180 protein-coding genes, 7 pseudogenes and 1 riboswitch are annotated in these 201,452 nt (G+C 71.2%); of the genes and pseudogenes, 114 read left to right on the top strand and 73 right to left on the bottom strand.

Annotation, left to right across the window (positions count from 1 at the left end):
• Positions 1-398: 398 nt before the first annotated feature.
• Both ACZ58V_RS12580 and ACZ58V_RS12575 read right to left on the bottom strand, forming a co-directional pair.
• Complete coding sequence (locus ACZ58V_RS12580; RefSeq protein ID WP_468183382.1) at positions 399-1,163, bottom strand: hypothetical protein; 765 nt, start codon at positions 1,161-1,163, stop codon at positions 399-401.
• Positions 1,164-1,327: 164 nt separating this feature from the next.
• Entirely contained in the window at positions 1,328-3,004 is a 1,677-nt protein-coding gene (locus tag ACZ58V_RS12575) for a PucR family transcriptional regulator (RefSeq protein WP_468183385.1), read from the bottom strand.
• Between the two features lie 377 nt (positions 3,005-3,381).
• Between ACZ58V_RS12575 and ACZ58V_RS12570 the strand changes: the two genes are divergently transcribed.
• The 5 genes from ACZ58V_RS12570 to ACZ58V_RS12550 all read left to right on the top strand — a co-directional run bounded on the left by ACZ58V_RS12570 (position 3,382) and on the right by ACZ58V_RS12550 (position 10,024).
• A complete protein-coding gene (locus tag ACZ58V_RS12570) occupies positions 3,382-4,272 on the top strand; it encodes an FAD binding domain-containing protein (protein WP_189721399.1) in 891 nt (296 codons plus the stop codon).
• Positions 4,272-4,853 (top strand): (2Fe-2S)-binding protein, encoded by a 582-nt coding sequence (locus ACZ58V_RS12565; protein ID WP_468183391.1) that lies wholly within the window; start codon positions 4,272-4,274, stop codon positions 4,851-4,853. The genes ACZ58V_RS12570 and ACZ58V_RS12565 overlap by 1 nt, the downstream gene beginning before the upstream one ends.
• A gap of 2 nt (positions 4,854-4,855) precedes the next feature.
• Positions 4,856-7,252 carry a xanthine dehydrogenase subunit D gene (pucD, locus tag ACZ58V_RS12560; RefSeq protein WP_468183394.1) on the top strand — a complete coding sequence of 799 codons (2,397 nt, stop codon included), beginning with the start codon at positions 4,856-4,858 and terminating at the stop codon, positions 7,250-7,252.
• Positions 7,253-7,374: 122 nt separating this feature from the next.
• A complete protein-coding gene (locus tag ACZ58V_RS12555) occupies positions 7,375-8,829 on the top strand; it encodes an NCS2 family permease (protein ID WP_468183397.1) in 1,455 nt (484 codons plus the stop codon).
• 43 nt (positions 8,830-8,872) lie between these two features.
• Positions 8,873-10,024, top strand: coding sequence for an XdhC family protein (locus ACZ58V_RS12550; protein ID WP_471289908.1), 1,152 nt, complete (start codon positions 8,873-8,875; stop codon positions 10,022-10,024).
• Between the two features lie 37 nt (positions 10,025-10,061).
• Here the strand turns inward: ACZ58V_RS12550 and ACZ58V_RS12545 are convergent, their stop codons facing one another.
• Together ACZ58V_RS12545 and ACZ58V_RS12540 are read right to left on the bottom strand one after the other, a co-directional pair.
• On the bottom strand, positions 10,062-10,502 hold the full coding sequence (locus ACZ58V_RS12545) for an SRPBCC family protein (protein WP_471289906.1): 441 nt from the start codon (positions 10,500-10,502) through the stop codon (positions 10,062-10,064).
• Between the two features lie 88 nt (positions 10,503-10,590).
• The gene (locus ACZ58V_RS12540; RefSeq protein WP_468183406.1) at positions 10,591-11,379 is read right to left on the bottom strand and encodes a polysaccharide deacetylase family protein; all 789 of its coding nucleotides are present in this window, start codon (positions 11,377-11,379) and stop codon (positions 10,591-10,593) included.
• Between the two features lie 119 nt (positions 11,380-11,498).
• Between ACZ58V_RS12540 and ACZ58V_RS12535 the strand changes: the two genes are divergently transcribed.
• Entirely contained in the window at positions 11,499-12,500 is a 1,002-nt protein-coding gene (locus ACZ58V_RS12535; protein WP_471289904.1) for a glycosyltransferase family 2 protein, read from the top strand.
• A 5-nt stretch (positions 12,501-12,505) separates the two neighbouring features.
• Positions 12,506-13,111 carry a D-glycero-alpha-D-manno-heptose-1,7-bisphosphate 7-phosphatase gene (locus ACZ58V_RS12530; RefSeq protein WP_471289957.1) on the top strand — a complete coding sequence of 202 codons (606 nt, stop codon included), beginning with the start codon at positions 12,506-12,508 and terminating at the stop codon, positions 13,109-13,111.
• Between the two features lie 42 nt (positions 13,112-13,153).
• Here ACZ58V_RS12530 and ACZ58V_RS12525 read toward each other — a convergent pair whose 3' ends face one another.
• The 5 genes and pseudogenes from ACZ58V_RS12525 to ACZ58V_RS12505 all read right to left on the bottom strand — a co-directional run bounded on the left by ACZ58V_RS12525 (position 13,154) and on the right by ACZ58V_RS12505 (position 16,305).
• A complete protein-coding gene (locus ACZ58V_RS12525) occupies positions 13,154-13,474 on the bottom strand; it encodes a DUF3040 domain-containing protein (protein ID WP_468183412.1) in 321 nt (106 codons plus the stop codon).
• Between the two features lie 113 nt (positions 13,475-13,587).
• The gene (locus ACZ58V_RS12520; protein WP_471289902.1) at positions 13,588-14,514 is read right to left on the bottom strand and encodes a polysaccharide pyruvyl transferase family protein; all 927 of its coding nucleotides are present in this window, start codon (positions 14,512-14,514) and stop codon (positions 13,588-13,590) included.
• Between the two features lie 62 nt (positions 14,515-14,576).
• Positions 14,577-15,083, bottom strand: a pseudogene (locus ACZ58V_RS12515) (AbfB domain-containing protein); the annotation flags it as partial.
• Positions 15,071-15,223: a hypothetical protein gene (locus tag ACZ58V_RS12510; protein WP_471289961.1), complete on the bottom strand. Its 153-nt coding sequence runs from the start codon at positions 15,221-15,223 to the stop codon at positions 15,071-15,073. The gene ACZ58V_RS12510 and the pseudogene ACZ58V_RS12515, both read right to left, overlap by 13 nt.
• A 98-nt stretch (positions 15,224-15,321) precedes the next feature.
• Entirely contained in the window at positions 15,322-16,305 is a 984-nt protein-coding gene (locus ACZ58V_RS12505; protein ID WP_471289901.1) for an Lrp/AsnC family transcriptional regulator, read from the bottom strand.
• Between the two features lie 267 nt (positions 16,306-16,572).
• On the opposite strand from ACZ58V_RS12505, the gene ACZ58V_RS12500 reads away from it, so the two are divergent.
• Positions 16,573-17,037 carry a VOC family protein gene (locus ACZ58V_RS12500; RefSeq protein ID WP_468183421.1) on the top strand — a complete coding sequence of 155 codons (465 nt, stop codon included), beginning with the start codon at positions 16,573-16,575 and terminating at the stop codon, positions 17,035-17,037.
• A 7-nt stretch (positions 17,038-17,044) separates the two neighbouring features.
• Here ACZ58V_RS12500 and ACZ58V_RS12495 read toward each other — a convergent pair whose 3' ends face one another.
• On the bottom strand, positions 17,045-18,574 hold the full coding sequence (locus ACZ58V_RS12495) for an MFS transporter (RefSeq protein ID WP_468186067.1): 1,530 nt from the start codon (positions 18,572-18,574) through the stop codon (positions 17,045-17,047).
• Positions 18,575-18,890: 316 nt separating this feature from the next.
• Here ACZ58V_RS12495 and ACZ58V_RS12490 point away from each other — a divergent pair, with 316 nt between their 5' ends.
• Together ACZ58V_RS12490 and pntB are read left to right on the top strand one after the other, a co-directional pair.
• The gene (locus tag ACZ58V_RS12490; protein WP_468183424.1) at positions 18,891-20,447 is read left to right on the top strand and encodes a Re/Si-specific NAD(P)(+) transhydrogenase subunit alpha; all 1,557 of its coding nucleotides are present in this window, start codon (positions 18,891-18,893) and stop codon (positions 20,445-20,447) included.
• A gap of 6 nt (positions 20,448-20,453) precedes the next feature.
• Positions 20,454-21,887 (top strand): Re/Si-specific NAD(P)(+) transhydrogenase subunit beta, encoded by a 1,434-nt coding sequence (pntB, locus tag ACZ58V_RS12485; RefSeq protein ID WP_471289899.1) that lies wholly within the window; start codon positions 20,454-20,456, stop codon positions 21,885-21,887.
• A 55-nt stretch (positions 21,888-21,942) separates the two neighbouring features.
• Here the strand turns inward: pntB and ACZ58V_RS12480 are convergent.
• Positions 21,943-22,392: pseudogene (locus ACZ58V_RS12480) on the bottom strand (TetR/AcrR family transcriptional regulator); the annotation flags it as partial.
• 135 nt (positions 22,393-22,527) lie between these two features.
• Positions 22,528-23,262 (bottom strand): DUF1775 domain-containing protein, encoded by a 735-nt coding sequence (locus tag ACZ58V_RS12475; RefSeq protein WP_471289897.1) that lies wholly within the window; start codon positions 23,260-23,262, stop codon positions 22,528-22,530.
• A gap of 102 nt (positions 23,263-23,364) precedes the next feature.
• Between ACZ58V_RS12475 and ACZ58V_RS12470 the strand changes: the two genes are divergently transcribed.
• A complete protein-coding gene (locus ACZ58V_RS12470) occupies positions 23,365-23,655 on the top strand; it encodes a hypothetical protein (protein ID WP_468183433.1) in 291 nt (96 codons plus the stop codon).
• A 326-nt stretch (positions 23,656-23,981) separates the two neighbouring features.
• On the opposite strand, the gene ACZ58V_RS12465 is transcribed toward ACZ58V_RS12470, so the two are convergent.
• The 7 genes from ACZ58V_RS12465 to ACZ58V_RS12435 all read right to left on the bottom strand — a co-directional run bounded on the left by ACZ58V_RS12465 (position 23,982) and on the right by ACZ58V_RS12435 (position 32,905).
• Entirely contained in the window at positions 23,982-24,305 is a 324-nt protein-coding gene (locus ACZ58V_RS12465) for a hypothetical protein (protein ID WP_471289896.1), read from the bottom strand.
• Between the two features lie 144 nt (positions 24,306-24,449).
• Positions 24,450-24,974 (bottom strand): hypothetical protein, encoded by a 525-nt coding sequence (locus ACZ58V_RS12460; RefSeq protein ID WP_471289894.1) that lies wholly within the window; start codon positions 24,972-24,974, stop codon positions 24,450-24,452.
• 196 nt (positions 24,975-25,170) lie between these two features.
• Positions 25,171-26,625, bottom strand: a complete 1,455-nt coding sequence (gene argG, locus ACZ58V_RS12455; RefSeq protein ID WP_189721378.1) for an argininosuccinate synthase — start codon at positions 26,623-26,625, stop codon at positions 25,171-25,173.
• Positions 26,626-26,721: 96 nt separating this feature from the next.
• Positions 26,722-27,714: a methylmalonyl Co-A mutase-associated GTPase MeaB gene (gene meaB / locus ACZ58V_RS12450; RefSeq protein WP_468183442.1), complete on the bottom strand. Its 993-nt coding sequence runs from the start codon at positions 27,712-27,714 to the stop codon at positions 26,722-26,724.
• Positions 27,711-29,885, bottom strand: coding sequence for a methylmalonyl-CoA mutase (scpA, locus tag ACZ58V_RS12445; protein WP_468183445.1), 2,175 nt, complete (start codon positions 29,883-29,885; stop codon positions 27,711-27,713). The genes meaB and scpA overlap by 4 nt, the downstream gene beginning before the upstream one ends.
• Entirely contained in the window at positions 29,885-31,693 is a 1,809-nt protein-coding gene (locus ACZ58V_RS12440; protein WP_471289890.1) for a methylmalonyl-CoA mutase family protein, read from the bottom strand. Before ACZ58V_RS12440 ends, scpA begins: the two co-directional genes overlap by 1 nt.
• Positions 31,694-31,795: 102 nt before the next feature.
• Positions 31,796-32,905 (bottom strand): AI-2E family transporter, encoded by a 1,110-nt coding sequence (locus ACZ58V_RS12435; protein ID WP_471289888.1) that lies wholly within the window; start codon positions 32,903-32,905, stop codon positions 31,796-31,798.
• Positions 32,906-33,050: 145 nt separating this feature from the next.
• Between ACZ58V_RS12435 and ACZ58V_RS12430 the strand changes: the two genes are divergently transcribed.
• Entirely contained in the window at positions 33,051-34,016 is a 966-nt protein-coding gene (locus ACZ58V_RS12430; protein WP_468183454.1) for a YihY/virulence factor BrkB family protein, read from the top strand.
• 29 nt (positions 34,017-34,045) lie between these two features.
• Here ACZ58V_RS12430 and ACZ58V_RS12425 read toward each other — a convergent pair whose 3' ends face one another.
• Complete coding sequence (locus ACZ58V_RS12425; RefSeq protein WP_468183457.1) at positions 34,046-34,471, bottom strand: DUF6003 family protein; 426 nt, start codon at positions 34,469-34,471, stop codon at positions 34,046-34,048.
• A gap of 126 nt (positions 34,472-34,597) precedes the next feature.
• Here ACZ58V_RS12425 and ACZ58V_RS12420 point away from each other — a divergent pair, with 126 nt between their 5' ends.
• The gene (locus ACZ58V_RS12420) at positions 34,598-35,695 is read left to right on the top strand and encodes a winged helix DNA-binding domain-containing protein (protein ID WP_468183460.1); all 1,098 of its coding nucleotides are present in this window, start codon (positions 34,598-34,600) and stop codon (positions 35,693-35,695) included.
• Positions 35,696-35,792: 97 nt separating this feature from the next.
• Here the strand turns inward: ACZ58V_RS12420 and ACZ58V_RS12415 are convergent, their stop codons facing one another.
• From ACZ58V_RS12415 to ACZ58V_RS12405, 3 genes are all read right to left on the bottom strand, one after another.
• Positions 35,793-36,584, bottom strand: a complete 792-nt coding sequence (locus ACZ58V_RS12415) for a S1 family peptidase (RefSeq protein WP_468183463.1) — start codon at positions 36,582-36,584, stop codon at positions 35,793-35,795.
• A 207-nt stretch (positions 36,585-36,791) separates the two neighbouring features.
• Positions 36,792-39,644, bottom strand: a complete 2,853-nt coding sequence (locus ACZ58V_RS12410) for a helix-turn-helix transcriptional regulator (RefSeq protein ID WP_471289885.1) — start codon at positions 39,642-39,644, stop codon at positions 36,792-36,794.
• Positions 39,645-39,848: 204 nt separating this feature from the next.
• Complete coding sequence (locus ACZ58V_RS12405) at positions 39,849-40,658, bottom strand: helix-turn-helix transcriptional regulator (RefSeq protein ID WP_468183468.1); 810 nt, start codon at positions 40,656-40,658, stop codon at positions 39,849-39,851.
• Between the two features lie 125 nt (positions 40,659-40,783).
• Here ACZ58V_RS12405 and ACZ58V_RS12400 point away from each other — a divergent pair, with 125 nt between their 5' ends.
• The gene (locus ACZ58V_RS12400) at positions 40,784-42,454 is read left to right on the top strand and encodes an AMP-binding protein (protein ID WP_471289882.1); all 1,671 of its coding nucleotides are present in this window, start codon (positions 40,784-40,786) and stop codon (positions 42,452-42,454) included.
• Positions 42,451-44,049: an AMP-binding protein gene (locus ACZ58V_RS12395; RefSeq protein ID WP_468183473.1), complete on the top strand. Its 1,599-nt coding sequence runs from the start codon at positions 42,451-42,453 to the stop codon at positions 44,047-44,049. Before ACZ58V_RS12400 ends, ACZ58V_RS12395 begins: the two co-directional genes overlap by 4 nt.
• Here the strand turns inward: ACZ58V_RS12395 and ACZ58V_RS12390 are convergent.
• The 3 genes from ACZ58V_RS12390 to ACZ58V_RS12380 all read right to left on the bottom strand — a co-directional run bounded on the left by ACZ58V_RS12390 (position 43,962) and on the right by ACZ58V_RS12380 (position 45,480).
• Complete coding sequence (locus ACZ58V_RS12390; RefSeq protein WP_471289881.1) at positions 43,962-44,474, bottom strand: GNAT family N-acetyltransferase; 513 nt, start codon at positions 44,472-44,474, stop codon at positions 43,962-43,964. The two genes, ACZ58V_RS12395 and ACZ58V_RS12390, sit on opposite strands and share 88 nt — an antisense overlap.
• A gap of 61 nt (positions 44,475-44,535) precedes the next feature.
• Complete coding sequence (locus ACZ58V_RS12385) at positions 44,536-45,057, bottom strand: GNAT family N-acetyltransferase (RefSeq protein ID WP_468183479.1); 522 nt, start codon at positions 45,055-45,057, stop codon at positions 44,536-44,538.
• Positions 45,058-45,072: 15 nt separating this feature from the next.
• Positions 45,073-45,480, bottom strand: coding sequence for a MerR family transcriptional regulator (locus ACZ58V_RS12380; RefSeq protein ID WP_468183482.1), 408 nt, complete (start codon positions 45,478-45,480; stop codon positions 45,073-45,075).
• 49 nt (positions 45,481-45,529) lie between these two features.
• Here ACZ58V_RS12380 and ACZ58V_RS12375 point away from each other — a divergent pair, with 49 nt between their 5' ends.
• Positions 45,530-46,411, top strand: a complete 882-nt coding sequence (locus ACZ58V_RS12375; RefSeq protein WP_471289879.1) for an NAD(P)-dependent oxidoreductase — start codon at positions 45,530-45,532, stop codon at positions 46,409-46,411.
• Between the two features lie 15 nt (positions 46,412-46,426).
• On the opposite strand, the gene ACZ58V_RS12370 is transcribed toward ACZ58V_RS12375, so the two are convergent.
• Positions 46,427-47,236 (bottom strand): hypothetical protein, encoded by an 810-nt coding sequence (locus ACZ58V_RS12370; protein WP_471289878.1) that lies wholly within the window; start codon positions 47,234-47,236, stop codon positions 46,427-46,429.
• A gap of 208 nt (positions 47,237-47,444) precedes the next feature.
• On the opposite strand from ACZ58V_RS12370, the gene gcl reads away from it, so the two are divergent.
• Positions 47,445-49,229: a glyoxylate carboligase gene (gene gcl / locus ACZ58V_RS12365; protein WP_471289876.1), complete on the top strand. Its 1,785-nt coding sequence runs from the start codon at positions 47,445-47,447 to the stop codon at positions 49,227-49,229.
• A gap of 81 nt (positions 49,230-49,310) precedes the next feature.
• On the opposite strand, the gene ACZ58V_RS12360 is transcribed toward gcl, so the two are convergent.
• From ACZ58V_RS12360 to ACZ58V_RS12340, 5 genes are all read right to left on the bottom strand, one after another.
• Positions 49,311-49,928 carry a DUF2207 domain-containing protein gene (locus ACZ58V_RS12360; protein ID WP_471289874.1) on the bottom strand — a complete coding sequence of 206 codons (618 nt, stop codon included), beginning with the start codon at positions 49,926-49,928 and terminating at the stop codon, positions 49,311-49,313.
• A gap of 158 nt (positions 49,929-50,086) precedes the next feature.
• Positions 50,087-50,323, bottom strand: coding sequence for a hypothetical protein (locus ACZ58V_RS12355; protein WP_189721359.1), 237 nt, complete (start codon positions 50,321-50,323; stop codon positions 50,087-50,089).
• 312 nt (positions 50,324-50,635) lie between these two features.
• Entirely contained in the window at positions 50,636-52,093 is a 1,458-nt protein-coding gene (locus ACZ58V_RS12350) for a catalase (protein ID WP_471289872.1), read from the bottom strand.
• A 209-nt stretch (positions 52,094-52,302) separates the two neighbouring features.
• On the bottom strand, positions 52,303-53,196 hold the full coding sequence (locus ACZ58V_RS12345; RefSeq protein ID WP_468183500.1) for a 2-hydroxy-3-oxopropionate reductase: 894 nt from the start codon (positions 53,194-53,196) through the stop codon (positions 52,303-52,305).
• A gap of 25 nt (positions 53,197-53,221) precedes the next feature.
• Positions 53,222-54,043, bottom strand: a complete 822-nt coding sequence (locus ACZ58V_RS12340; protein ID WP_468183503.1) for a TIM barrel protein — start codon at positions 54,041-54,043, stop codon at positions 53,222-53,224.
• A gap of 156 nt (positions 54,044-54,199) precedes the next feature.
• Between ACZ58V_RS12340 and ACZ58V_RS12335 the strand changes: the two genes are divergently transcribed.
• The 7 genes from ACZ58V_RS12335 to ACZ58V_RS12305 all read left to right on the top strand — a co-directional run bounded on the left by ACZ58V_RS12335 (position 54,200) and on the right by ACZ58V_RS12305 (position 59,880).
• Positions 54,200-54,451, top strand: coding sequence for a YkoF family thiamine-binding protein (locus ACZ58V_RS12335; RefSeq protein WP_184588829.1), 252 nt, complete (start codon positions 54,200-54,202; stop codon positions 54,449-54,451).
• Positions 54,448-54,813 (top strand): helix-turn-helix domain-containing protein, encoded by a 366-nt coding sequence (locus ACZ58V_RS12330; protein WP_189721355.1) that lies wholly within the window; start codon positions 54,448-54,450, stop codon positions 54,811-54,813. Before ACZ58V_RS12335 ends, ACZ58V_RS12330 begins: the two co-directional genes overlap by 4 nt.
• Positions 54,814-54,943: 130 nt before the next feature.
• Positions 54,944-55,453, top strand: coding sequence for a 2-oxo-4-hydroxy-4-carboxy-5-ureidoimidazoline decarboxylase (uraD, locus tag ACZ58V_RS12325; RefSeq protein ID WP_471289869.1), 510 nt, complete (start codon positions 54,944-54,946; stop codon positions 55,451-55,453).
• A 7-nt stretch (positions 55,454-55,460) separates the two neighbouring features.
• A complete protein-coding gene (gene uraH / locus ACZ58V_RS12320) occupies positions 55,461-55,874 on the top strand; it encodes a hydroxyisourate hydrolase (RefSeq protein WP_468183511.1) in 414 nt (137 codons plus the stop codon).
• Positions 55,875-55,880: 6 nt separating this feature from the next.
• Positions 55,881-56,804: a factor-independent urate hydroxylase gene (gene pucL / locus ACZ58V_RS12315; RefSeq protein ID WP_189721352.1), complete on the top strand. Its 924-nt coding sequence runs from the start codon at positions 55,881-55,883 to the stop codon at positions 56,802-56,804.
• A gap of 107 nt (positions 56,805-56,911) precedes the next feature.
• Complete coding sequence (locus tag ACZ58V_RS12310; RefSeq protein WP_471289866.1) at positions 56,912-58,291, top strand: 8-oxoguanine deaminase; 1,380 nt, start codon at positions 56,912-56,914, stop codon at positions 58,289-58,291.
• 215 nt (positions 58,292-58,506) lie between these two features.
• Complete coding sequence (locus tag ACZ58V_RS12305; protein ID WP_471289865.1) at positions 58,507-59,880, top strand: nucleobase:cation symporter-2 family protein; 1,374 nt, start codon at positions 58,507-58,509, stop codon at positions 59,878-59,880.
• Here ACZ58V_RS12305 and ACZ58V_RS12300 read toward each other — a convergent pair.
• The 6 genes from ACZ58V_RS12300 to ACZ58V_RS12275 form a co-directional block, all read right to left on the bottom strand.
• Entirely contained in the window at positions 59,877-60,299 is a 423-nt protein-coding gene (locus tag ACZ58V_RS12300; RefSeq protein WP_189721349.1) for an acyl-CoA thioesterase, read from the bottom strand. The genes ACZ58V_RS12305 and ACZ58V_RS12300 overlap by 4 nt on opposite strands.
• 65 nt (positions 60,300-60,364) lie before the next feature.
• Positions 60,365-61,003 (bottom strand): hypothetical protein, encoded by a 639-nt coding sequence (locus ACZ58V_RS12295; RefSeq protein WP_471289863.1) that lies wholly within the window; start codon positions 61,001-61,003, stop codon positions 60,365-60,367.
• Between the two features lie 54 nt (positions 61,004-61,057).
• Complete coding sequence (locus ACZ58V_RS12290) at positions 61,058-61,906, bottom strand: cytochrome c oxidase assembly protein (RefSeq protein WP_468183528.1); 849 nt, start codon at positions 61,904-61,906, stop codon at positions 61,058-61,060.
• On the bottom strand, positions 61,906-62,430 hold the full coding sequence (locus ACZ58V_RS12285) for a DUF2243 domain-containing protein (protein ID WP_468183531.1): 525 nt from the start codon (positions 62,428-62,430) through the stop codon (positions 61,906-61,908). The genes ACZ58V_RS12290 and ACZ58V_RS12285 overlap by 1 nt, the downstream gene beginning before the upstream one ends.
• 63 nt (positions 62,431-62,493) lie before the next feature.
• Positions 62,494-62,592, bottom strand: coding sequence for a DUF397 domain-containing protein (locus ACZ58V_RS12280; RefSeq protein ID WP_468183534.1), 99 nt, complete (start codon positions 62,590-62,592; stop codon positions 62,494-62,496).
• Positions 62,593-62,673: 81 nt separating this feature from the next.
• A complete protein-coding gene (locus ACZ58V_RS12275) occupies positions 62,674-63,882 on the bottom strand; it encodes a pyridoxal phosphate-dependent aminotransferase (RefSeq protein ID WP_471289861.1) in 1,209 nt (402 codons plus the stop codon).
• An 88-nt stretch (positions 63,883-63,970) separates the two neighbouring features.
• Between ACZ58V_RS12275 and ACZ58V_RS12270 the strand changes: the two genes are divergently transcribed.
• A complete protein-coding gene (locus ACZ58V_RS12270) occupies positions 63,971-64,597 on the top strand; it encodes a winged helix-turn-helix transcriptional regulator (protein WP_471289860.1) in 627 nt (208 codons plus the stop codon).
• 43 nt (positions 64,598-64,640) lie between these two features.
• On the opposite strand, the gene ACZ58V_RS12265 is transcribed toward ACZ58V_RS12270, so the two are convergent.
• From ACZ58V_RS12265 to ACZ58V_RS12255, 3 genes are read right to left on the bottom strand one after another with little or no spacing between them, the layout of a single operon-like run.
• Positions 64,641-65,432, bottom strand: coding sequence for a hypothetical protein (locus ACZ58V_RS12265; RefSeq protein WP_471289859.1), 792 nt, complete (start codon positions 65,430-65,432; stop codon positions 64,641-64,643).
• On the bottom strand, positions 65,432-66,712 hold the full coding sequence (locus ACZ58V_RS12260; protein WP_468183547.1) for a vWA domain-containing protein: 1,281 nt from the start codon (positions 66,710-66,712) through the stop codon (positions 65,432-65,434). Before ACZ58V_RS12260 ends, ACZ58V_RS12265 begins: the two co-directional genes overlap by 1 nt.
• A gap of 44 nt (positions 66,713-66,756) precedes the next feature.
• The gene (locus tag ACZ58V_RS12255; protein WP_471289858.1) at positions 66,757-68,253 is read right to left on the bottom strand and encodes an IucA/IucC family protein; all 1,497 of its coding nucleotides are present in this window, start codon (positions 68,251-68,253) and stop codon (positions 66,757-66,759) included.
• 156 nt (positions 68,254-68,409) lie between these two features.
• Between ACZ58V_RS12255 and ACZ58V_RS12250 the strand changes: the two genes are divergently transcribed.
• Positions 68,410-69,888 carry an IucA/IucC family protein gene (locus tag ACZ58V_RS12250; RefSeq protein ID WP_471289955.1) on the top strand — a complete coding sequence of 493 codons (1,479 nt, stop codon included), beginning with the start codon at positions 68,410-68,412 and terminating at the stop codon, positions 69,886-69,888.
• 143 nt (positions 69,889-70,031) lie between these two features.
• Positions 70,032-70,155, top strand: a riboswitch (cobalamin riboswitch).
• Between the two features lie 46 nt (positions 70,156-70,201).
• Positions 70,202-70,573, top strand: a complete 372-nt coding sequence (locus ACZ58V_RS12245; protein WP_468183553.1) for a (2Fe-2S) ferredoxin domain-containing protein — start codon at positions 70,202-70,204, stop codon at positions 70,571-70,573.
• Positions 70,574-70,587: 14 nt separating this feature from the next.
• Here ACZ58V_RS12245 and ACZ58V_RS12240 read toward each other — a convergent pair whose 3' ends face one another.
• Together ACZ58V_RS12240 and ACZ58V_RS12235 are read right to left on the bottom strand one after the other, a co-directional pair.
• Complete coding sequence (locus ACZ58V_RS12240) at positions 70,588-71,007, bottom strand: universal stress protein (protein WP_468183556.1); 420 nt, start codon at positions 71,005-71,007, stop codon at positions 70,588-70,590.
• A 1-nt stretch (position 71,008) separates the two neighbouring features.
• Complete coding sequence (locus ACZ58V_RS12235; RefSeq protein WP_468183559.1) at positions 71,009-72,517, bottom strand: APC family permease; 1,509 nt, start codon at positions 72,515-72,517, stop codon at positions 71,009-71,011.
• A 334-nt stretch (positions 72,518-72,851) separates the two neighbouring features.
• On the opposite strand from ACZ58V_RS12235, the gene ACZ58V_RS12230 reads away from it, so the two are divergent.
• Together ACZ58V_RS12230 and ACZ58V_RS12225 are read left to right on the top strand one after the other, a co-directional pair.
• A complete protein-coding gene (locus tag ACZ58V_RS12230) occupies positions 72,852-73,766 on the top strand; it encodes a HipA family kinase (RefSeq protein WP_468183562.1) in 915 nt (304 codons plus the stop codon).
• On the top strand, positions 73,763-74,032 hold the full coding sequence (locus ACZ58V_RS12225) for an Rdx family protein (protein WP_468183565.1): 270 nt from the start codon (positions 73,763-73,765) through the stop codon (positions 74,030-74,032). The genes ACZ58V_RS12230 and ACZ58V_RS12225 overlap by 4 nt, the downstream gene beginning before the upstream one ends.
• A 16-nt stretch (positions 74,033-74,048) precedes the next feature.
• On the opposite strand, the gene aceB is transcribed toward ACZ58V_RS12225, so the two are convergent.
• Both aceB and ACZ58V_RS12215 read right to left on the bottom strand, forming a co-directional pair.
• Complete coding sequence (aceB, locus tag ACZ58V_RS12220) at positions 74,049-75,674, bottom strand: malate synthase A (protein ID WP_468183568.1); 1,626 nt, start codon at positions 75,672-75,674, stop codon at positions 74,049-74,051.
• Between the two features lie 208 nt (positions 75,675-75,882).
• Entirely contained in the window at positions 75,883-76,497 is a 615-nt protein-coding gene (locus ACZ58V_RS12215; protein WP_471289854.1) for a nucleotidyltransferase family protein, read from the bottom strand.
• A 195-nt stretch (positions 76,498-76,692) separates the two neighbouring features.
• Between ACZ58V_RS12215 and ACZ58V_RS12210 the strand changes: the two genes are divergently transcribed.
• On the top strand, positions 76,693-77,022 hold the full coding sequence (locus ACZ58V_RS12210; RefSeq protein ID WP_468183574.1) for a DUF5955 family protein: 330 nt from the start codon (positions 76,693-76,695) through the stop codon (positions 77,020-77,022).
• Positions 77,023-77,044: 22 nt separating this feature from the next.
• Here the strand turns inward: ACZ58V_RS12210 and allR are convergent, their stop codons facing one another.
• On the bottom strand, positions 77,045-77,842 hold the full coding sequence (gene allR, locus ACZ58V_RS12205) for an allantoin degradation transcriptional regulator AllR (RefSeq protein ID WP_261678563.1): 798 nt from the start codon (positions 77,840-77,842) through the stop codon (positions 77,045-77,047).
• A gap of 240 nt (positions 77,843-78,082) precedes the next feature.
• Here allR and allB point away from each other — a divergent pair, with 240 nt between their 5' ends.
• Together allB and alc are read left to right on the top strand one after the other, a co-directional pair.
• The gene (gene allB, locus ACZ58V_RS12200) at positions 78,083-79,423 is read left to right on the top strand and encodes an allantoinase AllB (RefSeq protein ID WP_471289853.1); all 1,341 of its coding nucleotides are present in this window, start codon (positions 78,083-78,085) and stop codon (positions 79,421-79,423) included.
• A gap of 50 nt (positions 79,424-79,473) precedes the next feature.
• The gene (alc, locus tag ACZ58V_RS12195) at positions 79,474-80,589 is read left to right on the top strand and encodes an allantoicase (RefSeq protein ID WP_471289851.1); all 1,116 of its coding nucleotides are present in this window, start codon (positions 79,474-79,476) and stop codon (positions 80,587-80,589) included.
• A gap of 97 nt (positions 80,590-80,686) precedes the next feature.
• Here alc and ACZ58V_RS12190 read toward each other — a convergent pair whose 3' ends face one another.
• Complete coding sequence (locus ACZ58V_RS12190) at positions 80,687-81,466, bottom strand: SDR family oxidoreductase (RefSeq protein ID WP_468183584.1); 780 nt, start codon at positions 81,464-81,466, stop codon at positions 80,687-80,689.
• Between the two features lie 165 nt (positions 81,467-81,631).
• On the opposite strand from ACZ58V_RS12190, the gene ACZ58V_RS12185 reads away from it, so the two are divergent.
• Both ACZ58V_RS12185 and ACZ58V_RS12180 read left to right on the top strand, forming a co-directional pair.
• Entirely contained in the window at positions 81,632-82,258 is a 627-nt protein-coding gene (locus tag ACZ58V_RS12185) for a dihydrofolate reductase family protein (RefSeq protein ID WP_468183587.1), read from the top strand.
• Positions 82,259-82,343: 85 nt separating this feature from the next.
• Complete coding sequence (locus tag ACZ58V_RS12180) at positions 82,344-82,739, top strand: guanyl-specific ribonuclease (protein WP_471289850.1); 396 nt, start codon at positions 82,344-82,346, stop codon at positions 82,737-82,739.
• Positions 82,740-82,787: 48 nt separating this feature from the next.
• Here the strand turns inward: ACZ58V_RS12180 and ACZ58V_RS12175 are convergent, their stop codons facing one another.
• Positions 82,788-82,988 (bottom strand): hypothetical protein, encoded by a 201-nt coding sequence (locus ACZ58V_RS12175; protein WP_436726360.1) that lies wholly within the window; start codon positions 82,986-82,988, stop codon positions 82,788-82,790.
• Positions 82,989-83,167: 179 nt separating this feature from the next.
• Here ACZ58V_RS12175 and ACZ58V_RS12170 point away from each other — a divergent pair, with 179 nt between their 5' ends.
• The 5 genes from ACZ58V_RS12170 to ACZ58V_RS12150 all read left to right on the top strand — a co-directional run bounded on the left by ACZ58V_RS12170 (position 83,168) and on the right by ACZ58V_RS12150 (position 89,831).
• The gene (locus ACZ58V_RS12170; protein WP_471289849.1) at positions 83,168-84,442 is read left to right on the top strand and encodes a sensor histidine kinase; all 1,275 of its coding nucleotides are present in this window, start codon (positions 83,168-83,170) and stop codon (positions 84,440-84,442) included.
• A gap of 74 nt (positions 84,443-84,516) precedes the next feature.
• The gene (locus ACZ58V_RS12165; protein ID WP_471289847.1) at positions 84,517-85,650 is read left to right on the top strand and encodes a macro domain-containing protein; all 1,134 of its coding nucleotides are present in this window, start codon (positions 84,517-84,519) and stop codon (positions 85,648-85,650) included.
• The gene (locus tag ACZ58V_RS12160; RefSeq protein WP_468183599.1) at positions 85,641-86,297 is read left to right on the top strand and encodes a hypothetical protein; all 657 of its coding nucleotides are present in this window, start codon (positions 85,641-85,643) and stop codon (positions 86,295-86,297) included. The genes ACZ58V_RS12165 and ACZ58V_RS12160 overlap by 10 nt, the downstream gene beginning before the upstream one ends.
• 2 nt (positions 86,298-86,299) lie before the next feature.
• Positions 86,300-86,974 (top strand): RES family NAD+ phosphorylase, encoded by a 675-nt coding sequence (locus tag ACZ58V_RS12155; protein ID WP_471289845.1) that lies wholly within the window; start codon positions 86,300-86,302, stop codon positions 86,972-86,974.
• A 1-nt stretch (position 86,975) separates the two neighbouring features.
• Entirely contained in the window at positions 86,976-89,831 is a 2,856-nt protein-coding gene (locus tag ACZ58V_RS12150) for a CHAT domain-containing protein (protein ID WP_471289844.1), read from the top strand.
• A 7-nt stretch (positions 89,832-89,838) separates the two neighbouring features.
• On the opposite strand, the gene ACZ58V_RS12145 is transcribed toward ACZ58V_RS12150, so the two are convergent.
• Positions 89,839-91,734 carry a caspase family protein gene (locus tag ACZ58V_RS12145; protein ID WP_468183608.1) on the bottom strand — a complete coding sequence of 632 codons (1,896 nt, stop codon included), beginning with the start codon at positions 91,732-91,734 and terminating at the stop codon, positions 89,839-89,841.
• A gap of 170 nt (positions 91,735-91,904) precedes the next feature.
• On the opposite strand from ACZ58V_RS12145, the gene ACZ58V_RS12140 reads away from it, so the two are divergent.
• Positions 91,905-92,975, top strand: coding sequence for a hypothetical protein (locus ACZ58V_RS12140; protein WP_471289843.1), 1,071 nt, complete (start codon positions 91,905-91,907; stop codon positions 92,973-92,975).
• Between the two features lie 25 nt (positions 92,976-93,000).
• Positions 93,001-93,687, top strand: coding sequence for a response regulator transcription factor (locus tag ACZ58V_RS12135; protein ID WP_468183614.1), 687 nt, complete (start codon positions 93,001-93,003; stop codon positions 93,685-93,687).
• 37 nt (positions 93,688-93,724) lie between these two features.
• On the opposite strand, the gene ACZ58V_RS12130 is transcribed toward ACZ58V_RS12135, so the two are convergent.
• On the bottom strand, positions 93,725-94,747 hold the full coding sequence (locus tag ACZ58V_RS12130; protein WP_468183617.1) for a Gfo/Idh/MocA family protein: 1,023 nt from the start codon (positions 94,745-94,747) through the stop codon (positions 93,725-93,727).
• A 128-nt stretch (positions 94,748-94,875) separates the two neighbouring features.
• On the opposite strand from ACZ58V_RS12130, the gene ACZ58V_RS12125 reads away from it, so the two are divergent.
• The 20 genes from ACZ58V_RS12125 to ACZ58V_RS12030 all read left to right on the top strand — a co-directional run bounded on the left by ACZ58V_RS12125 (position 94,876) and on the right by ACZ58V_RS12030 (position 118,385).
• Complete coding sequence (locus tag ACZ58V_RS12125; RefSeq protein ID WP_468186072.1) at positions 94,876-95,613, top strand: GntR family transcriptional regulator; 738 nt, start codon at positions 94,876-94,878, stop codon at positions 95,611-95,613.
• Between the two features lie 149 nt (positions 95,614-95,762).
• Entirely contained in the window at positions 95,763-96,911 is a 1,149-nt protein-coding gene (locus ACZ58V_RS12120) for an ROK family glucokinase (protein ID WP_468183620.1), read from the top strand.
• Positions 96,908-97,489 (top strand): sugar kinase, encoded by a 582-nt coding sequence (locus tag ACZ58V_RS12115; RefSeq protein ID WP_468183623.1) that lies wholly within the window; start codon positions 96,908-96,910, stop codon positions 97,487-97,489. The genes ACZ58V_RS12120 and ACZ58V_RS12115 overlap by 4 nt, the downstream gene beginning before the upstream one ends.
• A 106-nt stretch (positions 97,490-97,595) precedes the next feature.
• A complete protein-coding gene (locus ACZ58V_RS12110; protein ID WP_471289840.1) occupies positions 97,596-100,463 on the top strand; it encodes a DEAD/DEAH box helicase in 2,868 nt (955 codons plus the stop codon).
• Entirely contained in the window at positions 100,460-102,640 is a 2,181-nt protein-coding gene (locus ACZ58V_RS12105; protein ID WP_471289839.1) for an SWIM zinc finger family protein, read from the top strand. The genes ACZ58V_RS12110 and ACZ58V_RS12105 overlap by 4 nt, the downstream gene beginning before the upstream one ends.
• Positions 102,641-103,289: 649 nt before the next feature.
• Entirely contained in the window at positions 103,290-104,240 is a 951-nt protein-coding gene (locus tag ACZ58V_RS12100; RefSeq protein ID WP_468183632.1) for a transcriptional regulator, read from the top strand.
• A 166-nt stretch (positions 104,241-104,406) separates the two neighbouring features.
• Entirely contained in the window at positions 104,407-104,997 is a 591-nt protein-coding gene (locus tag ACZ58V_RS12095) for a YybH family protein (protein WP_468183635.1), read from the top strand.
• A 160-nt stretch (positions 104,998-105,157) separates the two neighbouring features.
• Positions 105,158-106,366 (top strand): 3-deoxy-7-phosphoheptulonate synthase, encoded by a 1,209-nt coding sequence (locus ACZ58V_RS12090; RefSeq protein WP_471289837.1) that lies wholly within the window; start codon positions 105,158-105,160, stop codon positions 106,364-106,366.
• Complete coding sequence (locus ACZ58V_RS12085; protein ID WP_468183641.1) at positions 106,354-106,977, top strand: isochorismatase family protein; 624 nt, start codon at positions 106,354-106,356, stop codon at positions 106,975-106,977. The genes ACZ58V_RS12090 and ACZ58V_RS12085 overlap by 13 nt, the downstream gene beginning before the upstream one ends.
• Entirely contained in the window at positions 106,974-108,878 is a 1,905-nt protein-coding gene (locus ACZ58V_RS12080) for an anthranilate synthase family protein (RefSeq protein WP_471289834.1), read from the top strand. The genes ACZ58V_RS12085 and ACZ58V_RS12080 overlap by 4 nt, the downstream gene beginning before the upstream one ends.
• Complete coding sequence (locus tag ACZ58V_RS12075; RefSeq protein WP_471289833.1) at positions 108,875-109,222, top strand: hypothetical protein; 348 nt, start codon at positions 108,875-108,877, stop codon at positions 109,220-109,222. The genes ACZ58V_RS12080 and ACZ58V_RS12075 overlap by 4 nt, the downstream gene beginning before the upstream one ends.
• Complete coding sequence (gene phzG / locus ACZ58V_RS12070; RefSeq protein WP_471289831.1) at positions 109,219-109,839, top strand: phenazine biosynthesis FMN-dependent oxidase PhzG; 621 nt, start codon at positions 109,219-109,221, stop codon at positions 109,837-109,839. The genes ACZ58V_RS12075 and phzG overlap by 4 nt, the downstream gene beginning before the upstream one ends.
• Positions 109,840-109,890: 51 nt before the next feature.
• On the top strand, positions 109,891-111,747 hold the full coding sequence (asnB, locus tag ACZ58V_RS12065) for an asparagine synthase (glutamine-hydrolyzing) (RefSeq protein WP_471289830.1): 1,857 nt from the start codon (positions 109,891-109,893) through the stop codon (positions 111,745-111,747).
• A 72-nt stretch (positions 111,748-111,819) separates the two neighbouring features.
• Positions 111,820-112,311 (top strand): PhzA/PhzB family protein, encoded by a 492-nt coding sequence (locus ACZ58V_RS12060; RefSeq protein ID WP_468183655.1) that lies wholly within the window; start codon positions 111,820-111,822, stop codon positions 112,309-112,311.
• Between the two features lie 57 nt (positions 112,312-112,368).
• Positions 112,369-112,773 (top strand): VOC family protein, encoded by a 405-nt coding sequence (locus ACZ58V_RS12055; RefSeq protein WP_468183658.1) that lies wholly within the window; start codon positions 112,369-112,371, stop codon positions 112,771-112,773.
• Between the two features lie 129 nt (positions 112,774-112,902).
• The gene (locus ACZ58V_RS12050; protein WP_471289828.1) at positions 112,903-113,913 is read left to right on the top strand and encodes a methyltransferase; all 1,011 of its coding nucleotides are present in this window, start codon (positions 112,903-112,905) and stop codon (positions 113,911-113,913) included.
• An 18-nt stretch (positions 113,914-113,931) separates the two neighbouring features.
• Positions 113,932-114,417 carry a DUF488 family protein, N3 subclade gene (locus ACZ58V_RS12045; protein WP_468183664.1) on the top strand — a complete coding sequence of 162 codons (486 nt, stop codon included), beginning with the start codon at positions 113,932-113,934 and terminating at the stop codon, positions 114,415-114,417.
• Positions 114,417-116,090, top strand: a complete 1,674-nt coding sequence (locus tag ACZ58V_RS12040; RefSeq protein WP_468183667.1) for an asparaginase domain-containing protein — start codon at positions 114,417-114,419, stop codon at positions 116,088-116,090. The genes ACZ58V_RS12045 and ACZ58V_RS12040 overlap by 1 nt, the downstream gene beginning before the upstream one ends.
• 26 nt (positions 116,091-116,116) lie before the next feature.
• On the top strand, positions 116,117-116,968 hold the full coding sequence (locus tag ACZ58V_RS12035; protein ID WP_468183670.1) for a PhzF family phenazine biosynthesis protein: 852 nt from the start codon (positions 116,117-116,119) through the stop codon (positions 116,966-116,968).
• A gap of 58 nt (positions 116,969-117,026) precedes the next feature.
• On the top strand, positions 117,027-118,385 hold the full coding sequence (locus ACZ58V_RS12030) for a replication-associated recombination protein A (RefSeq protein ID WP_468186074.1): 1,359 nt from the start codon (positions 117,027-117,029) through the stop codon (positions 118,383-118,385).
• 102 nt (positions 118,386-118,487) lie between these two features.
• Here ACZ58V_RS12030 and ACZ58V_RS12025 read toward each other — a convergent pair whose 3' ends face one another.
• Positions 118,488-118,883, bottom strand: coding sequence for a RidA family protein (locus ACZ58V_RS12025; protein WP_215117630.1), 396 nt, complete (start codon positions 118,881-118,883; stop codon positions 118,488-118,490).
• Positions 118,884-119,021: 138 nt separating this feature from the next.
• On the opposite strand from ACZ58V_RS12025, the gene ACZ58V_RS12020 reads away from it, so the two are divergent.
• From ACZ58V_RS12020 to ACZ58V_RS12005, 4 genes are all read left to right on the top strand, one after another.
• On the top strand, positions 119,022-120,008 hold the full coding sequence (locus ACZ58V_RS12020; RefSeq protein WP_471289824.1) for a helix-turn-helix transcriptional regulator: 987 nt from the start codon (positions 119,022-119,024) through the stop codon (positions 120,006-120,008).
• An 86-nt stretch (positions 120,009-120,094) separates the two neighbouring features.
• Positions 120,095-121,399, top strand: coding sequence for a bifunctional 3-oxoadipate enol-lactonase/4-carboxymuconolactone decarboxylase PcaDC (gene pcaDC / locus ACZ58V_RS12015; protein WP_468183676.1), 1,305 nt, complete (start codon positions 120,095-120,097; stop codon positions 121,397-121,399).
• A gap of 33 nt (positions 121,400-121,432) precedes the next feature.
• A complete protein-coding gene (locus ACZ58V_RS12010) occupies positions 121,433-122,068 on the top strand; it encodes an MBL fold metallo-hydrolase (RefSeq protein ID WP_468183679.1) in 636 nt (211 codons plus the stop codon).
• A 70-nt stretch (positions 122,069-122,138) separates the two neighbouring features.
• A complete protein-coding gene (locus ACZ58V_RS12005; RefSeq protein WP_468183682.1) occupies positions 122,139-122,918 on the top strand; it encodes an exodeoxyribonuclease III in 780 nt (259 codons plus the stop codon).
• A 51-nt stretch (positions 122,919-122,969) separates the two neighbouring features.
• Here the strand turns inward: ACZ58V_RS12005 and ACZ58V_RS12000 are convergent, their stop codons facing one another.
• On the bottom strand, positions 122,970-124,739 hold the full coding sequence (locus tag ACZ58V_RS12000) for an SGNH/GDSL hydrolase family protein (protein ID WP_471289822.1): 1,770 nt from the start codon (positions 124,737-124,739) through the stop codon (positions 122,970-122,972).
• A 219-nt stretch (positions 124,740-124,958) separates the two neighbouring features.
• On the opposite strand from ACZ58V_RS12000, the gene ACZ58V_RS11995 reads away from it, so the two are divergent.
• Together ACZ58V_RS11995 and ACZ58V_RS11990 are read left to right on the top strand one after the other, a co-directional pair.
• Positions 124,959-125,366, top strand: a complete 408-nt coding sequence (locus ACZ58V_RS11995; protein WP_184588678.1) for a DUF6278 family protein — start codon at positions 124,959-124,961, stop codon at positions 125,364-125,366.
• 152 nt (positions 125,367-125,518) lie between these two features.
• On the top strand, positions 125,519-126,262 hold the full coding sequence (locus tag ACZ58V_RS11990; RefSeq protein WP_189726292.1) for an amino acid ABC transporter ATP-binding protein: 744 nt from the start codon (positions 125,519-125,521) through the stop codon (positions 126,260-126,262).
• Positions 126,263-126,485: 223 nt separating this feature from the next.
• On the opposite strand, the gene ACZ58V_RS11985 is transcribed toward ACZ58V_RS11990, so the two are convergent.
• Entirely contained in the window at positions 126,486-128,054 is a 1,569-nt protein-coding gene (locus ACZ58V_RS11985; protein WP_468183690.1) for a CocE/NonD family hydrolase, read from the bottom strand.
• A 116-nt stretch (positions 128,055-128,170) separates the two neighbouring features.
• Positions 128,171-128,929, bottom strand: a complete 759-nt coding sequence (locus ACZ58V_RS11980) for a hypothetical protein (protein ID WP_471289821.1) — start codon at positions 128,927-128,929, stop codon at positions 128,171-128,173.
• 105 nt (positions 128,930-129,034) lie between these two features.
• Here ACZ58V_RS11980 and ggt point away from each other — a divergent pair, with 105 nt between their 5' ends.
• Complete coding sequence (gene ggt / locus ACZ58V_RS11975; protein ID WP_468183696.1) at positions 129,035-130,840, top strand: gamma-glutamyltransferase; 1,806 nt, start codon at positions 129,035-129,037, stop codon at positions 130,838-130,840.
• Between the two features lie 51 nt (positions 130,841-130,891).
• Here the strand turns inward: ggt and ACZ58V_RS11970 are convergent, their stop codons facing one another.
• Both ACZ58V_RS11970 and map read right to left on the bottom strand, forming a co-directional pair.
• Positions 130,892-133,420 carry an ATP-dependent Clp protease ATP-binding subunit gene (locus tag ACZ58V_RS11970; RefSeq protein ID WP_471289820.1) on the bottom strand — a complete coding sequence of 843 codons (2,529 nt, stop codon included), beginning with the start codon at positions 133,418-133,420 and terminating at the stop codon, positions 130,892-130,894.
• 194 nt (positions 133,421-133,614) lie between these two features.
• Entirely contained in the window at positions 133,615-134,382 is a 768-nt protein-coding gene (gene map, locus ACZ58V_RS11965; protein WP_468183702.1) for a type I methionyl aminopeptidase, read from the bottom strand.
• A gap of 32 nt (positions 134,383-134,414) precedes the next feature.
• On the opposite strand from map, the gene ACZ58V_RS11960 reads away from it, so the two are divergent.
• From ACZ58V_RS11960 to ACZ58V_RS11920, 9 genes are all read left to right on the top strand, one after another.
• On the top strand, positions 134,415-134,666 hold the full coding sequence (locus tag ACZ58V_RS11960; RefSeq protein ID WP_189726286.1) for a helix-turn-helix domain-containing protein: 252 nt from the start codon (positions 134,415-134,417) through the stop codon (positions 134,664-134,666).
• 112 nt (positions 134,667-134,778) lie between these two features.
• Positions 134,779-137,004, top strand: coding sequence for a hypothetical protein (locus tag ACZ58V_RS11955; protein ID WP_471289818.1), 2,226 nt, complete (start codon positions 134,779-134,781; stop codon positions 137,002-137,004).
• 170 nt (positions 137,005-137,174) lie between these two features.
• Positions 137,175-138,017 carry a nitrilase-related carbon-nitrogen hydrolase gene (locus tag ACZ58V_RS11950; protein WP_471289817.1) on the top strand — a complete coding sequence of 281 codons (843 nt, stop codon included), beginning with the start codon at positions 137,175-137,177 and terminating at the stop codon, positions 138,015-138,017.
• On the top strand, positions 138,014-139,300 hold the full coding sequence (locus tag ACZ58V_RS11945; protein WP_468183712.1) for an aspartate aminotransferase family protein: 1,287 nt from the start codon (positions 138,014-138,016) through the stop codon (positions 139,298-139,300). Before ACZ58V_RS11950 ends, ACZ58V_RS11945 begins: the two co-directional genes overlap by 4 nt.
• A 27-nt stretch (positions 139,301-139,327) precedes the next feature.
• On the top strand, positions 139,328-140,893 hold the full coding sequence (locus ACZ58V_RS11940) for a PucR family transcriptional regulator (RefSeq protein ID WP_468183715.1): 1,566 nt from the start codon (positions 139,328-139,330) through the stop codon (positions 140,891-140,893).
• 155 nt (positions 140,894-141,048) lie between these two features.
• Positions 141,049-141,891: a nitrilase-related carbon-nitrogen hydrolase gene (locus ACZ58V_RS11935; protein WP_471289814.1), complete on the top strand. Its 843-nt coding sequence runs from the start codon at positions 141,049-141,051 to the stop codon at positions 141,889-141,891.
• 94 nt (positions 141,892-141,985) lie between these two features.
• The gene (hydA, locus tag ACZ58V_RS11930) at positions 141,986-143,389 is read left to right on the top strand and encodes a dihydropyrimidinase (RefSeq protein WP_468183721.1); all 1,404 of its coding nucleotides are present in this window, start codon (positions 141,986-141,988) and stop codon (positions 143,387-143,389) included.
• A gap of 11 nt (positions 143,390-143,400) precedes the next feature.
• Positions 143,401-144,420 carry a TIGR03842 family LLM class F420-dependent oxidoreductase gene (locus ACZ58V_RS11925; RefSeq protein WP_471289812.1) on the top strand — a complete coding sequence of 340 codons (1,020 nt, stop codon included), beginning with the start codon at positions 143,401-143,403 and terminating at the stop codon, positions 144,418-144,420.
• A gap of 142 nt (positions 144,421-144,562) precedes the next feature.
• Entirely contained in the window at positions 144,563-146,086 is a 1,524-nt protein-coding gene (locus ACZ58V_RS11920; protein ID WP_468183727.1) for an NCS1 family nucleobase:cation symporter-1, read from the top strand.
• Positions 146,087-146,111: 25 nt separating this feature from the next.
• Here ACZ58V_RS11920 and ACZ58V_RS11915 read toward each other — a convergent pair whose 3' ends face one another.
• From ACZ58V_RS11915 to ACZ58V_RS11895, 5 genes are all read right to left on the bottom strand, one after another.
• Positions 146,112-146,786, bottom strand: coding sequence for a hypothetical protein (locus ACZ58V_RS11915; protein WP_471289811.1), 675 nt, complete (start codon positions 146,784-146,786; stop codon positions 146,112-146,114).
• A 219-nt stretch (positions 146,787-147,005) separates the two neighbouring features.
• Complete coding sequence (locus ACZ58V_RS11910; protein WP_471289810.1) at positions 147,006-147,896, bottom strand: LysR substrate-binding domain-containing protein; 891 nt, start codon at positions 147,894-147,896, stop codon at positions 147,006-147,008.
• A gap of 103 nt (positions 147,897-147,999) precedes the next feature.
• Positions 148,000-149,739 carry an FUSC family protein gene (locus ACZ58V_RS11905; RefSeq protein ID WP_471289809.1) on the bottom strand — a complete coding sequence of 580 codons (1,740 nt, stop codon included), beginning with the start codon at positions 149,737-149,739 and terminating at the stop codon, positions 148,000-148,002.
• Between the two features lie 85 nt (positions 149,740-149,824).
• The gene (locus ACZ58V_RS11900; protein ID WP_471289808.1) at positions 149,825-150,883 is read right to left on the bottom strand and encodes an AEC family transporter; all 1,059 of its coding nucleotides are present in this window, start codon (positions 150,881-150,883) and stop codon (positions 149,825-149,827) included.
• 127 nt (positions 150,884-151,010) lie between these two features.
• The gene (locus ACZ58V_RS11895) at positions 151,011-152,714 is read right to left on the bottom strand and encodes an NAD-dependent malic enzyme (RefSeq protein WP_468183742.1); all 1,704 of its coding nucleotides are present in this window, start codon (positions 152,712-152,714) and stop codon (positions 151,011-151,013) included.
• Positions 152,715-153,421: 707 nt separating this feature from the next.
• Here ACZ58V_RS11895 and ACZ58V_RS11890 point away from each other — a divergent pair.
• The 4 genes from ACZ58V_RS11890 (at position 153,422) to ACZ58V_RS11875 (ending at position 155,771) form a co-directional block, all read left to right on the top strand.
• The gene (locus ACZ58V_RS11890) at positions 153,422-153,931 is read left to right on the top strand and encodes a sacsin N-terminal ATP-binding-like domain-containing protein (RefSeq protein ID WP_471289806.1); all 510 of its coding nucleotides are present in this window, start codon (positions 153,422-153,424) and stop codon (positions 153,929-153,931) included.
• Between the two features lie 29 nt (positions 153,932-153,960).
• Positions 153,961-154,638, top strand: a complete 678-nt coding sequence (locus ACZ58V_RS11885; protein ID WP_471289804.1) for a hypothetical protein — start codon at positions 153,961-153,963, stop codon at positions 154,636-154,638.
• A gap of 118 nt (positions 154,639-154,756) precedes the next feature.
• Entirely contained in the window at positions 154,757-155,329 is a 573-nt protein-coding gene (locus ACZ58V_RS11880; RefSeq protein WP_471289802.1) for a hypothetical protein, read from the top strand.
• 1 nt (position 155,330) lies between these two features.
• A complete protein-coding gene (locus ACZ58V_RS11875; protein WP_471289801.1) occupies positions 155,331-155,771 on the top strand; it encodes a hypothetical protein in 441 nt (146 codons plus the stop codon).
• Positions 155,772-156,073: 302 nt separating this feature from the next.
• Here ACZ58V_RS11875 and ACZ58V_RS11870 read toward each other — a convergent pair whose 3' ends face one another.
• On the bottom strand, positions 156,074-157,297 hold the full coding sequence (locus ACZ58V_RS11870) for a hypothetical protein (RefSeq protein WP_471289800.1): 1,224 nt from the start codon (positions 157,295-157,297) through the stop codon (positions 156,074-156,076).
• An 825-nt stretch (positions 157,298-158,122) separates the two neighbouring features.
• Here ACZ58V_RS11870 and ACZ58V_RS11865 point away from each other — a divergent pair.
• The 4 genes and pseudogenes from ACZ58V_RS11865 to ACZ58V_RS11850 form a co-directional block, all read left to right on the top strand.
• Positions 158,123-159,007, top strand: a complete 885-nt coding sequence (locus ACZ58V_RS11865) for a hypothetical protein (RefSeq protein WP_471289798.1) — start codon at positions 158,123-158,125, stop codon at positions 159,005-159,007.
• Between the two features lies 1 nt (position 159,008).
• Positions 159,009-161,288 (top strand): DEAD/DEAH box helicase, encoded by a 2,280-nt coding sequence (locus ACZ58V_RS11860; protein WP_471289796.1) that lies wholly within the window; start codon positions 159,009-159,011, stop codon positions 161,286-161,288.
• 680 nt (positions 161,289-161,968) lie between these two features.
• Positions 161,969-162,052: pseudogene (locus ACZ58V_RS11855) on the top strand (GNAT family N-acetyltransferase); the annotation flags it as partial.
• Positions 162,053-162,229 (top strand): annotated as a pseudogene (locus tag ACZ58V_RS11850) (transporter); the annotation flags it as partial.
• Between the two features lie 58 nt (positions 162,230-162,287).
• On the opposite strand, the gene ACZ58V_RS11845 reads toward ACZ58V_RS11850, so the two are convergent.
• The 6 genes from ACZ58V_RS11845 to ACZ58V_RS11820 are packed head-to-tail and all read right to left on the bottom strand — an operon-like array spanning position 162,288 to position 166,952.
• Positions 162,288-163,331 carry an LLM class flavin-dependent oxidoreductase gene (locus tag ACZ58V_RS11845; RefSeq protein ID WP_471289795.1) on the bottom strand — a complete coding sequence of 348 codons (1,044 nt, stop codon included), beginning with the start codon at positions 163,329-163,331 and terminating at the stop codon, positions 162,288-162,290.
• Positions 163,328-163,549, bottom strand: coding sequence for a tautomerase family protein (locus ACZ58V_RS11840; protein ID WP_356036520.1), 222 nt, complete (start codon positions 163,547-163,549; stop codon positions 163,328-163,330). Before ACZ58V_RS11840 ends, ACZ58V_RS11845 begins: the two co-directional genes overlap by 4 nt.
• A gap of 1 nt (position 163,550) precedes the next feature.
• The gene (locus ACZ58V_RS11835) at positions 163,551-165,038 is read right to left on the bottom strand and encodes an aldehyde dehydrogenase (RefSeq protein WP_471289794.1); all 1,488 of its coding nucleotides are present in this window, start codon (positions 165,036-165,038) and stop codon (positions 163,551-163,553) included.
• Positions 165,031-165,768: an alpha/beta fold hydrolase gene (locus tag ACZ58V_RS11830; RefSeq protein ID WP_471289793.1), complete on the bottom strand. Its 738-nt coding sequence runs from the start codon at positions 165,766-165,768 to the stop codon at positions 165,031-165,033. The genes ACZ58V_RS11835 and ACZ58V_RS11830 overlap by 8 nt, the downstream gene beginning before the upstream one ends.
• A gap of 9 nt (positions 165,769-165,777) precedes the next feature.
• Positions 165,778-166,329, bottom strand: a complete 552-nt coding sequence (locus ACZ58V_RS11825) for an amino acid synthesis family protein (RefSeq protein WP_471289792.1) — start codon at positions 166,327-166,329, stop codon at positions 165,778-165,780.
• Positions 166,326-166,952, bottom strand: coding sequence for an amino acid synthesis family protein (locus ACZ58V_RS11820; protein WP_471289790.1), 627 nt, complete (start codon positions 166,950-166,952; stop codon positions 166,326-166,328). The genes ACZ58V_RS11825 and ACZ58V_RS11820 overlap by 4 nt, the downstream gene beginning before the upstream one ends.
• A 242-nt stretch (positions 166,953-167,194) precedes the next feature.
• Here ACZ58V_RS11820 and ACZ58V_RS11815 point away from each other — a divergent pair, with 242 nt between their 5' ends.
• From ACZ58V_RS11815 to ACZ58V_RS11765, 11 genes are all read left to right on the top strand, one after another.
• Positions 167,195-168,799 carry a BCCT family transporter gene (locus ACZ58V_RS11815; RefSeq protein WP_471289789.1) on the top strand — a complete coding sequence of 535 codons (1,605 nt, stop codon included), beginning with the start codon at positions 167,195-167,197 and terminating at the stop codon, positions 168,797-168,799.
• Complete coding sequence (locus ACZ58V_RS11810; RefSeq protein WP_471289788.1) at positions 168,786-169,211, top strand: ester cyclase; 426 nt, start codon at positions 168,786-168,788, stop codon at positions 169,209-169,211. Before ACZ58V_RS11815 ends, ACZ58V_RS11810 begins: the two co-directional genes overlap by 14 nt.
• A gap of 26 nt (positions 169,212-169,237) precedes the next feature.
• Entirely contained in the window at positions 169,238-169,741 is a 504-nt protein-coding gene (locus ACZ58V_RS11805) for a flavin reductase family protein (RefSeq protein ID WP_471289786.1), read from the top strand.
• Positions 169,742-169,775: 34 nt separating this feature from the next.
• On the top strand, positions 169,776-170,480 hold the full coding sequence (locus ACZ58V_RS11800) for a GntR family transcriptional regulator (protein ID WP_436801078.1): 705 nt from the start codon (positions 169,776-169,778) through the stop codon (positions 170,478-170,480).
• Positions 170,481-170,641: 161 nt separating this feature from the next.
• The gene (glnT, locus tag ACZ58V_RS11795) at positions 170,642-171,970 is read left to right on the top strand and encodes a type III glutamate--ammonia ligase (RefSeq protein WP_471289785.1); all 1,329 of its coding nucleotides are present in this window, start codon (positions 170,642-170,644) and stop codon (positions 171,968-171,970) included.
• An 11-nt stretch (positions 171,971-171,981) separates the two neighbouring features.
• Positions 171,982-172,848: a class II glutamine amidotransferase domain-containing protein gene (locus tag ACZ58V_RS11790; RefSeq protein WP_471289784.1), complete on the top strand. Its 867-nt coding sequence runs from the start codon at positions 171,982-171,984 to the stop codon at positions 172,846-172,848.
• Positions 172,836-173,522, top strand: a complete 687-nt coding sequence (locus ACZ58V_RS11785; RefSeq protein ID WP_471289782.1) for a glutamate synthase — start codon at positions 172,836-172,838, stop codon at positions 173,520-173,522. Before ACZ58V_RS11790 ends, ACZ58V_RS11785 begins: the two co-directional genes overlap by 13 nt.
• Before the next feature lie 15 nt (positions 173,523-173,537).
• A complete protein-coding gene (locus ACZ58V_RS11780; RefSeq protein WP_471289781.1) occupies positions 173,538-174,857 on the top strand; it encodes an FMN-binding glutamate synthase family protein in 1,320 nt (439 codons plus the stop codon).
• Entirely contained in the window at positions 174,854-175,939 is a 1,086-nt protein-coding gene (locus ACZ58V_RS11775; protein ID WP_471289780.1) for an FAD-dependent oxidoreductase, read from the top strand. Before ACZ58V_RS11780 ends, ACZ58V_RS11775 begins: the two co-directional genes overlap by 4 nt.
• Before the next feature lie 9 nt (positions 175,940-175,948).
• A complete protein-coding gene (locus ACZ58V_RS11770) occupies positions 175,949-176,581 on the top strand; it encodes a helix-turn-helix domain-containing protein (protein WP_356036568.1) in 633 nt (210 codons plus the stop codon).
• A gap of 126 nt (positions 176,582-176,707) precedes the next feature.
• Positions 176,708-177,982 carry an ammonium transporter gene (locus ACZ58V_RS11765; protein ID WP_471289779.1) on the top strand — a complete coding sequence of 425 codons (1,275 nt, stop codon included), beginning with the start codon at positions 176,708-176,710 and terminating at the stop codon, positions 177,980-177,982.
• Here the strand turns inward: ACZ58V_RS11765 and ACZ58V_RS11760 are convergent.
• From ACZ58V_RS11760 to ACZ58V_RS11750, 3 genes and pseudogenes are all read right to left on the bottom strand, one after another.
• Entirely contained in the window at positions 177,922-178,440 is a 519-nt protein-coding gene (locus ACZ58V_RS11760) for an arsenate reductase/protein-tyrosine-phosphatase family protein (protein ID WP_471289953.1), read from the bottom strand. The two genes, ACZ58V_RS11765 and ACZ58V_RS11760, sit on opposite strands and share 61 nt — an antisense overlap.
• A gap of 48 nt (positions 178,441-178,488) precedes the next feature.
• Positions 178,489-178,602 (bottom strand): annotated as a pseudogene (locus tag ACZ58V_RS11755) (three-helix bundle dimerization domain-containing protein); the annotation flags it as partial.
• A gap of 353 nt (positions 178,603-178,955) precedes the next feature.
• Positions 178,956-179,603: a TetR/AcrR family transcriptional regulator gene (locus ACZ58V_RS11750; RefSeq protein WP_356036575.1), complete on the bottom strand. Its 648-nt coding sequence runs from the start codon at positions 179,601-179,603 to the stop codon at positions 178,956-178,958.
• A gap of 200 nt (positions 179,604-179,803) precedes the next feature.
• Here ACZ58V_RS11750 and mhpA point away from each other — a divergent pair, with 200 nt between their 5' ends.
• From mhpA to ACZ58V_RS11705, 9 genes and pseudogenes are all read left to right on the top strand, one after another.
• Complete coding sequence (gene mhpA, locus ACZ58V_RS11745; RefSeq protein WP_471289777.1) at positions 179,804-181,369, top strand: bifunctional 3-(3-hydroxy-phenyl)propionate/3-hydroxycinnamic acid hydroxylase MhpA; 1,566 nt, start codon at positions 179,804-179,806, stop codon at positions 181,367-181,369.
• Entirely contained in the window at positions 181,366-182,451 is a 1,086-nt protein-coding gene (locus ACZ58V_RS11740) for an alpha/beta hydrolase family protein (protein WP_471289776.1), read from the top strand. Before mhpA ends, ACZ58V_RS11740 begins: the two co-directional genes overlap by 4 nt.
• Before the next feature lie 9 nt (positions 182,452-182,460).
• Positions 182,461-183,324, top strand: coding sequence for a dioxygenase family protein (locus tag ACZ58V_RS11735; RefSeq protein ID WP_471289774.1), 864 nt, complete (start codon positions 182,461-182,463; stop codon positions 183,322-183,324).
• A gap of 23 nt (positions 183,325-183,347) precedes the next feature.
• On the top strand, positions 183,348-184,376 hold the full coding sequence (locus ACZ58V_RS11730) for a maleylacetate reductase (RefSeq protein ID WP_471289952.1): 1,029 nt from the start codon (positions 183,348-183,350) through the stop codon (positions 184,374-184,376).
• Between the two features lie 25 nt (positions 184,377-184,401).
• Positions 184,402-185,160, top strand: coding sequence for an EthD domain-containing protein (locus ACZ58V_RS11725; protein WP_471289773.1), 759 nt, complete (start codon positions 184,402-184,404; stop codon positions 185,158-185,160).
• Between the two features lie 504 nt (positions 185,161-185,664).
• Entirely contained in the window at positions 185,665-186,564 is a 900-nt protein-coding gene (locus ACZ58V_RS11720; protein WP_471289772.1) for a helix-turn-helix domain-containing protein, read from the top strand.
• Positions 186,565-186,729: 165 nt separating this feature from the next.
• Positions 186,730-188,004, top strand: coding sequence for an acyl-CoA dehydrogenase family protein (locus tag ACZ58V_RS11715; RefSeq protein WP_471289771.1), 1,275 nt, complete (start codon positions 186,730-186,732; stop codon positions 188,002-188,004).
• Positions 188,005-188,075: 71 nt separating this feature from the next.
• Positions 188,076-188,564 (top strand): flavin reductase family protein, encoded by a 489-nt coding sequence (locus ACZ58V_RS11710; protein ID WP_471289770.1) that lies wholly within the window; start codon positions 188,076-188,078, stop codon positions 188,562-188,564.
• Positions 188,565-188,633: 69 nt separating this feature from the next.
• Positions 188,634-188,744, top strand: a pseudogene (locus ACZ58V_RS11705) (DNA-binding response regulator); the annotation flags it as partial.
• A gap of 137 nt (positions 188,745-188,881) precedes the next feature.
• Here ACZ58V_RS11705 and ACZ58V_RS11700 read toward each other — a convergent pair.
• Positions 188,882-189,877 carry a GlxA family transcriptional regulator gene (locus ACZ58V_RS11700; RefSeq protein ID WP_471289769.1) on the bottom strand — a complete coding sequence of 332 codons (996 nt, stop codon included), beginning with the start codon at positions 189,875-189,877 and terminating at the stop codon, positions 188,882-188,884.
• 151 nt (positions 189,878-190,028) lie between these two features.
• On the opposite strand from ACZ58V_RS11700, the gene ACZ58V_RS11695 reads away from it, so the two are divergent.
• The 3 genes from ACZ58V_RS11695 (at position 190,029) to ACZ58V_RS11685 (ending at position 191,670) form a co-directional block, all read left to right on the top strand.
• Positions 190,029-190,334: a putative quinol monooxygenase gene (locus tag ACZ58V_RS11695; RefSeq protein WP_356036599.1), complete on the top strand. Its 306-nt coding sequence runs from the start codon at positions 190,029-190,031 to the stop codon at positions 190,332-190,334.
• A 129-nt stretch (positions 190,335-190,463) separates the two neighbouring features.
• Entirely contained in the window at positions 190,464-191,096 is a 633-nt protein-coding gene (locus ACZ58V_RS11690; RefSeq protein ID WP_471289767.1) for a YbhB/YbcL family Raf kinase inhibitor-like protein, read from the top strand.
• A gap of 31 nt (positions 191,097-191,127) precedes the next feature.
• Entirely contained in the window at positions 191,128-191,670 is a 543-nt protein-coding gene (locus ACZ58V_RS11685) for a YbhB/YbcL family Raf kinase inhibitor-like protein (RefSeq protein WP_471289766.1), read from the top strand.
• Between the two features lie 367 nt (positions 191,671-192,037).
• On the opposite strand, the gene ACZ58V_RS11680 is transcribed toward ACZ58V_RS11685, so the two are convergent.
• Positions 192,038-192,652: a TetR/AcrR family transcriptional regulator gene (locus tag ACZ58V_RS11680; protein WP_471289764.1), complete on the bottom strand. Its 615-nt coding sequence runs from the start codon at positions 192,650-192,652 to the stop codon at positions 192,038-192,040.
• A gap of 328 nt (positions 192,653-192,980) precedes the next feature.
• On the opposite strand from ACZ58V_RS11680, the gene ACZ58V_RS11675 reads away from it, so the two are divergent.
• The 6 genes and pseudogenes from ACZ58V_RS11675 (at position 192,981) to ACZ58V_RS11650 (ending at position 201,285) form a co-directional block, all read left to right on the top strand.
• The gene (locus tag ACZ58V_RS11675) at positions 192,981-194,195 is read left to right on the top strand and encodes an oxygenase MpaB family protein (protein WP_471289763.1); all 1,215 of its coding nucleotides are present in this window, start codon (positions 192,981-192,983) and stop codon (positions 194,193-194,195) included.
• 206 nt (positions 194,196-194,401) lie between these two features.
• Positions 194,402-195,901, top strand: a complete 1,500-nt coding sequence (locus ACZ58V_RS11670) for an MFS transporter (RefSeq protein ID WP_471289762.1) — start codon at positions 194,402-194,404, stop codon at positions 195,899-195,901.
• A gap of 503 nt (positions 195,902-196,404) precedes the next feature.
• Positions 196,405-196,995 carry a TetR/AcrR family transcriptional regulator gene (locus ACZ58V_RS11665; RefSeq protein ID WP_471289761.1) on the top strand — a complete coding sequence of 197 codons (591 nt, stop codon included), beginning with the start codon at positions 196,405-196,407 and terminating at the stop codon, positions 196,993-196,995.
• A 155-nt stretch (positions 196,996-197,150) separates the two neighbouring features.
• Positions 197,151-199,370 (top strand): annotated as a pseudogene (locus ACZ58V_RS11660) (MMPL family transporter); the annotation flags it as partial.
• Positions 199,356-200,249 (top strand): MSCRAMM family protein, encoded by an 894-nt coding sequence (locus ACZ58V_RS11655; RefSeq protein ID WP_471289951.1) that lies wholly within the window; start codon positions 199,356-199,358, stop codon positions 200,247-200,249. The pseudogene ACZ58V_RS11660 and the gene ACZ58V_RS11655, both read left to right, overlap by 15 nt.
• 196 nt (positions 200,250-200,445) lie before the next feature.
• Positions 200,446-201,285, top strand: a complete 840-nt coding sequence (locus tag ACZ58V_RS11650) for a YceI family protein (protein WP_471289760.1) — start codon at positions 200,446-200,448, stop codon at positions 201,283-201,285.
• The last annotated feature ends 167 nt before the right edge of the window (positions 201,286-201,452 follow it).

The following is a 201,452-nucleotide window of genomic DNA, read 5'->3' as shown; positions in this document are numbered from 1 at the left end:
CGGGGGGTGTCCGTCCTCGGAACGGCGCGATGGGGTGCCACACCGACTGACTGTTCGTTGACGCGCCAACCGCTGCGGGCGGACACCCCCCGACACGTCCCCTTCCGTGAGCCGGCGGGCGCGGGCGCGGGCGCGTCGTGGCTCACGCCCTCCGCCGCAGCCGCGGGTTTCCGCCTCTGCCCCAGCTGCGGGTGCCGCACCCGCCCTGGCTGCCGCAGGCCGCCGCTGCGGGCCCGCCGTAACCGCCCCCGCTGCGGGCATGCGTGCCTCCCCCAGGCCTCAAGGGCCTGGGAGGTGCCCCCAGGGCGGCACGGGTGGGCGGTGGGGGAGGTACCCCGTTCCGCCGGGTCGCGGACCCGCCCGGCGTCAGCGGCGACGCCGGGTGCCTCGTGGCGTGCTCAAGCTGTCGCCGCCGGTGGCAACGGGGCCAACTGCCGGGCCAGCCAGGTCGGTACGCCCCCGAGCAGCCGGAACAGCCGCCGGGCCTCCTCCCGTAGCCGGGACGCCTCCGGCTCGGTCTCCGTGTCGGCCAGGGACACCAGCGCCGGTGCCGTACCGACGAGATACCCCAGCTCCTCCCGGATCCGCAGCGACTCCGCGAAACCGTGGCGGGCCTCCGCCAACTCCCCGTCCCGCAGCGCGAGTCCGGCCAGATGGCGCCATGTGAACGACAGCAGCAGCGGATTGCCATGCGCCGTAGCCCCCGCGTGCGCACGGCGGTACGCCGCCCGCGCCGCCTGCGGGGCACTCGTCAGGTTCTCCGCCAGCAGGCCGCGACGGAAGTCCAGCAGAGCCCGCTGCGACGCCCCCGGAGGGATCAGCGCGGCCGCCCGCCCCAGCGCGGCCCGCGCCTCGTCTGCCCGGTCCCGCACCACGAGCAGCGTCGAGGCGTAGGCCAAGTAACCGCGTTCACAAGCGGCAGCGCCCCGCTCGTCGTCGGTGTGGGCCAGCGCCTCGGCCGTGCGCAGCGCGTCCTCGGCCTCCTCCCAGCCCCGCTCGGTGTACAGACACCGTTCCACCAGCAACGACGCGCGTTGGAGCGCCGCCGCGGGTGTGTCCGGCAGCAGCAGGGCGGCCGCGTCGGCCCAGCACCCGCGTGAGCGCAGCCGCCATACCGCGGTCTGGAGGGGATCGTCACCAGGGGTCGTTCCGTTACCAGACATGGCGGTATGCGCCACGTTGCCCTCCCCGAGCACGCCATCGAGCTGTTGAGTGGTGGCGGCATCTCAGCACGAATCGCGGGGCCGGGCCAAGGGGGTGGGTGAAGGATTTCACAAAGTCGTGGGACTCAGGGGTGTCCGGTGTTTGGGACGGGACACCCCTTGTCTCAGCTCATGCGCAGGGCCAGGAAGAAATCCAGCTTGTCCTCGAGGCGCGACAGGTCACGTCCCGTCAACTGCTCGATCCGTCCGACCCGGTAGCGCAGCGTGTTGACGTGCAGGTGGAGGCGGCCGGCGCAGCGGGTCCAGGAGCCGTCGCAGTCCAGGAACGCCTCCAGGGTGGGAATCAGCTCGGCCCGGTGCCGGCGGTCGTAGTCCCGGAGGGGGTCCAGGAGGCGGGCCGTGAAGGCGCGGCGGACGTCGTCAGGGACGAAGGGGAGCAGGAGGACGTGCGAGGCCAGTTCCTGGTGGCCCGCCGCGCAGACCCGGCCCGGGCGGGCCGCCGCCACCCGGCGGGCGTGGCGGGCCTCCTCCAGGGCGCCGCGCAGGCCCTCCGCCGAGTGCACGGCCGCGCTGACGCCGAGGGTGAGGTGCCCGTCGCCGTCGAGACCGGCCGTGAGGGGGTCCCGCACGGATTCCAGGAGTACGTCGGCGAGGACGCCGGTCTCGGAGCCGTCGTGCTCCGCCGCGACGGCGGGCAGGGGGACCAGGGCGATCGCCTCGTCGCCGGTGTGGGCGACGGCGATGCGGTCGGAGTGCTCCGGGCCCGACGACAGCGGGTCGACGAGGATCTCCTCCAGCACGGCCTGGGCCACCGGGCCGCCCTCGATCTCGTCCCCGTCCCAGTCGACGCGGGCCACGACCACCTGCCAGTGCGGCGCGGCCCCGAGGCCGGGCAGCAGCACCGGCGCGGCCACGCGCAGGCGGGCGGCGATCTCGGCGGGGGCCGCGCCCGTCTGGACCAGTTCCAGCACCTCCTGGGCGAGTCGGCGGCGGACCGTGCGGGCCGCGTCGCGGCGGTCCCGCTCGACCGCGATCAGCTGGGTGACGCCGTGCAGCAGGTCGAGCCGCTCCTCGGCCCAGTCCCCGGCGTCGGCCTCGACGGCCAGCAGCCAGTCGGACAGCAGGGTCTCGCGGGCGTCGCGGGCGGTCTGCGGGGAGCGGCCCGTCGAGCGGATCGGGAACAGGGAGTAGGTGGTGCCGCCCAGGAGGACACGGTGCGGGGCGCGGCGGCCCGTGCGGGTGGCGGTCAGATGTTCCGCCGCCAGCCGGCCGCAGGTCTCGGCGGGCAGGGTGGAGGGGCCCGCGGCCTTCGAGCCCGCGATCAGCCGGCCGGTGGGGGCGAGGACCCAGGCCCGCAGGTCCAGGTCCGAGCCGAGCAGGTCGAGGACCACGTCCGGGCCGCCGCCCGCCGGGCCCGAGGTCATCATCCGGCGGTGGCGGTCGACCACCGCCGCGAGGTCTCCGGCGCGCTCGCCGGAGACCTGCCGTACGACGTGCTCGGTGATCGTCGCGAACGCCACCGACTCGTGCACCGCCAAGAGGGGGAGACGGTGCCGGGCGCAGGCCGTGACCAGGTCGGCCGGGACGTCCCCGAGCTCGGCCTCGCCCGCGGCGAGGGCCGTCACGCCCTGCTGCACCAGGATCCGCACGAAGGGCTCCGAGTCCTCGGCGTCATGGCGCCAGGCCAGGCCCGTGAGCACCAGTTCGCCGCCCGAGAGGTAGCGGCTGGGGTCGCGCAGGTCGGTGGTCATCACGCCGCGCACCGTGCGGTCCAGCTCTTCCTCGCCGCCGAGCAGCTTGAGGCCCAGCGCGTCGGTGTCCAGCAGTGCGCGCAGCCGCATTCTCGTCGCCGCCGTTCTTTGTCTCGAAATCAGTGGTGGATCTTGGGGGAGTGTGGAGGGAACGTCTGTTCGGTGGTCTGGTGAGCGATGCTCGCCGTCCCCGAACCGCGTCCCGGCTGTGTCCCAGGTCACGCGGCTGTGTCGCGCGTTTCCACAGGAGAACGAGGAGGTTTCTGATGGCCTCCGTTCATACGAATCTACAAGATGCCCGTCCTGGCCAGCCAACTCCTTCATGGTTTCCGTGACTGACCCCGTCGGAGTACCGCGCTGTGTACTGAGGCCACTACGCGTAAACAGCACATGAACGAGCCGGGACCGCCGCACACGGATTGGCTCAATCTGAACGCCCCACGAGAAGACGGAGAAGAGAGCCGGTCATGGACTTCCTTCGCCCCGCCAGCTGGGAGGAGGCGCTCGCCGCGAAAGCCGAGCACCCCACAGCTGTGCCGATTGCGGGTGGCACCGACGTGATGGTCGAGATCAACTTCGACCACCGCCGGCCCGAGTACCTCATGGACCTGAACCGCGTCGGCGATCTCTCCGAGTGGGAGGTCGGCGAGGAGAGCGTACGGCTGGGTGCCTCCGTGCCGTACACGAAGATCATGGAGAACCTGCGCGCCGAACTGCCGGGCCTGGCCCTCGCCTCGCACACGGTCGCCTCCCCGCAGATCCGCAACCGCGGCGGCGTCGGCGGCAACCTCGGCACCGCCTCCCCGGCCGGCGACGCCCACCCCGCCCTGCTCGCCGCGGGCGCCGAGGTGGAGGTCGAGTCGGTGCGCGGGTCGCGCCGGATCCCGATCGACGAGTTCTACAAGGGCGTGAAGCGCAACGCGCTGGCGGCCGATGAGCTGATCCGGGCCGTGCACGTCAAGAAGGCCGACGGGCCGCAGCAGTTCTCCAAGGTGGGGACCAGGAACGCCATGGTCATCGCCGTGTGCGCGTTCGGGCTCGCGCTGCATCCCGAGACGCGGACCGTGCGGACCGGGATCGGCTCGGCCGCCCCGACCCCCATTCGGGCCAAGGCCGCCGAGGAGTTCCTGAACGCCGCTCTGGAGGAGGGCGGCTTCTGGGACAACGGGAAGATCGTCACCCCGTCGGTCGCCAAGCAGTTCGCCGACCTGTGCTCCGCCGCCTGCAACCCGATCGACGACGTCCGGGGCACCGCGAGCTACCGCCGCCACGCCGTCGGCGTCATGGCCCGCCGCACGCTGACCTGGACCTGGGAGTCCTACCGCGGCGCCCGCCGCCACACGGAGGGAGCTGCGTAATGCGCGTCAACTTCACGGTCAACGGCCGTCCGCAGGAAGCCGACGACGTCTGGGAGGGCGAGTCGCTGCTGTACGTGCTGCGGGAGCGCATGGGCCTTCCCGGGTCCAAGAACGCCTGCGAGCAGGGGGAGTGCGGGTCCTGCACGGTCCGGCTCGACGGCGTGCCGGTGTGCTCGTGCCTGGTGGCGGCCGGTCAGGCGGAGGGCCGCGAGGTCGTCACCGTCGAGGGGCTCGCCGACTTCGCCAAGCAGCGCGCCGAGGGCGCCTGCGCGACCGGCGCCTGCGGTACGTCGCTGCAGAACGCCCAGGAGTGGCAGGCCAAGGGCAGCGATTCGCACACCGGCGAGGGCACCGAACTCTCCCCGATCCAGCAGGCGTTCATCGACGCCGGCGCCGTCCAGTGCGGCTTCTGCACCCCCGGACTGCTGGTCGCCGCCGACGAGATGCTGGAGCGCAACCCGACCCCGACCGACGCGGACATCCGCGAGGCCCTGTCGGGCAACCTGTGCCGCTGCACCGGCTACGAGAAGATCATGGACGCGGTCCGCCTGGCGGCCGCCCGGCAGGGAGAGGCGGTCTGAGCATGCCCACCAACGGCGCACCTACGAAGATCACCCAGGGCTCCCGGACCAAGGGCGGCATCGGCGAGTCCACACTCCGCCCGGACGGCACCCTCAAGGTCACCGGCGAGTTCGCGTACTCGTCCGACATGTGGCACGAGGACATGCTGTGGGGGCAGATCCTGCGGTCGACCGTCGCGCACGCCGAGATCGTGTCCATCGACACCAGCGAGGCACTGGCCACGCCGGGCGTGTACGCCGTGCTGACGTACGACGACCTGCCCACCGAGGTGAAGAACTACGGGCTGGAGATCCAGGACACCCCGGTCCTCGCCCACGGCAAGGTCCGCCATCACGGAGAGCCGGTCGCGATCGTCGCCGCCGATCATCCGGAGACGGCCCGCCGCGCCGCCGCGAAGATCAAGGTCGACTACCGCGAACTGCCCGTCATCACCGACGAGGCCTCGGCGACCGCGCCGGACGCGATCCTCGTCCACGAGGGCCGCGACGACCACCACGCCGGGCACGTCCCGCACCCGAACATCCTCCACCGCCAGCCGATCGTCCGCGGTGACGTCGACGCCGCTCGGCGGCGGGCCGACGTCATCGTCGAGGGCGAGTACACCTTCGGCATGCAGGACCAGGCCTTCCTCGGCCCCGAGTCCGGCCTCGCCGTCCCCGAGGAGGACGGGGGCGTCCACCTCTACATCGCCACCCAGTGGCTGCACAGCGATCTGCGCCAGATCGCGCCCGTGCTCGGCCTGCCCGAGGACAAGGTGCGCATGACGCTCTCCGGCGTCGGCGGCGCGTTCGGCGGCCGCGAGGACCTGTCGATGCAGATCCACGCCTGCCTGCTGGCACTGCGCACGGGCAAGCCCGTCAAGATCGTCTACAACCGTTTCGAGTCCTTCTTCGGGCACGTCCACCGCCACCCGGCGAAGCTGTACTACGAGCACGGGGCCACGCGCGACGGCAAGCTGACCCATATGAAGTGCCGGATCGTCCTGGACGGCGGCGCCTACGCCTCCGCCTCCCCGGCGGTCGTCGGCAACGCCTCCTCGCTGTCCGTCGGCCCGTACGTGATCGACGACGTGGACATCGAGGCCATCGCCCTCTACACCAACAACCCGCCCTGCGGCGCCATGCGCGGCTTCGGCGCGGTCCAGGCGTGCTTCGCCTACGAGGCGCAGATGGACAAGGTGGCGAAGAAGCTCGGCATGGACCCGGTGGAGTTCCGGCAGCTCAACGCCATGGAGCAGGGCACGCTCCTGCCGACCGGGCAGCGCGTCGACTCCCCGGCTCCCGTCGCCGAGCTGCTGCGCCGCGTCAAGGCGATGCCGATGCCGCCGGAGCGCCAGTGGGAGTCCAGCGAGGGCGCCGACGTACGGCAGCTGCCGGGCGGCCTGTCCAACACCACGCACGGCGAAGGCGTCGTACGCGGTGTCGGCTACGCGGTCGGCATCAAGAACGTGGGCTTCTCCGAGGGGTTCGACGACTACTCGACCGCGAAGGTGCGGATGGAGGTCGTGGGCGGTGAGCCGGTCGTCACGGTCCACACGGCCATGGCCGAGGTCGGGCAGGGCGGTGTCACCGTGCACGCGCAGATCGCCCGGACCGAGCTGGGCGTCACGCAGGTGACCATCAACCCGGCCGACACCCGGGTGGGCAGCGCCGGTTCGACCTCCGCCTCCCGGCAGACGTATGTCACCGGCGGCGCCGTGAAGAACGCCTGCGAGATCGTCCGTGAGAAGGTCCTGGAGATCGGGCGCCGCAAGTTCGGCTCCTACCACCCAGCCTGGGCCACGGCCGAGCTGCTGCTGGAGGGCGGCAAGGTCGTCACCGACGGCGGTGAGGCCCTCGCCGGCCTGGCCGACGTCCTGGAGGGCGAGACCGTCGAGGTCGAGGAGGAGTGGCGGCACCGGCCGACCGAGGCCTTCGACCTGCGCACCGGGCAGGGCAACGGGCACGTGCAGTACTCGTTCGCCGCGCACCGCGCCGTCGTCGAGGTCGACACCGAACTCGGGCTGGTGAAGGTCATCGAGCTGGGCTGCGCCCAGGACGTCGGCAAGGCGCTCAACCCGCTGTCCGTGCTCGGCCAGATCCAGGGCGGCACGACACAGGGCCTGGGCGTGGCGGTCATGGAGGAGATCGTCGTCGACCCGAAGACGGCGAAGGTGAGAAACCCCTCCTTCACCGACTACCTGATCCCGACCATCCTCGACACGCCGACCATCCCGGTCGACGTCCTCGAACTCGCCGACGAGCACGCCCCGTACGGGCTGCGCGGCATCGGCGAAGCCCCCACCCTGTCGTCGACGCCGGCGGTCCTCGCGGCCATCCGGAACGCGACCGGGCTCGAGCTGAACCGGACTCCGGTACGGCCCGAGCACCTCACGGGTACGTCACTCTCCGAGGCCTGAGCAGGAGAGTTCCGTCCGGGGGAGCGCGTTCCCGTGCCCCCCCCGGACCCCCCTTCGTTCGTCTCGGGCCGTCCCCCGGGTCGTGCATCCCAACCCCCTATGAAACTTGGGAGTAGGCCCACATGACCCAGTCACTTGAGCCGAGGACCACAGCCGAAGACGCGGGCGAAGGCACCCGCGTCCCGGCCGGACGGTCCTGGCTCGACCGGTACTTCCACATATCCCACAGAGGATCGACGGTCGCGCGTGAGGTGCGCGGCGGCGTCACCACCTTCATGGCGATGGCGTACATCCTCCTGCTCAACCCCCTGATCCTGTCCGGCAAGGACGCGGCGGGGGACACCCTCGCGCAGAAGGGCCTCATCACCGCGACCGCGTTCGCGGCGGCCCTCACCACGCTGCTGATGGGGTTCGTCGGCAAGGTGCCGCTCGCCCTCGCCGCGGGCCTGTCCGTCTCCGGAGTCCTCGCCTCCCAGGTCGCGCCCGAGATGACCTGGCCGCAGGCGATGGGCATGTGCGTGATGTACGGCGTGATCATCATGCTGCTGGTCGTCACCGGCCTGCGCGAGATGATCATGAACGCGATCCCGCTCGCGCTCAAGCACGCCATCACCATGGGCATCGGCCTGTTCATCGCCCTCATCGGCTTCTACAAGTCCGGCTTCGTGCACCAGGGGGAGGCCACTCCCGTCACGCTCGGCCCGGCGGGCGAACTGGCCGGCTGGCCGGTCCTGCTCTTCGCCGGCACCCTGCTGCTGATCTTCATGCTCCAGGCCCGGAACATCCCGGGCGCCATCCTCATCGGCATCGTCGGCGGCACGATCGTCGCCGCGATCCTGAACGCGGCGGGCGTCATCGACCCCAAGCAGTGGGCGGCCGGGGCACCCGAACTGCACGGCGGCGCGGTGTCCATGCCCGACTTCTCGCTCTTCGGGGACGTGGAGTTCGGCGGCTGGGGCGAGGTCGGCGCGATGACCGTCGGCATGATCGTCTTCACACTGGTGCTGGCCGGGTTCTTCGACGCGATGGCGACCATCATCGGCGTCGGCACCGAGGCCGAACTCGCCGACGACAAGGGCCGGATGCCGGGCCTGTCCAAGGCGCTGTTCATCGACGGGGCCGGCGGCGCGATCGGAGGCGTGTCCGGCGGCTCGGGCCAGACGGTGTTCATCGAGTCGGCGACGGGTGTCGGGGAGGGCGCGCGCACGGGCCTCGCCTCGGTCGTCACCGGAGCGTTCTTCGCCGCCTGCCTGTTCTTCACACCGCTCACCGCGATCGTGCCGCAGGAGGTCGCGTCCGCCGCCCTCGTCGTCATCGGCGCGATGATGCTGATGAACGCCCGGCACGTGGACTGGGCCGACCGGGCCACCGCCGTCCCGGTGTTCCTGACGGTCGTCCTGATGCCGTTCACGTACACCATCACCACCGGTGTCGCCGCGGGCGTCATCTCCTACGTCGCCATCAAGACCGCCCAGGGCAAGGCGCGCGAGATCGGCGCCTTCATGTGGATCCTCACGGCGGTGTTCCTCGTGTACTTCGCCCTCAACCCGATCGAGAGCTGGCTGGGCGTCCACTGACGCCCGGCGCACCAGCCCCGCAGCCTCAAGGAGACCGAGACAGATGCTGGACATCGCCGAGGAGCTGAACAGGTGGGTCGGGCAGGGCCGTGACTTCGCCGTGGCCACCGTGGTGGCCGTCGGCGGCAGCGCGCCCCGGCAGCCCGGCGCCGCGCTCGCGGTGGACGCCGAGGGCACGGCGATCGGCTCGGTCTCCGGCGGCTGCGTGGAGGGCGCGGTCTACGAGCTGTGCCAACAGGCGCTGCGGGACGGCGAGACCGTCCTGGAGCGCTTCGGCTACAGCGACGACGACGCCTTCGCCGTGGGCCTGACCTGCGGCGGCGTCATCGACATCCTGGTCACCCCGGTACGGGCCGCCGATCCGGTCCGGCCGGTGGTCGCGGCCGCGCTCACCGCCGCCGCGCAAGGGGAGGCGGCGGCGGTGGCGCGGATCGTGTCGGGCCCGCCCGAACTGACGGGCCGTGCCCTGCTGGTCCGCCCCGACGGGGCCCGCGACGGCGGTTTCGGCGCCCATCCGGAACTCGACCGCACGGTCGCCGCCGAGGCGGGCGCCTTCCTCGACGCCGGCCGCACCGGCACCCTGGAGATCGGAGAGCGGGGCTCACGCTGCGGAGCACCGCTCACGGTCCTGGTCGAGTCCTCGGTCCCGGCGCCCCGCATGATCGTCTTCGGTGCGATCGACTTCGCGTCGGCGCTGGTCCGCATGGGCAAGTTCCTCGGCTACCACGTCACGGTGTGCGACGCACGGCCCGTCTTCGCGACCCGGACGCGTTTCCCGGAGGCCGACGAGATCGTCGTCGAGTGGCCCCACCGCTACCTGGAGGGCACGGACGTCGACGCCCGTACGGTCCTGTGCGTGCTGACCCACGACGCCAAGTTCGACGTGCCCCTGCTGCGGCTGGCGCTGCGGCTGCCGGTGGCGTACGTCGGTGCCATGGGCTCCCGGCGCACCCACCTGGACCGCAACGCCCGCCTGCGCGAAGTCGGCGTCACCGAGCTGGAGTTGAGCCGCCTGCACTCGCCGATCGGCCTGGACCTCGGAGCCCGTACGCCCGAGGAGACGGCCCTGTCCATCGCGTCGGAGATCGTCGCCGGCCGGCGCGGAGGCAGCGGGGTGTCGCTGACCGGGGCCCACACGCCGATCCACCACGAGCCGGAGCCGGGGGCGGTGGGGCGGATCGGGACGGTGGCGTGAGGCCCTCCGGGGACCGGCCCGGTGTTCCCGGCGCCCGTCACGCCTGTCTCAGCAGGCGGTTCAACGCACGGCCGAACACATACCGTGCCGAGCTCCCCACCACGCCGTCGAAGAGCGACGGCAGCAGCCGGATCCGGATCTCCTCCCGCCACACCACGCGGGTGCGGCCGCCGGGCCCCGGCCGGACCTCCAGCTCCGCCCAGCCCAGCACCACACGGCCCCGCTTCTCCAGACGGCACATCCCCGGGGCCCCGGCCTCCGGGGGCTCCCACACCGTGACCTCCATCGGGTCGTCGAAGGACAGCGGTCCGACGCCCGTGCGGGCCACGACGACCGTGCCGACGCGGGTCGGGCCGGCCGGGACCGGCCCGACCCGCGTCAAGGGCACCCCGTCCCCGTGCCGCCGCCACTCCGTGATCCGCCGCCACGCCTCGTCGAGGGGGAGCGGGACCGTCCGTTCGAGCAGGATGTTCGCCACGTCCCGATCGTAGGGAACCCACGCTGTCCAGCGGCCCGCTCGGGTACGGCTCACCCACTCGGCCCAGAGCCGTCCGAGGGTTTGTGCCCTACCGGTACACCTTCCCGGGCTCCGCCTTCCCCGGTGCCAGCAGTTGGGGCACCGTCACGAACACGTACCCCCGTTCCTTGAGCGCGTCGATGATGCCCGGGACGGCCGGCACGGTGCCGTCGTAGATGTCGTGCAGCAGGATGATCCCGTCCCGGGACGCCTGGGTGAGGACGCGGCGGGTGATCAGGTCCGAGTCGGTCGTCTTGTAGTCCTTGGCCGTCACGCTCCACAGCACCTCGGCGAGGCCCAGCTCGCGGCAGATCTCGTGCACGGTGTCGTCGGTGCGGCCCTGGGGCGGGCGCATCAGGGTCGGGCGCTGTCCGGTGAGGCGTTCTATCTCCTGGTTGGGGCGTTCCAGCTCCTCGCGTATCTCCTCGGGTCTCAGCCGGGTCAGGATCTTGTGGTCCCAGGTGTGGCTGGCCACCTCATGGCCCTCGTCGGCCATGCGCCGTACCAGCTCCGGGTACTTCTCGATGTGCCGCTTGCCGAGGAGGAAGAAGGTCGCCGGGACCTGTCTCTCCTTCAGGATGTCCAGCAGGCGCGCGGAGTGCTCGCTCGGCCCCGCGTCGAAGGTGAGCGCGATGCACTTCGCCCTACGGCAGTCGACAGCGCCGTAGCGGGCCGCCTGGACGTCCGTCGCCGCTTGGGCGCGGACGGCGCTGGGGGCTGTGGCGTCGGGCCCCGCGCAGCCGCTCAGGACGAGTGTCAGTGCGGCGATCGCCGTGAGCGTTCCGGCAGTTCGGAACGCGGTCCCCGTTTTCTTCATCTTCTTGGTCAGAGAAGGCATGGCGAGACTATACACTGCGTGTATACACGCAGTGTATAGTCACTGTGGCGTTTGAGACGGCCGTACCGCGGCACTCGCCAGCACCGAAGGCGGGCGATTGTCGCAGGGAGGACCGCCGCATGACCTCGTACGCCGTCGTGATCCCGACCATCGTCCGGGACACCCTCGCCGACTGTCTCGCGGCGCTCGCCGCCGCGACCGGACCGCGGCCCGGTGAGATCGTCCTCGTCGACGACCGGACCGACCCCGGCCCCGGGCAGCTGGAGCACCCGTTGAGCGTGCTGGGCGACCTGCGGGGGCGCACCACAGTGCTGGGCGGCGGCGGTCGTGGGCCCGCCGCCGCCCGCAACACCGGGCTGCGGGCCGTGACGGCGCCGTGGACCGTGTTCCTCGACGACGATGTGCAGGTCGGTCCCCACTGGTGCGATCAGCTGGCCGAGGACCTCGCCGAGGCCTCGCCCGACATCGCGGGCGTCCAGGGCGTCATCGCCGTCCCGTTGCCCGGCGAACGCCGCCCCACCGACTGGGAACGCGGCACGGCGGGACTCGCCCGCGCCCACTGGATCACCTCCGACATGGCGTACCGCACGGAGGCGCTCAAACAGGTCGGCGGCTTCGACGAACGCTTCCGGCTCGCCTTCCGCGAGGACGCCGACCTCGCGCTGCGCGTGCTCGACTCGGGCTGGCGCATCCGGCAGGGCCGCCGTACCACGCGGCACCCCGTGCACCCCGCCTCCCGCTGGGTGTCGGTGCGCCAGCAGCGCGGCAACGCGGACGACGCCCTCATGCGGCATCTGCACGGGCCCGACTGGTGGGACAAGGCGGTCGCGCCACGCGGCCGGATCCGCACCCACGCTGCGATCACGACCGCGGGTGTCGCCGCGTGCGCCCTCGCCGCCGCCGGGCACGGACGGGCCGCGACGGCCTGCGCGCTCGGCTGGGCGGCCGGCACGGCGGAGTTCGCCAGGACCCGCATCGCGCTCGGCCCGCGCACCCGCCACGAGGTGGCGACCATGGTGGCGACCAGCGTGCTCATCCCGCCCGCCGCGACCTGGCACCGGCTGACCGGCGCCTGGCGCCACCGCCACGCCCCCGCCTGGCAGGACGAGGTGATCGCGTGAGGCCCATGGGCGGCCCGGAGAGCCCGGTACGTCCGGTGAGGGCCGTGCTGTTCGACCGCGACGGCACGCTCGTCGAGGACGTCCCCGACAACGCGGATCCCGGCCGCGTGCGCCCCGTCGAAGGCGCCCGTGAGGCGCTCGCCCTGCTGCGCGAGCGCGGCATCCGCACCGGTGTCTTCACCCACCAGCCCGGCGTCGCGCGCGGGCGGCTCACCGACGCCGACCTGCGCCGCGTCGATCACCGAGTCGACGAACTCCTCGGCCCCTTCGACGTGTTGGCCGTCTGCCCGCACGGTCCCGACGACGGCTGCCATTGCCGCATGCCCCGGCCCGGCCTGGTGCTGTGGGCGGCCGGTCGGATCTGCGCCCGGCCCGCCGACCTCGTCGTCATCGGCGACACCGGCGCCGACGCGGAGGCCGCACACCGGGCGGGCTGCCACGGCATCCTCGTCCCGACCGGGCGGACCCGCACCGAGGAGACGGCGCGCGCGGACCACGTCGCCCCGGACCTGCTGACCGCCGCCCGCGCGCTCCTGGACGGTCCGCCCAAGGGCCGCGTCCTCGCCGACGAACGCCCCATCCGGCAGGCCTTCACGGCCGATCCCGGTTAGGGGCGGCGGACGCTCAGGTCCCGCACCACCGGCACGTCAGGCTCAGGTCCCGCACCACCGGCACATCAGCCGGAACGTCGCGTACAGGGTCAGGGGGCATATGGCGGCGAACGCCCAGATCACCCCTGGCTCGGAGGTGACGATCCCGGCCACCAGCAGGCCGACCGACACCGCGAACAGGACCATCGCGGTCCAGGCGCGGGGGCGGTAGCCGGCCAGGCGGGCCAGGACGCGGGCGGGGTCGGGGCGACGGCGTACCCGCAGGGTGCGCAGCCGGCGGTCGAGGCGGCGGTCGCGGCGCAGGGCGCGTTCCATCTCGTCGAGGATGCGCTGCTCGTGATCGGGAAGTCGGCCGATGGACACGCTTTCTCCTTCCGGACGGCCGGACCGTCTCTCCTCCCGGGGGGACGTGCGGCGGGGGAAGCGGGGAAGTACAGCGGGGAACGTAGATGCGGATGCCCCGTGGGGTCACGGAGCTAACCGGCGACCGGCCGTGCCAGCGCCTCGACCAGCCGGTCCGCGCTGTCCGGCACGGTGCCCTCGCGGAATCCGTCGCGGATCTGCCGGGCGGTCACCCGGCCGCCGGTCAGGCACCAGTCCCACCAGCGGTCCAACTGCCGCACGTCCAGCCGCTCGGCGGCCACCAGCGCGGGCCAGCCGCAGGCACGGGCCTGCGCGGTCAGCTTGGCGCCGCCCGCGACCGGGTCGACGGCCAGCACCGGGGTGCCGACCCGCAGCGCGATCACCAGCCCGTGCAGCCGGTCGGTGACGACGAGGTCCATCCGGGCCAGCACGGACTGGAGCTGCGCCGGGGTCGCACTCAGATGCCAGTCGTGCGTGTCGAGCCGCGTCTCCAGTTCCAGCCTGCCGCAGTCCTTCCCGGCCAGCCACCGCGTCACCTCCTCGGCCACCTGCCCGTGCCGCCTCAGCTGCCCGTACTCGTGCTGCCCGTGCGCGAGGATCACCCCGACGACGGGCCGGGCGGGCACGTCCGGGGCGCGGGCCGCCAGATCCTCCACCGGCTCACGGTCGGGAGCGTCCCGCGGCAGCACCCGGTGGAAGCCGGTCACCGCCGTGCTGCCGGGGTCGATCACCGAGGTGCCCACGGCGATCCGCACACAGTGCGCGAACCGCCGGTGCAGCTCCTCGACCTGCGGCCCGTGCAGGGGTCCGCACACGAACACCAGGTGGGTGTAGTCCTCGGGCCACAGCCGCTCCAGATGCAGGGCCTCCGGACGGAAGCCCGGACTCCAGGCGACGTCGTAGGGGATGCCCGTCCCCCGCAGCACGTCCTCCACCCGGCGCAGGGCCAGCACGTCCCCGGCGGTCGCCTCCCTGTCCCGGAAGCTGAACCACCCGGTCAGCAGAACCTTGCGCGGTCGTTCGCCGTCTTGTATGCGCACATGCCCTGAGTGCCCCTCCAGCCGGGAACGCAATCAGGGCATTACGCGCATTCAACCTTCCGTCACTGGGCGTAGAAGGTGGCGTCCGCCCGGTCGGTCGCCGTGCTCACCGTCTGCACGTTCAGCAGGTACTCCCAGTGGCGGACGTATCGCCCCGGGTAGTTGTGCGACTCGTACGACACGCCCGCCGGGTCGGCGAGCCCGGCGCGCCGCTGGAAGGTGGCGTCGGACGCGAAGCGCGCGGTGCCGTCGTTCTTCTCCAGCCACACCTCGAAGTTCCTGTGCCGCAGGTAGTGGCCGGGGAAGTTGGCCGACTCCAGCGAGACCGTGCCGCTGTCGGTCAGGCCGCTGACCACGCGGAACTGCGAGTCCGCGAGCGGGGAGACAACGGCCTCGATGCGGGCGCGGTACTCCCAGTGCCGGACGAAGCGGTCCGCGAAGTTGTACGACGACAAGCGCTGCGGGGTGACCCCGTCGGCCACGGGAATGCCGAAGTCCGGCGTGCCGTCGGCCTTCCAGTACACCTTCTGCACGCGGGTGCGGCGGTTGGGGTCGTTCAGCGGGTCGCCGACTTGAGCGGGTTGGTGTAGGGCCGCCCGTCCGCCGCGGCCGCCTGCGGGGCGGTCGCCGCCATGGGGGCGAGGAGCAGGGCGAGCACGCAGACGAGCAGGGGGCTGCGGCTTCTGGCCGCAGGGGGAGTCCGGAGCAAACGAGCCGCCTCTGTCGATCCAATGTCCGTGATTTCGAACGTAGTTCGTGAATTCGGCCATGAAGTCGGTCAGAAGATAAGCGGGGCCCGTACCTCCGTCAACGGTTCGGTCTCGGTTCGTAGGAGAGCTGCTTGATGCGGCGCAGGGTCAGCGCGGTCTCGACGGACTGGACGCCTTCGAGGGCCCCGATCTTCTCGCTGAGGTACGTGTACAGGTCTCCGGCGCTGCGGTGCAGGGTCGCGGCGAGGATGTTGGCCTGGCCCGTGACGGCCGCGGCGAAGGGGACCTGGGGGTGCTCGGCGAGGACGCGGCCGACGGAGGCGAGGGAGGCCGGGGCCACGGTGAGCCACAGCATCGCCTCCACCTCGTGGCCGAGGAGTTCGGCGTCGTGCTGGACGTCGAAGTAGAGCACGCCGCTGGACCGCAGGCGCTCCAGGCGCCGCTTGACCATGGACTCCGACTGGCCGGTGGCCGCCTGGAGTTCGGTGGACGTGGCCCGTCCGTCGTGCCGGAGGACGTCGAGGAGCGACTCGTCGTCCGCGTCCAGGGCGACCGGGCCCGTGGCCGTCGCGACGGGCGGCGGGCGCAGTGCCGCCTCCTCGTCGGGGGAGAGGGCGTCGGCCTTGTTGAGCCAGCCGAGTGCGCCGCCGTAGAAGGGGTGCAGGACGCAGTGGGCGCTGACCGACGTGACCCGCGGGGTGCGCTGGAGCCGGTCGAAGAGGAGCTCGTCACGGGCCTCCCGGCTGCGCGGCTTCATCGTGCACATCACCTCCGTGCCGCCGGAGTTCAGGCTGACGTACGAGGTGTCCGGGCGGCGGGCGAGCGCGCCCGCGAGTTGCTCGGCCACGTCCGGGGTGCAGCGCAGCCGGACGATCCAGCTGCTGCGGCCGAGACGGTTCTCGTCGGTCACGCCGAGCACCCTCAGACGCGCGCGGGTGCGCAGCCCCCGGTAACGCCGGGCGACGGTCTGGTCGGAGACGCCGAGCACCTGAGCGATCCGGCTGAACGGCGCCCGCCCGTCCAGCTGGAGCGCCTGCAGCAGCTTCAGGTCCAGCGGATCGAGGGCGGCACCGGGTTCCATCGGGGTCTCCTCCTCGGGCGTGATCGCGTACGGACTGCAAGGAGACCATGCCGCCCGTTTCCTTGCGGATCACTGACCCGGGCTTTGCCCAACCCCTGAGTCGCACACGTGTGCCTGGGCACCAGTACGGAAGGTCGGATCACCCCGACCGTGTGCGCGCCGCGCCCGCCGCTGGAGCGCAACCACGTTCCGCTCGGCGGGTGACGGCCCCCGCCCGGCCGGCCGCTTTCTGCAATCCACGGCCCCGGGACCCGCGATCGTGAAGGCATGACGAACACACCCGACACCCCACCCGGCGCCCCGGCCGTCACCCGGCTCTACGCCCGGCTCGTGGTCTCCGACGGCCCCCGGGCGATCGACTTCTACCGGACCGCTCTCGGCGCCGAGGAGATCGAGCGGTACACCGACCCCGAGGGGAGGATCGTGCACGCCATGCTGCGTCTCGGCGGCACCGTGATCGCGGTCAAGGACGCCGACGACGGAGACCCGGCGCCGCCCTCCCTCGGCGGCTCCCCGGTGATCATGGCGCTCGACGTGTCCGACGCCGACGCCGTCGCCGAGGCCATGCTGCGCGGCGGGGCGACGGTGGTGTACCCCGTCGCCGACCAGCACTACGGGCAGCGCGGCGGCCGTCTCGCCGACCCGTTCGGCCATCTCTGGATGATCTCCCAGCCGATCGAGGAGCTGACGCCGGAGGAGATCCAGGCGCGTACGACCGACCTGTTCACCTGACGATCCCTCAGTGGGTCTGCCGGACCGGTTCCTCCACCGCCGCGTTCGAGGCCGGCCGCCCGCCCGGGTGCCGCAGGGCGCACAGATAGCCGATGCCCAGGGCGATGGCCATGCCGTAGAACACCCACTGGTTGGCCTCGGCGAAGTCCATGCGGATGGCGCTCATCGCGTCCCGGGTGGCCTCGGCGGCGGGGCCCGTGCCGGTGGGCGGCTGGGAGTCGCCGCTGCCCGTGATCGACTCGGTGATGTCACGGGCCACGGTGTTCGCGTCGTCCGTGGACATGCCCCGGGACTGCAGGGTCTGCACCACCTTGTCGGTCGTGACGTGCGTCAGGATCGTGCCGTAGACGGCCAGACCCACGCTCGCCGCGTAGTTGCGCACCGTCTGGGTGATGCCGGTGACCTCGCCGTACGAGGCGCCGATGGACCGGTTGACGGCGTCCGTGGAGGCCGGCGCGAGGATGAAGCCGATGCCGGCCCCGGCGAGCGCCGCGTACGGCCACTGGTCGTGCATGGACAGGTCGGTGAGCTTGTTCGCCCACAGGGCGAACCCGACGCATCCCACCACCGTGCCCAGCTTCAGGGCCGGGCGCGCGCCCCGCTTGTCGAGGATCCGGCCGCCCCACTGCGAGGCGATCGCGAAGCCCACGAAGAAGTACAGCAGGAACAGGGCCGCCTGGTTCGGCGAGGCGCTCAGGGACACCTGGGCGTAGACCGAGGTGAAGAAGAACAGCGGTACGAAGGCGAGCATCGAGAAGAACAGCACCGCCGCGTCCACGGTGAACGCCTTGTCACGGAAGACCCGCAGGTCGATCAGCGGATGCTCCACGTCGCGCTCGAACCGGACGAACCCGAAGAGCACCGCGAGGCCGCCCGCGATGCAGAGCCAGGTCGCCCAGGAGTCCCAGCCCCAGGACCAGGCCTGCTGGAAGCCGAGGACGCTCAGGCCCATGCCGATCGCGATCAGGGCGGCGCCACGGACGTCCAGGGTGCCGGACCGCCGCCGGTCGGCGATGTGCGCCAGCGCGGTGAGGACCAGCGCCACGATCGCCACGGGGACGTTGACCCAGAAGACGGCGCGCCAGGTCCAGTTCGTGAGCCAGCCGCCCAGCAGCGGGCCGAGCGCGGTCAGCGCGCCGGAGACACCGAAGAACAGCGCGAGGGCGCGACCGCGTCTCTCGACCGGGAACACCGCCACCACCACGGCCAGAGCCGCCGGGAAGAGCAGTGCCGCCCCGAAACCCTGGGTGGCGCGGAACACGATCATCCAGGTCTGCGCCGCGCTGCCCTCGGGGACACAGCCGCACAGCACCGACGACACGACGAACACCAGCGTGCCGATCACGACGACGCGGCGTGGTCCGTAGAGGTCCGCGAGACGCCCGCCGAGGGCGAAGAACGCCGCGAGGGCCAGCAGATAGGCGTTCACCACCCACTGCATGCCCGAGGACGACAGGTTCAGCTCGCGGACGATGTCCGGAGCCGCGATCGACACGATGGTCTGGTCGATGAAGGTCATGGCGACGGCGAACATCATCGCCGCCAGTGCCACAGTCTGCTGCTGCGGCGCCGATCGGGAGGGGGGCGAGGCCTCGCCGCGCCCCGGGCGCGTGCTGCTCACGCACTCAGTCTGCGCCGGGCCGTGTCATGTCGCATCACAAGGCAACTCCGGCCCCGCGCGTCACTCCCTTACCCCCAAACGCGTCCCGCGGCAACCCCTGGGCGGTGTGAGGACGACCTCCTCGGCCATGTGACCACGGTCCGCCACAGTTGCCGCGTCGAAGGTGCAGGATGCGGGCACCAAGGAGGACAGGCAGTCGAACGACGAGAGAGAACGACGAGAGAGGCAGACGATGGCCCCAGCGGAACCGGAACCCCAGCGGATCGGCGTACCCGCCGAGTCCACTGCGGGCGAGACCAGGGTGGCGGCGACGCCGGCCACCGTGGGGAGACTTGTCGCGCTCGGATACGACGTGGTGGTCGAACCGGGAGCGGGAGCCTCGTCCCGCTTCTTCGACACGGCCTACGAGGAGGCGGGAGCCCGCCTCGGGGACCCGTGGTCGGCGGAGATCGTACTGAAGGTCAACGGCCCCTCGAGCGAGGAGATCGGCCGGCTGCGCGACGGGGCGACACTGATCGCGCTCATCAGCCCCGCGCTCAACCCCGAACTGGTCGAGGAACTGACACGGCGGCCGGTCACCGTGCTCGCCATGGACGCCGTGCCGCGGATCTCGCGCGCCCAGTCCCTGGACGTGCTCAGCTCGATGGCGAACATCGCCGGATACCGGGCCGTGGTCGAGGCCGCGCACGCCTTCGGACGCTTCTTCACCGGCCAGGTGACCGCCGCCGGCAAGGTGCCGCCCGCCAAGGTGCTGGTGGCCGGTGCCGGCGTGGCCGGACTCGCGGCCATCGGCGCGGCCCGCAGCCTCGGCGCCGTGGTCCGCGCCACCGACCCCCGGCCCGAGGTCGCCGAGCAGGTCCGCTCGCTGGGCGGCGAGTTCCTGACGGTGAGCGCCGAGCAGGAGGTGAGCACCGACGGCTACGCCAAGGCCACCTCCGACGACTACAACCAGCTCGCCGCGCAGCTCTACGCCGAGCAGGCCGCCGACGTCGACATCATCATCACCACCGCGCTCATCCCGGGCCGCCCGGCGCCCCGGCTGGTCACCGCCGAGGACGTCGCGCGCATGAAGCCCGGCAGCGTCATCGTCGACATGGCCGCGGCCCAGGGCGGCAACGTCGAGGGCACGGTCGCCGGGAAGGCCGTCGTCACCGACAACGACGTGACGATCATCGGCTACACCGACCTGCCCGGCAGGCTCCCCGCCCAGGCCTCGCAGCTGTACGGCACCAACATCGTCAACCTGATGAAGCTGCTGACGCCCGGCAAGGACGGTCAACTCGTCCTCGACTTCGACGACGTGGTGCAGCGGGCGATGACCGTGGTCCGCGAGGGCGAGAAGACCTGGCCCCCGCCCCCGGTCCAGGTGTCCGCCGCGTCCGCCCCGGCAGAGGCCCCGGAACCCGTGGCCGTGCCCTCGGAGACCCCGGCGAAGCCCGCCCGTCCGGCGTGGGCGCCGTACGCCCTCGTCGGTGCCGGGGCGCTCGCGCTGTTCCTGGTGACGGCCTTCTCGCCGAGTGAACTCATCGGCCACTTCACGGTGTTCGTGCTGGCGATCGTCATCGGCTTCTACGTCATCGGCCATGTGCACCACGCGCTGCACACCCCGCTGATGTCGGTCACCAACGCCATCTCCGGGATCGTGGTGGTCGGCGCGCTGCTGCAGATCGGGCAGGGGAACACCGCCGTCACCGTGCTGTCGTTCGCCGCGATCCTGCTGGCGAGCATCAACATCTTCGGCGGATTCGCCGTCACCCGCCGCATGCTCGGCATGTTCTCGAAGGGCTGATCACGGATGACCACAGTCACGGCCGCAGAGGCCGCCTACGTCGTCGCCGCGCTGCTGTTCATCCTCAGCCTGGCCGGCCTCTCGCAGCACCGGACCTCCCGCTCGGGAGTCGTCTGGGGCATCGCGGGCATGGTCATCGCCCTGGCCGCCACCGTCGGTCTCGCCTCCCGGAGCATCACCGCCACCGGTCTCGTGCTGATCGCCGTCGCCACGGCCGTCGGCGCGGGCATCGGACTGTGGCGCGCCCGGGTCGTCGAGATGACCGGCATGCCGGAGCTGATCGCCATCATGCACAGCCTGGTCGGCCTCGCCGCCGCGTTCGTCGGCTGGAACGGCTACCTCGACGTCGACGCCGAGCTCAGCGGTTCGCTGCTGGGCATCCATCACGCCGAGGTGTTCATCGGGGTGTTCATCGGCGCCGTCACCTTCACCGGCTCGGTCGTCGCGTATCTGAAGCTGTCCGCGCGGATCAAGTCGAACCCGCTGACGCTGCCCGGCAAGCACATCCTCAACGTGGGTGCCCTGGTCGCCTTCGTCGCGCTCACCGTCGCGTTCGTGGCCCGCCCGAACATCGGCCTGCTCATCGCCGTCACCGTGATCGCGCTCGCCCTCGGCGCGCACCTGGTCGCCTCCATCGGCGGCGGAGACATGCCGGTGGTCGTCTCCATGCTCAACAGCTACTCCGGCTGGGCCGCGGCGGCCTCGGGCTTCCTGCTCGCCAACAACCTGCTGATCGTCACCGGCGCGCTGGTCGGCTCCTCCGGTGCCTACCTGTCGTACATCATGTGCAAGGCGATGAACCGCTCCTTCCTCTCGGTGATCGCGGGCGGTTTCGGAACCCCGGCGGCGGCCGCCGACGACGGCGAGCAGGGGGAGCACCGGGAGATCAACGCCGAGGAGACCGCGGAACTCCTGCGCGACGCCTCCTCGGTGATCATCACGCCGGGTTACGGCATGGCGGTCGCCCAGGCCCAGTACCCGGTCGCCGAACTGGCGCGCAAGCTGCGCGAGCGGGGCGTCGAGGTGCGCTTCGGCATCCACCCCGTCGCCGGCCGGCTGCCCGGGCACATGAACGTGCTGCTCGCCGAGGCGAACGTGCCGTACGACGTCGTCCTCGAAATGGACGAGATCAACGACGACTTCGCCGCCACCTCGGTCGTCCTGGTCATCGGCGCCAACGACACCGTCAACCCGGCCGCCACCGACAACCCGTCCAGCCCCATCGCCGGCATGCCGGTGCTGCACGTGTGGGAGGCAGCCAACGTGGTCGTCTTCAAGCGGTCGATGGCCGCCGGGTACGCCGGAGTGCAGAACCCGCTGTTCTTCCGGGAGAACACCCAGATGCTCTTCGGCGACGCCAAGCAGCGGGTGGAGGACATCCTGCGCGGCCTGGACGCCCTCGACGCGCCGGTTCCGGAGATGGCCGGCACCACGCGGTGAACAACGCTGCCCCGCCGGCGCGGTCCGGCGGGGCACCCCGGGCACCGGCCGCCCGTTACGGCCGCCGAACCTGCCCTGTATCCCCCGACAGGCGGCTCGCCGCCGCGTACACCACCCGTGCGTGCAGTTCGAGCATCGCCACCAGGTCCACGGAGTCGCCGTGGATCTCCCGGTGCACGAACAGGCCGTCGGCACCGGCGACGGTGCAGGTGGTGAGGGTGCGGACGGATTCCTCCTCCAGGTCCGGGAAGAGGGTCTCGATCGTCTCGGCAATCCGCCGGGCGGCGATCTCGCGGACCTGCAGGAAGACCGTGCGGACCCGGGGTTCCACGGGCCGTCGTTCCAGGGCGAGCATCAGTCCCAGGCGCAGGAAGCCGGGTGCGTCGACCAGGGACTTGGCGATGTGCGCCGCCATGGTGGTGAGGCGTTCCAGGGGCGTGCCGGTCTCCTCACCGGGCAGTTCGACGGCCCGCAGCCAGGTCTCGAAGCCGCGCTCGATGACGGCCCCCGCTCGTGCGGGGGCCCGGCGAGCGACGGGGCTCCTTGCGCAGCCCCACTCTAGGTCGGGCAGGCCGAACGGGCGGATCCGTGCGGCCTCCTCACTGGGGAGGCCGCACGGCCGCGGCAGACCGCGTACCGGTCATGCGCGCGCTCCGCCGGTGCGGCGCTTCACCAGCCACCACGCGCCGCCGCCCACGACGAGCAGGGCCACGAGCACGCCGCCCGCGACCAGGCCCGGCGACGGACCGTCGTCCTCGGCCGCGGTGGTGTCGCCGGCGGGGGAGACCTCGGAGGGAGCCGGACCCGAGGCCTCGGGTGAGGCGGGGACGGAACTGGGGCCGGAACTGGGCGGACTGGAGGCGGTGGGCTTCGAACCCGGCGCCGCCGCCTTCAGCTTCAGAACGGGCGCGGGCTGGGCCGGTTCCGTGTCGCCGGCCGGCATTTCGATCCAGCGGGAGACCTCGCCGTCGCTGTAGGTCTCGACCGTCTTGAAGGCCAGTTCCGCGGCGTCCGGGAGCCGCCGTACCTTGATCTTGTGCTCGGCGTCCACGCCCGTCCCGAGGGCCGGGCCGCCGATGGTGTATCCGTCGCCGCCGGGCTTCAGCTTCCAGCCCTCGGGCGCTTCGGCGAGTGTCACGTCGGCGGGTGCGATGCCCTCGGGCAGGACGACCCGGAGCCGGGTGAAGCCCGCCGAGTCGGACTCCGCCTCGGAGACGAAGGCCAGGGTGACGTTCTCGGCCAGGGCCTGCGGCTTGTCGGCCTCGACCTCGGCGTGGGCCGAGGCCGTTCCGGCCGCGGTGAGGGCGGCTGTGATGACGGCCGCGCCGACGACGGCGACACGCCGTACGGCACAGGCGAGGTGGTACGTGGACATGCGGGAACTCCTTGCTGGTGAAGCCGGGCACGGCGAAGCCGCGGCCCGGATGAGGGGACGACCGGGACGTGGAGACGTCCCGGCGGGCCCCTGCGCACCAGCGTGTGGTCCAGCGTTCGTGTCCGTGGGGCGGACGGCGGGTCGAAGCAGCCGAGCAGCGGCACGGCGGGCGGCGCGCCACCGGTGCCGCCGCCGGGCAGCAAGGACCGCCGTACGCGGGCCACGACGGCGGCGGCGGCGCGCCGCACGGTGCGGGCGGCGGCGAACGCGGCCGTCAGTGCCGCGTCCGCCCGGTGCAGCAGCCAGCCCGCCGCCAGCGCGGCGACGACATGGGCGGCCGTCATACCGGCCGAGACCTGGTGCCAGGCGTGCCCGTCGCCGCCCGTCCCCTGATGCCCGGCATGACCCGCCCCGGTGGCATGGGCGCCGCCCGTCAGGGTCAGGCCGGTGTGCAGGACCCCCTGCGCCCCGAGGGTGGCCGCGGCCACGGTGGGCAGGGAGAGTCGACGGCGGGCGACGGGCCGGGCGGCCGCGAACTGCGCCAGGCCGAACCCGGCGACGAGCCGCCAGGGCACCGCGCCCTCGGCGACAGTGTGGTGCCCGAGAGCCGCGAGCACGCTGCCGACGAGGGCGAACATGCCCGCCCGCACGCTCGCACCGACGTTCACCCCGTCGTATACGTCAGGTACGGAAGGACTGTTCAGACGGCTGTCCGGTGGTCAGTACTCCCTGATGAAGCAGTCGGAGACGTAGCCCTCGACCCCGGTCCGGTTGTTGTGGACGTACGTCCAGTGGTCCTTCACCGAGCCGTCCGGGCAGGGCACGCTCTCCGCGTTGCTCTGCCCGCCCATGTGCGTGTAGCCGTCGCCGGGATTGCCGTGCCCTCGCACGGAGGATGTGGTGCTGTAGCCGCTGTGGATCTTCACGCCTCTGGCCGTGAAGTCCCCCTGGGGCGGCGCCGCGGCGATCGCCGTCGCGGAGAACAGAGTTCCCAGCAGCGTGAGCAGGGCCGTGGTCGTCACGGTGGCGTGCCTGATGCTCATGAGACTGCTCCTGACTTTGAGTGATCGGTCGGTCACAGATTGGCATGAGGCTGGGAAGGCGGAGGCCACTGCCGCGATGGCGCGGGGAGCACCGGCGGGGCGTGTGGAAGTCATGCCGCGGGCCGCGCGAGGCTTCTCGCCTCGTCAGTCCGCCGTCTGCGCCGGGTTCGCCGTCACCCTGCGCAGCAGCGGCCCGCTGCGCCCGATCGCGGCGAGCATGGCCGGCGCGCCGGCGGTCACGCAGAGGGCGAGCTGGAGCGCGCCGGAGCTGTCGACGGTCGCGCCGGGCGCCTGGTTGAGCTGGTAGCCCCCGAAGACGCCCATCGCGGTGGTGCCGCCGGCCAGGACGACCAGGGGCAGGACCGTCTCACGGACCCGGGCCCGGTCCAGCACCCTCAGCGGGGTGCCGGACAGCCGCAGCAGACCGTAGACGCGGCGCCGGTCCAGGACGCCCGCGGCTGCGGTCAGTCCCGCGGAGGCCGTCGCCACGAGGAAGCTCAGGAGCAGCGTGGCGGTGCTGACCGTGGCGACGCGGTCGGTGACGGTCTCGTCCGGGGCGGGCACATAGTCCCGCGAGGCCGGGAAGCGGCCCTGCCCGGCGGGTGCCAGGGCGGTGACGGCCGCGTCGATCCGCTCGGGCCCGCCCGGGACCCGGGCGGGCCCGAGCACATGACTCCTGGTTCGGCGTCAGGATCCAGTAGAGGAAGTGGCTCCACTCTCGTCCGGATGCGTGGGCCCGCGCCTCGGCCGTTCGGCCGGACCCCCGGGAGCATGGCAGCACGGGCCCTCGGCCGTTCGGCCGATGCGAAAGGGCCGGCTCGACACCGAACGGTGCCGAGCCGGCCCTTCCGTGCTGCCGGGCTGGTCAGTCCGTGCCGGACTCCATCGCCGCGCGGTCAAGCCAGGCGTCCTCCTCGGAGACCTCGCCGCGGGAGGCGATGGCCTCGGCGCCGCCCTCGGGCAGCTCCGGCATGGTGCCGATGAGGCCGGTCGCGGCCGCCTGCGAGGCGCCGATGGTGGGGCTGCCGGTGCCGATCAGGCCGATGCCGGCGTACTGCTCCAGCTTGGCGCGCGAGTCGGCGATGTCGAGGTTGCGCATGGTGAGCTGGCCGATCCGGTCCACCGGGCCGAACGCCGAGTCCTCGGTGCGCTCCATGGACAGCTTGTCCGGGTGGTAGCTGAACGCCGGGCCGGTCGTGTCGAGGATCGAGTAGTCCTCACCGCGCCGCAGCCGCAGCGTCACCTCGCCGGTGACGGCCGCGCCCACCCAGCGCTGCAGCGACTCGCGGATCATCAGCGCCTGCGGGTCCAGCCAGCGGCCCTCGTACATCAGCCGGCCGAGCCGCCGTCCCTCGGCGTGGTACTGGGCGAGGGTGTCCTCGTTGTGGATCGCGTTGACCAGCCGCTCGTAGGCGGTGTACAGCAGGGCCATGCCGGGCGCCTCGTAGATGCCGCGGCTCTTGGCCTCGATGATCCGGTTCTCGATCTGGTCCGACATGCCCAGGCCGTGCCGGCCGCCGATGGCGTTGGCCTCCATGACCAGGTCGACGGGGGAGGCGAACTCCTTGCCGTCGATCGTCACCGGGCGGCCCTGGTCGAAGCCGATCGTCACGTCCTCGGTGGCGATCTCGACCTCGGGGTCCCAGAACCGGACGCCCATGATGGGCTCGACGGTCTCGACGCCGGTGTCCAGGTGCTCCAGGGTCTTGGCCTCGTGGGTGGCGCCCCAGATGTTGGCGTCGGTGGAGTACGCCTTCTCCGTGCTGTCCCGGTAGGGCAGCCCGTGGGCGAGCAGCCACTCGGACATCTCCTTGCGGCCGCCGAGCTCCGTCACGAAGGCCGCGTCCAGCCAGGGCTTGTAGATCCTGAGGTGCGGGTTGGCGAGCAGGCCGTAGCGGTAGAACCGCTCGATGTCGTTGCCCTTGAAGGTCGAGCCGTCGCCCCAGATCTGGACGTTGTCCTCGAGCATCGCCCGGACCAGGAGCGTGCCGGTGACGGCACGGCCGAGGGGCGTGGTGTTGAAGTACGCCCGCCCGCCCGAGCGGATGTGGAACGCGCCGCAGGTCAACGCGGCCAGGCCCTCCTCGACCAGCGCCGCACGGCAGTCGACCAGGCGCGCGATCTCGGCACCGTAGGTCTTCGCACGGCCGGGCACCGACGCGATGTCGGGCTCGTCGTACTGGCCGATGTCGGCCGTGTAGGTGCACGGGACGGCACCCTTGTCGCGCATCCACGCGACCGCGACGGACGTGTCGAGACCGCCCGAGAAGGCGATGCCGACGCGCTCGCCGGCGGGCAGGGAGGTGAGGACCTTGGACATGGGAAGAGTATGTATCATCACGCATAATCATGCAAGTAGCGTGTATGGATTCCGGCCGGGGGGTCCAGGACTCGCCCCGATCCGGCCGGAATCAGCTCAGAAGAGGTCCTGCCCGGAGCCGCCGAGCGCCCCGAGAATCCGCTCGGCGGCCAGGGTCGGCGTCAGCTCGCCGTCCCTGACCCGCTGTTCGAGCGTCGGCGCCAGTGCCCGCACCGCCGGGTCGGCCTTCAGACGGCCGAGGAGTTCGTCGCGGACCATGGTCCAGGTCCAGTCGACCTGCTGGTCACGGCGCTTGGCGGCGAGGCGGCCGGTGGAGTCCAGCAGGGTGCGGTGCTGTTCGAGGCGCTCCCACACGGTGTCCAGACCGGCCGACTCGCGGGCGCTGCAGCTCAGCACGGGCGGGGTCCAGGCCGCGTCCTTGCCGTGCATCAGCCGCAGCGCGCCCGCCAGCTCACGCGCGGCGGCGCGGGCGTCGCGCTCGTGCGGGCCGTCCGCCTTGTTGACGGCGATCACGTCGGCCAGCTCCAGGACGCCCTTCTTGATGCCCTGGAGCTGATCGCCGGTGCGGGCGAGGGTGAGCAGCAGGAAGGAGTCGACCATGTTCGCGACCGCGGTCTCGGACTGGCCGACGCCGACCGTCTCCACCAGGATCACGTCGTAGCCGGCCGCCTCCATCACCACGATCGACTCACGGGTCGCCTTGGCCACACCGCCCAGCGTGCCCGCGGTGGGGGAGGGGCGGACGAAGGCCGCCGGATCCACCGCCAGGCGCTCCATGCGGGTCTTGTCGCCGAGGATCGAGCCGCCGGTACGGCTGGAGGAGGGGTCGACCGCGAGCACCGCCACCCGGTGCCCGAGCGAGGTCAGCTGCGTGCCGAACGCGTCGATGAACGTCGACTTGCCCACGCCCGGCACCCCGCTGACACCGATCCGCCGGGCCCGCCCGCTGTGCGGCAGCAGCTCGGTCAGCAACTCCTGGGCCAGCGCCCGGTGCTGGGGCCGGGTGGACTCGACGAGCGTGATGGCGCGGGCGATGATCGCCCGCTTCCCGTCGAGTACGCCCTTCACATAGGCGTCGACATCGATCACAGGTCGTGCCCGAGGGTAGCCGCCAGCCCCTTCACCAGGTCGTACGCCGCGTCCGGGATCACCGTCCCTGGCGGGAAGACGGCCGCCGCGCCCATCTCCAGCAGCGTGGGAACGTCCTGCGGCGGGATCACCCCGCCGACCACGATCATGATGTCCTCGCGCCCCTCCTCGGCGAGCTGCTCGCGCAGCGCCGGTACGAGGGTGAGGTGACCGGCCGCCAGCGACGAGACCCCGACGATGTGCACATCCGCCTCGACGGCCTGCCGGGCCACCTCGGCGGGGGTCTGGAACAGCGGGCCGACGTCCACGTCGAAGCCGAGGTCGGCGAAGGCGGTGGCGATCACCTTCTGGCCGCGGTCGTGGCCGTCCTGGCCCATCTTGGCGACCAGGATGCGCGGGCGGCGGCCCTCGGCCTCCTCGAAGTCGGACACGAGGGTGCGGGTGCGGTCCACGGAGGGAGACTCCCCGGCTTCGTTGCGGTACACGCCGGTGATGGTACGGATCTGGCTCGCGTGCCGCCCGTACACCTTCTCCAGGGCGTCGGAGATCTCCCCGACCGTCGCCTTCGCACGGGCCGCGTTCACCGCCAGCTCCAGCAGGTTGCCCTCGCCCCCGGCGGCCCGGGTCAGCGCGTCCAGCGCGTCCCGGCAGGCCGTCTCGTCCCGCTCCTCGCGCAGCCGCCGCAGCTTCTCGACCTGCTGGGCCCGCACCGAGGAGTTGTCGACCTTGAGCACCTCGATCTGCTCGTCGCTGTCGACCCGGTACTTGTTGACGCCGATGACCGGCTGGCGGCCGGAGTCGATCCGGGCCTGGGTGCGGGCCGCGGCCTCCTCGATGCGCAGCTTGGGGATGCCCGCGTCGATGGCCTTGGCCATGCCGCCCGCGGCCTCGACCTCCTGGATGTGCTGCCAGGCCCGCCGCGCGAGGTCGTACGTCAGCTTCTCCACGTACGCGCTGCCGCCCCACGGGTCGATCACGCGGGTCGTGCCGGACTCCTGCTGGAGCAGCAGCTGCGTGTTGCGGGCGATACGCGCCGAGAAGTCGGTGGGCAGCGCGAGGGCCTCGTCGAGGGCGTTGGTGTGCAGCGACTGCGTGTGCCCCTGGGTGGCCGCCATGGCCTCGACGCAGGTGCGCGTCACGTTGTTGAACACGTCCTGCGCGGTCAGCGACCAGCCCGAGGTCTGCGAATGGGTGCGCAGCGAAAGGGACTTGGCGTTCTGCGGGTCGAACTGCCTCACCAGCTTCGCCCACAGCAGGCGCGCCGCCCGCAGCTTGGCGACCTCCATGAAGAAGTTCATGCCGATCGCCCAGAAGAACGACAGCCGGGGCGCGAACGCGTCCACGTCCAGGCCGGCCTCACGGCCCGCCCGGATGTACTCCACGCCGTCCGCGAGCGTGTACGCCAGCTCCAGATCGGCCGTGGCACCGGCCTCCTGGATGTGGTAGCCGGAGATGGAGATGGAGTTGTAGCGGGGCATCCGCTGCGAGGTGAAGGCGAAGATGTCGGAGATGATCCGCATCGACGGCTTCGGCGGATAGATGTAGGTGTTGCGGACCATGAACTCCTTGAGGATGTCGTTCTGGATGGTCCCGGCCAGCTTCTCGGGCGGTACGCCCTGTTCCTCGGCGGCCACGATGTACAGCGCCAGCACCGGCAGCACGGCGCCGTTCATCGTCATCGACACGGTCATCTTGTCGAGGGGGATGCCGTCGAACAGCTGGCGCATGTCGTAGATCGAGTCGATCGCCACGCCCGCCATGCCGACGTCGCCGGTCACCCGCGGGTGGTCGCTGTCGTAACCCCGGTGCGTGGGCAGGTCGAAGGCGACCGACAGGCCCTTCTGCCCGGCCGCGAGGTTGCGCCGGTAGAAGGCGTTCGACTCCTGGGCCGTGGAGAAACCGGCGTACTGACGGATCGTCCAGGGCTGGTTGACGTACATCGTCGGGTACGGGCCGCGCAGATACGGCGCCTGGCCCGGGCGCGTGTCCAGGAAGTCCAGGCCCTCCAGGTCACGGCCGGTGTACAGCGGCTTGACCGCGATGCCCTCCGGGGTCTCCCAGAGCAGGTCGTCCCCGCCGGACGCGTTCTTGACCGCCGTACGCCACTCGTCGGGCCCGCCGTCGGCGGCCGGGGAGCCCAGCTCGATCCCGGAGAAGTCGGGGATTCCCATCAGGACACTCCCATGCGGTCGAGGGTGGCGGACAGCACGGCGACGGCGTCACAGCCCGCGAAGACGTACGAGTCGACACCGGGGTGGTTCCCCGGCCGCCCGGCGAGGAACACATGCCGGGCACCGGCGGCCCTCAGGTCCCGGGCGGTGGTCTCGGCCTGCTCCTCGTACAGGGCGTCACTGGAGCACAGCACGGCCTCGCTCGCGCCGCTCTCCTCGAAGGTGCCCTCCGTGACGGGCTCGATGCCGCCCGCCTGGAAGAGGTTCGAGGCGAAGGTCAGGCGCGCGGTGTGGGCCGCGGCCGGGCCGAGCGCGGCCAGGAAGATCCGGGGCCGGGAGCCGGTCGCCGCGAGGTGGGCGTCGGAGCGGGCGCGCAGCGCCTCGTAGGCCTCGTCGCGGCGCACCCGCGGCAGCCCGCCGGAGCGCGGCTCGGGAGCCGGCTCGCGCACGACCGGCTTCTCGGCGATGTGGGGGAACTCGCTGACGCCGGTGATGGGTTCGCGCCGCTTGGCGAGCTTCCCGCTGCGGGCCGCCCAGGTGTCGGCGAGGTCCCGCCCGAGGCCGCCCGAGCGCAGGGCGGCCGCCTGGCCGCCGAGTCGTTCGATCCGCCGGAAGAACTCCCAGCCCGCGTGCGCGAGTTCGTCGGTGAGGCGCTCCACGTACCAGGAGCCGCCCGCCGGGTCGATCACCCGGGACAGGTGCGACTCCTCGATGAGGATCGTGGAGGTGTTGCGGGCGATTCGGCGGGCGAACGCGTCCGGCAGGCCGAGCGCGTGGTCGAAGGGCAGCACGGTGACCGAGTCGGCCCCGCCCGCCCCCGCGGCCAGCGTCGCGATGGTCGTGCGCAGCATGTTCACCCACGGGTCGCGGCGCGTCATCATCACCGGTGAGGTCACGACGTGCTGGAGCTGCGCCCCCGCGCGCGGGGCCCCGCAGGCCTCGGCGACCCTCGCCCAGAGCCGGCGCGCGGCCCGCAGCTTGGCGATCGTCAGGAACTGGTCGGCGGTCGCCGCGTACCGGAACTCCAGCTGCGCACAGGCCTGTTCGACGCTCAGCCCCGCATCGGTCAGCTCCCGCAGATACGCCACCGCCGTCGCCAGCGAGCAGCCCAGCTCCTGGGCGGCCGAACCGCCGGCCTCGTGGTACGGCAGCGCGTCCACGGTCAGCGCCCGCAGCCCCGGGTACTCCTCGGCGCACCGCCGCGCGAGATCCGCCACCGGTGCGACGTCGTAGCCCTGTCCGGTACGGGCCTCGTGGCCCAGCGGGTCCGCGCCCAGGTTGCCGCGCGCCACGTCGCGGGCGACGCCCCGCTCCTCGTACAGCCGCAGCAGTTCCCGTGCGGCGGGCTCGGTCTCGTGCCCCGCGTCGAGGACGACGGGTGCCAGGTCGAGATAGACGCCGTCGAGGACCGTGCCGAGGGACGGCACCGGGATGGCGTCCTCGCCCACGGTCAGCCAGAGGGAGGAGACACCGTTCTCCAGGTCCGCGAGCACCGCGGTGCCGTCGGCCGCCGTGTGCCGCTGCCGTACGTCCCAGCCGCCGACCGTGTTCCCCTCGGCACGGCCGCCGCGCACAAAGGGCGCGAACCCGGGGAAACCAGGCTCGGGGGCGTCGTCGCGCGCGGTGTAGAGGGGCCGGGTGCGCAACCCGTCCTCCAGGGCGGTGGACAGGGCTTCCTCGGCCTCGGCTCCCTCGACGTCCTTGCCCGACTTGCGCAGCACACCCGCCACAAGGCGCTGCCACTGCTCATGGGGCACATCAGGGAACTCGCCGGCCAGCTCAAGCCCGTCGTCAGGCAGGACCGTCATGCTCGGATGTTAGGCCACGTTAACGAAAGAGCAGGAGTGGGCGTGGCTGTGACCTTGCCCTCCCCCTGACTGTGGCCTCGGTCTCCATGATCCGCGCGGCGTTCACGCCGGGGTCGTGATCTCGTCCCCGGACCCTCGCAGCGCCTGGTACACGGACCACACCACGGCCACCAGCGGTACGGCCACCACGGCACCGATCACCCCCGCCGCGACCGCTCCGCCGACGACCGCCAGGGCCACCACCACCGGGTGCAGCCGGACGGCCCAGCTCATCACGATGGGGTGCAGGAGATGGCCCTCGATCTGTCCGATGATCACGATCAGGGCCACCACCACCAGGGCGATGAGCGGTCCCTTCGACGCCAGCGCGACGACGGCCGCGACCGCCAGGGCGATCGGCGAGCCGATCAGGGGGATGAAGGCGGCCAGGAACTCCAGCAGCGCCAGCGGCATGGCGAGCGGCACCCCGAGAGCGAAAAGGGCGATGCCCACGAGGACCGCGTTGGTCGCCGCCACCAGCAGGATGCCGTGCGTGTAGCCGGTGAAGGTCCGCCAGGCGGCCCGGCCCGCGACCGTGACGCGCTGCCGCGCCCCGTCGGGGAGCTGGTCGCACACCCACCGCCACTGCCGCTCGCCGGAGTGCGTGAAGAAGACCGCGCAGAACAGGGCCAGAGCCAGCACGGTCAGCACCTCCAGCAGCCTGCTCGCACCGCTGAGCGCCGTACTGATGAGGGTGGAGCGGTGGCTCGACAGGAGCTTGCCGATCCGGGACTGGAGATCGGCGAAGGCGTCCGCGGGAAGCCGGAACGGCGGCTCCTCCAACCGGCGCTCGATCCGGTCGATCCCCGCCACGAACTCCCGCTCCAGTCCGCTGCGCTGGTCCGCCACGGTCTCACCGACCAGGGCCAGTGCCCCGAGGACGAGGACGATGCCGCCGACGATCGCGACGGCGACCGCGAGCGGCCTGGGCATGAACCGGGCCAGGAGCCCTGCCGCGGGGCGGAGCACGGCGGCGATGACGAGGCCGAGGAAGACGGCGACGGCGATCCGGTGGAACTGCCCGAGCACGGAGAAGGCGAAGCGGACGACGATGCCGACGGCGATGATCCGCCAGGCGTACGCGGCCGCGGTCCGCAGCCAGGCCGGCACACGCGGCTCCTCACCGCCCGGGCGTCCGAGCGGCGAGGCGGGCGGTTCGACAGACGCGGCCATCTCATCCCCGTACCACCCACCGCCCGCCGAACCGCGAAGCCGGCCCTGAATTCGCCCGAAGGCCGGTATCGGCCGGTGCGGCGTCGGGGAACAAGCACGGGGAAACCGGTCAGGGACCAGCCGTACGACAAGGAGCGTCCACGCCATGGGTACCGCCGTCCACGTCCCGCAGACCCGGGACATGATCGGAGACGAGCTCTCCGGAGACGAGGCGTTCACCGCCCTGCGCCACTACGGGGGGCTGCGGCTGCTGACCGACTCCTTCGCACGGTTCCGTTACGCGGACGGCTTCACCAACGCGCGGGCCCTCGCCTTCCAGGTGGTGCTCGGGCTGGTTCCGTGCACCGTGGCGCTCGTCGGGCTGGCCACGTCGGTGCACACCGAGGGCGTGGGCCGGATCATCGAACTCACGCTCGGCCGGATCGTGCCGGGTGCCAGCGCCGACATCGTCGAGGACGCCTTCGAGGGGACGCGGCGCACCGCCCATGGCGACGTCTGGAGCACGCTCGCCCTGTGGCTCGGCCTGGGATTCGCGCTGTTGAACCTAGCCTCGGCCATGGGCCAGATCGAGCGCGGCGCCAACCGTATCTACGGCATCGAGCGCGACCGTCCCTTCCCGCGCAAGTACGCGCGAGGCATCGTGCTCGCGCTCGCCGCCGGCCTGCCCCTGGTGCTCGGGTTCGTCGCCCTCGTCGCCGGCGAGGCCGTGGGCGACGCGGTGGCGGACTCCGCCGGCCGGGAGGGCGGCGGGCCGCAATGGTGGGGCGTGCTGGACGTCCCCGTGGGGCTCGCGCTGGCCTGGGTGGCCTCCGCCGTGATCTTCCGCTGGTCGCCCCGCCGCGTCCAGCCCGGCTACACCTGGCTGGCCTTCGGCTCGGCCGTGCACCTCCTGCTGTGGGTGTCGGCCACCTGGCTGCTCGCGCTGTACGTCGAGGAGAGCGGTGCCTTCGGCGCCGTGTACGGGCCGCTCACCGCCTTCATCGCCCTGCTGCTGTGGGCCAACCTCACCGCCGTCGCGCTCTTCCTCGGCATCGCGTTCGCCGCCCAGCTGGAAGCGGCCCGCGCCGGCATCGCGTCAGCGGTCCTGCCGGACCCCGGGCCAGGTGCGTGAGGCCGTACGGCGGTTGAGGCCGCCGTGGGTCAGCCACTCGCCGTCGCGGTCACCGTCGCGGGGTCCACACCGGTGAGTTCGACGATGCGGTGCGGTGCCACACCCGCTGCCAGCGCGCGGGCGATCAGGCCGTCGCGGCCGTCCGCGCAGTCGCGGAAGGCGAGCAGCTCCTCCTCGACCCGGGCGAGTGACTGCGGTGCGTTCAGATGGCGGACCCGGCTCAGTTCCTCGTCGCCCAGCGGGACGGGCAGCCGTTCCGCTCCCTCGGGGATGGCCGCCGTCTCCTCCGGCGGCAGCAGCCGCAGCTGCGGGGAGACCGGCGTGCTTCCCTGCGCGTCCAGCCAGGCGCGTACCGCGGGAGTCTCCATGCACGCGAGATCGCCGACGGCGGCAGGGGCCACGCCGAGCGTCGCGGACGGATCGTCAAGCAGGAACAGGTAGGCGTCGTCGGTCATCCTCGGCTCCTTCTCGGCGGGGGCTGATCGATTTCCTTTACCCCGCCGAGCCCGGAATACCGTCGGCTCCGAGAGTTACGGCCATCGCGGCCAGAACCTGTCCGCAAGCCCCGCTACCCTGCCCGAATGGCGAACACCCAGCGGAGCGTCCTCGGTACCCGTGCCCTCAACCGCGCCACCCTCGACCGGCAACTGCTGCTGCGCCCCGCCCGGATGACCGCCGTCGCGGCCGTCGAGCATCTGGTCGGTCTCCAGGCGCAGAACGTCAAGCCTCCGTACTACGCGCTCGCCGCACGCCTCGACGGTTTCGACCCCGAGGCGCTGTCGACGCCGATGGCGGGCCGCGAGGTCGTCCGTATCGTCACGATGCGCTCCACCATCCACACCCACACCGCGGACGACTGCCTCACCCTGAGGCCGCTGGTGCAGCCCGCCCGGGACCGGGAGCTGGTCCAATTCCGCAAGGGACTCGCCGGTGTCGACCTGGACCGTCTCGCCCGTCTCGCCCGGGACCTCGTCGAGGCCGGGCCCCGCACGATGAAGCAGTTGCGCGAGGCCCTGCTCCAGGAGTGGCCCGACGCCGATCCGCAGGCCCTGGCGGTCGCCGCCCGGTGCCGTCTGCCGCTCGTGCAGGTGACCCCGCGCGGCCTGTGGGGCCGCAGCGGGCAGGTCAGTCTCACCACCGCCGAGCACTGGCTCGGCCGCCCGTCCGAACCCGCCCCCACCCCCGACGCGGTCGTCCCGCGCTACCTCGCCGCCTTCGGCCCGGCCTCCGTGAAGGACATGCAGACCTGGGCCGGACTGACCCGCCTGCGCGACGCCTTCGAACGGCTTCGCCCGCAACTCGTCACCTTCCAGGACGACAACGGCGTCGAGCTCTTCGACCTCCCGGACGCCTCCCGCCCCGACCCGGACACCCCGGCCCCGCCGCGTTTCCTGCCCGAGTTCGACAACCTGCTCCTCTCCCACGCCGACCGCACCCGCGTCGTCCCACCGCAGTACCGGGGCCGCTCCTGGCAGGGCAACATCGCCTACCCCACGCTCCTCGTCGACGGCTTCCTCGCGGGCCTGTGGCGACTGGAGGACCACGCCCTCGTCATCGAGCCCTTCGACCGGCTCACCAGGGACCGACGGGACGAGGTCACCGCCGAGGGCGAGCGGATGCTGCGCGTGATGCAACCGGGGACGTCGTACGACATCCGCTTCGGAGTCGTACGGAAATGACGCACCGCACATGGAGAGGGGGCGTTGCGGGCCGCTCGTGGAGGCCCGCAACGCCCCCTGGTCTTTCACCTGAGGGGTACTCAGGAGCTAGGTCCGGTTACGAGTTGACCTGCGTCGTGACCAGGTTGGAGAAGGTGGTCAGCCGGGTGTAGACACCCGGGTAACCGGCCTGGGCGCAGCCTTCGCCCCAGGAAGTGATGCCTGCCAGGACGCCCCCGATGAGCAGGGGACCGCCGCTGTCGCCCTGGCAGGTGTCCACGCCGCCGGTGGTCTTTCCGGCGCAGACCATGTCGCTCTGCACGAAGTCGGAGCCGTAGGAGCTCGCACAACTGGAGTCGGACACGGTCGGTACGGTCGCGGTGCGCAGCTGGTTGGAGGAACTGCCGCCCGCGGAGGTGGTGCCCCAGCCGAGGATGCGGGCGGTGGCGCCGGCCGCGTACACCGAGGTCTGGGACGAGGTGACGTACTTCGCGGTGGTGTACGGCATCGACGTCGACAGCGTCAGCACGGCCACGTCGTCGCCGTTGGTGGCGTCGGTGTAGCTCGGGTGGATCCATATCTTGCTGACTCTGCTGACCGTGCCGTTGGTGCCGTTGAGGTAGGTGCGGCCACCGACCACCCGCACGCTGCTGGTGGTCTCACCGACCATGCAGTGCGCGGCGGTGACGACCTTGGTGGGCGAGACCAGCGTGCCGCCGCAGAACTGGTTCTGCGAGGCGTCCGTGATCTGCATGACGAACGGGTACGCGGTCGTCGTGGTCGTCGTACCGCCGACGATCGGCTGGGGCGCGGCGACGGCGGAGGGGGCGGTGAACAGCGCGGTCGCGGCGGCGGCAGCGGTCACCGCGGCGACGGCGGCGGCCTTCTTGGCACGGTTGAACCCGAACATGGGTCTCCTTGGGGAGTTGCCGGTGGGGGGTCGCGCGGGTGGTCGTGAAGCACGGGGACCCTGACGCCGTTGTTCGGATCTCCGTGTGCCCGGCGAGCGGCACGCCCCCAAGCTAGAGCCCGGCACAGGGGGCTCCCAATGAGGGAACCCCCTAAGGGAGTTGGGCAGGGAAAACCCTCGGTCGCGCCCCGTGAACCCAGGTGGGGGTCAGGTCGTGCGGCGGCCGGCGGCCAGCCGGACGATGTCCACCCGCGAACGGATCCCCAACTTCCGGTAGACCCGGGTCAGCGTCGCCTCGACGGTCTTGACACTGATGAACAGACGGGCCGCGATCTCCCGGTTGGTCGCGCCCTCCATCACGAGCGAGGCGACCTGACGCTCCATCGAGGCCAGGCCCTCCAGCGCGTCCAGCGCGACGGGCGGCGCCACGGCGGCCGGCTCCACCGCCGTGGAACCACCCGCGACGGCCGCTTCGACCTGCCGCAGCCACGGCAGCGCCCGGCAGCGCCGGAACAGCCGGGCGGCCTCGTCGTACGACGCCGGCCCCGGCAGGGGTGTCCCGCCGGTGCGGGGCAGGGCGGCGGCCTGGGCGCGCAGGCGGGCCAGCGCGAAGGCGGCCCGCGCCTCCTCCAGGCCGTAGCCCAGCCTGCCGAGCCGGTCCCGCACGGACGCCAACCGCACGAGGGCGGCCTCGTGTTCGCCGCGTGCCGCCCGTACCAGCGCCTCGGCCCGGTCCAGCACGGCCAGCACGCTCTCCCGGCCCAGCCGCAGCGCGTGCGCGCGGGTCGTGTCGATGACGTCCTGGGCCTCGCCCGGTTCGCCGATGCGGACCAGGGCCTCGGCGAGGTCGCCGTGCCAGCGGCCGCGCGCCGGGTCGTTGATCCCGAGGCCCTGCTCCAGCTCCCGCACCCGGCGCAGCGAACGGACCGCGGCCGCCGGGTCCCCGGCCACCAACTGGGCGTAGCCCAGGGCCGCCAGAGCCCGGGACAGATACATCTGGTCGCCGTCGACCTCGGCGTGGTCGGCCGCCTCACGCGCGAGCGCCAGCGCCCGGTCCACGTCCCCGGCGGAGGCCTCCGCGAGGGAGGCGAGCATCGCCGAGGCGCCCTCGCCGATCCCGGCGTCCCGGGCCAGCCGCAGGCTCTCGCGGGCCAGGTCCAGGGCCCGGCCGCAGTGCCCGGTGCGCAGCTCCGTGTCGGCGAGGAAGCGCAGGAAGTGCACCTCGCTCTCGACCATGCCGCGCCGCCGCACCTCACGCAGCAGCGCGGTGATCACCGCCCGCGCCTCCGGCAGCTGGTCGCTCATGATCAGCCAGCGGAACCGGGCCGAGCCGGCGCCGTTGTGATGGCAGGCCACATACGGGTCCTGGGGTTCACGCAGCGCCCGTTTGACGGTCGCGGGCGCGCCCGGATGGCCCATCAGGGTCTCGGTGGAGGCCTGGAAGGACAGCGCCATCAGCTCGGTGCGCCGGTCCCCGCCCCGGGCGGCCAGCTCCGCCGCGTGCTCGGCCTCCTGCCGGGCCTCGGCGAAGTCGCCCTCCACGACCAGGCCGCGCCAGGCCAGCTGGTAGTGGACCAGGGCGAGCAGCCGCGGGTCGTCGCCCGCGTCGGCCAGGACCTGCGGGAAGACCGCGTCGACCTCGCCGAGCGCCTGCCCGGCCGCCTCGATGACCACCATCCAGGCCCGCACCCGCTCCGCTGGCACGGTGGCACGCGTCAGTACGTCGCGGGCGATGTCCCGGGCCAGATCGGCCTCACCTGCGGTGATCGCGTCCTCCGCGGCCTGCAGACGCCGCTCGTCCGGGCCCGGGGAGCTGTCCGCCGGGGTGTGCCGGGCCGCGAGCAGCCCGAGCGAGGCGGCCACGGACGGCGCCCCGCGGTCCAGGGCCAGCGCGCCGGCCTCGGCGAGCCGGGCCGCCACCTCCGGGTCGGTGCCGGTGGTCGCCAGGGCCAGGTGCCGGGCCCGCTCGATCGGGTCGGAGGCCGCCGTGGACAGCGCGGCGTGCACGGCCCGCCGCTCCTGCGCCGGGGCCTCCGCGTACAGCGCGGCCGAGATCAGCGGATGCGCGAACCGTACGGCTGGCCCCTCCGCCTCGGTCGCCAGCAGCCCGAGCGCCGCCGCCTGGGCCGTCTCGGCCTCGGCCTGCTCCCGGCCGGCCGCGTGCAGCAGCGCCAGCGTGGGGCGGGCACCGGCGCTGGCCACCAGGAGGGTGCGGCGCGCCTCGTCCGACAGCATCTCCAGCCGGCTCAGCACCAGGGCCCGCAGCGAGGTGGGCACGGGCAGCGGCTCGCCGGGCCGGGGCCGGGTGGGGCTCTCGGCCAGGGCGCGGCCCAGTTCCAGCGCGAAGAGCGGGTTGCCGCCGCTGGTGCGGTGGATGTCGCGGATCGTGGAGCGGGACAAGGGGGTGTAGCCGCGGTGGTCGAGCAGCGCCGAGACCTGCGTACGGGTCAGCGGGCCCAGCCGGACGGCGAGCGTGTCGGGCGGGGACGCGCGTAGATGACGGTCGTACTCCTGGCCCTCGGTCCGCACCGCGCACAGCATCTGCACGGGCGTGTCGCCCAGCCGGCGGGCGGCGAAGCCGAGCAGTTCGGCACTGGCGGCATCCAGCCACTGCAGGTCGTCGGCGACGACGAGAACCGGCCCCTCGGCGGCGAGGGCGCGCAGCGCCGACAGCACGGCGAGGCGCAGCGCGAGCCCGTCACGCTGGAGGGTGGACTCGCCGCGGCCGGTGAGCGCCGACTCCAGGGCGGTGCGCTGGGCCGAGGGCAGCTGTTCCGAGACCTCGTCCAGGACCAGGCCGAACAGGTCGGCCAGCGCCAGGAAGGGCAGGTGGGATTCGGACTCGGTGGCCGAGCAGCGCAACACGGTCCGGGCCGAGCCGCCGTAATCCGCCGCCAGCGCCCGCAGGATCGTCGACTTTCCTATTCCCGCGGGGCCGTGGAGCAGCACACTTCCGCCTCGGCCCAGCTGTTCACGCGCCGACGTGAACAGATCCTCCCTGCCGATGACCAGGTCGGGGCGGCATCTGGGAGGCTCCTGGAAGTCCCGTCGCACGGTCACCGCTCCCCTCCCTGTGTCGTGTCCTGGCCAATATTAGGCAACAGCTCTTTCAATTTCGGACGGACGGCGTGGTGAGGGAAATAACAACCGACGCCGACGGGCGAATTCATTGGGCCCCCGAATGCGGCGGCAGACGCCGTGGGCGCCCCGTCGGGAGCCCTTCGGCATTTCGAACGGACCGGTATATCAGAAAACATCACAAACCTACGGCAACCATCCCGCCCGACGCGCGGCGACCACGGCCTCGCCCCGGGTCCGGGCCCGCAGCTTCCGCATGGCCGACCGCAGATATCCCTTGACGGTCTCGGACGTCACGCCCAGCCGCTCGGCGGCGACCGCGTTCGTGGCCCCCGCGGCGACACACGCCAGCACGTCCACCTCGCGCGGCGCCGGGCGGAGGCGGGCCGGCGAGGCGGACTCGGCCGTCAGCAGCGCACACGCCTCCAGCAACTCATTCCGCAGCCCCGGGTCCGCGATCTTCGGGGCCAGCGCCCGCAGCGCCGCGTGCGCCTCCCGCACCTGCTCCCACCCCGCGCCCGCCCCGCCCCCGGCGGCGAGCGTCCGCGCCTCGTCCCGCACGACCAGGGCCCGCTCCACGTCCCGCGCCGCCTCCACGGCCGCGTCCAGCATCCGCTCGCCCATCGGCAGGGCCGTCCGCAGCGCCCCGTACAGCACCCCGCGCACCCCGTGCCGTACGACCACCGGCACGGCCAGCACCGAGCGCAGCCCCTCCACGGCCACCGGGGCGTCGTACTCGTGACTGATCTGCCGCGACGCCGAGTAGTCCGTCACCACGCACGGCCGGGAGAGCGCCACCGTCTTGCCGCCCAGCCCGTTCCCGGACGTCACCACGAACGACCGCAGGGCGTCCGTCGTCGTGCCGCTCAGTTCGCTGATGCGTATCCGCTGCCCGGCCTCCATCAGCCCGCCGAAGGCGATCGGGAGGCCGGTGGCGCGCCGCAGACGCAGCAGCGCGTTCCGTATCTCGACGGCGTCGGACGCGTCTGCTGTCACCTGTTCGCCCCTTCACTACGGCTCCTGTGCGGGCGCACCCCCCGTTCGGGGGTAGTGAGACCTGCATCACGGATTACACGATGGTTCGGAGCCGCCCGGCAATGGTCCGGTACTCAGGAGGACAGATGACATCGGCGACGGAGATGTTCCGCGAGGCGCGGGACTTCCTGCTGGAACACCGCGAGGACTACGCCACGGCCTACGACGGCTTCCGCTGGCCCCGTCCCGAGTACTTCAACTGGGCGCTCGACTGGTTCGACGAGATCGCGGACGGCAACGCCCGCACCGCCCTGCACATCGTGGAGGAGGACGGCCGCGAGACCCGGCTGTCCTTCGGGGAGATGTCCGTGCGCTCGGCGCAGTTCGCCAACTGGCTGCGTGGCCGGGGCGTGCGCGCCGAGGACCGGATCCTCGTCATGCTCGGCAACCAGGCCGAACTGTGGATCACCGCGCTCGCGGCGATGAAGCTGCGCGCGGTCGTCATCCCGGCCACGCCGCTGCTCGGCCCCGCCGACCTGCGTGACCGTGTCGACCGCGGCCGGGTCCGGCATGTCATCGCACGCTCCGAGGACACCGGCAAGTTCGCCGAGGTCCCCGGCGACTACACGCGCATCGCCGCCGGTACCGCCCCCGAGGGCTGGCTGCCGCTGGAGGACGCCTACGGCGCCCCCGCCGACTTCGCGCCCGACGCCCCGACCCGGTCCGACGACCCGCTGATGCTCTACTTCACCTCGGGCACCACCGCCCGGCCCAAACTCGTCGAGCACACTCACACGTCGTACCCGATCGGGCATCTGTCGACCATGTACTGGATCGGCCTCAAGCCCGGCGACGTGCATCTGAACATCTCCTCCCCGGGCTGGGCCAAGCACGCCTGGTCCAACCTCTTCGCCCCCTGGAACGCCGAGGCGACCGTCTTCCTGTACAACTACACGCGCTTCGACGCGGCCCGTCTCATGGCCGAGATGGACCGGGCCGGCGTCACCACGTTCTGCGCCCCGCCCACGGTCTGGCGCATGCTCATCCAGGCCGACCTGACCCAGCTGCGCACCCGGCCGCGCGAGGTCGTCGCCGCCGGTGAGCCGCTCAACCCGGAGGTCATCGAGCAGGTCCGCCGGTCCTGGGGCGTCACCATCCGGGACGGCTTCGGCCAGACCGAGACGGCCGTGCAGGTCGCCAACAGCCCTGGCCAGCCCCTCAAGACCGGCTCGATGGGCCGGCCGAGCCCCGGCTACCGCGTCGAACTGCTGGACCCCGTCTCGGGCGCGCCGGGCGCGAGCGAGGGGGAGATCGCCCTCGACCTGTCGGGCCGCCCCGTCGGCCTGATGACCGGCTACCACGGCGACGCGGACCGGACGGCGGAGTCGATGACCGGCGGCTACTACCGCACCGGCGACATCGGCGCGCGGGACGAGGACGGCTACATCACCTACGTCGGCCGCGCGGACGACGTCTTCAAGGCGAGTGACTACAAGATCTCGCCCTTCGAGCTGGAGAGCGCGCTGCTGGAGCACGAGGCGGTGGCGGAGGCGGCGGTGGTGCCCGCCCCGGACGAGCTGCGCCTCGCCGTGCCGAAGGCGTACGTCGTCCTGGCGGAGGGCTGGGAGCCCGGCCCCGACACCGCGAAGGTGCTGTTCGAGCACTCCCGGGAGGCCCTGGCCCCCTACAAGCGCATCCGCCGCCTGGAGTTCGGCGCCCTGCCCAAGACCGTCTCCGGCAAGATCCGCCGCATCGAGCTGCGCGAGGCCACGGCGGCCGGCTCGGACGCCGAGTACCGCGAGGAGGACTTCCGGTGATCTCTTACAGCCATGGAACCGGCGGGACGGCTCTGCTCGGCGACACGATCGGGGCCAACCTGGACCGGGCGGTGGCCGCCTGGCCGGAGCGCGAGGCGCTGGTCGACGTCCCGTCCGGGAGACGCTGGACGTACGCGCAATTCGGTTCCGCCGTGGACGAGTTGGCGTCCGCGCTGCATGCCTCCGGTGTCGCCAAGGGCGACCGGGTGGGCATCTGGGCGGTCAACTGCCCCGAGTGGGTGCTCGTCCAGTACGCCACCGCCCGCATCGGCGCGATCATGGTCAACATCAACCCGGCGTACCGCACCCACGAGGTCGAGTACGTCCTCAACCAGGCCGGTGTGTCCCTGCTGTTCGCCTCGGTCAGCCACAAGGCGAGCGACTACCGGGCGATGGTCGAGCAAGTACGGGACAGGTGCGCCGAGTTGCGCGAGGTCGTGTACGTCGGTGACCCGAGCTGGGAGGCGCTGCTGGGACGGGCCGCCCCGGACGCCCGGTCCCGGTATCCGGAGCTGTCCTGCGACGACCCGATCAACATCCAGTACACGTCGGGCACGACGGGCTTCCCCAAGGGCGCGACCCTCTCGCACCACAACATCCTCAACAACGGGTATTTCGTCGGCGAGTCGATCGCCTACAGCGAGCAGGACCGGGTGTGCGTCCCCGTCCCCTTCTACCACTGCTTCGGCATGGTGATGGGCAATCTGGCCGCCACCTCGCACGGCGCCTGCATCGTCATCCCCGCCCCGTCCTTCGACCCGAAGGCCACCCTGGACGCGGTCCAGCAGGAGCGCTGCACCTCCCTCTACGGCGTCCCCACCATGTTCATCGCGGAGCTCAACCTCCCCGGCTTCGCGGCGTACGACCTCTCCTCCCTGCGCACCGGCATCATGGCGGGCTCGCCCTGCCCGGTCGAGGTGATGAAGCGGGTGGTCGCCGAGATGCACATGGCGGAGGTCTCCATCTGCTACGGCATGACCGAGACCTCCCCGGTGTCCCTCCAGACCCGGAGGGACGACGACCTGGAGCACCGCACGGGCACCGTGGGCCGGGTCCTGCCGCACATCGAGGTCAAGATCGTCGACCCCGCGACGGGCGTGACACAACCCCGGGGCACAGCGGGCGAGTTGTGCACCCGCGGCTACAGCGTGATGCTCGGCTACTGGAACGAGCCGGAGAAGACCGCCGAGGCCATCGACGCCGGCCGCTGGATGCACACCGGCGACCTCGCCGTGATGCGCGAGGACGGCTATGTCGAGATCGTCGGCCGCATCAAGGACATGATCATCCGGGGCGGGGAGAACATCTACCCCCGTGAGATCGAGGAGTTCCTCTACGCCCACCCGGGCATCCAGGACGTCCAGGTCGTGGGCATCCCGCACGACCACTACGGCGAGGAGGTCCTGGCCTGCGTCATCCCCCGCGACCCGGCCGCCCCGCCGACGCTGCAGGACCTACGGGCCTTCTGCGAGGGTCAGTTGGCCCACTACAAGATCCCGAGCAGGCTTCAGATCCTCGACTCCTTCCCGATGACGGTGTCCGGGAAGGTACGCAAGGTGGAGCTGCGGGAGAGGTTCTCGGACGGGCAGAGGTAGAAGAGCTCGGGGTCGCCCTCGTCCAGGCCGTGGACCAGCCCGGCCGGTCGCCAGCCGGTCCTCAGCAGCAGTTGCTGCATGGGCTGGTTGGAGACGTTGGTCGAGGTGAACAGCTTGGGAGCGGTGCACGCGGCTTCGACGGCCGTGAGGAGCCGCGTGGCGACTCCCTTCCGGCGTGCGCCGGGTGCGACCGTCAGCAGGGTGAGGAAGCCCTGCTCGAAGAAGGTGTACTCCAGCACGCCGTAGCCCACCGGCCCGCGCGGGTCCTCGGCGAGCAGGACGAGGCCCTGGTCGCACCAGCGCCGGATGCTTGCCCGGCGCCCAGCTTCACCCGCTGCCGCGATCGGGTCCGCCTCGGCCAGTGCGGTCCAGTCGGCGGGCTCGGCTCGGCGCAGCGCGAGCGCGGCGGGTTCGATGTCGCTCATGGGGCGCATCGTGGCAGCGGCGTGCACCGGCCCGCACCCGGATTGTGTGCGGGCCGGCCGGTCACAGCGGTGCGCGCATGCACACCCGTGGCCAGCGGTCCAGGCCGTGTTCGGCCTCCGTCGCGCGGATGGCGCGCAGGCCGGGGGTGAGGCCCGGATCGGGCAGGGCGCAAAAGCCGAGGCGGGCGTAGTAGGGGGCGTTCCACGGGACCTCCGCGAAGGTGGTCAGGGTCAGGGCGGTCAGGCCCTCCTCGCGGGCGCGGTCGGCGGCGTGTGCCAGGAGGTCTCGGCCCACGCCACGGCGCGCGGCACGCGGGTGGACCGAGACCTGCTCGATGTGCAGCGCGCCGTCTACGGGTTCGGCGAGCAGGTAGGCGACCGGATGGTCCCGCTCGTCCACCGCGACCCAGCAGCGGCCGGCCCGGCGGTAGCGCTCCAGTACGTCGAGCCCCGGCGGCTCGTCGTCGGCGATCTCCGGCATGCCGAGGTCGCGGAAGGGGGCGCCGGCGGCACGCTCGATGTCCTGGAGGGCGGGGAGTTCGGCGGGGGTGGCGGGGCGGATGCGGGCAGGCCTGTAACTCATTCGTTCACCAACTCGTCAGGCCGGCACGGGCTCCGGATCGGCGTCGTCGAAGGGCGGACAGGTCTGGCTGCCCAAGCGCTCGGCCGCGTCGATGTAGTCGGCAAGAGCGTCGCGGGACCGAGCGAGTGTGGCCAGCTGGTCGTCCAGTCGCCGCAGCCGTGACCGCATCGCGGCGAGCAGTTCGGGACAGCCGAGCAGCTCCGGGGCCTCCCCGACCGCACAGGGCAGCAGATACGCGATGTCCTCGGACGATAAGCCGGCGCCGAGCAGGTGGCGGATCTGTTTCACCCGCAGCACGGCGTTCGCACCGTACTCGCGATATCCGTTCGCGCCGCGGTCCGCCTCCAGCAGGCCCTGGGCCTCGTAGTAGCGCAACTGATGGGCGTTCACGCCCGTCCGGCGACTCAGTTCCCCGATACGCATCGAAACCTCGCTTGACCTTCACACCGGTATCAACGTTGACGATGCTGCCATGAACACAACCGACACACCCGTGACAGTCATCGGACTCGGGCTGATGGGCCAGGCACTCGCCGGCGCATTCCTGAAAGCCGGGCATCCCACAACTGTGTGGAACCGTACGACCTCCAAGGCCGACGCGGTGGTGGCCGGAGGCGCACGGCTCGCGCCGACGGTCGGCGACGCGCTCGAGGCAGGTTCTTTGACGATCATCTGCGTCACCGACTACCAGGCCGTGCGGGAGCTGTTCGGCGCGAGCGATGTCGGGCTCGACGGTACGACGCTGGTCAACCTGACCTCGGGCGACTCGGCCCAGGCCCGGGAGACCGCCCGATGGGCCGAACAGCGCGGCGCCCGTTACCTGGACGGCGCCGTCATGGCCGTCCCGCCGGCGATCGGCACCGACGAGGCGGTGATTCTGCACAGCGGGTCGGAGGCGGACTTCGAGGCACACAAGTCGACACTCGACGCGCTCGGCACCGTCACCTACCTCGGTGCTGACCACGGCCTGGCGTCCCTGTACGACGTGGCGGGCCTGGCCATGATGTGGAGCGTCCTGAACGCCTGGCTCCAGGGCACCGCCCTGCTCAGGACGGCCGGTGTCGACGCCGCGACGTATGCGCCCTTCGCGCGGCGGATAGCGGCAGGAGTCGCCGAATGGCTGCCTGGATATGCCCGGCAGATCGACAGCGGCTCCTTCCCGGCGGAGGTCTCGGCCCTGGAGACCGACGCGCGGGCCATGGCGCACCTGATCGAGGAGAGCGAGGCGGTGGGTGTCAACGCCGAACTGCCCAAGCTGATCAAGGCGATGGCCGACCGCTCGATCGCCGCCGGACACGGTGGGGAGCAGTATCCCGTGCTGATCGAGGAGTTCGGCAAGCCGAGCGGTGACTGACCGACTCTTCAGCGGTCAGGACGCTCGGTCGTCGCTGCCGGTGGTGTCCAGTGCGTCGGCCGGGGCGTTCACCGGGCGCGGTGTGCCCGTGAGGTCGAGGACGAACAGGGGGATGGCCAGGGCGTCGGCGCGGGCCCGGGCGTCGTCGGCGTACCCGGCGAGGGAGAAGTAGAGGCAGTCCACGGACTCCGTCATGGCTGTCAGCCACAGGCACTCCACGTCCCGCAGCGTCGCCGGGCGCACGGCCGGGTCGACCTGCGCGAGGACGCCGCGGGCGGCGAGGCCGATGCCGGACGGGGGACGCTGGTCCGCCCGGCGTACGTCCCGGTAGCCGAGCCAGCGCAGATACAGGGCGGTGGCCGTGACGGCGTCGAGCGCGGTACGGATGGTGACGGAGCGGAAGGGGGGCCTGGCGGCACGGGCGCCGGCAACGGCAGCGGCGGCTGCGGCATCGCGTGCATCCGGCGTGGCCTTCCGGGCGGCTTCGGCGTCCTGGGCGGCGGCCTTGTCGCCGGGCGCCGTGTCAGGGTCGGCCGCCGTGTCCCGGTCCGCCGCGCCGTCCCGCCCCTCCGCCACCGGCACCCGCAGCACCGCCCCGCACGCGCACCCCAGCTCCGGACGCGGCCACTCCCCGCTCCGGCCGCAGGACGCGCAGCGCACCGTCACCCAGTCGTCCTGCCAGACGCGATGCGAGACGGGCGTCGCCGCACTGTGCCGGTCCAGGGGCGGGCCGACCGGCGCGCCGCACACGCAGGGGTACACCGGGGCCGTGTAGCGGTGCTCGCGGTGGCAGGCCGGGCAGCGCACCGGGACGGTCTCGGCCATGTCACTCCAGAACCGCGTCGCGTCGGGACAGCGGATCCATCGTGCTCCTCGGGGCCCCTGCCTGTCCGCCCCTTGCCATCTCTTGACGGCCTTCGTCCACCCCACTTACATTAATTCCAGATCGTAGAAAAAACTTTCCACAATACGGAAGAGCTCACCGCGGGGCGCGACGGGAGTGCGAATCCGACAGCCGAAGCAGGAGTACTCGATGGCTCGAATGACCGCTGCCCGCGCGGCAGTTGAGATCCTCAAGCGCGAGGGCGTGACCGACGTGTTCGGTGTCCCGGGCGCGGCGATCAACCCCTTCTACGCGGCTCTCAAGGCCTCCGGCGGCATCGCCCACACCCTCGCCCGGCACGTCGAGGGCGCCTCGCACATGGCCGAGGGCTACACCCGCACCCACCCGGGCAACATCGGCGTCTGCGTCGGCACCTCCGGCCCGGCCGGCACCGACATGATCACGGGGCTGTACTCCGCGACCGGCGACTCCATCCCGATCCTGTGCATCACCGGCCAGGCCCCGACCGCCGTGATCCACAAGGAGGACTTCCAGGCCGTCGACATCGCCTCGATCGCCAAGCCGGTCACGAAGATGGCCGTGACCGTTCTGGAGGCGGCGCAGGTCCCCGGCGTCTTCCAGCAGGCCTTCCACCTGATGCGCTCCAGCCGCCCGGGGCCGGTCCTCATCGACCTGCCGATCGACGTGCAGCTAACGGAGATCGAGTTCGACCCGGAGACGTACGAGCCGCTCCCGGTCTACAAGCCGGCCGCGACCCGCGCCCAGATCGAGAAGGCGATCACGCTCCTCAACGAGTCCGAGCGGCCGCTGATCGTCGCCGGCGGCGGTGTCATCAACGCCGATGCCGCGGAACTGCTCGTCGAATTCGCCGAGTTGACCGGCACTCCGGTGGTCCCCACCCTCATGGGCTGGGGCATCCTCCCCGACGACCACGAGCTGAACGCCGGCATGGTCGGCCTCCAGACCTCGCACCGCTACGGCAACGCGACCTTCCTGGAGTCCGACTTCGTCCTCGGTATCGGCAACCGCTGGGCCAACCGCCACACCGGCAAGCTCGACGTCTACACGGCCGGGCGCAAGTTCGTCCACGTCGACATCGAGCCCACCCAGATCGGCAAGATCTTCGCCCCGGACTACGGCGTCGCCTCCGACGCCAAGGCCGCGCTGGAGCTGTTCGTCGAGGTGGCGAGGGAGTTGAAGGTGGCGGGCAGGCTGCCCGACCGCACCGAGTGGGCCGCCTCCGCCCAGGAGAGGAAGGCGACGCTCCAGCGGCGTACGCACTTCGACGACATCCCGATCAAGCCGCAGCGCGTCTACGAGGAGATGAACAAGGCCTTCGGCCCGGAGACCCGCTACGTCTCCACCATCGGCCTCTCGCAGATCGCCGGCGCGCAGATGCTGCACGTCTACCGGCCCCGCCACTGGATCAACTGCGGCCAGGCCGGCCCGCTCGGCTGGACCGTCCCGGCCGCGCTCGGCGTCGCCAAGGCCGACCCGGAGGCGTCCGTCGTCGCGCTCTCCGGCGACTACGACTTCCAGTTCATGCTCGAGGAACTGGCCGTCGGCGCGCAGCACAAGATCCCGTACGTTCATGTCCTCGTCAACAACTCCTACCTGGGCCTGATCCGCCAGGCACAGCGGGCGTTCGACATCGACTTCCAGGTCAACCTGGAGTTTGAGAACATCAACGCCCCGGAGCTCGGCGTCTACGGCGTCGACCACGTCAAGGTCGCCGAGGGCCTCGGCTGCAAGGCGATCCGCGTCACCGACCCCGCCGAGCTGGGCGCGGCCTTCGAGCAGGCCAAGAAGCTCGCCGCGGAGCACCGGGTCCCGGTCGTCGTCGAGGCGATCCTGGAGCGGGTCACCAACATCTCCATGTCGACGACCAACGACATCGGCAACGTCGTGGAGTTCGAGGAGATCGCGACCGAGCCCGGCCATGCGCCGACCTCGATCAAGACGCTGAAGGTCTGACGCGCGGGAGATCGTACGAGCAGTGGGGCGGCCCGTCCATGGGGACGGGCCGCCCCTTACGCATGTCACTCACGCACGAGGTCAGCTGCCGCCACCTCCGCATCCGCCCCCGCCTCCGCCGCAGTAGTGGTAACCCCCGCCCCTGCCGCCCCTGCCGCGCGGGGAGTTCTTGAGGAGGCCGTTGCCGCCCACCTCTGTCCGGCGGACCAGCCCCGCCCGCAGGGCGAAGCGCGGCACCAGCAGGTGCAGGGCCGGCTCGCCGTGCAGTGCGACGGCCAGCAGCCTCTCGTCGTCGCTCAGACCGCGCCGGCTCGCGGGCAGCGGGTGGCTCTGCCGCAGCTCCCGCACCTGGCGGCGGGCGGCGCGCGTCGGGCCGAGCAGCGGGTAGCGCAGCAGGCCCGCCCCCGCGAGGGGGACGCGCATCAGCGCCACCGCGATCCGGATGTCAGGGTCCTTCACCAGCGTCCGCAGGCCGGCGGGCTCGCGCAGGGACGTGTGCACCGCCTGCGCCAAGGGGGACGGAGGCCGCTCCGCGGACACGACGTCCGCGATGCCCTTCCGTATCGTCCCCGGCCGGTCGGCCTCCGCCAGGCCCCGCAGATACAGGTCCACCACGGCGACGGTGACGGCGGCCCGCGGGCCGTCCCCCAGCAGTGCGATCTCGTGCGGCTCCAGCCGGACCGCCGTACCGTCGCTCATGGCCTCACCCCCGTGACGGGGTCCGCCGCCCCCGTGCCGGCGGGCCCCGTGTGACGAGAATGTGCCCGGCCCCGGGGGCCGTTGAAGCCCCCGGGGCCGGGTTCAGAGGTTCATTTGAGGGTTCCGTACGGGGCCTACGACCGGTGCCGTAGGCGTCTTCAGGCGTCGTGGTGCTCCGAGAGCCCCGGCCAGTCGTCCGGGCCGCCGCCCTGCCACTCGACGAGGTCGCTCTCCGCTACATCGGTGACGTACAGGTCGGCCAGCCGCAGGATCTCGGCGACGTCGTCGGCGTGGGTGGCGACGCCCAGGGGTTCCTCGCCCAGGGTGACCCGGCGGGATCCGTCCAGGGCGGGGGAGTGGACCACGACATGCGGATGCTCGGTGGGATGTGCCATGCCTTCAGGCTCCTGCGGACGCACCTGTTCCGCACCCTGAACGGGCTGGTAGCCGTCCGGCGGCGCGAGGCTGGGCGCGACAGGACATTCGCGCCGCCGGACGGGGTCTGGAGGGTGCAAGCAGGCGTACTGGGACCGCGGCGGGTGCGACGGAGCCCGGAACGGTCTTCCCTCGGGTCGAGAAGCCCGCTCCCGGTCCTTCACCACCGCACTGGCTCGCAGCCGCCGCGGTCCACACCCTGCCCGCGTCCGTGCCCGGGGCGACCACCCCTCATCCGGGTCGCCCCGCGCGGTCGGACGCGGTCAGGGAGTTCAGTCCTCGCGCAGAGCGCGGACCGCCTCCTCCACGCGCCGCCCGTACTCGGGGTCGGCGGCGTGGAAGTGCGCGAGGTTCTTGTCGATCACGTCGTCGCGGGAGACCTGGGAGAGGCCGCCGGCGATGTTCGCGATCAGCCGTGACTTCTCCTCAGCGGACATCAGCCGGTACAGCTCGCCGGCCTGGAAGAAGTCGTCGTCCTTGGTGTGCGGGGGCGCCGCGTGGGTGCCCGTGTGGCCGGCGACCGCCAGCGGGGCCGACAGCGGGCGGCCGGTCTCGGCCGGGCCGTCGTAGGAGTTCGGCTCGTAGTTCTTCGCCGCGCGGCCCTGGGCGTTGGACGCCATCAAGCCGTCCCGGCCGTAGTTCCGGGCGGTCGTGGCCTTGGGCGCGTTGACGGCCAGCTGCGTGTGGTTGACGCCCAGGCGGTAGCGGTGGGCGTCCGCGTAGGCGAACAGACGGCCCTGGAGCATCTTGTCGGGGGAGGGACCGATGCCCGGCACGAAGTTGTTCGGGGAGAACGCGGCCTGCTCGACCTCGGCGAAGACGTTGTCCGGGTTGCGGTCCAGCACCAGCCGGCCCACGCGCCGCAGCGGGTAGTCCTGGTGCGGCCAGACCTTGGTCAGGTCGAACGGGTTGAAGCGGTAGCCGTCCGCCTCTGCCGCCGGCATGAGCTGGACGTAGAGGGTCCAGGACGGGCGCACGCCCCGTTCGACGGCCTGGAGCAGATCCGTCTGGTGGGAGTTCGCGTCCCTGCCGGCGGTCTCCGCGGCCTGCTCGGCGCTGAGGCAGCGGATGCCCTGGTTGGTCTTGAAGTGGTACTTGACGAAGAAGGCCTCGCCCGCGCTGTTCGTCCACTGGTAGGTGTGCGAGCCGTAGCCGTTCATGTGCCGGTACGAGGCCGGGATGCCGCGGTCGCCCATCAGCCAGGTCACCTGGTGTGTGGCCTCGGGGGAGTGCGCCCAGAAGTCCCAGACGTTGTCCGGCTCCTGACGGCCCGTGAACGGGTCGCGCTTCTGCGAGTGGATGAAGTCCGGGAACTTGATCGGGTCCTTGATGAAGAACACCGGGGTGTTGTTCCCGACGAGGTCGTAATTGCCCTTCTCCGTATAGAACTTGACCGCGAAACCGCGCGGGTCGCGCACCGCGTCCGCGCCGCCGAGCGAGTCGGCCACGGTGGAGAAGCGCACGAACACCTCGGTGCGCCTGCCGACGGTGCTCAGGAAGTCGGCGTACGTGAACTCCGTGACGTCGTCGGTCACTTCGAAGTGGCCGTAGGCGCCCGAGCCGCGGGCGTGCACCACACGCTCCGGGATGCGCTCGCGGTTGAAGCGCGCCAGCTTCTCCAGCAGATGCTGGTCCTGGAGCAGGAGCGGGCCGCCGGCGCCGGCGGTGGCGGAGTTCTGGTTGTCGGCGACGGGGGCGCCGGACTCGGTGGTGAGCACGCGCTGCGACATCGTGACCTTCCGATACGAGAGGGCAGCGGAAAAATGTTTCCGCTTCGTGGAGCCTAGGGTCGGGGCGAACCGGGCGTCAACAGTTTGTTGAAGTGGTGGGTATGGCTGGGCCGGGCGGCGCCGCCCCTTTGGGCGCGACAGGACAGGTGTCAGCGGCGGCGCCGCCCGGGGTGCGGGGGACCCCCGGGCCTACGAGGGTCTGGAGGGGGTCAGACCTGCGCGCCGGACAGCCGCTCCACGGCCCGCAGCAGCGCCGAGTGGTCCAGGCCGCCGTCGCCCTGCGCGCGCAGGCTCGCGACGAGCTGGGCGACCACGGCGCCGACGGGCAGGGCCGCGCCGACGGTGCGGGCGGCGTCCGTGACGATGCCCATGTCCTTGTGGTGCAGGTCGATACGGAAGCCCGGCTTGAAGTCCCGGCCGAGGAAGTTGTCCTTCTTGCGGGTCAGCACGGTCGAGCCGGCGAGTCCGCCGTTGAGGACGTCCAGGGCCGCCTTCAGGTCCACGCCGGACTTCTCAAGGAAGACCACGGCCTCGGCGCACGCCTGGATGTTCACGGCGACGATCAGCTGGTTGGCGGCCTTCACGGTCTGGCCGGAGCCGTGCGGTCCGCACAGCACGATGGTCTTGCCGAGCGCCTCGAGAATCGGCTTCGCGGTGTCGAAGTCGCTCTGCTCGCCGCCGACCATGATGGACAGCACGGCCTCGATGGCCCCGGCCTCACCGCCGGACACGGGGGCGTCCAGGACGCGGATGCCCTTGTCCTTGGCGGCCTTCGCCAGGTCGACCGAGGTCTGCGGCGTGATCGAGGACATGTCGATCAGCAGGGCGCCGGACTTCGCGTTCTCCAGGATGCCGTCCGGCCCGTAGGAGATGGCCTCGACCTGGGGGGAGGCCGGGACCATCGTGATGACGACGTCGGCGTCCTTCACGGCCTCGGCGATGGAGCGGGCGGCGGTGCCGCCCGCCGCCGCGAGGCGGTCCAGCTTGTCCTGCTCCAGCGTGAAGCCGGTGACCTGGTAACCCGCCTTGATCAGGTTCTCGGACATGGGGGAGCCCATGATGCCGAGGCCGATCCAAGCGACCTTGGGAAGTGTGCTGCTCATGATGGGGTGCCTTTCGGTGCGGGGGTCAGCGGGGCAGCCAGTCGAAGGCCTCGGCGCTCGGGCGGTCGCCCGGCTTGTACTCGAGGCCGACCCAGCCGTCGTAGCCCGCCTTCCGCAGCTGGTCGAGGAGGTCTTCGAGGGGGAGTGAGCCCGTCCCGGGGGCGCCGCGGCCGGGGTTGTCGGCGATCTGGACGTGACCGGTCTTCGCGGCGTACCGCTCGATCACCGACGGGAGGTCCTCGCCGTTCATGGACAGGTGGTAGAGGTCCATCAGGAACCGGGCGTTGCCCAGGCCCGTCGCCTCGTTGACCTTGTCGACGACGTCCACGGCCGCCGGGGCGGACACAAGCGGGTACAGCGGTGACTCGGGCTGGTTCAGCGCCTCGATCAGCAGAACCGCGCCGATCCGTTCCGCGGCCCGGGCTGCGAGGGTCAGGTTCTCCAGCGCCAGCGCGTCCTGCTCGGCCGGGTCCACGCCCTCGACGCGGTTGCCGTACAGGGCGTTGAGGGCCGTGCAGCCCAGGGAGGCGGCGAAGTCGGCGGCCACGTCGATGTTGGCGCGGAACCGCTCCGACTCCTCGCCGGGGATCGACAGGGCGCCGCGGTCCGGGCCCGGGAGCCGCCCGGCGTAGAAGTTCAGGCCGGTGAGCCGGACGCCCGCCTCCTCGATCGCCCGCTGCAGGGCGTCGAGCTCGGACCGCTCGGGGACGGGTGAGTCGGTCCAGGGCCACCACAGCTCGACCGCGGTGAAGCCGGCCGCGGCGGCGGCAGCGGGACGCTCCAGGAGGGGGAGCTCCGTGAAGAGGATCGACAGGTTGACGTTGAAGCGCTGGTCTGCGAATCCCATCGGGTCGGCGCTCCCTTCCTTGTCTTCCGACGTATCTTCCAGAAGGTATTCCGTATTGCGGAATCATGTTTCTGCTTAACGGAAGATTGCCCGTGGTGCGCGAGGGCTGTCAAGAGGGGCTGCCGGAAAGTCCGTCCCGCGCGTTAGGTTGAGCGCGTGCGACTGAGAGTGGAGTTCACGACCGAGCCCTTCGACCTGGACGAGGCGCCCGCGCACGCGCTGGTGGCCCGCGAGGTCGTGGAGGCCGCCGAGCTGGACGCCGTGGACGTCGGCCCGTTCGGCAACACCGCGGAGGGTGGCGCCGACGCGGTGCTCACCGCCGTGGACGCCCTGCTCCGCAAGGCCCTGGAGGCCGGCGCCACCCGGATCTCGCTCCAGGTCAACGTGGCCGAGGAGGGTGAGGCGTGAGCGGCGCGGGGGACGAGCCGTTCATCGCGGCCGTGAAGCCCCTGGTCGACGCCATGGGCGGCGAGATGATCCCGCCGGACGAGGCCGGCCCCGACGACGTCGTCCTCGCCTGGGAAGGAAGTGACGCCGTCGCCGTACGGCTGCCGCAGCTCGCCGACTCCCTCGATCACATCCTCGCCGCGATGGAGCGCCGCAAGGGGCCGCTGGCCGACCTGGACCGCAAGGCGAAGCAGGAGGTCGTACGGATACTCGAGGCGCGCGGCGCCTTCTCCGTGCGGCACGGGGTGGAGACCGTGGCGAGCGCCCTCGGCGTCAGCCGCTTCACCGTCTACAACTACCTGAACCGCGAGAAGGGGGCCTGACCGGCCTCCGTATCCCGTCCGTTTCGGCGTCGCGAATTTTCAACAAACTGTTGACGTGCCGTCGCGGGAGGGCGTTAGCTATCGGCACGCCCGTTCAGCACGAAGGCCGTATCCGGCCACGGAGGCTCCCGTGACTTCCACTTCCACGCCGCCGGGCCTGGCCCGGTTCAACACCGTCGAGGAGAACGCGGCCCTCACCACGCTCCACGAGGCGTGCGCCTCCACGGCGTGGGCGAAGCGGCTGCTCGCCGCCCGCCCCTACGCCACCCCCGAGGACCTGTACGCCGCGAGCGACGCCGCCATGGCGGAACTGACGGTCACGGACCTCGAAGAGGCCATGGCCGGCCACCCGCCCATCGGCCGCCCCAAGGCCGGCGACCCCACCTCGGCCCGGGAGCAGCGCGGCATGTCCGGCGCCTCCGACGCACTCAGGGCGGAGATGCTCGAACTGAACCTCGCCTACCAGGAGAGGTTCGGCCATGTCTTCCTGATCTGCGCCACCGGCCGGACCGGCGAGCAGATGCGCGACGCGGTCAGGGAACGGATCGGCAACCCGCCGGAGCGGGAGCGGGAGATCGTCCGCACCGAACTGGGGAAGATCAACCGCATCCGTCTGGCCCGACTCGTCGAAGAGGACTGACAGCAGCATGAGCACCTCCGCCACCGCGTCCGTGTCCACCCACATCCTGGACACCAGCGTCGGCCGCCCCGCCGGGGGCGTCGCCGTCCGCCTGTCCGCCCGCTCGGGGCGTGAGGCGGACTGGCAGGCGCTCGGCGGCTCCGCGACCGACGCGGACGGCCGGTGCAAGGACCTCCCGGCTCTGCCGGAGGGGACCACCCACGTACGGCTCGACTTCGCGGTGGAGCCGTACTTCGAGAAGTTCGCGAACGTCGCGAAGAAGCAAGCCGATGCGCAGCAGGACGCCCCCGCGAATCGGGACAGCGGCGCCGGTGTGTTCTTCCCGGAGGTGGCGATCACGTTCGCCGTCGTACCGGGCGAGCACTACCACGTACCGCTGCTGCTCAACCCGTTCGGCTACTCCGTATACCGAGGGAGCTAGCTAGAGATGCCCACGATCCTGGGACAGAACCAGTACGGCAAGGCCGAGAACCGAGTCGTAAAGATCACGCGGGACGGCGCCACCCACCACATCAAGGATCTGAACGTGTCCGTGTCGCTCAGCGGCGACATGGAGGAGGTCCACTACTCCGGCTCGAACGCCAACGTCCTGCCGACCGACACCACCAAGAACACGGTGTACGCGTTCGCCAAGGAGCACGGCATAGAGTCGGCCGAGCAGTTCGGCATCCACCTCGCCCGGCACTTCGTGACCTCGCAGGAGCCGATCAAGACGGCCCGGATCCGCATCGAGGAGTACGCCTGGGAGCGGATCGAGGCCGCCGACGCCAACTCGCGGTTCATCGGCGCCGACGAGGTCAAGCACTCCTTCGTCCGCAAGGGCCAGGAGACACGGCTCACGCAGATCACGTACGACGGCTCGTCGTGGGAGGTGATCTCCGGTCTGAAGGACCTCGTCGTGATGAACTCGACCAACTCCGAGTTCTGGGGCTACGTCAAGGACAAGTACACGACGCTGAAGGAGGCCTACGACCGCATCCTGGCCACCCAGGTCTCCGGCCGCTGGCGCTTCAACTGGACCGACGACGACCAGCGCATGCCCCACTGGGAGAAGTCCTACGAGCAGACCAGGAAGCACATGCTCCAGGCCTTCGCCGAGACGTACTCGCTGTCGCTCCAGCAGACCCTGTACCAGATGGGGTCGCGGATCATCGAGAACCGCGGCGAGATCGACGAGGTCCGCTTCTCCCTGCCGAACAAGCACCACTTCCTGGTCGACCTGGAGCCGTTCGGGCTGAAGAACGACAACGAGGTGTACTTCGCCGCCGACCGTCCCTACGGCCTGATCGAGGCGACGATCCTGCGGGACGGCTGCGAGGCGCGCATCCCCGTGGACCTCACCAATCTCTGACGTTCCCTCTTTCGGCACCCGTGGCCGGGAACCCGTCTCTCCGGCCACGGCACTCAAACTTCCGGGGTCCTGCCGTGCCCACTCCACAACAGCGCAAAGGACGAACCATGGCAGCAGACCGGCGCATCGTCATCGAGAACTGCGCGATCGCGACCGTCGACGCGAACGACACCGAGTACGCCTCCGGGTACGTCGTCCTCGCCGGCAACCGCATCGAGTCGCTCGGCGCGGGCACGGCCCCCGAGGGCCTGGAGAACGTCGTACGCCGTATCGACGCCTCCGGTCACCTGGTGACCCCCGGCCTGGTCAACACCCACCACCACTTCTACCAGTGGATCACCCGGGGTCTGGCCACGGACCACAACCTCTTCGACTGGCTGGTCGCGCTCTACCCGGTCTGGGCGCGCATCGACGAGCGGATGGTGCGCGCGGCGGCCCAGGGCTCGCTCGCGGTGATGGCCCGCGGCGGCGTCACCACCACCATGGACCACCACTACGTCTTCCCGCGGGGCTCCGGCGACCTGTCCGGCGCGATCATCGGCGCCGCCCGCGACATGGGCGTCCGCTTCACCCTCGCGCGCGGCTCCATGGACCGCAGCGAGAAGGACGGCGGCCTGCCCCCGGACTTCGCCGTCGAGACCCTGGACGGCGCGCTGGCCGCGACCGAGGAGACCGTCCGGCGGCACCACGACTCCTCCTTCGGCGCCATGACCCAGGTCGCCGTCGCGCCCTGCTCGCCCTTCTCCGTCTCCACCGCACTGCTGCGGGACGGCGCCCAGCTCGCCCGCCGGCTCGGCGTACGGCTCCACACCCACGGCTCGGAGACCGTGGAGGAGGAGAAGTTCTGCCACGAACTGTTCGGCATGGGCCCGACCGACTACTTCGAGTCCACCGGCTGGCTCGGCGAGGACGTGTGGATGGCGCACTGCGTCCACATGAACGACTCCGACATCGCCGCCTTCGCCCGGACCAGGACGGGCGTCGCGCACTGCCCCTCCTCCAACGCCCGCCTCGCGGCCGGTATCGCCCGTGTCCCGGACATGCTCGCGGCCGGCGTCCCGGTCGGCCTCGGCGTCGACGGCACCGCCTCGAACGAGTCCGGCGAACTCCACACCGAGCTGCGCAACGCCCTCCTCATCAACCGCCTCGGCCCGCACAGGGAAGCCGCCCTGAATGCCCGTCAGGCCCTGCGCCTGGGCACCTACGGCGGTGCCCAGGTCCTGGGCCGGGCGGCGGAGACCGGCTCCCTGGAGCCGGGCAAGCTCGCCGACCTGGTCCTGTGGAAGCTGGACACGGTCGCCCATGCCTCCATCGCCGACCCCGTGACCGCCCTGGTCTTCGGCGCGGCGGCACCGGTCACGGCCTCCTTCGTCGACGGCCGGCAGATCGTCGAGGACGGGCGGCTGCTCACGGCCGACGAGGACGCCATCGCCCGCTCGACGCGGGACGAGGCCCAGCGGCTGGCGAGGATCGCCGCGCAGGGCTGAACACCCCATGACTCCGGCCGGGAGGGACGGCTCCCGGCCGGTGGCCGTGGACCCGAGCGGGGACCACGGCGCCGTCTCCGGGGCGCGCGGATGCGTGCGCCCCGGAACGGTCCCCGTCACCCGCATGTCCGGTCCCGCACGACCACCCGCACCACCTCCTTGACACCCACGGCAGCCATGGACGCGGCCGTGTACCCGACCGGAGGGACGCCGCCGTGGCCGACCACCCCGTTGACGAAAAACTCCCCGCGCTCAAGATGGCGACGACCGGCCTCCAGCACGTGGCCGCCATGTACGCCGGAGTCGTCGCCCCACCCCTGATCGTCGGCGCGGCCATCGGCCTGACCGCCACCGATCTGACCTTCCTCACCGGCGCCTGCCTGTTCACCGCGGGCCTCGCCACGTTCCTGCAGACCCTGGGCATCTGGAAGATCGGAGCCCGGCTGCCCTTCGTCAACGGCGTCACCTTCGCCGGTGTCGCCCCCATGACCGCGATCGTCGCCTCCACCGAGGACAAGTCCGACGCCCTGCCGATCATCTTCGGCGCGGTCATCGTCGCCGGACTCCTGGGCGTCATCGCCGCCCCCTTCTTCAGCAAGGCGGTGCGCTTCTTCCCGCCGGTGGTCACCGGGACGGTCATCACCCTCATCGGCGTCTCCCTCCTCCCGGTCGCCTTCGGCTGGGCCCAGGGACCCGACCCGGCGGCGCACGACTACGGTTCGGCGACCAACCTGGGCCTGGCCGCCGTCACCCTGTTGATCGTGCTGCTCCTGCGCCGCTTCACCACCGGCTTCGTCAAGCAGATCGCCGTGCTGCTCGGCCTGGTCGCGGGCACGCTGATCGCGATCCCCTTCGGCGCCACGGACTTCGGTCCGGTCGCGGACGCGGCCGTCATCGGCTTCCCGACCCCGTTCCACTTCGGCGCCCCGCAGTTCCAGGCCGCCGCGATCATCTCCCTCTGCGTCGTGATGGTGGTCTCGATGACCGAATCAACCGCCGACATGCTGGCGTTGGGCGAGATCGTCGACCGCCCGGCCGACGAGAAGACCATCGCGGCCGGCCTGCGCGCCGACACTCTCGGCTCGGCCGTCAGCCCGCTCTTCAACGGCTTCATGTGCAGCGCCTTCGCGCAGAACATCGGCCTGGTCGCCATGACCAGGATCCGCAGCCGGTACGTCGTCGCCACCGGCGGCGGCTTCCTGGTGCTGATGGGCCTGTGCCCCATGGCCGCCTCGCTGATCGCCGTCGTACCGCGCCCGGTGCTCGGCGGCGCCGGCGTGGTGCTGTTCGGCTCGGTCGCCGCCAGCGGCATCCAGACCCTGGTCAGGGCCGGCCTGGACAAGGACAACAACGTCCTGATCGTGGCCGTCTCCCTGGCCGTCGGCATCATCCCCATCACGGCGCCGGAGTTCTACCACGCCTTCCCGGAGACGGCGCGGATCGTCCTGGACTCGGGTATCTCCACGGGCTGTGTGGCGGCGGTCCTGCTGAACCTGGTCTTCAACCACCTGGGCAACAAGGACGCGCAGGACGTCACCCACCCCATGGAGGCGGGCGAGGAGATCACCGGCGCGACCCGGGCCGCCTAGAGGCCGAACAGGCCCGGATCCGTGGCCAGTTCCTTGAAGACCTTCGCGGGGTCGGCGACCAGCCTGCGTTCCTTGAGGTCCAGGATGCCGCCGACCGCCGTGATCTCGGCGGCCACCGTGCCGTCGGTCTTGCGGACGGTCTGTTCGATACGGAACGTCTTGCCGCTGCCCCAGTCGAAGGCGCAGGTCACCTCGACCTCGTCGCCCGCGAGCAGCTCACGTTTGTAGCGGATGGTCGTCTCCAGGGCCACCGGGCCCACGCCGGTTCCCGTGAGTGCGGACTGGCTGATGCCCGCGGCGTGCAGCAGCGACCAGCGGGCGTGTTCCGCGTAGTTCAGGTACACGCTCTGGTTGAGGTGACCCTGTACGTCGGTCTCGTAACCACGGACGGTCACAGGGACGGAAAACGGCTCGCTCACGGCATTCCCCTCTCGCACCGGACTCTCATGCATCGCGCAACGAGCCACCGATCTTGGCATGCCCATCACGCTCTGCGCGGCGAAGCCAGGAGATACCGGGTTCCGGCGCGCGGTTCGCGGTGGTCGCTCACCTGCCAGCCTGCCCCCTCCAGGGTCGCCGCGCAGGCGCGCAGTGCCTCGCCGTCCGGCTCGTGCACGGCCACGGCCTCCGGCTGCGGAGTCGTCCGCACCCGGTACCCCGAGGCGCCCGGCCCCGGCCCGGCCGGAGGGTGCCCGGCCGCCTCCAGGGCGAGCGCGGCGGCCTCCGCCAGATGCGTACGCTCCCAGCCGCACGGCCGGTCCACGGCCCCGTCCGGGTTGGTCATCCGGCGCAGCTCCAGCAGGCCCTGCCAGGCGCTGTGCACCTCACGGCGCCGGACCGGCCCCCCGGCTTCCGGCGCCGTCTCCTCGCCCCCGACGCGCGCCGCGAAGACGCCCGTCGACGCGGGGGCCTCACCGGCCGGCTCGGGCGTCCCCGTCACGCCCTGCCGCACCCGATGCCCCTCCGGGGTCAGAAAGTGATCGTGCGGCGGCCGGGGGTGCCGGAAAGCCAGCCCGCGTTTCACCAGCGCGGCGAGCTGCGCCTCCGTAGCCCTGAGCCGCCCGGTCACCGGGTCGGCGGCGTCGATGACACGCCGCTGCGCGGCGGTCGGCGGTCGGGTCACGGCGCGCTCCTCTCCGGCACAGGCCCCGGGGCACTCGCCCCACCTGCTCGAAGGCTACGACCCGCCACTGACATTCGGCGCCGGGACCGCTCCCCGCCCTGCGGCACGGTTCGCCGGGCGCCGGGGCTCGGGCCGCCAGGTGGCGACCAGAGCGGCGGCCAGCAGCAGCTCGGCGATGTCGCCGCCGTAGTACATGATCTCCGCGCCGCCCCGCACCTGGTCGATCGGCGCGTGGATGTCGGCCCAGAAGCCGCCGTACATCAGCTGGGAGATCACCGCGTGCGCCGCGATCGCCACGCCCAGGCAGACCAGCCGCGCCCGCACGCCCGCCCGGGCGGGGGCCGGGTCGGGCCCGGCGATGACGTGGGCGAACAGGCAGCCGGACAGCAGGAAGTGCGCGTGCAGCAGCCAGTGTCCTGCCGGGCTGGTCATGGTCGCGTTGTAGAGCGGGGTGAAGTACAGCACCGCGAGGCTGCCTGTGGAGAGCACCAGCGAGACCACCGGGTGGGTGAGCGCACGGGCCGGCGGGCTGTGCAGCAGGGAGGTCAGCTGCCGCCCACGGCGGGCGGGCAGGGTGCGCAGCAGGAGGGTGACGGGGGCGGCCAGGACCAGGGCGAGCGGCGCGTACATGCCGATGAGCAGGTGCTGGACCATGTGCCCGCGGAAGTCCTCCTGGGCGAAGGGGGCCACGGGCGGCAGCAGCGCCACACCGCACAGCAGGATCCCGCCCAGGAACCAGCCGGTCCGCCACCGGCTCCAGCCCATGGCGGGATTGCGGTGCCGCGCGCGGCGGACGAGCAGCAGGTAGCCGCCGGCGAGGGCCGACAGCATGAGCGCGGGCAGCAGCCACTCCAGGATGCCGCTGCCCGCGTGGTGCCCCTGCTCGTGGAACTGGTGGCCCATCAGGCGCGTCGGCCGCTGCGCTGGAGCAGATGGCCGCCGGCGACCAGCAGCGCGCCGAGAACGAGGAAGCCGATGTCCCACCAGACCTGGCCGTCACCGGCGTAGACGTGGTGGATGCCGAGGATGTGATGGTCCAGCACACCCTCGACGAGGTTGAACAAGCCCCAGCCGACGAGCATCCAGCCCCACAGCACGCGAGAGGTCCACACCCGCAGCCGGTCGTGGGTGACCCGCGAGTACAGGACGGCCAGACCGAGCAGGACCGAGAGCCAGCACACGGTGTGGAAGACGCCGTCCCACAGGGTGTTCATCTCCAGGCCGGAGACGGTGTGGGGATCGTAGTACTTCACCCCGATGCGATCCTGGTTGGTGCTGGAGAGCATGTGGTGCCACTGGAGCAACTGGTGCAGCAGGATGCCGTCGGCGAACCCGCCCATCCCGACGCCGAGCACGATGCCGGGCAACTGAATGCTCGCCGGCTGCTCCGCGACGCCGACCCGGGTCTCACCGGTTGTGGTGCCCATCGCTCGTCTCCACTCCTGACAGGGGGAAGGACTCAGGACGACATTCCCCCCTGCCCGGCACTCTCAACGGCGGGTTCCGGCCGTCGCGCAGGAGAGGAAGGAGCCCCATTCCGGTTGTCCGAAAGCGAGCCGGGGGCCGTGTATCCGCTTGGAGTCCCTCACATGCCCTTCAGGTGCAGGTCGGCGGAGCGTCCTTCTCGGACCTGACGCACTCCGCCCCAGCTGTTCGCTCCTCGCCGCCCGCTACTGCCGGTACCCGCCCAGGAACCGCCCGATCCGCCCGATGGCCGCCTCCAGATCATCGGCGTGCGGCAGGGTCAGGATCCGGAAGTGATCCGGGGTCGGCCAGTTGAAGCCCGTGCCCTGGACCACCTGGATCTTCTCCCGCAGCAGCAGGTCGAGGACGAACTTCTCGTCGTCGTGGATCTTGTGCACCTTGGGGTCGACGCGCGGGAAGGCGTACAGCGCGCCCTTCGGCTTCACGCAGGTCACGCCCGGGATCTCGTTGAGCTTCTCCCAGGCCACGTCCCGCTGCTCCAGCAGCCGCCCGCCCGGCTTGGTGAGGTCGCCGATGGACTGCCGCCCGCCGAGCGCGGCCTGGATGGCGTACTGGGCGGGCGCGTTGGCGCACAGCCGCATGGAGGCCAGCATGGTGAGGCCCTCCAGGTAGTCCTTGGCGTGCTGCCTCGGGCCCGTGACCACCAGCCAGCCGGAGCGGAAGCCCGCGACGCGGTAGGTCTTCGACAGCCCGCAGAAGGTGAGGACCACCAGGTCGGGGGCGAGCGCGGCGGCCGAGTGGTGCACGGCGTCGTCGTAGAGGATCTGGTCGTAGATCTCGTCGGCGAAGACCATCAGGCCGTGCCGCCGGGCGAGGTCGAGGATGCCCTCGACGATCTCCTTCGGGTAGACCGCGCCGGTGGGGTTGTTCGGGTTGATGATCACGACCGCCTTCGTCCGGTCCGTGATCTTCGACGCCATGTCGTCCAGGTCCGGGTACCAGTCGGCCTGCTCGTCGCACAGGTAGTGCACCGCCTTGCCGCCCGCGAGGGTCGTCACCGCGGTCCACAGGGGGAAGTCCGGGGCGGGGATGAGGATCTCGTCGCCGTCCTCCAGCAATGCCTGTACGGCCATGGAGACCAGCTCCGACACGCCGTTGCCGAGGAAGACGTCGTCGACGCCGACCTCCAGGCCCAGCGTCTGATAGCGCTGGGCGACCGCCCGGCGGGCGGACAGGACGCCGCGCGAGTCGGTGTACCCGTGCGCCTGCGGCAGCATCCGGATCATGTCCTGGAGGATCTCCTCCGGCGCCTCGAACCCGAAGAGCGCGGGGTTGCCGGTGTTCAGGCGCAGCACACTGTGGCCCGCCTCCTCCAGCGCGTTGGCGTGTTCTATCACCGGGCCGCGGATCTCGTAACAGACCTCGCTGAGCTTGCTCGACTGCCGGAACTCCATGCGCGCGCTTCCCCTCGGCCGATTGGTGTTGCTTGGTTTTACCAAGTAGCCGCTTGGAAAGTCCAACAACTTGTCTAGACTGCGTCGCATGCCACCTCGCCGAAGCTACGACCAGTACTGTTCCGCCGCCCGCGCGCTCGACCTGGTCGGCGACCGCTGGACCCTGCTGATCGTCCGTGAGCTCCTCGCTGGTCCCCGCCGCTACACCGACCTGCACGCGGACCTGCCCGGCGTCAGCACGGACGTACTCGCCTCCCGGCTCAGGGACATGGAACGCGACGGCCTCGCGACCCGGCGCCGGATGCCACCGCCCGGCGCGGCCTCGGTGTACGAACTCACCGATCGAGGACGGGAGTTGCTGCCGGTGCTCCAGACGCTGGGGGAGTGGGGGCAGGCCGAACTGGGGGAGCGGCGGCCGACGGACGCGGTACGGGCGCACTGGTTCGCCCTGCCCCTGCTGCGTCAGCTGGACGGGGAGGGGCTTGTCGAAGTCCGGCTGGAGGAAGGACACTTCCACCTCCACGCCGGTGCCGGGCGCGGGCCCGTGTACGGTGACGGGCCCGCACCCGGTGAGCCGGACGCCCTGCTGGTGCTGGACACCGGGACGTGCACGGCCATCGGCCGGGGCGAGCTGAGCCTGGTCCAGGCCGTCCGGGAGGGCCGGGTCGAGGTGAGCGGCGAGGGCACGCTCGCCAAGGCGCTGCGCGAGACATGACAGAAGGCCCGCACCAAGCGGGCCTTCTGAGTCCAGGAGAAGGTCAGGCAGTCGGCGGCACCCGTGACGGCCGCCCCGAGCCGCGCGTCAGCGCGTACCCGGCGACCCCCGCCAGCGCGGCCAGCGCCCCGCCCACCGCGGTCCACACCCACCGGTCCGACCACCAGCCGGACGCCCAGCCGTCCTCGGGTCCGAGCCCGGCCAGGACCGCCGAGGACTCCTCCTCGTCCCCGGACCTCGTCGCGATCCCCGGCACCAGCGGCTCGGCCAGCGAGCCGTCCACCGCCGCCGAGCCGCCGATGTCGCGGGAGTCCACCCGTACTTCGGAGTCGACCGGGAGGCCCAGGTCGGAGGCGGCGACGCCGGTCGCCGTCAGCCGGACGTAGTACGTGCCCGGCAGCGGGTCGTTCGCCCAGGGCTCCGACCAGGAGCGGACCGTGCGCAGCACGCAGGCCAGCTCGACGGAGGCGGCGTCCGCGGCGGCGGTGCGCGTCTGCGCACCGTACTGACAGGCCTGGCGGCGCCGCAGACCGTCGTACACGTCGATCTGCCAGGTCTGCGCGGCGTGGGTGTCCGGCAGCTTCACCGTCGCCGCGACCGTGGGTCGCTGCCCGGTGTCGGCGGGGAACGACCAGTACAGGTAGTCGCCCGTGGAGCCGCTCGCCGTGGCGCGCTGCCCCTGCTCGATCTCCGTCGCGGAACGGAAGGAGGTGCCCGCCTGAGTGGGCGCCGCCGAGGTGTCCTGCGACGGACTCGGCGAGGAGTCGGCCGCGGCGGGAGCGGCCGCCAGGCCCAGGGTCAGCAACGCGGCGCTCAACGCACGTACCACTCGCATCAGTTGGTCCTCCAGACCGCGAACCGCCAGCGCGACAGCCAGCCCCAGACGAGACCGGCCAGGAAGCCGGTGAGGATCAGCGCGCCGAGCAGCCACCAGCCGCGGCCGAGACCGAAGGAGGCCACGTCGCCCGCCCCGCTCGGGCCGTCCACGACATCGACGGTCAGCTCCAGCGGCAGCCCGGGCGTGGTCTTCACACCGGAGGCAGCCGAGAAGGAGTGGGTGACCGCCAGGCACACGGTCTCCGCGGCCGGCTTGTCGCTGTCACCGTCGGTGTCGTCGCGCTCGGGCTCGGGGTATCTGAGCCCCGTCGAGATCACGTCCGTACGGCCGTTGCCCGCCGCCTCGCCGCGCACGATCTCCCGGCCCTTGACCGTCACGGCCCGCATCAGCACGCCGTAGCCGGGGTTCACGGCCCGGTCGGCCGCGACACTCACCGAAGCGCGCAGCTCCTGCCCCGGCAGGACCTCCACCCGGTACCAGCGCTGCTGCCCGAACTCCTCCCGGTCGGTGTACAGGCCCGACTTCAGCGTCGGTGCCTCCACACACCGGGACGCGCCCTCGGTCGCCACCGGCGTCACCACCGGATCGGCCGCCCGGTCCACCAACTGGTTGACCTTGTCGGTGAGTTCGTCCTGGTGCTCCACCGAGGTGTACGTGCCGCCGGTGGCCTCCGCGATGCAGCTCAGCTGCCTGCTCAGCTTGGCCGTCGGCACCAGGCCCAGCGTGTCGATGGTCAGGCCTATGCCCTTCGCCGCGATCTCGCGGGCCACCTCGCACGGGTCGAGCGGGGCACAGGTGTCCTCGCCGTCGCTGATCAGCACGATGCGCTTGGAGCCGTCGCCGCCGTCCAGGTCGTCGGCGGCCTTCAGCAGGGCCGGGCCGATCGGCGTCCAGCCCGTCGGGGTGAGCGTGGCGACGGCCGTCTTGGCCTCGGTGCGGTCCAGCGGGCCGACCGGGTAGAGCTGCGCGGTGTCCTTGCAGCCCGTCTTCCGGTCGTCCCCGGGATAGTCGGCGCCGAGGGTGCGGATGCCGAGTTCGACCTCCTCGGGCGTCGCGTCGAGCACCTCGTTGAACGCCTTTTTCGCGGCGGCCATCCGCGACTGTCCGTCGATGTCCCGCGCCCGCATCGAGCCGCTCACATCGAGGACGAGGTCGACCTTGGGGGCGGCCTGGCCCGTGGGTTCGCCGGCGGCCGCTCCGGCCGGGAAGACGATCCCGGCCGTCAACGCGGCGAGCAGGGCACCCACGCCCGCCGCCAGCCGTTTTCTTGTGATCATCGGCGGATCCTATTGACCGGCGGGGTCCTGCTCCAAAACGGGGCTCACGCAAGGGGATTGGGCAGTTCCGCCCACTGGTCCCCGGGCGTCTGCGGCGAGAGCCGCATCAGCGTCAGCGCCTTGGTGGGCAGGGGCTCCGCTCGCAGTGCCATGAGGTCCGGGGTGCGCGGGAGCTCGTCCACGGCCGTCTTCAGTGCCGCGGTGAGCGCCGCTCCCGACCCCGCCGTCCCGGCCAGCGCGCCCGCCACCAGTGAGCCGAACAGCTTGCGGCGGAGCGTGCGTTCGTCGTCCGTGACCATTCGGGCGGGCAGGTCGGGGACCGTGATGCCGTGCCTGGCCAGGCGGGCCGGGCTGACGCGGATGTCGGCCAGGTCGCGGTAGACGAGCCGCAGCGGGTCGCCCTCCGGCGAGAGGACCACGAGGAGGTTCTGGCCGTGTGCCTCCAGGGCCACGCCCAGCTCCAGCAGCCGCAGACCGACGGTGAGGGCGAGGCGCGCGAAGCCGGCCAGCCAGGCGGGGGAGCGGGGGAGCGCGCTGGTGGCGAGCGCCGCCACCGGCAGGACCCGTTCACCGCTCCCGGCGTACGTCTGCGGCGACTCCCGCAGAACGGCCGCGAAGTCGGGGGAACCGGCCGCGGCGGCGCCCAGGGTGCGGGTCACGTGCAGCAGGCCGTCCGTGCGGGCGGCCGGCGTCTCGGCGAACTCCGACAGCGCCGCGGACGCGGCCACCGAGGGCAGCGAGATGTCCCGCACCGACGACGTCAGCCGGGCGCTGAGCGAGGTCTTGACGTGTGGCCCGCCGGGCAGCGCGAGCGTCCGCAGGGACATCAGCGGATGCCCGGCCCGCCGCTCCTCGCACGCCCGCTTCAGCACATGAGCCGCCTGCCAGGGGTGCACCGGCAGCACCACACGCCGCCCCTCCCGCAGATCCCGCGGCCACGCCCCGGTCACCATGCACTCCTCCGCCCGCACCGGCACCAGCCCCAGCCCCACGAGCGGCCGGTGCTCGGGCCCGTAGGCGAGCTGCTCGGCCACCGAGAAACCGGGCCGGGAACGGCAGGTGGGGTGGAACGGATGCCCGTCGACGATCCGCTGCTCCCACTCCCAGTCGTTGCCCGGCCACTCGTCCCCCGCGTGCCCCTCCTGCCCCGCTCTCGACAGCGCCAACGAGGCCACACTGTGCCCGAGTTCGGCGGCGAAGGAAGCGGAGTGCGGGACGGCGAGGTCCGTCACCAGCCGCGCCGGATCGTCGTACTCCGCCCCGTCGAGCCCCACGACGGTGACGTAGCCGCCGGTCGCGTACGGATCCGGCGGCGGGCCGTGCAGCCGGCGGCCGTCGGACAGGGACAGCGTCAGCCCGCCCCGGCCCGGCTCCCTGCGGACCACCCAGGGCAGCGGATCATGAGCGAGACCGCGCCACAGACGGGACAGCACGGCCGCCCGGGCGCCGGGCAGTTCGGCCTCGTACCGCGGCAGCAGGCCGGGCCGTACGACGGCCAGTTCGTCGGCGACCTCGGCCTCGGCGGTGGGGGAACGGTGCACGGGCGGGCTCCTCGGGTACGGGTAGGGCGTCACGGCGCGATGACGACGACCGACATACTGATCATCTCCGCCAGGAAGTCCGGAAGTCCCGGAAGGGCTGTGGGGAACGTAGAGAACACAAGGAACGTAGGGAAACGAGTGGATCGCGTGGACCTCATGCCCCCGCCCGCCGACGCGTACGCCGCCGTGCCGCTGCTGAACTGTCTGCTGCGGGAGGTGGCCCGGCCGGTGCGCCGGACCGGCGAGCACCGGATCTACCGCCTGCCCGGCGGGGACCGTCTGCTGCGGGTGCGCGGGACACGGCGGCCCGCCGAACCCGAGGTCCACGGGCCGGACGGCTGGCAGCGCGTCGGCCACACCGAGCTGGTCAAACTCGTCGCCGAGGAACTGCGCCGGCACACCGGTCTTTCCAACCACGAACTGCCCGCCGAGATGCTCGACAGCAGGGACGCCGTGGCCGCCCTGCTGGAGGCCCGCGACCGCGCGACCCCGCCCGACGCCCCCTACCTGCGCTCCGAGCAGTGCCTGCTCACCGGCCACACCCACCACCCGGCCCCCAAGGCGCGCGGCGGCGGCCCGGCCGCGGGCTGGCTGCCGTACGCGCCCGAGGCGTACGCCCGCTTCCCGCTGACCCTGCTCGGGCTGCGCGAGGACCGCGTCGTCGAGGAGGGCGACACCTCGGCCCTCGACGCCCTCGGCACCGCCCCGCCCGGCTACCGGTTGCTCCCGGCCCACCCCTGGCAACTGGACCTGGCGGGCGCGGAGCTCGCCGCCGCCTTCGCGGACGGGAGGCTGGTCCGGCTCGGCACGACCGCCTTCGACACCTGGCCCACCGCCGCGATCCGCACGCTCTACGCACCCGGGCACGACCTCTTCCTGAAGTTCAGCCTGGACGTGCGCATCACCAACGACATCCGCAGGCTGTGGCGCCACGACCTGCTCGCCCTACGCAGGACCGACGCGGCCGTGTGCGCCGCCTTCGACGACTTCGGCACGCTCGACGGCCCCCCGGCCTGGCTCGGCGACCGCGGGTACCGCACCGCCGACTTCGCCTTCGAGGCCCTGGCCGTCCTCGTCCGCGACGGCTTCGCCGGCCACCTGGTGCCCGGCGCGACCCCGCTGCTCGCCGCCGGACTCGTCGAGGGCTTCGACGGCAGCCCGCTCGACCGCGCCGCCGACCCCGAGGCGTGGTGGGCGGCGTATCTGGCGCAGGTGGTGCCCCCGGCCCTGGAGGCCTTCGCCCGGCACGGCGTCGTCATCGAGGCTCATCTGCAGAACACGCTGGTCGCCGTGGACGCCGACGGCCTGCCCGTGCAGGCGCTGTACCGGGACGCCGAGGGCGTGAAACTGCTGCCGGACGTCTCCCGGGAGGCCGGCTGGGAGCGGCTGGTGTACTGCCTGGTCGTCAACCACCTCACCGAGATCGCGGGCGCCCTCGCCGAACGCCACCCCGGCCTCGACCCCTGGCCCGCCGCCCGCCGCGAACTCGCCCGCCACGACCTGCCCGAGATCCCCGCCCTGCTCACCTCGCCCACCCTCCCCGCCAAGACGAACCTCCTGCTGCGCTGGACGGGCGCGGACGGCGCCGACGCCCGCTATCTGCCGCTGCCCAACCCGCTCAGGGAGGGAACGTGACCTGGGGAGCGCCCGTGCGCGGATGTACCCCTGCACTACCGCCGCGACCGTGCGGGCCGGGAACCGTACGGGCAGTGACCGGACGCCGGCGCCGTCGACGCGAGCCGCACGCTCACGAGACGGACTGAACCCGCGTACCGGCCGCATGGAATGATGGCCGGCGACATGGCGACGGCGGAACGAGGAAGCCGGTGTGAATCCGGCGCGGTCCCGCCACTGTGACCGGCATCGGCCCGGGAGCCAGGAGACTCACGCGGTCGCCTCCTCGACGAACCACCGGGGCGGATCTCCCCGGAGAGAGGAAGGGTGCGGCATGTCCGCAACCCCGGCCGGAGGGGTTCCGTGCCGCGTCGTCGTGTGCCGGGACTGCTGCTGCGGCACCGGCAAGGTGACCGGCGTCGACCACGCGGCCCAGACCGAGCGGCTGCGCGAGGCGGCGCCCGTGCGGGTCTCCGAGTGCCTCGACGTCTGCGACCAGGCCAACGTCATCGTCGTACAGCCGTCCGCCGCGGGCCGGGCCGCCGGGGCCCGGCCGGTGTGGTTCGGTCTGGTCAACGACCCGGCCGCGACCGAGGACATCGTCTCCTGGGTCCGCGAGGGCGGCCCCGGCGTCGCCCCCCTGCCCGACATCCTCGACCTGTACGCCTTCAGCCCGCTCGCGAAACGGCGCGCGGGCAGTTCCTGACCAGGGGCGGGGCCTCAGGACTCCTCGGCCGGCACGCACAGAACGGGGACGTTCGACAGGTGCAGCAGTTTGTGGGGGGTCGAGCCCAGCAGGGCCCCGCGCACCGGGCTCTCGCCCCAGGTGCCCACCACGATCACCCGGCCGTCATGGCGTGCCGCCGCGTCGATCAGCGCCTGCGCGGGCCGCTGGTCGATGACCTCGACGGCGCTGGGCACGCCCGCCTCGTCGGCGGCATGGACCGCGTGAGCGAGCGCGGTGTTCCCGGCCTCGCGCACGGCCGCGTGGTGGGCCGCGTACTCGTCGCCCGTGACGCCCGGAGCGGCGGCGCCGTAGACGATCACCAGCGGTTCGCCGTACGCCGCCGCCACCTCGATCGCGACCCGCAGCGCGCGCAGGGCGCCCGGGGACTCGTCGTAGCCGAGGACCACCGACATCTCAGGACTCCTTGCCGTGCTTGCCGGGGACGAGGTCGGGGTCGACCACGCTGGGGTGTTCCGACCAGAAGACGGGGGCCATCAGCCGCCACACGACCATGAGGATCACGCCCGTGATGATGATGCCGATCCCGATGACCAGCGGGGGACCGAGCCCGAACCACGAGACGCCGCTGTAGGAGTTGGCGGGGTCGGACATGTCCGCCACGGATTCCACCAGCAGCCAGGCCAGCAATCCGGCACCGATCAGGGGGCCGAGCCCGATCAGGAAGAAGTTGCGGGCACTGCGGGTCAGCTGGCGGCGGTAGTAGACCGCACAGGCGACACCCGTGAGCGCGTAGTAGAACGCGATCAGCAGGGACAGCGCGGTCAGCGAGTCGAACAGGGCGTTCTCGCTGAGTTGGTAGAGGACGAGATACCAGACGATGGCGATGCCGGCGACCCACCAGGTGCTCACGTCGGGGGTGCGGAACCGGGGGTTGATACGGCCGAAGTGCGCGGGCAGCGCGTGCCGGCGGGCCATCGACAGGCCCGTGCGCGACGCCGGGATGATCGTCGTCTGCGTGGACGCGAGCGCGGACGTCGAGACCGCCAGCAGCACGACCCAGTCCCAGCCGCCCATCGCCTCTTCGGCGAGCAGCGCGAAGATGAACTCCTCCTCCGCCGCGTTCTCGGCCAGATAGGCCGTTCCGGCGTACCCCACGACCGCGAACGCGACCGCGAGGTAGGTCACCAGGAGCAGCACCGTCGACCACACGGCCGCCTTGCCCGGGGCGGTGGCGGAGTCCTCGGTCTCCTCGGTGAGGTTGACCGCCGACTCCCACCCCCAGTAGATGAACACGCCCAGCAGCAGGGCGGCGGTCAGGGACGCCCCGCCCGCTCCGAAGGGATCGAGCCAGCTGAACTTCGGTTCGATGGAGTCGAGGGTGCCGGTGTCGGCGTAGACGCGGTAGAGCGCCACCACGGCGAAGACCAGCAGACAGGCGACCTGCGCCAGGATGAGGACGTTCTGCACCTTGGCCGACACGTCGATGCCGATCACGCAGACGGCCGTCATCACCAGGACGAGCAGCACGGTCAGCACCTGGCGGACGACGTCGTTGTCCGCCCAGCTGTCCAGGCCGACGGCGAGCAGGAAGAAGGTCACGGCGACATCCGCCAGCGACCCGACGACCAGGACACCTGTCATGGCGATGGCCCAGCCGCCGAGCCAGCCCGCCCACGGCCCCATGGCCCGGGTGACCCACGAGAAGGTCGTGCCGCAGTCCTGGTCGACCTTGTTGAGGTAGTAGAAGGCCGACGCGATCAGCAGCATCGGCACGAACGACGCGATCATCACCCCGGGGGCGTAGATGCCCACCAGGGCCACGACCGGGCCGATGACCGCCGCCACCGAGTACGCCGGTGAGGTCGCGTTGAGCCCGATGACCAGCGCGTCGAGGAACCCGATCGCATTGGGCTTCAGGCTCGCGGACGGTGGCGGGCCCGCGTCCGTGATGTCCTTGGCCATGCTCCCTCACTCCCGTTGTACGTGGATCCATACAACAGGCAGATGTGAGGCATTTTGGCCATTGATGACCTTTTAGATGACTTATGTCGCCTTTTGGGTCCGTACCGGCAGACGCAGGAAGTACCGCGTGCCGATCACGGCCGTCACCAGTCCGGCGCCCGGCTGGGCGGGGGCGCTGGGGGGTGCCTGGCAGGCCTCGGCCCTGATCAGGCGCCCTTTCACCCTCGGTTACTATGCTCACTTCATGATGTGCATGCCAGTCGGAACTCCCCTGTCGGGAAGCTACGAGGCGGGCCGTGGATTGCAAGGTCAATGAAGTGGGTGACCTGAGAGAATGCTGAGAGAGGTCACCGCGACCCGTTATGTCGAACCCCTGCGATCCGGCGGCTCCGTCCCCGGCGTCGTCGAGGCGGACGACCTCGGCACCTATGTCGTGAAGTTCACCGGCTCCGCCCAGGGCCACAAGGCCCTCGTCGCCGAGGTGATCGTGGGCGAACTGGCCCGCGCCCTCGGGCTGCGGTTCCCGGAGCTGGTCCTCGTGCACTTCGACCCGGAGGTCGCCGACAGCGAGCCCCACCAGGAGGTGCGGGACCTGCACGCGGCCAGCGCGGGCGTCAATCTCGGCATGGACTGTCTGCCGGGCGCCCGGGACTTCACGCCGGAGATCGCCCGGGTCTTCCCGGTCGACCCCCTGGAGGCGGGCAGGATCGTCTGGCTCGACGCCCTCACCGTGAACGTCGACCGTACGGTCCACAGCTCCAACCTGATGGTCTGGCCCACGCTGGGCGTCGCGCCCCCGCGCCTGTGGCTGATCGACCACGGCGCCGCCCTCGTCTTCCACCACCGCTGGGACGGCGCCGACCCGGCCAAGGCCTACGACTTCCGGCACCACGCCCTCGGCCACTACGGGCCGGATGTGCGGGCCGCCGACGCCGAGTTGGCTCCCCGGGTGACCGAGGAGCTGCTGCGCGGCATCCTCTCGGAGGTGCCCGACGCCTGGCTCGCCGACGAGCCCGGCTTCGCCGGCCCGGACGAGGCACGCGAGGCGTATGTGACGTACCTCCACGCGCGCGTGCGGTCCTCCGGGGCCTGGCTGCCCACCGGCTTCCCCACCCGGGAGGAGCTCGCCGCCGAGGAGGCCGTCCGGGCGGCGAGAACACAGGAAGGACGACCCGCGTGGCTCAAGCAGGTCCCCGACCTGCACGGCAAGCCCGCGGCCCAACAGGATTGGTCGGTGCACCTCGGATGAGTGGCCGTGTCGAGATCGAGTACTGCACCCAGTGCCGCTGGCTGCCCCGAGCGGCCTGGCTGGCGCAGGAGTTGCTCACGACCTTCGAGGCGGAGCTGACGGAACTGGCGCTGAAGCCGGGCACGGGCGGCGTGTTCGTCGTCCGCGTCGGCGAGGAGGTCGTCTGGGACCGGCGCGAGCAGGGCTTCCCCGAACCGACCGCCGTGAAGAAGGCCGTACGCGACCGAGTGGCCCCGGGAAAGACCCTGGGCCACTCGGAGCGCTAGCGGTCCGGCCCGCGCGTCAGCCCTTGAGCTGCTCGTACGCCGGCAGTGTCAGGAAGTCGGCGTAGTCCTCGTCGAGGGAGACCGTCAGCAGCAGGTCGTGCGCCTGCTGCCAGTTGCCGGCCGCGAAGGCCTCGTCGCCGATCTCGGCGCGGAGGTTGGCGAGTTCCTCGGCGGCGACCTTGCGGGCCAGCTCGGCGGTGACCTGCTCGCCGTTGTCGAGGACGACCTCCGCGTTGATCCACTGCCAGATCTGCGAGCGGGAGATCTCGGCGGTGGCCGCGTCCTCCATCAGGTTGAAGATCGCGACCGCGCCGAGTCCGCGCAGCCAGGCCTCGATGTAACGGATGCCGACCTGCACGGCGTTGACCAGACCCGCGTACGAGGGCTTGGCGTCGAGCGAGTCGATGGCGATCAGGTCGGCCGCCTTGACGTCGACGTCCTCGCGCAGCCGGTCCTTCTGGTTGGGCTTCTCGCCGAGGACCTTGTCGAAGGACTCCATGGCGATCGGCACCAGGTCGGGGTGGGCGACCCAGGAGCCGTCGAAACCGTCGTTCGCCTCGCGGTCCTTGTCGGCACGGACCTTCTCGAAGGCGACCTTGTTGACCTCCGCGTCCCGGCGGGACGGGATGAAGGCCGCCATGCCGCCGATCGCGTGCGCGCCGCGCTTGTGGCAGGTGCGGACGAGGAGTTCGGTGTACGCCCGCATGAACGGGGCCGTCATCGTCACCGCGTTGCGGTCCGGGAGGACGAACTTCGCTCCGCCGTCACGGAAGTTCTTGACGATGGAGAAGAGGTAGTCCCAGCGGCCCGCGTTCAGCCCGGAGGCGTGGTCGCGCAGCTCGTAGAGGATCTCCTCCATCTCGTACGCGGCCGTGATCGTCTCGATCAGCACGGTCGCGCGGACGGTGCCCTGTGGGATGCCGACGTACTCCTGGGCGAAGACGAAGACCTCGTTCCAGAGGCGGGCCTCCAGGTGCGACTCCGTCTTGGGGAGGTAGAAGTACGGGCCCTTGCCGAGGCCCAGCAGGCGCTCGGCGTTGTGGAAGAAGTACAGGCCGAAGTCGACCAGCGCGCCGGGTACCGGGGTGCCGTCCGCGTCGACGAGATGACGCTCGTTCAGATGCCAGCCGCGCGGGCGCATGACGACCGTGGCGAGTTCCTCGTTCGCCTTCAGGGCGTACGACTTGCCGGACTTGGCGTCCGTGAAGTCGATGTTCCGGGTGTAGGCGTCGCTCAGGTTGAGCTGGCCGAGGACCACGTTCTCCCAGGTGGGCGCGGAGGCGTCCTCGAAGTCCGCGAGCCACACCTTGGCGCCCGAGTTGAGGGCGTTGATGGTCATCTTGCGGTCGGTGGGGCCGGTGATCTCGACCCGGCGGTCGTTCAGGGCGTCCGGACTCGGGGCGACCCTCCAGGAGTCGTCGGCGCGGATCGCGGCGGTCTCCGGGAGGAAGTCGAGGGTGGAGGTGCGGGCGATCTCGGCGCGGCGCTCGGCGCGGCGGGCGAGGAGTTCGTCACGCCGGGGCGTGAACCGCCGGTGCAGCTCGGCCACGAAGGCCAGCGCCGCTTCGGTGAGGACCTCCTCCTGCCGCGGCAGGGGCTCGGCGTCGACGATGGCCAGCGGTGACGGCGCTGGTGCGGACATGAACGGTCACTTCCTTCAGCGAGCTACGAAGACGAGCCTGCGGTGCGGCACCGGGTGCCAGTCTTCCCGGATACGGGCGTTCGGCGCCCGTGGAGCCCTCGGGCGCTTCTGAACTGTGGATACTAGTTTCCTCATAGTGGAAGTTCAATCGTGTGTTGACGTCGAGACTCTTCGGGTCGAGGAAAGGTGGCGCTCCGTGCCACCCCGCTCACTCAAGGTGGGCCAGATCGGCCTCGGTGTCGATGTCGAAGGGCCGGGCCACGTCCCCGCACTCGACCAGCGCGATCGCCGGCTCGTGTTCCTTCAGATAGGCGCGTGCCCCCCGGTCCCCGGTGGCAGTCGCGGCGATGCCCGCCCAGTGGGCGGCGCCGAACAGGACCGGATGGCCCCGCACCCCGTCGTACGCGGCCGACACCAGCGACTCCTCGCCCTGGTGTGCCCCGAGGACCCGGGCCACCGCCTCCGGGCCGATGCCGGGCTGGTCGACGAGCGAGACCAGGGCGGCCCGGGCGCCCGTACCGGCGAGCGAGTCGAGCCCGGCACGCAGAGACGTGCCCATGCCCTGCTCCCAGTCGGGGTTGTCGACGAGTACGCAGCCCGGCAGGGCGGCCCGTTCGCGCACCTCTTCGGACCGGGCGCCCAGTACTACGTGGACCCGTGTGCAACCCCCCTCCCGCAGCACCCGCACCGCGTGCTCCACGAGCGGCCGCCCCCGATGGAGGAGCAGTGCCTTGGGTCGCCCTCCGAGTCGTCGCCCGCCACCGGCGGCGAGCAGTACCCCGGCAACCTCTCGGGCCTCTCCCGGCGTCTTGCGTGTCGTCATGGATCCTGCATACCGCACGATCTCGGGCCGAGAAGTTACGCAGCGGAGCAAGTCGATGACGCAATGGACTGGCGCCTGGTGGGCCCTGTCGTTTAATCTCGCCCGCACCGACCGTCCGGGCGTCCGGCCGACGCCCGGTGTGGGGGACTTCGCGTCGGAATGGCACGCGCACGACGAGGTGCGAGGGGGAGGACTGTGTTGCGGAGCGTGGAGCAGAAGCGGCAGGGGTCTGTGACCAGCGGCGACGAGGACCCGCGCGTGACGGAGCTGCGCTCCGCCGTGTCCGGGCTGCGCCGCCGGCTCGCCGCCCATCCCGGCGATTTCGCCGACCGGACCATCGCCGAGGAGGAACTGGCCGCGCTGGACGCGATGGCCGTCGCCGGCATCCCCGAGATCCCGCGGCTGCGCCGCTCCCTGCTGCTGATCGCCGGCGCGATCGGCTCGGTGAGCGCGCTGTCCCCCGGCCTGTCGGAGGTCCGCCGGGCCGTGGACCTCTTCGGGGGGCCGGTGCGCGGCGAGGGTTAGGACGCCGCGCTCGCGCTGAACGTCAGGCCGGGCTCTGGCTGGCCAGGGCCTCCGACAGTTCGGCGGCGACCTGCTGGAGCACCGGCACGATCTTGTCCGTCGCCGCCTCCGTGACCCGGCCCGCCGGGCCGGAGATGGAGATGGCCGCGGCGGTGGGGGAGTCGGGCACCGAGACCGCCAGGCAGCGGACCCCGATCTCCTGCTCGTTGTCGTCGATCGCGTAGCCCTGCCGGCGTACGTCCTCCAGCGCCGCGATGAACCCGTCGGGCGTCGTGATCGTCTTCTCCGTCGCGGCGGGCATGCCCGTGCGGTGGAGCAGGGCGCGCACCTCCTCCGCCGGGAAGCTCGCGAGCAGGGCCTTGCCCACGCCCGTGGAGTGCGGCAGCACACGCCGGCCGACCTCCGTGAACATGCGCATCGAGTGCTTCGACGGCACCTGTGCGACGTAGACGATCTCGTCCCCGTCCAGCAGCGCCATGTTCGCCGTCTCGCCGGTCTCCTCGACCAGCCGGGCGAGGTAGGGCCGCGCCCAGGTGCCCAGCAGCCGGGAGGCCGACTCGCCGAGACGGATCAGGCGCGGACCGAGCGCGTACCGCCGGTTCGGCTGCTGGCGTACGTACCCGCAGGCCACCAGGGTGCGCATCAGACGGTGGATGGTCGGCAGGGGCAGCCCGCTGCTCGCGGACAACTCGCTCAGGCCGACCTCGCCACCCGCGTCCGCCATCCGTTCGAGCAGGTCGAAGGCGCGCTCCAGGGACTGTACGCCGCCGTTGGCGGAGGACCGGGCGGAGTCGGTGGTGCTGGCGCTGGACGTCGGCACGGCGCGTTCCTTTCGGGGCTGGCGGCGGAAGAGCAGAAGCCTACCCGGCAGTCGGTTGACTCCCCGCTCGTACGTAGCTACGTTCTGCGTGCTGGAAGTTTAATTCCGCTTTGTGGAAACGTCCAGGAGTGGCCACGTGAAGGGCGCCCAAGTCCAGTGTGCCCTTGACTGGCACGGGAGAGGGAGTGAAACTCCTTCAACAGAAAGTTGAATTCCGGTAGGTGGAAGTAAGGGGTTCGGGTGTCCGACACTGAACTGGTGCTTCGCTCGACGCGTGTCATCACTCCCGAGGGGACGCGCGCCGCGTCCGTCGCGGTCGCCGACGGCACAATCACGGCCGTCCTCCCCTATGACGAACTCGTGCCGGAGGGCGCCCGCCTGGAGGATCTGGGCGATCACGTCCTGCTGCCCGGCCTGGTCGACACCCACGTCCATGTGAACGACCCCGGCCGCACCGAGTGGGAGGGCTTCTGGACCGCCACCCGCGCCGCGGCGGCCGGCGGCATCACGACCCTCGTCGACATGCCCCTCAACTCCCTCCCGCCGACCACGACCGTCGCGCACCTGCGTACGAAGCAGCGGGTCGCCGCCGACAAGGCGCACATCGACGTCGGCTTCTGGGGCGGAGCCCTGCCCGACAACGTCAAGGACCTGCGCCCGCTGCACGAGGCCGGAGTCTTCGGCTTCAAGGCGTTCCTGTCGCCGTCCGGCGTGGACGAGTTCCCGCACCTCGAGCGCGACCCGCTGGCCCGCTCCATGGCCGAGATCGCCGCCCTCGACGGCCTGCTCATCGTGCACGCCGAGGACCCCCACCTGCTCGCCTCCGCCCCGCAGCAGCCCGGCCCCAGATACGCCGACTTCCTCGCCTCCCGCCCCCGGGACGCCGAGGACACCGCCATCGCCCAGCTCATCCGCGAGGCGAAGGCCCTCCACGCGCGCGTGCACATCCTGCACCTGTCCTCCAGCGACGCCCTGCCGATGATCGCCGAGGCCAAGGCGGAGGGCGTCCGCATCACCGTGGAGACCTGCCCCCACTACCTGACCCTCACCGCGGAGGAGGTCCCGGACGGCGCCAGCGAGTTCAAGTGCTGCCCGCCGATCCGAGAGTCCGCCAACCAGGACCTGCTCTGGCAGGCGCTGGCCGACGGCACCATCGACTGCGTCGTCACCGACCACTCCCCGTCCACCGCCGACCTGAAGACGGACGACTTCGCGACGGCGTGGGGCGGCATCTCCGGACTCCAGCTGAGCCTGGCGGCGGTGTGGACGGCGGCCCGCGAGCGCGGTCACGGCCTGGAGGACGTGGTCCGCTGGATGTCCACGCGGACCTCCGAACTCGTCGGACTCGACACCCGCAAGGGCGCCATCGCGGCGGGCCGCGACGCCGACTTCGCCGTCCTGGCGCCCGACGAGACCTTCACCGTCGACCCGGCGGCCCTCCAGCACCGCAACCACGTCACGGCGTACTCGGGCAAGACCCTGTACGGCGTCGTGAAGTCCACCTGGCTGCGCGGGCAGCGCATCGTCGCGGACGGCGAGTTCACCGAACCGAAGGGCCGACTCCTGACCCGGCACCCATAGACCTCCCCGCACCCGCATCCACCGGCCGACTCCCGAAAGGCACCCATCCCGTGACGGCGATTCCCAGCTTCACCGGCGACTCGAACCCCTACGGAGGCGGCGACCCGTACGCGGACTACCGCACCGCAGACTTCCCCTTCACCCAGTACGCCAACCTCGCCGACCGGCGCCTCGGGGCCGGTGTCCTCGCCGCCAACGACGAGTTCTTCGCCCAGCGCGAGAACCTGCTGGTGCCCGAGCCCGCCGAGTTCGACCCCGAGCACTTCGGGCACAAGGGCAAGATCATGGACGGCTGGGAGACGCGGCGGCGGCGCGGCGCCTCCGCCGGGCACCCGTGGCCGACGGCCGAGGACCACGACTGGGCACTGGTGCGTCTCGGCGCGCCCGGGGTGATCCGCGGGATCGTCGTCGACACGGCCCACTTCCGCGGCAACTACCCGCAGGCGGTGTCCGTCGAGGGCACCTCCGTGCCGGGCTCCCCGTCGCCTGAGGAACTCCTCGGGGACGACGTGAAGTGGACGACCCTGGTCCCGCGCACCCCGGTCGGCGGCCACGCGGCGAACGGCTTCTCCGTCGCGGTCGAGCAGCGCTTCACCCACCTGCGGGTGAACCAGCACCCCGACGGCGGCATCGCCCGCCTGCGCGTGTACGGCGAGGTCGTCCCGGACCCCGCGTGGCTGGAGACGCTGGGGACCTTCGACGTCGTCGCCCTGGAGAACGGCGGGCAGGCGGAGGACGCCTCCAACCTCTTCTACTCGCCCGCCTCCAACACCATCCAGCCGGGCCGCTCCCGCAAGATGGACGACGGCTGGGAGACCCGGCGCCGCCGCGACCAGGGCAACGACTGGATCCGCTACCAACTGGCCTCCCAGGCGCGGATCCGCGCCCTGGAGATCGACACCGCCTACCTCAAGGGCAACAGCGCCGGCTGGGCGTCCGTGTCGGTCAAGGACGGTGAGGGCGGCGAGTGGCGCGAGATCCTGCCCCGCACCCGCCTCCAGCCCGACACCAACCACCGCTTCGTCCTCCCGGAGCCGGCCGTGGGCACGCACGCGCGCGTGGACATCTTCCCGGACGGCGGCATCTCCCGGCTGCGTCTGTTCGGCTCCCTGACGGAAGACGGCGCGAGGCGTCTCGCGGCGCGTCACCAGGAGCTGGGCGGCTGAGCCGACCCCGACCCATGGGGCGCACCGGCCTGACAGCACCGGTGCGCCCCATGTGCCTCACGTGCGTCCCATGTACCTCACGTGCGTCCCACGTGCCTCACGCCGCGTGCCCGCCGTCCACGGCGAACTCCGCACCGGTCACATACGTCGCCCCGGCCAGATAGGCGACCATGGACGCCACCTCACCGGCCGTTCCGTACCGGCCCAGCGCGGTCATCGCGGCCTGGCCGGACGAGTACGGCCCGTCCGCCGGGTTCATGTCGGTGTCGATCGGGCCGGGCAGGACGAGGTTCGCGGTGATCCCGCGCTCGCCCAGCTCCCTCGCCAGGGCCTTCGTCAGACCGGCCAGGGCGGCCTTGCTCATCGCGTAGAGCGTCCCGCCGGGTCCCGGCACGCGTTGTGCCATGCAGCTGCCGAGGGTGATGATCCGGCCGCCCTCCGGCATCCGCGCGGCGGCCGCCTGGGAGGCCAGGAAGACCGCCCGTACGTTGACGTCGAGGACACGGTCCACATCCGTGAGCGACAGGGTCTCCAGCGGCCCGAGCAGGCCCACGCCCGCGTTGTTCACCAGGATGTCGAGGCCGCCCAGCGCCTCGGCCGCCGCGGCCACCACACCGGCGGCCTCGGCGGCGTCCGCCGAATCCGCCCGCAGCGCCACCGACCGGCGCCCCAGCGCCTCCACGGCCCGAACGACCTCCTCGGCCGCCTCCTTGCCGTGCACATAGCCGACGGCCACGTCCGCGCCCTCCTGGGCCAGCCGCAGTGCCGTCGCCGCGCCGATGCCACGGCTCCCGCCGGTCACGAGAGCCACCTTGCCGTGCAGGGCTTCCTGAGCAGTCGCTCGAAAGGTCGCCTGAGAAGTTCCTTGTGAAGTCATGTCTCCATCCCAGCCGCCGCCCGACGGCGACGCTGGCGGCGAACGGACATCGAGGTCCCCGGCGACACGCGCGTGGCGTACGGCCCAGCGATGAGTTGCGGGTGCCGACGGTGTCTGAACCCATGACAACGGATCCTCTTCGTTCCGGACAGGAAGGCACCCGCCATGGGCAAGCTCGTCTCCACCCTCTTCGTCACCCTCGACGGCGTCTACCAGGCCCCCGGCGGGCCGAAGGAGGACACCCGCGGGGACTTCCCCCACGGCGGCTGGAGCTTCTGGTACGCCGACGAGGACTTCGGCCGGTTCGTCAACGACGTCTTCGCGCGCCCGGACGCCTTCCTGCTCGGGCGCCGTACCTACGACATCTTCTCCTCGTACTGGCCGAAGGTGACCGACCCGGCCGATCCGGTCGCCTCGAAGCTCAACTCCCTGCCGAAGTACGTCCCTTCCTCGACGCTGAAGGACCCCGACTGGGCGGGCACCACCGTGCTCTCCGGGGACCTCGCCGAGGAGGTCACCGCCCTGACGGAGCGCACCGACGGTGAGGTCCAGGTGCACGGCAGCGGCGCCCTCGTCCGCTCCCTGCTGTCGCTCGACCTCGTCGACACCCTCCATCTGCTGACCTTCCCGGTCGTTCTCGGCACCGGGTTCCGGCTGTTCCCGGAGGGTGCCGTACCGACCGCGTTCCGGCACCGGGGAGGGAGCGTCTCCGGCGCGGGCGTCTCGATGCAGACGTACGACCTGGCGGGCCGCCCGGAGTACGGGGAGTACAAACTTCCGGAACAAGGTTAACTTCCCGCAAACTCATCGGACTTGAAGGGAAAATCTCCGCGCTTGACATTGACATGCCACTATCTACGCGCGTCATCATGAGCGCATGAATCTCCCCCCACGCACCTCGCGGCTCGGCGCAGCAGCCGCCCTTGTGTCCGCTCTCCTCATCGGCGGGACCGTCTCCGCCACCACGGCCGACGCGGCCCCCACCGCCGTCGGCGACATCTGCTACAGCAAACTGCCGTCCCAGGCCCACGACACGCTCGACCTGATCGAGCAGGGCGGCCCCTACCCGTTCGAGCAGGACGGCACCGTCTTCCAGAACCGGGAGCGCATCCTGCCCCAGCAGTCGACCGGGTACTACCACGAGTACACGGTCATCACCCCGGGCTCCTCCAGCCGCGGTGCGCGGCGCATCGTCACCGGTGAGGAGAACCAGGAGGACTACTACACGGCCGACCACTACGAGTCGTTCGACCTGGTCGACTACGGCTGCTGACCCGTGCGGCCGCCGCGGTGAACGCCGGCCGGAGGTCCGCCCGGACGCTCAGGCGGACTTCCGGCTCCCGGCCGCCGCGAACAGGGCGACGCCCAGCACGAGCAGCGTGACGCTCGCGTAGATCTCGTAGCCGTCGAGGAACCCCAGTCGTTGCACGAGCCCCCAGTTCCAGTCGGTGAACTCGTGCACCAGGCCCGCCACGCCCTGGACCAGGGCGAGGAAGCCGAGAATCTCCAGTACCTGCTTCATTCCACGAGCCTCGCCCCGCGGACCCCCCACGCGCGTCGGCCGCGGGGCGGACATCCGGGAACCGAAGTCCCTGTCCGGGCCCGGCCGGCCCCGTCGAAAGTCCCCGGTGTGACGACTTTGGTCGACGATCCCGCCCGGGAAGCGGTGGAACGGGACCGGACTGCGTAGGTTTGTCGATCGTGAGTGGTGACAACGCGGGGCAGGCCGCCCCGGTGCCGCCGGGGGAGACGCCCTCGCTTTTCACCGGGCGCAGATGGTTCATCCCCTCCGCCCTGCTGCACGAACTCGACCCCGACACCGAACGGGGCGGGCGGCGGCCCCGGCGCACCGCACGCGACTGGGTCGTCGACTTCTGCTGCTTCCTGCTCGCCGTGCTGGTGGGGATGGTCGCCGTAGAGGCACTCGTCAAGAACCCCCATGTCCCGGAGGGACTGGCCGTCGTCGACCAGGTGATCGGCGCGCTGGCCTGCGCGTCGGTCTGGCTGCGCCGCCGCCGGCCGCTGGGGCTCGCCGTGGCGCTGACTCCCGTCACCCTCGTCTCGGACACCGCGGGCGGTGCGGCCGTGATCGCCCTGTTCACCCTGGCGGTGCACCGCCCCTTCCGGTACGTGGCCTGGGTGGGCGGCGCCAACGTCGCGCTGATCCCGCTGTTCTACTGGCTGCGCCCCGACGGGGACATTCCCTACCTGGTGAGCGTGGTCTTCGCCGTGTTGCTCACGGTGGCGATCGTCGGCTGGGGCATGTTCGTACGGGCCAAGCGGCAGTTGATGGTGAGCCTCAGGGACCGTGCCCGGCGTGCCGAGACGGAGGCGCGGCTGCGGGCCGAGCAGGCGCAGCGGCTCGCCCGCGAGGCCATCGCGCGGGAGATGCACGACGTGCTCGCCCACCGGCTGACTCTGCTCAGCGTGCACGCGGGGGCCCTGGAGTTCCGGCCCGACGCGCCCCCGGCACAGACCGCGCGGGCGGCGGGCGTGATCCGGGAGAGCGCGCACGAGGCCCTCCAGGACCTGCGGGAGATCATCGGCGTGCTGCGGGCGGACGAGCCCGACGACACGGGCAGACCGCAGCCGACCCTCGGGGCGCTGGACACGCTGGTCGCCGAGTCCCGCCAGGCCGGCATGAAAGTCTCCCTGGACCAGCGCGTGGGTGACCCCGCCGCCGTCCCGTCCTCCGTCGGCCGCACCGCCTACCGCATCGCCCAGGAGGGCCTGACCAACGCCCGCAAGCACGCGCCCGGCACGGAGGCCACGGTGTCCGTCACCGGCGCACCGGGCGACGGCCTCACCGTCGTCGTGCACAACCTGCCCCCCGAGGGCGAGGTGCCCCCCGTACCCGGCTCCGGCCAGGGGCTGATCGGCCTGACGGAACGGGCGACCCTGGCGGGCGGCCGCCTGCGGCACGGGCATACACAGGAGGGCGGGTTCGAGGTGCGGGCGTGGCTGCCGTGGGCGTGACGGGCCGGCTCGTCCGACGGGCAGGGCCCCCATGGCCCTTGTGGCCGGTGAGGCGGGCGGCGGATCATGGACATATGTCGCCTGGTGCACCGCAGTTCGAGGTCGCGTCCGTGTTGAGGGAGGTGAAGACGGTCCGGGTCGAGGGACTGGTCCGGATCCGGGAGCTCCAGGTCCCGCTGCTCCGCCGGGCGGCCGCCGCGCACTCCGCCGCCGTCACCGACGCCTGGCCCGTCGAGGTGGAGAACCTGCTGCGCACGGCTGTGTCCCGGCTCGGCGGCGGCGACCTGGAGCAGGCGGCCGGCTACTCGCTCGGCCTGGCGCCCGGCCTGCGCGACCGCCCGGCGGCGGACCGGCGCCGGCTCGCCGCCCAGGTGTACAGCGTCAGCGTCGAGCGCTTCCGCAAGAGCCAGGAGGAGATGGTCCTGGCCCAGATCGCCGAACAGGTGTGCTGGCTGGCCGGCATCGGCCCGCAGCGCGCGGCGACGACGCCCCAACCACCGCTCCTCGCCCCGCACTTGCAGCACCGCTTCCTCCGCGTCGGATCCCGCGAGGTACTGCTGCACGTCCACCCCGTCGAACTCCTCCGGAACGTCGACGTGATCGTCTCCCCGACCAACACGCACCTCTCCCTGCCCGCGATGTTCAAGGCCTCCGTGTCCGCGTCCCTGCGCCGCGCGGGTGCCGTGCGCGGCCCGGCCGGGGACGTCACCGCCGACCCCGTGCACGACGCGCTGCTCGGCTGGCGTACGGCGAACGGGCTGCTGGGCCGCCCCGCACTGCCCGGCACGGTCGCCCCCACCGAGCCGGGCGCCCTCGCGGCCCGGGGCGTCCGCCGTCTCTACCACGCCGCCGTCGCCGTCCCGAGGCCCGGCACCAACGACTACGACGTCGCCGCCCAGGACGTCGCCACGGCCGCCGCCCGCGCCCTGGCCCTGCTGTCGGAGGAACGCGCCGCCTTCACAACGCCGTTGCGGTCGATCTGCTTCCCCCTGCTCGGCGCGGGCCGCGGCGGACTTCCCCCGCAGACCGGCGTCAGCGCCCTGTGGGCCGCGCTGGACGCCGGCACCGACCCGGACACCGACCTCCACCTCGTCGTCCGCCGCCCCCTGGTCGCCGACCTGCTGGCCGAGACGCTGGGCGCGCGCGAACGGCCCCCGGCCGCACACGGATTATCCGACACCGAGGAGAAAGGACACAGGTGCGGGTGAACCCCTTCATGGTGCTCGCCGCCGCCGCGGCCGACTGGCACCGACTCTCCGCCCTGCTCGAACCGGGCGCCCGGCGGACGCTGAGCGAGCGGTTGTCCCGACTGCGAGCCGGGGCGGACGCCTCGGACCCGACCGCCGTCCTGGCCGCCGCCGAGACCCTCCTCGACGCCCTCCCCGCCGACGAGTCCGCCCGACTGCGCCGGCACGGCGACACCGGGCGGTTCACGGCGCAGCCCCAGGCCCAGCAGCTGTACGAGGGATACGCGGCGGCCGACCTGTGCATGCTCGTCCTCGACGGCAACCCCATGGTCGGACCCGTCCTGGGCCCCGTCCGCGAACGCCTGCTGAGCGAACCGTCCACGCCCTGGACCGAGAGCGCCGACCCACGGCTGATCGCCCTCTCCGGCCCGGACGGCCGCAGACGGCTGCCCCTCTTCCAGTTCGAGGCCGGGGCCATGCCCTGGCGGATCCTCCTGGAGGTCAACTCCGTCCTGCGCGCCGCCACCGACCCGTGGGGCGCCGCCGACTGGTGGCTGTCCCGTACGACATGGTGGGACGGCACCCCGGCGGCCCTGCTGGGCCGTGGCCGCGACGCCGAACTGCTCGGCGCGGCAAGGGAACTGGCCGGCCCCGAGGGGGAGGAGTAGCCATGGGCAAGTACCCGCCGCCCGAGTCCCTGCCGGGCGAACCGACCCGAGCCGTGCTGCGCGCCGGCACACCGGTCTACCGCGTGCACTCCACCCACCGCGCGCCGACCGCGTACAACGCCCGCCCCTCGCACGCCTTCTACTACGGCGGCCGTTTCGACAGCACCCCCTACGACCGCTACGGCTACCTCTACGTCGGCTTCGGCGTCGGTGCCGCCGTCTGCGAGGTGCTGCTGCGCTCGCTGCCGTTCGACTCCGACGCGGGCCACCGGCTGCTGCCCCGCGTGGCGTTCGAACGCCGCAGCCTGTCCTTCCTCAGGCTGGCCGCCGACATCGAGGTCGTCTCGCTGATGTCCGGCGCGGATCTCGCGGCGGTGGCGCAGGACGCGTGGCTGGTGCACACCGAGGGCGCCGACTATCCGCAGACCCGCGACTGGGGCCACTGGATCCGCCGGCGGACCGACCCCTGGGCCCAGGGTTTCGTCTGGCCGTCCAAGCGCGAGCCCGCCGACCGGGTCGCGATCCTCTTCGACGACCGGGGCGGGCCGCCGGCGCTGGAACCCACGGGCGCGCCCGGCGTCGACTTCGGGACCGAGGAGGGGGAACGGTGGCTCAACGGAGTGCTGGCGCCGTATCGGACGCGAACCGCGCCGCGGCCCGGTGGACGGGGGATGTGAGATGACGACGCCGTACAACCTTCAGGCGCTGGTGTGGGAGATAGAGCAGCGGGCGAAAGGCGTCGTCAGCGGCGAGGACCTGGCCGGGATGACCGAGCTGGTGCTGGACCGGCTTGGCTGTACGACGGCGCGGCAGGCCTACGACCGCCTCTACACGGACTGGGTGGCGCTGCCCCGCGGCACCGTCATGTCCGGTCTCCAGGCCGGACAGGTCCTCAGCGTGCTGCCGATGCTGCGACTCGAACGTCCGCTCGTCGACGAGCGACGGGAGGAGGAATTGTGGCAGGAGATGTGGGAGCACGGGCCGGCGGACGAGACCTGGCGGGCGAGTGTCGTCGTCAAGCACAGTGCGTGGGGCCTACGGCACCTGACCGATCCCGCCCGGATGGAGGCGGCACTCGCCCGGATCGAACAGGCCCGGGCCGTGCACCCTCCAGGCACCCGGATCCGGGAGAACCTCGACATGGCCCACGCCGGCCTGCGGACGTATCTGGGTCAACTGGGCGGCGGCGAGGACGACTTCGACACAGCTGTCGATGACCTGGCCCGACTCGTGGCGAACTCGGACATGGAACCGGACCAGCGTCCGGCCATGAACGCCCAGATCGCCCTGTTCCGGATCCACCAGGCCTTCCGCCGCTCGGACGAGGCGGCCCTGGCCGACCAGATTCGCGTGCTCGAGCTCGCCATGGCGCAATTGCCCGCCGACCACATGGACCGGTTCGCGTTCGAGTCCCACCTGGAGGCCGCCCGGGGATCTCTGACGTTCCTGCGGGCGCAGCGCACCGGCAGGTTCGAACCCGCCGCCGAAGGGGCGGGCGCCGCAACGCCGACACACGAGATCCGCCGCCAGATCGCCACGCTGCCGCGCAACGCCCAGGCCGACAGACTCGGCGAGGCGGGCTTCGCGGTGGGGCAACGGGCCCTGCTGGCCATGGACCACCAGGGGATGCTGGAGGCCATGGAACTGCAGGAAGCCGCACTGGACCTGCTCGAACCGGACGACGACCGGTGGATCCGGGTCACGGGGGCGCTGGGCGTGGCCCACTGCACCATGGCCGGACTCCACTTCGCGCCTCCGGCCGACCGCCCCCACCACCTCGACCAGGGCATCGCCTGGCTGCGGCACACCCTGAAGCTCACCGGCGGGCCGCACCACCCCTTGTGGGGCGGCACCGGCATCACACTGGCCAAGGCCTACCGCCTGCGCGGCGACGAGTACGCGCACGACGCCCGCACGAGACGCCTGAACTACGACGCCTCCCGCCGCGTCGGCCTCGAATGCCTGCGCGCGGCCGCCTGGAGCTCCCTGCTCCAGTCCGGTACGGCCCATGCCGCGCAGACGGCCCGGATGGCCGGCGGCCAGGCCCTCGACGTGGCGCGCTGGTGCCTGGCCGACGGCGCCCACGCCGACGCCGTACGGGCCCTGGACGCGGGGCGCGGCCTCGTCCTGCACGCCGCGACCGTGGTCACCACCGTGCCCGACATGCTGAGGGAACTGGGCCGGACGGAGCTCGCGCAGGAGTGGCAGGCCGCGGGCAGCGTGCCCGAGCTGGGGGAGGAGATGCTGTTCACCGGTCAGGCCGCGGTCGCGGGGCCCTCCAGCCGACTGCGCCGTCGGGTCCTGGAGGCGCTGGCCGACTCCCCCCGGCAGCAGGGCCTGCTGGATGTGCCCTCACCCGGGGACATCGGCGGTGCGCTGGGCACGATGGGCGCGACGGCGCTGGTCTACCTGGTGCCCGGCGACGGGAACGTGCCCGGACTCCTCGGCCCGCAGCACGGCTCCGGCGCGGCCGTCATCGTCAGGGCCGACGGCAGCGCAGACGCCCTCGACCTGCCCGGCCTCACCCTCGACGCACCCCAGCTCACCGCCTACCGCGCCACCGGCACCCCCGGCCGCGACGCCGGCGGCCCGCCCGAGGTCGACACCCTGCCCGGGCCGGCCCCGAGCCCCGCCACGAGCCGCGCCGCCCTGGAGCAGGTGTGCGCCTGGGCCGGTACGGCGGTGATGGAACCGCTGCTGGGCCGGCTCCCGCGCGGCTACGGCCGGGTGCCGTCCCTGGTGCTCGTCCCCATGGGCGACCTCGGCGTCGTGCCCTGGCACGCGGCACGCGTGCGAGGCCGGCGCAGGTCGCGGGCATACGCCTGCGAGGAGGTGGACATCTCCTATCTGCCCTCCGCCCGGCTGCTGTGCGACGTGGCCGCGCGCCCCGCCGCAGTCACCCGCCAAACCCTGGTCGTCGGCAATCCGACCCGCGACCTGCACCACGCCGGTGAAGAGGCCGAGGCCGTCCACAGCGTCTTCCACCCCGAAGGCGACCTGCTCGGCCCCGGTGCCGCCACGCCCGCCGCCGTCACCGACTGGCTGCGCCGGCAGCAGGGCGGACTGCTGCACCTCGCCTGCCACGGAGTGGTGCGCCAGGGCGAGCGGCACAGCGCCTATCTCGCCCTGTCCGCCGGGCGGTTGGCGGCCGAGGAACTGACCGAGGGCGCGACCCGCTACCGCGGCCTCGACCTGGTCGTCCTCGCCGCCTGCCGCACCAATGTCTCCGGGCACGGCTACGACGAGGCGTACAGCCTGTCCACCGCGTTCCTCGTCGCGGGCGCCCGCTCGGTCATCGGCTCCCTGTGGCCCGTACCCGACGCGGCGACGTCCCTGCTGATGTACATGACCCACCACTTCATGAGCCACGAGCGCCTGCCGCCCGGAGCGGCGCTGCGCAGCGCCCAGTCGTGGATGCTGAACGAACGACGCGAGGCGCCGCCCGGCATGCCGGACCGGCTGCGGGCCCGGGTACGGCACATCGACGGCGACGACCTGACCGCGTGGGCGGGCTTCACCCACCTCGGTTGGTGACGGCTCCTCACACCTCGGTGCGTACGACCACCTGGGCCGTCCCCCACCGGGCCGCCCCGTAGGCCGGACCGCCCGCGTCCCGGGCGTCCTTGCTGCCCGCCCCGATCAGCCGCAGCAGGCTCCCTCCACCGGCCGGGGCCGGGCTGAGGCGTGCGCCCGAGGGGGCGGCGGAGGACCAGGCGGGCAGCCGGAAGGGCGCGAGGTTCAGCTCGTCCTCCGCGACGATCACCTTCAGCCAGTCCCGGGTGGAGGCACCCCGCACCTTCGAACGGCCCGGCGGCAGCCGCAGCCACACGGGCTGCCCGCGCCGCGCCCACCCGACCCTGCCGTCCCCGATGAACTCGCCCTCGAACAGGTGCGGGGACGAGGCGTAACCGTCCGTCAGGTCGAGGAGCACCGCCCACAGCCGACGTCCGGAGAAGTTGTGGATCCCGACCCGCACCTGCGGTTCACCGCCGTCGGATGTGTAGGCGCAGACGATCTCCCCGTCCGCCGAGTGACGCAGACCGCCCACCGGCGTCTCCTCGACGGTGATCCGTACCAGCGACGACAGCAGCGGATCGGGATTGGCCAGGTCCCGGATGTGGTGCCAGCGGGCGATGTGCGCGAGGCAGTCGGTGACGCCGGACGCGTCCGTGGGGGACTCCAGCGGCAGGTCGGGCACGGGATGCCCGGCGCCGCCCGACACCCGCGCCCGGCCGTACCCGGCTTCCACATGCAGGCGCAGAACCCCTTCCGCCGCGGGTGGCGCGTCCGGCTCCAAGGCCAGCGCGGGCACCGCCGCGACGGCCTCCGCGACCAGACGTACGGCGGCCGGCTCACCGGACAGCGTCACCACGGCCGGCGGGAACGCCATGGCCGACGGGGTGACGGCGTGCGCCACCTGCTCGTCCTCGGCGGTCGGTTCCCAGTCGACCGGGTCCACCAGAGCCGACTCGGTCCGCACCTCCCGGACCACGACCGTGCGCTCCCCGGCGGCTCCGGCGTCTCCCGCGTCTCCCGCGTCTCCGGACAGGGTGAACTCGGCGCCCGCGAACCGCAGCCCGTGCGCCGCACCGCAGTTGACCTCCCAGCCCCACCCCGTGTGCCGCAGCAGGAACGGCGAGGCCGGCACAGGCTCGCCGGACAGGAAGCCCCCGTCCTCCGGACCGCGCAGCTCGGGATGCTGGACATGGCCACTGAAGCGCACGCGCGCGTGGGCGAGCGCGTGCACCTCCCCGTACGTGGTCGTGGGACCGAGACCGTCGAGCGCGCTCAGCAGCGCATGACTGAACAGGCCCCGGGTCCGCCCGTCGATCACCTTCTCGTGCGCCAACTCCTGCGGACGGCATGCGGCCAGCAGGACATGCCGACCCGGCTCGGGTCCCGCCCCGCCGCTCTCGCGCGACCCCGTGTGCCACCACGACTGCCAGGGCACGCCCCGGACCGCCGCACCGGCCGGACCGGCCGCACCGTCTGCGTACTCCCTCGTCGCCCCGCCCGAGTGGCAGCAGTCCAGCACCGCGACGACATGGGTGCCCCGGGCGGCGATCCTGTCCAGGCGCGCCCCGAGATCGGTGTCCTGAAGCACCGGCTGCCCGCCCGGGTCGAGGCTGTCGTGGCACACCAGCGCCTGGGACCAGCCGGTGGCCTCGCCCGGGTCGGTGGTCGGGCTCTGGCTGCCGTGCCCGCTGAACCACAGCAGCGCGGTGTCACCCGGACCACTGCGCCCCAAGTGCTCGTCAAGTGCCGCGAGCACCGCCGCCCGGGTCGCCCGGTCGTCGTACAGCGTCCGGACGCGAGACTGCGGACCGGTCCTGCCACGCAGCCAGTTCTCCGCCGCCCGTACGTCGTTGACGCAGCCGCGCAGCGGCGCGCCGGGGTAGTCGTCGATGCCCACGAACAGGGCGTACACGGTGCGCATGCGGTGATCCTTTCAGGTCCGGCCGGGCGCGGGCAGGGCGTTTCCGGGGCGCATACCGGGCGCCCGTGCGTAACCCCATGACCCCTCGCGCCGCAGCCGGTTGACTTGACTGCGGAGATGGCTGATGTTGGTGCCGCCTTCAGCACCGCGAGTAACGGAAGGAACACCACGTGAGTTTCGGGGGACCCGCCAACCCGTACCAGCCGCCCGGCCCGCCGGCCGGGGGACCGTACCCGCCGCCTCCGGCCACGGGCCCCTACGTACCGCCCCAGCCGGGCCCGGCACCGTACGGCTACCCGCAGCCACAGCCGTATCCCCATCCCCATCCCTATCCGTACCCACCGCAGCCCCACCCGGGGCCGGCGCCGGCGCCGGGCGGTCTGCGCGGTGGCGAATGGCCCTCGCTGCGCCAGTTGTTGCGGCAGGGGCGGTCGAACACCTCCGGCTGCCTGTGGCTGGTGCTGCTCGCCCCGTGCACCTGGTTCGCGTTCCTGCCGCTCGTGGTCGGCTACTCGTTCGCGCGCTCGGCCCGCAACCGGGCCCACCGGCTCTTCCCGCGGCACGGGCACCGGGCCGTCGACGACCGGCACGTCACGCGCGTCCAGAAGGTACGGGCCTGGACCGCGGCCGCCATGTCCCTGATGCTGCTCGCCGCCTACGGCAAGCCGGAGGACGTCGCCGAGGCCCAGGAGCAGTACATGATGCGGCTGGCGGTCACCCCGCCGCTGCTGCTCCTGAGCGCGCCCGTCGTGATCGCGGTGCTCTTCCGCTGGGCGTCGGCGCAGAGACGGTCGGCGATGCGCGCCAGTGTGCGGGCCGCCCTGCGGTCGGCCGGGTGGTACGTCGGCGCCGTGACGGCCCTTCCGCTGCTCGGCGGGGCGATCATCCTGCTCGGCCGGAACCGGTCGCCCTCCGCCGGGGCGTCGGAACCCGCTCCCTGGCTGATCCTCGCGGCGGCGCTGCCCCTGGTCTGGCTCCTGTTCTTCATCGGCTTCGCCACCGGCCCGGCCATCCGCACCGGTTTCAACACCTCGTCCGTGCACGCGGCGCTCCCCGCCCTGCTGACCGGCACCCTGGTGTGGGAGTTCGCGGTCATCAGCCTGGTCGCGGGCGGTCTGCCGCCCGGCCCGCCGGTGATCCAGGCCCTCGCCGTCCTCGGCGGCCCCGCCTCGGTGACGGCGGTGGTCTGGTGGGAGGTCCGCCGCCTGCGCACCCTGTACGGCGTGACCCTGCGCGCCTGAAAGCGGCCGTGATTACGTAACGCCCATGACTGCGATCAGAGTTCTCCTCGTCGACGACGATCCGCTGGTGCGGGCCGGACTGTCCTTCATGATGGGCGGCGCCGACGACATCGAGATCGTCGGGGAGGCCGCCGACGGCGGCGAGGTGGAGGCGCTCGTCGACCGCACCCGCCCGGACGTCGTGCTCATGGACATCCGGATGCCGACGGTGGACGGTCTCACGGCCACGGAGCGGCTGCGCGCCCGCGAGGACGCCCCGCAGGTGGTGGTGCTCACCACCTTCCACGCCGACGAACAGGTGCTGCGGGCGCTGCGTGTGGGCGCCGCCGGTTTCGTCCTCAAGGACACCCCGCCCACCGAGATCCTCGCGGCGGTGCGCCGGGTCGCGGCGGGTGATCCGGTCCTGTCGCCCAGCGTCACCCGTCAGCTGATGCAGCACGTGGCCGGCACCGCCGCCGACACGCGTCGCGCACGCGCGCGTGCGCGTATGGCCGTCCTCAACGACCGCGAGCGCGAGGTCGCCGTGGCGGTCGGCCGGGGCCTGGCCAACGCCGAGATCGCCACCGGCCTCTTCATGAGCGTCGCCACCGTCAAGACCCACGTCTCCCGCATCCTGGCCAAGCTCGACCTCAACAACCGGGTGCAGATCGCGCTGCTGGCGTACGACGCGGGGCTTCTGGAGGAGGAGGGGGAGGACCACGAGGGGCACTGACCCCCCGGCGCCCGGTCGTCTTCGTACCGTTCCGCCGTCACGCGAACGTCTGGGCGGCCCCGCCGGGGATCTCCGCCAGACGCACCGCCCTGCGCTCCCGGCGCGACAGCTCGCACGCCTCGGCGATGCGCAGGGCCTGCAGCGCCTCGCGCCCGTCGCAGGGGTTGGCCCGCTCCCCCCGGACGACCTCGACGAACGCGTTCAGCTCCGCCTCGTAGGCCGGGCCGAAGCGCTCAAGGAAGCCCGTCCAGGGCTTGTCGGCGGCCGGCGGCCCGGTCGGTTCGGTGGACGCGATCGGCGTACGGTCGTCCAGGCCGACCACGATCTGGTCGAGCTCCCCGGCGAGCTCCATGCGCACGTCGTAGCCGGCCCCGTTCATCCGGGAGCCGGTGATCGTGGCGAGCGTGCCGTCGTCGAGGGTGAGGAGCGCGGCGGCGGTGTCGACGTCGCCGGCCTCGCGGAACATCGCCGGCCCCGCGTCGGACCCGGCCGCGTACACATCGGCCACCTCCCGGCCCGTCACCCAGCGCAGGACGTCGAAGTCGTGGATCAGTGTGTCCCGGTACAGCCCGCCCGACAGCGGCAGCCACGCGGCGGCCGGCGGCGACTGGTCACTGGTCAGCGCCCGGACGGTGTGCAGACGCCCCAGCCTGCCGGATCGCACGGCCTCGCGGGCGCCCGTGTAGCCCGTGTCGAAGCGGCGCTGGAAGCCCATCTGGAGGACCGTCCCGACCGTCTCGACCTCGGCGATCGCGCTCAGGGTCCCCGGCAGATCCAGCGCGATGGGTTTCTCGCAGAACACCGGCAGGCCCGAGCGTGCTGCCCGACCGATCAGTTCGGCGTGGGCGGACGTGTTGGTCGTGATCACCACGGCGTCGACCCCCCAGCGGAAGATCTCCTCCACGCCCGGCGCCGCCGTCTCACCCAGCCGGTGCGCCAGATCCTGGGCCCGCGTGGGGTCCGCGTCCGTGAGGATCAAGGACCCGACGTCGCGGTGCCGGCTGAGCGTGTTCGCGTGGATCGTGCCGATGCGGCCCGTCCCGATGACCCCGATGCGCATGAAAACAAAGTGCGTCCACAGCCCGCCGCTGTCAATCTGTTTGTCCGGACAATCTGACTACACAACTTCCCGTCAACAACGCACGGAGCTACGCTCGGCCCGTGCCGAAACCAGGAGTGGACCCGACCGTGCAGCTCGAGCTGAGCGTGGACCGCAGCTCTCCCGTGCCGTTGTACTTCCAGCTGTCCCAGCAGCTGGAGGCAGCGATCGAGCACGGCACGCTGACCCCCGGCAGCCTGCTGGGCAACGAGATCGAACTCGCGGCCCGGCTCGGCCTGTCCCGGCCGACCGTCCGCCAGGCCATCCAGTCGCTCGTCGACAAGGGCCTCCTCGTACGCCGCCGCGGCGTGGGCACCCAGGTCGTGCACAGCCAGGTCAAGCGCCCGCTGGAGCTCAGCAGCCTCTACGACGACCTGGAGGCGGCGGGCCAGCGCCCGGCCACGAAGGTCCTGGTCAACACGCTCGAGCCCGCCTCCGCCGAGGTCGCCGCCGCACTCGGTGTCGCCGAGGACAGCGACGTCCACCGCGTGGAACGCCTCCGCCTCGCCCACGGCGAGCCCATGGCCTACCTCTGCAACTTCCTGCCCCCCGGCCTCATCGACCTCGACACCGGCCAACTGGAGGCCACCGGCCTCTACCGCCTGATGCGAGCGGCCGGCATCACCCTCCACAGCGCCCGCCAGTCCATCGGCGCCCGAGCGGCGACACCGCCGGAGGCGGAGCGACTCGCCGAGGAGACCGGGGCCCCGCTTCTGACCATGCAACGCGTCACGTTCGACGACACGGGCCGAGCAGTGGAATACGGCACACATACCTACCGCCCGACGCGTTATTCGTTCGAGTTCCAGCTGTTGGTACGCAGCTGATTTTCCAGGGGCGCGGGGCTGTGTCGATTTGCGGCTCCGCCGCGTGGGCGCGAGCAGCCAACCACTCACCCGCACCCGGCAATGATCCGCACCACCCCGCCCCTGCCCCGCTCCGCACACACCCCCACGGTGAGGCAGAATCGGGCCCGATGAGCACCTACCGCGACTTCACCGCCCCCATCGGCTCCCGCCGTGCCACGGCACTCCGCACCGTCGGCACCCGGGAGCGCCGCTCACACCTGACGGCACCCCGCGTGCCGACGGTCGGCATCGACATCGGCGGTACGAAGGTGATGGCGGGCGTCGTCGACGCCGACGGCAACATCCTGGAGAAGCTCCGCACGGAGACCCCGGACAAGTCCAAGAGCCCCAAGGTCGTCGAGGACACCATCGCCGAACTGGTCCTGGACCTCTCCGACCGGCACGACGTGCACGCCGTCGGCATCGGCGCGGCCGGCTGGGTCGACGCCGACCGCAACCGCGTGCTGTTCGCCCCCCACCTGTCCTGGCGCAACGAGCCGCTGCGCGACCGCCTGGCCGAGCGGCTCGCCGTGCCCGTCCTGGTCGACAACGACGCCAACAGCGCCGCCTGGGCCGAGTGGCGCTTCGGCGCCGGCCGCGGCGAGGACCACCTCGTCATGATCACGCTGGGCACCGGCATCGGCGGCGCGATCCTGGAGGACGGCCAGGTCAAGCGCGGCAAGTACGGCGTCGCCGGAGAGTTCGGCCATATGCAGGTCGTGCCCGGCGGCCACCGCTGCCCGTGCGGCAACCGCGGCTGCTGGGAGCAGTACAGCTCCGGGAACGCCCTGGTCCGCGAGGCACGCGAGCTGGCCGCAGCCGACTCGCCGGTGGCGTACGGGATCATCGAGCACGTCAAGGGCAACATCTCCGAGATCAGCGGCCCGATGATCACCGAGCTGGCCCGCGAGGGCGACGCCATGTGCATCGAGCTGCTCCAGGACATCGGCCAGTGGCTCGGCGTGGGCATCGCCAACCTCGCGGCCGCCCTCGACCCCTCCTGCTTCGTGATCGGCGGCGGTGTCTCGGCCGCCGACGACCTGCTGATCGGCCCCGCGCGGGACGCGTTCCGCCGGCATCTGACGGGCCGCGGCTACCGCCCCGAGGCCCGCATCACCCGGGCCCAGCTCGGCCCCGAGGCCGGCATGGTCGGCGCCGCCGACCTGGCCCGCCTGGTCGCCCGCCGCTTCCGCCGCGCCAAGCGCCGCCGCGTGGAGCGGTACGAGCGCTACGAGCGGTACGCGCAGTCCCGCCGCAGTACCCAGGAGACGCCGTGACCGCTTCGCTGCCCCACCAGGGCCCATGGCCCGACGAGCCGGAACGCCCGGTCGAGGGCCGCCACCACATGATCCGCCGCAGGGCGCTCACCCTGCTGATCATCGTGCTGCTCATCGGCATCCCGGCCGGCTACCTGGTGATCTCCGCGAACCAGAGCCGGGACAGCGGCAAGGACAAGGAGGCGAAGTACTCGGCGACCGGCCTCACCGAGGGCTGGCCCTCCAAGCTCCAGCGCCGGATCTACCAGGTGCCCGTCCCGCACCCGGCCTGGCACGTGGCGTACTACGAGACCAACAACTGGAAGACCAGCCGCCTGTACGCCCAGTTCGAGACCAACGCGGCCGGTCTGGACGCCTATCTGACGGGCCTCGGCCTGACCCGCGACGACCTGAAGAAGGGCCACGTCACCATCGGCGCCCGCGACCGGAAGGTCACCGGCTGGAAGTTCGCCGACAACGGCCTGTGGTCGGGTGTCGTCAACCGGCAGAAGAATCCGGCCCCCACGCATGACGTGGTCGTGGACCTGTCCAACCCGGCCTACCCCTGGGTGTTCGTGGTCTCCCGGACCGTGCCCTGACCCGAGGCCCGGCGGGCCGGTGCGGTCGCCGGGGCCGATTGTCAGACCCCGCCCGTAGAGTCGGAGACGACTGATCCGACACGCGGGACGGGAGGTGGCAGGACGTATGGGCGACACGGCCGCGGTGGCCGAGCGGGCGGGGGAGCCGACGGTCCCGGTCCGGCTCCCGGCCGTCTTCCTGCCCGCGCCCCTCCCGCGCGACGGGCGGATCGCCTTCTGGGACCCCGAGGGTGAGCCCCTGCGCACGGGGGACGCGGAGGACACCGAGGAGGTCGCGCCCACCGAGCTGACCGTCGTACGACGGCACGGCGCCGGAGTCCGGCGGCGGACCACTCCGGCGCTGTCCCTCCCGCTGGACGAGGCCCTGCCGCTCCTGGTGCGCGCCCGGCACGACCCCGCGGCCCACCCCGCCACCGCCTGCTGGGGCGCGGCCGCCCTGCACGCGCTGCGGCTGACCGCGCGCGGCCGGCTGCTGCCCGGCCTGACCGCCGCCGGGCACGACGCGTGGCGTGCCGGCCCTCTCGACCCGGACGACATCGCGCACCTGCGCGCGGTGGCCGCCGCCCTGCCGTACGAGGGGCACGCCGTTCCGCTGCCCGGCCCGGGCCCGATCCGCCTCCCCGACCCGGAAGCGCTGGTGCGCGCTTTCCTGGACGCGGTCGCCGACACCCTGCCGCGCACCCCGGCCGCGCCCCACACCTCCGGCAGGCCCTTCGCGGCCCGCGAGGCCCAGCGCCTGCCCGACGCCCACGACTGGGCCGCCGAGGTCGCCGCCGGCATGGACGCCGGGGTGCGGATCTCGCTCCGCCTGGACCTGTCGGCCTACGACCTCTTCGACGACTCCTCAGGCGGCGTACGCAGCGCCGGCGCGGCGATCGTCCAGGTGCACAGCCTCGCCGACCCGACCCTCGTGGCCGACGCCGCGGCCCTGTGGGCGGGCGGGGCCGATGACGCCTTCGGCCCCCGCGCACGCGTGGACGCGGCCCTCGCGGTCCGCCGGGCGGCCCGGGTCTGGCCCCCGCTCGACCGGCTCTCCGACCAGGACGTGCCCGACGTGCTGGCTCTGACGGAGGAGGAGCTGAACGACCTGCTCGGCGTCGCGGCCACCCGGCTCGCGGCGGCCGGGGTCGCCGTGCACTGGCCGAGGGACCTCGCCCAGGACCTGTCCGCCACGGCGGTCGTCCGCCCGGCCCCCGGCTCGGCGAAGGACGGCACCGGCTTCTTCGAGAGCGAGGACCTGCTCCGGTTCAGCTGGCAGCTGGCGCTCGCCGGCGACCCGCTGACCGACACCGAGATGGACGCCCTCGCCGAGGCCCACCGCCCGGTCGTCCGGCTGCGCGACCAGTGGGTGCTGGTCGACCCGGCCCTGGTCCGCAAGGCCCGCAAACGGGACCTGGGCCTGCTCGACCCGGTCGACGCGCTGTCCGTCGCCCTCACCGGCACGGCCGACGTGGACGGCGAGACGGTCGAGGCCGTCCCGGTCGGCGCGCTGGCCACCCTGCGCGACCGCCTGACCAGGGGGATCCACCCGGCCGAGCCACCCCCGGGCCTGCACGCCACCCTCCGCGACTACCAGCTCCGGGGCCTGGCCTGGCTCGAGCTGATGACCTCCCTGGGCCTCGGCGGCTGCCTCGCCGACGACATGGGCCTCGGCAAGACCGTCACCCTCATCGCCCTGCACCTCAAGCGGGCCCGCAGCGAGCCGACCCTGGTGGTCTGCCCGGCCTCGCTGCTGGGCAACTGGCAGCGGGAGATCACCCGCTTCGCGCCCGGCGTCCCGGTCCGCCGCTTCCACGGCCCGGACCGCAGCCTGGCCGGCCTGGACGGCGGTTTCGTCCTCACCACCTACGGCACGATGCGCTCGGCGGCCCCCGCCCTGGCCGAGCGGGCCTGGGGCATGGTCGTCGCCGACGAGGCGCAGCACGTCAAGAACCCCTACTCGGCCACGGCCAAGGCGCTGCGCACGATCCCGTCCCCCGCGCGGGTCGCCCTGACCGGCACGCCCGTCGAGAACAACCTGTCGGAGCTGTGGGCGCTGCTCGACTGGACGACCCCGGGCCTCCTCGGCCCGCTGAAGTCCTTCCGCGCCCGGCACGCCCGGGCCGTGGAGACCGGCGAGGACGAGCAGGCGGTGGAGCGCCTGGCCCGCCTGGTCCGCCCCTTCCTCCTGCGCCGGAAGAAGTCCGACCCGGGCATCGTCCCCGAGCTGCCGCCCAAGACGGAGACCGACCACCCGGTCCCGCTCACCCGCGAACAGGCCGCGCTGTACGAGGCGGTGGTCCGCGAGTCGATGCTCGCCATCGAGACCTCCGAGGGCATGGCCCGCCGGGGCCTGGTGCTGAAGCTCCTGACCTCGCTGAAGCAGATCTGCAACCACCCCGCGCTGTACCTGAAGGAGGACCACGCGCCGGAGCACGCCCGGCCCGGCGGCGACCGGTTCGCCAACCGCTCCGGCAAACTCGCCCTGCTGGACGAGCTGTTGGACACGCTGCTCGCCGAGGACGGCTCCGCGCTCGTCTTCACCCAGTACGTGGGCATGGCCCGTCTGATCACCACTCACCTGGCCACCCGGGCGGTCCCGGTCGACCTCCTCCACGGCGGCACGCCGGTCCCGGAGCGGGAGCGCATGGTGGACCGTTTCCAGGCCGGCTCGACCCCCGTCCTGGTCCTGTCCCTGAAGGCCGCGGGCACCGGCCTCAACCTCACCCGCGCGGGCCACGTCGTCCACTTCGACCGCTGGTGGAACCCGGCCGTCGAGGAGCAGGCCACCGACCGCGCCTACCGCATCGGCCAGACCCAGCCCGTCCAGGTCCACCGCCTCATCACCGAGGGCACGGTCGAGGACCGTATCGCCGAGATGCTCCAGGCCAAGCGCGCCCTGGCCGACGCCATTCTCGGCTCCGGCGAGTCGGCCCTCACCGAGCTGACGGACCGTGAGCTGTCCGACCTGGTCTCCCTGCGGAGGACGTCATGACCCACAGCGGGGCCGACGAGGCCCGCCGGGCCCTGCGGGCGGCCCGGGAGCAGGCGACCCGGGACCCGGACCCGGCATCGGCTCCCCGTCCGGCACCTTCCCCCGTCCCGTCACCCGCCGACCAGGAGACCGCCCGACCGGGAGACGCGGCCCGCGAGGCACTGCGCAGGGCGGTGTCCGAGCGTCGCGGGGCCGACGGGGACGAGGCGGGCTCCACAGGTGACGTGCATGCGGCCGAGGATGCCGATGACGTGGTGACCGGGCTGCCGGGCGGCTCGTCGAGCCACAGTGGCAGCAGCGGGGACCGCAGCGGAAGCACCGAGGGGGACGACGGCGGCAGTGGCCCGACGGCGGCTCCGTCCGGCGGGCCGTCCGAGGACGAGGGCAGGAGCGCGCCCGCCGACGTGCCGCGCCGCGGCACCCTTGACGAGGCTCCCGGCGGCGCCACCGAGCAGCCGGGTCCGCGCGCGGGGGACGTCGCGCGTGAGGCGCTGCGCGCGGCTCGGGACGACGCGCGGCGGGCACGGGAAGAGACCGCCCGCGAAGGGATCGGGCGCAGGCGCCGGGCTGCCCGGCAGGGCGCCGCGCACGAGCGGCCGGGGCCTGAGCGGCGGGCGGGCGAGCACACCGTCGGCGGGGGAGCGCGTGACGTACGGCAGTTGCTGGGCGACCTCTTCCGGATGCCTCCGGAGGCGGACGAGCCGGACGCGGAGCCCGAGGGCTCCGACGAAACGGGCCCCGGGCGCTCGCCTCACCACGGGGCCGACGCGCCGCACAGCCCGGCGAGCCCCGGCACGTCGACTCCTGACTCGCCGACTCCCGACCACCCCGCGACCTCCAATCCCTGGCCCACCCCGCCCCCAACCCCCCGAACAGCGGTCCCCCCGCACGCCGCTCCCCAGAAGCCCCGCTCCATGGCCGCCCCCAGCCGCGACAGCGAACTCCGCCGTACCTTCCCGGCCTTCCCGTCCCGGGAGCCCGACGGCAAGGGATTCGCCGAGAGCTGGTGGGGGAACGCGTGGGTCGCCGCGCTGGAGCAGGGCGCGCTGGACGCCAAGCGGCTGGAGCGCGGGCGCGGATACGCGGGGCAGGGGAATGTCGACGCCATCACCGTGACGCCCGGACTGGTGCTGGCGTACGTACAGGGCAGCCGCCCGCGCCCGTACCGCGTGCAGGTGCGGCTGCGCACGCTCGACGACGCCGACTGGGAGCTGTTCCTGGACGCCGCCGTCGACCGGCCCGGGCATATCGCGGCGCTCCTCGACAAGGAGATGCCCCACTCCCTCGCGGACTGCGGCGTGCCCCTGCTGCCCGGTCCCGGCGACCTGGAACCGCGGTGCAGCTGCCCCGACCGCGGCCACCCCTGCAAGCACGCCGCCGCCCTCTGCTACCAGACCGCCCGGCTGCTCGACGCCGACCCCTTCGTCCTGCTCCTGCTGCGCGGCCGGGGCGAACGGGACCTGCTCGACGCGCTGTCCCGGCTGAGCGCCACCCGCGCGGCGCGTGCCGCCCAGGACAAGGAACCGGAGCCTCTCCCCGGAGTGCGAGCCGCTGACGCCCTCACACCACGCGCCCTCCCGCCCCTGCCGACGCCGCTGCCCACGCCCGCGCACCCCGAGCAGCCACCGGCCTACCCGGCGTCCCCCGGCGGCCCGGACCCCTTCGCGCTGGACCAACTGGCCACGGACGCCGCCGCCCGGGCGCACGCCCTGCTCGCCACCGGCCGTGACCCGGTCGGGCGGTTGACCCTCTGGCAGGACGCGGTCCGCCTGGCCGCCGCCCGCCCCGGCTCGGGGCTCACCGCCGGCACCCGGGCGCTCTACTCCTCCCTCGCCTCCGCGGCGGGCCGCACACCGTCCGAGCTGGCCCGCGCGGTCGCCGCCTGGCGTCAGGGCGGACCGGAGGGCCTCGCCGTACTGGAGGAGCCGTGGGACCCGCCGGCCGGCCGGTTCGACCGCGCCCGCCCCCTCCTCCTCGCCGCAGACCTGCCGGCCTTCCGCCCCGGCCGCAACCACCTCACCCACCCCCACGGCCACGTCCAGCTCCGCCTGGGCCGCGACGGCCTGTGGTACGCCTACGAGTCCGAACCGGGCCACGACGACTGGTGGCCGAGAGGCACCCCCGACCTTGACCCCGTGGGCGCTCTGACGGGTCTCGGCATTCCCGGCGAGCTCTGAAGGGTGACGGGTCGACTTCCCGGTCGTTTCGGCGGGATGGAAGGTGCTTCCTGTGATGGGGCGGCCGCGCAGTCCTCCGGAACCGGAATGCAATAGGTCCCGTTCCGTTTCCGCTTGGATCAGTGGCGGCCCTGATCTGAATGTTCGGCAGGCATGTGGCCCTGATCCGGAGCTCCCGGTTCGGATTCCGCTTGGCGTCTGTCGCAATCTTCGGAAAGGCTCGCTCCCGTTCCGTCCCGGCGGCCGCGATACCGCATGTCGGCCTGAGCGTCACGTCCGTGTCAACTCTCCCTACCCTGCGGGCCGTTCGGCGTGGAGATCCGTAGAGTCAAGGTCTTGCAATGGCTCGATCCTCCTGCAAGATTGTTCGGGTCGGTTCACGACATTGCGTCACGGGGGAAATCGATGTTCTTCGACTTTACGATTGCCGGTCCTGGATCTTCCTGCCCTCATCCCGTGGTTTGCCGCGCTGTCTGAAGTCATCCGCCGCTGGATGCGTCGCACGACAGTTGCCGAGCCCACAGGAAGTTGGTAGGGGGGAAGATCGATGAACCACATCTCTGCATCAGCAGAGAAGCCGATACCACGCCAATCACCTCGCCACGATCCGTTTCACGGTGAGCTCTTATCGGAGATCACCCGCGTTCCGGTGAGCCACCTCCTGGTGGCGGGTTCTCCCCGTACGGGCGGGGAGGACACGCGACACATCACCGCGCTCGCCGAAGTGTGCGCCGATCTGCCGCCGATCGTGATCCACCACGAGACGATGACCGTCATCGACGGTGTGCACCGGCTCAGGGCGGTCGAGCGCAGCGGCGCCACGCACATCAGCGCCGTCTTCTTCAAGGGGGACGAAAGCCAGGCCTTCGTGCTCGCCGTGAAGTTGAACAGCAAACATGGACTGCCGCTCTCCCTCGCCGATCGCAAGAAGGCGGCCCTCCGTATGCTCGCGGACTTCCCGGAGTGGTCCAACCGGAGGCTGGCCGAGGTCGCCGGCCTGTCGGACAAGACGATCGCCACGCTCAGGCGGCGGTCGGGTGCGGAAAATCCGCACCCGACCGCCGTGCGACTGGGACGCGACGGTGTGGCCTATCCGGCCGTGGCGGCTGAAGGCCGCACCCGTGCGCTCGCGCTCCTCGCGGTGAAGCCCGACGCGTCCGCCCGGGAAGTGGCGCTCGCCGCCGGCATCTCGCTCACCACGGCGAAGGACGTACGACGGCGGGCGCGTGCCGCCGTCGTACCAGGGGGGACCACGGCGGGGCCGCACGAGGGGTCGCCGGGCGGCCGGGGATCCGGAGGGCCCGGGATCGTGAAGCGGCCTCGGGCGCACCCGGGCGTCGTGGACCAGTCCCTGACGGTCCGGCGGCTGGCCGCCGATCCTTCGCTCCGGTTCACCGAGGCGGGACGGAAGCTGCTCCGGATCCTGGACGTTTCCGCCGTGCAGTCGCACGACTGGACGACGATGGCGAGCAGCCTCCCGATCCACTGCGCACCGGCGATCGCCGAATTGGCGCGGCATCACGCCGAGTCCTGGCAGCTCCTCGCGGAAGAATTGACGGAACGAATCAATTCCCAGGGCGCCGAGGCGCAGAAGAAATAGCGCGCCGATGTCCTCCATGTTTCGGAGGCGTTGACAGGGCCACTTCCGGACTGTTGTATGACTCTCATCAACGGGGGCGGGATGGCAATTGAGGCCAGGCGGAGGGGCTGACGCCGCAGATGCATTGCATTTGGCCTGATGCCATTTCCAGTTTTGGGGGGATTGAATGAGCATAATCAAGCACGCGCTTCCGCTTGCTGCCGCAGGCATTGTCCTGACGGCTGGAAGCATCGTCGGCCCCGGTCTCATCCAGACCGAGCCGGTGTCCGCAAGCGCTACGACTCTCACCGAGGAAGCGGGGAAGCAGCCCGGTGTGCGGGCGGTCGCGAAGAGCCCCGACCAATTGCTGCAGCTCCTGGGCGAGAGGATCAAGGCCAAGGACGTCAAGGGGATCATCGCCCTGCATGAGCCCGAGGCGGCGATCGTCAATTACGACGGATCGATCATCCGGGGGCACAAGGAAATCCGGGCCTTCTATGTCGACTGGTTCAATTCGGACCCGGTGCTCACCGTCAACCCCCGCCAGACCGTGCCGGCCGGCGGAAAGCGTGGGGCGGACGGCAAGGTACGCAACCGCACGGCGGCCATCATGGGTGATTACCACCTGGAGCAGAACGCGGCGGACGGCACCCGCGAAAGCTTCACCGGCAATTTCTGCGACACCGTACAGGAGCAGCCGGACGGTACTTGGCTGTACGTCCAGGACAACCCGTACCCGCCCCACGGTGGACCGGCGCCGACGGCAGCCCACCACTGATCCGATGACCTCGGCGGTCTCATCCGCTTTCTGCGCAGTCGGCCGATGTCGAGGAAACTCCTGCCACCCATGGAATCTCTCCATCGGCCATGGGTGGCCGGCCATCGGTCGATCACTGCTCGGACAGCGGTGTGCCGGCACGTCGGAGGTTGGAGCAAACGTGAACGTCACCTCGCTCGAAGTGTCACAAACCCCGGTCGCACAGCAGCAGCCTCAATGGGGCGACCCGTCGCAGGTCGCGCAGGTCCGGGACGTGTTGGCCGCGCTCCCGCCGCTCGTGGAGACCGCGTCGCTGAGCCGGCTCCGGAACCTGCTCGCCGGTGTCGCCGCCGGGCAGGCGCAGGTGGTGCAGGCGGGTGACTGCGCCGAGGATCCCGCGGAGTGCACCGCGGGCGACGTGGAGCGCAAGGCGGGACTCCTCCATGTGCTCGCCGGCGTCATGAACGCGATCACCCACCAGCCGGTGGTGCGGGTGGGCCGCATCGCAGGCCAGTACGCCAAACCCCGGTCGGCGCCCACCGAGTTGGTCAACGGCGTCGAGATCCCGGTGTACCGGGGGCACATGGTGAACGGTCCGGAACCGGACCCGGAAGCACGACAGCCCGATCCCCGACGCCTGCTGGCCGGCTACCGGGCAGCGAGCCAGCTCATGGCCAATCTCTGCCCGACGCCGCAGGCGCGCATCGACCCGGCCGTCTGGACCAGCCACGAGGCGCTGCTGCTCGACTACGAGATCCCGATGCTGCGACGGGACCGGGAGGGCCGGGTCGCGCTCACCTCCACGCACTGGCCGTGGATCGGCGAGCGGACCCGTGGGCTCGACGGCGCCCACGTGACGCTGCTGGCCGATGTGGTGAACCCGGTCGCGTGCAAGGTCGGGCCGCGTATGACGGTCGCCGAGCTGCTCGGGTTGTGCGAGCGCCTCGATCCGGCGAAGGAACCGGGGCGGCTCACCCTGATCGCCCGGATGGGCGCCGACGCGACCATGGATCTGCTGCCGCCGTTGGTCCGCGCGGTACGCGCCGCAGGACACCCCGTGATCTGGCTGGTCGACCCCATGCACGGCAACACCCTGACCACGGCCGAGGGACGCAAGACCCGAGTCGTGGAGACGATCGTGCGGGAGGTCACGGCCTTTCAGGCCGCCGTGCGCACAGCCGGCGCGATACCGGGCGGGATCCATCTGGAGTCCACCCCCGACCCGGTGACCGAATGTGCCGACACCCCGAGCGGCACCGACCGGATCGGTGACAAGTACACGACCTTGTGCGACCCGCGACTCAACCCTCGCCAGGCGGTATCGGTGGTGTCGGCCTGGCAGACGCGGACGACGACGGACCGAGCCGAGGGAGAACCGTGCCGGGCATAGCCCCGATCTCAGCCTATCCACTGCCGACGGCGGCTGAACTGCCCACCGGCACGGCGCGGTGGACCCCGGACAAGAGCCGCGCGGCACTGCTCGTGCACGACATGCAGCGTTACTTCCTCGCGCCGTTCCCCGCGGAGGTGCGCGACCCGCTGGTGCGCCACTGCGCGCAGTTGCGGGAGCGCTGTGCCGCGCTCGGGGTCCCGGTGTTCTACACCGCGCAACCCGGGGGCATGACGGACGAGCAACGCGGCCTGCTCAAGGACTTCTGGGGTCCGGGCATGCGGGTCGACCCCGTCGACCGGCAGATCGTCACGGAGCTCGCACCCCGGCCGGCGGACCAGGTGCTCACCAAGTGGCGCTACAGCGCGTTCTTCCGCTCGGACCTGCTGGCGCGGATGCGCGCCCAGGGCCGCGATCAGCTCATCGTCTGCGGGGTGTACGCGCACGTCGGTGTCCTGGCGACAGCCCTCGAAGCGTTCACCAACGACATCCAGCCGTTCCTGGTCGCCGACGCCGTCGGTGACTTCTCCGCCGAGTACCACCGGCTGGCCCTGGACTACGCGGCCGCTCGCTGCTCGGTGGTCACCACCACCGAGGAGGTCTTCCGATGAACTCGACGCAGTTGCTCGAGCACGTGCTGGGCCCCGATCGGGGTGCCTTCGCCCTGCTGCACCGCCCGGACACCCTGGGCCCGGACCGGGTGGAGATCCTGCTGGGCCAGGTCAGTGCCCCGGCCCGGCTCGCCGACATCCCGTCGGCCGGCCCGAGCGGGCGGCCCGGCGAGGCCCGGCACGAGACGCTGGTCCTGGTGCCCCACCAGCAGATCACCGAGCGCGGTTTCGCCGCCGCCGAGGACGGTTCACCGCTGCTCGCGATGGAGGTGACCGACCAGGGGCAGATCAGCACCTCCGAGGCGCTCAGGGCTCTGCCGGACGAGCCGATCACCCTGACCGGCGGCTGGTTCGACACCGACGACGGGGCCTACGCCGACACGGTCCGCGAGGTGATCGACAACGAGATAGGCACGGGAGAGGGCTCGAACTTCGTCATCAAGCGTTCGTTCGTCACCACCATCACCGGATACTCCACGCGCAGCGCACTGAGCCTGTTCCGCCGGCTGCTCACCCGGGAGAGCGGCGCCTACTGGACCTTCATCGTGCACACCGGCACGCGCACCTTCGTCGGCGCCACACCCGAGCGCCACGTCAGCCTGCGCGACGGCGTCGCGGCGATGACCCCGATCAGCGGCACGTACCGCTACCCGTCCACGGGACCGGTCCTGTCGGAGGTCATGGAGTTCCTCACCAACGGCAAAGAGACCGACGAGCTGTACATGGTCCTGGACGAGGAACTGAAGATGATGGCCCGGGTCTGCCGGGGCGGTGGCCGCGTGACGGGGCCGTTCCTGCGGGAGATGGCCTGGCTCGCGCACACCGAGTACATCATCGAGGGGCGCAGCGACCTCGATCCCCGGGACATCCTGCGGGAGACGATGTTCGCTCCCACCGTGACCGGCAGCCCGCTCGAGAACGCCTGCCGGGTGATCGCCCGCTACGAACCCCGCGGCCGCGGGTACTACGGGGGCGTCGTGGCCCTCATCGGCCGTGACGCCGGCGGGGCGCGCACCCTGGACTCGGCGATCCTCATCCGTACCGCCGACATCCGTACCTCGGACGCCGACGACAGCGGTCACGTGGAGGTCGGGGTGGGCGCGACTCTGGTCCGGCACTCCGACCCCGCCGCCGAGGTCGCCGAGACCCGCACCAAGGCAGCGGGTGTGCTCTCGGCGCTGGGTGCCGGCGAGCGGCTCGACGAGCACCCGCTGATCCAGGAGGCTCTGGGGAGGCGCAACGAGACGATCGCGAACTTCTGGCTCAGCGAGACCGCGAAGCGCTCGCAGCCCCATCCCGTACTGGACGGCCGCCGGGCCCTGGTCATCGACGCCGAGGACACCTTCAGCGCGATGCTGGCCCACCAACTGCGCGCCATCGGCCTGACCGTGGAGGTCAGCACCTTCGACGCGTCGCACCGCTTCGACGACCACGACCTCGTCGTGCTGGGCCCCGGCCCCGGCGACCCGCGGGAGGCCGACCACCCCAGGATGGCCCGTCTCACCTCGGCCATCGAGGAGTTGCTGTCCCGGCGCACCCCCTTCCTGGCCGTGTGCCTGAGCCACCAGCTGCTGTGCCGGCACCTCGGGCTCGAGCTGAGGCGCCGGGAGGTCCCGAACCAGGGCACCCAGCGCGAGATCGACCTGTTCGGCTCGCGGGAGCGGGTGGGCTTCTACAACTCCTACTCGGCCCGCGCGCGAACCGACCGGCTGGACTGCCCCGGCGCCGGCGAGGTGAAGGTCGGCCTCGACCCCCTCACCGGCGAGGTGCACGCCCTGCGCGGGCCGCACTTCGGCTCGGTGCAGTTCCACCTCGAATCCGTGCTCACCCAGGACAGCGAGCGTGTCCTGGCCGAACTGCTCGTACCGCTGATGGAGACCGCGGAGGTACTGAACGTATGAAAGCCACCATCTCCTGGTGGGACCTCTCCGGGTCCGACCAGACCATCGACTCCTTACGCGCCTACCTGCGCGACGAGGGCGTGGATCCGTGGGCGGAGATCCACGGACTGCGGTTGAAGTTCTGGATCTCCGACCGCCGGACCAACCGCTGGGGCGCGGTGATGCTGTGGGACACCACGGCCGACCTGACGGCACCGATGCCGCCGAACCGGGCCACCGAGCTCATCGGATACCCGCCGACCGTGCGGATGATGTCCGACATCGAGGCCATCGTCGAAGGCGTCCACTCCGGCCGGCCGGTCGATCGCGGCCTGGCCTTCGAACCGACGGGGAAGCCGTCGTGAGCACATCGGCCCAGTCGCGGACCACCGAGGAGTTCACCGCCCCGCCCGCCGAACCGATGGACCTCCTCCAGAGGTGGTTCGACCGCGCCGTCGCGAACGCCGTCCGCGAGCCGGGCGCGCTCGCGCTGGCCTCCGCCGACGCCCGCGGCCACGCCTCCAACCGGATCGTGCAGGTGCTCAAGGTGCGCACGACGGGGCTGGTGTTCGCCACCCACTCCGACAGCCGCAAGGGCCGGGACCTGGCCGAGACGGGCTGGGCGTCCGGGGTCTTGTACTGGCGCGAGGCCGGCCGCCAGGTGATCGTGAGCGGCCCGACCCGTCCGCTGCCCGACGAGGAGTCCGACGCCCTGTGGGCCGCCCGGCCCGTCGCCACGCACCCGATGTCCGTGGCGTCCCGCCAGAGCGCGCCGCTGCTGGACGAGGACTCGCTGCGGGAACAGGCCCGGGAACTGGGCCAGGACGGCTCGGCGCTGCCCCGCCCGGACCGCTGGCTGGGCTATCTGCTGGAGCCGGCCTCGGTGGAGTTCTGGCAGGCCGACCCGCAGGACCGGTTGCACCAGAGGCTGCGTTACGAGCGCGACGGTTCCGGCTGGCGTACGGGCCGGCTCCAACCCTGACCGTGCTCCGGCCCTTGAACCCGAGAGCTCGAGAGGAAGAAAGGCAAGTCGATGTGTGGAATCACTGGCTGGGTCTCGTTCGACCGGGACCTGACTCAGCAGCGCACGCAGCTGGACGCGATGACCCGAACCATGGCCTGCCGGGGACCGGACGCCGGGGGCGCCTGGCTCGATCGGCACGCCGCGCTCGGTCATCGGAGGCTGGCGGTCATCGACCTCGAAGGCGGCACCCAGCCCATGGTGGTGTCCACCGACGACGGCCCCGTCGCGATCACCTACAGCGGTGAGGTCTACAACTACACCGAGCTCAGGAGCGAGCTGCTCCGCCGGGGTCACCGCTTCGAGACCCGCAGCGACACCGAGGTCGTGCTCCACGGCTATGTGGAGTGGGGCGAGGCGGTCGCCGAACGGCTCAACGGCATGTTCGCGTTCGCCGTCTGGGACTCCCGGGGCGAGAAGCTCGTGATGATCCGCGACCGGTTGGGCGTCAAACCGCTCTACTACTCCAGCACCGACGACGGGGTGCTGTTCGGCTCCGAGCCGAAGGCGATCCTCGCCAACGCCCTGGCGGACCGCGCGGTCGACCTCGCCGGACTGCGGGAGCTGGTCAGCTTCACGCAGACGCCGGGCAGCGCCGTGTGGTGCGGGATGAACGAGGTGGTCCCGGGCGGCGTGGTCACCGTCGACCGCTCCGGCCTGCGCGAGCGCCGCTACTGGACGCTGCCCACCCGTCCGCACACGGACGACCGGAAGACCACGGTCGCCACCGTGCGGGAGCTGCTCGAGGACATCGTCAGCCGGCAGCTGGTCTCCGACGTCCCGCGCTGCACCCTGCTCTCCGGCGGCCTGGACTCCAGCGCGATCACCGCCCTGGCCGCCGCCAAGCTCGGCCGCCCCGGAGAGCACGGCGAGGCCGGCGAGAAGGTGCGCAGCTTCGCGGTGGACTTCGTCGGACGGGAGGACGACTTCGTCGCCGACGATCTGCGTGCCACGACGGACGCCCCGTACGCGCTCGAAGTGGCCGCACACGTCGGCTCGCAGCACGAGGCCATCGTGCTCGACCACGCCGCGATCGCCGACCCCTCCGTGCGCCGGGCCGTCATCACCGCGCGGGACAGTCCGCTCAGCCTCGGCGACATGGACGGCTCGCTCTACCTGCTGTTCCAGGCCATCCGGCAGCAGTCCACGGTCGCCCTGTCCGGCGAGTCCGCCGACGAGGTCTTCGGCGGGTACAGATGGTTCCACCAGCCGGAGGTCCAGGCCGCGCAGACCTTCCCCTGGATGGCCGTCTTCGTGAGCGGCGCGCGGGCCCAGGTGTCGGACCGTTTCAACCCCGCCATCACCGCCGCCCTCGACCTTCCCACCTACATCCGCGACCGCTACTCGGACGCGGTCGGCGAGGTCGAGCGGGCCGAGGGCGAGAGCGACCACGAGATGCGGATGCGGGTGATGACCTACCTGCATCTGACGCGTTTCGTCAGGATGCTCCTGGAACGCAAGGACCGGATCAGCATGGCTGTCGGTCTGGAGGTCCGGGTCCCCTTCTGCGACCACCGCCTCGTGGAATACGTCTACAACACGCCGTGGTCGTTGAAGACCTTCGACGGCAGGGAGAAGAGCCTCCTTCGCGCCGCGACCGCCGACCTGCTGCCCCAGTCGGTGCTGGACCGGGTGAAGGCTCCCTACCCCGCCACTTTGGACCCGCACTACACCAGTGCGCTGCTGCAACAGTCCAAGGAACTGCTCACGACCGACGACCCCGTCTTCAACCTGGTCGACCGCAGCTGGCTGGAGGACATCACGCGGCGGGACTCGGCCACCATGCCGATCGATGTCCGCAACGGCATGGAGCGCGTGCTCGACCTGAGCACCTGGCTGGACATCTACCGCCCCGAACTCCGCCTCTGACGCCGAGTTCCGGTCGGCTGCGACAAAGCGTCGATTTCCACGCCCACAGCATCACGGATCGAGGGATACGAGATGGGAACGGACAACGCCCAGCCCGAGGGGCCCGAAGCCGCCTCCGACCTGCGCGCCCGGCACCGTGCCGTCGTCGCGGACTACATGAGCCGCAAGGGCGAGAACCGATTGACCCGCTACCTGTTGTTCACCGAGGACGGCAGCGCCGGCTTGTGGACCAGCGACACCGGCGAACCGATCACCTCCCAGGGGCACCAGAAACTCAAGGCGCACGGTGAATGGTCGCTGCGCATGTTCCCCGACTGGGAATGGAAGAACGTAGAGATCTTCGAAACACAAGACCCCAACAGGTTCTGGGTCGAGTGTGACGGAGAGGGCCAGATTCTCTACCCGGACTACCCGCCCGGCTACTACAGGAACCACTTCATCCACTCGTTCCTGCTCGAAGACGGCAAGATCAAGCAGAACCGCGAGTTCATGAACCCGTTCCAGCAGCTGCGCGCGTTGGGTATCGAGGTACCGAAGGTCAATCGCGGCGGGATTCCCACGTAGGGGTTTCCTTCCGCATTCAACGAATTCCGCATTCCATGGACCGGCAAGGAGCATCAGGTGGGATCTCAGCTCAACCCGTACATCGCCTTCGACGGGGACGCACGGCAGGCGATGGAGTTTTACCACGAAGTCCTCGGCGGCAAGCTGGAGCTGGGCACGTTCGCCGACTTCGGCTCGGCGGAGTCGCCCGACGCCGACAAGATCATGCACGCCACGCTCACCACCGCGGACGGCTTCACGGTCATGGCGTGGGACGTCCCGGAGCGGGTTCCCTTCAACCCGGGCAACAACGTCGCGCTCTACCTCGGCGGCGACGATGCCGGTCTCCGCGAGTACTTCGAGAAGCTCTCCGTCGGCGGCACCGTCGCGATGCCTCTCAAGAAGCAGATCTGGGGCGACGAGGCCGGCACGCTCGTGGACAGGTTCGGGATCACCTGGATGTTCAACATCACCCGAGGGTGAGGATCTCCCGGTGTGAGGTGGGGCTCTCGGACGAATCCACCTCACACCGGGAGGCATTCGGCGACAGGGGCAACCGTGGCGAAGTGGGCCGGCCGACATCGGCCGGCAGGCCGGGATGGTGAAAACTCAATGACAGTCGACATACAGGCCACTCGAGACGTGGTCGACATCATCACTGGTGGATGGAGGGCGCAGGCGCTCTACACCGCGGTGAAACTCGAACTCCCCGACCACATTCAGGCCGGCCGTGACACCGACGCCGAACTCGCCAAGGCGACCGGGGCGAACGAGCAGGGCATTCACCGCCTGATGCGCCTTCTGGTGGCCATGGGGATATTCGAGGGCAGCGAGTCCACCGGCTACCGCGGCACCCGGGTGAGCGCGGCCCTCCTCGACGGCCCTCAGTCCCTGCGCGACATGTGCCTGCTGTACGGCGAGGAGTTCTACACCGCGTGGGGTCACGCCCACCACGCCATCAGCACGGAGAGCTCGGGATTCGAGGTCGCGCACGGCCAGTCGTTCTACGAGTACCTGGGGCAGGACGCGGCCACCGCCCGGCGATTCCAGCTCACCATGAACGCCGGAAGCATGTTCTTCCACCAGGTGCCCGAGATCTTCGACTTCTCCGGCAAGAGGGTCGTGGACGTGGGCGGCGGGGGCGGGCACCTGCTCGCCACGATTCTCGGCGCCACGCCGGACGCCAGGGGCACGCTCTTCGACCGCGAGCACATGATGCCCAAGGCGCGTGAGCACCTGTCCGTCACCGTCGGCCTGGACCGCGCCGAACTGGTCGGGGGCGACATGTTCCAGGGCGTCCCGGCGGGCCGTGACGTCTACATCCTCTGTCGCGTGCTGGCCGGCTGGGACGACGAGGCCGTCGTCGGCGTCCTCGACCACTGCCGTCGCGCCATGGCGGACTCCTCGTCGCGCCTGCTGATCCTGGATCGTTTCGTCGAGGACGAGAACTCCACCGTGCTGCCCGCCCTGTGGGACCTGCACCTCCTGGTGACGACCGGCGGCGAACACCGCACCGTCGACAGGATCACGCGGCTGCTGAACCGGGCCGGCCTGGACATCGCCGGGACCGCGGAACTGCCCATGGAGACGACCGCCCTGATCGCCGCGCCGCGCACCCCGTAGCAGAACAGGAGATCCCCGGTGCTCAAGTTGGCAACGATCGGCGTCTACGGCTTCGACGGCGATTCCTTCCTGGAACGACTACGACAGGCGGACGTGCGCCTGCTGCTCGACGTACGTCAGCGTCGCGGAGTCCGCGGACCGGACTACGCCTGGGCGAACTCACTCCGGCTGCAGGCGGCTCTCGCCGCCGCCGGGATCGCCTACGAGCACCACCGTGAACTCGCCCCGACCACCGAGTTGCGTCACCTCCAGTACGCGGAGGACGACCGCCAAGGGGTCGGCAAGCGCTCCCGCCGCGAGCTCGCCGCCGAGTACACGCGCCGCTACACCGCCGAGATCCTCGACCCGGTCGACCTCGAGCCGATCGTGTCGGCGCTGTCGGGCAGCGGCATCGCGACACTGCTCTGCGTCGAGCGCGACCCCGAGGCATGCCACCGGTCGCTGGTCGCCCAGCGGCTGGCCGAGCAGCACCACATCACGATCGAACACCTGAGGCCGCTGTGATGGGTGACATTCCTCCGGGCGGCGCGCCGCGGCCGCGGATCGCGGTGTTCGCCGGGCCGACGGCGACGATTCTGAACACACCGGACCTGGTCACGTCGAACAAGGCACGCGCGCGGCACGGCCTGCCGCTGCGGCCCGCCCACTTCGACGTCCTGCGTCCCCAACGGCTCGCGGCACCAGCGACGTTGTACATCGAGGCGTTCAGCGCGCACCCGCTCGAAGAGGACGCGGCCGGCCTGTACGCCCCGCCGGACGGCTGGCTCGACAAAGACGGCACGTTCCACGCCGAGCAGCCCTTCGACGGCGCCACACCGGTCCACGTCGTCGAACTCGATCCCGCCGACGGTCTCTATCCCCTCCCCTATATGGGGAGACAGGCGGACGGCTCCGCCTGGGAGGAGACCTCGACGGCACCGTACGCACCACCGGGGGCCGCCCGGCAGACGTTCTACCCCGACGCCCGCCGTCTCTACGAGGAGATCGAGCGGTTCGGCCTCGGCGACCTCGGCACCCCCGTCGAGCTGGGGTCCGTCGCCGACTTCGCGTTCTTCCGCGCCGCCCCGTCGGGCGGATACACGACGGGTCCTGATGCCGAGCGCCTCGGGCAGGACTTCTTCGTCTACTACCCGTACCACCTCCAGAGCGAACCCGGCCTGGCGGACCTCGCCCGGGCGACCAACCAGGTCCAGGCCGTCCTCGCCACGGGCGAGTACGCCGGGGTCCAATGGCTCGAGGGGAGTCCGACCGTCGACGAGACCCTGTACTGGCTCGGACTGCTGGTCGACACGAGAGTGCCCCTCGTAGGTCACGCCGCTCAGCGCCGCCACCAGTCCCTGAGCGCGGACGGCGACCGCAACGTGGTGGACGGCGTGAAGTTCATCGCCTCGGGCGTCGCCCTCGACGAACGGGGCGAGGACCGTGTCGGTGCCTGTGTGATCGTCGACGAACTCGTCTATTCGGCCCGGGACGTGACCAAGGTCGATGCCCGACCGGGCGGCTACGAAGTCACCGGCGGTCACGGGGGAGTGGTCGCCGACCTCGGTGGCTACAGCCCTCCGCAGCTCACCTACCTCCCCGCCCGCAGACACACCCATCGCTCGGAGCTGCGCCTCACCCTGCTCCCCGAGCGGGTGCCCGGTGTCACCGGGAGCCTGGACGGGGGCGTGTCCTCGGCCGACGTCGCGACGAAGGACGCCGGCGGACTCCTACCGGCCGCCATGCCGCACGTCTCGATCACCAAGTACAGCCGGTACGCGGCAACGGGGACCGGCACCGACAGCCCGCCCGTCGCCGAGGAGGAGGTCGAGGTCCTCGCGCGGATCGACGCCAACCTCGCCCATGCGCCGCTGGCCGGCTTCGTATGCGAAGGCATGTCGCCGTTCGGGATGGCCGACCCGACGAGGAACGCGGCGCTGAGCGTCGCCGTCTTCGCCGGCATGCCGGTGGTCCGCACGGGCCGAGGCAACACCGGAGGCATGGCGTACCGCACCGACCCGGTGTTCATCTCGGGCAACAACCTCACGGCCACCAAGGCGCGCATGCTCCTCATGGCCGCGCTGCTCAAGTTCGGTGCCCTGCCCCCGGCCGCGGATCCCTTCGCTCCGACCCTCGACGAGCGCGCGGCCACGGAAAAGGCGGTCGCCCAGTACCAGACCCTGTTCGACACCCACTGACCCGCGGAACTGACAGAACGGAACCCATGGGTACGTACGAGTACGTGGTGGCCGACGTCTTCACCGACGTCCCGCTGGAGGGAAACCCGACCGCGGTCTTCCTGGACGCGTCCGGCCTCCTCCCCGAGCGCATGCAGCAGATCGCGCAGGAGATGCACCTGTCGGAGACCGTCTTCGTCCTCCCCGCTGAGGACGACGGTGATGTGCGGGTCCGCATCTTCACCCCGGTGAACGAACTGCCGTTCGCCGGACATCCGACCCTGGGTACGGCCGTGGTGCTCGGCGAGCCGCACGCGGCGAAGGAGCTCCGGATGGAGACCGCCATGGGCACCGTGGCGTTCGAACTCGAACGTGACGACGACGGCCGGACCGTCGCGGCCGGCATGTGGCAGCCCCTCCCGACGTGGGAGCCCTACGACCGTGCGGACGAACTGCTCACCGGGCTCGACCTGGTGGCCACGGGCAGCACCCTGCCGGTCGAGGTCTACCACAACGGGCCCCGGCACGTGTTCGTCGGCCTGGACGGCGTGGCCGCGCTCTCCGCCGTCGAGCCGGACCAGAGGATCCTCGCGAGGCTGCCCGACATGGCGGCCAACTGCTTCGCGGGATCGGGTACTCGGTGGAGGCTGCGCATGTTCTCGCCCGCCTACGGCGTGGTGGAGGACGCGGCCACCGGCTCGGCCGCCGGTTCGCTGGCCGTACACTTGGCCCGGCACGGACTGATCCCGTTCGGGGAGTGGATCGAGATCCGTCAGGGGGTGGAGATCGGCCGTCCTTCGACGATGCGTGCTCGGGCGATGGGGACGCCGGAACGGATCGATGCGGTCCAGGTGGCGGGACCCGCCGTGGTCGTCGCCCGGGGAACGCTGTACGCGTAGGCGCCGAGAACGTATGAGTGACCGACCCATGACCAACCCACAAGGGACGGGTGGAGTGATGGCCGCCGAGGACGACGGGCTGTTCGCGTTACCGACGCCGGACGACACCCCGCCCCCTGAGCCCGAGCGGGCCGACGCCCCGCTGGCGGTGCGGATGCGGCCGCGTACGCTCTCCGAGGTGGTCGGCCAGGCGCATCTGCTGCGTCCCGGCGCGCCGTTGCGGCGGCTGGCGGAGGGCGGGGAAGCGGCGTCGGTGTTGCTCTACGGCCCGCCCGGCACCGGGAAGACCACGATCGCGCGACTGCTCGCCACCGTCGCCACCCGGCATTTCGTCGCCCTCTCGGCGCTGTCCAGCGGGGTCAAGGAGCTGCGCGACGTGATGAACGACGCGCGTCGTCGCCACGACCGCCAGAGCCGGCAGACCGTGCTGTTCATCGACGAGGTGCACCGCTTCTCCAAGACCCAGCAGGACGCGCTGCTCGGGGCCGTCGAGGACCGGATCGTGCTGCTCGTCGCCGCCACCACGGAGAACCCGTCGTTCTCCGTCGTTTCCCCGCTGCTCTCACGTCTGCTGGTCCTGCGGCTGAAGTCGCTGACCGAGGACGAGGTCCGCGAGCTGCTGCGGCGGGCGGTGAAGGACGGGCGCGGCCTCGACGGTGCGGTCTCGCTGTCCCCCGAGGCCGAGGACGCCCTGGTACGCCTCGCGGCCGGCGACGCCCGTAGCGCGCTGACCGCACTGGAGGCGAGTGCCGACGGGGTGACCGGCACCGGCGGCACGGAGATCGACGTCCCGGCCGTGGAGCGGGCCGTCGCCGAGACCACCGTGCGGTACGACCGGCAGGGCGATCAGCACCACGATGTCGTCAGCGCGTTCATCAAGTCGATCCGCGGCTCGGACCCCGACGCCGCACTGCACTACCTGGCCCGCATGCTCGTGGCCGGGGAGGACCCCCGGTTCGTCGCGCGGCGGCTGGTGGTGCACGCCAGTGAGGACGTCGGGCTGGCCGACCCCACGGCGCTGCAGGCCGCTGTCGCCGCGGCGCAGACGGTCCAGCTCATCGGAATGCCCGAGGCCCGACTCGCCCTGGCGCAGGCCACCGTGCATCTGGCCATGGCACCGAAGTCGAACACGGTGATCGTCGGGATCGACGAGGCCATGGCCGACGTCCGGGCGGGTGCCGTGGGCGAGATTCCCGCCCACCTGCGCAAGGGCCGCTACACAGGCGCCAGGGAACTGGGCAACGCGATCGGTTACCGCTACCCCCACCGCACGCCCGAAGGAGTCCTGGAACAGCAGTACCCGCCGGACGACCTCGTGGGGAAGGACTACTACCGCCCCACGCGGCACGGCGGGGAACGCGTCCTGCACGAGCGCCTCACGAAGCTCCGCCGCGCCGTCCGCGGCGAGGAGAGGTAGCGCCGACATCACCGGACCATGAGCCTCGGAATTCACGGCCAGTACGCAGACCGCTGCCCGTGCCGTTCGACGGGCACGGGCAGCGGAGGGGACCGGGTCACATCACGCGACGGCGGTGCCCTCGAGCTCGATCATCTGGCCGGGAATCGCCAGACGCGTCACACCGAGCATCGTGGTGGTCGGCGCGACCCCGGCGGCTCCCAGCCGGCCCGCCAGCACGCCGTAGTGCTGGAAGAGCAGGTCGACGTCGGTGGTGTAGACGTTGAGCCGGACGAGGTTGGAGAGGGTCATTCCGGCCTCGGCGAGCACGGCCTCGATGTTGTCGATGCTCAGCGCGAGCTGCGCCGCCATGTCACCGTCGTGCTCGGGCTTGCCCTCCTTGCTCATCGCGGTCTGACCCGAGATGTACAGGGTGCGCGAGTGCCCGGAGACGACCTCACCCTGGTTGAAGCCCATCTCGACCGACCACGACACCGGGTTGACCGCGTTACGTTCCATCGCCGCATCTGCTCCATTCGGTTCACTGACATGACGTACGTTCAACGAGTCGGCAGCCGCCAGGCTTTGACGTCGTGTGAAGGAGCCTCCCAACAAAACATGACACCCTTGGTCAGGTTTTCTCGATAAAGTTTTCACATGCGCGCCGACCGGTTGGTTTCCTTGGTGCTCCTGCTGCGGCAGCGCGGTCGGATGACCGCGGACACGCTCGCCCGCGAGCTGGAAGTGTCCACCCGCACGGTGCTGCGCGACATAGAGGCGCTGTCCGCGGCCGGAGTGCCGGTCTACGCCGAACGCGGCCGGCACGGCGGGTTCGCGTTGCTGCCCGATTTCCAGACAGCGCTCACCGGACTGAACCAGGACGAGGCACTGGCCCTGCTGGTCGCCGGATCACGGCGCGGTGCGCAGCTGTTCGGACTCGGTTCGGCGCTCGCCTCGGCCATGCTCAAGGTGGTCGACGCACTGCCCGAAGGCCTTCGGGACACCGCGGCCGGCGCGGCACAGCGATTGCTCATCGACCCGGAGACCGACCTCCTCTCGCGCCGCGTGACCGACGAGGACGTTTCCGAGGGCATAGTGGCCGAGGTCCGGCGCGCCGTGTTCGCCGGACACAAGCTGCATATCCGCTACGCGGCTGTGGACCAGCCCCCGAAGTGGCGCACGGTGGACCCGATCGGCCTGGTCACCGTACGCGAACAGGGCTACCTGCTGGCCAAGAGAGCAGGCGAGGACCGCACCTACCGGCTGTCCCGGGTGCTGGCTGCCGAGGAACTCGACGAACCCGCGCAGCGACCGGACACGGTCGACCTGGACCGGGCCTGGCAGGAACGCAACGCGCGGTTCCGGACCGGCGGCGACAAGGTCGCCGTGCTGGTACGGGTGGACCCCGCTCGCCGGGAGCAGCTGGTGGGCACCGCGCTGGCTGTCTGCGCCGAAGAAGCCGACTCGGACGGCTGGTTACGACTGAACGTGATCTTCCAGGATTCGCGCCACGCCGAATGGGCGCTGTGGCAGCACGCCACCTACGCGGAAGTCCTGGCCCCGCAGTGGCTGCGCACCTTGCTCCACGACCGCGCCACCGTGATCGCCACGCGCTATGGAACGCCATCCGTGAAGACGGTGTGAAAGTTACCCGGTGATACACGGAAGGCAGGTGTGAGTATCCGGGGGCCCGGGTCGGCGAAACCGGAATGGGCGGTTAGCGTGGAGCGGTGAGTGAGACCACGACCCCTGCCCTCCAGTACCGCTTCGACGGCCCGGAAGACGCCCCGGTCCTCATCCTCGGCCCCTCGCTCGGCACCACCTGGCACATGTGGGACCGCCAGATCCCCGAGCTGATCAAGCACTGGCGGGTCTTCCGGTTCGACCTGCCTGGACACGGCGGCGCTCCCGCCTACCCGGCGGGCTCGGTCAACGACCTCACCACACGGCTGCTGGCCACCCTCGAAGGGCTCGGCGTGCAGCGCTTCGGCTACGCGGGCTGCGCGCTCGGCGGTGCGGTCGGCATCCAGCTGGCCCTGCGCCACCCCGAGCGGCTCGCCTCCCTGGCGCTGATCGCGGCCTCGCCCCGCTTCGGCACGGCCGACGAGTTCCGGCAGAGAGGCGTGATCGTCCGCACGAACGGCCTCGACCCCATCGCCCGCACCTCGCCCGAGCGCTGGTTCACGGGCGGATTCGCCGCCGCGCAGCCGGCGATCACCGAGTGGGCCGTGCAGATGGTCCGCACCACCGACCCCGGCTGCTACATCGCCGCCTGCGAGGCGCTCGCCTCGTTCGACGTCCGGGCCGAACTCGGCCGCGTGGGCGTACCGACCCTGGTCCTCGTCGGCTCGGACGACCAGGTCACCGGCCCCGCCGAGGCCCGCACCCTGGTCGCAGGCATCCCGGACGCCCGCCTCGCCGTCGTCCCCGGCGCCTCCCACCTGGTGCCGGTGGAGCAGCCCGCGGCGGTCACCGACCTTCTGGTGCGGCACTTCTCCACGGCCTGGCAGCCCGCCTTCGAGACCTCCACCGGCCAGACGGCCCTGCCCGCGGCCGCCCTCAAGCCGGTGCTGTCCCCGGCACCGCCGCAGCCCCTCCAGACCGGTCCCGTCGCCGAGATCGCCCCGGTCGTGGCACCCCAGGCACAGGGGCGGCCCGACCCGTACGACGCCGGGATCAAGGTCCGCCGCGAGGTGCTGGGCGACGCGCACGTCGACCGGGCGCTGGCGCAGGCCGACGACTTCTCCGGGGACTTCCAGGAGTTCATCACCCGCTACGCCTGGGGCGAGATCTGGGACCGCCCCGGGCTCGACCGGCGCACCCGCAGCTCGGTCACCCTCACCGCCCTGGTCGCCGGCGGCCACCTGGACGAGCTGGCCTTCCACACCCGGGCCGCCCTGCGCAACGGCCTCACCCCGGGCGAGATCAAGGAGGTGCTCCTCCAGGCGGCCGTCTACTGCGGAGTACCGGCCGCGAACAGCGCGTTCAAGGTAGCCCAGCAGGTCATCCGCGAGGAGACCACGCCCCAGGAGTGAGGGCGCGCGCGACCCGGGAGGCAGGATGGACTCATGAAGCTCACGAAGATGTCGCACGCCTGCGTCCGTCTCGAGAAGGACGGCCGGACCCTCGTCCTCGACCCCGGCGGGTTCAGCGAGGAGGACGCCGCGCTCGGCGCGGACGCCATCCTCGTCACCCACGAGCACCCCGACCACTTCGACGAGTTCCGGCTGCGCGCCGCGATGGAGGACAACCCGGCCGCGCGGATCTGGACCCTGAAGTCGGTCGCGGAGAGGATCTCGTCCGCCTTCCCCGGCCGGGTCCACACGGTCGGCCACGGCGACAGCTTCAGTGCCGCGGGCTTCGACGTCCAGGTCCACGGCGAACTCCACGCGGTGATCCACCCGGACATCCCGCGCATCACCAACGTCGGCTACCTCGTCGACGGCGGCAAGGTCTTCCACCCCGGCGACGCCCTCACCGTCCCCGACCACCCGGTGGAGACGCTGATGCTCCCGGTCATGGCCCCGTGGAGCAAGATCTCCGAGGTCATCGACTACGTCCGCGAGGTTCAGCCGCAGCGCGCCTACGACATCCACGACGCCCTCCTCACCGACCTCGCGCGCCCGATCTACGACCGTCAGATCGGCAATCTGGCCGGGGCGGAGCACCTGCGGCTCACCCCCGGGGCGTCGGCGGACCTCTGAGGCCGGCCTCCGAGCCCCGGCCTCCGAGGCCGGGACGGCGTTGTCAGACCCTCCGGGTAGGTTGTGGGACATGCGCATCGCGACCTGGAACGTGAACTCGATCACCGCCCGCCTGCCGAGGCTCCTGGCCTGGCTGGAGAGCAGCGGCACGGACGTGCTGTGCCTCCAGGAGGCCAAGGTCGCCGAGGAGCAGTTCCCCGCGGAGCAGCTGCGCGAGCTGGGCTACGAGTCGGCGGTCCACGCGACCGGCCGGTGGAACGGCGTGGCGGTGCTCTCCCGCGTCGGCATCGAGGACGTCGTCAAGGGCCTGCCCGGCGACCCCGGGTTCGACGGCTCGGTGGAGCCCCGCGCCATCTCGGCGACCTGCGGCCCCCTCCGCGTCTGGTCGGTGTACGTGCCGAACGGCCGCGAGGTGGACCACCCGCACTACGCCTACAAGCTCCAGTGGTTCGAGGCCCTCAAGGCCGCCGTCGCCGGTGACGCGGCCGCCAGCCGCCCCTTCGCGGTGATGGGCGACTACAACGTGGCGCCGACGGACGACGACGTCTACGACCGCGCGGCCTTCGAGGGCGCGACCCATGTCACCGCCGCCGAGCGCGCCGCCCTGGCCTCCCTGCGCGAGGCGGGCCTGTCGGACGTGGTCCCGCGGCCCCTTAAGTACGAGCACCCCTTCACGTACTGGGACTACCGCCAGCTCTGCTTCCCGAAGAACCGCGGCATGCGCATCGACCTGGTATACGCCAACGCGCCGTTCACGAACGCGGTCAAGGACGCGTACGTCGACCGCGAGGAGCGCAAGGGCAAGGGCGCGTCGGACCACGCGCCGGTCGTGGTCGACCTGGACGTGTAGCCCACAGCGGCCGCAAGGTGACCGGCTCACAGCGGCCGCAAAACGACCAGCTCACAGCATCCGCAGGTCCACCGACTCCGCCAGCGCCGCCAGCCCCGCGTCCCCGGGATGCAGGTGGTCGCCGCTGTCGTATGCGGGCAGGATCCGCGCGGGGTCGGCCGGGTCGCGTACGACGGCGTCGAAGTCGAGCACCCCGTCGAAGACAGCGCCCTCGCGGATCCACTCGTTCACCGCGACCCGCTCGGCGTCGACGGCTGCCGTGCACCGCGTCTCGCCCTCGCACGGCAGGATCGTCGCCGCGAGCATCCTGAGGCCCCGGGCGTGCCCGCGCGCCGCCAGCTCCCGCAGCCCCGCGATCACCTGCTCCGCCGAGGTGCCCCAGCGCACGTCGTTGACGCCCTCGAAGACGATCGCCGTACGGGCCTCCGACTGGGCGAGGACGTCCCGGTCGAACCGGTGCAGGGCACTCACCCCGGCCGTGTCCGTGGACACCCCGTCGCCCGGATACCGGTCGGTGACCACACGGTTGCCCGAGACGCCCTGGTTCAGTACCCCGTAGCGCGGCACGGCGCTCTGCCGCAGCAGGCGGGCGGCCAGCACGTTCGGCCACCGCCGGTTCGCGTCCACCGTGGATTTGTCGCCGTCGGTGATCGAGTCCCCGAGCAGCACCACGGACCCGGGCCCGCCGCTCACATCGACCCCGGCGAGCAGCGGCCAGCTGGTGATCACCGTGGTGTACGCGCCGGCGGTGCCGTCCGCCGCGTGGTCGCCGGGCTCGCTGACGTACGACCGCTGCTGCGCGAGCCGGTGCAGGGGCGCCGCCGGCACCGGGCCGGGCAGATGGAAGCTGACCAGCAGGTTGGCGTCCGCCGGCACGGCGAAGCCCAGCGGATCGCTGTACGCCTGAGCCCCGGCCGGGATCTCCACGCTTTCCTTACCGGCGAAGGACAGCGGCACCGGCGTCCCGCGTGCCGCCGCGCCCGAGGCCTGCACGGCGACCGTCGCGCCGCCGATCCGTACCGGGGCCGCCGCGAAGGTGTTGTCGAACCGCATCCGAACCCGGGGCCCGCCCGCCGACGTGCGTACCACCAGCCGCAGCGTCCGGTCCGTCCAGGGCCCCACGGCCGCGTAGCCGCCCGTCGACGTCGTCCAGCTGCCCGTCCAGCCCTGTGTGGCGGTCCGTACCGACACCGCGAAGACGTGCAGTCCGGCGGCGCGCGGCAGCCGGACCGAGGCGAGCTCGCGCCCCGGCGTCAGCGGCACCGTCACCACGTACAGACGGGCCTGCTCGGCGAGTTGCCCGCCGGGCGTGTTGATGTGCGGCAGGGCCACCGCCTTCGTCGCGAGCGGCCCGGTGCGCCAGTCGGGCGCGGTCAGCCGGTAGCCGGAGCGGGTGCCGTTCGCGTACGTGACCGTGCCCGGGCCGCCCGCCTCCGGGCCGGCCGTGCCCGCCACCAGGAAGGCGAGGGCGTCGCCACGCCCCGTGACGCGGACGTCCTGTCCGGCGGCGCGGACGTTGTCCGGCTCGCCCGGCGCCCGCCGCGGCCAGGTCAGCCGGGCCCCCTGAACGGTCAGGGTGCGGCCGGGCGCCCAGCCCGCGGCCGTGAGGTCCCGTGCCGACAGGGAGGCACCGGCGCCGTCGAAGTCGGCCGCCGCGGGCCGGCTGTCGTCGCTGACGGCGATGTTGTCGAACAGCCGCTCAAGCGGCACCGGCGCGGCCCGTCTCTCCTCGGCGGCACCGACGGGCCGCGCCGACACCGTCGACAGCAACGATCCGCACAGGGTCAGAACGACCAGGATCCCCCGGACACATCGGCGCACGGCCGACTCCTCCCGCTCATCGACACACGACGCGACAACACCAAACGCAGGAACGGAACAGAAGACACCACGAACGCCGAGACACAAGACGCACGGTGAAGCTAGGGAGACAACAGGGACTCGTCAACGCGCCATGCGCGAACTCGGCGTGAACTCGACCGTCATCGAAGGCCCGCGCGCCTGTGGTGCGTACGGCGGTACGAATGACACGCTGGACGTATGAACATCCCTTTCCTGGGCAACCGGCGCCAGAAGGTCGGGTTCCCCGACCCCGCGGGCATCGCGGACCTGCTCGCCGAGTGCGAACTGCTCCGCTCCCAGGCGTCCCGGGCGGGGGTCCGGCTGGACGACTCGGCGGCCTCGCTGGAGGCGCTGGACCAGCTGCTGCCGCGCTGGCGGGACGACGAGGAGACCCTGGCCTGGCTCGGCAACGACGCCGGGCTCTACCTGGGCACCGTCATCGTGCGCACCGTTCCGGGAGCCGCCTGGGAGATCCGTTCCGACGGGCAGCCCGTCGTGCGGCTCACCTCCGGCAGGGAGTTCGACGTCGTGGACTCCGGGCACGAGTGGGCCGCCTATGGCGTGCCCGAGCTGTCGCAGCTGTACGCGGAGGTCGCGGAGGCGTGAGGCCCATGACCGCACCCATGACCGCACCCTTTGAGCCAAAGTGCGATGTAAATACGGCTAATGATCGAAAAGTGCGTGTCGCCCGACAAGTCCGATCTTGCCTGGATACGTTGCGGCAACCACGACACAGCTGAGAGTGAGTAGGGCTGAGTATGGCCGTAGATCCGCTGATCGAGCTGCGTGACGTCAACAAGCACTTCGGGGAGCTGCATGTCCTGCGGGACATCAACCTCACCGTCGGCAAGGGGGAGGTGGTCGTGGTCATCGGCCCCTCGGGGTCGGGCAAGTCGACACTGTGCCGGGCGATCAACCGGCTGGAGACCATCGAGTCGGGGACGATCGTTCTCGACGGACAGCCGCTGCCCGAGGAAGGCAAGCCTCTGGCCCGGCTGCGCGCCGACGTCGGCATGGTCTTCCAGGCGTTCAACCTCTTCGCCCACAAGACCGTCCTGCAGAACCTGTCCCTGGGGCAGATCAAGGTGCGCGGGCGCAAGAAGGAGGACGCCGACAAGCGCTCCCGGGAACTCCTCGACCGGGTCGGCGTCGCCGACCAGGCGGACAAGTACCCGGCGCAGCTCTCCGGCGGTCAGCAGCAGCGCGTGGCCATCGCCCGTGCCCTGGCCATGGAGCCCAAGGCGATGCTCTTCGACGAGCCGACCTCGGCCCTCGACCCGGAGATGATCAACGAGGTGCTGGAGGTCATGAAGCAACTGGCCCGCGACGGTATGACCATGATCGTCGTCACGCACGAGATGGGCTTCGCGCGCTCGGCCGCCAACCGCGTCGTCTTCATGGCCGACGGCGGAATCGTCGAGGACCGCACCCCTGACGAGTTCTTCACCAACCCCACCAGTGACCGCGCCAAGGACTTCCTCTCCAAGATCCTCAAGCACTGAACGGGCAGGCACCGGACGGCTCATCGGATCGGACCTCGACTACGATGTGCCCTTCATCCCTGTCGGAGAGGGGGACTTCGCCGAAATCCGCCGATCCCGTCAGGGGTGAGGAGACCGCCCGCCCGGTCCGCGGGATGTTCCCGCCGGGCGTGGCCCCCACGGCCCTTCCGGCCACGGGGGCGGCGGTTCACATCGGCCAGGCCCGTCCGGCGGCAGCCGGAGATCACTGCTCGCGCAGCGGGACCGACACGTACGACGGGTCGTTCGCAGGCGAGGAGAAGGTCAGCTGCGCGCCGGACGGGTTGTGCTCGATGTAGAGCGGGTCGACCGTGTCGACAACCAGGGCGAGGCGATGCCCGGCCGGGACGTCGTAGGCCGTGGAGTACAGCTCCAGGTCGACGCCGAACGGCTTTCCGGGGGTGCGCCCGTGGAAGGTGTACGGCGCGTTGGAGACCAGCTTGCCGAGGCCGAGCGGCCCCACGTCGTAGAGGTAGGCGACGAGGGTGCCGCTCTCCTTGGTCGGGGTGAGGGTCGTGTGCAACTTCGCGGTGCCGCGCACCTGTTGGGCGTCCCCGTACTTCTCCGACTGCCACACGGCGGCCCAGCGGCGGGGGAGCAGCGGGATCGAGGCCATCGGGGGCAGCTGGGCCACCTGGTCGAGGATGCTGGACAGGAAGACGACTCCGCCGTCCGCCCCCGAGTTCACGTTCGCGCGGATCGTGGTCGTGCCCGCGAGGGCGATCTTCCGATCGGTCGCGGCGACCGACTTCCAGTCCGGGTAGCCCTCGTAGCCCCCCGAGGAGCGGGACTTGAGCTGGACGGGCTGCTCACGGTCGATGCCGTTGTCCTCGCCCCTGAGGTAGTGGTCGAACCAGCGCGTGGTGTCCTTCCATACGTCGTTGGGCAGCCCGAACAGGCCGGTCAGCTCGGCCGTGGCGTGGTCTCCGGGCCGCATCTCCAGCCGCTTCGGGCCGGTCAGCTTCTCGTAGAAGTCGGCGTACTGGTTGGGCGGGAAGATCGTGTCGCCCCAGGCGTTGGCGAGCATGACCGCCGCGCCGTTCTTGTTGATCTGGTCGACATAGGTCGCAGCGGAACGTTTCTTCCCCCAGGCGATGAGCTCCGGCTCCTTCGCCAGGTTGGAGCGGTAGAAGTCGTCGAACGTCTGGCGGAGTTCGGCGCTCTGCCGGCCCGTGACGATGCTCGCGCCGTCCAGCAGGGCGGACGCCTGGACGTGCTGGGTGCGTCCGGCGTAGATGGAGTCGATCAGGTCCGCCCATCCGCTCAGTGACGCGACCGCCTTGACCCGCTTGTCCTGCGCGGCGGTGAGCAGACTGATGCCGGCGCCGTAGGAGACGCCCGCCATGCCGATGTGCCCGGCGTCCGAGGGGGTGTGGGCGAGTGCCCAGTCGATGACCTTCGAGGCGTCGGCGATGTCGGGTGGGCCCGCTACTTCTATCTCGCCGCCCGACTGCCAGAAGCCGCGCACGTTGTACGTGACCACGACGTACCCGGAGTCGGCGAGTTTCTGTGCCTGGGCCAGATACTCGATCTGGGGCAGCCCCCAGCTCGTGGGCATGACGAGCAGCGGGTAGCGGTGTGTGCCGTCGGAGCCCGCCGGGGTGACGACGTTGGCCTTGAGGACGGTGCCGCCCTCGCCGGTGATGTCGACGAAGCGGACGGGGTTCGGCGCCGCCTGTGCGGTGGGGGCGAGTCCGAGGGCTGTGCCGGCGACCAGGGTGGCCGAGACGGCGCCTACGGCGGTGGTGCGCAGGGCCTTGCGGGTGTGTCCCACGGGTCACTCCTCACTCGTGTAAGTGCAAAGTGACCAGACGGTAACCTCGCTCCCTTACCAGTGGTAACCCGTCGGTAAGTTACGTGCCAGTAACGATTGTTGAGAAGTGGAGGACTTCAGGAGGCCCGGTGGCTGTTGCGTGGAGTGGCAGGGGTGGGCAGCGGGGTCTGAGCCGCGCGCGTCACGTCCTCCACCAGTTCGACGACGTCCGGGCCGTACGCCTGCGAGTTGATCACCTTCAGCAGCAGCGCGAAGGAGCTGTTGCCGTACTTGCGGGCCAGTTTCTCGTGGTTGCGGGCGAGGTAACGGGTGGTGGCCTGGTTGGTGATCGAGGTCTGGCCGCAGAAGAGGTAGACGGGCCGGGTGTTCTGGCTGCGCTCGGCGGTCAGCCGGGCGAGCAGCGCGTACTCCTCCTTGTCGTTGTCCACGCGGTAGCGCTCGGAGCCGATCTGGAACGATCCCCGGTCCGGCCCCGGTTCGGAGTCCATGTTCACCCGCACCCCGGGGAGCAGGGAGGACAGATGGGCCGCCATGCGGCGATTGGAGGCGGGGCCGCCGACACAGAACTCCGTCCGCTCGCCGAAGCCCTGACGTGCCGTGTCGTGCGGCAGTATCTGGGCGTGGGCGTTGCAGTCCTTGATCAGCGCGGCGAGTTCGAGGAGGGCGAACACGTCGTAGCGCATCACCGCGAACTCGGGACCCCCGGCGTTCCGGTTCACCACCAGCAGCGATTCGGAGTTGTCGGGCAGCCCGAAGAAGGACTGCTTCCGGCGGAGCCTGCGCTTCCACAGATAGGTGCGGGCCACCCAGCCCAGCCCGGCGCTGATCCCCGCCGCGACCACACCCAGGACTATGTTGCGCACGTCGTCATTCATGGGCGCGCATGCTAGCGGGCGTCGACGCACCGGTGTTCTACGCGTGCCTGACGCGACCATGGCGATGAATTAAGCTGCGCGGACGGCCTTTGACTGGAGGTGCGGATGCGTCGCCCTGTCGCGCGAAATCTGACGGTCCTGGCGGTTTCGGCCGCCGTGGTGGTGTCGGTGGGGGCGTCGGCGCCACCCGCCGCGCAGACCACCGGCGGTGAGAAGACTCCCCTGGCCGTCGGCTACGGCGGCGCTGTCTCCAGCGTCGACCCGGACGCCTCGGCCGCCGGGATCGAGGTCCTGCGCAAGGGCGGCAACGCCGTCGACGCGGCCGTCGCCACAGCCGCCGCGCTCGGCGTCACCGAGCCCTACTCCGCCGGCATCGGCGGGGGCGGCTACTTCGTCTACTACGACGCCAAGTCCCGCACGGTGCGCACCATCGACGGCCGCGAGACCGCTCCGCTGTCCGCCGACAAGAACCTGTTCACCGAGAACGGCAAGCCCATCCCGTTCGCCGGGGCCGTCAGCAGCGGCCTGAGCGTCGGCACGCCCGGCACGCCCGCCACCTGGCAGACGGCGCTGGACCAGTGGGGCAGCCGGCGGCTCGCGAGCGTCCTGAAGCCGGCCGAGCGGCTGGCGCGCGACGGTTTCACGGTCGACGAGACCTTCCGCTCGCAGACGGCGTCCAACGAGACCCGCTTCCGCTACTTCCCGGACACCGCCGAGCTGTTCCTGCCGGGCGGTCGGCTCCCCGTCGTCGGCTCCACCTTCAAGAACCGCGACCTCGCCCGCACCTACGCGGAGCTGGGGAGCAAGGGCGTCGGCGCGATCTACCGCGGCGGCCTCGGCCGGGAGATCGTCGACACGGTCAACAAGCCGCCCGTCGACCCGGCTTCCGGCTGGAACGCCCGCCCCGGCGACCTGTCCGCGAAGGACCTGGCCGCCTACCGCACCAAGCTCCAGGCACCCACCAGGACCTCGTACCGTGGCCTCGGCGTCTACTCCATGGCGCCCTCGTCCTCCGGCGGTACGACGGTCGGTGAGGCGCTCAACATCCTGGAGCGGACCGACCTGTCGAAGGCGAGCAAGGCGAAGTACCTGCACCGCTTCATCGAGGCGAGCCGGATCGCGTTCGCGGACCGGGGGCGGTGGGTGGGCGACCCCGCGTTCGAGGACGTGCCGACGAAGGAGCTGTTGTCGCAGAGGTTCGCCGACTCGCGCGAGTGCCTGATCAAGGACGACGCCGTGCTCTCCAGCCCGGTGCCGCCGGGCGATCCGCGTCATCCCGAGCGGTGTGGCTCCGGTGGCAAGGCCGCTCCGACGACGTACGAAGGTGACAGCACCACGCATCTGACGGTCGCCGACAAGTGGGGGAACGTCGTCGCCTACACCCTCACCATCGAGCAGACCGGTGGCAGCGGGATCACCGTGCCGGGGCGGGGGTTCATCCTCAACAACGAGCTGACGGACTTCTCCTTCACGCCGGCGAACCCCGCCGTGCACGACCCGAACCTGCCCGGGCCCGGGAAGCGGCCCCGGTCGTCGATCTCGCCGACGATCGTGCTCGACCGGCATGACCGGCCCGTGGTGGCGCTGGGGTCGCCGGGTGGGGCGACGATCATCACGACCGTCCTGCAGACGCTGACCGGGTTTGTCGACCGGGGGTTGCCGCTGGTCGATGCGATTGCCGCGCCTCGGGCGAGTCAGCGGAATGCCGCGCAGACCGAGCTGGAGCCGGGGCTGTACGACAACGCCGAGTTGAGGAAGCAGCTCGAGGCGATCGGGCATTCCTTCAAGGTGAACCCGGAGATCGGGGCGGCTACGGGTGTTCAGCGGCTGCCGGGTGGGAAGTGGCTGGCAGCCGCTGAGACGGTACGGCGGGGTGGGGGATCGGCCATGGTGGTGCGGCCGGTTCGCTGAAGGGTTTCGTCCGCGGGTGCGTGGGGGCTGAGCGCGCAGTTCCCCGCGCCCCTACGAGGGCGTTGCCGTCTGGAACGTCAAGTGGCCGTCCTCGGTGTCCACCGTGACCTGGCCACCCTCCTCCACCCTGCCGTCCAGCAGAAGTCGGGAAAGCTCGTTGTCCACCTCGCGCTGGATCGTGCGGCGCAGCGGGCGGGCGCCGTACTCCGGCTGGTAGCCGTGGTCGGCCAGCCATTCCACCGCTCGGTCGGTGAAGGTCACCGTGATGCCCTTGTCGTGCACGAGGGAACGGGTGCGGTCCAGCAGGAGGTTGGTGATCCGGCGGAGCTGTTCCGTGGTGAGCTGGCGGAAGACGACGATCTCGTCGATGCGGTTGAGGAACTCGGGGCGGAAGTGCTCGCGCAGCGGGCGCAGGATCTGCTCGCGCCTGGCCTCCTCGTCCGCGTCGGCGCCGCCTGACGCGAAGCCCAGCGTGCCGCCGCGGCGGGTGATCGCCTCGGAGCCGAGGTTGCTGGTCATCACGATGACGGTGTTGGTGAAGTCCACCGTGCGGCCCTGCGAGTCGGTCAGCCGGCCGTCGTCGAGGACCTGGAGCAGGATGTTGAAGACGTCCGGGTGCGCCTTCTCGACCTCGTCCAGCAGCAGGAGCGAGTACGGGTGGCGGCGGACGACCTCGGTGAGCTGGCCGGCCTCCTCGTGGCCGACGTAGCCGGGCGGGGCGCCGATCAGGCGGCTCACGGTGTGCCGCTCCTGGTACTCGCTCATGTCGAGGCGGACCATGCGGTCCTCGCTGCCGAACAGCGACTCGGCGAGCGCCCGGGCCAGTTCGGTCTTGCCGACCCCGGTCGGGCCGAGGAAGAGGAAGCTGCCGATCGGCCGGTCCGGGCTGGCCAGACCGGCTCGGGAGCGCAGCACCGCGTCGGAGACGACCCGTACGGCCTCGTCCTGGCCGACCACCCGCTCGTGCAGATGCTCTTCCAGGCCCAGCAGCCGGTCCTTCTCCTCCTGGGTGAGGCTGGCGACCGGGATGCCGGTCTGCCGGGACACCACCTCGGCGATCGACTCCGCCCCGACGACGAGGTCCTGGCCCTCGTCGATCTCGCTTTCGCCGCCGGTCTGGGCGATCCGCTGCTTCAGGTCCACGATCCGGTCGCGCAACTGGGTGGCCTGCTCGTACTGCTCGTCCGCGACCGCCTGGTCCTTGTCCCGGGTCAGCTGCTCCAGCTCCCGTTCCAGGGCCCGTACGTCCGTGCCCTTGGTCTTGGCCCGCAGCCGCACCCGGGCGCCGGCCTGGTCGATCAGGTCGATGGCCTTGTCCGGCAGGCGGCGGTCGGTGAGATAGCGGTCGGACAGCTCCACGGCCGCCACCAGCGCCTCGTCGGTGTAGCGGACCTGGTGGTGGGCCTCGTAGCGGTCCCGCAGGCCGCGCAGGATCTCGATCGCGTCCGCGGGGGTCGGCTCCGGGACCATGATCGGTTGGAAGCGGCGGGCCAGTGCCGCGTCCTTCTCGATCCGGCGGTACTCCTCCAGGGTGGTGGCGCCCACGATGTGCAGTTCGCCGCGGGCGAGGGCCGGCTTGAGGATGTTGCCGGCGTCCATCGAACTGCCGTCGCCGCCACCGGAACCGGCGCCCACGACCGTGTGCAGCTCGTCGATGAAGACGATCAACTGTTCGGAGTGGGCGCGGATCTCACTGACGATGTTGTTCATCCGCTCCTCGAAGTCACCCCGGTAGCGGGTGCCCGCGACCACCCCTGTGAGGTCCAGGGCGACCACGCGGCGCCCGATCAGGATGTCGGGCACGTCATCCTCGGAGATGCGCTGGGCCAGCCCCTCCACGATGGCGGTCTTGCCGACGCCCGCGTCACCGATCAGCACCGGGTTGTTCTTGCCGCGGCGGGAGAGGACCTCGACGGTCTGCTCGATCTCCTGGTCCCGGCCGATCACCGGGTCGATACGCCCCTGCCGGGCCAGTTCGGTGAGGTCACGGCCGTACTTGTCCAGGGTCGGCGTGTTCGTCGGGCGCGGCCGCTCGGCCTGGGGGACCTCCGGCGCCTCGGGCGGGGTGGAAGGCGCGAAGCGGGCCGCGTTCAGGATGTGCCCGGCGGCCGAGTCGGGGTTCGAGGCCAGGGCGCTGAGCACATGCTCCGGGCCGATGTAGCCGTAGCCGCGGGCCCGGGCCATGTCGTGCGCGTCCAGCAGGGCCCGTTTGGCGGCCGGGGTGAGGGACAGGGTGGTGGGCGGCGGTGCGTCCTCCGGGCCGTGCTGGGCCGGGCCCGACCGGTCGTCGATCTCCGACGCCAGCGAGTCGGGATTGGCCCCCGCCTTGCTGAGCAGGGTCCGGGTGGGCTCGGTGGCGAGCGCCGCCCGCAGCAGATGCTCCGTGTCGAGGTCCCGGCTGCCGTGCTCGGCGGCGTACTGGGCGGCGCCGCGGACGAGCTCCCGGGCCGGCTGGCTGAGCAGCCGCCCGAGGTCGATCTGCCGGGGACCCGGACGCGGTCCGCCGAAGAAGCGTGCGAGGAATTCTCCGAAGGGGTCCGAGCCGTAGCCGCCCTCCGGGCTGGTGAAGCCGCTGCTCATGGGCCTTCCGTTCCCGGCGTCCCCGGCGCCCGCGCGGGGGGACGCCCTCGCTGGTCGACGTGCCGGGGTCGGGTAACCCGGGTGGCAGCCGGTTACACCTGGGGCGCGCTCGTAGAACACCTTCGCACGATCGTCGGCAGCGGGCACCTTCGGGACATTTCCGGAGGATCAGGGATGGCCGGTGTGGTTCGGCTTCAGCGCGCCGTCAGGATCCTCGGTCCGGAATCCGTGATCGCCACCGTGTGCTCCGCGTGGGCCGCGCGGGAGCCGTCGTTCGTCTTCAGGGTCCAGCCGTCGGGAGCCGCGTGATAGTCGTCCGTACCACCTCCGATGACCATGGGCTCGATCGCCAGCACCATGCCGTGCCGCAGGCGCATGCCCCGTCCCGGCCGGCCCTCGTTCGGCACCCCGGGGTCCTCGTGCATACGGCGGCCGATGCCGTGGCCGCCGAAGCCGTCCGGGATGCCGTAGCCGGCGTCGCGGCACACCGTGCCGATCGCGTGGGCGATGTCGCCGATGCGGTTGCCCACGACGGCTGCCTCGATGCCCGCGGCGAGGGCCCGCTCGGCGGTCTCGACCAGGCGCAGATCGGCCTCGCGCGGGGTGCCGACGACGAAGCTGAGGGCCGAGTCGCCGACCCAGCCGCCCAGTTCGGCGCCGAAGTCGAGGGACACGAGGTCGCCGTCGCGCAGTCGGTAGCGGTCCGGGACGCCGTGCACGATCGCGTCGTTGACCGAGGCGCAGAGGACGGCGGGGAAGGGGGTCGGCGCGAAGGAGGGCCGGTACCCCAGGAAGGGCGAGGTCGCGCCCGCCTCGCGCAGCACGTCGTGCGCCACCTCGTCCAGTTCCAGCAGGGAGACGCCCACGTCGGCGGCCTTGTGCGCGGCCGTCAGGGCACGGCCGACGACCTGGCCCGCTTCGTACATGGCGTCGATCGATGTGTCGGTCTTGAGTTCCACCATGCCAATTACTATACCGGTATTAGAATGGGGGCATGGTGCGCACCCCTCTCACCCCCGAAGAGCGCGAACGCGGCGAGCGGCTGGGCCGGCTGCTGCGTGAGGCGCGTGGCGACCGGAGCATGACGGAGATCGCCGCGAACGCGGGCATCTCCGCCGAGACCCTCCGGAAGATCGAGACCGGGCGGGCCCCCACGCCCGCCTTCTTCACGGTGGCCGCGCTGGCCGGCGTGCTCGGGCTGTCCATGGACGAAGTGGCGGAGCGGTGCGTGCCTGCACCGGTCTGATGACCTGGTACTGAGGCTCCCGCGTCGCGCGCGAAAACTCCCCGTAGCACTCCTGTAACACGACTGGTGTTGCCTACGGGGCGGAGCGCTCCGGTCAGGCGGGAGTTGAGCGATGGCAGCGGATCAACTCCCGGGCAGGGTCCGGGAGTTCGCGAACTACCTGGACGGTCTGCTGGCACGCCTCGACCCGTCCGGCGGCTGGTGCGCGGTGTTCTGGCAGCGCGACCCGGAGGGCATGCGGGCCTGCCTCGACGGGCACGAGATGCCGCCCTGGGACGTGGTGGAGGCGCTGCTGCAGGACCTCGCCCGGCAGTACGGCCCCGGGGGCGCGGGCCCCGAGACGGAACGCGCCCGGTCCCTGCATGCCGCCGCCCTCACCGCGTACGATGCCCGGCCGGGCGGCCGCGACGCCCTCGGAGACCGGCTGGACGTCATGCTCCGCGAGCAGAGATACGCCGCCGAACGCCAGGCCGACCTGAGCCGCCTCCTCGCCTCCGCCACCACCCGAGAGCAGGCCGACGCTCTCCGCCTCGACCTCGCCTGGGCCCACGACGACCACGAACGGGCCACGGCACGCTGCGGGGAGCTGCGCGGCCGGATGTCCCGCCTGGACGACCGCGACCGCGGCGCAGCCGCCTTCTTCGAGGGGCGAGGTGTCGCGACCGGGCCGGGGGGCGTCCCGGGTGCGAGAAGTGAGGGGGCGCCGGGGGCCTTCGGCAGCGGGGGAGGGGCCGGGCCTGCGCGCGGTGGCCCGGCTCCGGGGCGACCCGAGGGTGTGCGTGGCGGGGCGGCTTCGGGGCGTGCCGCGGGGATGCGTGGCGGGGAGGCGCCAGGGGCTGCCGGGGGTGTGCGTGGTGGTGAGATGCCAGGAGCTGCCACGGGTGAGCGTGGCGGCGAGGCGTCAGGGGCTGCCGCGGCGATGTCCGGCGGCGGGGCGCCGACGGATGCTCCGCGCGGCGGCGCCGGCCCGAGCGGGCCGGCTGATGTGTTCGGTGGCGCGAGGTCGGCGGCGGGCGCCCCGGTGTTCAGGGCTGGTGCGGTCGGGGACGGATCCCGTGCGTCCGGCGGCCGTGCGGCCGAGGGGGGTGTCGGCGCGTTCGGTGATGGCGGGGCCGAGGGTGGTGTCCGTGCGTATGGTGCTGGCCCGAGTGGGCCGGCTGATGTGTTCGGTGGCGCGAGGTCGGCGGCGGGCGCGCCGGTGTTCGGGGCTGGTGCGGTCGGGGACGGATCCCGTGCGTCCGGCGGCGACGAGGTCGGGGACGGATTCCGTGGGTTCGGCGGCGGTGCGGTCGGGGACGGATCCCGTGCGTACGGCGACGGGAGGGCGGCGGCCGGGGCGTCTCCCCGGGATCAGCGTGGCCCGGGCGGCCCGTACGACCCCGGGACGCCCGCCGAGCCGTGGCACCCCATCCAGCAGCCTGCGTCCGGCACTGGCGGTGGCGCCGGTCGGCATGAGACCCGGCATGCGTACGACGGCCCGGAGCCGGAGCGCGACGCCCAGGAGCATCCGGCGGGCCGGGCCGTTCCCCCGGAAGCCGGCGGTGCCCCCACCACGTTTCCAGCCCCCGAGCCCCCGGCTCCCCAACAGCCCACCCCCAAGCAGCGCAAGCGCCGGCGCGGCAGTGCCCGGTTCGCCGGGATGGACGAGGAGGAGGCCGCGCCCGTCGTCGTGCCGCCCGCTGCCGTGCCGACGCTGCCCGAGCCCGCCCCCGTGGCCGGCCGCAGCCGGCGCGGCGCCCGGTTCGCCGGGGCCGCCGAAGAAGCCGCGGCCCAGCACGTCGTGGAGCCGCAGGGCGAGGCAGGCGGCGCGGCGGACCGGACGGAGGTCGCGCGGACCGTCGAGGCGCTGGCGCGGCTGCGTGCCGAGGGGCGGAGCGGGGAGGCGCACGTGCTGCTGGTCGAGCTCACCTCCTCGGCCCCCGCCCGGTTCCCGCTGCTCGCGGGCGAGCTGGAACGGGCCGGGCTGGGCGCGGACTGGCAGACCCTGCTGTGGGAGGCCGCCTCGCTGCCCGCAGGGCGGCTGGTCGCCGCGGCGGACGCGCTGGGCGCGGCCGGGCGCGTGGCGGACGGGCAGCAGATCCTGCGGCAGGGCGTCGCCCGGCCGCCGGCCGAGATCGGTGCGGCCGTCCTCGGCCTGGCCGCCGAGGGGCGTCACCGCGAGGTGCGCGCGCTGCTCGACGCGTATGTGAGAGCCCGCACCCCCGAGGAGGCCGCCCGCAGCGCCGAGCCCGATCCGGGGCGCCTCGTACCGCTCCTGCTGGAGGCCGCCCAGGGCGTGTCGGACGAGCGCCGCTGGGATCTCGTGCACGCGCTCCGGGTCGCCGGATTCGCCGCCTGACCGGCGACGCCGTGCCCCGGGCGACTCACCCACAGGAGTGCGAATCGCGCTCTGCCCAGCGGGTTGGCGACGATGGTCTTGGCAAGCCCGAGCCGGAGGCTTACGTTCGTGGCTCTACTGTCCGCTTCTACGGGCGTAGAGACGCAGACGTCGCGTCGAAGGAGCAGCTCATGGCCAATGTCGTACGTGCCGCTCTGGTCCAGGCCACCTGGACCGGCGACACCGAGTCCATGGTGGCGAAACACGAGGAGCACGCCCGCGAGGCGGCCCGCCGGGGCGCGAAGATCATCGGCTTCCAGGAAGTCTTCAACAGCCCCTACTTCTGCCAGGTCCAGGAGCCCGAGCACTACCGCTGGGCCGAGCCCGTCCCGGCCGGCCCGACGGTGCGGCGTATGCGGGCGCTCGCGCGCGAGACCGGCATGGTGATCGTCGTGCCGGTGTTCGAGGTCGAGCAGTCCGGCTTCTACTACAACACCGCGGCCGTGATCGACTCCGACGGCGGCTACCTCGGCAAGTACCGCAAGCACCACATCCCGCAGGTCAAGGGCTTCTGGGAGAAGTACTACTTCAAACCCGGCAACCTCGGCTGGCCCGTCTTCGACACCGCCGTCGGCAAGGTCGGCGTCTACATCTGCTACGACCGCCACTTCCCGGAGGGCTGGCGCGAGCTCGGCCTGAAGGGCGCCCAGCTGGTCTACAACCCCTCCGCCACCCACCGGGGCCTGTCGTCCCACCTGTGGCGGCTGGAGCAGCCCGCCGCGGCCGTCGCCAACGAGTACTTCGTCGCCGCGATCAACCGCGTCGGCCAGGAGGAGTACGGCGACAACGACTTCTACGGGACGTCGTACTTCGTCGACCCGCGCGGACAGTTCGTCGGCGACGTCGCCAGCGACAGCAAGGAGGAGCTCGTCATCCGCGACCTGGACCTCGGCCTCGTCGAGGAGGTGCGGCAGCAGTGGGCCTTCTACCGCGACCGCCGCCCCGACGCCTACGAAGGGCTGGTGCGGCCGTGACCGACGACCTGCTGGGCCGCCACCGGGCCGTGCTCCCCGACTGGCTCGCCCTCTACTACGAGGAGCCCCTCGAGATCACCCACGGCGAGGGCCGCCACGTCTGGGACGCCCACGGCAACCGGTACCTCGACTTCTTCGGCGGCATCCTCACCACGATGACCGCCCACGCGCTGCCCGAGATCACCAAAGCGGTGAGCGAGCAGGCCGCGCGGATCATCCACTCCTCGACCCTGTACCTCAACCGGCCCATGGTCGAACTCGCCGAGCGCGTCGCCCAGTTGAGCGGCATCCCGGACGCCCGGGTCTTCTTCACCACCTCCGGCACCGAGGCCAACGACACCGCCCTGCTGCTGGCCACGACGTACCGGCGCAGCAACACGATCCTGGCGATGCGCAACAGCTACCACGGCCGCTCCTTCAGCTCGGTCGGCATCACCGGCAACAGCGGCTGGTCCCCGACCTCGCTCTCCCCGCTGCAGACGCTGTACATCCACGGCGGCGTGCGCACCCGCGGCCCCTACGCGGACCTGAGCGACGCCGAGTTCATCGCGGCCTGCGTCGAGGACCTCAAGGACATGCTCGGCCACACCCGCCCGCCTGCCGCGCTGATCGCGGAGCCCATCCAGGGCGTCGGCGGCTTCACCTCGCCGCCGGACGGGCTGTACGCCGCCTTCCGCGAGGTGCTGAACGAACGCGGCATCCTGTGGATCGCCGACGAGGTGCAGACCGGCTGGGGCCGCACCGGCGAGCACTTCTGGGGCTGGCAGGCCCACGGGCGCAACGGACCGCCGGACCTCATGACCTTCGCCAAGGGCATCGGCAACGGCATGTCCATCGGCGGTGTCGTCGCCCGCTCCGAGATCATGAACTGCCTGGACTCCAACAGCATCTCCACGTTCGGCGGCACCCAGATCACCATGGCGGCGGGCCTCGCCAACCTCAACTACCTCGTGGAACACGACCTCCAGGGCAACGCGCGGCGGGTCGGCGGCCTGCTCATCGAGCGGCTGCGGTCCGCCGCCGCGCAGGTGCCGGCCGTACGGGAGATCCGCGGGCGCGGGCTGATGATCGGCATCGAGGTGACCAAGCCCGGCACCGACGAAGCCGACCCGAAGGCCACCGCGGCCGTCCTGGAGGCGGCCCGCGAGGGCGGCCTGCTGCTCGGCAAGGGCGGCGGCCACAACACCAGCTGTCTGCGCGTCGCCCCGCCGCTGTCCCTCAACGTCGCGGAGGCCGAGGAGGGCGCCGCGATCCTCGAGAACGCTCTGAGGAGCATCCGGTAGCAGCGCACTGAGGCAAGGGAAGTCGCCATGGCCACCACCCCGGACACCTGGGAACCCGCTCTGTCGGTCCGGCAGGTCCTCACCCTGGAGCGGGTGCTCGCCGGGGAGCCCGAGGTGGTGGCAGGGGCGAGCCATCTGGACCGGCCGGTGCGCTGGGTGCACGTCGCCGAGGCCGCCGACGTCGGTGTGATGCTCAGCGGCGGCGAGATGGTCCTCACCACCGGAGTGCTGCTCGCCGGCGACGAGGACAAGCAGGCCGAGTACGTCCGGTCACTGCACCGCGCGGAGGCCGCCGCCGTCGTCCTCGGACTCGGCCGCGCCTTCCCCGCCGCGCCGGACGTGATGCGCCGGGCGGCCGAGCGGTGCGGGCTGCCGATGGTCGTCCTGCACCGGCCCTTTCCCTTCGCCGAGCTGACCGAGGAGGTCCAGTCACGGCTCGTGCGACGAAAGTTCGCCGCCGTCAGCCTCTCCGAGGCCGTCCGTACCGAACTCACCGCTCTCATCACCGCGGGCGCTCCGCTGCAACGCCTGCTCGACGAGGTCGCCCGGCACAGCGCCTGCCCGGTCGTCGTCACCAACCTCGCCCACCGCGTCCTCGGCACGGCGGGGGAGCGGCCCGCGGTCGACGACGTCCTGCGCGACTGGGAGCGCATCGCCCGCCAGGCCGGAGGCACCGAGGGCGACGGCTGGATCCGGGCCGAACTGGGCGGACGCGGGGAGCGCTGGGGCCGCATCGTGCTGTGCGGCTACCGAGGCGACACCGCCACCGGGCGGCTGCTGGCCGACCGCGCCGCCGAGGCCCTCGTCCTGCACCGCATGCTCGGCGGCACGGCGGCCTGCTCCTGGGAGGAGCAGTCCGCGCAGAGCTTGCTGACCGACCTGGTCAGCGGTGTCGTACCGGCCCGGCAACTGCTGCCCCGGGCTCGCGCCGCCGGGCTGCCCGTCAACCGGCGGACCTTCGTGCCGCTGGTCGTCCGCGACGGCGACACCGGCCGGCTCGACCGGCTGCTGCGGCTGCTGGGCCTGCCCGGACTGGTCGCCGAACTGGCCGACGGCGCCACCGCCGTACTGCTCAGCCTCGCCCGCGACCAGGACGCCGACGCCCTCGCCGCGCACTTCGCGAACCGGCTGCGGACCGAGTCCGGTTCGGCCCGCACGATCGTCGCCGCCGCCGACCCCCGGGCCGTCTGGGACGACGTACCCGCGGGACTGCGCGAGGCCCAGCACGTGGCGGACGCGGTCGCCGATTCCGTGGCGGCCCTCGACCTCTCGCCCGTCGTCCGCCTGAAGGACGTCCACCTGCGCGGTCTGATCCGTCTCCTGCGCGACGATCCGCAGGTGCAGTCCTTCGCGGAGCGCGAGCTGGACGGGCTGCTGTGCGAGACCGACGAGGACCTGCTGTCCGTCCTGCGCACCTATCTCGCCACCGGCCGCAACAAGTCCCGCACGGCCCAGCTCCACCACGTCTCCCGCCCGGCCCTCTACCGTCGCCTGGAGGCGATACAGGGCCGCCTCGGGGTGGACCTCGACGACTTCGAGCAGGCCGCCTCGGTGCACATCGCACTCCTGGCGCACGACGCGCAACAGCAGTGAAACCTGTGACCACCTGGGAAAACGGCGGTGAAACATGGACCCACGGAAGGGTGACACGGTGGCACGCCGCACGCCCTCAGACGTGACACGGTGCAACTCAAAGAGGACTTCCGGACTTCCTAGGCTCACGGCACACCGAGCGACCGGAGGTCCCGATGAGCAGAGTGATCCGTGCCGCCGTCTTCCAGACCGCCTGGACGGGCGACAAGGAATCGATGATCCAGGTCCACGAGCAGGCGGCCCGCGACGCCGCCGCGCAGGGCGCTCAAGTCCTGTGCTTCCAGGAGCTGTTCTACGGACCGTACTTCTGCCAGGTCCAGGACCCGGCCTTCTACGAGTACGCCGAGCAGATCCCCGAGGGCCCCATCGTCCGGCGCTTCCAGGCACTCGCGAAGGAACTCGGCATCGTCCTGGTGCTGCCGATGTACGAGGAGGAGCAGCCCGGCGTCCTCTACAACACCGCCGCCGTGATCGACGCGGACGGCTCCTACCTCGGCAAGTACCGCAAGACCCACATCCCCCAGGTGCGCGGCTTCTGGGAGAAGTTCTACTTCCGCCCCGGCAACAGCGGCTGGCCGGTCTTCGAGACGGCCGTGGGCAAGGTCGGCGTCTACATCTGCTACGACCGCCACTTCCCGGAGGGCTGGCGGGCACTCGGCCTCGCCGGCGCCGAGATCGTCTTCAACCCCTCGGCCACCTCGCGCGGCCTGTCGGCCTACCTGTGGCAGCTGGAACAGCCGGCGTCGGCCGTCGCCAACGAGTACTTCATCGGCGCGATCAACCGGGTCGGCGTCGAGGAGTACGGCGACAACGACTTCTACGGCACGTCGTACTTCGTGGACCCGGAGGCCCAGTTCGTCGGCGAGGTGGCGAGCGACAAGCAGCCCGAACTGGTCGTCCGCGACCTGGACATGGCCAAGCTCCGCGAGGTCCGCGACCGCTGGCAGTTCTACCGGGACCGGGCGCCGGGGGCGTACGGACCGCTGACAGCACCTTGAGACGTCCGCGGGGGACGTGCCCTCAGGGGCGCGGGGAACTGCGCGATCAGCCACTGACGACCCGCACCAACCCACAGCGAGGAGCGACCACGACATGAGCAGCCGTACCGTCATCCGCGGCGGCCTCGTCATCACCGCATCCGACGAGATCCACGCCGACGTCCTGATCGAGAACGGCCGCATCGCCGCCCTCGCAGCCTCAGGTACACCCGCCGCCGAGACATTCACCGCGGACCGCACGATCGACGCCACCGGAAGGTACGTCATCCCCGGCGGCGTCGACGCCCACACCCACATGGAGCTGCCCTTCGGCGGCACCTTCGCCTCCGACACCTTCGAGACCGGCACCCGCGCCGCCGCCTGGGGCGGCACGACGACGATCATCGACTTCGCCGTGCAGAGCGTCGGGCACAGCCTCCGCGAGGGCCTGGACACCTGGCACGCCAAGGCCGACGGCAACTGCGCCATCGACTACGGCTTCCACATGATCGTCTCCGACGTCAACGAGCACACGCTCAAGGAGATGGACCACCTGGTGGAGGAGGGCGTCACCTCCTTCAAGCAGTTCATGGCCTACCCGGGCGTCTTCTACAGCGACGACGGCCAGATCCTGCGCGCCATGCAGCGCTCCGCCGACAACGGCGGCCTGATCATGATGCACGCCGAGAACGGCATCGCGATCGACGTCCTGGTCGAACAGGCGCTGGCCCGCGGCGAGACCGACCCCCGCTACCACGGCGAGGTCCGCAAGGCCCTGCTGGAGGCCGAGGCCACCCACCGGGCCATCAAGCTCGCGCAGGTGGCCGGCGCGCCCCTGTACGTCGTGCACGTCTCGGCGACGGAGGCGGTCGCCGAGCTGGCCCGGGCCCGCGACGAGGGGCTGCCCGTCTTCGGCGAGACGTGCCCGCAGTATCTGTTCCTGTCCACCGACAACCTCGCCGAGCCGGACTTCGAGGGCGCCAAGTACGTGTGCAGCACACCGCTCAGGCCCCGGGAACACCAGGCAGCGTTGTGGCGGGGCCTGCGCACGAACGACCTCCAGGTCGTCTCCACCGACCACTGCCCCTTCTGCTTCGTCGGCCAGAAGGACCTCGGCCTCGGCGACTTCTCCAAGATCCCCAACGGCCTCCCGGGCGTCGAGAACCGTATGGACCTGCTCCACCAGGCGGTCCTCGACGGGCACATCTCCCGCCGCCGCTGGATCGAGATCGCCTGCGCCTCCCCGGCCCGGATGTTCGGCCTGTACCCGAAGAAAGGCACCATCGCGCCGGGCGCCGACGCCGACGTCGTCATCTACGACCCGCACGCCGAGCAGGTCATGTCGGCCGAGACGCACCACATGAACGTCGACTACTCGGCGTACGAGGGCAAACGCACCACCGGCCGGGTCGAGACGGTCCTCTCGCGCGGCGAACTCGTCATCACCGAGCGGGAGTACACCGGACACGCCGGGCACGGCGTCTTCACCCCGCGTTCCACCTGTCAGTACCTCAATTAGGAGTAGTGCGGATGGACTTCGGACTCGTCCTGCAGACGGACCCGCCCGCGTCGCGGGTCGTCAGCCTGATGAAGCGCGCGGAACGCAACGGCTTCTCGTACGGCTGGACCTTCGACTCCGCCGTGCTGTGGCAGGAACCGTTCGTGATCTACAGCCAGATCCTGGCCAACACGACCAGGCTGAAGGTCGGGCCGATGGTGACCAACCCGGGCACCCGTACCTGGGAGGTCACCGCCTCCACCTTCGCCACTCTCAACGACATGTTCGGCAACCGCACGGTCTGCGGCATCGGCCGCGGCGACTCCGCGATGCGCGTGGCCGGCCGCAAGCCCAACACGCTGGCCCGGATCAGCGAGGCCATGAAGGTCATCCGGGAGCTCGGCAGCGGCCGGGAGGCCGACCTCGGCGGCACCGTCGTCCGGTTCCCGTGGATCGGCGAGGGTGCCGAACTGCCCGTGTGGATGGCCGCGTACGGCCCCAAGGCCCTGAAGATGGCGGGGGAGGAGGCGGACGGGTTCATCCTCCAGCTGGCCGATCTCTATCTGACCGAGTACATGGTCAAGGCCGTGAAGGACGCGGCCGTCGCCGCCGGCCGTGACCCCGCCGAGGTGACCATCTGCGTCGCCGCCCCGGCCTATGTCACCGAGGACGACTCGCCCGAGGCGCTCGCCCACGCGCGTGAGCAGTGCCGGTGGTTCGGCGGCATGGTCGGTAACCACGTCGCCGACCTGGTCTCCAAGTACGGCGAGCACTCCGCCCAGGTTCCCGACGAACTCACCGACTACATCAAGGCCCGCCAGGGCTACGACTACTCCCACCACGGGCGCAGCGGCAACCCCGACACCCAGTTCGTGCCCGACGAGATCGTCGACCGGTTCTGCCTGATCGGCCCGGTCGAGCGGCACATCGAGAAGCTGAACGCGCTGCGCGCGCTGGGCGTGGACCAGTTCGCCGTCTACGACATGCACGACGCGCAGGAGGCCGTGATCGACGCGTACGGGACGCGGGTCATCCCGGCTGTCGTCGGCTGACGTACCCGCCCGGCAACACCTCTCCTCGAACTCCCCCTTCCCGGCGGCCCGGGAAGGGGGCCCAGGACGCTCCCGAGCGCACCCCCCATCGGCGTCACCCGCATGGCCTTTCCCGTCCCACCTCCCCTGATTGGCCTGGCACATGACCGATACCGCTCCCACGGCCACACCGCCGACCTCCCAAGTCACCCTCGCCGACGGCCGGGTGGAGATCGCCCCGGGCGCCCCCGCACCGACCGGTCCCTACGCCAACGAGGACCTGTTGCCGGTCCCCGTCGAGAAGCGCACCTGGACCACGTACAACTTCTCCGCGCTGTGGGTCGGGATGGCCCACAACACGGCCTCCTGGACCCTGGCCTCCGGGCTCATAGCCGTCGGCATGGACTGGAAGCAGGCGGTGCTCACCATCGCCCTGGCCAACGTCATCGTGCTGATACCGATGCTGCTCACCGGGCACGCCGGACCGAAGTACGGCATACCCTTCCCGGTCTTCGCCCGTGCCTCCTTCGGCATCCGCGGGGCCAACCTGCCCGCCGTCGTACGGGCGTTGGTCGCGTGCGGCTGGTTCGGCATCCAGACCTGGATCGGCGGCGAGGCCATCTACTTCCTGGCCGGCAAGCTCATCGGGAGCGGCTGGACGGACGCCGCGAAGGTCGGCGGCTACGCCTGGACCATGTGGCTGTCGTTCGCGATCTTCTGGGCGCTGCAGGTCGTCATCATCTACCGGGGCATGGAGACGATCCGCCGCTTCGAGAACTGGGCGGCGCCCTTCGTGCTCGTCGGCGCGTTCGTGATGCTGTGGTGGATGAGCGACAAGGCGGGCGGTTTTGGCCCGCTGTTCGACCAGCCCTCCAAGCTCGGCTGGGGCGCCGACTTCTGGAAGCTCTTCGCACCCGCCCTGATGGGCATGATCGGCTTCTGGTCCACGCTGTCGCTGAACATCCCCGACTTCACCCGCTACGGCAAGAGCCAGAAGGCGCAGACCCGGGGCCAGGCCCTCGGTCTGCCGACGACCATGACGCTCTTCGCCTTCCTGTCCGTGATGGTCACCTCCGGCTCGCAGGCCGTCTACGGCGAGGCCATCTGGGACCCGGTACAGCTCGCCGCCAAGACGGACAGCACGGTGGGCCTGCTCTTCGCGCTGGTCACGGTCCTGGTGGCGACACTGTCCGTCAACGTCGCGGCCAACCTGGTCTCACCGGCCTTCGACTTCTCCAACATCGCGCCCCGCAAAATCAGTTTCCGCGCCGGCGCCCTCGCCACCTGCGTCCTCGGTGTGCTGATCTTCCCGTGGAAGCTGTACTCCGACCCGCAGGGCTACATCTTCACCTGGCTCGGCCTGGTCGGCGGGCTGCTCGGCACCGTCGCGGGCATCCTCATCGCCGACTACTGGATCCTGCGCCGCGCCCGGCTGGACCTGGCCGACCTGTACCGCACGGGCGGCCGCTACTGGTACGAGGGCGGCTGGAACTGGCGGGCCGTCGTCGCCTTCGCGGCCGGCGGCATCCTCGCCGTCGGCGGCGCGAGCTTCAAGCCGCTGACCGACGGCCGTCCGATCCCGGCGCTGGCCGACCTGGCCGACTACGGCTGGGCGGTGGGCCTGGGTACGTCGATGGTCCTGTACCTGGTGCTGATGGCGCTGCGGGGCCGTCGCACCACGGTCTGACACGGGTGGGTGCGCTGGAGGGCGATCAGCCCTCGCCGCTTTCGGCCTCCAGCGCGGCCACCGCTTCCCTGGCGGCCTTGATGGCGCCCTTGTTGATCGTGTCCGTGCTGGGCGCCTTCTTCGACTCGAAGTCACTGCCGTTGTACGTGATGGTCACCAGGGCGTTGGACGCGGCGACGAACACCTGGCCCTCGCGGGTCTCCTGCTTGTCCTCGGTGGTGAGGTTGACGATGGAGTACGCGGTGTCGCCGAGGCCGGGGACGGCGCCGCCGCCGCTCTTCTCCTCGGTGTGCTTCTTGTAGGCCTTCTGCGCCGCCTCGTCCGACTCCAGCACCTCGTAGGACACGTCGAGCCAGCGGTAGTCGTACCCCTTGAGCGCGTTCCAGGAGCAGGTGCGGCGCAGCTTCGAGTCCGTGGACGGGATCTCCTTCCCGGCCGTCTTGGCACCCGGCACCAGCGACTCGACCGTCTTCTTGGCGACGCTCTCGCACGGCGCCGGCGCGGCCGAGTACGCCTTCGACACCGTCTCCGTCGACGGGCCGGACGCGGACTGGGTCTCGGTCTTCTCTTCGGCCGAGGTGTGCTCGGCGGCCTGCGGCGCGGCGAGCGGACCGGACGACAGAGCCCAGCCCATGGTCGCGAGCACGACCACCGGGGACAGGCGTGCGGTCAGGGCCAGGGGCAGAGGTAGGGAACGCACGGCGCCCTTCTGTGGGGGACAGACGGTGCGGAGCGGGCCCGCACGGCGGACGGGACGACAGTGTCACATGCCTCCCTGTGGGGCGGAAGTGCGGCCTCCCACCTACGTCTCCCGAATACCGTGCGCGTCGGCGCCGTCGCGCTGCGCTGAGCGCACCCTGCCGTCGTCGCCCCGGACAAGGACGGACATACCTCAACTTCCCGCGACAGTAAGGGGCATTCACTCCACGGTCGACGTCCGCAGCGCGTGGTCGAGGAAGCGCCGGGTGATCGGCGGCACGGCGCGGGAACTCAGCCAGGCGATGCCGATGTCCCGGGCGCCTCGTACGTCGGTGATCTCCAGGTAGCGGATCGGGGACTCGGAGGCCGCCGTGATGTCCGGCGACGGCGGGATCAGGGACACTCCCAGACCCGCGGCGACCAGACCGCGCAGGGTCTCCACCTCCTCGCCCTCGAAGGCGATGACCGGCGTGAAGCCGGCCTCGCGGCACAGCCCCGCGGTGATGTCACGCAGCCCGTATCCCTGCTTGAGCAGGATGAACCGTTCCTCGGCCACCTCGGCCAGGCGGATCCGGCGGCGCCTGGCCAGCCGGTGCCGGGACGGGACGGCCAGCCGCAGCGGCTCCACCAGAAGACGCCGCCATGTGATGAGGGGGTGGCCGGGGTCGCTGCTGGTGATGACCAGATCCGCGGTGGTGTCGAGGAGGTGCCGCGTCAGGCCCATCTCGCCGTCCTGCTGCAGCCCGAACTGCGCCTGCGGGAAGGTCCGCCGGAAGTCGGTGACGAGCCGGGGGACCAGCCAGGTGCCCAGGGTGTGCAGGAAGGCCAGCGACACCACGCCCGAGTCGGGGTGGACCATCTCCGCCACGGCTCGTCGGCCCCGGTCGTAGTTGTCGAGCACCCCGTCGACGTACTCCTTGAACACCCGCCCCGCCGGTGTGAGGCGCAGTACGCGCCCGACGCGCTGGAGGAGTTCGGCGCCGACCTCGTCCTCCAGCCGGGCCAGGGCGCGGGACAGGGCGGGCTGGGTGATACCGGCGTCCGTCGCGGCGTCGGTCACCGTCGTTCCCTGCGCGACGGACTGGAAGGAACGCAGCACCTGGAGATCCATGGTGCCATTCTTCCCCGTCATGGGTCGCTGACGACCCAGGCGGCGGGAGCATGGATCACCCCAGCGCCGGACTGGGATCCGCTCCGCCGGACTGGGATCCGCTCTATCGGACCGGGTTCGCCGCACCCGCGACCGCGTGCCCGGTCACCTGGTCGCAGAGCTGCTCGGCCGCCGTGATCGCGCTCTCCAAGTCGGGCAGCGGCCGCCCGCGGCGGGCCGGTTCTCGCCGGGCGTGAGCGACCGTCCGCCGTGCGTCGGCCAGCTGGTGGTAGGCGGCACGGCGCAGCGCCTGCCGCTGGACCGTACCCGCTTGCGGCGCGGCGTCGCGGTAGCGCCGTGCGGCGGCGACGGCGGCCTCGGTCTGTGCCTCGGCGCGGTGGGCGGAGGAGTCCGGCCACACCGCGAAGTGCGCGACGAGCACCAGCGCGGACGCCACCGCCGTGTCCACCACCCGCGTGCCGTACAGCGGACGGTGGTCGCCAAGCAGGTCGAGCAGCACGAACACGACGGCGGTCAGGCCCAGCGTGGCGAGCGCGTAGTGGTGCCGCACGCCGATGGCCATGAGCGCGCCGAACACGGCTACGACGCCCACCACGGCGTACGTACCGGTGGCCGCCGCGGACACCGCCCCGATGGCGGCCACCCCGACGATCGTGCCGACGCACCGGTGCAGTGCGCGCGGGAACAGCGGGCCGAAATCGGGCTTGTAGACGAAGGCCACCGTCATGGGCAGCCAGTAACCGCGAGGGTGGTGCAGCACCTCCGCGAGCACATGGGCGGCGAGCACGCATCCGGCCAGCAGCAGGGCGTACCGCACACGCGCCGCCCGTCCGGGCCCGTCGTGCGCCGGCAGGCGCAACTCCGGGTCGGCCCCGTCCGGTTCACCGTCCACGGCGGTGACCAGTTCGGCCAGGGCGCGCCTGCCCGGCGAGCCGGTCACCGGTGCCGGCCGCGCCGCGCGGTCCTCCGGCACCGCGAGGTGTCCCGGCAGCAGACGTCCGGCCAGGTGCCGCGGTACGCGGGTCAGGGCGGGTGGGAGCGCACGGCCCTCCCACACCACCGCCGTCACGGCCTCGCCCAGCCGCACGGCGTAGTGGAACGCTCGGACCAGGTCCCCGGTCTTGGCCCGCTGCCGCCGCCCGCGTGGGCCGAGATGGGGGGCCATCACCTCGTGGGCGTGGTTCAGGGCCAGCGTCATCCGCAGGCGGGCCTCCTCGGCGGCATCGGTACCCGTCGCGTCCAGGGCGTCGCCCGCGCTCCGGTACACGGCGAGCACGGCGGCCCGTTCGACGTGGTGCCGGCGCCACAGCCACGGGGCCGCGGACAGCACGAGGACGAGGGCGACACCGGCGAGCAGCGCCAACGGCGGCTGCCACCACGGCCCCGGCACGGGGATGCCACTGCCGATCGTGACACCGAGCAGCAGGTGCATGCCCGACACGGACGCGATCCGCCCGTGCAGGCTGACCCCGCCCGCCACGAGCGCGGCCGTCACCAGAGACCCCGCCACCGCCGCCGGCTCCCCGCTGCGCAGGGCGACTTCACCGGCGAGCAGGCCGAGCGCACTGGACACCCCGGTCCAGCCCAGTCGCCGCACCCGGACCCGGTACGGATCGGAACCGTCCTGGCTCACCCCCCACAGGGCGCCGATGGCGGCGATCACCGACAGCACGACCCATCCGGTGGCGAGTCCCGCGAGCAGGGGCAGCGCGAGCGCGACGGCCCCCCGCGCCGCCGCGGCCCACGGCAGGGATCCGGGCAAGCGGCCGAGAACGGAGCGCGGCCACCACGGGCGCGACGGGCGGCGCGGACGATCCGGTCGCGAGTCTGCAGCTGGTGTCATGAGGCCGTGTCCTTTCGGGGGATCGGCTGCGAGGCGGGTGCGGAGCGCGCGAGGCGTGGCCCCGGCAGCGCTGCCGCGACCGCGGTCAGCCGACCAGCTCGATGAGCAGGGGCAGGGTGACGAAGGAGAGCAGCAGGCTCAGTACGACGGCGGAGCCGATGGTCCGCACGTCCTTGCCCGAGCCGTGCCGGGCGGCGAACATCAGAGGGACGGGCGAGACGGGGAACGCGAGAATCAGCGCGGCCTGGGCGGCGACCGCCTCGGAGGCCAGGAGCAACCCCGTCCCGTAGACGAGCAGGGGCAGGACGACCACGCTGGTGAGCGAGACCGCCCACACCGCGGGGGACAGCGTGGGCCGGCCGATCCGGGCGACGGAGACGCCGACGTACAGCAGGGCCGTCGCCGAGGCGGCGCCCGCGAGCAGACTCAGCGCGGAGTCCGCGATCTCCGGCACACCGACCCCGGCGACCGACAGCACCAGGCCCAGGACAGGGCCCCAGCAGAACGGCTCGCGCAGCGCGTGCCCGACGGTGCGCAGCGCGGAGGGGCGAGGGCCGGGCGACCCGGCCTCGGCGGGGACCGGCCGGGCGGCCGCCTCGGGCGTACCCCCGCCGGCGGTGACGAGGGCGGGGCGCCGAGCGAGGGCCGCAGCCCCGGCGGTGGCCGTCCGAGGCTCCGCATGTTCCGGCATGCCGAGGAGGATCAGGACGACCGGGTCGAGAACGACGTTGACGATGATGCCCGCGACGGCGATCGGCACGGCGGCCTGAGCGGTCCCGAACAGGCCTCCCAGGATGGACGTGCCCATGAAGGCGTACTGCGGCTGGACGCACGCCAGCGCGAACAGGGCCGCCCGCCGGAGCGGGCGACGGGCCGCGAGACGCAGCACGCCCAGCAGGACGGCGTACACGGCGAGGAACCCGAACGCCAGCAGGCCCACCAGAGGCAGCTGCTCGACCAGCACGTGCCGTGGTGTCTGCCAGATGCTCAGCAACAGGGCGGCGGGGAGCGCGAGTTGCATGGTCAACTCGCGCAGCGCCTGTGCACCGCCCGCATCGAAGAGCGCCCGGCGGCCGGTGCCGTAGCCGACCAGGATGAGGAGGAAGACCGGCACCACAACGGTGAAGATCTCGGCGAGAGACATGACTGCGTCAATCCTTGAAGTAAGGCGGGGGTGCGACCGTGCGGGCCGGTGACGGTGCGTCAGAGAGCCGAGGGAGTCCGGTCGGCGCCCCTGGGGGGGTGGGGAGCGATACCCGGGCGGAGGCCCGTCAGACGGCCTCGATCGGCGGATACACGGGATGCCACATGGCCGCTCGGACGCGCTCCTCGATCGTCTCGTCGGCCGTCTCCCGGGCGACGCCGCCGGCGACCGCGGCGCGGGCCACGGCCACGGCCACGGCCACGGAGGTGGTGCGCAGCCGGTCGATCGGGGGGAGGATCGGCGCGCCCGGTGCCGCGGGGTCGGTCTGGTCCGCGATGGCGCGGGCCGCGGCCACCAGCATGCCGTCGGTGATCCGCTCGGCCCGGGCGACGGCCGTGCCAAGACCCAGGCCGGGGAAGACCAGCGCGTTGTTGGCCTGCCCGATGTGGTGGGTGACGCCGTCCGTCTCCACCGGTTCGAAGGGGCTGCCGGTGGCGATCAGGGCCCGGCCGCCGGTCCAGGCGAGCAGGTCGGCGGGGACGGCTTCGGCCAGCCGCGTGGGGTTGGACAGGGGCAGGATGACCGGACGGTCGGCGTGCGCGGCCATGGAGCGGACGATGTCCTCGGTGAAGGCGCCGCCCTGCCCCGAGGTGCCGATCAGGACGCTCGGACGTACCCGGTCGACGACCTCGGCCAGCGGCACGCCACCGAGGTCCTCGTCGTGCCGCCAGCCGGCCACCTCGGCGCGGCCGCGGGCGAAGGGCATCTGGAAGTCCCGCAGCCCCCGCTGGCCCTCGGTCAGCAGGCCGTGGCGGTCGACGGCCCAGATGCGCTCCGCGGCCTCCCGTGGCGTCAGCCCGTCGGCGATCATCGCGTCGCGGAGCTGCTCGGCGATCCCGACGCCGGCGGTTCCCGCCCCGAAGAGCACCACCCGGTGGTCGCGCAGCGCGGCCCCGCCGGCGCGCACGCCGGAGAGCACGGCGGCCAGATTGACGGCGCCGGTGCCCTGGATGTCGTCGTTGAACGTCAGCGTCTTCTCGCGGTAGCGGTCCAGGATGCGGCGGGCGTTGGACGAGCCGAAGTCCTCCCAGTGCAGCAGGGCGTCGGGGAACAGCTTCGTGGCCGTGGCGACGTAGGCGTCGACGAACGCGTCGTAACTGTCCCGGTCCACACGCGGGTGCCGGTTGCCCAGGTACAGCGGGTCGTCCAGCAGCTCCTGCCGGTCGGTGCCGACGTCCAGCATCACCGCCAGGGTGCGGGCCGGGTCGACCCCGGCGGCGGCCGTGTACACGGCGAGCTTGCCCACCGCGATGTCGATGCCGCCCACCCCCCAGTCGCCGATGCCGAGGATCGCCTCGCCGTCCGTCGCCACGATCAGGTCGACGTCGCCGGCGCCCAGCCCGGAGGCGCGCAGGGAGCGCTCGATGGCGTCGGGGTCGTCGACCGAGAGGTACACGCCGCGCGGGCGGCGGTACTCGTAGCTGTAGCGCTCGATCGCCGTACCGACGGTCGGGGTGTACACGATCGGCAGCATCTCGGCCAGATGGTCACCGAGGAGCCGGTGGAAGAGCACCTCGTTGCGGTCGCGCAGTGCCGTCAGATAGACGTTCTTGGCGAGGTCGTCGGGCTGTGACCCGAACTGCGTGTAGGCGCGGGCGGCCTGCTGGTCCTGCGTCAGGACGTGTGGCGGCACCAGACCGACCAGTCCGAGCTCCTGCCGCTCCCGCCGGGTGAAAGCCGTACCCCGGTTCAGACGTGGACTGTTCAGGACGGAGTGGCCTCGCGCACTCGTCCGGATGACACCGTCGACGGTGCTCCTCTCTGTGCCCATGATGACTCCTCAGTGGTCGGGACCGGGGCTCGTTCCAGACTGTGACGGCGCGTCGCATGCGTCCAATGCCTGATAGGAAGGAGATCCATAACCTGTGGACATTCGGGCTCTGACCTGCTGGTTTTCACGGGTCGGAAGCCGGTGGAGCCGATGACTGTGATTGACATCGCCAGGCCCGGGGCAGCGAAGGGGAGAAGGCTCCGGACCCGAGTGCTCCGGCTCCTGGTCCCATGTCCCCAGGCCCGGTGAGAGGTCAGATGTTCACCACCCGCCCGACCCTCCAGGGCACCTTCGGCATGGAGGTCCCGGGGTCGGGTCGCTGACCTGGGCTTTTGTTGCCCATTGAGTCCCTGACCTGCGGTGCCCCTTCTTTCAGCGTCTTTCGGTGGGGTACCGGCTTATGCCGCCGGAACTCCCCAGAGCCTCCCCCCAGCGACGAAAAACTCCCCAGCCGCTCCCCATGCGGAGCAGCGGGGAGCGTCGGCGGAAGGCCACTCGCCTGGGGTCTCGGAGTTGGCCGGGGACGGAGGTGAAGCAAAGTTCGTGGGCCGTGACAGAGACCAATGCCGGGGCGGACCTGTAGTAAGTGAGTGGAGAAGCCGCGAGGATGTTTGTCGTCTGGTGGTGGTATGTCGGCGGTCCCTGAACCTGGACCCCTCTGGGGTCGGTGAGCGGGGCGGGAGGCGCACGGGGTGGGGAGCAGCGGTATGGCAGCTGGGGGCCGGCGGCTGTCGGCGGAGCGTGTGCGGCAGCGCCGGTCGGCCGCCGTGCGCAAGCGCGTTCACGACAAGGCACTGGTCGAGGTGCGCGGCTGTCTGCGGGACTGGGACGACGGCCGTGACGCGGCCCGAGAAGCCAAGGCCGTGGCCGAGACGATCATCGCGCCCGAGTATGAGGGCCGGGTGCTCATCGAGTTGTTGCAGAACGCGCACGACGCGCACCCGGCCAGAGCCAACGACGGACGCATCGAGATCCGGCTGGATGAGGACGAGGGTGGGTACGGCACCCTATATGTGGCCAATCGCGGCAAGCCGTTCGGCGGCAAGGACTTCAAGGACCTGTGCAGCATTGCCCTGTCCAGCAAGCGTGCCGACGCCGGGATCGGCCACAAGGGTGTCGGCTTCAAGAGCGTGCTGCACCTGTGCGACGCCCCCGAGGTCTCCGGCGTAGGACGTACGACCGTCAGGTGGAGGTGCTGCACCACGCCCGTGGCCTGAAGGTTCAGCAGGTCACCTTGCGCCGGCGGATGCGACTGATTGTCGTCTGCGGGAAGGCCGACCCGGACCGCCCCCGGGAGGCGCTTGCCGCCTCGATCGAGACGAGCGGGATGCGACGCGACTGGATGGCCTGGGAGAAGAAGGCCGAGGTACGCGTCGCCGTACCGGTCGCCGATCCCCTGCGCGAGGGGCGGCTGTACACCTTCCTGCCGATGGGCGAGCAGATCGCGGCCCCCGTGCGCGGCTTCGTCCACGCCCAGTTCTTCGCCGAGATGAACCGGCGGTCGTTCAACGAGGCGGTGCCGTGGAACGGCCTGCTGCTCGACACCTTGGCCGAGACATGTGCCCGCGCGGTGCTCGCCACAGCGGACGGACGCGCACCCATTCCTGCCGGAGCGCTGGTCGACCTCATGTGCTGGCGGTCGCCCACGGCACTCACCCGGCTCACCTCCGCCTTCCAGCGGCTCGGTCACGGCATCTCCCAAGTGCCGTTCATCCCGGTGATCGCCACGGCGTCCGGCACGCGCACCTCCCTGCACCGGGCAGTGCTGTGGGAGGGCAAGGAGCACGCCACGGCCTTCACCCCGCACGCGGTCGCCGCCACGGGGGTCACGGAGTTCCTCGACCCGGAGCTGCACCCCGTACGACTGCGGCGGCTGGTGTCTCTGGCGAGGAGTGTGGGCACGCGCCTCGAACCACCCCCCTGAGCGCCTCGCCTCCTGGGCCGAGCGGCTCGCCGAGGCCGCCGCCCGCGCCCCCTTCGACCCCGGATGGTGGGCGGACTTCTACTACGACCTCTCACAGTAGTTCCCCGACGGCTCGGACGTGACCGGCAAGCGCATCATCCTCACGTCCGGGTCGGCGCTGGCACCGGCCGGCGCGGAAGGCGTCTTCTTCGACCGGGAGGCCCCGCGGGGCGGCTCCCTCCCGGCCCTGCCCGACGGCCTGTCAGGCCGTCTGCACTTCGTGCACGAGGGCATCGCCTGGACAGGCAAGGGCCGCAAGCGCAAAGCGCAGGGCCGCACCTGGCTCAGGACCGCCGACCTCGTCCACGACTACGGCGCCGACCGGATGCTCGATGTCGTGGCCGCGGCCCTGAGCGCGGGCGGAGAGGGCGGAGACGACGACGGCGTGCGCCTGGCCTGCCTCCGCCAGGTCCTGTCCACGAAGACGTTGATCACCTGGCTCAGCGACCACGGCCACTGGCCGGTGGACATGCCCCTGTCGGACCGGCGCGCCCAACTCGGGCTGTCCCCGACGCGCTCGTCGGCGCCTGCCGGGAACAGCGCCGCGGCCACGGGCACCAGCCGATGCGGCGCACTCCTGCCGGGTCCCCAAGTAGCCCTGAACGGGCGGCTCGTCCCGGCGGCCCCGACGACTGGCCGCACTGGCCCGTGAGGTGGCCGCGGACCTGACACCAGAACAGCGCGCCACCCCGGCCACGTCCGTGACGGCACTCGCGCCCCGCATTCCCCGGCCTCGCACCCCGTCACAGCCCGCCGCCGGATCGCAGGGCGGTTCCTACCAGGCCGCAGGCAACGACCAAGACCGCACCCTACCGGTGGGCGTCGCCGGGGAGGCGGCGGTGGCCGCGTGGCTGCACGAGCAGTTCGGCGTCGAACCACAGGACTCGTGGAAGTCGAGCCTGCGCGTGCACGGACTCGCCGGTGCGCAGCCGGGGGACGACCGGCTCGGCTACGACTTCCTCATCCACGACGGCGACGCGACCTACCTCCACGAGGTCAAGTCGACCATGGGTGACAGAGGAGAGATCATCCTGGGCGAGTCGGAGGTGCGACGCGCTTCCACCCAGCTGAGGCTTCGATTCAACCTTGGCTGAATCAATAAGTTCGTGCCCCGCTGGCTGTGGGACGACGGCCTTGCTACTACAGGGATACTTGGCGGACGACAGGCATCCAGTCGCAGGTCAGCGGCTCGCGAGCGAACGCTCATTCAGTCCGTCGCCGCAGGTTGCAGACCGAAGTATCCCTGTAGTACTAGGGAAAGGGGTGCTGGGTGCGCTGCGCCCACTGTGGCACCGGGGACTGACATGTCGGGCGGAAACACGACACCCCCCGATCCGGTCAGGGGGGCTCTGACACCAGGTGACGCAGCGAGGGGCGGTCAGCGGCGGCCGACAGATCACGCCTCATGCTTCCTGCGGCACGAGAAGTGCTCGGGCAGCCCTTCGGGTCCTGGAAGGCTTGCGGGCTGACCGCAGCCGAAGCGGCAGAGCGGGATTGCTTGCCCCGACGCGTCGACCGGAACCCTGGCGGCCTCGGTTTCCCGGGGGCGGGACTCAAGGACGATCGCGCGGCTGCCACGTCTCTGCTTCGGTTCAGCCCGCACCTCCGAAGCCGGACGGTCCTCGGTGCACCTGTCGCGCCGGTCCCCCTGTCGTACGGATGGCTGACGCTCCTTGTCGTCCAGGGCGGGCCCGTTCGCCTCGAGGTACTGCTGCCACTGCTGTGCGGGGAGCCAACCGTGGTGGCCACCCCGCTGGAACGGGATCCGCTCACCGGCCGCAGCTTCCACGATGAACCGGGTGAGGGTCAGGCCGCCTTCCCCTGTGAAGGTGCTCGACTGATGGGCGGGCATGAGGACGCGGTGCCAGCCCCCGCAATACCCGGCCTCGGTGGGGTTCTCCGGGTCGTAGGGCTTCTCCGGGCACCGTGTGAGCGCGCCGTTCTGGCTGCACTGGCCCTCCTCCAGGACGAAGTTGCCGTCCTGGACCGCGATGGGGTTCTTCTGCACGCGGATGATGGAGGCCGGCAGGTTGGGCGTGCGGACGTAAGGGACGGTGCCGATGCCTGAGTGGTCGGGGTCGGCGAAGTCCCAGACCGATTGGATACCGCCGCGGCGCCGGAACCCCTCCCGTGCACGCATTCCGCGGGCTGTCTGGGCGCTCAGCTGAGGCTCGTAGCCCAGGACGATGCCGTTGGCGCCGTTGATGCGTACATCGAGGCGCGCGTGCCCGTCGGTGGTCTGCGACTCGATGTCGGCGTGGAAGCCGTGATCTTCGGAGTCCTTCGCGACGCGTTCCTTGCGGGCGAGGTGCTCGTCGGACTCGTGGCTGATGGGCTTCTCCCCGGGTTTCCGGTAGTGGGAGGCAAGCCATACGCCGTCACGCTGGACGAGGTACATGGGGACGCGTCGGCCGCGGAGGTCCCGGCAGTCGGGGCAGATGAGCCCGCGCTTTTCGACGGGGACACGTCCTCGCATGCGCAGGAGCACGTTCAGGAGGTCTTGGCCGTGCGGGACGCCGAGGTCGGGGCGGTCCAGGTCGAGGTTGCGGCCGGCCGGTTCGTAGTAGACGGGGTTGCGGAAGAGGTCTTCGTCGCTGTCGATCTGAAGGTCGTCGTCCATTGGTACTCCCCGCAGCCGCCACGAGCAGGACTCACAACGCTACGGGGAGGGTCTGACAATCAAGGCTGTCCTGCGGAAACAGGGCGCACTGAGAGACACAGGGGCGGTGGGCCTACAGCGGGTCAGGTCCGCATAGCTCGCAGCGCTTCCTCTGGATCTCCTTCGCCCATATCTCCTGTGCGGTGAACAGGGAGGGAGGACCGGGCCATGCCAGGTAGGAGCGACTGTGCCCGTGGCGGACTGCCTCGATGCCCATCTCCATGGCCTCGACGCGCTTCTCGAGGCTCATGAGCGAACGGCAGTCCCATCGGTGGAGCCGACTCGTGATGGATCCCGTGGCATAGGTCTTGCCCTCGTCGAGCTGCGCCTCCACCGGGCAATGTCTTCGCGGGAGCGTTGCCGCACGCTGAGAACTGAGGCGCAGTCCTGGCAGACGCGTCAAGTTGTACACGCGTTCAGCGTGCTGCGGAGCGGCGCTCGGTTGAAGCCTCGGAAAGGAGAGCAACAGCCGCGGCACGCCCCGCGGCGTTGAGGCGGTTCGGCAGTCCGTCCTGTTTCGGCGGCCTCCCACACCCGGCGCAAACCCTCGCCGGCTTCGCCAAGGTCACCCTGCGGCCGGGCGAACGCCCCACCGTCCCCGTGGTCCCGCCGGACCGTGTCCTATTGGGACGAATCCGGGAACCGATGGGTGACTTTCGTCGGCCAGGTCCCCGTGTACATCGACTGCTCGGCCACACCGCGACGCGTGAGGGCCCAGGTCATCTCTCCTCGATCAGTAGATGACGACAGCGGAGAGCCTTACTGCTGTGGACGTATGGTATGGCTGTGGGCGGCATACAGTCGGGGGTGGGCTTGTCTCTTCGGTTGGTTGAGGCGGCGTTGGATGAAATTGCGGCATCCGTGAGGTTGAGGGCGTTGCCCGGGCCGTCGTCCCATACGGCGCTGGTCGTGTCTGGGGTCGAGTCGCCGGAAGTTGCGAGGAGTCTCGGCAGGGTGCTGGTGGGCCTGCTCCTCGGCGCGGTGAGATGCAATGTCAGTCTTGCAGCCACTCTTCTCGTAGGAGGGGCGGACGATCGGGAACAGCTTGCGGGCGACGTAGTTGAACTGATCGGGGCAAACAACTCATTCGTCACTGACGGCGAGATCCTCTTCCGCGACACGAAAAGGAACGCATGGCTCGCTGAGGGCCTGCTCCATCTGCTTCTGGTCTTGCAGAACCGAGATCCCGGAGAGCTTCTTGGCGGACGTATTCACGCGCTGCGCCAGATGCATCCCATTCCGACCCAGCAGGGTTTCGACGCCGTGGCTCTTTACGTGCACGGGGATGTTCTGTCTCTGGCGATAGGGGAGAGCAAGGCGTCCCGTCTCGATGGTAGCGGGCAGTTGACTCAAGCAGCGAAGATATTCAAGAGCCTTGATTCGGGAGATCATCTGCGTCACTTGAGGCAGGAGCTCATGGCGCTGGAAGGATACCTGTCGCCCGACCTCGCCGGGCAAGTAGCCAATTCCGTTTTGAAGCAACGGTGTTACGTTCCGTCTATCGTGCATGAAACGTCCTTCGACGCAAGGAGAGACCGTGTCACTCTGAAGGAATTGACTCCTCCGCCCGACCACAAGCGGCTTTTGATAATCCGTCTGCAAAACTTTCATGGATTCTTTGATTCTGTCGCTGATGCCATGCGGGAAGCCGTGGCGGAGATTGTGGTGTGACGTGTTCAATCGCGGGATAGACGAACTGCTTCAAGAGCTGCCGCGAATCGGCGAGTTCGATGGAAGCGACATCAGGCGCATGCTGACCCGTGCCTGGGTGGACATCATGGAGTGGCGGGATCTGGCGCCGACGCCGAGCGCGGGAAGCAGGGGGCGCTTGGGGGTGACCGACTCGCCATTCATCACGGCAGACTGGACGTCCCCTAGAGCTGCGCTGCGCAGGCTGGCCACCGCATTGGAAGTGCATGCCGTCTTGGTGCCCGGACTGGCGGCGGTCACGGTCCAGGCATGTGCTTTTGTAGCTGCAGAGGCTCTGTCGATATGCAACGAGCAACCGGATCCAGATGTCTCCTTGAACTCCGCCTCTCCGCTCGGATCGGCCCGCAGGTACGAGCACTTGGAAGCTGGGCTGCTGTATCGCATCGCTGGTTACGATGCGAATGCAGCGCGATGTGGGGACGAGATCGGTGAGCTCGACACGCCGAGAGATGCTGAGTCCCCGGCGTCCGAGTGGGCTATGGGAACCTTCCGCGAGTTGCTGGTGGCTCAGACGAATCCCGATCTTTCCGATGCTCCACCAGTACCTAGCCGCAGCGAGCACCTGGACGTCCGTGTCCGGCATGCACTCTGGCGGAAGACGGGCCAGGCGGCACGCCGTCACACGCAGTGGCTCACCCATCAGGCAGGTGCCGTACGGACCGCGGTTGAAGAGATCCGCACGTTGATCTCGCTGTTGCACCCCGACCCGGATGGCTGGGGAGGCCAAGTAATCCACCCCGACATCCACCACATCGCCGTTCTGCTCGCAAAAGCATTTGAGGAAGACGAGACACGAGCACTGCGTGCCGTCCCGACTCCGCCCGACGAGGACGGGCGCTACGCGAGCTACGTGCAGGAGCAAGCGAAATCACGGCCCTTGCTGTGGCCCTCCGCCAGGATCTACTCCGAGCAGGCGCTCCCGGGGCCCCACGCTCATGCCGTCGTCTGCGTGCCCACCGGGGCGGGCAAGTCGGCGGTCGCGGAACTCGCCATCGCGCAGACGCTCCATCGCGGATGGGTGCTCTACCTCGCACCCACGAACGCGCTGGTGGGTCAGCTGGTGCGACGGTTGTCGTCGGTCTTCGAGTCCCTGCCCGGCGTACAGGTGCGAGGGTTCCTCGGCGGCGCCGAGTACGCCCTACTCGAGAGCGAGGACCTCGCCGTCATCGATTCCTGCCAGGTTCTGGTGATGACACCCGAGAAGTGCTCGCTGGCCCTGAGGCAGAACCCTGACGCCTTCGAAGACCTCCAATTGTGCATCCTCGACGAAGCACACCTCATCGAGGAGCCGAACGGGCGTGGCGCGCTCACGGAGCTCGTCATAGCCGAAGTACTCCATCGCGCGCCTCACGTGAGAGCGCTGTTAATGTCGGCACTGGTTGCCAACGCAGACGAACTCGCGGACTGGCTCACCACAGTGACCGGCGTAGCAGCCGTACCCATCAGCCACCCGTGGCGTCCCACGAGGACCCTGCGAGCTATCGCGGGGTTCGACCAGGCTGGAGAGGAGGCCGCTCAGGCTCTCGCCAGGGACCACCTGGCAGCCCTTCCGGCAAGCCGGAAGAAGCTATTCTATGATGCCCCCATATCGTTGCTGGTCGGACTTCAGGGGGCCTGGGCAACCAACCATCCAAAGGACTACTGGGTGGCTCGGACTCCTGTGCTCTCTCCTAGAGAGCTCCACCGCACAGATGGGCCATCTTCAACAGGCGTATGCCTCCCGATGACTGCGGCCATCGTCACAGCCATGGCTGAGAAGGGCCACCGTGTCCTGGCCTTTCTTCCTCAGAACCGACACCACAGCTTCACTCAGGCGGTCAAGTTGCCTGGATCCGAAGACTGGGCGCCAGCCAACCATGACAAGGACATCGAGGCACTGCTCACCCTGGCAGATGCCGAGCTCGGCATTGAAACGGAGCTGAGGGCCACCCTGGAGAAAGGCGTGGGCGTGCACACCGGCGCCCTCCTACGCGAAGAACAACGTGCCAGCGAAATATCCTTCGACCGGGACCGGATACGAGTGCTGTTCGCAACCGGCACGTTATCGCAGGGCCTGAACCTGCCGGCCACTGCGGTGGTCATCGGTGGGACGAAGGTCGACTTCGACCAGGATGCCTCACCTGCCGAGCGCGAGCGGCGTTCACGCACCCAACTCCTGAACGCCATCGGAAGAGCCGGACGCGCCTACACATCTGCCCGGTCGATCGCTGTGGTTGTACCCGGAAGAGCCACTTCAGGCTGAGTGTGCTGGCAGGCGCTCTGGGGGCGATCGTCACTACAGCGTGCGAAACCGCACTACAACCCGGTCGCTGGGAGCTGCCAGAGGCGTGCTCCAGAGCGCTCAGCCTGCTGCCGTTCGCTGTCAGATGGGGCGCCGGCAATCCGGGTGTCATCGCATGGATGAGAGCTGGAGTCCGGCCTCGGGTGGTCGCCCACATGCTAGAGCGACGCATGTCCCTCACCCCCTCGGCGGACTGGATGAACGACGAAGACCTGCTTCGACTTGCGGCGCGCCACCTTGCACCACCGGAGTGGGTACTGGAGGCCATGCAAGAAGATCGAGAGCGAGATCTCTTCCGTGCCATGTCCCGTGTCCGCGAGATGAAGTAACGCCAGAGGTGCGCCGCGGGCCCTTCCGCCTCAACGCGCACGACGCAGGGCCTGGGGACGTCGATGTGATGCCGACTGCGAGCTTCACGTACAGCCAATATCACGGCTGGTATACGCAACGACTGCCACGCACAGGCTAGTGAAGCAGGTGCTTATCGGCGCCTGTGGCACCGACCGCCGATCACACTGGCCGGTGCCCGGCAAGGGCACCGCGGGCACCGGCGGTGCTTGCACGTCCCGCAGGAGTCTGGGTGGGTCAGAGAGCGACGGTGCGGCGTCGTGCCTGGGTAAGGGTGACGTACAGGGAGCGATGTGGCCGTCGGCGCCGACGAGCATGGAGGCGGGGTCCTCGGGTTCCACTCGCTCGTCCTCGCTCCACCGGAGCTCTACCTGCTGCCGCAGAAGACCAAGCTCCTGGTCTACCTCAGGGTCGATCCGAGGGATGTGGACCTCGTGCCGGGCTTCGCCCGGGATGTGACGGGGCTCGGCCACCACGGTACGGGCGACCTGGAGGTGCAGTCGCGGTTCGGGGAACACCATGAAGGTGCATGCGGACCCGGCGCTGACCGCTGACATCGTGTTCACCGAGAGCGGTTCTTCCTTGGCGACGGCCTTGCCGGACAGCCTCGACTCACTCGAAGGCCGGCATGACTTCCTTGATGAACAGCTCCAGGGACTTGCGCTTCTCCTCGTGCGGCAGGCTGTTGTCGATCCAGAAGCTGTACTCGTCGACGCCGAGTTCCTGATAGACGCGCAACCGCTCGATGACCTCGGCCGGGGTGCCGATCATCGCCGTCTTGTGGAGCGACTCCGGCCGGAACTCGGGCCGTTCTTCGAACTTCGACTCCGGGCTGGGCGGCAAGAACCCGTTCCGCGGGGTGGTCTTGTTGCCGAACCAGGCGTCGAAGGTGCGGTAGAAGCGGTTGATCGCCTCCGCGGCCGGGCGCCAGCCGTCGGGCTCGTCGGGGGAGTGGACATGCGTGTGCCGCAGCACCATCAGGTCGGGGCGGGGCACCTCGGGGTGAGCGGTCACGGCGGTGTCGAACTTCCGCTTCAGGTCGGCGACTTCCTCGTCGCCCTTCATCAGCGGCGTGACCATGACGTTGCAGCCCTGCGCCACGGCGAAGTCGTGGGATGCGGGGTCGCGGGCGGCGATCCACATGGGCGGGGTGGGCTGCTGCACCGGCTTGGGCACGCTGGTCGAGGTCGGGAACTGCCAGATCTCGCCGTCGTGGGCGTAGTCGCCCTGCCAGAGCGCCCGGACGGCTGGTACGAGCTCGCGCAGGTGCTTGCCGCCGTCCGCGGCCGCCAGTCCGCCCGCCAGTCGGTCGAACTCGAACTGGTAGGCACCGCGGGCGAGTCCGACCTCCATCCGGCCGTTGCTGATGACATCGAGCAGCGCGCATTCCCCGGCGACTCTGAGCGGATGCCAGAAGGGGGCGATGATCGTTCCCGCGCCCAGCCGGATCGTCGAGGTCTGCGCGGCCAGGTGGGCCAGGAGCGGCATCGGGCTGGGGGAGATCGTGTACTCCATCGCGTGGTGCTCCCCGATCCACACGGTGGAGAACCCGCCGGCTTCGGCCATCAGGGCCAGCTCGGAGAGGTTCTCGAAGAGCTGCCGGTGGCTGACCTCCTCGTCCCAGCGCTCCATGTGCACGAACAACGAAAACCTCATGACTGCTCCTTGGCTGCTCCAGTTGTGGCGGCGTCCATCTCGGCGAGGGTGACGTCACCGGTGGCCCAGTGCGTACGGGGGACCTCGTGGACGACGACGCGGATGTACTCGGGCCGGGTGTTCACGGTGCGCAGGACCGCGGCGTGCACCTCGTGGATCAGCTCCCGGATCTGCGCCGGGGTGCGGCCCTCGGCGAGGGTGATGGAGACCTGTGGCATGTCAGCTCCGCATCGTGAACGGGTCGGCCACGGGCTCCTCGCTCGTGTTGATCCAGACACTCTTGAGCCGCGTGTACTCCTTGATCGTCTCCGTGCCGTGTTCGACGCCGACGCCGCTGGCCTTGAATCCCTGTCGCGGTGACATCGGGGACATGGCCCGGTAGGTGTTGACCCACACGGTTCCGGCGTCCAGGCGCGCGGCCATCCGGTGTGCCCGTGAGAGGTTCGTGGTCCAGACGCCGGCCGCGAGACCGTAGTCGGTGTCGTTGGCCAGACGTACGACCTCGTCCTCGGTGTCGAACGGCATGACCGCCAGGACGGGGCCGAAGATCTCCTCGCGTACGACGCGCATGCCGTTGTCGACGTCGACGAGGACGGTCGGTTCGTAGAAGAACCCGCCGAGGCCGCCGTCGGTGGCCCGTCCACCGGTCAGCACCCGGGCGCCTTCGTCCCGTCCGAGGTCGACGTACCCGGCCACCTTGTCGCGCTGTCCCTCGAAGGCCAGCGGGCCGAGCTCGGTCTTCTCGTCCAGGGGGTCGCCGATGACGATGGTCCGGGCGCGTTCCGAGACCCGTTCGAGGAGCTCGTCGTAGACGGACCTGTGCGCGAAGACCCGGCTGCCGGCGATGCAGGTCTGTCCGGCGGCGGCGAAGATGCCGGCGACGACGCCCATCGCGGCGTTCGGGATGTTCGCGTCCTCGAAGACGATGTTGGGCGACTTGCCGCCGAGTTCGAGCGTGGAGCCGATGAAGCGGCTCGCCGTCGCGGCGGCGACGCGCGCCCCGGTGGCGGTGCTGCCGGTGAATGAGATCTTCGCGAGATCGCGGTGGTCGACCAGGGCCTGCCCGGCCTCGGCGCCGAACCCGGTGACGACGTTCACCGCGCCCGGCGGGAATCCCGCCTCGATCGCCAGCTCGGCGAGCCTGAGCACCGTCGCCGAGGTGTGTTCCGAGGGCTTGATCACGACCGTGTTGCCGGCGCAGAGCGCGGGCGCCAGTTTGCTGCTGGTCAGCGTCAGCGGAGAGTTCCAGGGGGTGATCGCCCCGACCACACCGAGTGGCTCGCGGGCCGTGTAGTTGAGTACTTGGCGGTCGGAGGTGGGGATGAAGTCGCCGTGGATCTTGTCGGCCAGTCCGGCGTAGTAGTGGTAGTACTCCGGCAGCGAGGCCAGCTGCCCGCGCATCTCGCGCAGCAGCTTGCCGTTGTCCAGCGTCTCCGCGCGCGCCAGGCCTTCGGCGTTCTCGGCGATCAGGTCCCCGAGGCGGCGCAGCAGGTGTCCGCGCCGCGTCTGGCTGAGGTCGCGCCAGCGCGGGTCCTCGAAGGTTTTGCGGGCGGCGGCCACGGCTCGGTCGATGTCGGCGGCGTTCCCGCGTGCCGCCCGGTAGAGGACCTCGCGGGTGGCGGGGTTGGTGCTCTCGAAGTACTCGCCCGAGGCGGGCTCGGTCCATGCCCCGTTGATGAAGTGCCGCCACGTGGTGGGTTCAGACATGTGCGCACGCTCCGAGGAAGGTGGTGAGGGAGTCGACGAACGCCTCGGGGCGCTCGACGGGCAGCATGTGACGTGCCCCGGAGACGACCACCGCACGGCAGTCCGGCAGCGCCGCGGCCAGCCGGTGGGTCATCTCGGGCGTGGACCCGGGATCGTTCTCGCCCGTCACCGCCAGTGCGGGTATGGCGATCCGCCCCAGGTCCGGCGCGAGTTCGGCGTCCGCCGTCGCGAACACGCGATAGCAGGCGAGGAAGGATCCGATGTCGTTGGCCAGCAACGTGGCCTTTGTCTCGGCCACCCGGACGGGGTCCACATCGGTGCCGTCGTACCACCGTCTCAGGGAGGCGGCGGCACTCGCCGCGAAGTCGGCCTCCGCCGTGCGCAGCCGGTCAAGCACCGACGCCCGTTCCTCGGCCGTACGGTCGCACACCGAGCTGACCGAGGTCAGTGTGGCCCCCAACTCCGGTCGGTGCAGTGCTACATGCTGGGCGACGAGTGCCCCGAGCGAGAACCCGACCAGGTGCGAACCCACCGGAATCTCGTCGACCACTCCGTCGGCCAGGTCCGCGAGGGTCACACCGTCTGTCGCCGGCGGGCGGCTGCCGTGGCCCGGCAGGGCGGGGGTGATCACGGTGTAGCGGTCGGCCAGGAGCGCGGCGGTGGGCGCCCACATCGTGTGGTCGAGCCCGACGCCGTGCAGCAGGACCACGGTCGGCTTGGCGGCGGCCATCAACGATGCCTACTGCTCGGTCGAGAGCGGCGCCAGGCGCTGCTGGGGACGCCCCTGGGCGGCCGCGGCCAGCGCGATGATGATCTCGTGCGGGTGAGGGGCGTCGCTGATCCGGACCTCGACGGTCTGGTGGTGCGAACGGATCGTGGCGTCGGTGATGTGCTTCAGCGGGACGTCGAAGACGACACCGGCCGGCCCGCGCTTCTCGACGGCGGGCAGCAGGGTGGTGGCGTTCGCGGCCTTGCGGAAGTGGTCGCCGAACTTGAGCGTGTGGATGAGCGCCGAGCCGTGCTCGATCTCGCCGTCCAGGCCGACGATGGCCGCCTTGCCGTAGGCCTCGGCTGGAGCATCGAGTGCGTCGAGCACCGCCGGGGCCAGTAGTGCGCCGAGGTCGGAGGCGTGCGCGTCGATGCCGGGGTTGAGGTCCTCCACGAAGCCCTGACCGGCCCAGGGGTTCTCGATCACCGCCGCGACGACGGCGACCCGGGCGGGGCTGTCGACCGCGCGGCCGCCTTCGGTGTGGATCTCCTCGACGACGGTCACGATCTTGCGGACGTTCATGAGGGAACAACCTCCAGGCTTTTGGTGGTGACGACGGGGTCGGTCATGCGGTCCCCGATACGGGGGTGCGGGCGCGGCCCCGTCGACGCGGCCGCGACGACGACGATCTCGTCCACGCGCGGGGCGTCTGAGACGCGGGCACTGATGGTCTGGTAGTGGCTGCGCGTCGAGGCCCGGGTCTTGTGCCAGAGCGGGACGACCAGGGTCTCGCCCGCCTCCGCTCGCGTGTCGGCGAAGCAGATGATGGACTCGCCCTGGAGGAACTCCCGCACCAGGTTGCCGAAGTACGGGGTGTGGATGAGGGCACCGGCGTGCTCGATCTCGCCCGCCGCGCCGACGATGGCGGCCTTGCCGAACGCTTCGATCTCGTCCACGGCGCCCAGGGCGGCGATGAGCCGGTCGGTCAGCAGCCTGGCCAGCACCGGGCCGACGCGGGCCTGCTCCCCGGACAGGTCGGCCGAAGGGCCGCTGCCCACCCAGGGGTTCCGTATGACCGCGGCGACGCTGGCTCGCCGCGCGGGCTGCGCGGGTGCCTCACCCGCCTCGGTCAGAACGACGTCGCGGTAGACCACGAGCTTGCGGAGACCGATGCTCGCGTCGAGGTGATCCATGCGCTCTTGCATGGCACAGGACGATAGGTGTCGCTCGCTGGGTCGGTCAAGGGCTCGAATGCAAGGGCTCACTCATGGTCCGCCCTGCTCCCCATCAGGGCAGGTAACAGGCTTTTAACCTGCGGTTATTAGGGACACGTAAAGGTGGAGCCCGATTCCCCGCCCCGGACTCTTGACGCTCCTTCTATGACGTGCCTTACTGCTGCTTGTATGCCAGACCAGGCGGCCGTTGGGCCCCGGACCCAAGGAGTTCCATGTCCAGTCACCTTGGAACGGACGCGGAAATGACTCCCGCGACGCCATCGGGGAGCAGCGGGGAAAGCGGCACGGGCGGCACCGGCGCCGACCATGCCGACGGCGGCAGACTCGGTTCCGTTTTCTGGACCTCGGTCGGTATCTCCGCCGTCTTCGTCGCCTGGGCGGTGCTGTTCACCGACAACCTGAACAAGGTCACGAACGACTCGCTGAACTGGGTGACGTCCACGTTCGGCTGGTCCTACCTGGTGATCACGCTCGCCATCCTGATCTTCCTGGTGTTCCTGGCCTTCAGCCCCGCCGGCGACATCCGGCTGGGCAAGGACGGCGATCGCCCCGAGTTCTCGACGCTCACCTGGTTCGCCATGATCCTCAGCGCGGTCATGGGCATCGGGCTGGTCTCGTACGGTGTCGCCGAACCGATCTCCCACCTGGCGACGCCACCGCACGGTCTCGCCGAGCCGAACACGCCGGCGGCGGCGGTGCGCGCCCTCCAGTACTCCTACTTCGACTGGGGTCTGCAGGCCTGGGCGGTCTTCGCCGTGTTCGGTCTGGCCATCGCGTACTCGACGCACCGCAAGGGCCGGCGCACCCTGGTCAGCCAGCTGTTCGTGCCGCTGCTCGGCGACCGGGTGAACGGGCCGATCGGCAAGGCGATCGACGTGCTCGCCGTGTTCGCGACGCTCTTCGGCACCACGACCTCCCTGGGCCTGGGAGCCCTTCAGGTCAACAACGGGCTCGGCAGGCTGTGGGGGATGCCGGTCAACGACGTGAGCCAGGTGCTCATCATCGCCGCCGTCACCTCGATCTTCACGCTCTCGGCGGTGACCGGTGTCAGCAAGGGCATCAAGTTCCTGAGCCAGGGCAGTTCGGTGCTGGCGGGCGCGCTGTTCGTCTTCATGCTGATCGTCGGCCCCGCCGTGTTCCTCGCGAACCTGTACATCGAGTCCCTGGGCCAGTGGGCCACCGACTTCTTCCGGATGAGCCTGCAGGGCACCGCCTTCGGCGGCCTTGAGTGGATGCAGTGGTGGACCTACTTCATGATGGCCTGGTGGGTCTCCTGGGGTGCCTTCGTCGGCGTCTTCCTGGCCCGTATCTCGCGTGGCCGCACCATCCGCGGCTTCATCACGGGCGTACTCGTCGTCCCCAGCGTGGTGTTCTTCACCTGGTTCACGGTCTTCGGCGGCACCGCCATCCACATCGACATGTTCGAGGGCGGTGACATCGCCAAGCAGACAGCGGCCGACATCAACACCGCGTTCTTCGCGACCCTGGACCACTTCCCGCTGGCCTCGGTCACCTCGGCGATCGCGATCCTGCTGGTCGTGATGTTCTTCGTCTCCGGCGCGGACGCCAATACCTACGTGCTGTCCATGATGACCTCGGACGGATCGCTCACCCCGCGTCGTACGGTGCTCATCGTCTGGGGCGTCCTCACCGGCGTCACCGCCGTCGTGCTGATGCTCGCCGGCGGACTGAACGCCCTGCAGAACACCGTCATCGTGACGTCCTTGCCCTTCCTCGTGATCATCGCCGGACTGGCGGTGTCGTTCTGGAAGGAGCTGTGCGCAGACCGAAAGGAGATGTCCGGTGTCACACTCTGACGCCCGTCGTGGGCTCATCGAGAAGGCGTGGGCCGCGGCTTGGGGCCAGGGAGACGTCGATGCCCTCGACGCATTGCTGAGCCCGGCCTACCTCCGCCACGGCCAGGATCCGCACCCCCAGGACCTGACAGGCTTCAAGGCCGCGATCGTGTCGACCCGGGCGGCCTTCCCGGACCTGGTCACGACCATCGACGACATCGTGATCGAGGGCGACCGGGCCGCGATCCGCTGGCACAGCAGCGGAACCCACGAGAACTCGCTCCTCGGGGTCCCGCCCACCAAGCGGCACGTCGAGGTCAGCGGCGCCACGTTCGCCCGCTTCGAGCGGGACCGGATCGTCGAGGAGCACGTGACGTGGGATCCCCGGGCGCTGCTCGCGGCACTGGGTGTCATCCGGGTGGGACAGGACTGACGACCGAGATGAGTAGGAGCACCTCCATGGCCGCGCTCGCAGCGAAGCCCGACCTCGACGTGATGAAGCAGGTCAACCGGCAGTTCGTCACCGGTGTCACGGTCGTGACCGCGATGGACGGAGGAACCCCCAGAGGGCTGGCCGTCAACGCGTTCTCGAGCATCTCGCTCGACCCCGCCACCGTGATGGTGTGCGTCCAGCACACCTCCTCCACCCACGACTGTTTGTTCCGTGCGGACCACCTGGCGATCAACATCCTGTCCACGGACCAGCTCGACGTCGTCGGGAGGTTCGCGAGCAAGGCCGACGACAAGTTCAAGGACCTCGCATGGGAGAGCGGCCCGTTCGGCAGCCCGCTGATCGCCCGGAGCAGCGCCCAGATGGAGGCCGAGATCCGCGAACGGCTCCAGGCGAGCACCCACACCGTGTTCATCTGCCGCGTGGTGCACGCCGCGGTGACCGAGCGCCGTCCGATGGTCTACAGCGCGGGTAGGTTCTTCGACGGTGGCGCGCTCGCGCCGCTGGGATGACGGGCGGGCGGCTCGGGAGACGGAGGAGGGTTCGGTGAATCGCGCACAGAGCGAACCGAAGAACGGTTCGATGCAGGCCAGGGTGATCGCCGAGATGCGCGAGCGGATCATCAAGGGAGACATCGAGCCCGGGGCTCCACTCTCCGAGCTCGCCCTCGCCGAAGAGTTCGGGGTCAGTCGTACTCCGGTGCGCGAAGCCCTCAAGCAGTTGCAGACCGAGGGGTTGGTCGAGATCCGGCCGCGCGTCGGGACGTTCGTCACCACCCCCTCCCGCCGCGAGATCACGGAACTCTTCGAAATGAAGGAACTCCTCGAGGGCGCGGCCGCCCGCCTCCTCGCCCGGCGTGGCCGCGTCCCGGAGATCGACATGCTCGAACGGAACCTCCGCGAGGCCGACGAGGCGGTGGCCCGGGATGACCGGGAGCGGTACGCGGAGTTGGTCCAGGAGTTCCACGACCTGCTCATCTCCGGTGCCGACAACAGCAAGCTGGAGGCCCACTACCGGATGCTGATGAACCAGCTGGCCTACTCCCGGCTGGTGAACACGTCACTGAGTCAACCGGGTCGTGCCCTGCAGTCGGACCGTGAGCACCATCTCGTACTGGAGCTGATCCTGGAGAAGGACGGCGACAGCGCCGAGCACGTGATGCGTGAGCACGTCAGGGCAAGTAGGCGCGCACTGATGGCGGGGCTGCCCATCGGCAGCTCGAACGAGGGGTTCGGCATGGCAGGTGCCTGACCATCGGATCCCAACTGCCGGGCCGGGGCCGCCTCTTCGGGGGCGGTGCCGGCTCTTTCGGCTTACGGGGACCTTCCACGGCGGAAATCCCTCCGTAACGCCGACACTGTCTACTCACATGCAACAGTGATTCATCGTAGTAGACACCCTGGGAGGGGCCCATGACGACCGACCCAGAAGCGAACGCCCCCGATCTCGCCGAGCTGGTCCGCGCCGACGGCATCGAGTTCGTGCTGGCCGTCTTCGTCGATCTGACCGGCAAGCCGTGTGCCAAGCTCGTCCCGGCGCAGGCCGTAGAGGAACTGCGGGACGCGGGCGTCGGCTTCGCCGGGTACGCGGCCGGCGCGCTCGGCCAGCAGCCCAGCGACCCCGACGTGATCGCACGGCCGGACGCCTCCTCGTACACGCCGCTCCCCTCCGTCAAGCCCGGTCTCGCGCTCGTGCACTGCGACCCGTACGTGGAGGGAAAGCCCTGGCCGTATGCCCCGCGCGTCATCCTGCGCTCGCTGCTGGACCGGGCCGCCGCGCAGGGGCTGTCCCTCTCGGTGGGTGCCGAGGTCGAGTACTTCCTGGTCAACCGGGACGAGCACGGCGTGCTCAGCGTCGCCGACACCAGGGACACGGCCACCCGGCCCTGTTACGACGCCCGCGGGTTGACCCGGATGTACGACCACCTCACCGCGGTCTCCAGCGCCATGAACTCGCTCGGCTGGGGCAACTACGCCAACGACCACGAGGACGGCAACGGCCAGTTCGAGCAGAACTTCCTGCACGCGGACGCCCTGACCACCGCCGACCGGGTCATCACCATGCGGTACCTGGTGTCGGTGCTGGCCGAACAGCGGGGCATGACGGCCACGTTCATGCCGAAGCCGTTCACCGACCGCACCGGCACCGGCATGCACCTGCACATGTCGCTGTGGCGGGGCGACGAACCCGCCTTCCCCGATGCCACCGACGGGCGCGGACTCGGTCTGTCCTCGCTCGCCTACTCCTTCGTCGCCGGGATCGTCGAGCACGCGAGGGCGCTCCAGGCCGTCATCGCGCCGACCGTCAACTCGTACAAGCGCACCGGCGCGGTCTCCACCCGCTCGGGCGCCACCTGGTCACCGCGTCTCGCGAGCTACGGCGGCAACGACCGCACCCACTTCGTGCGCGTCCCCGACGGCAACCGGATCGAGCTGCGCGGCGGGGACGGCGCCGCCAACCCGTATCTCGCCGCGGCCGGCGCCCTCGCCGCCGGCCTCGACGGCATCGAGCGCGGACTTGACCCAGGTGAGCCCGGCGCTGCCGGCAAGGGGCCGGAGCTCCCGCCGACCCTGCTGCACGCGGTCGAGGCCCTCCTGGCGGACGACGTGATCAGCGGTGCGCTGGACGTGGCCGGGACCGGGGTGAGCCGGTACTTCGCCGACCTCAAGCGCGAGGAGTTCTTCGACTGGCACTCCACGGTCGGCGCCTGGGAGCTCGACCGCTATCTGACCGCCTTCTGAAGGGACTTGAGATGTGCGGAATCGTGGGGCTCCATCTACGTGAGCCCTCACTCGAACCACGGCTCGGCGTACTGCTGACCGCGATGCTGGGCCAGGTCGTCGAACGCGGACCGGACTCGGCGGGCGTCGCGGTCTACGGCGACCCGCGTCTGACCCCGCCGGGACGTACCGTCGTCTCGCTGCTCGGAGTCACACCGGCGGAGGCGGAGGCCGCGCTACCGGGTGCGGTGGCCGTTGCCGCCGACGCCACCACGGTCGTGCACGCGGACGGCGATCTGCTCGCCGCCGTGACTCAGGCGCTGCCGCACGCCACCGTCATCGGCTCCGGCACCGGCATGGCCGTCCTCAAGGGGACGGGAAACCCGGTGGAGTTGGCTTCTTCGTTCGGGCTCGCCGGGGTGACCGGCTGGCAGGGCGTCGGCCACACCCGGATGGCCACCGAGTCGGCCGTGACCCCTCAGGGCGCCCACCCCTTCTCCGTCGGCCCCGGTCAGTGCCTGGTGCACAACGGGTCCTTCGCCAACCACGCCACCATCCGCCGCGAACTGCGCGCCCAGGGCGTTCAGTTCGACAGCGAGAACGACTCCGAGGTCGGCGCCCGCTTCATCGCGCACCAGCTCTCCGAGGGCGCCGACCTGGAGAAGGCGCTGCGGCTGCTGTGCGAGCGGTTCGACGGCTTCTACACGCTGCTGGTGTCGACCGATGACTCCTTCGCGGTCGTCCGGGACGCCATCGCCTGCAAGCCGGCGCTGGTCGCCGAGACCGACGTCTGGGTGGCGATGGCCTCCGAGTACCGGGCACTGGACGTCCTGCCGGGCGTCGAGCACGCCCGCATCTTCGAACCCGAGCCGGAAGAGGTGTACGTATGGCGACGCTGACCATTCAGGAAGTCGACCTGGCCAAGACGCCGGTACGGGAACTCAACCGGGCGCTGCACGCGCCGGAGGCGGTCGCGTGGCGGGTGGCCAACCCGCGCGGCGCGCATGCCGTGGCCTGCGGCATACGGGAGAACCTCACCGTCGACATCGAGGGCCACGTCGGCTACTACTGCGCCGGCATGAACCAGCACGCCACGGTCACCGTCCACGGCAACGCGGGCACCGGGGTCGCCGAGAACATGATGTCGGGCACGGTCCGGGTGCGGGGGAACGCCTCGCAGTCGGCCGGGGCCACCGCTCACGGTGGGCTGCTGGTCATCGACGGTGACGCGGCCGCCCGCTGCGGGATCTCCATGAAGGGCGTGGACATCGTCGTCGGAGGCGACGTCGGCCACATGAGCGCGTTCATGGGCCAGGCCGGACGGCTGGTCGTCTGCGGCGACGCGGGCGACGCGCTCGGTGACTCGTTGTACGAGGCCCGGATCTACGTCCGGGGCACGGTCAAGTCCCTCGGCGCGGACTGCGTGGAGAAGGAGATGCGGGACGAACACCTGGCAGAACTGGCCGAATTGCTGAAGGCGGCCGAGCGGGACGAGGGCCCCGCCGACTTCCGCCGCTACGGCTCGGCACGGGAGCTGTACCACTTCAAGGTCGACAACACGACGGCGTACTGAGGGAGTTCGAAGCACATGGAACCCGCATCCCACGGCCTGCGCGAGTCGGCCACCTTCGACCGCGCCACCATCCACGCCATCCAGCGCGCCGCCGAGACCGGCATCTACGACATCCGCGGCTGGGGCGCCAAGCGAAAGCTCCCGCACTTCGACGACCTGCTGCTGCTCGGCGCCTCCATGTCCCGCTACCCGCTGGAGGGCTACCGGGAGCGCTGCGACACCGAGGTCGTCCTGGGCACCCGGCACGCGAAGAACCCCTTGCGGCTCGCGACCCCCGTCACCATCGCCGGCATGAGCTTCGGCGCCCTCTCCGCCCAGGCCAAGGAGGCGCTCGGCCGGGGTGCCAGCGAGGTCGGCACCTCCACGACCACCGGCGACGGCGGCATGACCCCCGAGGAGCGCGGGCACTCCAAGCACCTCGTCTACCAGTACCTGCCGTCCCGCTACGGCATGAACCCCGACGACCTGCGCGCCGCCGACGCCATCGAGGTCGTCCTCGGCCAGGGTGCCAAACCGGGTGGTGGCGGCATGCTGCTCGGGCAGAAGATCACCGAACGGGTCGCCGGGATGCGGACCCTGCCCGTCGGCATCGACCAGCGCAGCGCCTGCCGCCACCCCGACTGGACCGGCCCCGACGACCTCGCCATCAAGATCCTCGAACTGCGCGAGATCACCGACTGGGAGAAACCGGTCTATGTGAAGGTCGGCGCGACACGGACGTACTACGACGTGAAGCTCGCCGTGCACGCGGGTGCCGATGTCGTGGTCGTCGACGGCATGCAGGGTGGGACGGCCGCCACCCAGGACGTGTTCATCGAGCACGTCGGCATCCCGACCCTCGCGGCCCTGCCCCAAGCAGTCCGCGCGCTCCAGGAGTTGGGTGTCCACCGCGAGGTCCAGCTGATCGTCTCCGGCGGTATCCGCAGTGGCGCCGACATGGCCAAGGCGCTCGCCCTCGGAGCGGACGCGGTCGCCATCGGCACGGCGGCGCTGATCGCGCTCGGCGACAACCATCCGAAGTACGACGCCGACTACCGCGAACTCGGCTCCGCCGCAGGCTACTTCGACGACTACCAGGACGGCCGCGACCCGGTCGGCATCTCCACCCAGGACCCGGAGCTGTCCGCCCGCCTCGACCCCGTCGACGCCGGCCGTCGGCTCGCCAACTTCCTGCGCGTGATGACCATGGAGGCCCAGACCCTGGCCCGCGCCTGCGGCAAGGCCCACCTCCTCCATCTCGAACCCGAGGACCTGGTCGCCCTCACCATCGAGTCCGCCGCCATGGCCCGCGTCCCGCTCGCCGGCACGCAGTGGATCCCCGGAGCCGGTCTGTGATCGCGGTCGTCGGAGCCGGGCTGATGGGCGCGGCCACCGCCTGGCAGCTCGCCCGGCAGGGCCACGACGTCACCCTGATCGAGGCGTACGACATCGGGCACCAGCACGGCAGTTCGCACGGCAGCTCACGGATCTTCCGGCGCGCGTACGCCGACCCGTTCTACGTTGGCCTCACCGGGAAGGCGTTCGAGTCGTGGCGCGAGCTGGAGCACGACAGTGCGACCCCCTTGCTGCGCACCACCGGTGGCCTCGACCTGGGCCCGGGACGCGACCCGGAAGCGCTGGCCGTCGTACTGGGCGCGGCCGGAGTGCCGTACGAACTGCTCGGTGCGGAGGCCGCCGCCGAGCGCTGGCCCCACATCCACTTCGACGGACCGGCGCTCTACCACCCGGACGCCGGTGTCGTCGACGCCGACGAGACCGTCGCGGCCTGCGTGCGGAGGGCGATCGAGCACGGCGCGGACGCATGGCTCGGCGTACGCGTCACCGGAATCGACGCACAGGAGAAGACCCGTCTGCGCACGGACGACGGGCGTGAGCTCATCGCCGACACGGCGGTGATCGCGGCAGGGGCGTGGCTTCCCGAGCTCGAACTGCCCCTCCCGCTGCCGCCGTTGCGCGTGACTCAGCAGCAGGTCTTTCACTTCCGTCAGCGGGACCCGTCCGTCGCCTGGCCGATCCTGGTCTCCAAGGACGCGTCGATGCAGGTCTTCGGACTCCCGTCCGGCGGTGACGGCGGCCCGCTGCCCGCGGTCAAGGTCGCCGAACACGACCGTGGCACCCCGACCACCGCCACCACACGCAACGGTGTCGTCGACCCCGCCTCACGCACCCGCGTGAGCGACTTCGTCCGCGACCGACTCCCCGGCCTCGACCCCGACCCGGTGACCGAGGCGACCTGCCTCTACACCACCACCCCCGACGAGGACTTCGTCCTGGACCGCCACGGCCCCCTCGTCATCGTCTCCCCATGCTCCGGACACGGCGCGAAATTCGCCCCGCTCATCGGCGCGATGGCCGCCGACCTCGCCACCGGCCGCGCCGAGCCCCACCCCCGGTTCCGCCTGGAACGCACCGCATAAGATGCGCCGGTGACCGAGCACGCCGAACACCCCGAACCCGTGGCGGACGCCGACCATGCCGACGACAAGGCGCTGGAGCGCATCATCGCCGTCCGGGCCCGCGAATACCGGCAGGCGGCCGGGCTGTCGGTCGGCGAGATGGCACAGCGGGTCGGCATCTCCAAAGCCATGCTGTCGAAGATCGAGAACGCCCAGACCGCGTGCAGCCTCACCACCCTCTCCCGGCTCGCGCGCGGTCTCGACGTCCCCGTCACCGCCCTGTTCCGGGGCATGGACGACGAACGCGAGGCCGTCTTCGTCCCCGCCGGACACGGCGCCCGCATCGTCCGGCGGGGCACCCGCGTCGGCCACGAATACGCCCAGCTCGGCTCGCTCAGGGGCGCTCACAAGCGCATGGACGCCCTGCTGGTGACCCTGACCGAGCAGAGCGAGGTCTTCCCGCTGTTCCAGCACGCCGGCACGGAGATCATCTACATGCTGGAGGGCGAGATGGTCTACGGCCACGGCAAGTCCAGCTACACCCTGGGCCCCGGCGACGCCCTCCAGTTCGACGGCGAGGCTCCGCACGGCCCTGAACGGCTCGTCGAACTGCCCATTCGCTTCCTGACGGTGACCGCGTTCGGGGACAGCCCGCAGCACTGAAACCCGGCCTTAATTCGCCGTGGAACTGTCCTGTAACGCACCGCCGGTCTACTGCGGGGAAACGTCGTTTCCTTCTGTTGGACCTCTCCGCGGAGCGTACATATGGACACCGGAAGTACCGCTTGGATGCTTGCGAGCACGGCACTCGTCTGCCTGATGGTGCCGGGGCTCGCACTCTTCTACGGCGGCATGGTCGCCGCCAAGAGCGTGCTCAACATGATCATGATGACCTTCGGGGCCGTCGCTCTGGTCGGCTGCATCTGGGTCGTCTACGGCTACTCAGCCGCGTTCGGCGACTCCATCGGCGGCGCCGGGATCCTCGGTGACGTCACCGAGTTCTTCGGCATGAACGGCGTCATCACGGACGACCCCAAGGCCGTCATCCCCCTCTCGGTCTTCGCCGCGTTCCAGGCGCTGTTCGCGGCGCTCACCGCGGCACTGATCTGCGGGGCGATCTCGGACCGCATCAAGTTCGGGGCCTGGATGGCCTTCACCGGCATCTGGGTCACCCTGGTCTATCTGCCCGTCGCCCACTGGGTGTTCGCCTTCGACGGCGACGACGTGGTCGGTGGCTGGATCGTCAACAAGCTCGGCGCCATCGACTTCGCGGGCGGCACCGCCGTCCACATCAACTCCGGCGCGGCGGCCCTGGCGATGATCCTGGTCCTCGGCAGACGCATCGGCTGGCAGAAGGAGACGAAGGGTTCTGAACGGCCTCACAACCTCCCGCTGGTGATGCTCGGCGCGGGCCTGCTCTGGTTCGGCTGGTTCGGCTTCAACGGCGGCTCCGCGCTGACGTCCTCGAACGCCGCCTCCGTCGTCGTCCTGAACACCTTCACCGCCACCTGCTCCGCCATGCTCGGCTGGCTCCTCGTCGAGAAGTTCCGCGACGGCCACGCCACGAGCCTCGGCGCCGCCTCCGGCGCCATCGCCGGCCTCGTCGCCATCACCCCGGCCTGCGGCGCGGTCTCCCCGCTCGGCGCGCTCGTCCTCGGCGCGGTCGGCGGCGCGGTGTGCGCCCTCGCCGTCGGCCTCAAGTACAGGTTCGGCTACGACGACGCCCTCGACGTGGTCGGCATCCACCTCGTCGGCGGCCTCACCGGCACCCTGCTCGTCGGCATCCTCGCCACGTCGGACGCACCCAACGGCGTGGACGGCCTCCTCTACGGCGGCGGCCTCTCCCTCCTCGGCAAGCAGGCGGTCGGCGCCTTCGCCGTACTGGCCTACTCGTTCGCCGTGACCTGGGTCATCGCCAAGGCGCTCGACAAGACGATGGGGCTGCGGGTCCGCCCCGAGGTGGAGGAGGAGGGCGTCGACGTTCACCTGCACGCGGAGAGCGCCTACGACCTCACCCACCCACCGACCACCGCCCCGACCCCCGCGCCTACTGCTGCGGTATAGGGAAGCCACCTTCCGCCGCCCAGCCAGGTTCTTCCTTCGATGCGGATCAGCAGGTTGTGCGGGGTACGGAGTTCGGGTCGCGGCAGGGAGGCGAGCAACTCGGTGATGTGGGTGCCGATCTCGTCGCGGATACCGCGGACGACGGCGAGCGGGGGGCCCTCGGGGTCTGTGAGCGGCCAGTCCGGATAGCGACGCCCCGGCACAATCGGGCAGGCATCCCCACACCCCATCGTGATGACGACGTCGGCGGCCTGCACGACCTCGTCCGTCAGTGGCTTGGGGAACGCGTCCGCAAGGTCCACACCGCCCTCGGTCAGCACCTGCGCGACGACCGGCCCGACCTCGGCCGCTGGGCGCGTGCCCGCCGAGGAGACGACCACGTGGCCTCCGGCGCGGTGGGCGAGGAGGGCGGCGGCCATCTGGAAGCGGCCCGCGTTGTGGCCGCACACGAACAGCATGCGCCGCAGACCGCTGCCAGGCGCGCCCTGGACATGCGCGAGCGCGTCCAGCCGCTCGGCGGCCGTGTGCTCGGCCAGCACGACCAGGTGGGTGCGGATACGGGCGTGCTCGGCGAGGCGCTCGTAGGAGTCGGTGACGAGGCGCTGGATGGTCTCTGGTGAGACGCGGCCACGGACCGCCTCGCGGAGGGGGGATGGCGGGGCAGGGAAGGCGTGGGGCTGTGCACTGCGTGGGCGTGCTCGCGGGCCGGTCCGTGCCGTCGTGACCGGGAGGCAGCCGGACCCGGGTGCGGGGCGCGGGTCGTGACAGGGTTACCTATATGTGAATCAAGAATCACATCTGTCTTGAGGGATCGCTCACATACGGCAGAGCGCTCGTCAAAACCTGCGCGCTTGTGTTTCGGCAGGTTCTGTGCCCGTGGGCGTTCGGCGGCGGGCCGGGAGGCTCGTCGGGGCGGCTGCCCGGCCCCGTCGGCCCGGCATCCAGTGCGTGTGGGGGAGGAGGTGCCCCCTCCTCAGTTGCCCTGCGAGGCACCGAGGAGGTAGGAGACGACCGCCGTCTGGAGGTGGCTGCGCAGTTCGTTCCATGGCAGTGGGCGGTCGGACTCCAGGAACTCGCCCTGAGTGATGCGGTGCGCGATCGCGGCGTAGATCAGGCGGAAGGCGAAGTCCAGCGCGGCCGCCGGGTCCGGGTGTGCGATGGGTGTGTGACGCAGCGCCTCGGCGAAGTTGTGATTGCCCTCGACGCTGACGCGGGAGCCCTCGGCTCGTACTGCTTCGTGCCGGGTGCCGAGCAGCAGGAAGACACGCAGCAGGGCCTCGTGCGCCTGGAAGGCGTCGCTGATCGCGCCGACCGCTTCGGCGATCGCCACGGCCGGATCGCGCAGGAGGCGCAGCCGTTCCACGGACATGCGCTCCGCGATCTCGGCCTGGAGGTTTTCGGTGAAGGCGTGCTGGATGGCCAGCAGGAGTCCTTCCTTGTCGCCGAAGCGGCGATAGATGCTGCCGACCGCCATGCCGGCCCGCTCGGCGACCGCGGCCACGGTGAGGGCGTCCACTCCGCCCTCTTCGAGCAGTGCGTACCCGGCTTCGAGGATGCCCTGCTGTGAACGTCGACTGCGCTCTTGGAGGGCGGCGGGCCTGCCGGTGGTGGACTCGGTCACTCGCGCAGTTTACCGACCGGGCTCTTGACGTCCATGTTGCAGGTATGTGAATCTAACTTCACATTGAATGTGAGCAGCGCCTCACATATGGGCTGCTGCGCGCACGGTCGCGCTCCCGCCCCCTCTCTCCCACGTCACCCCTCTCCCGTCTTCTCACCTCACCCCTCGCAGTGGCGCGGGGGTGTTCCCGGAGGTGTTTCATGGCTCCGCTCCCTGATGTCCACGACGTCGCGGTCGTCGGCTACGGACCGACCGGCCTCGTCGCCGCATCCTTGCTCGGCCGGCTCGGTCATCGGGTGGTGGTGTGCGAGCGCTGGCCGGCCCTGTACGGGCTGCCCCGGCTCACCCACATCGACGACGAGACCGCCCGCACCATCCAGGCGGCGGGCGACATCGACGAGGCGCTGCGCGACTCGTCGATGTGCGAGTACCTGTGGGTCAACGGCAAGGGTGAGACGCTCGTGCGTATTCCGGCGAATCCTGACGGCCCGATGGGCTATCCGGACCACATCTCGATGTACCAGCCGGACGTGGAGAGCGCGATCGACAAGCGGCTGCGCGGCTACGGCACGGTCGAGGTCCGCCAGGGCTGGGCGGTCACCGGCCTCGACCAGGACGGCGACGGCGTCACCCTGCGCCTGCAGGGCTGGAACACCGAGACGACCTGTGCCGACGGTCCGCACGACGAGGTCCGCGCCCGCTATGTGATCGCCGCCGACGGCAGCCGCAGCGGGGTGCGGGAACTGCTCGGCGTGGAGCGTGAGGACTTCGGCTTCAACGAGCAGTGGATCAACATCGACACCGAGTGGCTGCGCCCGCAGCCCCCGGAGTTCGCGTACGGCACCCAGTACTGCGACCCGGCCCGCGGGCACATGACCATCAACATCGGGACCACCCGGCAGCGATTCGAGTTCGCCCTGCTGCCGGGCGAGACCCGCGAGGAGATGGCAGATGCGGAGGTCGCTTGGCGGCTCCTGCGCCACTATCACGACCTTGGCCCGGACGACGTACGCATCATCCGCCAGCTGGTCTACGGCTTCGAGGCCCGCATCGCCACCCGCTGGCGGACCGGCCGCGTCTTCCTTGCCGGCGACGCCGCCCACACCATGCCCCCGTACCTTGGCCAGGGCGCCTGCAGCGGCATACGCGACGCCACCAACCTCGCCTGGAAACTGCACCTCGTCCTCGGCGGACTGGCGCCCGACGCACTCCTGGACACCTACGAGAGCGAGCGCCGTCCGCACGTCACCGCCCTCACGCACGCGGCCATCGGCCTCGGCAAGGTCGCCAACACGCACGACGCCGAGGCCGCGGCGGCCCGGGACGCCGCCTTCTTCGCGGGCAAGGTGCCGCCGCCGCCGCCGTTCCCGCCGCTGAGCGACGGGGTGCTGCGGCCCAGTACGGGCGCGCCGGCCGGCACCCTCACCCCGCAGGGCCGCATCCGTCTGGCCGACGGGCGCACCGGACGCCTGGACGACCTGACCGGCTACGGCTTCGTCCTGGTCGCCGCCGAGGATCCGACCGCCGCCCTCGGTCCGGAGAGGCTCGCCCTGCTGAAGCGCCTGGGCTGCGCCGTGGTCGCCCTCGACACCGCCCGCGACCTCGACGGACGGCATCGGGAGTATCTCCACCTGCTCGGTGCGGTTGCGTATCTGGCGCGCCCTGACTTCGTGTTGTTCGGTGCGGCGGCCGACAGCGCGGATCTCGGCAAGCTGGTGGACGATCTGGACGCGGCGCTGTCCGGAACGGTCCAGGCGGCAGTATGACAACCGGGAATCCTGAAACGTCCCCCCTGGTCGCCGCCCAGCACCGGGCCATGCCCTACACCCGGCTCACCGACTGCGGCATGGACCCCGCCGACGCCCGCCGGCTGCTGGCCGACACCGCTGCCGGTACGCCGTGGCAGGACGCCGCCGCGGCCATCGCTCAGGCACAGCTCGAACGAGCCCGCCTCGCCGAGGAGTCGGGACACCGTGCGACAGCCCGGCAGGCCTACCGGTTCGCCTCGGCGGCCCTGATGTTCGCGCAGATGGCGTACCAGACCGACACGGCGGAGAAGCGGGATCTGTACGCCGGGCACATGGCTGCGACCACCGCTCTCGCACCGGCCGTGGAGCGCGTGGAGATCCCGCACCGCGGTAGCGCCCTCGGCGGCTGGCTGTGCCTGCCCCCGCACGGCACGCCCCGAGCCACCGTCATCGTCTGGGGCGGGCTCAGCGGCTGGGGGGCGGCATATCTGCCCGTCGCCGACGCGTACACCGCACGCGGCCTGGCCTGTCTGCTCGCGGAAGGCCCCGGTCAGGGCGAGACGCGGCTGCGGCACGGGCTGTACGTCGACGAGCACGTAACGGAGGGCTTCGCCCGCTTCGTCGACCTGGTCGAGGCCGATCCCCGCCTCGCCGGCGTCATCGGGGTGCAGGGGATCAGCTTCGGCGGCCTGTTCGCCGCCCATCTGGCCGCCGCCGATCCGCGCGTCGGCGCGGTGGTCGTCAACGGCGCTCCGGCGGTACCGACCGTCCTCGAATTCCGCACTGCCCGCGAGCAGCTGGCCGCCGTCGTCGGCACCGACGACCTGGACCGTGTGGCCGAGGTCATGGCCGCCCTGCGCTTCGACCCGGACAAGCACCGCATCACCTGCCCGCTGCTCCTGCTGCACGGCGGCCGGGACGCCCTCGCCCGCTACGAGGACCAGGAGCCCTTCCTGCGCGCCGCCGACCCGGCCACCTCCACCGTCCGCATCTGGCCCGACGGCGAGCACACCCTCTACAACCACGCGGCCGAACGCGACGCGCTGACCGGCGACTGGTTCACCGATCAGCTCGTCGGCCAGGGCACCCCGGAAGGATAGGAACATCCAGTGGACTTCACCGTCGAGACCGCCACCGACGCGGTGGTGGACAGCTTCCGGGAGACCAAGGACCAGCGGCTGCGGCAGGTCATGGAGAGCCTGACCCGCCACCTCCACGACTTCGTACGGGACATCGAACCCACGATGGAGGAATGGGAAGCGGCGATCGGTTTCCTCACTGCCGTCGGGCAGAAGTGCGACGACACTCGCCAGGAGTTCGTCCTGCTCTCCGACGTCCTGGGCGTCTCCATGCTCGTCGAGACCCTGAACGGGTCCGAAGTGGGAACCGAGAGCACCGTCCTCGGCCCCTTCCACATGACCGCCTCGCCCCGCCGCGAGCTCGGCGAGTCCATCGACCTGTTGGGCACCGGACGGCCTTGCGTAGTCTCCGGCCGGGTCCTGGCTGCCGACGGCACGCCGTTGCCGGACACCGAACTCGACGTGTGGCAGTGCTCGGAGGACGGCTTCTACGACGTCCAGCAGCCCGACGTCCAGCCGCCGGGCAACGGACGCGGGCTGTTCCACACGGACGACGAGGGCCGCTACTGGTTCCGCGCCGTCGTCCCCTCCCACTACCCGATCCCCACCGACGGCCCCGTCGGCCGCCTGCTCGAAGCCACCGGCAGGCATCCCTACCGGCCCGCCCACGTCCACTTCATCGCGAACGCCGAGGGGCACCGCCCGGTCACCACCCATGTGTTCGTCGCCGGCAGCCCCTACATCGACTCCGACGCCGTCTTCGCCGTCAAGAGCGGCCTGATCACCGACTTCACCGAGTCGTACGACGAACCCGACGCCCAGCGCTTCGGCGTGACCACACCCTTCGTACACGCCCGGTTCGACGTCGTGCTGGCCCCGGAGGGCACCCGGTGACCTTTACGTACGAGGCCCTGCCCATGCGGGTGATCTTCGGCGCCGGCAGTCTCCGTCAACTGCGCGACGAGGCCGAGAGGTTGGGACTGCGCCGGCTGCTGGTGCTGTCCACCCCCGGTCAACGCGCCCTCGCTCAACAGGCCGCCACCCTCCTCGGCGACCGTTGCGCCGGGATGTTCACCGAGGCTCGCATGCACGTGCCGGTCCAGGTCGCCGAAGCGGCCCGCGCGGCCGCACGCGATGCGGGCGCGGACGGCTGCCTGGCCATCGGCGGCGGCTCCGCCATCGGCCTGGGCAAGGCGATCGCACTGACGTCCGGCCTGCCCCTGATCGGTGTGCCGACGACCTACGCCGGCTCCGAGATGACGACCGTGTGGGGGCTCACCGAGAACGGGCGCAAACGCACCGGTCGGAACCGGGCCGTCCTGCCCCGCAGCGTCGTCTACGACCCCGAACTCACCGTCGGCCTCCCCGTGGACATGTCGGTGACCAGCGGGTTCAACGCCGTCGCCCATGCCGTGGAAGCCCTGTACGCGCCCGACGCCTCGCCCATCGTGTCCCTGATGGCCGAGGAAGGCGTGCGCTCACTGGTCGCGGCCCTGCCGGTCATTGCCGCCGACCCCGGCGACATGGCGGCCCGCACCGACGCGCTGCGCGGGGCGTGGCTGTGCGGGGCGTGCCTGGGGGCCACGACCATGTCGCTGCACCACAAGCTGTGCCACATCCTGGGCGGCACCTTCGACCTGCCCCACGCCGCCGTACACACCGTCCTGCTGCCGTACGTCGCCGCCTTCAACCTGCCCGCCGCGCCGGCTGCCGAGCAGGCCCTGCGCCGTGCGCTGGCCACGGACGACGTACCGAAGCATCTCGCGCGAGTGTCAGCAGAGCTCGGCGCTCCGCGCTCACTCGTCGACCTCGGTCTCACGGTGCCCGACGTCGACGACGTCATCGCCCAGGCACAGGACCAGTCCTACGCCAATCCGCAACCGGTCGCCGCGGAAGCTCTCGGCTTCCTCCTCTCGGCGGCCCTGCAGGGAACCCTCGCACCTTGACCGGCTCTTCTCACAGGAGGTTGAAATGATCAAGTTGGTGGCCGCCGTACGGCGGCGCCCCGGTATGACGCGCGCCGAGTACACCGAGTACACCGAGAAGGTGCACGGCGGGATCGCTCTCGCCAACAAGCTGACCGTGCGCAAGTACGTCCAGAACCACGTCCTCGACGGCGCCTACGGCGCGATCGGGGACGTGGGCTACCAGGTGACGCTGCCCCGCGACTCCGTGACCGAACTGTACTTCGACGACCCGTCGTCCATGGGGCAGACCTTCGCGGACCCCTACGCCCGCGACGTCGTCGGTCCCGACGCGGTCAACTTCAGCGACCAGCCGGCCGCGCTCAGTCTCCTCGTCGAGGAGAGCGAGGCCGAGGCACCCCGGCCCGCAGGCGGCATAGTGAAGGTCCTCCACTTCCTCAAGGCCGCCGACGGTGCCGCCCCGGAGGTCTTCCACAGCGGCCTGCTAGGGGCGTACGAGGACGTGCTCGCCGACCCGTCCGGGCCTGCCAGGTACCTGCGCGGCCACCAGTGGAACAGGGCCCTCCCTGGGGACGGCATGGCGGCGTACTTCGGAAGCACATCGGAGCAGCCCTCGTACGACGCCTACTCCGCCTTGTGGTTCGACGAAGCGGACGCCCTGACCGGCTTCCGCGCCTGGCAGCAGGCCCTGGCCGGCCACGCCGAGAAGCACGGCGCGCTCCTGAAGCCCTCGCTGTCCTTCTTCCTCCTCACCCGCGAGGTCGTGATCTTCGACGACCTGGCCGACGGCGGCACCGCCGCATGACCTCGTAAGGCTGACGGGCGCGGTCTCATCGACTCAGGACCAGTTATGCGGCGGCCCACGTTGCTCGGAGTCTTACCGGCTGGAAGGTAGGGGAACTATCAATACCTTCCTGAGCCGCTGACGAAAAAGGGTACGCCCGCCGTACAGCATGGCCTTTCACGAGGAGCTCTCGGCCGCCTGCGGCCAGCGGGTTGTTCGCTTCCCGCGGCGACATCGCCCACCAGACCACACATCCCTTTTCCCAGACGCAAAGGGACTCTTGAGCACATGGGCCCCTGCCCCGGCAGTGGACCGAGGCCCTACGATGGCAGAACTCGTCCAGTTGCACTCGCGAAGTTGTGCGGCTTGCGTCATCAGTCTGCCCGGCCCAGGTATCCGGGGTGACCTCGCTGGTCGGCGGTGACGCGTGACTGACCGATTGAGGAGGGGATCGTGGGGGAAGCGGCGCGGTCGACCGGTCGGTGGTTCCGGTTGACGACCACGGAACTGCCGGAAGAGGAGCGGTTGCAGCAGTGGGAGACGCGCATCAGCCGGACGGTGACGCCCCTGCGCTGGCGTAAGCTGCAGCCGCGTTTCGATGCCAGTCTCACGCTGGCCGAGTCCGGTTGCCTCGGCTTGGTCCGCGTCACCGGCAGCGCTCACATCGTCGAACGCGACAGCGAACACATCCGCGCCGCCCGGGGCGAGTATGTCAAGGCCTCCGTCCCCCTCAGAGGCAGGATCGCCTTCTACACGGGCGACGGTGCATGGACACTGCGCCCGGGCCAGGCCCTCATCCACGACTCGGACCAGGTCTTCTCTCTCGGCTCCACCCAGGGGGCGGCGGAGGTCGCGGTCATCATGCGGAGGGCCGTCTACGAAGACGCGGTGGGACCGATCGACCGTGCCGTGCCACAGGTGATCAACCCCGAGGGCACCGCCGGCGCCTATATCGCTGCTCTGGGCCGCTTACTGGAGGCGGCCACTCGTTCCGAGGCCGCGCCGAAACCCGATGAAACCGCCGTCCTGGAACTCCTCAGCGCCCTGTCCACCGGCGGACGCGCCACTGTCTCCGCCCGCACCCACTACGAAGCGGCCTGCGAGGTCATAGAACGCAGCCTCTACGAGTCCGCTCTGGGTGCCGAATACATTGCGGCGCGGATCGGTATCAGCGGCCGCCATCTCTCCCGCGTCTTCGCGGCCCAGGGAACCACCGTGCCGCGATACATCCTCGGGCGGCGGCTCGTTCACGCCCACCGCCTGATCACCTCTCCCGAAGGCGGGGCCCTCACCGTGGCCGAGACAGCCCAACGGTGCGGATTCGCCTCGCCCTCCCACTTCTCCGAGAAGTTCGCCAAGCGCTTCGGCATCCGTCCGGCGGAACTCCGGCGGCAGACGCGCAGCGCCTCATCAGCGACCGGTTGAGGGCGAGGGCGCGGTTCAAGCAGCGTCGTACGCGCGTGGATCCGCCACCTCTACCCGTTTCCGTCGTCTCCTGGACCATTGCTCGCCTGCGGCGAACCGGCACCACAAGACTTGCCACACAGGCCCCTGCCCCACCACGGGGCCCACGGCAAAAGGAGAAGCAGCATGACGGCGATCGGCGACGGCACGGGCGCCACCGGGCTGATGAAGCGTGCCATTCCGCAGCCTGAGCCTGGTCTTACGGCCGAGACGGTGATCCAGCGAGCCCGCGACATGCGCGACCACCTCCGCGCCGAGCAGGAGGCGACCGAGAAGCGGACCCACTACTCGCAGGAGACCCACGAGAAGTTCGAACAAGCCGGTTTCTACCGCATGCTCATGCCCAAGGCGTTCGGCGGCTATGAAATGCGGATCAACGACTTCATGCATGTGATCGTCGAGATCGCACGCGGCTGCCCGTCCACCGGCTGGTGCTTGTCCCTCGGCTCCTCGCACGTTCTGATCCTCGCCGGGCTGTACAGCCTCGAAGTGCAGTCCGAAGTGGTGGGCCCGGACGGGCACTTCGTGGCGCCCAACCGCCACGCTCCCTCGGTCCGGGCGGTTCCGCACGAGGACGGCTGGGAGCTCGACGGTACTTGGGAGTACTCCTCGGGCGCCCCGTACTCCACCCATGTGATGAGCGCCGTGAGGCTGCCCGCCGGAGAAGACGGTGTGCCCCGCGTCGGCCTGGCGCTGGTGCCCCGATCGCAATACACCGTGCTCGACGACTGGGGGAGCACGCTCGGGATGCGGGGCAGCGGCTCGCACTCCATCCGGGTGAAGAACGCGGTCGTGCCCTCGGATCACGTGGTCGAGATCGAGTCGGACCAGTTCAGGCTGGACACGACCATAGGGATGACGGCACACGGAAACCCCATGTACACCGGTCGGATCATGGGCGTTCTCATGTCCGAGCTGCTCGCCATCGAGATCGGCCTGGTACACGCGGCGCTCGACGAGTACACCACGGTGCTGCATGAGAAGAAGCCCATGTGGAATCCGCGGACAACGCGTGCGGAGGACCCGCGCTATCAGGAGTGGTACGGCCAGGTGACCACCACTCTGGACGTCGCCGAGGCCGTCCTGGACCGGGTCGGGGACGAGTACCACAGGCTGTGCGAGCGCGAGGTCGCCGGCGGGGGCGAGTTCTCCCAGGCCGACGACCTGCGTCTGATGAGCATGGCCGGGTACGGTTGCCGGATCCTGACCGAGGCGATGGACCTCCTGGCCCGCACCGGTGGGTCGAGCGTGATGCGCCACGGCTCACGTCTGGAACGCTACTGGCGGGACATGAGCGCCTGCCGCACACACGGTTTCGCACTGATGCGGGAGACCACCGCGGTGCAGACCGGCTCCGCGCTGCTCGCAGCCGATGGCGCTGCGAAGGCGAGCGAGCGATGAGCTCTGGGTACCGGGGTCCGAGCGGAGGTACGCAGGAACGAGCGGATATCGATCCGGCATGCTTCCGGGACGTGCTCGGCCGGTTCTGCTCGGGGATCACGGCGGTGACGGCCACGGTCGACGGCCGCCCGGTCGGGCTCACCTGCCAGTCGTTCATGAGCATGTCGCTCGAGCCGCCCCTGGTGGCCTTTGCTCCCGCGGTCACCTCCACGAGCTATCCGTTGATCCGGGAAGCCGGCCACTTCGCGGTCGGCGTCCTGGCCGAGGACCAGGCCGACGTGGCCACGGCGTTCTCGCGGAGCGGCCGAGACAAGTTCACCGGTAGGGCGTGGCACCACGGGGTCACCGGCGCTCCGCTGCTCGACGGGGCGATCGCCCACATCGAGTGCGAGCTGGTCGAGGAGTACGCCATAGGTGACCATCTGCTGGTCGTCGGACGGGTCGTGGCCTTGTCAGGCCACCCCGATGCCGCGCCCCTGCTGTACTTCCGGGGGGCCTTCGGCGCCCTCTCCGCCGGCCGCGACCGTCGGCTGTGTCGCGGTGAGGCACCACCGAGCTGATCGGTGTCGCCGTCGCAGCGGTCGTTCTGCTGATCACCTTCGGGCCGGTCGTGGCAGCGGGTCATGGCCGCCGAACTGCGCGCCGGCGCCGGCGGCTTCCTGCTCAAGGGCGCCCGCCCCGAGGAACTCGTGGCCGACGTCCACGCGGGCATCGCCGTCGACGTCGTGGCACCCGCGCTGATCGGCGGCACCCGCATCAGGTCCGCCGACGCATGACAGGACGACACCCTGCCGGCCCCCATCCCGGTCGGCCGCCTTGGCCGGGTCGGCAGGGTCGCGGCGTTGGCCGTGTCCATGCCGGCCCACGCCAGAAGGGCCTACGGCGACGGTGTGCGCCGTGCCCGGTGATCAGCATCGCCATGGCGCAGCGCCTCCAGGGACGAGCCCCGCCGGCGGCGGACGAGTTCGCGCAGAGTGCTGACGTTGCGATAGCCGACCCGGCCGGCGATCGTCTCGGCGCTGAGGGTGGTGGTGCGCAGCAGGAAGGTCGCCTCGTCCAGCCGGATGTCCTGGATGAAGTCCAGTGGTGATCTGCCCAGGACGGCCTGTGCGGTGCGCTGCAGGGTGCGCATGCTCACGCCGAGAGTGCGCGCGGCCTGGGCCAGTGGCGGCGGATCGGCCAGGTGCGCTCGGGCCCACCGTTCGAAGGCGGTCAGCAGTGGGTCCGCCTGGGCCAGCTGGGTCGGGAGCGCGAAGGCGGCTTGCGAGGGGCGGTCGCCGATCAGCAGGTACCGGGCGACGAGGTCGGCGAGTTCGGGGCTGCGCCGCTGCACCACCCACAGCGCCAGATCGATGTGAGCGAAGGCGGCACCCGCCGTGGTGACGCAACTGTCCTGGATCAGCGTTCGCGAATCCTCCACCGCCACCTCGGGGTAACGCCTGCGGAAGGCCGGTCCCAGCCACCAACTCGTCGTGGCGCGGCGGCCGTTGAGCGTGCCGGACTCGGCCAGGAAGAACGCTCCGCTGCACGCGGCGGCCAGGGGGATCCCGGAGTCGGCCGAGGCCGCTGCGAGGTCGAGGACCCAGGCGTTGGCCGGCTCTCGGACCGCCGCGACCACGTGCTCCGGAGCCTTGAAACCGACGGCCGGCATGAGCAGGAGGTCCGCCCCGTGCGAGAGCTCTGCGACCGGGACGGTCGCCAGGCTCAGCCCGTTCGCGGTGCTGACCTGGGACCCCGCACCGACCACGGTCACCGAGAAGGGCGGCGCGTCACCGTCTCCCGCGCTCAGGGCGTTCGACGCGTTGAGCACGTCCATGATCGCCGAAAGCCCGGAGTCGAAAATGCCGTCGATGGCTGCCAGCACGATGCGCATGGCGTAAATGGTACTGGAATCGTCGTTTCCGCCACTCCTGGCTCGTTCGCCGTGACCATACGTTGTTCGCAGGCCGGGGCCCCACCGCGGCCCGCCGTTCTCGTCACCGTAGGCGTTGCGGCATCTCACGACTCACGCAAGGAGAGATTTCGTGGCGCTCAAGCTCGGAGTCCTGGCGCTGCTGACCGCGAAGCCCGGCAAGGAGGCGGAGCTGGCCGCGTTCTTGAACGCCGGCCGCGGCATCGTCGAGGACGAGGCCGGTACCCAGGTCTGGTACGCCTTCCAGGTCGACAGCGCGACCTTCGGCATCTTCGACGCCTTCGCCGACGAGGACGCGCGCCAGGCGCACCTCAGCGGCCGCATCCCGGCGGCCCTGTCCGAGGTCGGCCCGGAACTCCTGGCCGCCGACCCCGACATCCGCCTGGTCGACGTTCTCGCCCTCAAGCACGCCGCCTGAACTCGCCGGCTCCTCGGCAGCGCACGAGCCCGCGATCGGACTGTGGCCCTTTCTCAAGCAGGGCACAGCACCAGGTCGGGCCCGGTTCCCCGCCATCGTCATTCGCCATCCCGTTCCACGGAGAAGTTCATGAGAAAGACCGTTCGCAACCTTGCCGTGCTGAGTGCCGCCGCCGCCGTGGTGGCGGGCGTCAGCGTGGTGGCCACCGCGGACAGCGGCAGTGGTCATACGACAGTCACGCAGCGCGACAGCTACGGCCACACCAAGGTCCGCAGCGGAATCCCGGCCGGTGCCGCCCGCTTCACTGTCAGTAGCCCCGACGTCCGCGACGGCGGCGCCATCCCGGCCACCTCCTTTGCGAACACCTTCGGCTGCACCGGTGGGAACGAGCAGCTCCGGCTGGAGTGGAGCGGTGCTCCGAAGAACGCCCGCAGCTTCGCGGTGTCCATGCAGGACGTGGACGCACCGACCGGCAGCGGCTTCTGGCACTGGATGACCTGGGACATCCCGGCCGGCGAGAAGAGCCTTGGCCGGACTCTTCCGGCCGGTGCCGTCGTGGGCGCGAACGACAGCGGCGGCTCCGGATACATGGGCCCGTGCCCGTCGGCCGGCGACATCACCCACCGCTACAAGATCACCGTTTACGCCCTCGACACCCCGAGCCTGGGCTTGCCGGCCACCGCCACGCCCGCCGTGGCCGCCTTCACCCAGGGCAGCCACATCCTGGGCTACGGCGATATCACGGCCACCGCCCGGCGCTGAACCCCTAACAGCCCGAAAAGGAAAAGACACGATGAGTGCCAACGACCCCTTTGCCCGCCTTCCGGAGGCGGCGACCTTCACCGTCACCAGCACCACCGTCGCCGATGGCGCCACCTGGCCCGCCGAGCAGTACTCCGGCGCCTTCGGTGTACCCGGCGGCAAGGACGTCTCCCCGCAGCTGTCCTGGAGCGGCGCCCCCGAGGGCACCAAGAGCTACGCCGTCACGGTGTACGACCCTGACGCCCCCACCGGCTCCGGCTTCTGGCACTGGGCGGTGGCCGACATTCCGGCCAACGTGACCGAACTGCCCGAGGGGGCGGGCGACGACACCGGCTCGGGTCTGCCCGAGGGCGCCTTCCAGCTGCCCAACGATGCCCGCGCCGCCCGCTTCATCGGCGCAGCCCCGCCCGCCGGGCACGGCCCGCACCGCTACTTCGTCGTGGTGCACGCCCTCGACGTCGAGTCCATCGGCGTCCCGGCAGAGGCCACCCCGGCCTTCCTCGGCTTCAACGTCACCAGCCACATCCTCGGCCGCGCGGTCCTCACGGTCACCGCCGAGATCCCGGCGGCCTGACGAACGGCCATGCTGAGGGGTCTCATCCACGATCGTGGGTGAGACCCCTCAGCACACGCGTATCCGCAGTGTCTGGCCGCACCGCGTCTCGGCAGCCGACCGTGCGGCGCCGGCGTGCCGTCTTCCGATGGTGCCAACGCTCTGTGCCAGAGCCCTGTGCGTGGATGCAGACCGCGAGGACAAATCGCAGTTCGCGTGCGGAACCTGTCGGCCTCGGCGGCGCCGATCTCGCGCCGCTGGGTGAACGGTCGCTACAGCCGTCGGCCGACCTGGGGAACTGGCGGCCGCCCGTTGAACACCGCGTCGCCTCCGGGGTCGGCCCGGCCCCGGCGCGACCGACGTGACGGCGCCCCGCCCGGGTGGTGGATCAAGCCCGGAGGTGATCCTCGGACCCTGTCGACAGCAGTCCGTTGACGACCAGTGCCGCCAGTGATTCCGCCGTGGCCGTGAGCTGCTCCGGCGAGGCGGGCACAGGCCTGCCCATGCGCCGCGCCAGAGGCTCTTGCACAACTCCCGCGACGGGAGGGACGACGGCGAAGAAGAGCACGTCCAACGGAACGGGCGCGATGCGTCCGGAGGTGACGAGCCGCTCGATGCTCGGGACCATGAGCTGCAGGGTCGGGGCGATGTAGCGTTCGTACAGGTAGTCCAACCGCTCGGTGTCCCGGGACAACTCGTCGAGCAGGATGCGGTCGATCCCCGATGTGTCCACGGCGGCGCTCCGGTAGAAGCTGGTGATGAACTGCCGCAGCCACTCGGCGTCGTCCAGCGAGGGATCCACCTGCGGCAGGCGCGCCAGCTGCGCCTCCAGCGCGGAGTCCACCACCGCGCGCCAGAAGGCCAGCTTGGACCCGTAGCGGTCGTTGATGAAGTTGTGGCTGACGCCCAGGCGGCGGGCCAGCTCGCGTGCGGAAGCATGCTCGTAGCCCAGCTCCGCGAAGGCCTCGAGCCCTCGTTGCAGGATGCTTTCCTCCCCGGGCACCGCGGGAGTACCCGCACCGGGGCGCCCCGGCCGTCGAGTGGATTCGGCTCCTGCGCCCACCGTCGCCTCCAGAAATGTTTCCTCGTGCCTGCGTGGCCTGCGTCCCGGCAGGTCCGGGCCCGCGACCATCCCACGAACCCGCGAACAGCTTACTTGACACCTGTCAGAATCAGATTAATCTGACAGGTGTCAGGCGGCATCCTCCGTGCAGGGGAAGCGACTTGAGCAGCCGCTTTCCGCAGGGCTGATCCGCGTGGATCGGCACACGAGCACGTCTGACCCTCACCTGGCGGCCGGACCGCCGTACCTGCTCGAAAGTGAGAGCCCCATGGACGCCAAGCACACACCCCGCGAGGCCCCCGAGCGCGTGGCCGGCCTGGAGGCGGCGCGCCGTCGGCACGGCGCCAAGGCCGACCATGTGGTGACCCTGCTCACCGCCGGGGATCCGCTCGCCGATGCCGTCATCGCCGAACTGGACTTCTACGGTCCGCGGGCACGGCGTGCCCTCGACGCGGGCCTCAGGCGCGGCCTGTCGAGTCTTGGCCAACAGCCCCCCGCAGCGATCCGCGCGCTGCTGAGGCAACTGGAGGCCACCCCTTCCTGGGTGGACCCGCTGATGCTCCACAGGGGCGATGTCGTGAGCCTGTCCGTGCCGCCCATGTGGTTCGGGCTCTGCTCGATCACCGGCGCGCTCGCGCACATCTACTCCTCCCCGGCCACCGCACGGCTGCTGGCCGGAACAGGCAGGCCGGCGGACATGGCCGCACGTCGGCTCGCGGAGACCGAGGTGTGGGCGCACCAGGCCATACGGCCGGGAGGGCTGCTGCGCGGACGACCGGGGTACCTGGCCACGGTGGAGGTCCGGCTGGCCCATGCCCGTATGCGGGCCGCGACCCTCACGGACTGGGACAGGGGCGCCCGGGGCCTGCCGATCGGCCAGCTCGACATGGCCCGCACCTGGCTCGGCTTCACCCTCATCGCCTGCCAGGCCCTGGCAGCCGTCGGCATCGACATCACTCCCGAGGAGGAGCGTTCCCTCTATCAGTACTGGTCGTACGTCGCCCATCTCCTGGGGCTCGACGAAAGCCTTCACAAGGACGTGGCCGACCACGCCGGCGCGCGCTGTCTGCAGGACCTGCTGGACGCCACGGCAGTCGCGCCGGACGAGAACTCGAGGGCACTGACCGCCGCCATGGTCGACGCACAGGCCCGAGCCATGGCCGGCGCGCCGGGCGCCGTCCTGTCCGAGGAGCAGCTGCGCCACCTCATCGGCAACGTGCTGCGGCGGGCCTTCGGGGAGGAGTGGGGAGACCGCCTGGGCATCCCCGGCATCCCCGCCGCCACCGACCTCATGCCGCTGATCAGCCATCTCAATCGCCAGGCCCAGTACTGGCAGACCTACTCGCCCGCCTCGGCCCACGAAGCTCGCCGCCGGGCGCTGGAGGGGCCCGCGACCGAGCTGCAAGCAGCCGTCCTTCCCTGTGACCCCTCCTCGTGCCGTCGTAACGCGGGAGCCGTTCGCCCGAGCGCCTGGGCGGCCTGATCATCCTTCCTGCCGCGACGTGCGGCCGACGGTGGCCGTCTCCGGAAAGGCGTGTCCCGCTTCGTTCGCGCCGCCTCGCATCGCCGAGCAGTGACTTCGGCGCCCCGGTCACCGCCCGCATCACGTGACGAGCTCCACGACGCAGCCGTCCGACCCCGCACCGCCGAACGTTCCATCCCTTTGCCCACTTCTCATGGAGTTCCGTCATGTCCAAAACCCCCGCGGAGACGGCCACCGTGTCCGTCCTGCCGTCCGCCGACGCACAGCCCCGCCATCGCTGGTGGATCCTCGCCGTGATCGGCCTGGCCCAGCTCATGGTCGTCCTGGACGCGACGATCGTGAACATCGCCCTGCCCTCCGCGCAGAAAGACCTGGGCTTCTCCGACGGCGACCGGCAGTGGGTCGTCACCGCCTACGCGCTAGCCTTCGGCAGCCTGCTCCTGCTCGGCGGCCGTCTGTCCGATCTCTTCGGCCGCAAGATCACATTCCTGGTCGGGCTGGTCGGTTTCGCCGGGGCCTCCGCCCTGGGAGGCGCCGCGAGCAGTTTCGAGATCCTCATCGTCGCCCGCGCCGCGCAGGGGCTGTTCGGTGCGCTGCTCGCCCCCGCCGCGCTGTCCCTGCTGACCACGACGTTCACCGACGCCAAGGAGCGTGCCAGGGCCTTCGCCGTGTACAGCGCCATCGCCGGTGCCGGCGGTGCCATCGGTCTGCTCCTCGGCGGAGTCCTCACCGAATACCTCGACTGGCGCTGGACCCTCTACGTCAACCTCGTCTTCGCCGCGGCCGCCTTCATCGGCGGTGTTCTCCTGCTCCAGAGCTCCGGCCGCGACAAGAGCGTGAAGATCGACGTTCCCGGTGCCGTTCTGGTCACCGGCGGCCTGTTCTGCCTGGTCTACGGCTTCTCCAACGCCGAACACCACGACTGGAGCTCCCCGGCCACCTGGGGCTTGCTGATCGCCGGAGTCGTCCTGCTCGCCGCATTCACCTGGTGGCAGACCCGCTCCGCACACCCCTTGCTGCCGCTGCGGATCCTGCTCGACCGCAACCGCGGTGCCTCCTTCATCTCCATCCTGATCGTCGGCGCCGGCATGTTCGGCGTCTTCCTCTTCCTCACCTACTACCTGCAGCAAAGCCTGGGCTACACCCCCGTCAAGACCGGGTTGGCCTTCATGCCGATGATCGTGGCGCTCATGCTCGCCACCACTCTCGCCACCAGCCGGCTGATCCCCCGCTTCGGCCCCAAGCCGGTGGTGCCGCTGGGGATGGGCGCCGCCGCGGCCGGCATGATCTGGCTGACCGCCCTGGACCTGAACAGCAGCTACGCCACGCACGTCATGCCCCCGCTGATCGTGGCGGGGCTGGGCCTGGGTCTGGTGATGGCCCCGGCCATGAGCCTGGCCACCACGGGCGTGGCCGTCGAGGACGCCGGCGTCGCCTCCGCCGCCGTCAACACCATGCAGCAGGTCGGCGGCTCCCTCGGCACGGCCCTGCTCAACACCCTCTTCACCAGTGCCGTCACCGACTACCTGGCCGGCAAGAACCCCAAGGACCCCGCCGTCCTCGCCCAGGCAGGGCTGGAGGGGTACTCCGCCGCCTACTGGTGGTCGGCCGTCTTCTTCGCCGCCGGGCTGGTCATCAGTGTCCTCCTGTACCGGCGCGGGGTTCCGGCCACCGACCCCGATGCCGCACCCGTGGTGCACATGTGAGCTTCCGTTAGAGGCCGCACCCGCTCCCAAACTCACGAACGGCCCGCCGGGAATCCGGCGGGGCGTTCGGACTCACCCGTGTGGGCCCCGGCGCGACAGCCCCTCCCGGCTACCCGCCGTCGGGAGGACGCCCCGGAAGGCGGAGACGACCTGGCGCGGTCGGGCCTCGTCGGCGAGGGCCGGCGCGGAGGCGGGTGGGCCGCTCGAACTCACGGGCGATGAGGGTCATCGTGCGTCGATGTCCTCACGTTCGGGCAGGGCCCTGGACGACCCAACTCCACCCAACTCCACACTCGAACCGGCAAGTTGGGGCACTCGACGGGAGAGGCCGCCACTCGCGCACTTCGTGACTGAACGAGGCGTTGGGCAGGCGTAACCGTTTCACCGAGTCGGCTGGACTTCAAGAATGTGACGTACGAAACGGTTTCGTTTTTTTGGAGGTCGGGGTACGGTCTGGATGTGTAGACGTACGAAACCGTATCGTTCACCTAGGAGGTGAGGGTATGGCCGAGGTCGCAGCGTCGCGCCGCGGTCGGTTCACGCCCGAGCGTGAGGCTGCGTTGTACGCGGCCGTGTTCGACCTGCTCCGCGAAGTCGGCTATGACTCGCTGACCATGGACGCGGTGGCCGCGCGCACCAGGACCAGCAAGGCGACGCTCTACCGCCAGTGGGGCGGCAAGGCCGAGCTCGTCGTCAAAGCGTTGCGACACACCAAGCGCGGCAGCGTGGCCGACGTCGATACCGGATCGCTGCGGGGCGACCTCCACGGCCTGCTGGTCCGCGAGGACGATTCCGCAAGGGAACAGCTCTCCGCGCTGATCCGTGGCCTGGCCGTGGCGCTGCACCAGTTCCCGGATCTCGGACAAGCCTTCCGGGAACTGATCGTCGAGCCGGAGATGGACGAGTTCCGCCGGGTGTTGCGGCGCGCTGTCGACCGGGGCGAGGTCCGTGCGGACAACCCCGCACTGGACTATGTGGCGCACATGCTGATCGGCGCGTTCGTCGCCTCCGCCCTGATCTACGACCAGCCGCCGACGGAGGCGTTCCTGCATGCGTACCTCGACGCAGTGGTCCTCCCCGTCCTCGGCGTGTGAGTCCCGCCCTTTCCTCACGTCCCCGGCCGTAACCGACCCCCACGCGTACCTGACACGACCTCCCCCATGCCTGCCTAAGGGGCATGGGAGGTGCCCATCGTCGGGCCGACCCCCTCTGTCCTCAACAACCCCACGACTGACCGGGAGTACGTCTCGTGGCCACGTTCCTGTACAAACTCGGCCGCTTCGCCTTCCGGCGACGGCACCTCGTAGCCCTGTTCTGGGCAGCGCTGCTGGCCGTCGCAGGCGTCGCGGCGTTCAACGCGCCCTCCGCGGGCGCATCGTCCTTCTCGATCCCCGGCACCGAGGCCCAGAAGGCCTATGACCTGCTGGACCAGCGTTCCCCGGGCGCGAGCGCGGACGGAGCGACCGCGCGGGTCGTCTTCAAGGCACCCGCGGGCGAGAAGATGACGGACGCCGACAACAAGGCGGTCGTCGAACAGACCGTCAAGGAACTCGGTTCGGGCGCCGAAGTGGGCTCCGTCAGCGACCCGTTCACGTCACCGAACGCGGTGAGCAAGGACGGGAGGACCGTCTACGCGCAGGTGAAGTACAAGGCCCCGGCCATGGAGCTGGAGGACTCCACCAAGGACTTCCTGGAGAAGACGGTGGAGGAGTCCCGACACTCCGGGCTGACCGTCGAGGTGGGCGGTGACGTCCTCCAGACGACGCCCCATACGGGCGTGGGGGAGATCGTCGGCATCGGCGTCGCAGCGGTCGTCCTCGTCGTCACCCTGGGTTCGCTGGTCGCGGCCGGGCTGCCGCTGCTGACCGCGATCATCGGGGTGGGCATCGGCGTGGCGGGCATCACGGCCCTCGCGAACACACTCGACCTCGGCACCACCACCTCCACGCTGGCCCTGATGATCGGCATCGCCGTCGGCATCGACTACGCCCTGTTCATTCTCTCCCGCTACCGGGCCGAGCTGGCGGAGGGCCGCGAGCGCGAGGAGGCGGTCGGGCGGGCCACGGGCACGGCCGGCTCGGCGGTGGTCTTCGCCGGGCTGACGGTCGTGATCGCACTCGTCGGCCTCTCGGTCGTCAACGTCCCGATGCTGACCAAGATGGGCATCGCCGCAGCCGCCACGGTCGCGATCTCGGTGGTGATCGCTCTCACGATGATCCCGGCGCTGCTCGGGTACGCGGGCCGCAGGATCCGCCCGATGGGCAAGAAGCCGAAGGGCAGGAAGGCGGAGGCCTCCGCGGAGGCTGAGGGCGCGGCCAAGCCCAACATGGGTACCCGTTGGGCGCAGTTCGCCGTACGCCGTCCCGCCGCCGTCCTGCTGCTGGCCGTGGCCGCCCTGGGCGCGGTGGCCGTTCCGGTGACCCAGCTGGAACTCGGGCTGGGCGACGACGGGCAGCAGCCGAAGTCCACGACACAGCGGCAGGCGTACGACCTCCTCTCCGAGGGCTTCGGCCCCGGCTTCAACGGTCCGCTCATGGTCGTCGTCGACACGAAGGACAGCGGCGACCCGAAGGCGGCCGCGACCACGGTGACCGACGAGATCAAGGGCCTGAAGGACGTCACGTCAGTCAGCCCGGCGCTGTTCGACAAGGCCGGCGACACGGCGACGATCACCGTCATCCCGGACTCCAAGCCGTCCTCGACCGAGACCGAGGACCTGGTGCACGCGATCCGCGACAAGGCCGACGGCATACAGGCCGACACGGACGCGCGGGTGCTGGTCACCGGCACGACGGCGATGAACATCGACTTCTCGCAGAAGCTGACCGACGCGCTGATCCCCTACCTGGCCCTGGTGGTCGGCCTCGCCTTCCTGCTCCTGATGGTGGTCTTCCGCTCGATCCTGGTCCCGCTGAAGGCGGCCCTGGGCTTCCTGCTGAGCGTGCTGGCGGCGCTGGGTGCCGTGGTCGCGGTCTTCCAGTGGGGCTGGCTGTCCGGCCTGCTGGGCGTCGAGGAAACCGGCCCGATCATGTCGATGACGCCGATCTTCCTGATCGGCGTGGTCTTCGGCCTGGCGATGGACTACGAGGTGTTCCTCGTGACACGGATGCGCGAGGCCTACGTCCACGGCGAGGAGCCCAAGCAGGCCGTGGTGACCGGCTTCAAGCACGGCGCGCGCGTGGTCACGGCCGCCGCGATCATCATGATCTCGGTCTTCGCCGGGTTCATCGGCTCCAGCGAGTCCATGGTCAAAATGATGGGCTTCGGTCTGGCGATCGCGGTCTTCTTCGACGCGTTCGTCGTCCGCATGGCCATCGTCCCGGCCGTCCTGGCCCTGCTGGGCACGAAGGCCTGGTGGCTGCCGAAGTGGCTGGACCGCGTCCTGCCCAACGTGGACGTGGAGGGCGAGAGGCTGCGTACGGCGGATTCGGGGAAGGACACGGAGATCCCGTCCGTGGAGCGGGAGCCGGTTCCGGTGCGGGAGCCGGTGCTCGTGGGCGCCGGTGGGCTGCAGCAGAGCACGGAGACCCAGTCGCCGTCCGCGTACGCCTCGGCAGGGGAAGGGTCCCCCGGGGAGCAGGCCGGACCGTCCATCGGAGGCCAGGTGCGCGGCGCGGAAGGCGCGGGCGTGAGCGGCGCCACCCTGACGCTGATCTCCCTGACCGGACGTCAGCTCGGCCGGACCGTCGCCGGGGCCGACGGGCGGTACGCACTGCCGACGCCGGGCTCCGGCTCGTACGTCCTGATCGCGTCCGCCGACGGCCACCAACCGCAGGCCGCCACCGTGGTGGTGGGCGAGGAGCCGGTGATGTACAACGTGCTGCTCGCCGGGACCAGTGGGCTGGCCGGAACCGTGACCGACGGGGACGACGGGTGGCCGGTCGAGGGCGCCCTGATCGTCGTCACCGATGTGCGCGGCGAGGTGCTGGCGACGGTCAAGTCCGACGACAAGGGCGGCTACTCCATCGCCGAACTGCCCGCTGGTGACCTTACGGTCGCCGTCAGCGCCGGCGGCCACCGGCCCACCGCGGTGCCGGTCCAGATCTCCGGCGCGGGCGTGACCCGGCTGGACGTCCGCCTGCGGTCGGGCGCCCAGTTGCAGGGCGTGGTGCGCGCCGGGGCCGATCGGCTGCCGCTGCCGGACGCGCGGGTCACCCTGGTCGACCCGGCGGGCAACGTGATCGGCACGACCACCACCGGGTCGGACGGCACGTACGCCTTCACCGACCTGGACGCGGGCGCGTACTCGCTGATCGCCGGCGGCTATCCGCCCGTCGCCACCACGCTCACCGTCGACGGCGGTGGCGTGGACGGCTTCGACCTGGAGTTGCGCCACCCCGAGGGGTGACCCCCTCCAGGCCGACACAGACGCCGGTCCGTACGGCTGCGGATGCGTACGGACCGGCACCACAGGGCCCCGGCCGGGGCGGCCGGAGCAGGGGACGGCACAAGCCGCCCCGGCCGGGGCCCGCACCGCATCGCGGCCTTCTGGGGACTTCATCGCAGGTTTCCGGGGACTTCAATTCCTTCGAGGGGTGACAACCATGACCACCACCGGAACAGGCGGCGGCCTGCGGGCCCGGATCCGCACCAAGGACGGCTGGGCCGTCCCGCACGCCGTAGTGACCGTCACCGACATGACGGGTCAGCAGATGCTGCGCGAGGCGGCGTCGCAGGACGGCCTCGTGGCGACCGGAGCTCTGCCGCGGGGGACGTACACCGTGATCGTCACCGCCGTCGGCTACGGCCCGGCCGCCGCCACCGCCATCGTGACCGCCTCCGGCGGCGCCGACCTCGGCTCGCTGGTGCTGGCCCGCGCCGGGGGCGTGGAGCTTCCGCCGCCCGGGCCGTGGACGATCGACCCGGTGCACTCCACCGTGAGCGTGGTCGCCCAGCACCTCGGACTGAGCAGTGTGCACGGCCGGTTCACGGAGTTCGGCGGCCGGATCGAGGTCGCGGACAACCCGCTGTCGTCGAGCGTGGAGGCGGTCATCGAGGCCGCCTCGATCGAGACGGGCAACGGGATGCGCGACGGCCATCTGCGCTCCGAGGACTTCCTCGGCGTGGACGTCCATCCCAAGATCACCTACCGCAGCACGGGCATCACTCCCGCGGGCGAGGCCCGCTGGACCGTCCACGGCGAACTCGTCCTGCACGGCGTGGCCCGGTCCGTCGACCTGGACCTGTCCTACCTCGGCACCGGCCCGGACCCGTGGGGCGGCGTACGGGCGGCGTTCCGCGCGACCACCGAACTGCGGCGCGAGGACTTCGCCATGAACTACAACCAGGTCGTCCAGGCCGGCATCGCGGCCGTCGGCACGACCCTTCGCGTGGAGCTGGACATCCAGGCTGTGCAGGGGGAGCAACTGCCGCCCGTCGCATGACCGGCCACCGGTGATCAGATACCGGTTACCGGCTACCGGTTACATACAGGCGTGCGCCGCCCGGGGGGACCCAGAGGGGGGGAGGCAGTATGGGCGGCCGGCGGATCTTTGTGGGTTCAAGTAATGGCGAAGAAGTCCTCGTTGTCGCTCCATGTTATCTGCGTGGT

This window comes from Streptomyces sp. NPDC040589, assembly GCF_055594445.1.
Note: the sequence above shows the minus strand (reverse complement) of the source record. Positions and strands in the feature narration are given on the sequence as shown.

Bases quoted from the DNA above. Each gene is read 5' to 3' on its own strand.
- ACZ58V_RS12020 (WP_471289824.1), top strand. From the start codon at position 119,022: ATGCGCGCCGACCGGTTGGTTTCCTTGGTGCTCCTGCTGCGGCAGCGC.
- ACZ58V_RS11650 (WP_471289760.1), top strand. From the start codon at position 200,446: ATGACCACCACCGGAACAGGCGGCGGCCTGCGGGCCCGGATCCGCACC.
- ACZ58V_RS11990 (WP_189726292.1), top strand. From the start codon at position 125,519: ATGGCCGTAGATCCGCTGATCGAGCTGCGTGACGTCAACAAGCACTTC.
- ACZ58V_RS12530 (WP_471289957.1), top strand. From the start codon at position 12,506: ATGGGCGGCCCGGAGAGCCCGGTACGTCCGGTGAGGGCCGTGCTGTTC.
- ACZ58V_RS11940 (WP_468183715.1), top strand. From the start codon at position 139,328: ATGGCCACCACCCCGGACACCTGGGAACCCGCTCTGTCGGTCCGGCAG.
- ACZ58V_RS12415 (WP_468183463.1), bottom strand. From the start codon at position 36,584: ATGTTCGGGTTCAACCGTGCCAAGAAGGCCGCCGCCGTCGCCGCGGTG.
- ACZ58V_RS12385 (WP_468183479.1), bottom strand. From the start codon at position 45,057: ATGAGTTACAGGCCTGCCCGCATCCGCCCCGCCACCCCCGCCGAACTC.
- ACZ58V_RS11675 (WP_471289763.1), top strand. From the start codon at position 192,981: ATGGACGCCAAGCACACACCCCGCGAGGCCCCCGAGCGCGTGGCCGGC.
- ACZ58V_RS12230 (WP_468183562.1), top strand. From the start codon at position 72,852: ATGCTGAGAGAGGTCACCGCGACCCGTTATGTCGAACCCCTGCGATCC.
- ACZ58V_RS12250 (WP_471289955.1), top strand. From the start codon at position 68,410: ATGCCCCCGCCCGCCGACGCGTACGCCGCCGTGCCGCTGCTGAACTGT.
- ACZ58V_RS11820 (WP_471289790.1), bottom strand. From the start codon at position 166,952: ATGCAAGAGCGCATGGATCACCTCGACGCGAGCATCGGTCTCCGCAAG.
- pucD (WP_468183394.1), top strand. From the start codon at position 4,856: ATGCCCACCAACGGCGCACCTACGAAGATCACCCAGGGCTCCCGGACC.
- ACZ58V_RS12360 (WP_471289874.1), bottom strand. From the start codon at position 49,928: ATGAGCGACGGTACGGCGGTCCGGCTGGAGCCGCACGAGATCGCACTG.
- ACZ58V_RS12150 (WP_471289844.1), top strand. From the start codon at position 86,976: ATGACGACGCCGTACAACCTTCAGGCGCTGGTGTGGGAGATAGAGCAG.
- ACZ58V_RS12350 (WP_471289872.1), bottom strand. From the start codon at position 52,093: ATGTCGCAGCGCGTGCTCACCACCGAGTCCGGCGCCCCCGTCGCCGAC.
- ACZ58V_RS11805 (WP_471289786.1), top strand. From the start codon at position 169,238: ATGGCCGCGCTCGCAGCGAAGCCCGACCTCGACGTGATGAAGCAGGTC.
- ACZ58V_RS12155 (WP_471289845.1), top strand. From the start codon at position 86,300: ATGGGCAAGTACCCGCCGCCCGAGTCCCTGCCGGGCGAACCGACCCGA.
- ACZ58V_RS11845 (WP_471289795.1), bottom strand. From the start codon at position 163,331: ATGAGGTTTTCGTTGTTCGTGCACATGGAGCGCTGGGACGAGGAGGTC.
- ACZ58V_RS12145 (WP_468183608.1), bottom strand. From the start codon at position 91,734: ATGCGCACCGTGTACGCCCTGTTCGTGGGCATCGACGACTACCCCGGC.
- ACZ58V_RS12060 (WP_468183655.1), top strand. From the start codon at position 111,820: ATGGGAACGGACAACGCCCAGCCCGAGGGGCCCGAAGCCGCCTCCGAC.
- ACZ58V_RS12185 (WP_468183587.1), top strand. From the start codon at position 81,632: ATGGGCAAGCTCGTCTCCACCCTCTTCGTCACCCTCGACGGCGTCTAC.
- ACZ58V_RS11900 (WP_471289808.1), bottom strand. From the start codon at position 150,883: ATGTCTCTCGCCGAGATCTTCACCGTTGTGGTGCCGGTCTTCCTCCTC.
- ACZ58V_RS12425 (WP_468183457.1), bottom strand. From the start codon at position 34,471: ATGACCGACGACGCCTACCTGTTCCTGCTTGACGATCCGTCCGCGACG.
- ACZ58V_RS12310 (WP_471289866.1), top strand. From the start codon at position 56,912: ATGGCAGCAGACCGGCGCATCGTCATCGAGAACTGCGCGATCGCGACC.
- ACZ58V_RS11690 (WP_471289767.1), top strand. From the start codon at position 190,464: ATGAGAAAGACCGTTCGCAACCTTGCCGTGCTGAGTGCCGCCGCCGCC.
- ACZ58V_RS11995 (WP_184588678.1), top strand. From the start codon at position 124,959: ATGAACATCCCTTTCCTGGGCAACCGGCGCCAGAAGGTCGGGTTCCCC.
- ACZ58V_RS12190 (WP_468183584.1), bottom strand. From the start codon at position 81,466: ATGACTTCACAAGGAACTTCTCAGGCGACCTTTCGAGCGACTGCTCAG.
- ACZ58V_RS12130 (WP_468183617.1), bottom strand. From the start codon at position 94,747: ATGCGCATCGGGGTCATCGGGACGGGCCGCATCGGCACGATCCACGCG.
- ACZ58V_RS12430 (WP_468183454.1), top strand. From the start codon at position 33,051: ATGGGTACCGCCGTCCACGTCCCGCAGACCCGGGACATGATCGGAGAC.
- ACZ58V_RS12575 (WP_468183385.1), bottom strand. From the start codon at position 3,004: ATGCGGCTGCGCGCACTGCTGGACACCGACGCGCTGGGCCTCAAGCTG.
- scpA (WP_468183445.1), bottom strand. From the start codon at position 29,885: ATGGGAATCCCCGACTTCTCCGGGATCGAGCTGGGCTCCCCGGCCGCC.
- ACZ58V_RS12565 (WP_468183391.1), top strand. From the start codon at position 4,272: ATGCGCGTCAACTTCACGGTCAACGGCCGTCCGCAGGAAGCCGACGAC.
- ACZ58V_RS12570 (WP_189721399.1), top strand. From the start codon at position 3,382: ATGGACTTCCTTCGCCCCGCCAGCTGGGAGGAGGCGCTCGCCGCGAAA.
- ACZ58V_RS12500 (WP_468183421.1), top strand. From the start codon at position 16,573: ATGACGAACACACCCGACACCCCACCCGGCGCCCCGGCCGTCACCCGG.
- ACZ58V_RS12390 (WP_471289881.1), bottom strand. From the start codon at position 44,474: ATGAGCGACATCGAACCCGCCGCGCTCGCGCTGCGCCGAGCCGAGCCC.
- ACZ58V_RS12215 (WP_471289854.1), bottom strand. From the start codon at position 76,497: ATGACGACACGCAAGACGCCGGGAGAGGCCCGAGAGGTTGCCGGGGTA.
- ACZ58V_RS12105 (WP_471289839.1), top strand. From the start codon at position 100,460: ATGACCCACAGCGGGGCCGACGAGGCCCGCCGGGCCCTGCGGGCGGCC.
- ACZ58V_RS11715 (WP_471289771.1), top strand. From the start codon at position 186,730: ATGACGGCGATCGGCGACGGCACGGGCGCCACCGGGCTGATGAAGCGT.
- ACZ58V_RS12420 (WP_468183460.1), top strand. From the start codon at position 34,598: ATGGCGAACACCCAGCGGAGCGTCCTCGGTACCCGTGCCCTCAACCGC.
- ACZ58V_RS11895 (WP_468183742.1), bottom strand. From the start codon at position 152,714: ATGGGCACAGAGAGGAGCACCGTCGACGGTGTCATCCGGACGAGTGCG.
- ACZ58V_RS12345 (WP_468183500.1), bottom strand. From the start codon at position 53,196: ATGAGCAGCACACTTCCCAAGGTCGCTTGGATCGGCCTCGGCATCATG.
- ACZ58V_RS12355 (WP_189721359.1), bottom strand. From the start codon at position 50,323: ATGGCACATCCCACCGAGCATCCGCATGTCGTGGTCCACTCCCCCGCC.
- ACZ58V_RS12370 (WP_471289878.1), bottom strand. From the start codon at position 47,236: ATGGCCGAGACCGTCCCGGTGCGCTGCCCGGCCTGCCACCGCGAGCAC.
- ACZ58V_RS11870 (WP_471289800.1), bottom strand. From the start codon at position 157,297: ATGGACGACGACCTTCAGATCGACAGCGACGAAGACCTCTTCCGCAAC.
- ACZ58V_RS12490 (WP_468183424.1), top strand. From the start codon at position 18,891: ATGGCCCCAGCGGAACCGGAACCCCAGCGGATCGGCGTACCCGCCGAG.
- pucL (WP_189721352.1), top strand. From the start codon at position 55,881: ATGCCCACGATCCTGGGACAGAACCAGTACGGCAAGGCCGAGAACCGA.
- ACZ58V_RS12225 (WP_468183565.1), top strand. From the start codon at position 73,763: ATGAGTGGCCGTGTCGAGATCGAGTACTGCACCCAGTGCCGCTGGCTG.
- ACZ58V_RS12075 (WP_471289833.1), top strand. From the start codon at position 108,875: ATGAAAGCCACCATCTCCTGGTGGGACCTCTCCGGGTCCGACCAGACC.
- ACZ58V_RS12235 (WP_468183559.1), bottom strand. From the start codon at position 72,517: ATGGCCAAGGACATCACGGACGCGGGCCCGCCACCGTCCGCGAGCCTG.
- ACZ58V_RS11840 (WP_356036520.1), bottom strand. From the start codon at position 163,549: ATGCCACAGGTCTCCATCACCCTCGCCGAGGGCCGCACCCCGGCGCAG.
- ACZ58V_RS11815 (WP_471289789.1), top strand. From the start codon at position 167,195: ATGTCCAGTCACCTTGGAACGGACGCGGAAATGACTCCCGCGACGCCA.
- ACZ58V_RS12435 (WP_471289888.1), bottom strand. From the start codon at position 32,905: ATGGCCGCGTCTGTCGAACCGCCCGCCTCGCCGCTCGGACGCCCGGGC.
- ACZ58V_RS11885 (WP_471289804.1), top strand. From the start codon at position 153,961: ATGCGACTGATTGTCGTCTGCGGGAAGGCCGACCCGGACCGCCCCCGG.
- ACZ58V_RS12340 (WP_468183503.1), bottom strand. From the start codon at position 54,043: ATGGGATTCGCAGACCAGCGCTTCAACGTCAACCTGTCGATCCTCTTC.
- ACZ58V_RS12265 (WP_471289859.1), bottom strand. From the start codon at position 65,432: ATGCGAGTGGTACGTGCGTTGAGCGCCGCGTTGCTGACCCTGGGCCTG.
- ACZ58V_RS12035 (WP_468183670.1), top strand. From the start codon at position 116,117: ATGGGTACGTACGAGTACGTGGTGGCCGACGTCTTCACCGACGTCCCG.
- ACZ58V_RS12010 (WP_468183679.1), top strand. From the start codon at position 121,433: ATGAAGCTCACGAAGATGTCGCACGCCTGCGTCCGTCTCGAGAAGGAC.
- mhpA (WP_471289777.1), top strand. From the start codon at position 179,804: ATGGCTCCGCTCCCTGATGTCCACGACGTCGCGGTCGTCGGCTACGGA.
- ACZ58V_RS12465 (WP_471289896.1), bottom strand. From the start codon at position 24,305: ATGAGCATCAGGCACGCCACCGTGACGACCACGGCCCTGCTCACGCTG.
- ACZ58V_RS12285 (WP_468183531.1), bottom strand. From the start codon at position 62,430: ATGGGCACCACAACCGGTGAGACCCGGGTCGGCGTCGCGGAGCAGCCG.
- ACZ58V_RS11920 (WP_468183727.1), top strand. From the start codon at position 144,563: ATGACCGATACCGCTCCCACGGCCACACCGCCGACCTCCCAAGTCACC.
- ACZ58V_RS12440 (WP_471289890.1), bottom strand. From the start codon at position 31,693: ATGACGGTCCTGCCTGACGACGGGCTTGAGCTGGCCGGCGAGTTCCCT.
- ACZ58V_RS12475 (WP_471289897.1), bottom strand. From the start codon at position 23,262: ATGTCCACGTACCACCTCGCCTGTGCCGTACGGCGTGTCGCCGTCGTC.
- ACZ58V_RS12270 (WP_471289860.1), top strand. From the start codon at position 63,971: ATGCCACCTCGCCGAAGCTACGACCAGTACTGTTCCGCCGCCCGCGCG.
- pntB (WP_471289899.1), top strand. From the start codon at position 20,454: ATGACCACAGTCACGGCCGCAGAGGCCGCCTACGTCGTCGCCGCGCTG.
- ACZ58V_RS11935 (WP_471289814.1), top strand. From the start codon at position 141,049: ATGAGCAGAGTGATCCGTGCCGCCGTCTTCCAGACCGCCTGGACGGGC.
- ACZ58V_RS11685 (WP_471289766.1), top strand. From the start codon at position 191,128: ATGAGTGCCAACGACCCCTTTGCCCGCCTTCCGGAGGCGGCGACCTTC.
- ACZ58V_RS12580 (WP_468183382.1), bottom strand. From the start codon at position 1,163: ATGTCTGGTAACGGAACGACCCCTGGTGACGATCCCCTCCAGACCGCG.
- ACZ58V_RS11740 (WP_471289776.1), top strand. From the start codon at position 181,366: ATGACAACCGGGAATCCTGAAACGTCCCCCCTGGTCGCCGCCCAGCAC.
- ACZ58V_RS11925 (WP_471289812.1), top strand. From the start codon at position 143,401: ATGGACTTCGGACTCGTCCTGCAGACGGACCCGCCCGCGTCGCGGGTC.
- ACZ58V_RS12380 (WP_468183482.1), bottom strand. From the start codon at position 45,480: ATGCGTATCGGGGAACTGAGTCGCCGGACGGGCGTGAACGCCCATCAG.
- ACZ58V_RS12005 (WP_468183682.1), top strand. From the start codon at position 122,139: ATGCGCATCGCGACCTGGAACGTGAACTCGATCACCGCCCGCCTGCCG.
- ACZ58V_RS11670 (WP_471289762.1), top strand. From the start codon at position 194,402: ATGTCCAAAACCCCCGCGGAGACGGCCACCGTGTCCGTCCTGCCGTCC.
- ACZ58V_RS12175 (WP_436726360.1), bottom strand. From the start codon at position 82,988: ATGAAGCAGGTACTGGAGATTCTCGGCTTCCTCGCCCTGGTCCAGGGC.
- gcl (WP_471289876.1), top strand. From the start codon at position 47,445: ATGGCTCGAATGACCGCTGCCCGCGCGGCAGTTGAGATCCTCAAGCGC.
- uraH (WP_468183511.1), top strand. From the start codon at position 55,461: ATGAGCACCTCCGCCACCGCGTCCGTGTCCACCCACATCCTGGACACC.
- ACZ58V_RS11760 (WP_471289953.1), bottom strand. From the start codon at position 178,440: ATGCTGTTCGTGTGCGGCCACAACGCGGGCCGCTTCCAGATGGCCGCC.
- ACZ58V_RS12095 (WP_468183635.1), top strand. From the start codon at position 104,407: ATGAGCATAATCAAGCACGCGCTTCCGCTTGCTGCCGCAGGCATTGTC.
- ACZ58V_RS11960 (WP_189726286.1), top strand. From the start codon at position 134,415: ATGGTGCGCACCCCTCTCACCCCCGAAGAGCGCGAACGCGGCGAGCGG.
- ACZ58V_RS12180 (WP_471289850.1), top strand. From the start codon at position 82,344: ATGAATCTCCCCCCACGCACCTCGCGGCTCGGCGCAGCAGCCGCCCTT.
- ACZ58V_RS12290 (WP_468183528.1), bottom strand. From the start codon at position 61,906: ATGGGCCACCAGTTCCACGAGCAGGGGCACCACGCGGGCAGCGGCATC.
- ACZ58V_RS11905 (WP_471289809.1), bottom strand. From the start codon at position 149,739: ATGACACCAGCTGCAGACTCGCGACCGGATCGTCCGCGCCGCCCGTCG.
- ACZ58V_RS11765 (WP_471289779.1), top strand. From the start codon at position 176,708: ATGCTTGCGAGCACGGCACTCGTCTGCCTGATGGTGCCGGGGCTCGCA.
- ACZ58V_RS12080 (WP_471289834.1), top strand. From the start codon at position 106,974: ATGAACTCGACGCAGTTGCTCGAGCACGTGCTGGGCCCCGATCGGGGT.
- asnB (WP_471289830.1), top strand. From the start codon at position 109,891: ATGTGTGGAATCACTGGCTGGGTCTCGTTCGACCGGGACCTGACTCAG.
- ACZ58V_RS11790 (WP_471289784.1), top strand. From the start codon at position 171,982: ATGTGCGGAATCGTGGGGCTCCATCTACGTGAGCCCTCACTCGAACCA.
- ACZ58V_RS11980 (WP_471289821.1), bottom strand. From the start codon at position 128,929: ATGAATGACGACGTGCGCAACATAGTCCTGGGTGTGGTCGCGGCGGGG.
- ACZ58V_RS11730 (WP_471289952.1), top strand. From the start codon at position 183,348: ATGCGGGTGATCTTCGGCGCCGGCAGTCTCCGTCAACTGCGCGACGAG.
- ACZ58V_RS11950 (WP_471289817.1), top strand. From the start codon at position 137,175: ATGGCCAATGTCGTACGTGCCGCTCTGGTCCAGGCCACCTGGACCGGC.
- ACZ58V_RS12540 (WP_468183406.1), bottom strand. From the start codon at position 11,379: ATGCCTTCTCTGACCAAGAAGATGAAGAAAACGGGGACCGCGTTCCGA.
- ACZ58V_RS12240 (WP_468183556.1), bottom strand. From the start codon at position 71,007: ATGTCGGTGGTCCTCGGCTACGACGAGTCCCCGGGCGCCCTGCGCGCG.
- ACZ58V_RS12495 (WP_468186067.1), bottom strand. From the start codon at position 18,574: ATGATGTTCGCCGTCGCCATGACCTTCATCGACCAGACCATCGTGTCG.
- hydA (WP_468183721.1), top strand. From the start codon at position 141,986: ATGAGCAGCCGTACCGTCATCCGCGGCGGCCTCGTCATCACCGCATCC.
- ggt (WP_468183696.1), top strand. From the start codon at position 129,035: ATGCGTCGCCCTGTCGCGCGAAATCTGACGGTCCTGGCGGTTTCGGCC.
- ACZ58V_RS12110 (WP_471289840.1), top strand. From the start codon at position 97,596: ATGGGCGACACGGCCGCGGTGGCCGAGCGGGCGGGGGAGCCGACGGTC.
- ACZ58V_RS11910 (WP_471289810.1), bottom strand. From the start codon at position 147,896: ATGGATCTCCAGGTGCTGCGTTCCTTCCAGTCCGTCGCGCAGGGAACG.
- ACZ58V_RS12245 (WP_468183553.1), top strand. From the start codon at position 70,202: ATGTCCGCAACCCCGGCCGGAGGGGTTCCGTGCCGCGTCGTCGTGTGC.
- ACZ58V_RS11970 (WP_471289820.1), bottom strand. From the start codon at position 133,420: ATGAGCAGCGGCTTCACCAGCCCGGAGGGCGGCTACGGCTCGGACCCC.
- ACZ58V_RS11955 (WP_471289818.1), top strand. From the start codon at position 134,779: ATGGCAGCGGATCAACTCCCGGGCAGGGTCCGGGAGTTCGCGAACTAC.
- ACZ58V_RS11785 (WP_471289782.1), top strand. From the start codon at position 172,836: ATGGCGACGCTGACCATTCAGGAAGTCGACCTGGCCAAGACGCCGGTA.
- aceB (WP_468183568.1), bottom strand. From the start codon at position 75,674: ATGTCCGCACCAGCGCCGTCACCGCTGGCCATCGTCGACGCCGAGCCC.
- ACZ58V_RS11890 (WP_471289806.1), top strand. From the start codon at position 153,422: ATGGCAGCTGGGGGCCGGCGGCTGTCGGCGGAGCGTGTGCGGCAGCGC.
- ACZ58V_RS12165 (WP_471289847.1), top strand. From the start codon at position 84,517: ATGTCGCCTGGTGCACCGCAGTTCGAGGTCGCGTCCGTGTTGAGGGAG.
- ACZ58V_RS11725 (WP_471289773.1), top strand. From the start codon at position 184,402: ATGATCAAGTTGGTGGCCGCCGTACGGCGGCGCCCCGGTATGACGCGC.
- ACZ58V_RS12400 (WP_471289882.1), top strand. From the start codon at position 40,784: ATGACATCGGCGACGGAGATGTTCCGCGAGGCGCGGGACTTCCTGCTG.
- ACZ58V_RS12050 (WP_471289828.1), top strand. From the start codon at position 112,903: ATGACAGTCGACATACAGGCCACTCGAGACGTGGTCGACATCATCACT.
- map (WP_468183702.1), bottom strand. From the start codon at position 134,382: ATGGTGGAACTCAAGACCGACACATCGATCGACGCCATGTACGAAGCG.
- ACZ58V_RS11825 (WP_471289792.1), bottom strand. From the start codon at position 166,329: ATGAACGTCCGCAAGATCGTGACCGTCGTCGAGGAGATCCACACCGAA.
- ACZ58V_RS12555 (WP_468183397.1), top strand. From the start codon at position 7,375: ATGACCCAGTCACTTGAGCCGAGGACCACAGCCGAAGACGCGGGCGAA.
- ACZ58V_RS11700 (WP_471289769.1), bottom strand. From the start codon at position 189,877: ATGCGCATCGTGCTGGCAGCCATCGACGGCATTTTCGACTCCGGGCTT.
- argG (WP_189721378.1), bottom strand. From the start codon at position 26,625: ATGTCCAAGGTCCTCACCTCCCTGCCCGCCGGCGAGCGCGTCGGCATC.
- ACZ58V_RS12375 (WP_471289879.1), top strand. From the start codon at position 45,530: ATGAACACAACCGACACACCCGTGACAGTCATCGGACTCGGGCTGATG.
- ACZ58V_RS12505 (WP_471289901.1), bottom strand. From the start codon at position 16,305: ATGGAACCCGGTGCCGCCCTCGATCCGCTGGACCTGAAGCTGCTGCAG.
- ACZ58V_RS11665 (WP_471289761.1), top strand. From the start codon at position 196,405: ATGGCCGAGGTCGCAGCGTCGCGCCGCGGTCGGTTCACGCCCGAGCGT.
- ACZ58V_RS12040 (WP_468183667.1), top strand. From the start codon at position 114,417: ATGGGTGACATTCCTCCGGGCGGCGCGCCGCGGCCGCGGATCGCGGTG.
- glnT (WP_471289785.1), top strand. From the start codon at position 170,642: ATGACGACCGACCCAGAAGCGAACGCCCCCGATCTCGCCGAGCTGGTC.
- ACZ58V_RS12120 (WP_468183620.1), top strand. From the start codon at position 95,763: ATGAGCACCTACCGCGACTTCACCGCCCCCATCGGCTCCCGCCGTGCC.
- ACZ58V_RS11780 (WP_471289781.1), top strand. From the start codon at position 173,538: ATGGAACCCGCATCCCACGGCCTGCGCGAGTCGGCCACCTTCGACCGC.
- ACZ58V_RS12550 (WP_471289908.1), top strand. From the start codon at position 8,873: ATGCTGGACATCGCCGAGGAGCTGAACAGGTGGGTCGGGCAGGGCCGT.
- ACZ58V_RS12275 (WP_471289861.1), bottom strand. From the start codon at position 63,882: ATGGAGTTCCGGCAGTCGAGCAAGCTCAGCGAGGTCTGTTACGAGATC.
- ACZ58V_RS12260 (WP_468183547.1), bottom strand. From the start codon at position 66,712: ATGATCACAAGAAAACGGCTGGCGGCGGGCGTGGGTGCCCTGCTCGCC.
- ACZ58V_RS12535 (WP_471289904.1), top strand. From the start codon at position 11,499: ATGACCTCGTACGCCGTCGTGATCCCGACCATCGTCCGGGACACCCTC.
- ACZ58V_RS11830 (WP_471289793.1), bottom strand. From the start codon at position 165,768: ATGGCCGCCGCCAAGCCGACCGTGGTCCTGCTGCACGGCGTCGGGCTC.
- ACZ58V_RS12025 (WP_215117630.1), bottom strand. From the start codon at position 118,883: ATGGAACGTAACGCGGTCAACCCGGTGTCGTGGTCGGTCGAGATGGGC.
- ACZ58V_RS12030 (WP_468186074.1), top strand. From the start codon at position 117,027: ATGGCCGCCGAGGACGACGGGCTGTTCGCGTTACCGACGCCGGACGAC.
- ACZ58V_RS11835 (WP_471289794.1), bottom strand. From the start codon at position 165,038: ATGTCTGAACCCACCACGTGGCGGCACTTCATCAACGGGGCATGGACC.
- ACZ58V_RS12135 (WP_468183614.1), top strand. From the start codon at position 93,001: ATGACTGCGATCAGAGTTCTCCTCGTCGACGACGATCCGCTGGTGCGG.